Source organism: Arthrobacter sp. UYCu712 (assembly GCF_040547005.1).
Lineage (GTDB): Bacteria > Actinomycetota > Actinomycetes > Actinomycetales > Micrococcaceae > Arthrobacter.
Genome location: NZ_JBEPOZ010000002.1, coordinates 54925 through 278431, shown reverse-complemented (window position 1 = coordinate 278431; position 223507 = coordinate 54925). Strand labels below are relative to the sequence as shown.

Sequence of the window (223507 nt, the reverse complement as noted above, 5' to 3'; positions counted from 1 at the left end):
CCCGGAGGGTGCGGAAGGCCCGGAGGGTGCCGGCCGCGAGGAGCGTCCGGAGGCCGGCGGGCCGGTTGGCGGCGCGTCCGGTTCCGATGGGCCGGCCGACTACCGCGTCGTGAGCGACGACGGCGCCGTCGAGTACCGCTTCACCGCCCGGCGGCTCGAGCTTGACCACTGGTCCATTGGGGACATGTCCATCCGTCGCATCGGCGCCGGGGCATGTTCCGATATGCCCGGGCCCGGGCCTGAAGAAGGGACATGTCCCCCGGTCGAGGGGCTGGAACTGGACGCCCTGCGCTTCATCACGGAGTTCCGGGACAGCCTCGGAATCCGCCAGGAGATGCTTCCGGTCTATCTCGAGGAGATCAGCAGCACGCTCGCCAGCCACGCGTACAAGCAGTGGATGGGCCAGCCGTCCGCCGCGGAGCTCGCCGCCGGCGTGACCCGCGGGGCCGACGTCGCTGTTGACTTCCAGACCATCGAGCGCAGCATGACCGAGGGACACCCCTGCTTCGTGGCCAACAACGGCCGGCTCGGTTTCGGGATCACCGACTACCGGGCATTCGCGCCCGAAGCCGGCGCCCCTGTGCAGCTGGAGTGGATCGCCGTCCACCGGAGCAAGGCCGTGTTCACCGCCAGCGAGGGGCTCGGCTTCCGTGACCACCTGGAGGCCGAACTGGGGGCGTCTGCCCTCGCCTTCTTTGACACCGAACTCAGCGTCCTGGGCCTGGACCCGGCGGACTATTTCCTGATGCCGGTCCACCCGTGGCAGTGGGACAACAAGCTCACCGTGACGTTCGCCGCCGAAATAGCCCAGCAGCACATCGTCCACTTGGGGATCGGGGCGGACAGCTACCAGGCACAGCAGTCCATCCGGACGTTCTTCAACACGGTGTCGCCGGCGAAGTGCTACGTCAAGACGGCGATGTCCGTGCTGAACATGGGGTTCATGCGGGGGCTGTCGCCGCAGTACATGAAGGCCACCCCGGCCATCAACGACTGGCTCCACGAACTGATCCTCAACGATGCCGCCCTGCAAAAGCGCGGGCTGAAGGTCATCCGGGAAACCGCCGCCATCGGCTACCACAACGGCTACTACGAGGCGGCGACGGCCAAGGATTCCCCCTACCGGAAGATGTTGTCCGCGCTCTGGCGGGAAAGCCCGCTGCCGCTGCTCGAAGACGGGCAGCAGCTGGCCACCATGGCCTCGCTGCTGCACGTGGATGCCGCCGGCAAGCCTATGGTGTCGGCGCTGATCGGACACTCCGGTCTGGCGCCCGCCGAATGGATGCGCCGGTATTTCGAGGCCTACCTCGTTCCGCTGGCGCATTGCCTCTACAACTACGAACTGGCCTTTATGCCGCACGGCGAGAACGTGATCCTGATCCTGGAGAACGGGGTTCCCGTCAGTGCCGTCATGAAGGACATCGCCGAGGAAATCGTGGTCATGGGCAACCGCCTGGACCTGCCGGACGAGGTTTCGCGGATCAAGGTCGACATCGCCGACCATGAGAAAGTTCTGGCCATATTCACCGACGTCTTCGACTGCATCTTCCGGTTCCTCAGCGCCCTGCTGGAGGAGGATGGCACGCTCAGCGGTGAGGAATTCTGGCGCACAGCCGCGGCCGTCCTCCGGGATTACCAGGCCGAACACCCCGAACTGCAGGAGCAGTTCGCCCGGCATGACCTGTTCGCCCCGGATTTCGAGCTGTCCTGCCTGAACCGGCTGCAGTTACGCAACAACCAGCAGATGCTGGACCTCACGGATCCGTCCGGCGGTCTGCAGATGGCCGGCCGGCTGCGGAACCCGCTGGCGCGTTTCGCCTGACCGACGCGCGGCCTGCCTGACGACGCACAGTCTGCCTGACGACGCACAGTCCGCCTGACGACGCGCAAAATACCTGGCGCTGCCGAATCCCGGCAGCGCCAGGGCATTTGCGCGTCGGAAATGCGTGGGCGGTACGCTCAACTCCAAGATCGCATTCCCCCGCGCCAAGGAGAACTTCGTTATGGGTGCCGACAGTCCGACCATTCTTGCCACGTCCGGCGGCCACAGGCCCGGCGCCCGCACGCGGCTGGAATTCAACAAGCTGGTCCATCACGCCGTGGACATGTCCGGTGTTACCGGCCGGGCGCCGAGGGTCGCGCACGTGGGCACCGCCAGCGGCGACCAGCGCTGGTTCAACAATGAAATCAGCGAAGCGGGGAATGTCGCGGGCTTCAACCTCACCCACCTGAATCTGTTCTCCATGCCCAACGTCGAGAACATCGAGGAATACCTGCTCGGTCAGGACGTCGTGTGGGTCAACGGCGGCTCAGTGGTCAACCTCCTCGCGGTCTGGCGGGCCCACGGGCTCGATGGGATCTTTCGCCGCGTCTGGGAAGCCGGGGTTGTGCTGGCCGGCGTGTCAGCCGGGTCGATCTGCTGGTTCAAGGGCGGCACCACGGATTCCTTCGGCCCCGAGCTCCGCGCCGTCGGCAACGGCCTGGGTCTACTGCCTTACGACAACGGCGTCCACTACGATTCCGAGGCGGCCCGCCGGCCCCTCGTGCACCGGCTGGTGGCCGATGGGACACTCGGCGAGACGCACTGCACCGACGACGGCGTGGGCCTGGTCTACCGCGGGACCGAACTGGCCGGTGTGGTCACGGAAACCCCGGGCAAGGCCGCGTACCGGGTGCGGCTGAGCCAGTCCGAAGGTGCAGGCGCCGAGGTTCTTGAGGAACGGCTGGAGCCGACCCTGCTCTAGCTGCAGGTACCGGCCAACGACACCGGAATTTCCCCGCTTTTGCGGGTGGCGCCCGGCGCGCCGGACCGAACGGCAGGTGAGTCCCGGCCTCGCCGGTTCAAAGGTGGGGGAATCCGCAGGCACCGGGGGAGCGCGCGGGCACCCGGGAGACCCCGCGGACCCGTCCGCAGGGAAAGGCCTCAGACGCAAGCGGCCGCTAGGCCTGGGTCAGCCGGTACCGCTCGATCTGCTTGAGCCGCCGCAGCAGGCTGTCCCGCCGGGGGTGGGGGACGGCGTCGGCCGGTTCCGCCGTGAGGTCGATGTGCTTGGGGCCGTACTGCCAGAGCAGCAGGTCATCGAGCAGCCGGTCCGGGCCGGGGGAGTAGCGGTGGTCAAGGGCCTTGCGGACCTCGGTGATCCGGTTGGCGCTGAGCAGCCCGGCGAGCTGGACGGTCTGGTTGAGTCCGTGGGCGGCCATCAGTTCGGCGGCCCAGCCCCAGTCGTCGTCGACTTTGCGGTCCACGTGCGGCAGCAGCGACCGCCAGACGTCGCGGATCCGGTTCGGCGTGAGCTGCGCGGCGCCCTCGCCGTCCATGTCCCAGTAGCTGCGGACCTCCTCGTAGCGTTCGTGCAGGTCAGCGAACGCGCCCTCCACGGTCTCCAGCATCGCGGCTGTGGCGGTGAACTGGCGGTCGAAGTGCGGGGTCCAGGCGCGCGGATCCTCGGCTTTGAAGCGGATATCGTGCTCGATCTCGCTCCAGGCGTGTGCGAACACGGTGCGGATCTGGCATTCGAAGAAATAGCTGCCGTTCGGCGGGACCTCGGGATTGAAAGCCTGCTGGTACTCCTTGACGGCCTCGTTCTGGATGGTCCGTAGGATCAGGTGCCGGCTGGAGTAGCCGTAGGTCCCGGATTCGATCGAGCCGATGTCCTTTTCACGGTCGCCGCGGCAGTCAAAGAGCTGGCGCTGGCGCTTGATCAGGTTGGCCACGACGGCGTTTTCCGCCGGCAGCTTGGTGATGACCCGGATGCCCACCATGTCATTGAGTGTCCGGAACGGGTCCGGGAACTTCAGCACCGGCGGCCCGCCCGGTTCCAGGGGCTCTTCTATGCGGGAGATCTTCTCCCGGAAGGATTCCACCGTCTTGGTGCGGCCGGTGACGAACAGCGGCGTCACTTCCGTGTCCTTGAGCATGGACCGCAACGTGAGCAGGACCTCGCGGGTGACCAGCTTCAGCGCAGGGCGGAGCCGCTCGTAGAGTTCCACGTTTTCCTGCACGGATTCGCGCAGGCTCGGGTCCAGCCGATCCCAGTTGCTCGCCATACGTCCAGCTTACGGCCGAGGTGCGACACGAACCGGGTGACACCCCCGGCCGGCGCCGATGCCGCCGCATTCCGCCGCGCCGGCCGACGCCCAAGGTAGGCTCTGCACATGGCTGATGTGCGGCGTCGGGCTTTCATGGCGGCCGCAGCGGCGGTGACATTGGGGGCAATCTCCGCCGCCTGTTCACCTGGACCCGAGGAGGACACTGTGAAGCGGCACAAATACAGCTACGGCGATGACCCGAGCCAGTGGGGTGAGCTGTTCCTGCCGGACGTGGCCGCGCCCAAGGGTGTTGTGGTGGTCATCCACGGCGGATACTGGCGATCCCAGTACGGCGCCGAACTCGGAGAACCGCTGGCCAAGGACCTGGCAGCCCACGGCATGGCGGCCTGGAACCTGGAATACCGCCGCGCCGGCAACGGCGGCGGCTGGCCCCACACCTTCTCGGACGTCCTGGCCGGGATCGATAAGCTGCGCGAGCTCGCCGTAGAACACGGCCTGGGCCTGGACAGCGTTGTTGCCCTGGGGCATTCCGCCGGCGGGCACCTGGCCGTATGGGCTGCCGGGCGTGACCGGCTGGGCCAGATCGGCGCCCCGGATGCGGACCGCCAGCTGCTGCGCAAGGACGACGGCGCCGTGCGGCTCACCGGCGTCGTCAGCCAGTCCGGGGTACTGAACCTGGCCGCCGCCGAGCGGCTGAACCTCAGCAACGGCGCGGTCAGCAACCTGCTGGGCGGCTCCTCGGAGAAGTACCCCAAGCGGCACAAATACGCGGACCCGATGAGCGCCGTGCCCCTGACGGTCCCCATCTACGCGGTCCACGGAACCGAAGACGACACGGTCCCGATGAGCCAGTCGGAGACCTACGCGGCCGCGGCCAAATCAGCCGGGGCGCCCGTCCAGCTCCTGAAGGTCCCGGGCGACCACTTCGCGCTTATAGACCCGAAGGCTGCCGCCTACCGGAAATGCCGCGAGCTGGTCCAGTCGCTGCTGGCCTGAACGGACTCCGGGCGAGACGCAGTCTAGACTGGGTCCAGGTGCGCCGGGAAGTCTGGTCGGCATAGTTCTGTCGACCCAATTTTAGGACTCTTGATGAGCACCACACCCCGTTCCACGCCGCCTCCCGGTACACCGCGTCCCACAGTCCTGGGCCGCGGTAGTTATGCCGAATCCCTGCGGATCGGCGAGATCCTCCGGAAGGAAACGGTGGGCGGCGCCTTGCTTGTTGCGGCCGCCGCTATCGCACTCATCTGGGCCAACTCGCCAGCGTCCGGGAGCTACTTCGCCCTCCGGGACTTCACAGTCGGCTACGAGCCCTGGCACCTGAAACTGAGCCTGGGAGCCTGGGCTGCCGACGGACTGCTTGCCATCTTCTTTTTCCTGGTCGGACTCGAGCTCAAGCGCGAATTCGTCGCGGGGGACCTGCGCCAGTTCAGCAAGTCGATTGTTCCGGTCGCGGCGGCCGTGGGCGGTGTGCTGATTCCGGCCGCCATCTACGCCCTGGTCAACCTCAGCAGTCCCGAGACCCTGCGCGGCTGGGCCATCCCCACTGCCACCGACATCGCGTTCGCCGTCGCGGTGCTGGCCATCACCGGCTCGCACCTGCCGAGTGCCCTGCGCATTTTCCTGCTGACCCTCGCGGTGGTGGACGATCTCCTGGCCATCACCATCATCGCGATCTTCTACTCCAGCGACCTCCAGCCGCTCCCGCTGCTGTTGGCACTGCTCCCGCTGGGCCTCTACACGTTCCTGGCGCAGCGGTACCGGCGCTTCTTCGGGGTCAAAGCCGGCGCGGCCTGGATCATGCTGCTGCCGCTGGCAATCGCCACCTGGGCCCTGGTGCACGCTTCGGGCATCCACGCCACGGTGGCCGGGGTCCTGCTCGGCTTCGCCATCCCGGTCCTCCGGTCCAAGGAAAGCGGCGGCCCGGAGGCAGGACCCGGCCTGGCCGAGATCTTCGAACACCGTTCCAGGCCGATCTCCGCCGGCATCGCAGTACCGCTGTTCGCGTTCTTCTCGGCCGGCGTCGCGGTGGGCGGCTGGGAAGGTCTCGGCGCCGCCCTCACCGATCCGGTGGCCGTGGGCACCATCCTGGCCCTTGTCCTGGGCAAACCGGCAGGCATCCTCGGCACCACGTGGCTGGTCACCAAGGCCACAAGGGCCCGGCTGGACGAGTCGTTCCGCTGGGTGGACGTGTTCGGCGTCGCGGTCCTGGCCGGCATCGGCTTCACCGTGTCGCTGCTGGTCGCCGAACTGAGTTTCGGCCACGGCAGCATCCACGATGACCACGCCAAGGTGGGGATCCTCGCAGCCTCCCTGCTGGCAGCGCTGCTCGCCACCGTCGTGCTGCGGACCCGGAACCGGCAATACCGGAAGGCCGAGGAGGACGAGAAAATCGACTCGGACCACGACGGCATCCCCGACGTCTACCAGCGGAAAACCGACGGATAATTGGCAGATAGCCGCCGGCCGCCCGCCGATGCCGCTGGCCGCCCGCCGATGCCGGTGGCCGCCCGCCGATGCCGGTGTTCCTGCCCGGGGGTAAAATCTGGGAGTAGGCACCTTCGGGTTGCCCGCCCGCGAGCAACCCGGCACCCCCGAAAGGACACGCGTGAAAAGCATCTCCGTTAAGGAACTGGCAGCACTGGGCACGGACGCCGCAATCGTCGACGTCCGCGAAGACCATGAATACGCCGAAGTGCGGGTGGCCGGCACCAGGAGCATCCCGCTCTCGCGCTTCGTCGAGTCCCTGGCCGACGTTCCCGCCGGCGGCACGGTCTACGTGATGTGCGCGGCCGGGGCCCGGAGCGCCCAGGCCGCCGCGTACCTCGCCGACCAGGGGTACGACGCCGTCAACGTCACCGGCGGAATCAACGAGTGGCAGCTCGACGGCCTCCCGGTCGATCGAGGCTGAGCCGAGCGGCCCAGCAGACGAGCGGCTCAGCAGGTGCGCTGCTGGGCAGACCCGCAGGAGTGGACCATGGACGTCATCGTCATCGAGACCCCGCAGCTGGGGGACCGCAGCTACCTCGTCCATGACGGGACGGTGGCGCTGGTCATTGACCCGCAGCGGGACACGGACCGCGTCGAAGCCGCCGCCCGGGACGCCGGGGTGGCCATCACCCACGTGGCCGAGACGCATCTGCACAACGACTACCTCACGGGAGGCTTTGAGCTGGCGAAAGCGCACGGCGCGAGCTACCTCGTGAACGCCGCGGATCCCGTGGCGTTCGAGCGCCAGCCGATCGCGGACGGCCAGACCGTCCGGGTCGGTTCGTTCACGGTCAGGGCCGTCGCCACCCCGGGGCACACCCACACCCACTTGTCCTTCATCGTGGACGACGGCGTCAGGCAGGCGGTCTTCTCGGGCGGCAGCCTGCTCTACGGCTCGGTCGGACGGACGGACCTTGTCTCCGCCGCCGACACGATCGGCCTCACCCATGAGCAGTACTCCTCGGCGCGGCGCCTTGCCGGCGAGGCAGCCCCCGACGCCGCGCTCTTCCCGACCCACGGCTTCGGCTCCTTCTGCTCTTCCTTGCCTGCCAGCCGTGCAGGATCCTCAACCATCGGCGAGCAGCTGAGAGTCAACCACGCCCTCACGGACCCGGACGAGGAGCACTTTGTCCGCGCGCTCATCGCCAACCTCACGGCCTACCCGAGCTACTACGCCCACATGGCCGTGGCCAATGCCCGGGGCCCCGGGCCGGCGCAGCTGGCCGTGCCGGAATCCCTCGACGCCGAAGAACTCACCCGGCGCCTCCACGACGGCGAATGGGTGGTGGACCTGCGGCGCCGCGTGGCCTTCGCCAGCAGCCACCTGGAAGGCAGCGTGAGCTTCGAATACCGCGACAGCTTCAGCACGTACCTCGGCTGGGTGATGCCCTGGGGCGAGCAGCTGACGCTGGTCGGATCCCGCGAGGACGTGGAGAACGCCATCCGGGACCTCTCCCGGATCGGCATCGAATCCCCGGACGCCTCCGTCGGCACCGATCCTGCCGCGCTGGCCCCGCGGGCCGCCGTCGTCTCCTATCCCCGCGTAGGCTGGGACCGGGTTCCCGCGGAGACTGCCGGCGGCGGCACTGTCCTGGACGTGCGCCGCGCCGACGAATATGCCACGGCGCGGATAGCCGGGGCCCTCAACGTCCCGCTGCATGAACTGCTGCTGCGCCTGGACGACCTTCCCGCCGGGAAGCTCTGGGTGCACTGCGCGTCCGGGTACCGCGCCGGCATTGCCGCCAGCCTGCTGCACCGCGCCGGCAGGGACGTAGTCCACGTCGACGCGAGGTTCGGCGAGGCCGCGGCCGCCGGGATCCCGCTGGACATGTCCAGCGCCGCCCCGGTCTGAACGAAGGCGCGGGCCGCGAAACACTGGGGCACCGGACCGGGTTCTCTGGCAGAGTATGAGCATGCTCACAGTAATTGGCGAGGGCCTTGTCGACGTGGTCCAGCGCTCCTCCGATGTCCAGGCCCACGTGGGCGGAAGCCCGCTCAACGTCGCGGTGGGGCTGGCCCGGCTGGACCATCCGGTGCAGTTCATCGGACGCTACGGCCGGGACGCCTACGGCGAAGCGGTGGCGGCGCACCTCAAATCCAGTTCCGTGCTGCTTCCGGTGGCGCCCGACGAGCTCCCCACCAGCGTGGCCACCGCCCTGATTGACGACGACGGCGCTGCCAGCTACACGTTCGACCTCGCCTGGGAGCTGCCCGGCTTGGTGGACCGGCTGCCGTTCATGCTGCAGGGCACCACATTGCTGCACACCGGCTCGATCGCCACGATGCTGGCCCCCGGAGCCGCGGATGTCCTGGCCGCCGTGGAGCATGTCCACCCTTCGGCCACCATCAGCTTCGATCCCAACTGCCGGCCCAGCATCATCACGGACGTTGACTACGCGCGCCGGCAAACCGAAAAGTTCGTCACGCTCGCGGATGTGGTCAAGGCCTCGGACGAGGACCTGGCGTGGCTTTATCCCGGCGAGGATCCGCTGGACTCGGCCCGCCGCTGGCTGGCACTGGGCGGCTCGGAGGGACCGGCCATGGTGGTGGTGACGCGCGGCGCGGAGGGGCCCTGGGGTGTCAACGCCTCCGGCGAGGCGCATTTCCCCGCTCCGTCGGTCAACGTCGCGGATACCGTGGGCGCCGGGGATTCCTTTATGGCGGCGCTGCTGTCCGGGGTGGTGGACCTGGGCCTGGACGGGGCCCAGAACCGGGAGGACCTCCGGCAACTCTCCGCCGGCAGCCTCCGCGAACTGCTGTCCCACGCGGCGTGGGCGGCTGCGGTCACGGTCTCCCGCGCCGGCGCCAACCCGCCCACCCGGGCCGAACTGAACCGGATGGAACTCGGGGAATCAGAGTCCACGGACGCCGAAAGTGCCGATCTCCCCAGCAACTGAAAGGCAGCCATGGCACGCCACGACGCCCCGACATTCCACCTCAGCAGCGGGTCGTTCCAGGACGGCCAGACCGTTCCGCCGGCACAGCGCAGCGGCAAGTTGCGCGCCGGCGGCCAGGACCAGTCCCCGCAGCTGAGCTGGGGCGGCGCGCCGGCGGGAACCCTCAGCTACGCCGTGACGATGTTCGACCCCGATGCCCCGGGCCGCGGCGGCTTCTGGCACTGGGCCGTCCTGGACCTCCCGGCCGACGTCACCGACCTCCCGGCCGGGGCGGGCGCGGAGGGCGGCCGGCTGCTTCCGCCCGGCGCCACGCAATTGAAGAACGACGCCGGCTTCCACGGCTACCTGGGGGCCGCGCCGCCGCCCGGGCACGGCCCGCACCGCTACGTCGTCACGGTCCACGCCCTCGACGTCGCGCAATCCGGACTGGACGCGGGCACGTCCCCGGCCAGCCTCGAATCCAAACTCTCCCGCCACACCCTGGCCCGGGCCACCCTCACCGGGATCTACGAACGGCACTAGCCGCCGTCGCCGTCGTCTCCCTCCGCCGAGTTCGCCGGAAACGCGCGGGTTCGCCGTAATTGTCCGGCGAATTGGCACGCTTCCGGCGAAATGGACGCCGGCGCCGCCTAGGCCGCATGCTGGACGCGCTGGAGGACGCCGGTGTCGACATGATGTTCGACTGCCGCAAGGGCGAATGCGGGCTATGTGAAGTGCGTCTGCTGGGACTCCAGGGCTCCATCGACCACCGGGACATCTTCTACAGCGAACGCCAGCAGCATGCGGCGGCCAAGATGTGCTGCCGCGTCTCCCGTGCGGTCAGCTCTGAATCCGGCGACCGCGCCGTCGTGACCATCGACGTCTGAGGCGCAGTCGCCTGCCGTCGTACCCTCCGCCGAAATCGCCGGAAACGTGCGGATTCGCCGTAATTGTCCGGCGAGCCGGCACGCTTCCGGCGAGTTCGCCGCCGGCGCCGCCAACGTAGACTGGCACCATGCGGCTGGTAGCAAGTGATATTGACGGAACGATCCTCGGCCACGACGGCAAAATCAGTGACCGCACCGTGCGCGCGTTCCATGCCTGCCGCGAAGCCGGAATTGAGCTCGTGTTCGTCACGGGCCGCCCGCCGCGCTGGCTCCACCCGCTGCAGGACCGGCTCGGGCACACGGGGACCGTCATCTGCTCCAACGGCGCGGTCGTCTGGGACCTCGAAGCGGACCGCCTGATCTCGGCCCGGGCCCTTGAGCTCGACGCCGTGTTCGAGGCGCGGCGCATCATCCAGCGGCTCCGTCCCTCTGCATTGTTCGCCGCCGAAACCCTGACCGGCTTCCACCTGGAGCCGGGGTTCATCGAGAACGGCTCCAGCGAACTGCTTGCCGCGGTCACCCCCGCGCCGCTGCACAGCACCCTCACTGCGTCGGACGCCGTCGTGAAATTCCTCGCCATTGTCCGGGACGGCACCGCCGACGAGTTCCTCGCGGAAGTGACGCCCGCCGTCGCGCACCTGGCCGCCGCCACCCACTCGGCCCCGAACATCGCCATGCTGGAACTGTCCCTGCCCGGCGTCAACAAGGCCGTCACCCTCGCCGAGTACGCCGCCTCACTCGGCGTCGACGCCGTCGACGTCGTGGCCTTCGGGGACATGCCGAACGACATCGAGATGCTGCGCTGGGCCGGCGACGGGTACGCGATGGCCAGCGGCCACCCGGAAGCGATCCGCGCGGCCGGCCAGCAGGCCCCGCACTTTGACGACGACGGCGTCGCCCAGATCCTTGAGGCCAAGCTCGCCGAACTGGGCGTCCGGCTGCCCTGACCGGCCCCGGCGTCCCCGAAGCACAAAAACCGCGACTGCGGCGGTGTGGCCACCGGATTCCCAGCTTGCGGTCAACTCGCGTTCACCTTGGCCTCCTACGCTGAAATCTCGCGACGGATCGTTATATGGATAGTGGGAAATCATGGCCAGATACCGCACTGAAAGCACAGACGACCAACCCCTGCGCCGCGTCGAACCGGACACGCATTGGAAAAGCCTGCGCCAGGGCGACCGGGTCTCCGTGCGGACGGCTCCGGGCTACGTGACCGGCGGCCTCATCGACGCCGTCACGGAAGACCACACCGCCGTCTGGGTAGACCTCGACGGCGGCCGGGGACGCACGCTGCTGCACTGCAGCGACGGCGTCGAGATCCTTCCGACCGCCTCCTGACGCAGTCCCTGCCGGGGCTGCCGGGCTCGGGTACGCTTCAGGAGTGACCACCTCCCACCCGTTCTTTTCCACCGGCGGCGCCCCCGGGGAACCCCTCGCCATGGCCCACCGGGGCTTCTCCCGGGACGGCCTGGAAAACTCCATGGCCGCGTTCGGGGCCGCCGTCGAGCTCGGTTTCCGGCACCTGGAGACAGACGTCCACACGACGGCCGACGGCGTGCTGCTGCTGTTCCACGACGACACCCTGGACCGGGTCACGGACGGCCGCGGCCGGATCGAGGACCTGTCCGCGGCCATGGTCGCCCGGGCCAGGATCGGCGGGGCGGAGCCGATCCCGCTGCTGGAGGATCTCGTCACGGCCTATCCGGAGGTCCGGCTCAATCTGGACGTCAAGGACTGGAACTCGGTGGCCACCCTGGCCGCGGCGATCGAGCGGTACGGTCTGCACGACCGGGTGCTGGTCGCGAGCTTCTCGGACCGCCGGCGCCGCGCCGTGCTGAAGCAACTCAGCCGTCCCGCCGCGGGATCCGCCGGCATCGTCTCCAACGCCCTGTTCGTCCTGCTGGGCCCGGTCCTGCCCGCCCCGCTGATGCGGCTCGTGGCGGGGCGTGCCCTCCGCGGTGTGCATGCCCTGCAGGTTCCGGTCAGGTACGGAGCCGTGACGGTCGTGACGCCGGGACTCGTCCGGCGCGCCCACCAATACGGCCTTCACGTGCACGTCTGGACCATCAACGAGCCCGCCGAGATGCACCGGCTCCTGGACCTCGGCGTGGACGGACTCGTCACGGACCGGGCCGACCTGCTCAAGAAGGTGCTGCAGGAGCGCGGCGCGTGGCGGGACTGACGCCCTAGCTCATCAGGTGGCCGGCCATGTTGAAATCCTCCAGCCGCCACAGGCCGTTGCCATCCCGCCGGACGAAGCGGGTGACGGAAGCACTGCGGACGCTGAGGAAACGGCCAGGGAGCGCCGGGCTGGCAGGATAGAGCCATGCGCATCCTCATCGCCCCGGACAAATTCAAGGGCTCCCTCACCGCCATCGAAGCCGCCGCTGCCATCGCCGAAGGCGCGTTGCGCGTTTACCCCGACGCCGAAACCGTCCAGTTTCCGGTCGCCGACGGCGGCGAAGGAACCCTGGAGGCAGCCCTCGCGGCGGGGTTCGAGGAGCGGCTCAACGCCGTCGTCGGTCCCATCCTGGCGCCGATCGGTGCCGCCTGGGCCATCCGCAAGGACGCCTTCGGGACCATCACCGCCGTCATCGAGACGGCGCAGGCGTCCGGCCTGGCGCACATGGAGCCGACCCCGGCCAACTCCTTGCGCGCACACAGCTACGGCTGCGGCCAGCTGATCGCCGCGGCCCTGGATGCCGGCGCCACGGAGATCGTGCTGGGCGTGGGCGGCTCGGCGATGACCGACGGCGGCAGCGGGGCGCTCCGGGCACTGGGCCTCAAGCCGCTGGACGCCGCAGGCAATGTGGTGCCCTTGGGCGGCGGCTCACTGGCCGAGGTGGCCTCCGTGGATGTCAGCGGACTCGATCCCCGGCTGGCCACGGTAGAGTTCCGGATCGCTGTGGACGTGCAGAGTCCGCTCTTCGGAAGCGACGGAGCGGCCCACGTCTTCGGCCCGCAGAAGGGTGCCGACGAGGACGCCATGGAGCATCTCGACGCGGGCCTCCGCAACTGGGCCTCGGTGCTGCGCCAGTCCACCGGCCGGGATGTCAACGTACCCGGAGCAGGCGCGGCCGGCGGCTTTCCGGCGTCGTTCCTGGCCTTCAGCAACGCCACCCTGGAAGGCGGCTTCGAACTCGTGGCAGGCCTTACCGGCCTCGCCGGAAAACTCACCGGAGCGGACCTCGTCATCACCGGGGAGGGGTCGATGGACTCGCAGTCGCTCACCGGGAAGGCCCCGATTGCGCTCGCCGATGCCGCCCGGAACCTCGGGATCCCGGTAATCGTGGTGGCGGGACGCATCCTGGTCACTCCGGAGGACCTTGCCCGGCACGGGGTGGTGGCCGCCGCGCAGCTCCTGGACGTTGCCGGTAGCCCGGAGGACGCCATCGCGAACGCCGCAAAGTACCTCGCCTGGGCCACCAGCCAGGTCCTCGAAGGCGCCTGAGGCCTGCCCCCGCCGTCGCCCGCGGTCTCTGGAAGGCGCGCGGATGCGCGCGTATGCTTTTGGGAGCGCTTGCCGTGGCGTGGTGGATCTTCGTGCTCAGCCCGCCCCGGGAACGCCCCACTGCGTGGTCATCAGGCTCGGTCCAGTGTTTCCTGTAATTCGGGACTTCCCCCTGTGGTGCGGGGGAGGTTCGTTCCGTGCTGGTGGGCGCGGGTGATCGTCGAGTCCACCGACACTGTCCAGTCGATTTCCCCGGCAGCGTCGGCCTGGGTCAGCAGCACGGCGTGGATCCGGGCCCAGATCCCGTCGGCCGCGAAGCGGCGGTGACGCTTCCACACCGTCTGCCACGGACCGAACTGCTCCGGCAGGTCCCGCCACGCGATCCCGCACCGGTACCGGTAGGCAATGCCCTCGACGACTTGGCGGTGGTTCCGGAACGGGCGGCCGCGCTGGCCGTCGGAGCTGGGCAGCAACGGTTCAACGCGGGCCCACTCCGCCAGCAATTAACAGACCCCGGGTGCGAAAGCGCCCGGGGTCTGTTCAACAACACACCGGATTAGGACTTACTCATTTAGGGGACGCGCCGTCGTGCAGCGGCCCTCCGGGGATGCGGCCCGCGTGCTCCCCGACGGGGCCTGAGGTCTGAGGCCTCAGGCCCCGGTCTCATAGTGCGGCTCGGCCACCGGTTTGGACTCCGGGGAGCCCTTCTCTCGCAGGTAAACCGAGGCACCCACCAGCACTGCGACGGCCAGGAATTCGCTCTGCCAATTCTGGAACGATTCGAACCAGAACCGGCTGCTCGCGAGATAACCCTGTACGGTGACCGGCGGTTGTCCGTGGCTTTGCTGTTCGCTGCTGTACTCCTCGCTGCCGCCGACCGCGTGCAGCGCAAAGGAGGCCAGGAACAGCAGCAGGAACATGATCGACAGGGAGTGCTCATAGAGCTTGAGGACCAAGCCGCCGCGCCGCACCGGCCACGGCGTGCTTGCCTTCAGCGGTGCGTCCCGGGGATCCTCGTCCTGCGGGGCGTCCGTGCCCATCGGCTTCGACTCCGAGGACCCCCTCTGGAAGAGGAACACCGTCAGGACGACGTACATGCCCATCTGCAGGAACTCTGACTCCCAGTTCTCAAAGGTCGCCTCCAGGAAGGCCCCGGTCCCGAGGTACTCCAGCACCGAAACGGCCGATTCCCCGTGGGTCACCTGGTCCTCGCTGTAGGCGGCGGCGCCGCTGAAGACCATCCCGCCGAAGAAGGCGACGAACAGTCCGACGTTGGCCAACAGCAGGCCGTGTTCCTTGACCCACTTGCCCATGGTTCCTCCTGTAGGTTCGATGCGCCGGTGGTGTGCGGTGCTTGTCATGTCATTTCCCCTTCATGGCCTGCCGGCGGAGCCTGGCCGGCACGTAGACGAGAAGGATCAGCAACGCCGCCAGCAGGACCGCGCCGGCGGTGAGCCCGGCGGTCCGTCCCGCCGTGACATCGAAGACCATCGCCGATGTGCCGACGCTGAGGAGTCCTATACCGGCCAGGGCCACCTTCGCGATCCTGTCGGCGCTGGACACCAGGGTGGCCTTGAGGCGCAAGCGGAACAGGCGGCGGTGCACGCTCACGGGCAGCAGGATCAGGGCCGTGGTGAGCGCGGCCAGCGCCACATTGGCAAGGTAGAGGGTGATCTGGAAGTCGTCCAGCGTCTCAAACCTCGATTGGAACGGCAGGGTGAGGAGAAAGCCCGCGAGGATCTGCACCCCCGTTTGCAACACCCGCAGTTCCTGCAGGAGTTCCATCCAGTTGCGGTCCATTTTCTGGTCGACGGACTCGTTCCTCCCGTCCCTCGTAAATTCTGGATCGGACACTGGGCGAACCTCCGGTAATTGCAGATCGGGCTGCGGGCGGCAGCTAACACTCAACCTAGGCTTGAGACTTGCCAAATTCAAGCTGGTACTAAGTCTGCTGACTATTTTCCTTGTAGGGTGGAACTGTTTACTTCGCCGGGATAGTTTCGAGGGGACGGCCTGCGCAGGCCGCCGAGGAATTCTCCCTGGAACCGGCGCCAAGGCCTCTGTGCCATCCCGATCCCAGCACGTCCGTTTCCCGTACAGCAGGAGGAATGACATGACTCAGGACAACCAGCAGGACCCCATCGAAGAAGCCGGCGGCTATGGAACACCGACCGCGGAGCAGGAACTCCCCGGCGGTGACACGAAGAAGTTCGCGCAGCCCCGGGAGGAAGAAGCGTTCGACGCCGCTGGCCTGAGCCAGGACAGCCCGGACGGAGAGACCTACCCCGCCGGCGCGCCGGACCTCAGCCAGTTCGGCGCAGAAGACCAAGACAGTGCAGGAGAACCCGGAGCCGGACGCTTCGGAGGAACGGAGGAACAAATGAATTCAGAAAACGCCAGTGCAGAGCCCGGATTCAACGCGGACGCGCCCGGGGATGCCGAGGCGGCGGTGCCCTCCGCGGACGCCGAGATGGATGACTCCAACACCGAACAGCCCGACGCCGGACGCCCCTTGTCCTCGGAGCCGGGCCAGGACGCTGCCGGGCTGCCCGACGGTTCCGGTACCGACCTGCCGGACAGCAAGTCTCCCAAAGACGGCGACGACGACGAGGAACCGTTCGACGCCGGCTAAGCCGCCGCCGCCGGACAACCGAAAGGCCGGCGTCCTGCCACCATCTGGTGACCGGACGCCGGCCTTTCGCCTGAACGCTGCGGGCTGCTAGCGACGCTTCCGGGGCGCGCGCTTCGCGGCAGCGTTCGCCGCTGCCTTGCCCGCCGCCATGGCTGCGGGCTCCTCGGTTTCCGGCTCCGCGACGGTGCCGCGGGCCTTCGCGATCGCCTTCATGCCGTGGTAGATCACCAGGGCGGCTGCGGAACCCAGCGCGATGCCGGTGAACTTCAGGTCGCCGATGGTCCAGGTGTAGTCCGCGATGCCGACGATCAGCGCGACGGCGGCGGTGGTCAGGTTCACCGGGTTGGAGAAGTTCACCCTGTTCTGGACCCAGATCTTCACGCCGAGGACGCCGATCATGCCGTAGAGCATGGTGGCTGCACCGCCCAGCACACCGGCGGGCACGGTCGCGATGAGCTCACCGAACTTCGGCGAGAAGCTGAGGATCACGGCGAAGCCGCCGGCCACCCAGTAGGCCGCCGTGGAGTAGACCTTCGTCGCCGCCATGACGCCGATGTTCTCCGCGTAGGTGGTGGTGCCGGAGCCGCCGCCGAAGCCGGCCAGCACGGTGGCCGCGCCGTCGGCCATCAGCGCGCGCCCGGAGACGCCGTCGAGGTTCTGGCCGGTCATGGCGGACACGGACTTCACGTGGCCGATGTTCTCGGCGACCAGCACCAGCACCACCGGGACGAACAGGCCGACGACGCCGAGGTGGAATTCTGGGGTCTGGAAGTGCGGCAGCCCGATCCACGCCGCGCCGTCCATCTTGGAGTAGTCCACTTCGCCGCGGATCATCGCCACGACGTAGCCCACCACCACACCGACGAGGATGCTCAGGCGGCCCAGGATGCCGCGGAACACGACGCTGACCAGGATGATCGTGGCCAGCGTGATCAGGGCCGTGATCGGGGCGGCGTCAAAGTTGTTCTTCGCCGCGGGGGCCAGGTTCAGGCCGATGAGCGCCACGATGGCGCCGGTGACGATCGGAGGCATCAGCCGGTTGATCCAGCCCGCGCCGAACTTCTGCACCACTGCGCCGATGATGGCGAGCCCGACGCCGGCCAGCACCACGCCGCCGAGCGCACCGGCCACGCCGTACTGCTGCTGGGAGGCCATGATCGGGGCAATGAAGGCAAAACTGGAGCCAAGGTAGCTCGGCACCCGGCCCTTTGTGATGACAAGGAACAACAATGTGCCGATACCGGAGAAAAACAGGGTGGTGGCCGGCGGCATGCCGGTGATGATCGGGACCAGGAACGTGGCTCCGAACATGGCTACGACGTGCTGCATTCCGACGCCGATGGTCAGGGGCCAGGCGAGGCGCTCATCCGGCCTGACGACCTCGCCGGGGCGGATGGACCTGCCGTTGCCGTGGAGCTTCCATTTGGTACCGAGCATGCTCATTGCCGGAGCCTTTCAGAGAATGTGTGGCGGGGCGGGAAGGAATCTTCCGGGGCAACTTTACCGCGCCGGCGTTTGGCACATGCCCGGCACGGGGCGCCGGTGTGCCGGAAGTCACGGGGCGCCACGGGAAGCAGACAGCAGCAGTTGAAGTTGCAACTATGGATAGGACAGACACCGGCCTCCCGGCCGGGCAGGCCAACGAAAGGGACGCGAATGACGATCGCCCATGACGAAGCAGTAATCGACGCCGCCGCGGTGGACGCCATCTTTGCCGAGGCCCGCACGGCCAACGCCTTTACCGGCGAGGTCACCGACGAGCAGGCCCGCGCCATCTACGAGCTCACCAAGTTTGGCCCGACCGCCTTCAACTCCCAGCCGCTGCGCGTGACCTACGTCCGTTCCGCCGAGGCCCGCGGCACCCTCGTTGATGCGTTGTCCAACGGCAACCGGGCCAAGACCGCGTCGGCGCCCCTCGTCGCGATCCTCAGCTACGACACCTCCTGGCAGGATCAGTGGGACACCTTCCTGCCCGGTTATAACGCCCCCAAAGCCATGTACGACGCCGCGCCCGACCTCGCCGCGGCCACGGGCAACAACAACGCCCACCTGCAGGCCGGCTACTTTATCCTGGCGGTCCGCTCGCTCGGCTTCTCGGCCGGACCCATGACGGGTGCGGACTTCGCCGAAATCGACGCGGCCTTCTTCCCCGACGGCAGCCAGAAAAGCTTCCTGGTGGTCAACATCGGCCAGCCGGCCGAGGACGCCTGGGGTGCGGCAAAGCCGAAATTCGCTTACGAGGACGTCGTCCGCACGGTCTGACACGCAGCGGCGGAACCCGCGCCCTGTTCGCGGAGGAGGTGCCTCCGGCATTCTGACTCGCGGAGGTGCCTCCGGCACCATGGGGGACAGGCCGGAGGCACTCGGGACGCAATTTTGCGCGTGAGCGCAAGGCCGCATCCGGGGCCACTCTTAGTTTAGACCGCATCGGGGCCGGCGCCACAGGGGTGCGGGCGTCAATCCGCCGACGTACCGTGGCAGATTTTTCGCATGCGGAACCTGATTGTGGCGGCCTTCCTGGAGCCGGTCACCGACGGGCTCGAATTTCCCCGTGATGACTGGCCGCTGCACGTCACGCTGGCTAGGTTCGACGTCGACGGCCCGGGCAGCGCCTCAGCGCCGGGCCCCGACCAACTGGCCGGCAGGATCGCCGGACTGATGGCGGCGCCGGTCACTGCGGCGCTCGGCGGCCCGTTGACCGCCGGCGGCGTGATGCCGCAGTCGCCTGCGGGACCGTGCCCGGCGGCCCTACGTCATAACGTGAATGCTCCACCTGTTTTGGCACCCCGGGGTGCGATACTGGGCTCAGATTCGATGCTGATATGACGGGCTATCGGGCAAATCGGCGGACCGGGGGGCCACTACATGGTGCTGGACACCGCGACGCTACGTGTTTGCCTGGCCGTGGTGGACCTGACCCTGTTGCTGCTCTTCTACTTCATCACCTACCGGCGGACCCGGTCCGCCTACAGCGGCTGGTGGTGCCTGGCCCTCCTCCTGTTCCTTACCGGCAACGCCGCGTATCTGCTGGACGGGACGGCGCATCAGCTCTGGGCCAACCCCCTCGGCAACGTCCTCCTCGTGGGGGCGGCGGTGAGTATTTGGGCCGGTTCCCGGACCTTGCGGACCAGCGTTCCCGGCATGTGGTTCCTGGCCGCCGGCCCCTTCATCACGGCCGTGGCCTCGGTACTGGACCGGCCGGCGACAAACGCCTGGGCGGGCGGACCCGTGTACCTCATGTTCATGGGGGTGCTGCTCGGCCTTGCCTCCCGCGAACTGTTCCTGCTGGACCGCAACTTTTCGCGCATGCACCGAACGCTCGCCGTGGGGGCGGGGATCCTTGCCGCCTTCTACCTCGGCCGCCTGGTCGCCTTCCTGACGGACGGGCCGCAGGGGCCGGTCTTCCTGTCGGTTTTCGGATCGGTGACGACGACGGTCGCGTCAGCCGTGATCATGGTGGTGGCTTCCTTCACCATGGCCGAACTGAGCAATGAGCAGCTGACCCAGGACCTGAGGGCGCGGGCCACAGTGGACGGGCTGACCGGCCTGCTGAACCGGACGGCATTCCTGGACCTGGCCGCCCACGAACTCCGCCGCCTCCACCGGGCCCGGACCACGGGCTCGCTGGTCCTCGCCGACCTCGACCATTTCAAGGCCATCAATGACGAGTTCGGCCACGCCGCTGGCGATCAGGCCCTCAAAGCCTTCGCCGCCGCCTGCGCGTCCACCGTCCGCTCCACCGACCTCGTGGGGCGGTACGGTGGCGAGGAATTCATCCTCCTTTTGCCCGGCGTGACGCCGGACGTGGCCAGCCGCATCGCCGCTGACATCAGCCGGCGCCTCGAAGGCTCGCGCTCCAGCATGATTCCGCGGCTTCCCACCGTCAGCTACGGCATCGCCGCCGTCGGCGCCGGGCGGCCGGACCTCGCCGCGGTGGTCGCATCCGCCGACGCGGCCCTCTACCAGGCGAAGTCGCTGGGCAGGGACCGCTCGGTGCTGGCCGGCCACCCCACGGAAGAGTCCGCCTGACCGCTAGGAAATGACGCCGTCGACGAGGGCCTTGGCTTCGGCCTGGACCTGCTTGAGGTGATCGGCGCCCTTGAACGACTCGGCGTAGATCTTGTAGACATCCTCGGTGCCGGACGGCCGGGCCGCGAACCAGGCATTCTCGGTGACCACCTTCAGGCCGCCGATCGAGGCGCCGTTGCCGGGAGCCTCGGTGAGCTTGGCCGTGATCGTCTCCCCGGCCAGCTCGGTGGCCGTGACGTCGGAGGACGAGAGCTTGCCGAGGGCGGCTTTCTGGTCCCGGGTGGCTGCGGCGTCGATGCGGGCATAGACGGGATCGCCGAACTGGTCCGTGAGGCCCTTGTACAGCTGCGACGGCGACTTGCCCGTGACGGCGGTGATTTCCGAGGCCAGCAGGGCCAGCAGGATACCGTCCTTGTCCGTGGTCCACACGCTGCCGTCCATCTTGTTGAACGAGGCACCGGCGGATTCCTCGCCGCCGAAGGCACCTTCGCCGGAGAGCAGCCCGGGGACAAACCATTTGAAGCCCACCGGGACCTCCACGAGCTTGCGGCCCAGGCTCCCGGCCACCCGGTCGATGATCGAGGAGGACACGAGGGTCTTGCCGATCACCGACTGCGGGTTCCAGCCGGTGCGGTGCCGGTAAAGGTAGTCGATCGCGACCGCGAGGTAGTGGTTCGGGTTCATCAACCCGCCGTCCGGTGTGACGATGCCGTGGCGGTCGGCGTCGGCGTCGTTGCCGGTGGCGACGTCGTACGCTGCTTTGCCGGGACCGGCGTCGGCCATCCGGTTGATCAGCGAAGCCATGGCGGACGGCGAGGAGCAGTCCATCCGGATCTTCTCGTCCCAGTCCAGGGTCATGAACGCCCACTGCGGGTCAACGGTGGGGTTGACCACGGTGAGGTTCAGGTGGTGCCGTTCGCCGATCTCGCCCCAGTAATCGACGGACGCGCCGCCCATCGGGTCGGCGCCGATCCGGACACCTGCCTCGCGGATCGCGTTGAGGTCCAGGACCGAAGGGAGGTCGTCCACGTAGCTGCTGAGGAAATCGAATTTGCCCGTGGTGTCCGCGGCCAGGGCATCCGCAACCGGGATGCGCTTGACGCCGCGGAGCCCGTTCTCCAGCAGTTCGTTGGCGCGGTTGGCGATCCAGCCGGTGGCGTCGGTGTCTGCGGGGCCGCCGTGCGGCGGGTTGTACTTGAAGCCGCCGTCGCCGGGCGGGTTGTGGCTGGGGGTGACCACGATGCCGTCAGCCTCCGGCGCCCCGGCCGGCGAGTTCCGGTTGTGGGTCAGGATGGCGTGGCTCAGCGCAGGAGTGGGGGTGTAGCCGTGGCGGGCGTCGATCAGGACGTTCACACCGTTCGCCGCGAGGACTTCCAGGGCGGAATTCTGGGCCGGCTCGCTCAGGCCGTGGGTGTCCTTGGCGAGGTACAGGGGGCCGGTGATGCCCTGCCCGGCGCGGTATTCGACGATCGCCTGGGTGATGGCCAGGATGTGCGGCTCGTTGAAGGAGGCCTTCAGGCTCGAGCCCCGGTGCCCGGAGGTGCCGAACGCCACACGCTGCCCGGGGTCGCCAAGGTCCGGTGATACGTCGTAGTACGCATCCAGGAGCGCAGTGAGGTCAACAAGGTCTTGGGGTTGGGCAACAGTGCCCGCGCGGCTAGCCATGGCACCAGCATGCCAGACGACGGCGGACCACAACATTATTTGTGGGGAATCCGGCCCCTGTGACGCAGAATTTCCCGATCATTGGAACCGCGCGGCGGTAGTCTGGATCCAGGGACTAAAAAGGGGACTTCCATGACTGACCAGCCGACATCGGGCAAGGACGAGACGCGGCAGGGCTACCAGCCGCCGCCGTACACCCAGCAGCAGGAAGACGAGATCTCTGCTACCCAGCCACTGCCGCGGCCCGAAACAGGCTACGGGCAGCCGCAGCAGTACGGCCAGGACAGCCAGCAATACGGGCAGCCGCAGCAGTACGGCCAGGACAGCCAGCAGTACGGCGCGCCGGGCCAGCAGTACGGCGCGCCGGGGCAACCGGCCGCGCCCTATAACGCCTATGCCCAGCAGGGGAGCCCCTACAACGCCTACGGACAGCCGAACTACTACGGTGTGCTCGCGGAACCCAAGGGCCTGAGCATCGCGAGCCTCTGCTGCGGCATCGCCGCGTTGGTGGGCTTCGGGTTCTTTATCCTCCCGCAGATCGCCGCCGTCATCCTGGGGCACATGGCCCTTTCGCGGGAGCCGGCCGGCAAGGGCATGGCAATCGCGGGACTTGTGCTCGGCTACGTGGCGATCGCCGTCACCATCCTGGTCATCGTGATCTTCGCGGTTGCGATCGGCAGCGCACGTTATAGCGGGTACGGCGTCTAGCGTTCCGGCGCCGGGGCGGTCAGCGCCTCAACCAGCCGGCCGGAGTGTGTCTCCAGCCAAGCGCCACGGCGGCGGATGATACCGCCGACGCCCTCAGCCCACATCCGGGCCCAACCGCCGCCCAGCGTGCGTGCCCGGAGCTGCATCCGTTCGTAGCTCAGCGCGGCGCCCTCGATGCCCAGTCCGGGCAGCAACCGCCGTTCTTCGGCGCTCCACCCGTAGGCGTCGGCGAAGATCCGGAGCCGCCGGAAGGGGTCCGTCCGCTCCCAGCCCGGCCAGGTGTCGGCGGGGTCGCGGAGCGGGACCCAGTGCATGGCGGTGTTGAAGGAATCCTTGAGCGCTGTGCTGGGTCCGGCGAGGTCAAAGTCCACCAGGCCCGCGGCGCGGCCGTCCCGGACCACAACGTTCTGTGGCGTCACGTCGAGATGGCAGACGAGTTCCGGCGTACCGTTTTCCCCGCTGTCCTGGCGGCCGGGCCGGGGCGGGAACGGATGAGCCTGCGGCACGAACCCGGCCGACGCGTCCTGCAAGCGGCGCGCCAGCTGCGCCACGGAAACCAGCAGCTCCTCGGACTGTACCCACAGCTCCGGAATGGGGCCGGCGCACAGTCCCGGCAGGTACGTCAGGACGTCCCGGCCAGCGTCATCCCGGCCCCGGCCCAGGAACCGCGGTGCGCCGTCGAAGGCGGCCTCCTCGAGCCAGTCGAGGTATTCCGCGACGGCGAGCGACTGCGGCTGGTGCGGGCGGCGGATTGTTGCGCCCACCCGCACCACGCCGTCGGTAACATCGCCCGCCGGCATGAGTTCGACGTCGGACGCCTCGCCGGGGGCGGGGACGTAACTGCGTGACTCAACCGGCGGCCGGTGCCCTGGGCTCATCGGCTCAGCGTACGCCACCCATGAGTTTCTTGATGGCCGGCGAGGCCGCCGCAAGGCCGACGGCCAGCAGCATGGCGGTTCCGCCGATGCCGATGAAGTACGGCAGCTCGTCCTCCGGGTTGTACAGGCCGGACAGGATGCCGGCCAGCGTGGTGCCGAGCGAGACCGAGAGGAAGAACAACGCCACCATCTGCGTGTGGAAGGCCTTGGGTGCCAGCTTGGTGGTCACCGACAGGCCGATGGGGGAGAGGAACAGTTCCGCGAGCGTGAACAGGAGTAGGATCCCTACCAGCGCGAGCAGCGGCGTCTTGCCCCCGCCGGCCAGCGGGATGAAGGCCAGGAACGCCAGTCCCATCACGAACAAGCCGATCGAGAACTTCAGCGCGGAACCGGGCTGCTTCCGGCCCAGCCGGGTCCACAGCGCAGCCATGATGCCGGCGAAGATGATGATGAAGACCGGGTTGATGGACTGCACCCAGGCCGCCGGCATCTCCCAGCCAAACAGGTTGCGGTCCAGTTTCTCCTCCGAGTACACGGCGATGAAGGTGAACTGCTGCTGGAACAGGGCCCAGAACGCGGCCGAGGCGATGTACAGCGGAATGAACGCGGCAACGCGCTGGCGCTCGGTTCCGGAGACCTTCTTGCTGGTGAAGATCAGGACGAAGTAAAGGACGGAGGCGCCGATCGCAGCGTAGGCCATGGACATGGCCAGGTTCTCGGCGTTCACGATTCCGGTGGCAAGCAGCACGGCAATGACAGCCGCGATGCCGGCGAAGATCGCGCCGTACTTGGTGCGCTCCGCGAGCGGCAGCGGGTTCGACACGCGGTGTGCCTCGTCGGGGAGCTTCTTGCGGCCCATAGAGTAGATCCCCAGGCCCAGGGCCATGCCGACGGCGGCTGCGCCGAAGCCCCAGTGGAATCCGTGGCTCTCCTGCAGCCAACCGGTGACCAGCGGGCCGATCAGCGCGCCGGCGTTGATGCCCATGTAGAAAATCGAGAAGCCGGCATCGCGGCGTTCGTCCTTCTCGCGGTACAGGCTTCCCACCAGTGCCGTGGCATTCGCCTTGAGGCCGCCGGAACCGACGCCCACCAGCACCAGGCCGGCGATCAATCCGGGAATGCCCGGAACCAGGGCGAGGGCGATGTGGCCGGCCATGATCAGAACGGCGGAGCCGAACAGCACACGCTCAGAGCCGAAAAGCCGGTCCGCGAGCCAGGCGCCGAGGATGGTGGAGAGATACACGCCTCCGCCGTACGCGCCGACCAGGCCGGCCGCGAGGCCCTGTTCAATGCCCAGACCGCCTTCAGCAGCGGTGAAGTACATGTAGTAGAGCAGGATCCCCTGCATTCCGTAGAAGGAGAAGCGCTCCCACATCTCTACGGAGAAGAGACTGGCCAGCATCTTTGGGTGGCCAAAAAAGGACGTATCGCCCGGCGTTGTAGCGGGGGGATTGGATAAATGAGTTGTGCTCATTTACTTAATGCTGACAGTGTGGCGCGCGATTGTCACATTCGAGGCCGCGCGGGGCAAACTCCGCCACGCCGGATTTCCAGGGTCCGTTCCGGCCCCGCACCCCCCGTTGACCTGTCAGTTCGGGTGGCTTTGCCCCCGGAATAGCAGCTGCAAGTGATAGCGCAATCCCGAGCCGGGCAACCCCGGGGCGGGCAACCCCGGCGCCGGGCTACCCGGCGTCGAAGACGATGACTTGGCGAACGGCTTTCCCGTCGGCCAGCTGGTCCATCGCCTGGTTGATGTCGGCCAGGTTGATGTGCGCGGAAATCAGTTCCTCGACGGGGAGCTTCCCTTCACGCCAGAGCTGGGCGTACTTGGGGATGTCCCGGGCCGGAACCGCGGAGCCGAGGTAGCTTCCGACGATCGTCCTGGCTTCCGCCGTGACGGTCAGCGGCGAGATCGCGGCCCGGGCCTCGGGGGAGGGCAGGCCCGCAGTGATGGTGGTTCCGCCGACCGCGGTTGCTGCGAAGGCGGTCTCGAACGCGCGCGGATTGCCGGCGCATTCGATCACGTACCGCGCCTTGACGCCGTCCTCGAGGACCTGCTGCGGGGTGTACGCCTCGTGGGCGCCCAGCCGGAGCGCGTGGTCGAGCTTCTCCGCAAGGGTGTCCACGGCGATAATCCGCGAGACGCTCTGGGAGACCGCCGTGATCAGGGCGGCCATGCCGACGCCGCCGAGGCCCACGATCATGATGCTGTCCTTCGGCTCCGGCCGGGCCGCGTTCAGGACCGCGCCTCCGCCGGTCAGCACGGCGCAGCCGAGCACGGCGGCGATGTCCGCCGGAATGTCGTCGTCCACCGGCACGGCCGAGGCCCGGTCCACGACGGCGTGGCTCGCGAAGCCCGAGACGCCGAGGTGGTGATAGATCTTCTCGCCGCCGCGGTTCAGGTGCATCGAGCCGTGCAGCAACGTCCCTTCCCCGTTGCTTTTCGAGCCCGCGGTGCAGGGCAGCCGGCCGTCCGCCGCGCAGTTCTCACACTCTTCGCACCGGGGCAGGAACGACATGACCACCCGCTGGCCCGGTTCCAGGTCCGTGACCTTGGAGCCGACCTCGACGACGCGTCCCGCCGCCTCGTGACCCAGCAGCATCGGCACCGGGCGCATCCGGTTGCCGTCGACCACGCTCAGGTCCGAATGGCAGATGCCGGCGGCCTCGATCCGGACCAGGATTTCAGTGGGCCCGGGGCCGTCCAGTTCCAGTTCCGAGATGCTGATGGGCCTGGAGTCCGCAAACGGGCGCGGCCGGCCGATTTCCTCAAGTACTGCACCGGTGATCTTCATCGATCCCTCTCGTGTGGGTTCCAGCCGGCAGGTCCTGCCGCGTCTCCGCTAAACGCTATCGGTATGGGACGGAGAAATCACCCAGCCCGGGCCGGTCGGCACTATCAGTGGCCCGGTTTGCTAGTGGCCCAGCTGCGCGGCCACCTGCAGGAGCAGCGCCTCGGACCCCATCGGCCCGATCAGCTGGATACCCATCGGCAGCCCGGCACCCTTCGCCCCGCCGGTCCAGTGAACCGGGATGCTGATCGCGGGCAGGCCGCACACATTCACCATCGAGGACCACGGCGCATATTCGCACTGCTTCCGGTAGTCGCCGTCGGCGTCGCCGGCCCACTCAGCCGCGGGCCAGTAGCCGTCGCCGTGGGCCGCCCCGGTGAACCAGCCCACGGGCCGGGGCGTCTGCGCCAGAGCCGGCATCAGCATGAGGTCCCAGGCCGAGTACTGCGCGATCGTGTCCCGCTGGAACAACCGCAGGAATGCCAGGGACTCGTTGAGTTTGGCGGCGCTGCGCTGCTGGGCCCGACGCCGGAACGTGCGGGTCAGCGGCGTCAGGAGCGCCTCGCGCTGCGGCGCGATCCGGGCACTTCCGACGGCGGCAGTCCAGGCGGTGGTGAACGCGGCGGGGTAGCGGTTGTCGTAACGGACCGCGGCTTCCATGGTTTCGTGGCCCGCCGCCTCCAGCAGGCCGATGCCCGCCGCGAGAGCATCAAGTGCCTCCCTCTCCGGAGTGAAAGGAAAGATGTTCTGCCACGGGCTGTCCAGGCTCACCCCGATCCGCAGTTTGCGGGGGTCCTGCGCGGTGAGTTCCAGATACCCTGCCCCGGCGGTGCCGGCGGGGCCGTGGGGGCCGGGCGCGCCGGGCGCGCCGGATTCCGCCGGCACCAGCGCGTCCAGCATCAGCGCCGCATCCGCTGCGGAACGGGCCAGGGGGCCGGTGACCACCAGCCCTGCCGGATCCCCGGTGCTTTCCCCTGCCGGCACGAGCCCGCGGCCCGGTTTCAGCCCCACGAGCCCGCAGGCCGCCGCCGGGATGCGGACCGAGCCGCCGCCGTCGGACCCCGGCGCAAAGGGGAGCAGCCCCGCGGCGACGGCGGCAGCGCTGCCGCCTGAGGACCCGCCCGAACTGCGGCTGAGTGCATACGGATTGCGCGACGGCGGGGCGATCCGGTTCTCGCTGTAAGCCGTCAGCCCGAACTCCGGAACCTGGGTCTTGCCCAGGGACACGACGCCGGCGCCCTTCAGCACCGCCGGCAGCGCGCCGTCGGCCAGCGCTGGCCGGTGGTCCAGGGCGGCGCTGCCGTGCGTGGTGACCACGCCGGCGACGTCGGTCAGGTCCTTGAAGGCCACGGGCAGCCCGTGCAGCGGCGGCAACTCTGTCCCGTCCCGACCGGCGCGGGCATGGAGTTCGTCGGCCGCGGCAGCATCTTTCCGGGCCTGCTCGGCCGTGACGGTGATGAATGCGCCCAAATGCGGATTCTCGGCGCCGATCCGGTCGAGGAAATGCCCGGCGGCTTCCCGGGCGGAGACGGTTCCGGTGCGCAGGGCATCGCGGAGCCCGACGGCGGAGAGCTCGTGGAGTTCAGCCAAGGAGCTGCGGCTCCGGACGGTTCGGGGCGGCCGCGGCCCGGGATGCCGGGGGACATGCCCATTGCTCGGTCTGGCCGGTGGACACATAGGCATCATGTCCATTCGTCGCGGCCAGGGGAGGGCATGTCCGTGCCGGGCCGGGAAACCGGCCGAAGGTGGCCGCAACCGGGGGGCGTTCCGCTGCCATGGTGTCTCCTTGCGCTCTCCCAGAAGCGTAACGTGCCGCCCGGTGGGGTGCGCCGTCAGCGGCTGGCGATACGCTGGGGGGAAACCTTGAATTCCGCGGAAAGGACGAACATGAGCGACTTCGACACCGTGACCGTGTCAGGCATCCCCGAAGGGGCCAAAATCGTGGACGTCCGCGAGGACTATGAATGGGTTGCCGGGCACGCGGAAAGTGCACTGCACATTCCCCTGGACCAGCTCCCGTCCCGGCTCGGCGAGCTGGACCCGGACGAGGACCTCTATGTCATCTGCCGGACCGGCGGACGCTCATTCCGGGCCGCGCAATGGCTGGTGGGCCAGGGATACTCCGCCCTGAACGTGGCCGGCGGCATGGACCAGTGGCTGGAAACCGGCATGCCGCTGGTCTCCGACAACGGCCTCAAGCCAGTAATCCTGTAAGCGAAGAAAGAAGAGCCGATGCCCGCATCTCCCGTCACCTATACCTTCCTCGGGCCCGAGGGCACATTCACCGAGGCCGCCCTTATGCAGGTGCCGGGCGCGGCGGAAGCCATCCGCGTTCCCTCCTCCAACGTGAACACGGCGCTGGACAAGGTCCGGGACGGATCCGCGGACGCGGCCATGGTGCCGATCGAGAACTCCGTGGAGGGCGGCGTCACGGCAACCCTCGATGCCATCGCCACCGGCCAGGAGCTCCGCATCCTCCGGGAAGCCCTCGTGCCGATCAGCTTCGTCCTGGTGACCCGCCCCGGCACCCGGATCGAGGACATCCGCAGGATCTCCACCCACGGCCACGCCTGGGCGCAGTGCCGCCTCTGGGTCAACGCTAATATTCCAAACGCGGAATACATTCCCGGCTCCTCCACGGCTGCGGCGGCCATGGGGCTGCTCGAGAACGACACGCACTACGACGCCGCCATCTGCGCCCCGATCGTGGCCACGGAACAGCCTGGACTCACCGTCCTGGCCGAGAACATCGGCGACAACCCCGGCGCCGTCACCCGCTTCGTGCTCGTGGGCCGGCCCGGTGTCCTGCCGGAGCCGACCGGCGCGGACAAGACCACCGTTGTGGTTCCCCTGCCGGAGGACCGGCCCGGTGCCCTGATGGAGATCCTCGACCAGTTCGCCACCCGAGGCGTGAACCTCAGCCGGATCGAATCCCGGCCCACAGGCCAGTACCTGGGCCACTATTTCTTCAGCATCGACGCCGACGGCCACGTCGCCGACTCGAGGGTGGCGGACGCCCTCGCGGGACTGCACCGGATCAGCCCCGCCACCCGGTTCCTGGGTTCCTACAGCCGCGCCGACGGCCACCGGACGCTCGTGGCGCCGCACACCTCGGATCAGGCATTCCGTGCGGCACACGCATGGGTGAAAAACATACTGTCCGGAGCATCTGTGGTGCCGGAATATACGCAGGAGGCTTCGCCCAGAGCGTAGTCAAATGCCCCACCAGACACTTCCGCCCCCTGACAACTGTGCGTATGCTTGCCTGATCCATATTGGGGAAGTCCTCGAACGGAGGGAGCAGGTCATGTCAGGCACCAGCACTGAAAATGACGGCCAGGGAATGATTGTGAATCCCAAGCCGACAGCTGAAAACCAGGACTGGGACGGTGACGATGCCGACCGTGCCGACCGGCTGCGCTTCGAAGAGGAGCAGGCCATGATCCGCGAGCAGTCCGAGGCCCGCGCCGCGAAGGCTGCGGCGGAAGCGAAGAAACTGGCCGCTTCCAAGAAGGAAGCCACAGCCTAGTCTTCCTCGGTGCCGTTCTTGACGCGTACCAGCAGCGAGCCCGGCGCCACCTGCACGGTGACCTTCGTGGCCGCCCCGGACGGATCGCCGTCGACCTGGGTGGCCATGGGTTCCGGGCTTCGGATAGTGATCTTGCCTGAGCGGTAGTAGGTCATCACCGGCAGGTTTCTCTTGTGCTTGAGCACGATTTTCGTATACATCGCGAGCCAGCCGATCGCGCTCCGCGGGCTCATGACCACCACGTCGAGCATGCCGTCATCGATCATGGCCTGCGGAATGAAGTCGATGCCGCCGGGGATCAGCCCACAATTGGCGAACAGGACGCTGCGGATTTTCCGGGTCTGTTCGGGCTGGTCATCGAGTGCGATCGAGACTTTCTTCCGGCGCCCGGGAAGATGCCGGACCCCTGCCTCCGTATAAGCCAGCCAGCCCACGGCCTTTTTCAGCCCGTCATTAGTGTCGCCCACTATCTCGGCGTCCATGCCGATGCCGGCGATCACGAGGAAAGTGTGCTCCGCCGACTCGGCGGTCCGGGAATTTTCCACCCGAATCCGCGCCGTATCGATGAACCGCTGATGGCCGAAAAGGGCGGTCTGCACGCTGCCGTGTACGTCGTTCACGTCCAGGTCGATATTACGCGCCAGAAGGTTGCCGGTGCCGAGCGGGACCAGGCCCATGGCGGTGTCCGTGCCGGCCAGGATCTCGGCCACAACGCGTACCGTCCCGTCACCGCCGCCCACAACGACGACGTCGGCCCCGTATTTCACGGCGGCCCTGGTCTGTTCGAAACCGGCGTCCTCGGCAGTGGTCTCAAAGAAGCGGGGCGGCTCCCAGCCGGCCGCGGCGCATTCATTCTCGATCAGCACGCGGGCTTCGGCGGACTTGGCCTTGATCGGGTTCATCACCACGGCCACTTTCTGCTGCCCGACGCCCGGGCTGTGTGTCTGCTCCCAGACGGCACTGCGGATGTGCCTGGCCTTGAGCCTGCGCACTCCCCACCAGCTGGACACGGCGAAGGCCAGGACTCCAGCGATGATGAGGTAAAGCAGCCAGTCGCGCATTGTGCTCCAACACTATCCCGCCGCTGCCCCGCAACCGGATTGCCGGGTAATGCCTAGCGGATTGGATAGTCTAGTCTCGTGATCGACGTAAAAGACCTCAGCGAAAATCCGGACAAGTTCCGGGCCAGCCAGCGCGCCCGCGGCGCCGACGCATCCGTGGTGGATGCGATCATCGCCGCTGACTCGGCCCGGCGTGCAGCCCTGATCCGGTTCGAGAACCTGAGGGCAGAGCAGAACACCTTCGGCAAGAAGGTGGCGCAGGCCAAGGGCGAGGAAAAGCAGGCCCTCCTCGCGGAGGTGAAGGTCCTCGCAGCCTCGGTCAAGGCCGCGTCCGCCGAGGCCGACGTCGCGCAGACCGCCCAGGAGGAGCTGCTCCGGGCGATCCCGAACCTGATCGAGGACGGCGTACCCGCAGGCGGCGAGGACGACTACATCGTGGTTAAGACCGTCGGCACGCCCCGGGAATTCACCGACTTTGAGCCGAAGGACCATCTGGAGATCGGCGAGCTGATCGGCGCCATCGACATGGAACGCGGCGCCAAGGTTTCCGGCTCGCGTTTCTACTTCCTGCGTGGCGTCGGAGCCCGGCTGGAAATGGCCCTGCTGCAGATGGCCATGGAGCAGGCGATCGATGCGGGCTTCGTGCCCATGATCACCCCCACGCTGGTGCGCCCCGAGACCATGCAGGGCACCGGTTTCGACGTCAAGCACGACGCCGAGATCTACCGCCTCGCCGAAGACGACCTCTACCTTGTGGGCACGTCGGAAGTGGCCCTCGCGGGTTACCACGCGGACGAGATCCTGGACCTCTCCGCCGGCCCGGTCCGCTATGCGGGGCAAAGCTCCTGCTACCGCCGCGAGGCCGGCTCGCACGGCAAGGACACCCGCGGCATCATCCGGGTCCACCAGTTCAACAAGGTGGAGATGTTTATCTACACCACGGTGGAGGAGGCGGCCGCGGAGCACGCCCGCCTGCTGGCCTGGGAAGAGGAAATGCTGGCCAAGTGCGAGCTGCCGTACCGCGTGATCGACACCGCCGCGGGAGACCTTGGCAATTCGGCTGCCCGGAAGTTCGACTGCGAGGCCTGGGTCCCCACCCAGGGCGCGTATCGCGAACTGACGTCGACCTCCAACTGCACCACGTTCCAGGCCCGCCGGCTCAACATCCGGGAACGGGTGTTCAACGAGGGCGGCGCCCCCAAAGGCACCCGTGCCGTCGCCACCCTTAATGGCACGCTGGCCACCACCCGCTGGATCGTGGCCATCCTGGAACACCACCAGAACCCGGACGGCTCCGTCAACGTTCCTGCCGCCCTGCAGAAATACCTCGGCGGGATGACCGTCTTCCCGGTTCTCTAGCCCGCCACCCACGCCCCTCCGCCCCGGCGCCACGAAGTGTTCACCCCGGGTTCACCGCCTGCTGTGGCGTGGATCCTAGCGGGTGTCGGGGGTCTCTGCTCTACTTGATGGATGACAACAATGACTGAAACTTCAGTCGCCGGCAACGATGACCGGCGAGATATCAACCAGACAAACAACGGCCAGACCACCATCGAAAAGATGATGATCGCGCTCGACGTCGACGGCACCCTCGTCGATCACGACGGCCACATGTCTGCTCCCGTCCGCGAGGCCGCGCAGGACGTGGTGGCCGCCGGCCACCACGTCATGATCGCGACGGGCCGTTCACTGAACGCCACGCTGCCCATCATCGAGCACATCGGAATCGACAACGGCTATGCCGTGTGCTCGAACGGCGGTGTGACCCTGCGGCTCGATTCGAGCCTGTCCGCAGGGTATGAGGTCGTCCACAAGGCGACCTTTGACCCGGGCCCCGCCCTGCGCGCGCTGCGCATTCAGCTGCCCATGGCCAAATACGCCCTCGAGGACGAGGACGGCAACTTCCTCTCCACCGAACGCTTCCAGGACGCCAGTTTCGGCGTGGAAGCCATCGGCGTCGACTTCCAGACCATGCTGGAGGCGACCGCCGTGCGCGTGGTCGTGTTCAGCTCGGAAAACACGCCCGAGGAGTTCACCGCGGCCATCCGCCACGTCGGCCTGGCCGGCGTGACCTACTCGGTCGGCTGGACCGCCTGGCTGGACATCGCCGCGGCCGGCGTCACCAAGGCCAGCGCCCTGGAGCGCCTCCGCGGCAGGCTCGAGATCGAGACCCACCGCACCGTCGCCATCGGTGACGGCCGCAACGACATTGAGATGCTCACCTGGGCCGGCCGCGGCGTGGCCATGGGGCAGGCGCCGGAGGAAGTCATCGCCGCCGCCAACGAGGTCACGCACTCTGTTTACGACGACGGCGCGGCGCACGTCCTGCGCAGCCTGCTGCTCTAGTTCCGGGGTCCGCCCGGCCGGCAGGGTTTTCGCGGGTGCGCCGTCAGCGCACCTCGAGGATGAGGCTCAACAGGCGCGCCGCTGCGGGCCGCGCCGCATGTTCCTCGTTCCACTGTGCCCGGGCGACGGCCTTGCTGACCGCCTGCGTGGTGATCCCCAGCTCCTCCGCGACGGCCTTCTGCTGTCCGCGGACCCCCGGGGTCAGCAGGTCCAGCACCCGCCACTCGGCCTGGCTCCGGTCGTGGACGATATGACCCAGCAGCCGCAGCACGGCCTCCGATTCCGCCGCGATGTCCGCCAGCGGGCCTTCGACAGCCACCGGGACCCGGTCCTTGCCGTTGCGCAGCCGGTCGACGGCCCGCCGCGCATAGATCAGGCCGTGGCCGGAGGCGTCCTTGATCTGGTTGGGCAGCGGTTCGTTCACCGGACCCACCCCGATCCCGACGAACCAGCTGCCGCTGCGCAGCGCGATCATCGCCGCCTCCACCGCCTGCTGCGGGCAGTCCACGATGCCTTGGACTTCGTCCTCCACGGAACGATCGAAGTCGAGGCGCGCCGGAATGTGCCGCAGGTCCTTGAGGAGCTGCGGCACACGGTCGCCGTCGCGCCGGCTGTCGGTCTGGTTGATGGTCAGCGTGAACATTCTGGATCAAACACTACCCGGTGGTAAACGGACGGCAACAGCGGGCCGGGACCGCCCGGCGCCGGGCTTGTGTCCTGCCCGGGGACGTGTTGCGATGGAGGATACGGCACCGCCGGGGCCCGAGTGAAGCGAGGACTGCAGTGACAAGCGACGTGACCGGCGGCGGGAGCATGGACGCCCTTGACGATGCCGCGCTGGAGCTGGTGGACCGGTGGTGGCGGGCCGCCAACTACCTCTCCGTGGGGCAGATCTACCTCCGTTCAAACCCCCTGCTGCGCGAACCCCTCAGCGCCGCGGACACCAAGTCCCGGCTGCTGGGCCACTGGGGCACCACCCCCGGACTCAACTTCGTCTACGCCCACCTGAACCGGGTCATCCGCCGGGACCGGCAGGAAATGCTGTTCATCGCCGGGCCCGGCCACGGCGGCCCGGCAGTGGTGGCGAACGCCTGGCTGGAGGGCACGTACTCCGAGATCTACGCCCACGTCGGCGAGGACGGGCAGGGCATGGCGGAGCTGTTCCGGCAGTTCTCCTACCCCGGCGGGATCCCCAGCCACGCCGCGCCGGAAACCCCGGGGTCCATCAGCGAGGGCGGGGAGCTCGGCTATTCGCTGGCCCACGCCTACGGGGCAGTGTTCGACAACCCCGGGCTGGTCGCCGCCGTCGTGATCGGGGACGGTGAGGCTGAAACGGGCCCGCTGGCCGCGAGCTGGCATTCGCACAATTTCCTGGACCCGGCGGCGGACGGCGCTGTGCTGCCCATCCTGCACCTCAACGGCTACAAGATCGCCAATCCCACCATCCTGGCCCGGATGCCCGAGGCCCAGCTTGAGCAACTCCTGCGCGGCTACGGGCACGAGCCGCACTTTGTCACGGTGGCTGATCCGGACGACACGGCTGCCGCGCACCGGTCCTTCGCCGCAGCCCTGGACGCGTGCCTCGCCGAAATCGGGTCGATCCAGGCGGTGCGCCGGGGCGCGGCAGCCGGCGCGGCAGCCGGCGGGGCCGCCGGCGACGACGCCCCGCGATGGCCCATGATCGTGCTGCGTTCCCCCAAGGGCTGGACCGGGCCGAAAAAAGTGGACGGGCTGCAGGTCGAAGGCACCTGGCGCAGCCACCAGGTACCGCTGAGCGAGGTCCGCACGAATCCGGACCACTTGGCCCAGCTTGAGCGGTGGCTCCAGTCCTACCGTCCCGACGAGCTTTTCGACGGGCGGGGCCGGCTGCTGCCCGGCATCGCGGCCAACGCACCGGCCGGGCAGCTGCGGATGAGCGCCACCCCGCATGCCAACGGCGGGCTGCTGCTCCGCCCCCTCAAGCTGCCCGGGTACGCCGGGCACGCCGTCGATGTCACTGCCCCCGGCGTCGAACGGATCAGCCCCATGATCACGCTCGGCTCCTGGCTGCGCGACGTGATCGCCCTGAACCCCGAGACGTTCCGGCTCTTCGGCCCGGACGAGACCGCCTCCAACCGGCTGCAAAACGTCTATGAGGTGACGGACAAGGTCTGGCAGTACCGGATCGACGGTCTGGACGAGCACCTCGCCCGGGCCGGCAGGGTCATGGAAGTGCTGAGCGAGCACCTGTGCCAGGGCTGGCTGGAGGGCTACCTGCTGACCGGACGGCACGGCGTCTTCAACTGCTACGAGGCCTTCATCCACATCGTGGATTCGATGTTCAACCAGCACGCCAAATGGCTCAAGGTGCACCGCCAGCTGCCCTGGCGCCAGCCGGTGGCCTCGCTGAACTATCTGTTGTCCTCGCATGTCTGGCAGCAGGACCACAACGGCTTCTCACACCAGGACCCCGGCTTCATCGACCACGCGGTGAACAAGAAGGCCGAAGTCATCCGGGTCTACCTGCCGCCGGACGCCAACACGCTGCTGGCCGTTATGGAGCACTGCCTCGCCTCACGCGACCTGGTCAACGTCGTGGTCAGCGGCAAGCAGCCCTCGCCGACCTGGCTGGGACCGGCGGAGGCCTCGCACCATTGCCGCCGCGGCCTCGGCATCTGGCAGTTCGCCGGCTCCGAGGTGCCCGGCGAGGAGCCCGACGTCGTCCTCGCTTGCGCCGGCGACGTACCCACCATCGAAACTGTCGCCGCGGCAGAACTGCTGAAGCAGGGCGCCCCCGGGCTGAAGGTCCGAGTGGTCAACGTCGTGGACCTGATGCGGCTGCTGGATGCCAGCGAACACCCGCACGGGCTGAGTTCACGGGACTTCGACGGCATCTTTACGGCGGACAAACCCGTCATTTTCGCTTACCACGGCTATCCGGCCCTGATCCACCGGCTCACCTACCGCAGGACCAACCAGGAGGGGCTGCACGTGCGCGGTTACAAGGAGGAAGGCACCACCACCACGCCGTTCGACATGGCCATGCTCAACGGGATCGACCGCTTCCAGCTGGCCATCGACGCGATCGACCGGGTTCCCGGGCTGTCGGAAAAGCATTCGCTGCTGCGCCAGTCTCTGCAGGACAGCCGCATGCGGGCCCGGGACCACACCCGGGAGCACGGTGAGGATCCGGCGGAGATCAGGGACTGGTCGCTGCGGCTCGGGCAGCCGCGACGCCGCGGCTAGCCGGGTAGCTCCTCCAGGCCGCCCCGGGGCAGGTGGATCCAGCCCTCGGTCAGGGCAGCCGCGGCATGTCCGGCGTCGGGGCGCAGCGTCCGGCCCAGGGCGACGGCCCGCGCGGTCAGGGAGGCGATCAGCGCGTCGAACATGTCATCGGAGGCGGCCAGCCGGTCCTCCTGTCCGGCCAGGTCCAGCCACGGCGCGGCCGCGGCCAGCGCGTCCAGGACCATCGCCAGCCGCTCCGATTCCGGGGCGGCCCGCCCCTTGTAACCGCGGGCCGCCAGGCCCCACGATTTCAGCGAAGCCGCCGGGTACACCTCGGCAAGCCGGCCGCTGCCGTCCCTGGCCTGCGGCCCGTGCTCCCGGGCGATCTTTGCCTGGATGACCGCGCACCGCATCGCCGGGTGGGCCAGCCGGTCCGCGGAGACGCTGAGCGGGATCAGCCCGGTTTGACCGGTGACGAACCTGTCCGTGTCCCGGTAGGCCAGCAGCCGGCGGCCCTCGATCCCGTCATGGTCCAGCACCGGATGGGCCTCGAAGTTCAGGTGCCCGGCGATAAAGGGAAGGAATGCGTCGGGCCAGCCGACGGGGCAGTCGATCCCGGTCATGCCGCTGGCGCCAAACAGGTCCACAATTTCCGGGTCGCCCACGTCCAGGGCCAGGTGTTCCAGCCGGGCCTGCCCGCCGGCCCACGCCAGGACCGCGACCGCCGTTTTGCGGGTCGCGGCGGCAAGGTCGACGCCGAGGGTCCTCACCGTCTCAGACGGAGCGGTACCGGAACGCGCCGGGGATCTCGCCCCGGCTGCCCAGGCCGTCCCCGTAGGCGAAGCGCGCCCAGACTGCGCGGAGGGCCCGGCCCTGGGCATTGATGTCGTCCCAGCTGGCGCCGGTAAGAAGCCCGGCAGCGGCCCACGTCCGCTTGTCTCCGAACAGCAGCGGCAGGTCAATAGTGTGCGCGGCCCCATAGAAGTTGCCCGGCGCACCCCAGTGCAGCACGTAGCTGTACGCCGTGCCTCCCGCTTGGGAGTGCCGCTTGGCGAAGCGCCTGGCGGATCTGCCATAAACCGCTTCCGTCACGGCCCAGCTGATGGCCTTGACGACTGCGGTGCCAAGGACCGGGACCCTGGCGAGCCGGCTCATCAGGGGGCTGCGCGGCAGGAACAGGCGGGCCTCCTCGGAGGTGTGCCCGATCAGGATCTCGATCCCCGGGGCCGCGGTGTTCCACGCCGCCTCGATGCCGGATTCCGGCGGCAGCGGCGCATGCCCGTACTGCGTGCCGAAAGGCATGGCGGCCAGCAGCCCGAATTTCCGGGCCACCTGTGAAACGCGCTCTTCAACGGCCACTACGTCCAGGGCCGGGGTGTCTTCGGTGACGGCTTCCGCCGCGATGCCCATGGCAATGTTCATCTTCTCCCGGCCGCGGGCAATGCCCAGGGGTGCGCTTTGGATGATGGCGCGCTGGAAAAGCGACGGGGCCTCCTCCGTTGCCATGAGGTGGGCGACGGCGTCTCCTCCCGCGGACTGGCCGAAGGCGGTGACGCGCCCCGGGTCGCCGCCGAAGGCGCCGATATTGCGCTGCACCCAGCGGAACGCCTCCAGCTGGTCCAGGAGGCCCAGGTTGGCGGGCCGGCCCGTGCCGGTGGCCAGGTATCCGAACAGGCCCAGGCGGTAGGTCACGGAAACGACGATGACGCGGGTCTCGGCCACCAGGGCCTTCGGGTCGAAGATGGCCAGGTCCCCGGACCCGGAGGTGTACGACCCGCCGTGCAGCCACACCATGACCGGCAGCCGCTCGCCGTCGTTGAGGTCCGCCGGCAGGGTGATCGAGAGGCGCTGGCAGTCCTCGCTGCCCGGAAGCTCGCCGAAGCGGGTGCCCAGGATGTCATCCAGGAACGGTACCGGTCCCTGCGGGCAGGCCGGGGCGAGCTCGGTAGCGGCGAACTCCGTGGCCCAGTCCGCCGCCCGCACCGGAGGCTGGAACCGGCCCGCGGTGGCGTAGGGGACCCCCGTGGCGCGCACGACGTCACCGTCCCGCCATCCGGTGATCGGACCACAGGGCGGGGTAAAAGCAGGCTCGGCGTTCATACGCCCAACGATTTCACAGATTCCTGACGCCCCACTGACAAACGCACCACTGGCAAAACGCCGACTCGTAAAACGCCGACGGCGGGTGCGGGGTTCTTCCGAACCCGGCACCCGCCGTCGTACTTACCTCCCCGTGATGCGTGGGTGGGGATCAGTGTCCTGCTGAGGGCACGTAGCGCTTGATGGATGCCTCGAGTTCGGCTTCGGCGGCGGCGCGGTCGCCCCAGCCTTCGGCCTTGACCCACTTGCCCGGCTCAAGGTCCTTGTACCGGGTGAAGAAGTGCTCGATTTCCTTGATCAGGAATTCGCTGACATCGCTGATCTCATTGATGTGATCGAAGCGGGCATCGGCCGGAACACACAGGACCTTGGCGTCCCCGCCGCCGTCGTCGGTCATGTTGAAGACGCCGATGGGGCGGGCCTCAACGATTACGCCGGGGTGCAGATCGAAGTCCTGCAGGAGCACCAGTGCGTCCAGCGGGTCGCCGTCTTCACCCAGGGTGTTCTCGAAGAACCCGTAGTGGGTGGGGTACTGCATGGAGGTGAACAGGACGCGGTCCAGGCGGACGCGACCGGTCTCATGGTCGATTTCGTACTTGACGCGCGATCCCTTGGGGATCTCGATGGTCACGTCATGCTTCATGGAATGCTCCTCGACGAATTCAGGGGGTGCGCGGCACACAAAGATCACTGCGGTGCCGCCGACTACTATTGAGGATATAGCGAGAGGCCCTGGTTTCAGGAACTATTGGGGACATTTCAGGACCGAAGGACCAACAGCAGCATGAAACGCACAACCATCGCCGCAGGCACGGGCAAGGTGCCCGGCCCGCTACGGGGGATCATTCCCATGCTGCTCCTGACCCTCCTGGTGCTGGCGCTCGCCGTTCCCGCGGTCGTCGCCATCACACCCGCTTTCACCGGCGGGAACGGGCAGGGCGGCACCGCTGCGGCCACACCGCCGTGGCAGCAGCTCCCCACCACCCTGGCCGCCGGGAACGGCAGCGGCGCCGGGGTCGAGCAGCTCAGCGGTGCCGCCCCTATCCCTGATCCCGGCACCCTGGCTGCCCAGCTCAACGCCACCCTGAAAACCGACGGTGCGGGGTCCTTCACCGGAGTGGTGCAGGACGCCGCCACCGGGGAGCTGCTGTTCGACCGTTCCGGGGATGAGGCCAGGGTTCCGGCTTCTAACATGAAGCTCCTGACGGCCGGCGCGGCATTGCGCACACTCGGCCCGGACCGGCGCTTCAGCACCCGGGTCCTGGCAGGCGCCGCCCCCGGCACTGTGGTCCTGGCCGGCGGGGGAGACGTGCTCCTGGCCGAGGGTGAATCCGCCCCGGATGCCGTCCTGGGCCGTGCCGGACTCGCGACCCTGGCGCAACAGACGGTCCGGGCACTCCAGCAGGACGGTGCTGCCGGCCCGCTGACCATACTGCTGGACGATTCCCTCTTCACCGGCCCCGCCCTCAACCCGGCCTGGAGCCTGGAAGATGTTGCGGCCGGCGAGATGGCCCCGCTGTTCCCGCTGGCGCTGAACTCTGCCCGGTTCAACCCCGCCAAGACCACCGGACCCCGCCCCCAGGACGCCGCCATGAGCGCTGCCGAGGCGTTCGCGGCCCAGCTGTCCGCGGCCGGAGCGCCGGCCGGACTTACCGTGGCGCCCGGCGTAGCCCGGGTTCCCGGGGGAGCGGACGCCACGGCGCAGGACGCCCGGGTCCTCGCCGAGGTCCAATCGGCCACGGTGGGCCAGCAGGTGGATCTGCTCTTACGCACCTCGGATAACTACCTCACCGAGGTGATGGGCAGGATGACCGCCCTCGCCGTCGACAAGCCGGCAAGCAACGACGGCGCCGTCGCGGCCGTGCTGCAAAAGCTGGACGAGCTGGACGTCGACACCGCCACGCTCCGCGCCGCCGACGTCTCCGGCCTGGCCCTCGCCAACGAGGTTTCGGCCCGGCAGCTCTCCGAGGTGGTCCGCGCCATCACGTCCGGACCGGACACCCGGCTACGCGCAGCCCTGGCCGGATTCCCCGTCGCCGGGCTCACCGGCACACTCGGGGACCGCTACACGGATGAGTCCACGGCCCGGGGAGCGGGGCTGGTCCGTGCCAAGACGGGAACGCTGAACACGGTGATCGCCCTCAGCGGCTATGTGGTGGATGCCGACGGCCGGCTGCTCGTGTTTTCGTTCATCGGCAACGGACTGACCCCGGGCGCCGCCAACAAGACCGCGCTGGACCGTACGGCCTCCGTCCTCGCAGGCTGCGGCTGCCGCTGACGGCACCCCGGCTTCGGATGCGCCCGGCTCCCTTTGCGCCCGGCTCCCTTTGCGGCCGGGTTCTCCGCCCGGCGGCCCGCCCGTTCGCCTCTCGACGAATTTAAGGCGGACATCCGGGCCCTTGTGGTGTGATGGACCTTATGGAGTCCTCTGCACGCGAGACGTCTGCCCAAGTCCAAGCTCTGATCAACTGGGACCTTGCGGCGTCCACCGCCGCCAGGCTGACACCCCCCGGTCCCATACTGGAACCGGCCGAAATTGCCGCCGCGGTGGAGAACCTGCGCCTCATGGCGGACCGGTCGGTGCCCTACGTCCACGACATCACCGGCCTCGAGGCCGCCCGGGACCTGCGGGATTCCTCGGTCCTCGTGGTGGACCGGGCCTCCTGGGCCAGGGCCAACACCCAGAGCTTCGCGGTGATGCTCAAACCCGCGATGGAAAAAATGCTCGAAGGCCGCCGCGGCACCCTCAACCCCGGTGCCGCCAGCGTCAGCGGCGCCATCACCGGCAGCCAGCTCGGCGCCATCCTGGCGTTCCTCTCCAGCAAGGTCCTCGGCCAGTACGACCCGTTCTCTGCCCTGGCCCAGAACTCGTCCGCTCCCGCCGCCGGACGCCTGCTGCTCGTGGCGCCGAACATCATCGCGGTGGAACGCGAACTCAATGTCGAGCCCGGCGACTTCCGGCTGTGGGTCTGCCTGCACGAGCAGACCCACCGCGTGCAGTTCGCTGCGGCGCCCTGGCTGCGCCACCACATGTTGGACGAGATCGAAAACCTCAGCGGCCAGCTGCTCGGCAACGTCGACTCCCTGATGGAGCGTGCCTCGGCGGCAGCGAAATCGCTGAAGGACCGGACCGCGGGCGGCACCGCACCCAGCCGCGGAGCCATCCTGGACCTGCTGCAGAACCCGGAGGAAAAGGCTGCACTTTCCCGGCTGACGGCGCTGATGAGCCTGCTCGAGGGCCACGCCAACGTGGTGATGGACGCCGTCGACGCCAGCATCGTGCCCTCCGTGACGACCATCCGGCAGCGCTTCAACTCCCGGGACAAGGACCGCGGTGTGATCGAAAAGTTCCTCCGCAACCTGCTGGGCCTCGACGCCAAGATGCGCCAGTACAGCGACGGCGCGAAGTTTGTCCGCGAGGTGGTCACCGTGGCCGGGATGGAAGGCTTCAACAGGGTCTGGGAATCCGCCGAACACCTGCCGACCGAGGCCGAAATCCACGATTCCAAGCTCTGGCTCGAACGGATGGGGCTCTAATAACCGTGCCCGCCAGCCATCCCCCCGCTGAACCTGCCACGTCCGGGGGTCGACGCCGGCCCGGACGGCTGTCGCCCGTCGTCGGCACCGCGCGGAAAATGCTGCAGGACGCGTTGGCCGGTGCCGGCTATCCGGACCGTGTCCTGGTTGCCTGCAGCGGGGGGCCGGACTCGCTGGCCCTCGCCGCCGTCGCCGCGTATTTCGCCCGGCGGGGGCACATCGACGGACACCCCGTATCCGTCGGTGCGGTGGTGGTCGACCACCAGCTGCAGCCAGGCTCCGCCGGGGTGGCCGCCACCACCGCCGAGGTGCTGCGCGGGCTGGGACTCTCGCCGGTCCACATCCGGACCGTCGACGTCGCCGCGACGGGCATGGGCCCGGAAGCGGCCGCCCGGGAGGCCCGCCACACTGCGCTCGAAGAGGTCGCCGAGCAGGCCGGTGCCGCCGTGATCCTGCTCGGCCACACCTTGGACGACCAGGCCGAACAGGTCCTGCTGGGACTCGCCCGCGGCTCCGGCACACGGTCCCTGGCCGGGATGCGGCCCGTCCGCGGACGGCTGCTGCGGCCCTTCCTGGGCCTCCGCCGGGCCGACACCCTGGAGATCTGCGCGGTCGAGGCCCTGGAGCCCTGGCACGATCCGAGCAACGCCGACCCCTCGTTCGCCCGGTCCCGGACCCGTGTTGAGGTGTTGCCCCTGCTCGAGGAAAAGCTTGGCCCCGGCGTCGCGGAGTCCCTGGCCAGGACAGCGGCCATCCTCCAGCTCGACGCCGACTACCTTGAAGACGTGGCAAACGGCACCTTCGTGCGGTTGCAGGAGCCATCCGGAACCGGAATCAGCCTCCCGGAGACTGCGCTGCGCGAACTCCCGCCGGCTGTGAGGTTTCGGGTCATCGCCAAGGCCGCCGCCGCCGTCGGCGGTCAACAACCCAGCTATCAGCGACTGCTGGCCGCGGAAGCACTGCTGCGCCGGCAGGGATCGGCGGGACCGGTGGAGCTGCCCGGCGGCGTCAGCGTCTACCGTTTGTCCCTCGCCCAGCTGCTCGCCGAAGACCAGTCCGCCGCCTCCGGTGTTCCCCGGGAAGGCGCCCGCTGTGGGAAGCTTGTATTCCGGCCTCAAAAACCGCCCCAAATATAGTCGCCCCCGCATCTACACAGGAGTTATTGGTGGATTCAAACGACGTCCAGGCAGACCTCAAGCATGTTCTGTACTCCAAGGAGCAGATCCAGTCACGGATCACCGAACTCGCTGCCCAGATCGACAAGGACTACGAAGGCCGGGATCTGTTGATCGTCGGCGTGCTCAAGGGCGCCGTCATGGTCATGGCGGACCTGGCGCGTGCACTGCACAGCCACGTCTCGATGGACTGGATGGCTGTCTCCTCCTACGGTTCGGGGACCCAGTCCTCCGGCGTTGTCCGCATCCTCAAGGACCTCGACACCGACCTGATGGGCAAGGACGTCCTGATTGTCGAGGACATCATCGACTCCGGCCTGACCCTTTCCTGGCTCAAGACCAACCTGGAATCGCGCGGCACGGCCTCGGTGGAAATCTGCACCGCGTTCCGCAAGCCCACGGCGGCCAAGGTCCAGATCGACGTTAAATACGTCGGCTACGACATCCCCAACGAGTTCGTCGTCGGCTACGGCCTCGACTACGCCGAGAAGTACCGCAACCTGGACTTCGTCGGCACCCTCGCGCCGCACGTCTACGAGTAGGAAGCCCCAACCGGCGCGACGCTAGAACCTCCTGGGCCTGCCCCTGCCCCGCTACGCCCACAGGGAACTTTTGGCCTCTACCGTGCGTGAGTTACTGGGACGGTGTATAGCTAGTAGCTGATGCAGCACCACACGCGCGCAGATCGGTCGCCGTGCAGCACTACCAGGAGGGACGGGGCCAGCCCCCGATCAGATGAAAGCTAAGAGTTTCTTCAAGGGCCCGGGCATCTGGATTGTCGTTGTAATCGGCATGCTCCTGTTGGCCTTTGCCACCCTTGCACCTGGCGGATCCGCCAGGATCGACACGGACAAGGGCCTCGCGCTGCTGACAGAGGGCGGCAAGATCGAGCAGGCCAAGATCTTCGACGCGGAAAACCGCGTGGACCTGGTCCTGAAGGACAACTACCAGGCCGACGGCCAGGACAAGGGCAAGAACGTACAGTTCTACTACGTCAACGCCCGCGCCGCCGACGTCGTCAGGGCGGTCACCGATTCCGAGCCGCCGAGCGGCTACACCGACCAGCCGCTTGAAAACAACTGGTTCTCCGGGCTGTTCTCCCTCCTGATCCCCGTGCTCCTGCTCGGCGTCCTCTTCTGGTTCCTGCTCTCCCGCATGCAGGGCGGCGGGTCCAAGGTCATGCAGTTCGGCAAGTCCAAGGCCAAGCTGGTCAACAAGGACATGCCGCAGGTCACCTTCAGTGACGTTGCCGGCGCCGATGAAGCCGTTGAAGAACTCGAAGAAATCAAGGAATTCCTGCAGGAACCAGCCAAGTTCCAGGCCGTCGGCGCCAAGATCCCCAAGGGCGTGCTGCTGTACGGCCCGCCCGGTACCGGCAAGACCCTGCTGGCCCGCGCCGTCGCCGGCGAGGCCGGCGTGCCGTTCTTCTCCATCTCGGGCTCCGACTTCGTGGAAATGTTCGTCGGCGTGGGCGCCTCCCGCGTCCGCGACCTGTTCGAACAGGCGAAGGCCAACGCGCCGGCCATCATCTTCGTGGATGAGATCGACGCCGTCGGCCGCCACCGCGGTGCCGGCATCGGCGGCGGCAACGACGAACGCGAGCAGACCCTCAACCAGCTCCTGGTTGAAATGGACGGCTTCGACGTCAAGACCAACGTCATCCTGATCGCTGCCACAAACCGTCCGGACGTACTCGACCCGGCCCTGCTCCGTCCGGGCCGCTTCGACCGCCAGATTTCCGTCGAGGCCCCGGACCTGATCGGGCGTGAACAGATCCTCAAAGTCCACGCCAAGGGCAAGCCGATGGCTCCCGGCGTCGACCTGAAGGCCGTCGGCAAGAAGACCCCCGGCTACACCGGCGCGGACCTGGCCAACGTGCTCAACGAGGCTGCCCTGCTGACCGCCCGCTCCAACGCCAACCTGATCGATGACCGCGCCCTCGACGAGGCAATCGACCGCGTCATGGCCGGCCCGCAGAAGCGCAGCCGCGTCATGAAAGAACACGAGCGCAAGATCACCGCCTACCATGAGGGCGGCCACGCCCTGGTGGCCGCGGCCCTGCGGAATTCGGCACCGGTCACCAAGATCACCATCCTGCCCCGCGGCCGCGCCCTGGGCTACACGATGGTGGTTCCGGAGAATGACAAGTATTCCATCACCCGCAACGAACTCCTCGACCAGATGGCGTACGCCATGGGCGGCCGTGTGGCTGAGGAACTCGTGTTCCACGATCCGTCCACGGGCGCGTCCAACGACATCGAGAAGGCCACCGGCATCGCCCGGAAGATGGTCACCGAGTTCGGCATGAGCGAGCGCGTCGGCGCAGTGCGCCTCGGCCAGGGCGGCGGCGAGCCCTTCCTGGGCCGCGACGCCGGCCACGAGCGCAACTACTCGGACCAGATCGCCTACATCGTCGATGAGGAAGTCCGCCGCCTGATCGACGGGGCGCACGACGAGGCCTACGCCATCCTGATCGAGAACCGGGACGTCCTGGACGAACTGGCCCTGGAGCTGCTGGAACGTGAAACCCTGAACCAGGCCGAGATTGCGCAGATCTTCACCAACATCCGGAAGCGCGATTTCCGTGACGTCTGGCTGTCCAAGGAGACCCGCCCCATCCAGTCGGCCGGCCCGGTGGAATCCCGCCGGGAGAAGGCCGAACGCGAAGCCCAGGAAGAAGCCACGGAAGCCCGGCTCGAGGAACCGCTGGACGCCATGCCACCGCACGCCCAGGGTGTCGCCGGACAGGAGCCGTTTCAGGGCGGCGGTTCGACGGGTATCGGGACTGATGGCCGTCCCGGCTAGGCTTCTTCTGTGACTTCTTTCTTCAACGACGACGCCGACGACGCTTCCGCCACCGCCGATCCCGCGGCGGCGGGGGAACCCGCCAAACACCACGGCCCCAAGGTGGACCGCCCCCGGATCGAGGCGGCGGTCCGTGAGATCCTGCTGGCCATCGGGGAGGACCCGGACCGCGGCGGCCTCCTGGACACCCCCAAGCGGGTGGCCAAGGCCTACACCGAGATGTTCGCCGGGCTGCACCACGACCCGGCTGAGATCCTGGCGACCACCTTCGACCTGGACCATGAGGAACTGGTCCTGGTCAAGGACATCCCCTTCTACTCGACCTGCGAGCACCACCTGGTGCCGTTCCACGGGGTGGCGCACGTCGGCTACATCCCGTCGCACGACGGCAAGGTCACGGGCCTGAGCAAACTGGCCCGGCTCGTGGACATGTTCGCCAAGCGCCCGCAGGTCCAGGAACGGCTGACCACCCAGATCGTCGAGGCCCTCGTAACCCACCTCAAACCGCGCGGCGCGATCGTCGTCGTCGAATGCGAACACCTCTGCATGTCCATGCGCGGCATCCGCAAGCCCGGCGCCAAAACCGTCACCAGCGCGGTACGCGGGCAATTGCATGACCCGGCCACCCGTGCCGAAGCCATGAGCCTCATCCTCGGAAGGTAAGAACAGACTATGGACTCCCTAGCCGCAGCCCCGGGAACCGGCCCCGCAACCTCGCCCCTGCCCGTGCTGCGCAAACCGCGCCGGGCGGCGAACTTCCAAGACCTCCCCTCGGACCGGACGCTGGTGATGGGGATCCTGAACGTCACCCCGGACTCCTTCAGCGACGGCGGCCAGCACGCAACCGCCGACACCGCCATCGCCGCCGGGCTCAGGATGTTCTACGCCGGCGCGGACATCATCGACGTCGGCGGCGAATCCACCCGCCCCGGCGCGGTCGAAGTCAGCGTCGAAGAGGAACTGAAACGGGTGCTGCCCGTGATCGCGGCGCTGGTCAAGGCCGGCGCGCTCGTCAGCATCGACACGACGCATGCCGACACCGCTGCAGCGGCGCTGGACGCCGGCGCCACGATCATCAACGACGTCTCCGGGCTTAGCATGGAACCGGAAATGGCGGAACTCGTCGCCCGCAGCAAGGTGCCCTACGTCCTCACCCACCGCCGCGGCGACGCCAGCACTATGGACTCCCTGACCGACTACGGCAACGTGGCAGAAGACGTGGCCGCGGAGCTCACCGGCCTCCGCGACAAGCTCTACGCGGCCGGGGTCGCCCCGGAACAGATCATCCTGGATCCGGGCCTGGGCTTCGCCAAGAACGAGGAGCAGAACTGGGAACTGCTCCGGCACCTGGACGTCCTGCAGGCCCTGGGCCACAAGGTCCTCGTCGCGGCTTCCCGCAAACGTTTCCTCGGCAGCCTCCTGACCGTGGCCGGCAAGTCCGCGCCGCCGGCCGAGCGCGACGCCGCCACCGCCGCCGTGACCTCCATCGGCGCTTTCCGCGGTGCCTGGGCTGTCCGCGTGCACGACGTCGACGCCAGCCTCGACGCCGTCAAGGTCGCCGCCCGCATGGCCCCAACCGGCAACAACTGAACCGGAAACCGAACATGGACCGGATCACGCTGAGCGGTGTCACCGCCGTCGGCCACCACGGGGTGTTTGATTTCGAGCGCCGAAACGGCCAGCCGTTCGTCGTCGATGCCGTGCTGCACCTGGACTTCAGCAAGGCTGCCGCCTCCGACGACGTCCTGGACACGGCCCACTACGGCGAGGTCGCCGAATGCATCCGCGGCTGGATCACCGGCGAGCCGCTGAACCTGATTGAGGCCCTGGCAGTGCGGATCGCCGACGACGTACTGGCGAAGTTCGGGGTCGCAGCCGTGGACATCACCGTGCACAAACCGAAGGCCCCCATCGAGGTCGACTTCGGTGACGTGTCAGTCAGCGTGCACCGGGAGGGCCCATGAACCCGCCGTACACCCGGGCCGTGATTGCCCTGGGAAGCAACCTGGGGGAGCGCAGCGACACCCTCTCGGCCGCCGTCGCCGACCTGCTCGACCCGCCGGAAGTCCGGCTCCTGGCCATCTCCCCGATCGTGCAGACAAAAGCGGTCGGCGGCCCGCCGGGCCAGCCCGATTTCCTCAACATGGTGATCGCCGTGGAGACCACCTTGCTGCCGCTGGAACTGCTGGAGCACTGCCACGCGGTGGAACAGAAGCACCTGCGGGTGCGTGACGTGCACTGGGGCCCGCGGACCCTCGACGTAGACATCATCACCTACGGCGAACTGGTCAGCGCCGATCCGGACCTGACCCTGCCGCACCCGCGGGCCGCCGAGCGCGCGTTCGTGCTCTACCCGTGGTCGCTCATCGACCCCACGGCGGAACTTAACGGCGAGCGGGTGGGCGAACTGGCTGCCAAAGCCCCGGATTTCGCTGACCTGGTTCCCTTCGACGGCTTCGAAGACCTCCACGGTGCGGCCGGAGCGGTGGAGCGGCCGTGAAACCGATCAATCCTCTGCTCCTCTTCGTCATAGGCGTCGCCGTGGCCATTGCCGGCTGGTTCGCGACCGTGCTGACCACCCGTTACAGCCTGTCCACCCCGGTGCTGCCGCTGACGGGGCTGGTGACCATGGGCGTGATCGTGGTCCTGACCCTCGTGCTCGGCATCCGGGTGCTGCGCTGGCGCAACGGCAAGAAGAAAAAGAAGATGCTCAACCCGATCCTGGCCGCCTGGACCCTGGTCCTCGCCCAGGCCTGCGCCTACACGGGAACCGTGCTGCTGGGCTGGCATGCCGGGATCTTCGTGGACCAACTGCGGCTCTGGAACCTGCGCAGCGACCAAAGCATCACGTGGCAGGCGCTGGCCCTGGCCGGCGGCGGCCTGATCATGGTTGTGGTGGGCCTCGTGGTGGAGCGTTTCTGCCGGATCCCGCCGGAGGACGGCGACTCTCTCGACGGTCCCGGGCCGCAGGAAAAGCGCGGCAAACCCAAGACGGAGGGCGAATATGCCTACCGAGGCGATTGATCCCCCCGGCGTCACCTGGCTGCGGGTTTCGCCGAAGTACGTCACAGTGAAAATAGCCGGCTGGGCCCTCGGGAACCTGTTCCTGGTGGCAGTGCTGTCCGTGCCGCTCGTCCTGGTCCTCAACGGCGTCTGGAAGGCGTTCCCGCTCTGGCTCGCCGTCGCCGTGCCGGCCGCGGTGATGCTCCTGGCCCTGTGGCGGCTGCTGCTCATCCCGCGGCAGGTCCGCGCCCTCGGTTATGCCGAGCGGGAGGATGACCTGCTCATCCGCGGCGGCATTTTCTTCCAGCGTGTCCTCGTGGTGCCCTACGGGCGCATGCAGTACGTGGATATCGGCGCCGGCCCGGTGGAACGCAGCCTGGGCCTGTGCACGCTCAAACTGCACACCGCCTCCGCCGGAACCAACGCCGAGATCCCGGGCCTGCCTGACGGGGAGGGCGCGCGGCTCCGCGAACAGCTCTCCGCCCGCGGCGAAGCCCGGCTGGCCGGGCTGTGACGGGTCCGCTGTGACGGGCGCGCCGTGAACCTGAACCCCGGCCCCGCCGCGACGGCTCCCGAAACGACCGCCGGCGCCGGGACGGACGGGCCCGACGACGGCTGGCTGCGTGTGCATCCGGCCTCGCCCTTTGTCCGCGGCTGGGTGGCGCTGGCCGCCATCGGGTTCTTCTTCGGCCGGGACACGTTCGAGCGGATGCTCCAGGGTGGTCCGCTGATCGATGAGCAGGTCGCCGGCCGGGCGCCGTGGCTCCTGCTCGGCGGCGGCACGTTCTTGCTGCTGACCGTGGCCGGCTACATCCTCAGCTGGTACTTCACCCGTTACCAGGTGGCGGAAGGCTATGTCCGGGTCAACACCGGGTTCCTCTTCAAACAGCAGCGCCAGGCCCGGCTGGACCGGGTCCAGGCGATCGACATCGTGCAGCCGCTGCTGGCCCGGATCTTCGGGCTGGCCGAGCTTAAATTCGAGGTGGCCGACGCCGGGGAGTCCGCGGTCCGGCTCGCCTACCTCCCGATGGACCAGGCACGGCAGCTCCGGGCCACCATCCTGGCCCGCGCCGCCGGAGTGGAGCCGGACCCGGCGCGCCCCGAGGAAGCCGCTGCCGAGGCGCCCGAGAACGCTGTGCTGACCGTACCGCCGCCACGGCTGGTCGGTTCGCTGCTCCTGAGCGAACAAAGCGCCTTCATCCTGCTGGGCGCCGTGGCGTCCGTGGTGCTCTCCGCCGTGACCGAGAACCGGAGCTTCTACCTCTACCTGATCCCGGCCGGGCTCGGCCTGGTGGCCGCGTACTGGAATTCGTTCAACAAGGGTTACAACTTCACCGCCGCCATATCCCCGGACGGGATCCGGCTGCGCTACGGGCTGCTGGACACCCAGGCGCAGACCCTGCCGCCCGGAAGGATCCAGGCCCTGCGGATCAGCCAGCCTCCGCTCTGGCGGATCTTCGGCTGGTACCGGATGCAGGTCAACGTGGCCGGTTACGGCACCGCCGGGAGCAACGGCGAGGGCTCGTCCCGGACCACTCTCCTGCCGGTCGGAACCCTCCCCGAGGTCTTCACCATGCTCTCCCTGGTCCTGCCCGACCCCGGAACCGCGGACCCCGCACGCGTCTTCGCCGCCGGGCTCCACGGCATCGCCCCGGTGTCCGGCGCCGGCGGGGGACCGGGGGAGGAGAGCGACGGCGGCTTCGTCACCACCCCGCGCCGGGCGCGGCCGCTGGCGCCGCTGGGCTGGCGGCGCAACGGCTTTACCGCCACGGACACCGCCCTGCTGATCCGCTCCGGGCGCTGGTGGCGGCAGCTGGTGGTGGTCCCGCACCAGCGCACCCAGTCAATGGCGCTGCAGCGTGGTCCGCTGGCCCGGCGGTTCGGGCTGGTGGACCTCGCCCTGCACACGACGTCCGGCCCCGTCTCGCCGAGGCTCATCCAGGCCGGCATCGCGGAAGGCAAGGCCCTGCTCGACGCGCAGGCCGCCCGGGCCCGCGCCGCACGGAAACGCCAGACCAGCGAACACTGGCTGGAACAAGTGAAACCGCTCGTGGCCGGGACCGGCCACGAGGCCGGCACGGATGACCCCGAGGCAAGCAGTAAGGAAGGCCCGCAGCATGGCTAAGCCAGGACGCCTCGGCGTCGGAATCATCGGTGCAGGCAAGGTCGGCGCCGTCCTGGGGGCCGCGCTCCGCGGGGCCGGACACGCCGTCATCGGCGTGTCCGCGGTCTCGGACGCCAGCCGGGAACGCGCCGAGACCCTGTTGCCCGGCGTGCCGGTGCTCGACGTGCCGGACATTGTCGAGCGTGCCGAACTCGTCCTCCTCGCCATCCCCGACGACGGCCTCGGCCCCCTCGTGGAGGGACTCGCGAAACTCGGCGCCTGGCAGCCCGGACAGCTTGTGGCGCACACCTCGGGCCGCTTCGGCGTCGGCATCCTGCACCCGGTCCGTGCCGCCGGCGCCGTGCCGCTGGCGCTGCACCCCGCGATGACTTTCACCGGCATGAGCCTGGACCTCACGAGGCTGCTGGACTGCACCTTCGGGGTCACGGCCGACGCCGCGATGCTCCCCATTGCGCAGGCCCTCGTCGTGGAGATGGGCGCCGAGCCGGTCGCCATCGCCGAAGCGGACCGGACGCTGTACCACGCGGCCCTCGCGCACGGGTCAAACCACCTGGTCACCCTGGTGGCGCAGGCCTCGCAGCTCCTGCGGGACGTGGGCGTCGAGGCTCCGGAACGCATGCTGGGCCCGCTCCTGCGCGCCACCCTGGAAAACGCCCTGGCCTCGGGCGAATCAGCACTGACCGGCCCGGTGGCCCGCGGCGATGTGGGAACCGTGGCGGCGCATGCCGCGGCCCTCCGGGAACACGACGCCGGCTCCGGCGGCGATATTCTGGAGGCGTACCTGGCCATGGCCCGGGCGACGGCCGGCCGGGCGGGAAGCCGCGGCCTGCTGAAACCGGACCAGCTCAAGGGCATCAGCCGGGCCCTCGAGGATCCGGATCACAACGGCCCGCAACCCTAGGAAGGGACCCACAACTTTGGCGATCCAACTCGTGACCACGGCTGCCCGGCTCCGCACCGAAAGCGCCCGCCTGCTGACCCGAAAGGGCGGCACCTCGCAGGGCCTGGTGCCCACCATGGGCGCCCTGCACGAGGGACATGCCCAGCTGGCGCGCACCGCCGTCACGCAGAACGACGTCGTGGTGGCCAGCATCTTCGTCAACCCGCTGCAGTTCGGCGAGGCCGCGGACCTGGAACGGTACCCCCGGACGCTGGAGGCGGACCTGGCGCTCCTCGACGCCGTGGGCGTGGACCTCGTGTTCGCGCCGGACGTGGAGGAGGTCTACCCCGGCGGGGAGCCGATGGTGCGGATCACCGCGGGGCCGATGGCGGAAAAGTGGGAGGGCGCCGCCCGCCCGGGGCACTTCGACGGCGCCCTCACCGTCGTCGCCAAGCTGCTGCACTATGGGCTGCCGGGCGCTGGAACCGGTGCGGCGCTGCCGGCCTACCGGGCCTATTTCGGCCAGAAGGACGCCCAGCAGCTGGCCCTGGTCCAGCGAATGGTGGCGGACCTCAACTTCCCGGTGGAGATCGTCCCGGTACCGATCGTGCGCTCCCCGGACGGGCTCGCGCTGTCCAGCCGCAACCGGTTCCTCTCGGCCGAGGAACGCGAAGCGGCCCTTGTGCTCCCCAGGGCGCTGCGGCTGATCGAGGACCGGGCCAATGCGCACGAGCCACTGGACCTCGAATCCGCCCAGGCACTGGTGGAATCGCAGCCGCTCGTGGAACTCGACTACTTCGAGGTGGTGGATCCACGCACCCTGGAGCCGCTGGCGGAGAACTGCAGGGAAACGCCGTTCCGCGGTGAGGGACTGGCCCTGATTGCGGCAAGGGTGGGCCCGGTGCGGCTGATCGACAACGTGCCGCTGGACTCCTGAACGCAGCCAACGAAGTTTTTCTTCGGATCCGGGAATTCCGCCGGGGATCCGCCGGTTGCAATCTGTTGTAGCGATGACGCTCGCAGGACCCACTTCAAACTCCCTGAGGGAACCCCCATGTCTACAGACGTCTCTTCCAACACCCACGGCGATCCCGTGCGGGCGGCTGCCGCGCCGGCTGAAACCGCGGGGACGCCGGTTCCGGCGGCCCCGGCGAAGATGTCCCGCCAGTCAGTCACCATTATCGTCACGCTGCTCGTAGCCACATTTGTGGTCATCCTCAACGAAACCATCATGAACGTTGCCCTGCAGCGGCTGATGGTGGACCTCAGGGTTGATGCCCCCACCGTGCAGTGGCTGTCGACGGGCTTCATGCTCACCATGGCCATCGTGATCCCCACCACCGGCTTCATCCTGCAGCGGCTCTCCACCCGGGCCGTCTTTATGCTGGCCATGGGCCTCTTCTCCGGCGGCACACTGCTCGCGGCACTGGCCCCGGGATTCGAAATCCTATTGCTCGCCCGCGTAGTCCAGGCCGGCGGCACGGCAATCATGCTCCCCCTCCTGATGACCACGATCCTCACCCTGGTTCCCGTCTCACGCCGCGGCGCCGTGATGGGCAACGTCAGCATCGCCATTTCGGTGGCCCCGGCCATGGGCCCCACGGTTTCCGGACTCATCCTCGAACACTTTTCCTGGCGCTTTATGTTCGTCTTTGTCCTGCCGATCGCGCTGCTCGCCTTCGGCATCGGCGCCAAGTACCTGACCAACATCGGCGAAACCGAGAAGGCGCGGCTGGATGCCTTGTCCGTCCTGCTCACCGTTCCCGCATTCGGCGGCCTCGTGTACGGCCTGAGCCAGATCGGTGGCGGCGAGGGCGGTCCCGGTTCACCGGCCGTGATCGCGCTGGCCGTCGGGGCGGCGGCCATGCTGGCCTTCGTTCTCCGGCAGTTGCGGCTGCAGAAGTCGTCGGCTCCACTGCTGGACCTGCGCGCGTTCAACTTCCGCATGTTCACGGTGTCGGTGCTGCTGCTTGTTGTGGCAATGGTCGCGCTGTTCGGCGCGGTGATCCTGCTGCCGCTGTACCTGCAGGAAATCCGCGGGCTGAAGTCGCTGGAGACGGGACTGGCCCTGCTGCCCGGCGGGCTCGCCATGGGACTGCTGGGACCGCTGATCGGCCGCATCTTTGACAAGGTCGGCCCGCTTCCGCTTACGCTCACTGGCTCGGCCATGCTGGTGGTGTCCCTGTTCCAGTTCTCGCTGCTGGACGCGGATACGCCGGTCTCGTGGATCATCGCGCTGCATGTGGTCCTGAGCCTGGGCCTCGCGCTGCTGTTCACGCCGGCCTTCACCACCGGATTGAACCCGCTGCCCCCGCACCTCTATTCACACGGTTCGGCCATCCTGAGCACGCTGCAGCAGGTCGCCGGGGCCGCCGGGACGGCGCTGCTCGTCTCGATCTACGCCGTCGTGTCCGCCGCCTCCGGAATGGTCGCGGGCATGCACGCGGCGTTCTTGACGGCAGCGGTCATAGCCCTCGCCGCCGTCGTGCTGTCAGCCATGATGCGCAAGACCGCCGAAGCGGACCCATCAGCAGCGGACCACTCAGAAGCGGACCCATCAGCAGCGGACCAGCCGGCGGCAGCCGTTCACTGACCTCCGGCGAAACCGGCCGGGCTCAGCCTGCGAAGAATTCGCTCAATTCGGTGATGAGCTTGTCCGGCGCCTTGTTCACGCCGTCGTGCCCCATGCCGGGCAGGATCGTGTAGCTCGAGCCGGACAGCACGTCGTGGATCTGTGCGCAGGCCACACCGAAGTATGCCGGGCTCTTCTCGCCCACGATGATCAGCGTCTCCAGCGGGAGTTCCAGGAACGGTTCGGCCGGCATGTCGGCGGCGATGATGGCTTTGATCTCCCGGACGCCGGTCTGCATGAGCTCACGCATCTGCTTGCCGATGGGGGTGCCGGCGGCCAGCTTGTTGGCCAGGGTCAGCATGGACAGCGGCATCCGGGACAGCGCGCTGCCGGTCTCAAGCCCCCTGAGCAGGACGGCGAGGGCGCGGTCGTCGTCGCCGGCCGCCGTCGCCCGCTCATACTCGGTGGTCCAGTCCGCGGTGACGCTGTGGTTCACGGACACCGCGGGGTCATATACGGCGAGGCGTTCCACCGGCAGGGTCCGGGCAGCGTGCAGGGCCACGGCACCGCCGAAGCTGTGCCCGAAGACGTCCGTGCTGGAGGTGTGTTTCATGACCACGTCCAGGTCGCGGATGTCCACGTCCAGGGTGTAGTCCTCCGGCTGCGGGGAGGACGCGCCGCGGCCGCGCCGGTTGAAGGTGTGGACCGGCCGGCCGAGGGACGCGCTGAGCTTCTGCGCGAAGCGGGTGTAGTCGGCGGCAGTCACCATCGAGGCCGGGACGGCGACGACGCCGGAGCCCGCCGAGGCCAGCTCGGCACCCGTGCTGAAAAGCTCGATGGTTCCACCGTCGGGGGTTCTGATGTTCTCGCGGGTCATGCTCCGAGCCTAGCCGAGGCTGCAGCTACGGCGTAGTAGGGCAGCGGGCCGGGAGGGAGGGGCGCCTCTCAGCTGCCCAGCCGTCCGGCGGAGGCTTCGAGGTAGCAGGAACCGCAGAGCGATTCGTACCAGACGTCCTGGCCGTCGATGGCGACCTGGTCGCCGTCGAACACCACCTGTTTGCCCACCCGGCGGGTGTTGAAGATCGCCTTCCGGCCGCAACGGCAGATCGTCTTGAGCTCCTCGAGCGTGTGCGCGACCTCGAGGAGCCGGAGCGAGCCCGGGAACGCCCGGGTCCGGAAGTCGGTGCGGATGCCGTAGGCGAGCACCGGGACCTGGTCCAGGACGGCGATGCGGAAGAGGTCGTCCACCTGGGCCGGTTCAAGGAACTGCGCCTCGTCCACCAGCAGGCACGCCACCGGCTTGGTGTCGACATGCTCCAGGAGGGCGTCCGGATCGTCCCCGTGGGCCCGGGCGGTGAACAGCTCGCGGGCGGACGCCCCGGCCGGGATCAGGAAGTCCACCGAGCGGGTCATGCCCAGGCGGGACACGACGTCGGAGTCGCCCTTGGTGTCGACGTCGGGCTTGGCGAGCAATACCCGCTGGCCACGTTCCTCATAGTTGAAGGCGGCCTGCAGCAGGCCCGTTGACTTGCCGGAGTTCATGGCGCCGTAGCGGAAGTAAAGCTTGGCCAAGGGGGTCCTTTCGAAAGGGTCGCCCCCCGATTCTAGAGGCCCGTACCTCAGCGACCCAGTTGCGGCCGGCGGCGCCGTGCCGCGGCCGGAGGGAGGTTCCCTCCGGCGTCGCCGGTCCCGATCGTCCGTGTCTTTACAGCCCCGAGTCCATCCCGCAGCGGGCCCTGGCCGTGCGGGACCTGCCTGGCCGGAATCCCCGGTAAACTTGGGGATTGTGACTTCCCAAAACACTTCCGCCCCGAACTCCGCCGCCGAGTCCCACGACGCCAGCGAACAGACGCGCATCCGCATGGAGAAGCGCGCCAAGCTGATCGAGCGCGGCATCGAGGCGTATCCGGTGGGGGTGGAACGCACGCACTCACTCAATGACATCCGCGAAAAGTACGCGCACCTGCAGGCTGACGAAACCACCGGCGACGTCGTCGGTGTGACCGGCCGCATCGTCTTCATCCGCAACACCGGCAAGCTCTGCTTCGCCACGCTCCAGGAGGGCGGCGTTGACGGCAAGGCCGTCCGGCTGCAGGTCATGCTCAGCCTGGCCAACATCGGCGAGGACGCGCTCGCGGACTGGAAAGCCCTCGTGGACCTGGGCGACCACGTCTTCATCAAGGGTGAGGTCATCTCCTCGCGCCGCGGCGAGCTCTCCGTCATGGCCGAGTCGTGGTCCATGGCGTCCAAGGCGCTCCGCCCGCTGCCCGTGCTGCACGCCGGGCTCAACGAGGAAACCCGCGTCCGGCAGCGCTACGTGGACCTGATTGTCCGCGACGAGGCCCGCGAAATGGTCTACACCCGGGCCGCGATCACGCGGTCCATCCGCGAGACGCTGCACCGCCAGGGCTACGTCGAGGTGGAAACCCCCATGCTGCAGCTGGTCCACGGAGGTGCCACCGCCCGCCCGTTCGAGACGCACATGAACGCCTTCGACCAGAAGATGACCCTGCGCATCGCCACCGAGCTGTACCTCAAGCGCACCGTGGTCGGCGGGATCGACCGGGTCTACGACATGGGCCGTGTGTTCCGCAACGAAGGTGTGGACTCCACCCACAGCCCGGAATTCACCACCCTGGAAAGCTACGAGGCCTGGGCCGACCAGTTCGTCATGGCGGACCGGATCAAGGAAATCATCCTCGACGCCGCAGATGCCGCCGGCGTGGGCCGCGCGCTGCAGACCGAAGCCGGCGAGATCAACCTCGACGGCGACTGGGCCTGGCTGGCCGTGTACCCGGGGCTCTCCGACTTCGTCGGCCAGGAGGTCACCCCGGAAACTCCGGTTTTCGAACTGCTGGCGCTTGCCGCAAAGCACGAGGTCAAGGTCGACGCCAACTGGGACGCCGAAAAGCTCGTGGTGGAGCTGTTCGGTGAACTCGTCGAGCCAACCCTGCTGAACCCCACCTTCGTCTACGACTACCCGCCCTCCGCGCAGCCTCTGGCCCGCCAGCACCGCGAGGATGGCCGCCTGATCGAGGCCTGGGACCTCATCATCGGCGGCATGGAGCGTGGAACGGCGTTCTCCGAACTGATCGACCCCGTGATCCAGCGGGAACGGCTCACCGAGCAGTCCCGCCGCTCCGCAGCCGGCGACGTGGAGGCCATGCAGCTGGACGAGGACTTCCTGCGGGCCCTGGAATACGGCGCACCGCCCATGGGCGGAATCGGGCTGGGCATCGACCGTCTCGTTATGCTCTTCACCGGCGCCGGCATCCGCGAAACCATCCTGTTCCCGCTGCTGAAGCCCGAAGGACACTGACTGTGGAGTACATCGCCGTATTGCTTCCCTCCGTAGTGGTGGGCCTCATTTTCTGGTTTGCGATGAAATCGATCTTCAACGCGGACAAATCCGAGCGCCAGGCTGAAGCGCGGGCCCAGGCCGAAGCCGAGAAAAAGGCCACCGCGGCGGATACCACCCCCGACGGCGGCCATTCTCCCGGAATGGCCAAATAGGGCCTATTCAGTTCTGTGGATTTCCTTTAGAAAGACTCTTTCCGCTTTGACTCGCCCCGGTAAAACGGAGGATACTTAATACAGGTACATCCTGCTTTTGTAATCCTCGTCCTTTTGGAAAGAGAGTCTTTATGGCACAGAAAGTCAAAATCATCCTCGTAGATGATCTGGATGGGGGATCCGCGGACGAGACTGTCCGGTTCGGCCTGGACGGCGTCAGTTATGAAATCGACCTGTCGTCGGGCAATGCAGCTGAACTCCGCTCTGCGGTCGAACGCTTTGTTTTACACGCACGCAAAACCTCCAGCGGCCGCGCGACGCGCAGCAGGATTCCGGCTGGCCGGAATCAGGACTCTGCGCAGATCCGGCAGTGGGCCCGGGACAACGGCTATGCGGTAAACAGCCGCGGCCGTATCCAGGCCGAAATTCAGGAAGCCTACCAAAAGGCAAATTCCTAGAACGACGCTCTATGTATTGACGGTGCCCCTGCCTTCCGGCGGGGGCATTGTCGCGTTCCGGCGGCAGGAGCCGGTGACGCCGTTTCCCCTCAGGAACCCGCCGACGTCGGCCTGCCGCACCCGCGCGCGGCGCGCAGCGCCAGTTCGAACAGGGTTCGGGCCGCCCGCGGCGCCTGTTTGTGCGGGCCTCGGCGGCCTGTTCCGGCAGCGGTTCCCGGAGCGGGCGGCGCCCGCGCGTCTGTAACGCAAGGCCCGCGGGTTTCCCCTGTGGCGAACAAGCCCCAAATCTCGAACCGGGCCACGTAGCATCAAAGTACGTCGTAGCTAGGAGTGTGGCGAAATGTTTGAGCGATTTACGGACCGTGCCCGTCGCGTAGTTGTGCTTGCCCAAGAAGAGGCGCGCATGCTGAACCACAATTACATTGGTACCGAACACATCCTCTTGGGTCTGATCCATGAAGGTGAAGGTGTTGCCGCCAAAGCCCTTGAATCCTTGAGCATTTCGCTCGACGGAGTCCGCGAACAGGTGCAGGAGATTATCGGCCAGGGCCAGCAGGCCCCGTCAGGTCATATCCCCTTCACGCCGCGGGCCAAGAAGGTGCTGGAGCTCTCGCTGCGCGAGGCCCTGCAGCTGGGTCATAACTACATCGGGACCGAGCACATCCTGCTCGGTCTCATCCGTGAGGGTGAAGGTGTGGCCGCCCAGGTGCTGGTCAAGCTCGGCGCGGACCTGAACCGCGTCCGCCAGCAGGTCATCCAGCTGCTCTCGGGCTACCAGGGTAAGGAGACCACCGGCGCAGGCGTCGGCCCCGGCCAGGCCGAAGGCACTCCCGCCGGTTCCGTGGTCCTGGACCAGTTCGGCCGCAACCTTACGCAGGCGGCGCGCGAGAACAAGCTGGACCCCGTGATCGGGCGCGAATCGGAAATGGAACGCGTCATGCAGGTCCTTTCCCGCCGCACCAAGAACAACCCGGTCCTGATCGGTGAGCCCGGCGTCGGCAAGACCGCCGTCGTCGAAGGCCTCGCGCAGGCGATTGTCCGCGGCGACGTGCCTGAGACCATCAAGGACAAGCAGCTGTACACGCTGGACCTCGGGTCCCTCGTGGCCGGTTCCCGCTACCGCGGCGACTTCGAAGAGCGCCTGAAGAAGGTCCTCAAGGAGATCCGCACCCGCGGGGACATCATCCTGTTCATCGATGAGATCCACACCCTGGTGGGTGCCGGTGCTGCCGAAGGCGCCATCGACGCGGCCTCGATCCTGAAGCCCATGCTGGCCCGCGGCGAGCTCCAGACCATCGGTGCCACCACGCTGGACGAGTACCGCAAGCACATTGAGAAGGATGCCGCGCTGGAACGCCGTTTCCAGCCCATCCAGGTCAAGGAACCCTCTGTCGCGCACGCGATCGAGATCCTCAAGGGCCTCCGTGACCGGTACGAGGCACACCACCGCGTCACCATCACCGACGGCGCCCTCGCCTCGGCGGCGGCCCTCTCCGAACGCTACATCTCGGACCGCTTCCTGCCGGACAAGGCAATCGACCTGATCGACGAGGCCGGCGCACGGCTGCGCATCCGCAGGATGACAGCCCCGCCGGAGCTCAAGGTCATGGACGAGAAGATCGCCGCCATGAAGCTGGAGAAGGAATCCGCGATTGACGCGCAGGACTTCGAAGGTGCCGCGTCGCTGCGCGACAAGGAGCAGAAGCTCATTGCCGAGCGTGCCGAGAAGGAACGCCAGTGGAAGACCGGCGGCATGGACGACATCTCCGAAGTTGATGAGGATCTCATCGCTGAAGTGCTGGCGAACTCCACCGGCATCCCGGTGTTCAAGCTCACCGAGGAAGAGTCCTCGCGTCTGCTGAAGATGGAAGACGAGCTGCACAAGCGCGTCGTCGGCCAGGACGAGGCCATCAGGTCCCTGTCCCAGGCGATCCGCCGCACCCGTGCAGGCCTCAAGGATCCGAAGCGTCCAGGTGGCTCGTTCATCTTCGCCGGGCCCACCGGCGTCGGCAAGACCGAGCTGGCCAAGGCCCTGGCCGAGTTCCTGTTCGGCGAAGAAGACGCGCTGATCACGCTGGACATGTCCGAGTACTCGGAGAAGCACACGGTCTCGCGTCTCTTCGGTGCCCCTCCGGGCTACGTGGGCTACGAGGAAGGCGGGCAGCTGACCGAGAAGGTCCGCCGTCGTCCGTTCTCCGTGGTCCTGTTCGATGAAGTGGAGAAGGCACACGCCGATCTCTTCAACTCGCTGCTGCAGATCCTGGAGGACGGCCGCCTGACCGACTCCCAGGGTCGGGTGGTGGACTTCAAGAACACCGTGATCATCATGACCACGAACCTCGGCACCCGGGACATCTCCAAGAGTGTGGCCACCGGCTTCCAGTCCGGCACGGACACGCAGACCGGCTACAACCGGATGCGGGCCCGCGTCACGGAGGAGCTCAAGCAGCACTTCCGCCCCGAGTTCCTGAACCGTGTTGACGACGTTGTGGTCTTCCCGCAGCTGACCCAGGACGAGATCATCGAGATCGTGGACATGTTCGTCGGCCGGCTGGAGAAGCGCCTCAAGGACAAGAACATGGGCATCGAGCTCACGCCCGCGGCCAAGGTGCTCCTGGCAACCCGAGGCTACGACCCCGCAATGGGTGCCCGGCCGCTGCGCCGCACCATCCAGCGCGAGATCGAGGACCAGCTCTCCGAGAAGATCCTCTTCGGCGAACTCCACGGTGGCGACATCGTAGTGGTGGATGTAGTAGGGGAAGGTGACACTGCGAAGTTCACCTTCGCAGGCAACGCCAAGCCACTCATCCCGGAGATCGCTCCGAGCGTCTAGGCAGTAAATCCAAAGGCCCCGCCATTCCCGAAAGGGAGTGGCGGGGCCTTTGCGTTTGCGCTCCCAGCCGGGCCACTTCCCGCCCCTGAGTCTGAAAGTACTGTTTCACTCTTAGTGAACTTGGTGTGATGTGGCGCACGGGGGGTGTTGAATCGGTGCATGGTTGCTACTGACTCAGAGACCCTGAGCGAACACCCCGAGACCCCCTTCCACGATCTGGACCACTACCTGGCGATTCCCAAGGTCAGCGGCCTGGCACTGAGCCCCGACGGCGGGCGTCTGGTCACCACCGTGGCCACGCTCAACGACGCGGGCACCGAATACCGCACCGCGGTGTGGGAAGTGGATCCGGAGGGGCGCAAGCCGGCCCGCCGGATCACCCGCAGTGCCAAGGGTGAAGCCGGAGCAGTATTTGCCGCCAACGGTGACTTGTACTTCAGTTCCGCCCGGCCCGATCCTGAGAACCCCGAGGGAGACCCGCTGAACGCCCTCTGGCTGCTCCCGGCCGACGGCGGTGAGGCCCGTGTGGTGCTCTCCCGCGCCGGCGGCGTCAACGGGGTCCTGGCGGCCAAGGAATCCGGCGCCCTGTTCGTCGCAGCATCCGTGCTGGCCGGGTCGGCGGACGAGGACGACGACGCCGAGCGCCGCAAGGCCCGCCAGGACAACAAGGTCGCCGCCATCCTGCACAGCGGCTACCCCGTGCGCTATTGGGACGCCGACCTCGGGCCCGCCCAGCCGAGGTTGTTCGCCGTCGAACCGGGTGCGGAAAAGAAGCCCGGCAAGCCCGCGACCATCGACGCCGCCGCCCCGCTCAAGCTGCGCAACCTCACCCCCGACGCCGGCAGCGGTCTCCGGGATGCCAATTCGGTCATCAGCCCGGACGGGGCCACCATCTACAGCAGCTTTAACAAAGCCCTCGCGAACGCTGATTCGCGCTCCGTGCTGGTCAAGATCGACGTCGCCACCGGCGTCCGAACGGTGTTGCTGGACACAGACGGCATGAGCTACTTTCCCGGGCCGGTCAGCCCGGACAACCGGACCATTGTGGTGGTCAGCGAAAGCGACGCGACGCCCGACGACGCCCCGCAGGTCAGGCTGCACCTGCTCGACGTCTCTGCCGGCGCGGAGACCGCAGGCGACGCACCTCTGACGCCGCTCGCCCACGACTGGGACCTCTGGCCGCGCCCCGAGGCCTGGCTGCCGGACGGATCCGCGATCCTCGTCACCGCCGACGAGGACGGGGCCTGCCCGGTCTTCCGGATCGGCATGACCGGAGACAAGGCAGCCGGCCAGGTCAGCCGCCTGACGGCCGACGCTGCGGCGTACACCGACGTCGTGCCCTCCCCGGACGGCGGCACCGCGTACGCACTGCGCAGCTCCTACGAGTTTCCGGCCGAAGCCGTGCGGATCGATCTCGCCACCGGCAACGTGGTCCGGCTCCCCGCGCCCGCCGAGCGCCCGCGCTACAACGGTTCGCTGGAACGCGTGGAGACGACGGCGGCGGACGGGTCCCGCGTACCGGCCTACCTTGCCCTCCCTGAGGGAGCCTCGGCCGGGAACCCCGCCCCGCTGCTGCTCTGGATCCACGGCGGCCCGCTCGGTTCCTGGAACGCCTGGACCTGGCGATGGAACCCGTGGCTGCTCGTGGCCCGCGGCTACGCCGTCCTCCTTCCGGACCCGGCGCTGTCCACCGGCTACGGCCAGCACCACATCCAGCGCGGCTGGGGCGGATGGGGCAAGGCTCCCTTCACCGACCTGATGGCCATCACCGACGCCGTCGAGCAGCGGCCGGACATCGACGAGACGCGCACCGCAGCCATGGGAGGTTCTTTCGGCGGCTACATGGCCAACTGGGTGGCAGGCCACACGGACCGGTTCAAGGCGATCGTCACGCACGCGAGTCTCTGGGCCCTGGACCAGTTTGGACCCACCACCGACTCCGCCCAGTACTGGCTCAAAGAAATGACCCCGGAGATGGCGCTGGAGAACTCCCCGCATCTGCATGTGGGAAACATCAGCACCCCGATGCTGGTCATCCACGGGGACAAGGACTACCGCGTGCCCATCGGCGAGGGCCTGAGGCTCTGGTACGAGCTGCTCGCCAAGTCGCAGCTGCCGGCGGACGAGAACGGCGAAACCGACCACCGTTTCCTCTACTTCCCGGACGAGAACCACTGGGTCCTGCATCCGCAGCACGCCAAGGTCTGGTACGGCGTAGTGGAGCACTTCCTCGCCAGGAACCTGCTGGACAAGGACCTTCCGGTTCCGGCTGAACTGGGTCTGTAGGTCTCTGGCCTCCGCGGGGTGAGGAGTTGACAGCGCCAACGAAATCGGAACCAAGCAACCCGCCCCCGTAGGATTGGGCTGTGACTGAGACGATCCGCATCCGCCCTGCCCGCACGAGCGACGTTTCGGCCATCAAGTCCCTCGTGGCTCCGCTGGCCGACCAGCGGATCCTCATGGCCAAGGAGACGGTCGCCTACTACGAGAGCCTCCAGGAGTTCCGGATCGCCGAAGCGCCCGACGGCGAGGTGATTGGCTGCGGCGCCCTGCACGTGATGTGGGAGGACCTCGCCGAGGTCCGTACCCTGGCCGCATCGGATGCGTGGCGCGGCAAGGGTGTGGGGCACCGGCTTGTGGAGCAGCTGATCGAGGATGCCCGGGCGCTCGGCGTGGCCCGCGTGTTCTGCCTGACCTTCGAGGTGGACTTCTTCAAGAAGCACGGCTTCGAAGTCATGGCCGACCAGACCGCCGTCGACCCCGTGGTGTATTCGGAACTGCTGCGCTCCCATGACGAGGGCGTAGCCGAGTTCCTTGACCTCGCACGGGTAAAGCCCAACACGCTGGGCAACACCAGGATGATCAAGACCTTGTAGGGGCGGAAATCCGGCGCATCCACCGTCCTGGCCCCTTCCCATCAATAAATTTGATGGATAAACTGATGCAGGCCCAGGGGGTGGGCCACCAGGCTTTCCGGAGGCAAAGTTGCACCAGCGCGTGATTTTTCCCGATTTCTCCGCATTCCAGATGACCATCGCGGGTAGGCCCGCTGAGCGCCGGTCATCGGAAACAATCCCGGAAGCCGATGCTGACCCTGGCCCTCCGCCCGGCCCGTGCCCGGACCCCGGCCTGAACAGCAGGGCTAAACGCCCGCACATCACGGCGCCGCCGTTTTCGTGGCTGGGCTGCGACGCCTGGCCCGGTCTCCCGGCCCGCGCAGACACGGGATACTGAGCCCGTTTCTGCGCCGCCGCCGGTCCAAACCGGAGCCTTTCGCTGGCAAGGCCCCCGGTAGTAGGGTCTAAGCACAGCAGCCAGGACACCATCCAGGGAGCACCGCCATGAAGAAGCTCATCAACGATCCCAAAGCAGTGGTCGACGAGTCGGTGGAGGGCTTCGGGCTTGCCCATGCCGACCTCGTGACCGTCTTCGCAGACCCGAAATACGTCGTGCGCAAGGACGCGCCCGTGGCCGGCAAAGTGGGGCTGGTTTCCGGCGGCGGCAGCGGCCATGAGCCCCTGCACGCCGGCTATGTGGGGATGGGGATGCTCGACGCCGCTGTACCGGGCGCGGTGTTCACCTCACCCACCCCGGACCAGATCCTGCCGGCCACCCTCGCCGTAAACTCCGGAGCCGGCGTTGTGCACATCGTGAAGAACTACACGGGCGACGTGCTGAACTTCGAGACCGCGGCAGAGTTGGCGCAGGCCGAGGGCGTGGAGGTCCGCACGGTGCTCGTCAACGACGACGTCGCGGTGGAGGACTCGCTGTACACCGCCGGACGGCGCGGCGTCGGCGGCACGGTCCTCGTGGAGAAGATCGCCGGAGCCGCCGCCGAGCGCGGGGACAACCTCGACGCCGTCGCCGCCATCGGCGACCGGGTCAACCAGAACGTCCGCAGCATGGGCGTGGCACTGACCGCCTGCACTGTCCCGCACGCCGGGGCCCCCAGCTTTGTCCTTGAGGAAAACGAGATCGAAATCGGCATCGGCATCCACGGCGAACCGGGCCGGCACCGCATCGCGATGGAAAACGCCGACGGCATCACGGACCGGCTGCTCGAACCCGTGGTCAGCGACCTCGGCCTTGCCTCCGGGGACAAGGTGCTCCTGTTCGTGAACGGCATGGGCGGCACCCCCCAGAGCGAGCTGTACATCGTCTACCGCAGGGCGGCACAGGTGCTGGCCGAGAAGGGCATCACGGTGGCGCGCTCGCTGGTGGGGAATTACATCACCGCCCTCGAGATGCAGGGCTGCTCCATCACGGTCCTGCGCCTGGACGACGAGATGACCGCACTCTGGGACGCACCCGTCCACACTCCGGCCCTCCGCTGGGGTGTCTGACAGTGGCCTTGGATATCCAGTGGGCCCTTCGCTGGCTGGCCCTGACCGCGGAGGCCATGAAGGAGCACCGGGAAGAACTCATTGAACTGGACCGGCCGATCGGCGACTCGGACCACGGCGAGAACATGGACCGCGGTTTTCAGGCCGTGATAGTCAAGATCGCAGAGGCGCCCCCGGAAACCCCCGGAGCCGCCCTCAAGCTGACAGCCATGACGCTGATGTCCAAAGTGGGCGGGGCCGCCGGGCCGCTCTACGGCACCGCCTTCCTGCGCGCCGCCACGGCGCTGGGGGACGCGGCGGAGGTGGACGCAGCCACCCTTGCCACGGCCCTGCAGGCCGCCCGCGACGGGATCGTAGCCCGCGGCAAGGCCGAGCCCGGAGACAAGACGATGGTGGACGCCTGGACCCCGGCCATCGAGGCTGCGGCTGCGGCCGCCGGCAACGGGGATGTCCGGAAGATGCTGCTGGCTGCCGCCGACGCGGCCGAGGCCGGAGCAGTTTCCACCGATCCGATGCAGGCGCGCAAGGGGCGCGCGAGCTACCTCGGCGAACGCAGCATCGGTCACCGTGACCCTGGCGCCGTCTCCACCGCCCTGATCCTGCGCGCCGCGGCGGGAGCGGCCGAATGACGGTCGGGCTCGTCGTCGTCTCCCACAGCGGGAAGATCGCCGACGGCGCCGTCGAACTCGCCGCCCAGATGGCGCCTGATGTGCTGATCGTCCCAGCCGGCGGTACCGACGACGGCCGGATTGGAACCAGCCTGGAACTGGTCATGGCGGCGCTGGACCAGGCGGCCGGCGAGGACGGCGTTGTGGTGCTGGCCGACCTCGGCTCTGCGGTGATGACCGCGGAAACGGCCTTGGAATTCGCGGCCGATCCCGCTGCCGTGCTGCTGGCGGACGCGCCGCTGATCGAGGGGCTTGTCGCTGCTGCGGTGGCGGCCCAGGCCGGGGCCGATGCGAGAGCCGTCAAGGAAGCCGCCGAAGCTGTCTACCGGCCGCCGGCCGCGCCGGAACACGTGCACGGGCACCGGCAGCCGCCGGAGGCGACGGGGGAGTTCGAGCTCATCAACCAGGCCGGAATGCACGCCCGTCCGGCAGCCAAGATCGCCGGCGGCCTGTCCGGCATGGACGTTGACGTGACAATCAACGGTGCCGACGGCGCGTCCATGACGGAGCTGATGATGCTTGGGGCCGGCAAGGGCACGGTGCTGAAGATCGAGGCCAGCGGTCCGGACGCGGCCAAGGCCGTGGACTATCTGGGCGGCCTGATCAAGTCCGGTTTCGGCGAACCGTAGCCGCCTACCAGGTGTTCCGCGCCTCCGCAGCCATCCGCCATGCAGTCAGCCGGCGTTGGCTGCGGCCCGGTCCGAAGCTTCCTGGCGCTGCCGCGTCACGTCCCACGCGATCCAGCCGCCGGCAACGGCCGTGAGCAGCGCTCCGGCGGCCTGGGTGGGCAGGCTGCTTCCCGTGGTCGCCTGTCCCACCACCACGCCGAGGATGTAGAAGAGCGCGGCACCGGCCGCCCAGACTGCCCCGGCCCAGCGTGGCAGGGTCCGGGAATGCCACACCGCGATCCCGAGCAGCACATTGCCCACGAAGGCCAGCAGGAGGCCCAGCAGGAACGAGCCCGACATGGTGGCCGGGAACTCCTGTTGCATGACTTCCTGGTTGCCCTCAAGGTATGCCTTAGCGATCGCGGGTGTTGCGAAGGTCGAGATCGCCGCGGGAACCAGCAGCAGGGCGGTTCCGGCGACGGTGACGACCATCGCCGCCAGCGCGAGGCGCCCGACCCGGCTGTTGGCCAGGCTGCAGCCGAGGGCGAAGACGCCGAAGATCGCGAGGACTGTGCCCCCGGTGGCGCCGAACAGGTGGCTGAACTGGTAAGAGTCCGAGCTGACAAACCGGGCCCAGGCATCCGGATCCCGCTCCTGGTCCGGCTGCGGTTCGATCGTGGCCCAGGCGGTGATCAGTCCGTAGAGGGGCAGGGTCCACAAACCCGCCAGAATCCAGTGCCTGATGTTTTGCGAGTTCATTGTGTGCACCTTTCGTGATGCGGGCTAATCCGCCTGCCGAAGGCCGTCCGCGTCAAGCACCAGTCCGGCCGAGATGAACCGGCCGCATTCCTGGCCATACGGGTAGGCCACCCGCGGTGTGAACGTCGCGGTCCGGACCGGCAACGGAAGGCCGCCGACGTCCGTGCCGGTGGACGTCGCCTCGATCTGGGACACGGTCAGCTGCTCAAACATCAGCATGCCGGTGAGGGTGCCGTCCGGGGAGGAAGTTGCCGAACAGGCACCGTCGCCGTACGGGCCCGGTTCGCAGCCCTGGTCCACGGTGGTGCTCCCGGGATAAAGCTCCAGGTCCGATTCAAGGCACCGGCCGTCCTGGCACGCCTTGAGGTGAATGGTTTTCACGGAACCTGCGTATTCCCGCGCTACCGTCAGCGCAATCAGCGGCGCCTGGGCGATCGCCGGGCAGGCCGTTCCGGGCTGGCACCCGGCGACGGGCAGCGCGATGATGGCCAAGGCCAGGAACGCCGCGAACTTGCGCATGCTTCAGAGTAGATCCGGGAGACGGGTCCAGCTAGGGCATCGGTGTCAATGGTGCCCGGCCAGGCACGGCGGGCCGCTGTGCTCAGGCCGGGAGCCGGAAACCGCCGAGGTGCAGTTCCGCCAGCCCGTCGCTCAGCAGGCCGGTCAGCGCTCGCTCGAGCTGCTCGGGAGCACAATTGAGCCGATGCAGGGCGGCCAGCGGAATGCCGGTCCCATCGGTCCCGAAGCCAAGGTCCACCGGGGCGTGCCGGAAGAGGTCCTGCGGCACGGGGGCGTCGGCAACCCGGAGCACCGCCATCACCGCCCCGCGAACCTGGCGGTCTGTGCCGTGCCACGATTGGCCTTTGGGTGTGTACGTCGGCGTCGGTTCGCCTGCGGCCAGCCAGGCGCAGGAGCTCCGCACCGGGCATTCACCGCACTTCGGCGCCCGTGCGGTGCACACCAGCGCGCCGAGCTCCATGACCGAGGCGTTCCAGCGCACGGAGGCACCGACGTCGTCCGGCATGACCTGGGCTGCCAGCCGCATTTCGGCGGCCGTGAGCGACTGGGACGGCAGGGCGGCGCCGGAGAGCAGCCGCGCATGGACCCGGCGGATGTTGGTGTCCACCACCGTTTCGCGTTGTCCGTAGGCGAAAGCGGCCACGGCCGCGGCCGTGTAGCTTCCCACCCCGGGCAGCCCCAGCAGTTCCGGATAGCTCGCCGGAACCTTCCCTCCATGGCTCTCCCCGATGGCGACGGCGGCCGCGTGCAGGCGCAGGGCCCGCCGCGGATAGCCGAGCCGGCCCCAGTGCCGGACGGCCTCACCGGCAGGCTCACGGGCCAGGTCGGCGGGCTCCGGCCAGCGCCGCAGCCATTCCTCCCACACCGGCAGGACGCGCACCACGGGCGTCTGCTGCAGCATGATCTCGCTGACCAGCACGCCCCAGGCCGAACAGTCGGGCGACCGCCAGGGGAGCTCGCGGGCGTGGGACTCGAACCAGGAATCCAGGGCTTCATGCAGGCCGGCGAGCCGGGCGCCGGACGGGGGAGTGCGGACGCCGGAAGGGCCGTCCGGCAGGGTTTCGGGGGGTGCGGCCGGCGGGAGGGCGGGGGATTCGGCTAAAGCTTTGATCCAATCAGCGTAATAGATGCGGGCCGTGGCCCGTCGCGCGGCGTGGTGGGGCCGCATAGTCAGCGAGGTTCTCTAGCCTAGAAGGATGGGCAGGCAAGGCAACTCAGGAACGAACGGTTCACGGCCGAAGGCTTCCGGCAATGGATCATCCGCCCGCAAGCCCGTCCGTAAGCCCGCGCGGAAGCCCGCCAGCCCCGTGTTCCGCCGCCGCAGGTTGTTCGTCGGTGCCGCGCTGCTCCTGGTCATCGCCGTCGCGGTGGGGGGCTTCATTGCCGTATCGGGCATCATGAACGGCACCGGGCAGCCTGCTCCGGCCGCGGGCGGAACCGCCACCGGGAGCCCCGGGACCGGTACAGGAGCGGAGACCCCCGGTGCGACCCCCACGGCCTCCGCGTCGGCGACTCCCTCGGAGGCCAGCGGCTGCCAGCAGAACCTCCTGACCGTCACTGCCGAAACTGACAAGGAAAGATACTCGGCCGGCGAGAAACCGCTCCTCAGCCTCAAAGTCACGAACGGCAACAAGGTCCCGTGCGAGGTCAACATCGGGACCTCGCAGATGGAATTCCTGATCACCAGCGGCTCGGACCGGATCTTCTCGTCCCAGGACTGCCAGGCGGACGACACGGACCTCATGAAGACCATCGCGCCGGGCAAGAGCGAAACGGCGAACTTCCCCTGGCAGCGCAACCGCACGGTCCAAGGCTGTGACCCCATTGAGGCCAAGCCCGGTGCGGGCGGCGCGTACTACGTCTTCACGGCGCGGCTGGCGAGCAAGACCAGCCCCAAGGCCGTGTTCCAGCTCAACTGATCCCCATCGATTGCTCCGCAGGTGCCCTTTTGGGCGCTCAAAAGGTCGGTTTCGGAGCAATCGATGGGTGTTAGAGGAACCGGTCGAGCAGGCTTGCCTCCGCCATGCGGCTCAGGCCCTCGCGGACGGTCCGGGCGCGCTGGTCGCCGATGCCGTCCACGGTCATGAGGTCATCGATTGTGGCCGCCATGAGGAACTGCAGGCCGCCGAAGTGGTCGACGAGCCGGTCCGCGACGGCCTTCGGCACGGCCTTGAGCCCGGACAGCAGGCGGTAGCCGCGCGGCTGGACGACGGCGTCGAGGTTGGCCTCCCCGCCGGCGAACCCGACGATGCCCGCAATTTTGCTGAGGTCGATCAGTTCGGTGGGGCCCAGGTTCACGAGGGCCTTGACCGCCTTGTCGATGTCCTCGCTGGACGCGTCCGGGCCGGAGTAGTCGCGGATGATCACATCGCTGCCGGGGCCGCGGCCTACGGTGAGCTCGTCCAGCTGCAGTGACAGCAGGCGGCCGTCCTCGCCCAGTTCCAGGACGTACTGCGAGATTTCCTCGGAAATGCGGCGCACCATTTCCTGGCGCTGCAGGGTGACTGCCACGTCGCGGACCGTCACCATGGCCTCTATTTCGAGGGCTGAGAGCGAGCTGGTCACCTGGTCCAGGCGCGAGCGGTAGCGTTCCAGGGTGGCCAGGGCCTGGTTGGCGCGGGCCAGGACCTTCTCGGAGCCTTCCAGCACGTGCCGCAGCCCGTTGACGTACAGCGCGATGATCTGCATGGACTGGCTCACCGAGATGACCGGCACACCGGTCTGGATGGCGACGCGTTCCGCGGTGCGGTGGCGGGTGCCGGACTCCTGGGTTTCGATGCTGGAGTCCGGCACCAGCTGGACTGCGGCGCGCAGGATGTTGCTGGCGTCCTTGTCACAGATGATGGCGCCGTCCATTTTGGCCAGTTCGCGGAGCCGGGTGGGGGAAAAGTCGATGCCGATGTCGAAGCCGCCGGAGCAGATGGATTCGATGGTCCGGTCGATCCCCAGCACGATCAGTGCGCCGGTCCGTCCGCGGAGGATGCGTTCCAGGCCGTCGCGAAGGGCGGTGCCCGGTGCCACTCTGCCCAGGGTCGCCTTAAGTGAATCTTCGGGGCTCCGAGCCATAGATTTTCCCTTCAAAGGTGCAGGCAGCCGCCCGCAGGTACGCCGGTTTCCAGTGTTTGCCGGCAGGTTCAAAAGTACTCGGGTCCCCGCTCTCACCATGATAGAGGTAAAGATGGGCCACAACCGCACAGGCAAGCCTCAAAGTGCCCCATCCGGGCCCTGCGCGCCAGCGCTCCGGAATGCTCCCGCCAAGCCCCGCCCCGGACCGCACTTTGGCGGCGCCCGGGACCCGCTTCGCGTCAGTTCGGCGGCCTGCGATAAACTGGAGTCCGTGGATGGACCGCGGGCTCTCCGCGCGATCCCCCTCCCCAACGCCGCAGCGAAAGTAGCACCGTGTCCCAAGAAGTCCTTAGCCCCGCCCGAGTCCAGGAGATTCACAAGCAGGCGGCCCGGCGTCGGACTTTCGCTGTCATCTCCCACCCCGACGCCGGCAAGTCCACGCTGACCGAGGCGCTGGCGCTGCATGCGAAGGTGATCGGCACCGCCGGTGCCTCCAGCGGCAAGGCCAACCGCAAGGAAACGGTCTCGGACTGGATGCAGATGGAAAAGGACCGCGGCATCTCCATCAGCTCGGCGGCCCTGCAGTTCGCCTACCGGGACACCGTGATCAACCTGCTGGACACCCCCGGCCACGCGGACTTCTCCGAGGACACCTACCGCGTGCTCGCGGCCGTGGACTGTGCCGTAATGCTCGTAGACGCCGCCAAGGGCCTGGAAACCCAGACCATGAAGCTCTTCGAGGTCTGCAAGCAGCGCAATCTCCCCATCATCACCGTCATCAACAAGTGGGACCGGCCGGGCCTGGATGCGCTGGCGCTCATGGACGAGATTACCGAGCGCACGGGCCTCCAGCCGATGCCGCTGACCTGGGCCGTGGGCATCTCCGGTGACTTCCGCGGCGTCTGGGACCTGCGCAACGACCGCTTCGCGCAGTTCAAGCGCAACAACGCCGGCGCAAACATCGCCCTCACCGAGTACTTCACGCCGGAAGAGGCCGCGGCCAGCCAGGGCGACGACTGGTCCAACGCCGTGGACGAGGCCGGTCTTGTGGTCGAGTCGAACCTCGAGTTCGACGTCGAGGCCTTCCACGCCGGCAAGGCGACGCCGATCCTCTTCAGCTCCGCGGCCCTAAACTTCGGCGTAAAGGAAATCCTGGACGCCCTCGTGGACTTCGCACCGCCCGCGGCGCCCCGGCCCGACGTCGACGGCGCAGCCCGCCCCGTCGACGCGCCCTTCGCCGGCTTCGTCTTCAAGGTCCAGGCCGGCATGAACAAGGCCCACCGCGACCACGTCGCCTTCATCCGCGTCTGCTCCGGCATCTTTGAGCGCGGCATGGTTGTGACGCAGGGCAGGACCGGCAAGTCCTTCGCCACCAAGTACGCCCAGCAGGTCTTCGGCCGCGAACGCGAGGTCATCGACGAGGCCTTCCCCGGCGACGTCGTGGGCCTCGTGAACGCCTCCTCGCTGCGGGTCGGCGACAGCCTCTTCATCGAAAAGCCCGTTGAGTTTCCCGCGATCCCGCTGTTCGCCCCGGAGCACTTCCAGGTGGCGCGGTCCAAGGACCCCAGCCGCTTCAAGCAGTTCCGCCGCGGCATCGAACAGCTGGAGCACGAGGGCGTCATCCAGGTCCTCCGCTCCGACATCCGCGGAGACCAGGCCCCGGTGCTGGCCGCCGTCGGTCCGATGCAGTTCGAAGTGGTTGAGGACCGCATGGCCCACGACTTCAGCGCCCCGATGCGGCTGGAGCGGCTGCCCTATTCCATCGCCCGGATCTCGACGGCGGACGCCATGCCCGCGCTGGCCAGCGTGCCCGGCGCGGAGGTGCTGCTGCGCTCCGACGGCGAGTACCTGGCACTGTTCAACGACGTCTGGGCGCTGCGCCGGATCGAGAAAAACCACCCGGACCTGACCCTGGTGCCGATCGGCACGCACAACCCCGCGAAATAGCGGGTCACCCGTTGCGGGCAACATTCAGGAAGGTGTGCTCCACGGCTTTCTGAATCCAGGATCCGGGTTATCATAAGTAACCTTGCTATCACTGCGGGCGCCGGCGATTCCGCCGGAAATTTGGACTGATCCGCCCGATTCTGTTGGCGGACCCCGCACTAGGGACTGCGTACACTTCTTGACTGACACAATTTCACAGCCGTCGCCTGCCAAGCCGGCCGTCTCAAAGCAGCGCATGGAACCTGGATTCCTGCTGAGCGGTCGCTACCGGATCAAAGACCTTATTGGCCGGGGCAGCGAATCAACCGTGTACCTGGCCCACGACGAGCTCCTGCAGCGTGAGGTGGCCGTCAAACTCTTCCGCAATGACGCGGACGATGTTGAGCGCACCCGCCAGCACGGCCAGGAAGTGCGGATCCTGGCCGGAGTGAGCCACCATGCCCTCGTGACGCTGTTCGACGCCGGCGCGGACCTGAGCGATCCGGAGTCGAGGCTCACGTACCTCGTGATGGAACTGGTCCGGGGGAAGGACCTGCGCCACCGGGCCGCCCAGGGGCCGCTCTCCGCAGCGCACATGGCCCTGATCGGCCACGACCTCGCGGACGGGCTCTCCTACATCCACCGCCACGGCATCGTCCACCGCGACGTCAAGCCGGCCAACATCCTGCTCGTCGACTACAGCAACGACGACCGGCGTCCCCGCGTCAAACTCACCGACTTCGGCGTCGCCGTCATGCTTGGGCACAACCATGCGGCCGACGACGGCGGGACGTCCGGGACGCCCGCCTACCTGAGCCCGGAACAGGCCGCCGGTGAGCCCGCCGGCCCGCACAGTGACATCTATTCGCTGGGCCTCGTCCTGCTTGAGGGTCTGACCGGAAAAATGGCGTATCCCGGCGCGCCCATCCAGTCCGCCGTCGCGCGGTTGCTCCGCGATCCGCAGATCCCGGAGGAGCTCGCACCGATGTGGGTCGCCCTGCTGTCCTCCATGCTCGCCCGTGACCCGGCCGAGCGTCCGCCGGCCAGGGAGGTCTCGCTGGCACTGCGCCAGGAAGTGATCAACGGTGCGGCACGCCACCGCGCGGAAAGCCTTCAGCCGGCCACGGACGAGGAAGGCCGGATGCGCGCCGTTGAGCGGTACCGGATCCTCGACACCCCGGCGGACGGCGCGTTCGACCGGATCGCCTCGCTCGCGGCCCGTATGTTTTCCGTCCCGGTCGCGATAGTGAGCGTGGTGGACCACGACCGGATCTGGTTCAAGGCCCATCACGGCACCGACGTCACGGAGATCGGCAGGGACCCGGGGCTGTGCGCCTCGGCGATCCTGCAGGACGACGCCTGGGTCATCGAGAATGCCAGCACGGATCCGCGCACGCTGGCCAACCCGTTGGTGGCCGGTGAATTCGGGCTGCAATTCTACGCGGGCGTGCCGCTGCGCACCCCGGACGGCCACAACCTGGGCACGTTCTGCATTCTGGACCGCGAACCGCGGACCTTCAGTGCCGCGGACACGCGCACGCTCGAGGATCTCGCCGCGATCGTGATGAACGACCTTGAAATGCGGCTGCAGAGCCGGGAAGCCGTTTCCCGCTAGGCCTTGGGCCGCCGCTTGCCGGCACGGAGCCGCGCCTGCTTGCCGGGCCTCGCCGGCTAGCGCCGTCCGGCGTGCAGCGCCAGTTCCAGCTCGAACCGCGCCTTCGGGTCCTCCAGCGTGTCCCCGAACAGCTCGCGCAACTGCGCCGCCCGGTAGCCCACGGTCTGCGGATGGATGCCCAGTTCGGCCGCGACCGGTGCCCGCTGCCCCCAGTGCCGCAGCCAAGAGAGCAGAGTTTCCGCCAGCCGCTCGCGCTGGGCCGGACGCAGCCCCTCCAGCGGGGCGAGCCGGCGGTTGGCCAGCTCGGCAATGGCCGAGGGCTCGGCGCCGAGGATCACCTGGGCCAGATGGTCGTCCGCCCAGATGGGCGGGTCCTCGGAGCCGTCCCGCGGCGGAACAACGGAGGCCGCGAGCACGGCGAGCCGCAGCGAATCGGGGACTTTCTCCCAGCCGCCCGCCGGTCCGACGGCGGCGCTGCGCCCCTGCAGCGCCTTCTCGAGAGTGGCCCGCGCGGTGCTGGACTTCTGCGCCGGAACCAGGGCGACGACGTCGGTCTCGCGTTCGATCACCAGGGTTCCCGGTCCCAGCCGCAAGCGCAGCCCGGCCGCCCGCTCCAGCGGCAGCGTCACCACCACCATCCGCGGGGGAAGGGACCAGTCCGCCAGGGCTGCCTTCTGGCGCAGGGCCGCCTCGTCGGCCTGGCCCAGCAGCAGGAGGTCCAGCAGTTCGGTGCGGCGCCGGTCCACCGCGCCGGCGCGCTCCGACTGTTCGAAGGCGTAGGCCTCGGCGCTGACGGCCGACAGTTCATCGATGTAGGCGAGGATCGATTCGCCGAGGTCCACCACAACGCTCTGGCCCAGGTGGTGCTCCACGGAGACCCGGGACATCTCCCGGAATGTCACCCGGGCGCCCATCCGGTAGGCGCTCAGCAGCGCGTCCATGCTCCGGCCCTGCCGGAATTCACCGCTGCCCAGCCCCGCCACCAGTTGCCGGCTCTCTTCCGACAGCGCCGGCAACCTGGTCCCCGGTAACTGCAGGAAGCGGTCCAGAGCCGCCGCCACCCCGCGCCGGAGGCCCCGGCCGAATCGGCCCTCGATGGGCCTTGCGTAGGCCGGCACGAGCTGCGGGACGGCGTCGATGATGGCCTCCACGATGCCCGGCATCATGGGCCGGAGCATGTCGCTGACCTCCCGCGGCAGGGCGAGCCACGGCGGGTCATGGGCGGGGATGACGGGCTGGTCCGTCGGGGAAGCATTCATGAGCCATATCCGTTTTGTTTGTTGCGGGTAGACAGTTTCTAAGACTCGATCGTATGCCTTGGGTGAAGAACTATGATGCAAACTGACATAAGATTGATAAATGATCCGGCTCCGTAAGCTGGCGCGCGCCGCATCTCTACTGACCACCCCCCTAGCCCCAGAAGACATTCTGGCGCTGTTCAACCCTGTGTTCTCCGCCCGCCAGTTGCGCGGCGTGGTCACTCGGGTGGTTCCAGAAACGGCCGATACCGCCACCATCTTTTTCCGTCCCGGCCGCGGCTGGCAAGCACACCTTGCCGGCCAGTGGGCCCGCATCGGCGTCGAACTCGACGGCGTCCGCCACTGGCGGTCGTACTCGCTGAGCGCCCCGGCAGGCCAGGACCCTGCCATCACCGTCACGGACATGGGTGCCGTCTCCGGCACCTTGGTGCGCGGCACCAAGCCGGGCGACGTGCTCTTCCTGGCGCCCCCGCAGGGCGACTTCCTCCTGCCCGAACACCCGCGGCCCCTGCTGATGCTCACCGCCGGCAGCGGCATCACCCCGGTGATGTCCATGATCCGCACACTTGTGCCGCACCGCCCCGACTCCGACGTCGTGCTCATCCACACCGCCAGGACGGCTGCGGATGCCATCTTCCGCGAGGAATTGGCAGAACTCGCTGACCAGTTCCCCAACTTCCGGGTCATCCACTGGTTCACCGGCGAGCACGGCCGGCTGGACTTCACCTCCACAGACGACCTTGAGCGGCTCTGCCCGGACTGGCGCCAGCGGGCAGCCTACGCGTGCGGCCCCGAAGAGTTCCTGGACGACGCCGAGGCACTCTGGGAAGCCGAGACCGCGGAGTCCGCCGCCGCAGAGGAGGCGCCGACTTCAGCCACCCTCACCATCGAGCGGTTCAGCACCAGCCTGGCCGGCGGGGAGGGACACGACGGCGGAATCGTCACCTTCGAGGCCTCCGACCGGGAAGTCGAAGCGGACGGCGACACGCCCCTGCTCGACGTCGGCGAGGACGCCGGCGTACTGATGCCCAGCGGGTGCCGGATGGGCATCTGCCACAGCTGCCTCATCCCCCTCCGGGCCGGGCAAGTCCGTGACCTGCGCACGGGCGAAGTCCACGGCGAGCCCGGCCAACTAATCCAGACGTGCGTTTCGGCTGCCGCCGGACCCGTTAACCTCGACCTCTAAGGAGTACCACCGCATGACGATAATTTCCGATAAGCCTGACGTTTCCGAGGATGCTTCCAAGGACGACGCGGCTACGGCGCCCGTCGCCGTAAAGCGGAGGCCCGGTGCCCTCGCCGAAACCGGCAGCCCGCTGGTCCGTCCGGCCGCGGCGGCGCACCTTTCTGACGAGCAGGTGGCCGAGCTCGGCCGCGAGCTCGACGCCATCAAGGACGAGATCCTCGCCAAGCGCGGCGCCAGCGACGCGGCGTACATCCGCCGGGTAATCAAGGTCCAGCGCGGGCTTGAGATTACCGGCCGCGCCACCCTTCTGGTGAGCAAGCACAAGGCAGCCTGGATCGCAGGCACGACGATGCTCAGCTTCGCCAAGATCCTGGAAAACATGGAACTGGGCCACAACATCCTGCACGGCCAGTGGGACTGGATGCGGGACCCGGACATTCACTCCACCACCTGGGACTGGGACTTCGTCACCCCTACGCGCTCCTGGCAGCACACCCACAACGACCTGCACCACCGCTGGACCAACGTCGTAGGTAAGGACAATGACATCGGGTACAACCTGCTGCGGATGGATCCGTCCCAGGAGTGGAAGCCCTTCAACCTGGGCAACCCGCTGTACAACGCGATCCTGGCACCGGTCTTCGAATGGGGAATCGCACTCTACGATCTTGAGCTGCCTGACTATCAAGAGGGCAAGAAGAGCAAGGAGGCCATGACCCGTGACCTCAAGGCGCTGGGTCTCAAGGCCCTGAAGCAGTTCACCAAGGACTACGCCGCCACACCTGCCGTGGCCATGCTGACCGGCTCGGGCAAGCAGGCGCTGTACGGCACCCTGACCGCCAACGCGGTCCGGAACGTCTGGGCGCACGCGATCATCTTCTGCGGGCACTTCCCCGACGGCACCGACACCTTCACCGAAGATATGGTCGAAGGCGAGACCCGCGGCGACTGGTATGTCCGGCAGATGATCGGATCGGCCAACATTTCCGGGTCCAAGTTCATGCACCTGATGAGCGGTAACCTCTCGCACCAGATCGAGCACCACCTCTTCCCGGACCTGCCGTCCAACCGCTACGCGGAGGTGGCCCCGAAGGTGCAGGAGATCTGCAAGCGCTACGGCCTGCCGTACACCACCGGACCCCTGCTGAAGCAGGTCGGCTCCACCTGGGCCAAGGTCTTCAAGCTGGCGCTGCCGCCGAAGAAGGCGTAACGGCCCGGGACTGTGTTCCGGCGTCACAGCAACTGATCGAAGAGAGGGGCGCCTGCCAGTGCGGCAGGCGCCCCTTTTGTGCGCGGTGACCGGCGGCGAGTTGGTGTAATAGCCGCTATTGGTCGAGCTTTTGGACCCGTGTGCGCGTGATCCTGCCCAAGGTCCGACCATTCTCCGCCGCCGGCACTTGGCAGGGCCGTTCCTGGGCGGATGCGTATGAGGGACAGCCTCCCGACATCTGAGTCTGGTTCCAGCCGAAATTTCTCGGACTAATGTACGGGGTGTGAGCTCTGGAGGTATGGTCGGTGTCGGCGGGCAAGGCTGCGTAGACCGAGGGAAAGAAGATCTTAATCGCAGGGGCGGGAGCTACAGGCGGATATTTCGGTGCCCGTCTCAGTCAAGCCGGTCGAGACGTGACATTCCTGGTGAGGCCTCAACGGGCAGAGCAGCTGCACGACGGACTGAGGCTGACCGGACCAACCGGCGAGGAACGGTTGCTGTGCGCACGGTGACAGCGGACCGGATCAAGGACCACTACGACCTGGTGGTCATTTCGGTGAAGGCCGGCGCCCTGACCGCGGTTCTTGATCAAATCACTCCGGCGCTTGGACCCGACACTCTCGTTCTGCCTTCCTAAACGGAATGGCGCATATGCCCGAACTCAATCTGCGCTATGGAACCGAGCGGGTGATCGGCGGCATCGTACGCGTAGTAACAACCGTCACCAGCTCGGGTGCGATCCACCAGATCTAGCCGATCGCCGCGATGGACTTTGGTCCGCAGGACGGTCTGGCCACCAAAAAGCTGGAAGCGATCCGGGAGCAACTCGACGTTCCGGGCTATGAGTTGAGCTTCAGGACAGACATTGTTGATGCCATGTGGAAGAAGTGGGTTTTCATCACGGCTGCCGGCGTCGTCACCTGCTTGATGCGCGGCTCCGTCGGCGACATCATCGACGCCGGAGGCGGACACTTCATCGACCAAGTCATAGCCGAAACCGAGCGTGTGGCCGCGGCAGCGGGGCATCCGGTCACGGCCAAGGACCACGCCGCCGCCGTGCAGATGCTCACAGAGCCAGGCTCAGTTTTCACGTCGTCGCTCTATCGCGACGTGGCCGCCGGCCTGCCCCACGAGGGCGAGCATTTGCTTGGGACATTTGTCGACACCGCCGTTGGTTTCCACCTGGATGTGCCTTCGACAAATATGGCACTGTTGCAGCTGCGCACCCACGATCGGGCAGTGGCGAGGGCGCGACTGTAGTACTAGCCTTGGCGGGCTTTCAGCCTAGGGTTTTTCTTGTTGATGACGAAGGTGCGGCCACGACGGCGGACAACCTGGGCGCCGGGGATTTTCTTCAGTGCGCGCAGCGAGTTTCGTACTTTCATGAATTGCTCCTTTGTGGTGTTCCTGTTGCTTGGTTCAGGTAGAAGGGGTCAGGGAACGAGTCGGCGCCGGATGCTATTTCCGTCTCGGTCAGTTCGCAGTCTGCCAACAATGCGGCGATTTCTGCGGCGTCGACATCGTCTCCGGTGATGGCGATGACGGTTCCGCAGTCACCGAATTCCGGGTGCCAGTCCAGTACGGCGTCAGGACCGGCGGCCGCGCTCATTAGCGGCAGAGCCTTCCGGTCAGCCTGCCAGGGGCCGGTGTTTTCCAGCCACATCCGTGGCCCTATTCCCTGCATGGCGATCCGGCACCCCGGCGCCGAGGCAACCCAGAGCCGTCCACGCAGCCAGCAGCTTCCCTCGGCGAGGGCTGCCAGGGCGTCCCGGAAACGTGCCGGGTGCAGCGGCCGGGCAATCCGCTGCACGACGGTGCTGAAGGGCGCAGAGGACCTGGCCGGTGCCCTCACCGCCCAGGGTGCGCTGCGCGCCATCGCTTCGGCAAGGTTATGCCTGCCGGTACGAAGTTCTCCTGCGCTTTCGGTGAGCACCGTGTGCGGCGCCATTTCGCGGATTAGGTTCACGCCCCGGAGCCGCTGCGCGGGGTCGACCGGCACCAGCGCGGGGTCGGCCAGCAGGACCGTGTCGTTGTAGGAGAGCTCACCCAGCAGGAATTCTCCGGGTGTCCGGTTATCCTCGGGAACCGGAGTGAACCCTGATTCGAACAAAGTGTGGTGATCCCAGACCTGGTCCTCCAAAGCATCCGGAGCGCAGGCCAGGACCACCGCTTCGATTGTCAACGAAGCACCCAGGCCCCTCAGCAGTGCGTGTACGGCCGCGGACGAGGCTACCGCAGGCGGCAGGCCCACGATGATAGGAGAGCCGGACTCCATCAACCGGGCCACCGTGGGCACGACATCGAGCCGAACCGTACAGCTCAGGCAACCGTGTTCCAGCGTGGACACTTCCCGTTCCAGAAGCTGCCCTTCCTTGAAGACCCGCCGGATGACCATCCCGTCCTCAAGCAGATCATGGAAAACGACAAGGGCGCCGGGGGATTCCGCCGCCAGCGCCGCACACGCTGCCTGCCGGCAAAAGGAGTCTAAAGAGCTCACCATGGTTACTTTCATGACAGTAACCATATATGAGAATCGTTCGCATTAGTAGTTGGGTCGTACGGCTTAAGCTTTGCGTGGGGTCTACCTTGTCCGGGTCAGGACAGATCGCTTTGCTTATGTGAGGCGTCGGCCCCCGTCCAGGCGGACGACACAATCGGCGGCAGCAATGGATTCTTCGTCGTGGCTTACGCAGGCGACTGCCGCGCCGCGCTTGGCTTCTGCGGCGAGCATGGACCGGGTGCGCTTCCGACTTTCGATGTCGAGGCCAGCGGCGGGCTCATCGAGGAGGAAGATGCGCGCCTGGCGGGCGATGCCCTGGGCCAGCAATGCGCGTTGACGCTGGCCGCCGGAAAGTTGATTGAACGGTGATAACGCGAGGTCTGTGAGATGAACGCGGTCCAGGGCTTCGGCAACGCGTGTTCTTCGCTCCACTGCGCTGATTCTGGTGGAGCGGCCTGGTGATGCGCCCCATGTACCCATCATCACCACATCACGAACCGTGAGGGGGAGCGCGTCAGGAGTTGTTACCCGCTGGACCACCAGCGCGACGTCATGAGTGCGTTCCACTGTGCCGCGGAGGGGCTGGCGTACGCCTGCGAGGATCTCGATGAGCGTAGATTTGCCGGCGCCGTTGGGTCCGGCGATCGCAGTCACTGAGCCCCAGTGTAAGTCGACGTCGACGTCCTGCAGGGCGGGAGACTCACCGAAGCTGAAGTAGAGGTGTCGTGCGCGAAGAGCGTAGCCAGAAGAGAACACGGTTCACTCTAACGTTATTGATAATCAATCTCAATAACGCCTATGGTGGTCAGGTGCATTGGCTGACTGAACCCTTTACCGCAGACTTCTTCCTGCGTGCGCTGCTTGGCGGCGCCCTTGTCGCTATCATTTGCGGCGTTGTTGGCACATGGGTTGTGATCCGCGGCATGGCGTTCCTTGGTGAAGCTATAGGTCACGGGATGTTGCCAGGCGTTGCGCTGGCAACAGTTGTGGGTGCTCCCGCTGTCTTGGGCGGTGCGGTGAGTGCCATTGTCATGAGCGCGATGATCAGTGCGCTGCAGCGGCGTGGTCGGCTGTCGTATGACACAAGCATTGGTCTGCTGTTCGTGGCGATGCTCTCCCTCGGCGTCATCATCGTGTCCCACTCTCGCTCTTTTGCTACTGACGCGACGGCAATGCTGTTCGGTGACATCCTTGCGATGAACGAAGGGGACCTGTTTGGACTGCTTACCGCCGTGATTACCACGGTGGTGATCGCTTTGGTCCTGCACCGCAGGTTCGTCGCAGCAGCCTTTGACACCCGTATTGCCGTGACTTTGGGGCTTAGTCCCCACTTCGCGCAACTGGCACTGGTTGGACTTGTGACCCTTGCGGTCGTTTCCTCCTACCAGGCCGTTGGATCTTTGCTGGTGGTGGGGCTGCTACTCGCGCCCGCCGTCGCTGCCAGCCCCTGGACGCGCAGTATCCCGGCCCGCATGGTCGTCGCTTCCGCATTCGGCATATTAGCGGTAGGGCTTGGCCTTCTCAGCTCCTGGTATGCGGGTACTGCGGCAGGGGCTTCCATAGCCGGGGCCGCCATCGCGCTGGCCGCTTTCTCCGGCGCGGGGGCACGCCTAATCAGCTCGCGACGCAAATCGGCAGCTACTAAAGTCCCTGGATCCGCACCCGCCTCCGTTTTTGTGTCTCTCTCTGGAAAGAAGTAATGAATCTCCAAACACCGTCTGCGGCCCTTGCCGTCCTGGCTCTACTGCTTCTCACGGGATGCGGCAGTGCGCCCACCGCGCAGTCACCGCAACCTGACCCGAGCGGGTCCGTCTCCGCCGATGATGGGCATGGAGGGATTCCGGGCGTGGCCGAGGTCGCTGAACCACAGCTTCACCTTGTGGCGATCGACGCCGAGGGCGAAGCCTCAATGCTGGACCTCCTCACCGGGACAGATTCCCGCCTTGGGAAGGTCGGGCCGCCGGCCGATGTCACTACTGACGGCCGGTATGTCTTTGCAGCCAACAGCACTGGCGTCGAAATTGTCGACAGCGGCGTCTGGACCTGGGACCATGTGGACCACTTCCACTACTACCGGGCTGAACCCAAAACCGTGGGCACGCTTGCCGGCGAGGGTACGGCCACCATCGCCACCGGCATGCTCTCCACAGCTGGCACAACTGGTGTGTTCTTCCCTTCCTCCGGAGCTGCAGTGCTGCTGGATAACTCCGCCCTCTCTGATGGGACGATCTCCGAGAGCCTCCGCCTCGACGTTGAACCGCACGACGGCATGATCGCCCCGCTGGGGGAAGGCGCCATGGTTACCGAAGCCGACGCTGGGGGAAAGGCTGCGCGACTGCGCGCCATTGACGCCACCGGCAGCGAGCTGACCTCCACGGAGTGCCCGGGGGCAGCAGGAACCATCACCACCCGGGTCGGCCTGGTCATCGGCTGCGCAGACGGGGCGGTCATCGCCACGACGGACGGTAACACACCCGTGCTGGAACACGTTCCCTACCCGGCCGGGGCCGCTGCCCCGGCAACGGCATTCGAGGGACGGAAGGGCCGGCCCACCGTCGCTGGCCTGGGGACTGATGCCGGCGTGTGGCTGCTCAACACCCGCCAGCGCACGTGGGACTGGCTCCCCACGTCGACCCAGGTACTCGCTGCTGCCGCGGTGGACGACGCTGAGGGGCGCGTGGTCGCCGTAGGCGCTGACGGCACGGTCCAGGTATACGACGCAACGACCAAACAGCGCATCGCCGCGACCGAACCGCTAATGGCCGCAACCCTGGCCGATCCAGCCCTGGCCGGAAAGGTAGAGCTCAGCGTTGACGGCCAGCGCGCCTACCTCAGCGCACCGGCGGAGGGAGTTGTTTACGAGATCGACTATGCCGATGGTGCCCGGATCGCCCGTACTCTCGAGCTGCCCACACGGCCAGTTCATCTCGCGGAGACCGGACGATGAGGCGCGCAGCACTGCTGGCCTTCGCCGCGGCCCTCGCACTGGTCCTTCCGGGATGCTCGCAACCAGAGACACCCCAGGAGCCGCAGATCGTGGTCACCACCAACATTCTGGGCGACGTGACACGACAGGTCCTCGGCGACCAGGCCCAAGTAACGACACTCATGCAGCCCAACGCCGATCCGCACTCCTTCGAAATCTCCGCCCAGCAAGCGGCCCTGTTGGGCAGTGCAGACCTGGTGGTCTCCAACGGCCTCGGCCTGGAGGAAGGGCTGCAACAGCACCTCGACAGGGCCGCAGCAGCCGGCGCCCCCATGCTGGTCGCAGGGGAAACGATCGACGTCGTTCCGTACAGCTCGGGGGACGCGGAAGGCGCACCGGACCCGCACTTCTGGACCGACCCGGCCGCCATGCTCGACGTCGTTGACGCCCTGGAAGCCGCCGCCCGCAACATCGACGGGATTGACGCCGGGCAGCTCGCCACCAGCGCGGCCGCCTACCGGGATCAACTCACGCTGCTCCATACCGAGATGACAGATGCCTTCGCTGCCGTTCCCCAGGAGCGCCGGGCACTGGTGACCAACCACCACGTCTTCGGCTACCTTGCGGAACGCTTCGACTTCAAGGTTGTAGGCGCCGTCATTCCCGGAGGAACCACGCTGGCTGCCCCCAGCGCCGCTGACCTGCGCCAACTGAGCCAAGCGATCCGCAGCGCCGGGGTTCCCACCATCTTTGCCGAATCGTCCCAGCCCGACCGCCTGGTGCAAGTGCTCGCCAGCGAGGCCGGGGTCAACGTGAAGGTCGGTGAACTGTTCACCGAATCACTGACCGGCCCCGACGGCGGAGCAGCAACCTACCTGGAAATGATGCGGGCCAACACCCAGCGCATCGTCCAGGGACTCGCATCCTGACCACACACACCATTCACCCTGCACCCCAAAGAAGAGAAAATGAGGAACCACCACATGCTCCGCCAACGAAACGCCCGCCTGGGAGGCATCGCCGCCATCGCCGGGATGACGCTCCTGGTCTCTGCCTGCGCCAACGGCTCCATCACACCGGCCAGTACGGCCGAAACCTCCAGCGCCGCCGCCGTCCCGGCAGACACCCACGGCCGCGTCGCGATCTCCTACCCGGGAGGCATCAGCGTCCTGGACGGCAGAACTTTGGACGTTGTTGAGAAGTTTGACTCCGAGGAGTTCACCCGGCTCAACGCCGCCGGCGATGGCCGGCACGTCTTCGTCACCACGAAGGCCGGCTTCCAGCTGCTGGACACGGTCGAACCCAAACTCACGGACCTCGTCGTCGACGCAACGACGGCGGGCCACGTGGTCCGGCACGCCGGCAACACTGTCCTGTTTGACGATGGAACGGGCACCACCACCATCCTGAAGACCGCCGATCTCGCCAAAACCGACGGCGCACTGCCCGAGACACAGACCTACAAGGCCGACTCGCCGCACCATGGAGTTTCTATCGTGCTGGCGGACGGCAAACTGATCACAACAATCGGGGACAAGACCTCCCGTGCCGGGGCGGTGGCACTCGAAGCGCACGGTGACCACTGGGACAAGGCCGCTGAAAGCAACGAATGCCCCGGTATCCACGGTGAAGGTACCGCCGCAGGCGAAGCGGTGATCTTTGGCTGCGAGGACGGCGCTCTGCTTTTCCACGACGGAAAGTTCGAAAAGTTCACCGCACCGGATAAGTACGGGCGGATGGGCAACGCTTACGTCTCCGAAACCAGCCCCATTGTGGTAGGTGACTACAAAAACGATCCCGACGCCGAGGGCTACCTGCTCAACTCAGTAGCCCTCATCGACACTGAGAAGCACGCCTACAACGTTGTCAAGCTCCCCGGCACCATCAAATACACGTTCCGGGACATTGCCCGTGGACCTGGGGACTTTGCCTACATACTTTCCACGAACGGATCCATCCACGTTCTGGATCCCAAGGAAGGGAGGATCGTCAACGAATTCCCCGTAATCGATGCCTGGGAGGGTCCGGTCGAATGGCAGGACGCCCACCCTGCCATCGTCGTCAACGGGAACACTGCCTACATCACCGAACCGGCAGCACACACCGTGCACTCGGTCGACCTGACCACCGGCAAAATCACCGCGTCCGCCCAAATGGACGTAGTGCCCAACGAAATCGCCGTCACCCTCGGAGCGCACTGACCCTTTTGCTTCCTATGTGTGAACCCGCCGGCGAAGCGCATCACGGCCAGCTTGCGGTAGCGGTCCACGTAGGTGCCGAAGCTGATGCTGGAAAGGGCGATCAACAGCATGTACGCGCCGCCGATTACCCCGGTGGCGATCACGTTGCGCGTCTGCAGGTACACCCAGAACGTCAGGGCGAACCACAGGTAGCTGGTGGTGATGTTGGCGAGGGCGGTGTTCACCAGGATACCGGCGAAGCTGCGGGACCGCTGGGCCTGGCTGCGCAAGGACGTGTCGACGGCGTAGGGATCGGCCAGGCGAGTGGCCCCGGCCGCCGGGTGGGGAACTAGGCTCGGGCTTTGGCTGCCACACCCAGAATGTGGGCCACCCGCGGGTTGCCGGGGAGTGCTGAAAAGCCGAAGCGCTCCAGGCTCAGCACAGTGAGGTCTGCCCCGGCGATCGCGGCCGCGGTGTCCCGGTTCGGGTGGCATCCGCCGGCCAGACGGCTCCACAGCGGTGTGAGCAGGTCCTCGGCCGCCCCCAGTACACGGTGTTCCGAGCGGACGTGTTCATAGAACAGCAGCAGGCCGCCGGGCCGGAGGGCCCGGACCGCCTCCGCCAGGGCGGCGGGCTGCTCCGCCACGCTGCACAGCACCAGGCTGCAGACGACGACGTCGATCGAGGCGTCCGCCGCCGGCAGCGATTCGGCCACGCCGTCCTGCACAGTGATGGGCACCGGCGCCCTGGCTGCGGCGGCTAGCGCCAGGTCCCGGAGCGTGGGGTCCGGTTCCAGCGCCAGCACGCCCGTCACCGCGGCAGGGTAGAACGGGAAAGTTGCCCCGTAGCCGGCGCCGATTTCGACGACGCTGCCGTGCGCCGCCTCCACGAGGCGGCGGCGGTGTTCCGCTGCCCCGCGGGCGTCCATGCGCGGACCCATCCGGGCGAAGTTGCGCCCAAACGAGCGAGTGCGGGGGCTGGCGTCTGGCATTGCGGCGTCCTTGCGGTCAGCTGGCGGCGGCGGGATTAAGCTTCAGCCGCCTCAGCAGCTGGGCGGTGAGGGCCACCGCGATCGTGGAGGCGGACATCAGCACGGCGCCGGCGGCCGGCACCCGTGCCCCGGAACGGACCAGGATGGCATCCCCGGTTCTGAGCTCGGAGACGCTGACGGCCTCGGTTCCGGACCCGGTGATGCGTTCGGCATCCCCCGGCAGCAGGGCTGCCAGTGCGTCCAGGGCGCCCCTGCGCGGAGCCGGGGGCGCGCATCTCGATCCACTGGCCCAGCAGCATGATCGCGACCAGGAGTGCAAGCTCCCACCAGAAGTCGAGGTCGAAGCCGCCGATCCCGGGGGTTGTCACCCAGGAGGCCGTGAAGGCGACGCTGATGGCCATGGCGATCAGCAGCATCACGCCCGGTTTACGGGACTTCAGTTCACGGAGGCCGCCCTGGAGGAACGGCTGGCCACCATAGAGGAAGATCACGGTTCCCCGGACCGGCGGAATCCAGACCGAGCCGGGGAAGAGCGGCGGCTCGTAGCCCAGCAGCTGCCCGAACATGGGGCTGAAGAGGACCACCGGGACGGCCAGGAGCAGCGTCAGCCAGAACCGGTTCTTGAACATCGCCACGCTGTGCCCCGCATGCTGGCCGTGGCTGTGCACCCGATGCTCATCATCCGGTCCGGGGGACGCGCCCGGATTCCGGGGGCCCTGATGGCCCTGGACCAGGGACCCGCCGTTGACGGCCTGGCTGCTGTGCTGGTGTTCCACGATGGGCGCTCCCGGGGCTGGTACCGGTGACTTTCTCCCAAAATACCCCTAGGGGGTATCCTTGGCAAGGGGTTGGGGGAAGAGTTTCGCGCTCAGCTGAGCAGCAGGCCCAGGGCCTCGGCGAGGTGCCCCACTTCCCGCACTGAGAAGCCCGCGGGAACCGGGCCGGGGCCGTTGGGGCTCGCGGGCACCACCGCGTGGGTGAAGCCCAGGCGATGGGCTTCATGGATGCGCTGGTTGATGCCCGGCACGGGACGGACCTCGCCGGCCAGGCCCACCTCGCCGAAGGCAATGAGCCGCTGCGGCAGGGGTTTTTTGGCTTTCGCCGAGGCCACGGCCAGGGCCACGGCGAGGTCCGTGGCCGGTTCGCTGAGCTTGACGCCGCCGACCGTCGCCACGTAGGAGTCATCCTTATGCAGGAGGCAGCCTGCCCGCTGCTGCAGCACGGCGAGCAGCATTGCCACCCTGGAGCTATCCAGCCCGCTCGTGGCCCGGCGCGGCTGGGAACTGGCGCTCTCGGCCAGCAGCGACTGCACTTCGGCCAGCAGCGGACGGCGCCCCTCCAGAGTCACGGTGATGCAGGTGCCCGAGACCGGTTCCTTGGTCCGGGAGACAAACAGCCCGCTGGGATCGGCCAGGCCCACGATCCCGTCCTCATTCAGGTCAAAACACCCGACGTCGTCGGTGGGCCCGTAGCGGTTCTTGACGGCCCGCAGCAGCCGCAGCCGGGAATGGCGCTCCCCTTCGAACTGGCAGACGACGTCCACGAGGTGTTCCAGCAGCCGGGGGCCGGCGATCGAGCCGTCCTTCGTCACGTGCCCCACCAGCAGGGTGGTCATGTTGCGGCGCTTGGCTGCGGCGATGAGGGACGCGGCGACCTCGCGCACCTGGGAGACCCCGCCGGCGCTGCCCTCGACGTCGGCGCTGCTCAGGGTCTGGACGGAGTCCACCACCAGCAGGCGCGGTTCGAGTTTCTCCACCTGCCCCAGCGCCTGGCCGAGGTCCGTTTCGGCCGAGAGGTACAAGGACTCGGCCACGGCGTCGATCCGGTCGGCGCGGAGCTTCACCTGTGCCGCGGACTCCTCGCCGGTGATGTAGAGGACGTCCTGGGCAGTGCGGGCAAACTTGGCAGCGACGTCCAGGAGTAGCGTGGACTTGCCGACGCCGGGCTCGCCGGCCAGCAGGATCACGGCGCCGGGGACCAGCCCGCCGCCGAGCACCCGGTCCAGTTCGTCGACGCCGGTGGGCAGGAAGGCGGCGGTGGTTGCATCAACCTCGGCGATCCGGCGGGCCGGTTCCAGCACGGTGGTGGCCGCCGTCGTCCGGGCCACCGCGGCGCCGGTCTCCTCGACGGTGCCCCAGGCCTGGCATTCGCCGCAGCGGCCCACCCACTTAGCCGTGGTCCAGCCGCATTCGGCGCATTTGTAGCCCGGCGCCTTGGAAGCCCGGGAAGTCTTGGTAGCCATTGGTCCACCCTATCCGCGGCCGGTGACAACCAGGGGAACGGAGGTCCCCGCAGGGGTCCTAGAGCGGCGGGAGGATGTCCCGGGCCTCGTTGGAATCCACGCCGGCGGCCTCGAGCAGGTCCACCAGGAGCGGCCGGAACAGCATGACCACCGTTTCGCCCTCGAGCCGCTCCACGCCCAGCAACCGGGGATGCAGGCGGCCCGCGGTCTCCCGCAGTTCAGCCCGGGCCGTGCGCAGGTGGGCGCGGCGGGCGCCATCGTGCACTTCCGCCAGGCCCAGCGACAGCTCGTCGACGGCGGCGGCGGTCTCCTGCAGGACCTCGGCAATGTTCTGGGTGGCCTCGTCCGAGAGCGCAGCGTGGTTGATGGCACTGGTCAGGCGGCGGGCAAAGACCCGGCTGTTGCGCAGCGCGAGGTCGATGTAGTCCAGCGACTGCTCCAAGGAGTCCAGCTCTTCCCGGTGCCGCCGGTAGGCGGGCGCCAGGGTCGCCACCTCGCCGGAGGTGCGGAGGGACTGGCGCATGGCGTCAACGAGGGGCTGGCAGTTCCGCCCGCGGATCAGCGCATGCCAGGCCTGGGTGGAGTCGCTGTAGCTCAGGGCGGAGGCGCATTCCCGCAGCACCTCGGCGAGTTCGTGCAGGAGCTTCTTGACGTCGTTGCGGGGTTCCCGGCGCGGGTCCTTGGGAATGAGGATGGTCACCAGCAGCGCGAACACGCCGCCCACGACGGCGTCGATGCTCCGGGTGAACGGTCCCCCGGCCGGTGCGGGCAGGAGCACCACCAGCAGTGACTGCAGGCCCAGCTGGGTGGTGAAAATGGTGCCGCTGTCCAGGAACCGCGCCAGCAGGATCGAGAAGAACAGCACGACGGCGGCCTGCCAGATTCCGGCGCCAAGCCAGTGCAGCAGCAGGTCCCCGACCACGATGCCGATGGTGCAGCCCAGGCCCACTTCCACAACGCGCCGGAGCCTCGGATCGCGGGAGAAACCAAGGGCAATGAGGGAAGAAGTGGCTGCGAAGAGCGGCCCGGTGTGGCCCAGGATGTACTCGGCGAAGGCATAGGCGCCCACGGCGCATGCCGTCATCTGCAGGGCAGGCAGGGCCGAGTTGCGGCTGCGGACAAACCCGGTGCGGACGCGGCCGCGCAGGAATCGTGCGCTTGCGGAAAGTCCAGTCGCGGTGGCCATGCCGTCCATTCTATTTGCTGGCAACGGCGGCCCTGTCCTTCCTGCGTCAGTTCAGTACGGCCGCGGCGCAGCGAGCGCAACGGAGAGCCGGCAGATGTAAGGCAATGTCCCGGCGTCGTTAACCCGCCGTTCACCTTGGACCGTATTTCCCTTCATCTGGGGCACCTACTCTCAATAGAGGTACAAACCGTACGCATCAGCTGTCTTGGGCTTCTCCGGCCCGGTACGCATAGAAAATCCCTGGAAGGGGTACATCCAGTGAAGGCACTCCGCTTCGGCCGCCACGCGGCTATCGCTGTCATCGCAGCCGGCGCACTCGCGCTCACCGCCTGCGGTTCTGACAACGCAACGAGCACCGCCGCGGGCACGCAGTCCGCTGCCGCAGGCGCCAAGGTCACCGGCACACTGACCGGCATCGGCTCCTCTGCACAGGGTGCAGCCATGGACGTCTGGAAGACCAATTTTGCCTCCGCAAACCAGGGCGCCACCGTGCAGTACTCCCCGGACGGCTCCGGTGCCGGCCGCAAGGCCATCCTGGACGGCTCCGCCCAGTTCGCCGGCTCCGACGCCTACCTCAAGGACGATGAGTCCGCCAGCGCCGTGACCCAGTGCGGTCCCGACGGCGCCCTCAACATCCCGGTCTACATCTCCCCGATCGCCGTGGCCTTCAACCTGCCCGACATCAAGGAACTGAAGCTCGACGCCGTCACCGTCGCGAAGATCTTCCGCGGCGAGATCGCCAAGTGGAACGACCCCGCCATCGCGGCCCTGAACCCGGACGCCAAGCTGCCGGACCTCAAGGTCACCCCGGTGAACCGCTCGGATGATTCCGGCACCACCTCCAACTTCACCGACTACCTGGCCGCCGCCGCCCCCGAGGCCTGGACCGACAAGTCCGCCGGCATCTGGCCCGCGTCCCTGAAGGGCGAGAACGCCAAGGGCACCTCCGGCGTCGTCAAGACAGTCACCGACACCCCGGGCGCCGTGACCTACGCCGACGACTCCGCCGTCAGCGGCAAGCTGGGCATCGCCCAGATCAAGGTCGGCGATTCCTTCACGAAGATCTCCGCCGATGCCGCTGCCAAGGCAGTCGACGCCGGCAAGCCGGTTGAAGGCCGCAACGCCAGCGACCTCTCCATCAAGCTGGACCGCACCACCACCATCGCGGGCGCCTACCCGATCGTCCTGGTTTCCTTCCACGTTGTCTGCTCCAGCTACGACAAGCAGGAAACTGTCGACCTCGTGAAGGGCTTCGAAAAGTACGTGGTTTCCGACGCCGGCCAGCAGGCAGCCGCCGACGCGGCCAAGTCCGCGCCGCTGTCCAAGACCCTGCAGGAGAAGGCCCTGAAGTCCATCGAAGCGATCAAGGTCAAGTCCTAGGGATCCCTTGCGCTGGCAGGCATAGTGGAAACACCAGCCTGATCGAGGTTCCCTGTCCCGGTACGGCTGTCACCGACGGCCGCCGGGGCAGGGAACTGACGTGTTTGTCCGAAGTACCCAAAAGATCTGAAGGATCGTGAAGTGACCACCACCTCCCTGACCACGTCCCGGGGCGCAGGCCGCGCCGGAGACAGAGTCTTTTCCGCAGCCACCTTGGCCGCAGGGTGCCTGATCCTGGCCGTGCTCTTCGGAGTGGCGCTCTTCCTCGTCATCCAGGCAATCCCGGCCCTCGTGGCCTCCCCGGACAAGATCCAGGGCGGCGAAGGCTTCTTCGCCTACATCTGGCCGATTGTCATCGGCACCCTGATCGCAGCCGTCATCGCGCTGGTGGTCGCCACCCCGGTCGCGATCGGCGTCGCGCTGTTCATCTCGCACTTCGCGCCGCGCCAACTCGCCTCCGGCCTCGGCTACGTGATCGACCTGCTGGCCGCGATCCCCTCGGTGGTTTACGGCGCCTGGGGCGCCGCCTTCCTGGCCAAGGAAATCACCCCGGCCTACAACTGGCTGGCAGAGAACATGGGCTGGCTGCCGATCTTCCAGGGCCCGGCCTCGGCCACCGGCAAGACCATCCTCACCGCAGGGATCGTCCTGGCCGTTATGGTCCTGCCCATCATCACTTCCCTGACCCGCGAAATCTTCCTGCAGACCCCCAAGCTGCATGAAGAGGCCGCGCTCGCGCTCGGCGCCACCCGCTGGGAAATGATCCGGATGGCGGTGCTGCCGTTCGCCCGCCCCGGCATCGTCAGTGCCGTGATGCTCGGCCTGGGCCGCGCGCTCGGCGAGACCATGGCCGTGGCGCTGGTGCTGTCCTCCGGCGCGCTGACCGCAAGCCTGATCCAGTCCGGGAACCAGACCATTGCCGCCGAAATCGCCCTGAACTTCCCCGAGGCCAGCGGCCTGAAGGTCAGCACGCTGATCGCCGCCGGCCTGGTGCTGTTCGTCATAACCCTCGGCGTGAACATGATCGCCCGCTGGATCATCACCCGGCACAAAGAATTCTCGGGAGCCAACTAAATGACCTCCACCCTGACCCGCGTCCAGAAGCGCTCCGCCCTCACCAAGGGCCAGCTGCCGAAGTGGGCCCCCTACCTGGTTCTGGGGATCGCCCTGATTCTCGGCGCTGCCGTCCTGGCCCTGATCGGCTTCAACGCCTTCGGCTGGGGAATCGTCTCCGCCTTCCTCTTCGCCGCCGGCCTCGTCGGCTGGAGCGCCATCGTTGAGGGAACCCGGCGGGCCAAGGACAGGCTGGCCACATGCCTCGTCGCGGGCGCGTTCCTGATCGCCCTGCTGCCGCTGGTCTCCGTGATCTGGACCGTGCTGGTCAACGGCCTGCCCGGGCTCACGGATCCCGGTTTCCTGACCACCTCCATGAACGGTGTGACCGGCGCCTTCGACAACAAGAGCGTCGAGGAAGGCGCCCCGGTGGTCGGCGGCATCTACCACGCCCTGATCGGCACCCTACAGATCACCCTGCTGGCCACCGTCATCTCCGTGCCTGTCGGCCTGCTCACCGCCATCTACCTTGTGGAATACGGCAACGACCGGGCGCTGGCCCGCGCCATCACCTTCTTCGTGGACGTTATGACCGGCATCCCGTCGATTGTGGCCGGATTGTTCGCGGCGGCGTTCTTCTTCGCGGTCGTCGGGCCGGGCACCAAGACCGGTGCCGTCGCCGCCGTCGCGCTCTCCGTCCTGATGATCCCCGTGGTGGTCCGCTCCAGCGAGGAAATGCTCAAGATCGTCCCCAACGAACTCCGCGAGGCCGCCTACGCCCTGGGCGTCCGGAAGTGGCGGACCATCCTCAAGGTGGTCATCCCGACGGCGATCTCCGGCATCGCCTCCGGCGTCACCCTCGCGATTGCACGCGTGATCGGCGAGACCGCCCCGATCCTCGTCACCGCGGGTTTCGCGACCTCGATCAACACGAATGTGTTCTCCGGCTGGATGGCCTCGCTGCCCACGTTCATCTACACGCAGATCCTCAACCCCACCTCGCCGTCCAACCCGGATCCGTCCTCCCAGCGCGCCTGGGGAGCCGCCCTCGTGCTCATCATCCTGGTGATGCTGCTCAACCTCGGCGCCCGGCTGACCGCCCGCATGTTCGCCCCCAAGACCGGCCGCTAAACCGGTGCCCCCAATCTTCAGCCCGTACCTCCAGCAAGTGAAGGAACATCATGTCTAAGCGCATCGACGTCAAGGACCTGAACGTCTACTACAGCAAATTCCTGGCCGTTGAAGACGTCAACATCAACATCGAAGCCAAGTCCGTTACGGCTTTCATCGGCCCGTCGGGCTGCGGCAAGTCCACTTTCCTGCGCACCCTGAACCGGATGCACGAAGTGATCCCGGGCGCCCGCGTCGAAGGCGAAGTGCTGCTCGACGGCGACAACCTGTACGGCCCCGGGGTGGACCCGGTGACCGTCCGCTCGCAGATCGGCATGGTGTTCCAGCGGCCCAACCCGTTCCCCACGATGTCCATCCGGGACAACGTGCTGGCCGGCGTGAAGCTGAACAACCAGAAGATGTCCAAGGGCGAGGCCGACACCCTCGTGGAACGTTCGCTGCAGGGCGCCAACCTTTGGAACGAGGTCAAGGACCGGCTGGCCAAGCCCGGCTCCGGGCTGTCCGGCGGCCAGCAGCAGCGCCTCTGCATCGCCCGCGCGATCGCCGTGGAGCCCCAGGTCATCCTGATGGACGAGCCGTGCTCGGCCCTGGACCCGATCTCCACGCTGGCCATTGAGGACCTCATCAACGAACTCAAGGACCAGTACACGGTGGTGATCGTGACCCACAACATGCAGCAGGCCGCACGCGTTTCCGACAAGACCGCGTTCTTCAACATCGCCGGCACCGGCAAGCCGGGCAAGCTGATCGAGGTCGGCGATACCCACACGATCTTCAGCAACCCGACGCAGAAGGCCACGGAAGACTACGTTTCGGGCCGCTTCGGATAGCCGCTCCGGCCCAACCGTCGCGCCGCTACAGCCCCGCTATCGGCGAAAGGGCCAGTTCCAGCACAAACGCAGCGGCAGCGGTGGCGATCGGGGTGAGCACCCAGAAGGCCAGGACCCGAATCACCACCCGCCGGTTGGTGGCGGCGAACCTCTGGTTCGTGCCCGCTCCCAGCACGGCAGTGGTCACGGTGTGAGTCGTGGAAATGGGCCAGTGGAGCCCGACCGCACCGACCAGCAGGAGCACCGAGCTGCAGAGCTGGGCCACGAACCCGCGCAGCGGGTCCAGCCGAACCAGCCGGTAGCCGATCGTGTAGGAAATCCGCCACCCGCCGGCCAGCGTTCCCGCGGTCAGCGCGGACGCGGTGAGCAGCGCCACCCAGATCGGGGCGGAACCGCCTCCGGACAGCCCCGAGGCCAGCAGGGCAAGGATCAGCACGGCAGCGGTCCGCTGTCCGTCCTGCAGCCCGTGGGCGAACGCGATGGCACCGGCTGCGACGGCCTGGGCCCGGCGGGACCGGCCGTTGACGACGTTCGGGGGCGTGTAGCGCGCGGCCCAGCTGGCGGGCCAGACCAGCAGGTAGGCGCCCACGAAGGCGATCGCCGGCGAGAGCAGCAGCGGAAGCACCACCTGGAACAACAGGGACGTGTCCACGCCGCCGACCGAGTTGCCGCCCACCGCAACGCTGGCGACACCGGCGCCGGCCAGTCCGCCCACGAGGGCGTGGGTCGAGGAGGACGGGATGCCGCGCCACCAGTTATAGACACCCCAGAGGACGGCGCTGGCGAGCCCGGCGAGGAGGATGGTGAGGCCGTTCTGCCCGGCCGGCAGTTGGATCCAGGTCCGGCTGACTTCCAGCGCCAGGGTGGCGCTCAGCGCCGCTCCGATGAAATTGAACAGACCGGCCAGGAGCACCGCAACGGTGGGCGTCAGGGCGCGCGTCCGCACCGCCAGCGCCACGGAGGTGGAGGCGTCCCGGAAGCCGTTCAGGAAGGCAAAGACCCCGGCGAAGATCACCACCAGGGCAAAAAAGAACACCGTCACGTCAGGATTCCTTGACGATGATGCTGCCTACCTGGGTGGCGACGCGGCGCATATCCTTCGTGACTTCCACCAACTGGTTGGCGATGTCCCGGTTGCGCGCGTACTGGGCGGACTTCATGTCCTTGAGCATGTCCGCCACCCAGACCCGGTGGGTGCGCTCCGCGCGCTTGGCCAGCCGCAGGATCTCGATCCAGTAGTCCTCGAGGTCGTCAAGGTTGTTCAGCTTGCGCATGGCGTCGGCGGTGAGTTCGGCCTGCCGGCTGATGATCTCCAGCTGGTCTGCGGCCCGTTTTGGCAGGCGGTCCAGCTTATAGAGGGACACAAGCTCGGCTGCGGCGTCGAGTTTTTCCATGGCCTCGTTGAGATACCGGGACAGGGCGTACATGTCTTCGCGGGGGAGCGGGTTCACGAAGCTGGTCCGCATGTGGGTCAGCAAGGCAAAGTGCAGCTCCGCGGACTTGGCCTCGTGGTCATGCATGTCCTCCACCAGCCGGCCGTGCTCGCTTGCTGGGGCGCCGAGGATTTCCGAAAGGGTCCCGGTGGCGTGCACAATCTGGCGCGCCAGCAAGGACAGCAGGTTCAGCCCGGCGGGCTCCTGGGGAAAGAGGCGCAGCTTCACGTGGGGTCACCGGTCTTCGGAGGGGAGGTGCGGGGGAACTGGCTGCCGGCCGTGTGACTTGACGATGACCCGCGCATGGGAATCACTTTACCGTCCGAGGTGAGGGGCACGGGAAACCGTCAGAAGGTTCCGTTCGATGTGGCGCCGCCGGTCTGAGGGCAAGAAATGGTGCCGAACCGGATACGCCTCTCGGCGGTAGGCCGCTCTAGGCGGCTAGATGTTGAAGCCCGGGGGTTTCGCGGTTCGGCACCGCTTTTAGTGTTCTACGACAGTTCCACCAAGTCAACATTGACAGTCCGCCGCGGCCGTGCGTGCCGGACGGGCCGGCAGCCGGGTCTTTTCAGTCGAGTTCGCCCAGCCGCCACGCGTTGGCGGCGTGCTCCAGGTCCTCCGCGGTCTTGACCAGGAGGTGCGAATTGCGCGTGAGCTTGCTCGCATGGTTCTCATTGCTGTGCTCGGCGCCGTCGGCGAGGGTGGCCTGGCCCAGCGCCACAACGCGGCAGAACGCCGCGGACCGTTCCAGCGCGACGTCGAACTCGCCGTCGAACGCTCCGGAGAGGATGGCGTCGGCCATGGACTTCATCTCGTCGGCGCCGGGCGGCTCTGCGGCGCCGGCAACCACATGGGCCACCTGCGCGGTGTCTTTGCCGGCTTTGAAGTAAACCGAAATGCGCTCCGGGTCCTGGATGGTGGCGGCGCGCAGGGCATACAGCCGCCACAGGGCGCCGGGGAGCGAGCGTGCCGGGCTCTCGGCCCACATCTCGGCGATGGCTTCCAGGCCCTGTTCATCAGCAAGTTTCACGAGCCGCTTGGTGACCGTGGGATCGTCGCTGTCGCGTCCGCGGCGCACGAGCGCCTGGGCGGCCAGGTGGGCGGCCTCGGAGATGCGGGCCGGATCGGCGCCGCCCGCGAACGGTTCGAAGTCGATCGGCGCGAACGACTTCGGCTTGTGGTGCCGGTGCGGTCCGGGGCTGCTGGATCCTGCTTGCTCGCTCATGCCACCACGCTACTCCAGTGCTGTACGGGAATCGAGCATGCGCCCCGGCCCCCATGCGCGGGTGCGAGTGCCGGCGGCGGCACGACGGCGGCGCATCGCCGTCGTGCAAAAATCCGGCCCAGGTCTGGGGTACAGTATTAACGTCCAGAAATGGACTGGCCTGATCGCCTTCGGAACAGCGGATTTAGCCGTCGTTTGGGAGCATTTGGCTGGGGCCTTTAGCTCAGTTGGTAGAGCATCGGACTTTTAATCCGTGGGTCGTGGGTTCGATCCCCACAGGGCCCACCCGCGGAGCAGGTCAGAGGCATATTGCCTCTGACCTGCTTCTATTTAAGGCGTGGGCCAACGGAACACCGCCATCACCACTCCGGGGCAGACCGTTCCCGGCAGCCCGCAAATCCTGAGTCTCACTGCCCGGCGTGAGTCATTTGAACACGGCCCCCGTGTCCTCCCTCAACCAGGGGCGCGGGGGGTACGTGAAACCGCTATTCCCCTTGAGCCGCGTTCGTGATCCAGCTCCGCGGCCCGCGAGTCAGTAGGCGTCTTTGCTTTCCATCGTGAGGCCGACGACGGCGCGGTTACGGCCAGCGGCCTTCGCTTCGTAGAGGGCCCCGTCTACGTCCCGGATCAACCGCTGGAGCCCGATATAGGGGTTCCTCGCATCGACGATGCCGAAGCCCGCGGTTGGCGCCGGAGCGCCGGCGGGCAAGGAGCTGTGTTCGGCCAGGACCGCGTTGATCCGGTCCGCGATCCGGACAGACTCCTCGGCATCAACGCCGGTGAGAAGCATGGCAAACTCTTCGCCGCCGTAGCGTCCCACCAGGTCGGCGGACCGCACCGCGGCACGGCACGCATCACTGAAGGCCCGGATGACGGCGTCGCCGGCGTCGTGGCCGAATCCGTCGTTGATGGCCTTGAAACGGTCCAGGTCCGCCATGACGATCGACGTTTGAAGTCCGGCGTCGAGGTTCGTCCGGAGCCGCCGATGCGCCTGCTGCATGAAGTCGCCGCGGTTCAGCAGCCCGGTGAGGGCGTCGCGGGCAGCGCGTTCCTTGAGGTCCTCGGTCCGGGGGGTGTTGTTCAGCCCGGTGATGCTGGAGGAGACCGCCACGAGCAGCACCATGGCCATCAGCAGGGTGACGCCGGTGCCGAACAGCAGCTGGAACAGCGCGCTTTCCGGGCCAAGGATGGCCAGTCCGGCCATCCGGCTGAGTTAGTAGACGGCGCATACGGCGGTCGCGACGGCGAGGGAACGGACCAGGTGCCAGGACCGTGCCCGCTCCCGCCAGAGCGCCACGGACGCCAGCCCGATCGCCGTGCCCATCATGGCCAGTAGCACCACACTGCCGATCCGGGTGTCACCCGATGCGCGGAGTGCGAAGGCAACCGCGAAGGCCGCGGTGGCGGGCAGCGCCAGGAGCCAGGGCCGGACGCGCCGGCCGGCCAGCGACCGTGCGCCCGCCCAGACGCAGCCGGAGCCGAGGACCATAACGCCGTTGGCCACGCTTGGTGCCCAGGTGGCGCGGGCCGCTTCGCCCAGGAAGTAGTAGTTACCTGCCGGATCGGGCCCTGGCCGGGTTAAGTCTTCCAGACGCTCCGCTGCCGCCCACGCTGCGACACAGCCCGTTGCCCGGCATGTGGTGCAAGATGGTGCCATGGACGCCGTCGATGCCCTCAACGAGATCGCATTCTGGCTTGAACGTGAGCTGGCCCCCACGTTCAAGGTGCAGGCGTTCCGTAAAGCCGCGGGAATCATTTCCGGAGTCGGGCCGGATGAGCTCGCGGCCCGGGTGCGGGACGGCAGGCTCAAACGGACCAAAGGAATCGGCGACCGGACCTTCGAAGTCATCCTGCAGTCCCTCGACGGCCGGGTCCCCGAGTATCTGGGCGGATTGCGCAGCCGCGGCGCCCAGCCGCTGGCTGCAGGCGGCCACGAACTGTTGGAAATGCTCCGCGGCGACCTGCACAGCCACAGCGACTGGTCCGACGGCGGATCCCCTGTGGAGGCGATGGTGGACGCGGCCAAGCTGCTGGGCCGCGAGTACCTGGCGCTGACCGACCACTCGCCGAACCTCAAGATCGCGAACGGTCTCAGCGCCGAACGGCTGGCGCAACAACTCGACGTCGTGCGGGGAATCAACGCCGGCGGCAACGGGAACTTCCGCCTGCTGCGCGGGATCGAGGTGGACATCCTCGAGGGCGGCAGCCTGGACCAGTCGCCGGACATGCTGGGGAGGCTCGACGTAGTGGTGGCAAGCGTCCACTCCAAGCTGCGCTCGGACAAGCGCACCATGACCCGGCGCATGCTCGGCGCGATAGCAGACCCGCACACGGACGTGCTCGGACACTGCACCGGCCGCCTGCTGCAGGGATCGAGGGGGACGCGCCCCGAATCGGAATTCGACGCGGAACAGGTCTTCGCGGCCTGCGCGGAACACGGCGTCGCGGTGGAAATCAATTCGCGCCCGGAACGCCAGGACCCGCCGGACGGGCTCATCCGGACCGCCCTCGACGCCGGCTGCCTGTTCAGCATCGACAGCGACGCGCATGCGCCGGGCCAGCTTGATTTCCTCCAGTACGGGGCCGAACGGGCGGCCGCCAACGGCGTCCCGGCGGAGCGGATCATCACCACCTGGCCGCTGGACCGCCTGCTGGAGTGGACTAGATCCGGGCCGGAATGAGTGCGGTGGGGGAGGCCACGGCCACCCGGCCGGTGGGCTTGCCGGGCAGCCCGCTCGCCGGATCGAGCCGGAACGTGACGACGTCGTGGGAGCGTTCGTGGACCACATGCAGGGAGCCGTTCCGGACCAGGTGGTGCCGGGGCCAGTCCCCGCCGCTGGGGACGTCGGCGAGGGGCCGCAGTGACGTGCCGTCCGCCTCCACCGCCAGCACACCGATCCGGTTGGAGCCGCGCACCCCCACGTAGGCGTACCTGCCGTCGGCGGACAGGGCGATTTCGGCGGCCGAGTCCCCGGCCAGCGCTCCGGCTGTGGTTGCCGGGCCGACGCCGGCGAGGCGGTAGGTCCCCGCTTCCCCTGACCGTTGCACGACGGCAACCTCGATCGAGTATTCGGTCACGACAAAGACGCAGCCGCTGGAGTGCTGGACCAGATGCCGGGGACCGCTGCCGTGCGGGAGGGTCAGCTCGTGGTCCAGGGTGAGGCCGTGGCCCGGGCGATAGTTCCAGACCCGGAGCAGATCGTGCCACAGGTCCGTGGTCATCACGCGGCCGTCCGCCAGCATCAGGCTCGCGTGGGCACGGCGGGGCCGGCCGGGAGCGGCCGACGCCGCTGCCGCGAACCTGGCCGCGAGGCCGCCGTCGTGGTCGAGTTCGAAGAGCAAAACCTGGCCGTCGCCCCAGCACGCCACCGTCAGGAGCGCCCCGGCGGATCGACGGCGACGTGGCACGCCGCTTCCCCCGCCGGCCACGCCGGGCCGGCCGGCTCGAGGCCGGATGCGCCGGACCGGCGGTACGCCCGTACGGTCCGGGGATTGCTCGCCCGCGGCGTAGACCACCGGCAGTGAGGGGTGCACCGCCAGGAGCGACGGCGAATCCGCCCCGGCCACGACGCCGAGCCAGGCCAGTGTGCCGTCGGCAGCGGCACCGAGTGCTCCGATGCCTGTTCCCGGGCCGCCCCCGTCCGCGGTGTAACACCCAGCCCAGATCAGGTCCTTCGCCGCTTCGCCGCTTCGCCGGCTCCCGGTTCCGGGGCGCCGGGACGGGAAGTCGCAGATTCAAATGCCATGAAGCCATCCTGCCACTTCGGTAGCATGGGGATTCCGGGCATCAGGAGCGGAAGGAAGGGCCTTGCGATGACGGATTCCGTGACGCCCCACCCCGCCGGATACCGCACGGATTCGGCGTTCCTCGCTGCCCTCGCCGCACAGCTCCGGGCCGCCGGCTGCGTGTTCGCCGAAGACGAAGCCCGGTTGCTGGCCGAAGCCGCAGCGTCAATGGAGCAGCTGCGCGCCCTCGTGGACCGGCGGGTCGCGGGCCTGCCGCTTGAGCACCTTCTGGGCTGGGCCGAGTTCTGCGGGATGCGGATCGGCGTGGACCCCGGCGTCTTCGTTCCGCGCCGCCGCACCGAATTCCTCGTACAACACGCCGTGCTGCTCCTGGCTGCTCCCGGGAGGCCGTTCCGGGACGCGCCCGTCGTTGTTGACCTGTGCTGCGGCTCGGGGGCTGTCGGGGCTGCGATCGCGGCGTTGGAGGGCCCGCTGGAGCTGCACGCGGCCGACGTCGACCCGGTGGCGGTCCGCTGCGCCCGGGGCAATGTCCTCCCCTTCGGCGGGGAGGTCCACGAGGGCGATTTGTACGCGCCGCTGCCGGAGCGGCTGCGCGGACGGGTCGACGTGCTGGCGGTCAATGCGCCCTATGTGCCGTCCGCGGGAATCAGGACCATGCCGCAGGAGGCCCGGCTGCATGAGCCGCGTGCCTGCCTGGACGGCGGAGCCGACGGGCTGGCCGTGCAACGGCGGGTGGCCGCCGCGGCGCCGAAATGGCTGGCGCCGGGCGGCCACCTGCTGATCGAAACGAGCCGGGGCCAGGCGCCGCAGACTGTGGAGTTGTTCCTGCGCAACGGGCTGACCGCCCGGGTGTCGAGTTCGGAGGAACTGGACGCCACAGTGGTCATCGGCGCGGTTGAGGGTGCCGGCGGGGCGCCGGCCCCCGGCGGCGCCCCGGCCCTCCGCTAGATGTCAGGGCAGTTTGTTCGGGTCGACGTTGGTGGCCGCCCCAGCCGGCGTGGCCCCGCCTTCATCGGACCAGTCCTGGCCCGCCTCATCATTCAGGGCGGGATCCGACTCGACGTCGGGAGCAGCGGACGCGGCGGTCCCGAGGTTGACGGTGTCCGGGTGCGTGCCGTGCGCCGGGATGCTGCCTTCGGGAGCGGCAACGCCGGTCTTTTCAGGGGCATCCTCGTGCCGGACGGCGGAACCGATGACGGTCGCCGCGCGGCGGGCGGCCTCGGAGAGCTGGTCCGAGACTTCGGGGGCTTTGTCCTTGACGGCCTCGGCCGCGGCAGTCAGCTTGTCCTGGACGGGCTTGCTTTCCCAGAGGGCTGCAGCCCGGGACTTGAGCTTTTCGTAGGCTGCGCGCCCCGACCGTGACCCGAGAATGTAGCCTGCGGCCATTCCGGCACCGAAAAGAAGTTTGGCTTTCATGCTGTACTCCTGCTCTTTTGACGTTCGTTGTGTGTCAAAAAAGCCGGCCCCGGGAAAAATCCCGGGGCCGGCTTTTAGCCTGGCTCCGTTTTAGCGGGCCGAGCGCTTGGTGATCATGCCGTAAACCAGCAGGACGATGATCGCACCGCCGATGGCCAGCAGCCACGTGGACAGCGAGAAGAATTCGTTGATGCCCGTGTTGAAGAGCAGGCCGCCGATCCAGCCGCCAAGAATTGCGCCTACAACTCCGAGCAGGAGGGTGATGAAAATGCCACCGCCCTGACGTCCCGGGAGGATGGCCTTAGCGATCGCTCCGGCGATGAGACCCAGAATCAGAAATGCGAAAAAACCCATTTTTATCGTTCCTTCTTCTTTCATAGAGGAGACACCCGGGTTGCCGGGTGCGCTTCATCCTTCTGCCTCAATACTAATCATGCTTAGTATAAAAGGGCCACTCGGGGCCTGCCGGATACCCCGGCACGTGATCTATTTGATACCAATTCGCGGTTCGTTTCCGCGGGCGGAACTACCAGGCATAGTCCTCCGGTGCGGTCCGGTGGCCCGGGAATATCTGGTCAAGGCGCGTGAGCGCCCCGGCGTCGAGTGACACCTCAAGTGCCCGGATCGCGGCGTCCAGCTGGCCCTGCGTGCGGGGCCCCACGATCGGCGCCGTTACGGCTGGCTGGTGCAGCAGCCAGGCCAGGGCCACGTCCCCGGGCTGGTGGCCCAGTTCGCCGGCAAAGTCCTCGTACTCCCGGACCTGTTCTTCGTGCTTCTTGAGAGTCGCAAGGGCGCGGCCCTCGGTCCGGCGGACGCCGTCGCGCTCCTGCTGCAGTACGCCGCCGAGGAGGCCGCCGTGCAGGGGTGACCACGGGAGGATCCCCAGCCCGTACTCCAGGGCGGCGGGGATGACCTCCAGTTCGATGTTCCGGGTCAGCAGGTTGTAGATGGACTGTTCGCTGACCAGGCCGTTGCCGTGCCGGCGCACGGCAGATTCCTGTGCCCGGGCGATGTGCCAGCCGGCGAAGTTGCTGCTGCCCGCATAGAGGATCTTTCCCTGCTGGACAGCGACGTCCATCGCCTGCCAGATCTCGTCCCACGGGGTGTTCCGGTCAATGTGGTGGAATTGGTAGACATCGACGTAGTCCGTCTGCAGCCGTTTCAGGCTCGCGTCGAGGGCGTGCCGGATATTCAGCGCCGACAGTTTGGACCCGTTGGGCCGGTCCGTCATGGTGCCGTACAGCTTGGTGGCGAGCACCGTCCGTTCGCGGCGCTCGCCGCCCTGGGCGAACCAGCGGCCCAGGATTTCCTCGGTCCAGCCGCGCCGGCCTTTGCCTCCGTAAACGTTGGCGGTGTCGATGAAGTTGATGCCGGAATCCAGCGCCGAATCCAGGATGGAGTGGGCTTCCGGCTCCGCGGTCTGCGGCCCGAAGTTCATGGTGCCCAGGCACAGGCGCGAGACTTTCAGGCCGGAGCGGCCAAGGTGGGTGTACTCCATGCTGTGGTCTTTTCCCGCGTGGTTGAGGACCTTGAAGTGCCGGGCGGTTCCGGCCGAATGCCAGCGTCAGCGCTCCAGACGGAACCCGAGCTTGATCGTCACCTGCCAGTCAGCCACCTCGCCGTTTTTCAGGTGGCCGCGGATTTCCTTCACTTCAAACCAGTCGAGGTTCCGCAGGGTCTTTGCGGCTTCGGAGATCCCGTTGCGGACGGCCGCGTCAACGCCTTCATTCGAGGTTCCGACAATTTCAGAAATGCTGTAAGTGTGATTAGACAACTTCGCTCCTGGTGATCGCCTTCGATGCCCGGCTCCGGGCCGTTCCTGCAGATTAGCCGACAGATCGTGGCTGGACTAGGGGCGCTGTGCCGGTGCTTGGGGACACCGCGACCGGGCCGGGCTCAGGGCGCTTGGCAGTCCGCGGCACGCCGTCGGCCCCTGGCCGGATCTGGTTTATCGCCCAGGGCAGCAGGTGGTTAGTGAACCAGACGAGGTCCCCTGCCCGGTTTTCCCGCCAACTGCCGGACGGCAAGGGCTTGGGTTGCAGCGGTTGCAGGCTGTGGGACACGCTCAGGGCGTCCAGGACCATTGCCGCGATGGTGTGATGTCCCATGGGGGAGAAATGCAGGCGGTCCGGATCCCACATCTGCGGATCCGTGAGTTGCCGGAGTGTCCACAGATCGGCAATCACGGCGTCATGGCGTGCCGCTATGGTCCGGAGGTTCTCGTTGAACACGGCCACCCTGCCGCGGATATGGCCGAACAGCGGGGTTCCGCCCCCGTCCGGTCCCGTGAACAGCACGATCGTCGCTCCCGTGGCGGTGAGCAGGCCCACGGCATCATCGAGGGAGGCGGCCAGCCGGTCCAGATCGCTCCGGTGGAAGACCAGGTCGTTGCCGCCGGCCGAGAGAGTGACCAGATCGGGCTTCAGCTCGATCGCCGGCCCCAGTTGCTGCTCCAAAATCTGGCGTATCACGAGCCCGCTGACAGCGAGGTTGGCGTAGCCGAAGTCCCGGTTTCCCTCGCTGAGCTCCTCGGCAACGCGGTCCGCCCAGCCCCTGAAACCACCGGGACTGCGTGGTTCAGGGTCCCCGATCCCCGCGGTGAACGAGTCTCCCAGGGCCACGAACCGGCTCCATGGCCTGGCGTTCCCTGCACACGCGGCATCGCCCATTGCCCGGACTGCGGTGCGGCCCGCAGTGCGGACGGTGGCGTCGGTCCACCCGGCGCCAGGATCAAAGAAACGGGCGGCGTTCACATTCCAGAAATACACCCGGATTTGGGGCGCCGGTAGGTACTTTGGTCCCGTCCGCCGGGCAACCTCCGCTAGGTGGCTGCTGCCGGGCAGCCCTAGCCGGAGCGCCCCTCCAGGACATAGGTTTTGAGGTCGTCGAGCGTCTGCTGCATGTGCGCGTCCATGGCGTCGCGGGCGCGGTGCGGCTCCCGGGAGGCCAGGGCATCCGCGATCTGCTGGTGGTGCCAGATCGCATGCTCCTGGATGTCCGGGACCTTGGAGGTTTCGGTGCGGCGCCTCTCCAGGATCCGGTGCAGGGGCTCGAACAGCACGGCGGCAAAGACATTCTCGGAGGCCTTGAGGATGAGGTCGTGGAACGCCAGGTCCGCCTCCACAAAAGCCGCCACTTCGTTGCCGTCGTGGGCGCTGCGCATCGCCGCGATATGCCCGTAAAGGCGCTCGAGGTCGGCCTCGCCGATCCTCGCCGCGGCCAACTCGCAGGCCCCGCTTTCCAGCATCCGGCGGAGCTCGATCAGCTGGACGGCCGCAGAGGCATCGTCCTTCCCCTCTGATGCTGCCCGCAGTACGGCCTCCAGGGATGCCCAGCGGTTCAGCGGGTTCACAAACGTGCCCCGGCCGCGCTCCACGCTGAGGATCCGCTGGGCCTCGAGGGTCTTCATCGCCTCGCGCACGGTCATGCGGCTGACCTCGTGCCTCGCGCTCAGTTCGAGCTCGCCGGGGACAGCCGTTCCCGGCGGAAACTCGCCGGCAATGATCCGGTCCAGCAGCTCGTCCGCCACTACCCCGACCAACGATTTCCTAGCCAATATTCCCCGTCCAGCGACTTGGTCTTGCGTGATGGTCCTGCTCGGAGACACAGTCTACTTGCGCGTCTTTGTGCCTTATGACACACTATCACTCGGACATAAGATGTCAGACATCTTACAAATATCTCGACTGCGGACCTGCCGCAGATCAACACACACAATGGAGTGCAAAGTGCCCCTTGAAGCAGATGTGCTCGCCGCCTTCCCGGCCGAGGTACAGATCCCCGCCCGACTGGTGGCCGACAGCGTGGCCGCCTCGTCCCAGGACGTCCCGCGGATCCTGGTGGTCCTTGACGATGACCCCACCGGCACGCAGTCCGTCGCGAACCTGCCCGTGCTGACCCGCTGGGAGCCGGCCGACTTCGCCTGGGCTTTCGGCCACGAAATCGACGGCCAGCGCCCCCGGGCCGTCTACGTGCTCACGAACACCCGCAGCCTGGACCCGGCCGAAGCTGCGGCCCGCAATGAGGAAGTCGTCCGGAACGCGCTTGCGGCAGCCGCCGCGGGACCTCACGGTGCCGGTTCCGGGCTTCGCCTGAGCTTCGTCAGCCGCAGCGATTCCACCCTGCGCGGCCACTACCCGCTGGAACCCGACGTCATTGCCGCCACCGTCGCCGCAGTCAGTGGCGAAGCAACCGACGGCGTCGTGATCGTCCCCGCGTTCCCCGACGCCGGCCGCGTCACCATCGGCGGCGTGCACTACATGCGCGGCACCGGCGACGACGCCGGCAAGCTCACCCCCGTCGCCGAGACGGAATTCGCCAAGGACGCCAGCTTCGGGTTCGCCAACTCCGAGATGGCCAAGTATGTGGAGGAAAAGTCCCGGGGCCGCTTTGCCGCCGACTCGGTGATCGTCCTGGACCTGAACATCATCCGCGCCGGTGCCGCCGGGAACGGTGCTTCCGCGGACCCGGCCGTCTCCGCCAAGGCGATCGCCGACGCCATCGGCGCGGCCACGGATTCCACCCCGATCGTGGCGGACATCGTCACCGAAAGCGACCTCCGGGCGCTCGCCCTCGGCCTGGAGGAAGCCGAACGCCGCGGCAAGAAGCTCCTCTACCGGGTCGGCCCGCCGTTCGTCCGCGCCCGGATCGGCCAGGAGATCCGTTCCGAGCTCAGCGGCGAGGAAGCCTACGCCGGCAACACCCCGTCGGAGGCCGGCGGCCTGATCGTCGTCGGCTCGCACGTGGGCGTCACGACCCGCCAGCTCAAGGTCCTCACCGAACAGCACAGCGCTGCCCGCATCGTGGAAATCGACGTCGAGAAACTGCTCGGCGAAAACGCGGACAGCCACCTGGACCAGACCGTTGACACGGTCGTCGATGCCCTGCACAGCGGCGACGTCATCGTCCACACCAGCCGCCTGCTCATCAAGACCGACGACGCCGTCGAGAGCCTGCGGATCGCCCGCACCGTCTCTGCCGCCGTCGTCGCCGTCGTCAACCGCACGCTCAAGACCTTCCCGCCGCGGTTCGTCATCGCCAAGGGCGGCATCACGTCCTCGGACGTCGCCGCCCACGGGCTGGAGATCCGGCACGGAATCGTCCGCGGACCCATGCTGCCGGGCATCGTGAGCCTCTGGGAACCGGTGGACGGGCCCGCGAAGGGCATCCCGTACATCGTCTTCGCCGGAAACGTCGGCGACGATGACTCCCTCGCCCAGGTCACCCGCAAACTCAGCAACACCTTCTAATCCCCACCTGCCCAACGCACGCCTTCAACGGAGAAAACCATGACCGCACAGTACACAGTCACCGTCCTCGGCCTTGGCGCCATGGGCCTGCCGATGGCCACCTGCCTCGCCAGCCAGCTGACCGTCCACGGCTTCGACATCGCCGAGCCGCGGCTGAAGCTCGCTGAAGAGGCCGGCATCCGGACCTTCACCTCCGCCCGGGAAGCCGCCGAGGGCGCCGACGCCCTGCTGCTCGCCGTCCGCAACGGCGAACAGCTCGACGACGTCCTCTTCGGCGAGAACGGCGTCGCCTCCGTGCTGAAGCCGGGCGCCGTCGTGATCCTCGGCAGCACCGTGGGCACCGAAGCCATCCCGGCCACCGTCGCCCGCCTCGCCGAATTCGACGTTGCCCTGGTGGACGCGCCGCTCTCCGGCGGACCCAAGCGCGCCGGCGAAGGCGACCTGCTGATCGTCGTCGGCGCCGACCCGTCCGCCCTGGAAACCGCACGGCCGGTCCTGGAACTGCTCGCCTCCACCCTCACTGTCGTCGGCGACAAGCCCGGCGACGGCCAGGCGCTCAAGACCGTCAACCAGCTGCTGTGCGGCATCCACATCGCCGCCGCCGCCGAGGCCATGGCCCTGGCCGACGCCCTCGGCCTCGACCAGGCCAAGACCCTCGCCGCCCTCGAAGCCGGCGCCGCAGGCTCCTTCATGCTCTCCAACCGCGGCCCCCGGATCCTGGAGGCCTACACGGACAACGGCGCTGAGGTCCTCAGCCGCCTGGACATCTTCGTCAAGGACATGGGCATCGTCGGCAAGGCCACCCGCGCCGCCGGCCTCGCCGCCCCCGTGGCCGCGGCCGCCGAGCAGCTCTACCTCCTCGGCCAGGCCCAGGGACTCGCCGCCGCCGACGACTCCGCCGTCATCAAGGTCATCGCCCCCACCAAGCGCACCGCCTGACCGGCCACCCCACCCCCGGCGACGGCGGTCTCCCCTCCGCCGTCGCCGGGCCCCTCCCCGCCACAGTTCCGCCACTTTTACCTCGCGGTTGAATCGTCGGACGACTTTCCTGTCAAAGGAGACATCTCTTCATGACCCCCCTGATCAATTCCCTGATGGTGCGCGCCGCAGACGCGCCCGTCATCAAGCCCGCCGTGGAGCTGGGTACTCCGCTGCTGCTGACCATCGCCGCCGCAGGCGTAGCCCTGCTGCTGATCATGATCATCCGTTTCAAGATCCAGGCCTTCGTGGCGCTGCTGACCGTGAGCATCCTGGTGGCCGTGGCCGCCCAGATCCCGCTCAAGGACGTCTTCACCGTGGTGGCCAACGGGGTGGGTGGAACCATGGGCAAGGTCGCCCTCCTGATCGCCCTCGGCGCCATACTGGGCCGGATGATCGAGGTCTCCGGCGGCGTGCAGTCGCTCGCGGCGCACTTCACCGCGAAGCTCGGCGCCCGGCGGGTGGCCGTGGCCCTCACCGCCGTCGGCTTCCTCGCGGCCATCCCGGTGTTCTTTGAGGTGGGCATTATCGTGCTGGTGCCGATCGTCTACGCCTTCGCGAAGATCGCCAACGTGCACCCGGTCAAGTTCGGCCTCCCCATGGCCGGCATCATGCTCTCCATCCACGTGGCTGTCCCTCCGCACCCGGGCATCGTTGCCGGTGCCGGGGTATTCGGCGCGGACATCGGACTGATCACCCTCATCTCGCTGCTCATCTGCATCCCGCTCGGCTTCCTGTCCTACTGGGTTGCCAGCATCATGAACAGCAGGGACTACGAACTGCTGCCCGCCGTCAAAGCCCAGGTGGACGAGTACGGAACAGGGTCCCTGGTGCGCGTCGGCCACGACGGTCCAGGCGCCCACGCAGTTGCCCCGCCGCGTCCGGCCCTGATCATCTTCCTCATCGCCGCCCCGATCGTGCAGATCCTGATCGGCACCCTTGGCACCCTCACCATTCCCAAGGACAACGGCTGGTACGGTCTGGCCGCCTTCATCGGCAACCCGTTCTTGGCCCTGCTGGTGGCCGTGGCACTCTCCTTCTTCCTCTTGGCCGTCCGCCGCAGCTGGTCCCTGAAGGAAACCGGCGAAATTTTTGAGGGCGCGCTGCCTCCCATCGCGTCCATCCTTTTGGTCGTCGCGGCCGGCGGCGTGTTCGGCGAGGTCCTGCGGACCTCCGGGATCGGCGCAGCATTGTCCCAGACGCTGGACCACCTGGGCCTGCCGGTCATCGTTCTTGGGTTCATCATTTCCCTGGCCCTCCGCGCCGCCCAGGGCTCGGCCACTGTTGCGATCGTCACCACCACCGGCCTGCTGACCTCCGCGGTTGCCGGCGGCGGCTACACGCCGGCCCAGATCGCCGTGATCGTGATCGCCATCGGCTTCGGTGCCCTCGGCCTGTCACACGTGACCGACGCCGGATTCTGGACTGTGGTGCGCTACTACGGCCTGACCGTCTCCGACGGCCTCAGGACCTGGACGGTGCTGACGACTATTCTCGGGCTCGCCGGCTTCGCCCTGACATTCGTGGCCTGGATCCTGGTGGGAGGCTTGAGCGCCTGATGCGTATCCGACTCGATCACCTTGTGGCCTCCGCCCTCCAGCAGGGCTCCGCCGTCCCTGCCTTCACCTGCTACGACTTCACCACGGCCCTCGCCGTGGTGGGCGCGGCCGAGGACGCCGGCCGCGGCGCCATCCTGCTGGTGGCACCCAAGACGGCCGGCACACCCAACGGCCTGCGGCTGATCGCCGCCCTCCGCGGGCTCGCCGACGGCGCCGCCGTCCCGATCGCCGTGCAGCTCGACCACGCAGCTGATCCGCAGCTGATAGCCGACGCCGTCGCCGCCGGCGCGGACTCCGTGCTGGTGGACGGCTCATCCCTGCCGTACGAGGACAACATCGCGCTGGTCCGGAGCGTCCGCGCGGCCCTGGACGGGCAGGGGCATGCCGACGTCGTCCTCGAAGCCGAACTCGGCGGCATCGCCGGGGACGAGGACCGCGCCTTCGAAGCCGACGCCGCAGGCAGCGCACCTGCGGCAGGCACCGCCGGCCTCACGGACTCCGCCCAGGTGGAGGACTTCGTGGCGCGGACCGGCGCGCAGCTGCTGGCCGTGGCCGTGGGCAACGTGCACGGGAAGTACCAGGGGGAGCCCCGGCTCCGCTGGGATGTGCTGCAGGACATCGCCGTGCGGACCCGCGTGCCGCTCGTGCTGCACGGCGCCTCCGGAATTCCGCCGGAGGAACTGGTCAAGGCCGCGGCCATGAACGTCGGCAAGGTCAACTTCAATACCGAGCTCCGCACCGGTGTGCTGGCCGTGCTGGAGGAGCAGACCGCCGCGCATCGCGCCGACGGCGAGAACCTGCTGGCCCTGCTGGGCCGCTGGGACACCGCGGCCAGGGACTTCGCCGCGACGGCGCTGCGCACACTGTCACGCTGACGCCGCAGGAACACGGGACCGGCGGAGGGGGAGGCTAGGATCAGACGATGATCCTGGCCTCCCTCGTTTTTGCCGTCATCGCAGCGCTGCTGCACGTCTACATCTTCACGATGGAGTCGATCACCTGGACGCGGCCCGCAACCTGGAAGCGGTTCGGCATCACGTCGCAGGCCGACGCCGAGACCACCCGGCCGCTGGCCTACAACCAGGGCTTCTACAACCTGTTCCTCGCTGTGGGAGCCCTGGCCGGCACCGTGGCGACCGCCCTCGGCAACCCCGCCGTCGGCTGGACCCTGGTCTTGAGCAGTTGCGGCTCGATGCTTTTGGCCTCGATTGTGCTGGCCCTGAGCGGCCGCAAGTACCTCCGCGCGGCCGTCACCCAGGGCGCGACCCCGCTGATCGCCGTCGTGCTCGGTACGCTGGGGCTGCTGGCAGCCTGACGCCCGCCGGATTGCCCCGTTTGCCACCGGGTTCCGGCTGTTGTCCCTGCCCCGGGCTAGGCCGACAATGGAGGCAGCGCAGCGACTTATCCCCGCGCGTAACGAGGTTGAGATGCGCGCCGCCGCACGTTCCTAGGGGTGCAGTGGTTCCAGAGCAGGGGTCAGGCAGCGGCCCGGAAGCGACACCGGACCGGGACCTGGTGATCGATGTCGCCAGGTTCGTTTGCCTTGCGCTTGTGGTCATAGGGCACACCATGATGCTCAGTCCCGAGCTGCATCCGGACGGCACCGTGACAACGGAGAACACCCTCGGCAACCAGCACTGGTTCGAGCCCGTCCTCTGGGTCCTGCAGATCATGCCGCTCTTCTTTGTGGCCGGGGGGATCACCGGCCTGCAGTCCTGGCGGAGGCTCCGTGCCCGGGGCGGCACCGCGTTCGACTTCGGCCAGGCGCGGCTGCTGCGCCTGATCCGCCCGGCTTCCGTCCTGCTTGCGGCCATGTTCGCCGGGCTCTGGGCGGCACGGCTGGCGGGCGTGGACCCCCAGGTCATCCAGCTGCTGGCCGCGGGGGCCGGGATGCCGCTCTGGTTCCTCGCCGCCTACCTCGCGGCCCAGCTGAACCTGCCGATGTTCGCGGCGCTGCACGCCCGGGCGCCCTGGCTGACCCTCGCCGGGCTCACCGCACTCGTCATCGCCGTGGACTGCCTGCGCGGGGTGCTCCCGCTCCTGGCCTACGTCAACATGGTCTTCCTTTGGTGCGCCGTGCAGCAGCTGGGGTTCATCGTGGCTGACGGCGGACTGCTGCGCCTCCGGCGCCCGGCGCTGGTGGGCATCATCGTCGGCAGCAACCTGCTGCTCGGGCTGCTCGTCGCGCTGGGCCTGTATCCCGGGAACATGCTGGTTAACCTCAATCCGCCGAATCTGAGCCTGCTCTTGCTGGCCTTTTCGCAGGCCGCCGCGCTGCAGCTCTTCCGGCCCGTGCTGGGCAGGGCCGCGTCCCTTGCCCGGGTGCAGCGCGTGCTGGCGGTGGTCGGGCGGCGGTCGATGACCGTCTACCTCTGGCACCTGCCCCTGCTTGCGGCCATGTCCGGGCTGCTGCTGCTGACCGATGTGCCCCGGCCGGCCGGGGGGACACCCGCCTGGTGGTGGAGCCGGCCGCTCGTGCTGCTGGCCGTTGTTATCCTGCTGCTCCCGGTGCTGGCGCTTTTCGGCCGGCTGGAAGAGCGTCCGACGTCGCCCGGCCGCCCGCGCACGCGCCCGGCCGCCGCGGTGGTGACGGCCGCCGTCGTCGTGTTCCTTCCCGTTGCCGATGCCGCCGTCAACGGACTCACCCTGGGACTCCTCGGCGGGGGAGCGGCGTGTTTTGCGCTTGCAGTCCTGTTGCTTGGCCGGGTGCCGGCCCGGGATGGCGCGGCGGCGGCCGCTGAAGGGCCGGACGGACCATTGCCACGCCCGCCTTTAAGTGCCAATGTCGAACCATGACGGAGAACTCGGCAGCCACTGAAGACACGTTCAGCCCGGACGTCTCCACCACCCGCAACGATGCCTCGCACCGCTACGAGCTGCATGTCGGCGGCAATCTCGCTGTCGAGATCCGGTTCATCGACGAACCCGGGCATGTGGACTTCATCCACACTGACACGGGGGAAAAGTTCCGGGGCCGGGGGCTCGCCAAAGTGCTGGCCCACTTCGCCTTGGATGACGTGGTGGCGGCAGGCAAGAGGATCATCCCGAATTGCCCGTTTATGTACCGGTACCTCCGCAAGCACGACTCCTACAACCAGTGCGTCGACTGGCCGGAGCAGCCCCCGCCGGGAGCCTGAGCGCGGGGCCGGGTGCCCCCGGGCGGACGCCGCGGCCGGCAGGGTTGTGAGCGGGACCTCAACCTCGTATGGTTTGAGCAGAGTTATGCAGTTGGCTCTTGGACGTGGCCTTTGGAGAACCCCTGTGAACCATAAACTGCGTGTGCTTGTCCGTGTGGATGTCGATCCCGGACAGGTGGTCCTCGAAGTCACCGGTTGCCTTACCCAATCGGATTTCCCCGCCCTGCTGCATATCCTTCGCCGGGCAGGCCGCCTGGGAGCCGGACCGGACGTCCGGGTGGACCTCCACAGCGCGTCCCACCTGGACCCCGAGATGCTGCTGCAGCTGCGCGGCATCGCGGAAGCCAGCGCCGGTCCGGCCGGATCCGGGCAGTCCCGCGTCACGCTGGACGAACCCGCAGAGCTGCCCATCTGCCTGCTGCACGTGGGCTCCGACAGTAAAGTCCTCGCGGGCCTCGAGGGCGAGATTGCGGCCTATCCGCCGGTCGAGTTCGAGCGCGGAGACCGCCCGGCCGGCTTCGCGGGAGGCTCGCTGGATTCCGGTATCGACGACGCGTGCATCCCCCTTCCGGCCGAGCTGCCCACCATCAACGGGCTGGAGATCGCAGACTACTTCGAAGGAACCATGGACCCGGCGGCCACGGTCCGTGCGCTCTCCGACGCGGCCCTCGGCCAGCTGGCCGACGCGCTGTACCGCCATCTGGACACCAGCAACCCTTCCTTCGGCGCCCACACCTGGTACGAGCTGGCCGCCGAGGAACTGCGGAACAGGCACCAGGCGGTGGGGCCGGCCCGGCGGAAGACGAACTGGCCGCGGGACCGGGACTCGCCTGACGGTCCGGACTGGCTGGCCTAGGCTGTCGCTATGACTTCATCCGCCGGGAAACACACGTACACCACCGCCCTCGTTACGGGCGCAACCGCGGGCCTCGGGGCGGAGTTCGCCCGCCAGCTCGCCGAGCAGGGCCACCACCTGGTGCTCGTTGCCCGCGACGGCACCAGGCTCCGGGCCAAAGCGGAGGAGCTGGACCGGCGCTACAGCGTCCGTGCCGAAGTGCTCGCCGCGGACCTCGTGGACGACGCCGGCGTGGCCGCCGTCGTCGCCCGGCTCTCGGACCCGTCCCGGCCGGTGGAAATCCTGGTCAACAACGCGGGAATCGGGCTGCTGCATTCCTTCGCGGACAACGACATTGCCGACGAGAAACGGCACCTCAAGCTGCACGTTGAAACCGCCATGGAGCTCTCCCACGCCGCGCTGCAGGGAATGCTCGCCCGGCGCTCCGGCCGGATCATCAACGTCGCGAGCGTGGCGGCATTCCTGCCCCGGGAAACCTATTCCGCGGCCAAGGCCTGGCTGGTGAGCTTCTCCCGCTGGGCCAACCTGGCCTATTCCCCGCGCGGCGTAAAGGTCACCGCGGTCTGCCCCGGCTTCACGCACACCGAGTTCCATGAGCGCATGGGGATGGACAAGAGGGTGGCCCCGCGCTGGATGTGGCTGCAGGCGGAGCGGGTGGTCAGCGAAGGCCTGGCCGACAACCAGCGCGGCAAGGCCGTGTCAATCCCGAGCACGCGCTACAAGATCCTCACGGCTTTGACCCGCGTCCTTCCGGCCAGGTTCGTGGCGGGGCCGCCCCGACGCGCGAAGTAGGCGCGGCGCAGCTGGCAGGGCGCGGCTGGCCGGTCGGGGCGCCGACGCGGGGGATCAGGGCGCATCATCGGTGATGCGGACGGCCAGCATGCACGTCGTCAGTCCCTCAAGGGTGTCGAGGCGGAGATTCAACAGCCGTGACATCAGGGCCAGCCGCTTGCTCAAGGTATTCCGGTGGATGTACAGGGCCTGGCAGGCCCTGTACGGCTGGGCGTCGTGGTCGAGGTACGCCCGCAGCGTGGGCAACAGCCGGCCATTGTTGGCCTGGTCGTAGGCCAGGAGCGGCGCCAGCAGGTTAGCAGCAGCCGAGTGGGCGCCGCTCCCTGCGGTCGCCACCACGAGGGATTCGATGCTCATCGGCGCTGCGATGGTGGGCTCGCTGACCTACTGGCCGGGCGGGCCCGGTGTCCGCATCGACTCCGGATTCGTCGCCGGATCCACGGTGATGCCGTTCTACGACTCGCTCCTGGCAAAGATCATTGTCTGGGACGAGACCCGGGATGAGGCAATCGGCCGGTCCATCCGCGCCCTCGAAGAGATCACGATCGAAGGCGTGTCGACAACCATTCCGCTGCTCAGCGCCGTGCTGCACCGGCCGGAGCTGAAATCGGTGGAGCACCACACCAAGTTCATCGAAACCTGCCCGGAGATCCTGGGGGACCTGTCATGAGCGATACCCTGAGCGCCGATTCGCTCAAAGGCACGGCGCGCTACACGTGGGGCGGCGACGAGTTCCTCTTCGTGGAGATCTCCGAGGCGATGAGCCTGGCCGCGAACTTCAAATCCAACTCGATGGCCACCAGTCTCGGCGGCCGGGAACTGGCCGGCGTGACCGAAATCTGCCCGGCCAACGCGTCGCTGCTGGTCCGTTTCGACCCCGATGTACTGGGCGCCGCGGAACTCGAGGCGACCATGCGGGAGATCGAAGTCGAAGTGGACAACACCTCCCATCCGGTGCTGAACACCCGGCTGATCGAAGTGCCGGTCTGGTACGACGACCCGTACACGCGGGAGACCGGAGCCCGCTTCCGCACCGGCCACCAGCGGCCCGAGGGGACCGACTTGGACTTCGCGGCAGAGGTCAACAACCTGCAAGGCGCTGATGAGTTCATCCGGCGGCACCACAGCAGCCCCTGGCTGGTCTCGATGGTGGGGTTTGTGGCCGGACTGCCCTTTATGTTCCAGATGGTGCCCCGCGAGCAACAGCTGGAGGTGCCGAAGTACCTCAGCCCGCGCACCGACACGCCTCCCCTCACCGTCGGCCACGGGGGCTGCTTCGCCTGCATCTATTCCGTCCGGGGCGCCGGCGGCTACCAGATGTTTGGCATCGCGGCGGCTCCGATCTTCGACCCCGCGCAGTCCCTGGCTGACTTCAAGGACTTCATGGTGTTGTTCAAACCCGGCGACATCGTCAAGTTCCGCCCTGTGGATGAGGACGAATACAAGGGCATCAAGGACCAGGTGGAAGCGGGCACGTACGTCTACAAACAGGTGCCGGTCACTTTCGACCTGGCCGAGGCCCTCGGTGACCCCGAGAGCTACAACACCAAGCTATTGGAGAAGCTCAATGACTCTTGAGATCTTGGAACCCGGCCTGTCAACGACGGTCCAGGACCGGGGACGATTCGGCCACTACAACGTGGGAATCCCGCAAGGCGGCTCCATGGACCAGCTCTCCGCGGAGATCGTGAATGCCCTGGTGGGCAACAGCGCCGAGGAGGCGGTGCTGGAATGCACCTACCTGGGACCGAAATTCCGCACCTCCGTTCCTGCGGTGATCGCCGTGGGAGGCGCCCCGGTGGACGTCAAGGTCAACGGCACCGCGGCACCGCAATGGGAGGCCATTGAATTGGCCGCGGGAGACGAAGTCGCCTTCGGTTTCCTCCAGGGCGGCACCCGCTACTACGTGGCAGTCCGGGGCGGCATCGACGTCCCCGTGGTGCTCGGGAGCCGGTCCACCTATGCCCTGGGTGCCCTGGGCGGCTATTTGGGCCGCAAGCTTGCCACCGGGGACGAGGTCCCGGTTGGTGACACGCCAGCCGTGGAAGCCCTGGGCGGCATCGCCCCGGAACTGCGGCCGGCTTTTCCCGCCGAAACGGAGATCAGGGTCCTTCTGGGCCTCTACGATCACCGGCTGACCGAATCCGGGCTCGCGACATTGCTGGACTCGACCTGGACGCTCACCCCGGTGGCCGACAGGACGGGCCTGCGCTACGGCGGGCCGGAGATCGAATGGAAGGAGCGGGAACAGCCGTTCGGCGCCGGTTCCGATCCGTCCAACATCGTCGACGCCGGCTACGCCGTGGGCTCCATCCAGATCCCCGGCGGCAAGGAACCGATCGTCCTGCACCGCGATGCCGTGTCCGGGGGAGGCTACGCCATGGTCGCCACCGTCATCAGCGCGGACATGGACCAGCTCGCCCGCAGCGCCCCCGGAACCAAGACGCGCTTCGTGGCCGTGACCATGGAGGAGGCCGTCGCGGCCCGGGCGGAAGGGAAGGCCCTCCGCCGTTCCATCTGGGGATAACCAACACCCCGCAGCCTCGTGGCTCCCGCCACCGGTTCCACAATCGCATCACTACAACACCAGAGGTGTCGCTTTGTCGTACTCAAATCTAGTAATGCCCGCGGATCAGCGGGTCGGTAAATGGTCGCTGACCATGGCCTGGTGGGCCCTGTTCTCGGCCATGTTCTGGATCTACGTGGCCGTCGCCTCGGCCGGCGCCGTGGGGGGTACCGAACACCATCATCGGCATGGTTCTCACCATCGCCACCTACGGGATCATCAACCTGGTGCTCTCGCGCTACGCCGCCCGGACCGGACTGACGGTGAGCGTCTTCTCCCGGACCCTGTTCGGGCTGCTGGGCTCGGCGCTCGCGTCACTGATCTTCGCGGCTACGGCCATCTACTACGCCGTCTTTGAAGGTTCCATCATCGCCGTCGCGTTCCACGAATACTTCGGCGGCAACCTGGTGTTCTGGTACGCCGCGGTGGTGGTCTTTGCCATTCCCTGGCTGTCGGCGGTGTCCAGCACTGGCTGGACCGGCTCAACGGCTTCCTGCTGCCGTTCTACTTCGCCGGTCTCGTTGCGGTGGTCATCGCCGCGACGGCCATCAAGGGCGTACCCACCAACTGGATCGGCGAGGCCGCGGCCAGTTCCGCGCTGCCGGGCTGGCTGACGTCCTACCTGATCTACATGGGCGTCTACATCATGATGATGTACACCTTCGATTACGCCCGGATGGGCAAACGCGAGGACCGGAAATTCCTGGGCAGCATCACCTTCGGCTGGGTGTTCTATGCCTTCACCTTCGGGCTGAACGGCCTGGTCGGCATCTACATCATGAGTGCCTGGGGCCTGGAAGCCTCCGAGACGGGCGTGGTCACGGCGTTCATATCCTCGCTGGGAATTTGGGGTGTGCTGGTCATTTTCATCTCGCAGACCCGCATCAATACGGCCAACTACTTCCTCGCGTCGACAAATCTCTCGGCCTTCGCCCACCGCGTGTTCGGCCTCAATCTGCCGCGGTTTGTCTGGGTGATCGTTTCCGGCGTGCTGGCCTTCCTGCTGATGCTCACGGATGTGCTGAGCTACCTACTGAAGGCACTCGCCTGGCAGGGAGTCTTTGTCACTGCCTGGGTGGCGATCGCCCTGACGTACATCGCCATCAACTGGAAAGAGGAGCGGTATTTCCCCGAAGTCCGGCCCCGCCGGCTGAAGCCGGTCACCGCCGGAGCCATCGCGTGGGTGGTGGCCTCCGCCACCGGCATCCTGTTGACTGAGCAGACGGCGCTGCCCGTGGTCTCCCAGCTGACTCCGCTGATCACCATGGCCCTCGCCGGCGGCCTGTACTACGCCGCGTACAAGCTGTCCCCGCCACCGGTCATGGACGGACACAAGGACCTCACACCGGAGGAACACGCCGAGCTCCAGGCTGCCGAGCCGCAGTAGCCGGACACGCCTGAGGCCTGCCTTGTGTGCTCCCCCAAGGGGGTGCAGCACACAAGGCAGGCCTCAACGGGCGGGGCTGAACTACAGAGTCTGAACTGGCCGGTCCGGATCAGGATGATCCGCGCCGGGCTGCCAGAAGGTCAAGCTCAGGCCTGGGCCGTAACCTTTTCGGTTTCGCGGGGAGCCGTAGGATCGGCGGCCAGCGAGGTGAAGGGCATGTCCATGTGCGCCAGGTCGATCAGCGGGTTCTCGTCCTGGTTTGCAACGAGCTCCTTGGCCTCGGCCTGGGTGTCCACGCTGGGCATGGATCCCGGGAGCGGCCGCTGCGCCGATTCCTTGAGGAAGTAGATCGCCACGGCACCGATCGCCGAGGTGGCCATCAGGTAGTACGCGGGCATCATGTCGTTGCCGGTGCCATTGATGAGGGCGGCGACGATGAACGGCGTGGTGCCGCCGAAGATGGCCACGGAGAAGTTGTACGCGATGCCCATGGCGCCGTAACGGCTGGACGTCGGGAACTGGGCCGGCAGGGCCGAGGCCAGGTTGGCCACGTAGAACGTCACCGGGAAGGCGATCAGGGAAAGCCCGGCCAGCGTCGACCAGACGTCGCCGATACCGATCAGCAGGAACGCCGGAGTTGCCAGCACCACGGTGCTGATGGCGCCGATCCACAGCACGGGGCGGCGGCCGATCCGGTCGGACAGCTTGCCGGTGAGCGGAATGCAGAGGCTCATGACGACCAGCACCGGGATGGTCAGCAAGGTGCCGTGAACGGGATCGTAACCCTTGGACTCCGTGAGGTACGTCGGCATGTACGACGTCAGGGCATAGCCGGCCGTGTTGGCGGCGGCCACGAGGATCATCGCGACGATGAGTGAACGCCAGTAGGCCTTCACAATGCCCACCGGGCCCTTGGACGCGGCGGCGTCGCCTGCGGTGGCGTCCTTGGCGGATGCTTCCTGTGCGTCGAGGGTCGCCTGGAACTGCGGGGACTCCTCGATCTTGCTCCGGAAGTAGACGGCGATCAGGCCCAGCGGACCGGCGACCAGGAAAGGAATCCTCCAGCCCCACTGCTCCATGGTGTCCTGGCCAAGCGTGAGCTGCAGGACGGAGACGAGGGCGGCGCCGATCGCGAAGCCGAGGTAGCTGCCCATGTCCAGGAAGCTGGCGAAGAATCCGCGGCGTTTGTCCGGGGCGTACTCGCTGACAAAGGTTGTGGCACCGGCGTACTCGCCGCCGGTGGAGAAGCCCTGGACGACCTTGAACAGGACCAGCAGGACCGCGGCCCAGATGCCGATCTGTGCGTAGCCGGGCAGGAGCCCGACGGCGAAGGTGCTGGCGGCCATGATCATCAGGGTGGCCGCGAGGACCTTCTGGCGGCCGATTTTGTCGCCGAGCCAGCCGAACACGACGCCGCCGAGGGGGCGGGCGATGAAGGTGGCGGCGAACGTTCCTAGCAGGAACAGGGTCTGGACGGACTTGTCCGCCTCAGGCAGGAACACCGGTCCCATGGTCGTGATCAGGTAGCCGAAAACGCCGACGTCGTACCACTCCATGGTGTTGCCAACGATGGTGCCGCCGAGTGCTTTTTTGAGCATCGGCTGGTCGACGACGTTGACATCGGACTCTTTGAGCCGACGTCGGGTCCTCAATTTCGGTTTCTTCACACCCTTGGGTGCCTGGTTGGTTCCGCTGGCGTTCATCACGCCTACTGAAGAGTCGGTCATGCTTCGGTCTGTGGGCATTTGGGCTGCTCCTATGGAGGTCATTTGCTTGCGACTAGTAGCTGCCCCGCTCTGGGCAGGCTTTCAATTTTACGCGATTTCTATGGAGTTTCCGAGTTTGGTGCCGTATGATCCGCTTTTTGCACCCCGTATCGGTGCGGAATAGCGGAATTCTTTTCCGCCGTTTCACCGCGCCAATGCTGGGAACCGGCGGTCCCGGCGGTGACGTGACCAAAGTTATTTCCCAAACGGCGCATGACAGGCGGATTTTGACCCCGATCGCGCCGCCGCGGACACGCCGGCATGCACGCTCGCGGGCACCAAAAAGGGAGTTCCCAAGGTGTCCGGAAAACGCTTAGGGTTGAATCCAGCGCAGCGCTGACGAGAAGCCACACAAAGGAGAGCAGTCCATGACTGGCAAAGACACCGAAAAAAGCAGTGAGACCACACAGGATGCCAATGACAACAAGCCGGCGGAACAGGCGAAGGGGATCAAATCGCGGCTGACCGATGCCCAGAAGGAAATGCTGGCCAGCAAGTCGCGGGGCGGCGCCGGTTCGCAGAGCGTCGGGCACAACCACAAGCCGACGCATGTGAGCGGCAAGCAGGGTCCGGCGGAAAAGAAAGTCCGCTGGTAGCCCGCTAGAGACATCCCACCGCCTCCGACCTACCATGGATGCACACTTCACTTCACAGCGGTAATTCACAGCGGAAAGGAAGAGCCATGGCGGAACATCACCACGGAGGACAGATCGAGGCGGAGGTGGCCGGTCATTTGGCTGCGTCCATGGACGATGCCCCCGGACCGGAAACCACGCGTCCCGCCCCGCCCACCCCGTCCGAGGGGCAGCAGTGGCCCGATGGCATGGGCAAGCGCCGCCATCCCAAGGAACACGACATCCAGCACGGCCGGCCGGGCCAGGAGGCCGCGGTGAACGCTGTGCACCGGACGGGCAAACCGGACCTCCCGCACTCCTCCTAGAATCCAAAAGCCCGGAAGGACCGCACGCGGTCGCTCCGGGTTTTTTTCATACGCTCCTACCGTATCCTTGCGGCCGGCTTCGAGCTGCTCAGCCCTGTTCGAGCACCACGTCCCCGGGTTTCTTGTCCAGCCGCCAGCCGCGCCAGACGGGGTGCCGGAGTTTGCCGCCGCCGGTCCATTCCCCGTAGGTGACTTCGCCGACGAGCCTGGCGCTCACCCAATGCGCGTCCGATGCATCGGCGGCCGGCACCTCGTCGAAAGGCGAGGTCTTCCGGGGCATGGCATCCAGCCGCTCCCTCAGCTCCTCGAGCTCACGCCCGCTGAATCCGCTGCCCACCCGTCCCACGTACCGGAGTCTCGACCCCTCCGGGATCCCCAGCAGCAACGAGCCCACAGATTGGCTGCGCCCGCCCCTGCCGGGGCGCCAGCCGCCGATCACCACTTCCTGGGTGCGTTCGAACTTCAGCTTGAGCCAGGACCGGCTGCGCTGGCCCACGTACCGGCCGTCCGTGCGCTTGGCCATAACACCCTCAAGCCCGAGCTCCTGGGCGCTTTCCAGGATGTGGGTGACATCGCCGTCGATCACTCCGGAGAGTTCTACCGGGCAGCCGGAGGCACGGTAAAAGGTCTCCAGGCGGCTGCGGCGTTTGGTCAGCGGCAGGCGGCGGAGGTCCCGGCCGCCGTCGGACAGCAGGTCGAACAGCATCAGCCGCACCGGCGTGGTGGCCTGGGCCTTCGCGACGTCGGAGGGCCGGGTCAGTTTCATCCGCCCCTGCAGGAGGCCGAAGTCGGGCCGCCCGGCCGGTCCGACGGCGATGACCTCGCCGTCCGCGATGAAGTCCTGTTCCGGCCAGCAGGACCGGTCGGTCAGCTCGGGGTACGTCGCAGACATGTCGTTGCCGTTGCGGCTGATGAGGCGGATTCTCTTCGCGTCCGCCACCACCAGGGCCCGCACGCCGTCCCATTTGAGTTCGAACTGCCAATCCCTGTCCGGCAGGTCCGCCGTGGTGCCCGGGCTGGCCAGCATGGGCGCGAAGTCCGCGGCATCCGGACCGGCCGCCGGATGCCCGGGCCTCGAACCGGGCGGGTCCATCAGGTGGATCAGCCACTGGTCATTGCCCTGGCCGGTGTGGATCAGCGCGAACCTGCGGGTGCTGCCGAGGCCGCCGTCGTCCTGGCCGGTCAGGGTGGCGATGACCTCTTTGCCTGCCACCCACTTCTCGACCTCGTAGTACCCGCGGTCCCAGATGCTCATGGTCCCGGCGCCGTACTGGCCTTTGGGGATGGTTCCTTCGAAGTCCAGGTAGTCCAGCGGATGGTCCTCGGTCTGGACCGCGAGGTGGTTTTTGGCCTTCTCGGTGGGGACCCCTTTGGGCAGTGCCCAGGAGACCAGGACGCCGTCGCGCTCCAGCCGGAGGTCGAAGTGCAGCCGGCTGGCGTGGTGTTCCTGGATGACAAACGCCTCCCGCAGGGAGCCGCCGTCGGTCCCGGCATGGCGCCGCCTGGCCGTGAACGGTTCCGGGGTGGCCGACGAGTCGCGCTTGATGCGGTACGACTCCAGCCGGGGGTCCGTGTGGCCGCCGTCGGCGGGGCCGGCGGAGAGTTGGTCTCCGGAGCGTCCCGGCTCGCGGGCGGCTCCCTTCCCTCCCGAAATGGCAGCGAAGGGGTCCTTGCCGGCCTTGACCCGCGTCATGACCTCCTCGTAGTCCAGCTGGTGCAGCGACGCGGCGCTGAGCTCGCGCCAGGTCCGCGGCGCCGCCACCGTGGGCCGGAGCCGGCCGCGCAGGGAGTAGGGAACGATGGTGGTTTTCGCGGCGCTGTTCTGGCTCCAGTCCACCAGGACCTTGCCGGCGCGGAGCGTCTTCTTCATGTCGCTCACCGCGAGCCCGGGGTGGTCGGCCTCCAGTGACCGGGCCAGTTCGTGGGCGAACTCCGAGATCTGCTCCGAACTCTGGGTCCCGTCCAGGGACGCATAGAGGTGGATGCCCTTGCTGCCGCTGGTCACCGGGACCGGGTCCAGGCCGACGTCCTGCAGGATGCTTCGGGCCAGCAAGGCGACTTCCACACACTCGGACAGCCCGGCGCCCTCCCCGGGATCGAGGTCCAGCACCAGCCGGTCCGGCGCCATCGCATTCCCGTGCGGGTCCACACGCCACTGCGGCACGTGGATTTCCAGCACCGCGGTCTGGGCGAGCCAGGCAAGGGTGGCGGGGTCGTTCACCAGCGGATACTGGTTGATCCGCTCCTTGTGTTTGATCGAGGCGCGCGGCACCCAGCCCGGCGCCGAATGGTCCAGGTTTTTCTGGAAGAACATCTCGCCCGGTGCCTCCGCGGTTCCCACCCCGTGCACCCAGCGCTTCCGCGTCGCGGGCCGGTTGGCGGCTGCCGGGATCAGCACCGGCGCCACGGCTGCGTAGTAGGCGAGGACGTCGGCCTTGGTGGTGCCCGTTTCCGGATACATGATTTTGTCCAGGTTGGTCACCACAAGCTCCCGGCCGTCCACGCGGACACGCTCCCTGCTGTTGGACGGGGTCCTTTCAGGCACGGGGCTTCACCTCCGCGCAACTGTGATGTTCACTTGATCCATGAGAGCCATCTGGAAAGGCGCAATAGCGTTCGGGCTGGTCAACGTGCCGGTCAAGGTCTACACCGCGACGGAGGACCACGACATCAGCCTGCACCAGGTCCACAACGCCGACGGCGGGCGGATCCGCTATCAGCGCCGCTGCGAGATCTGCAGCAAGATCGTGGACTACGAGGACATCGACAAGGCCTACGAGGACGACGGCCGCACCGTGGTCCTGAGCCGTGATGAGCTCAAATCCATCCCGGCCGAGAACAGCCACGAGATCGATGTCGTCCAGTTCGTCCCGGCCGAGCAGCTGGACCCCATCATGTTCGAAAAGAGCTACTACCTGGAGCCCGACTCGAAGTCGCCCAAGGCCTACGTGTTGTTGCGCCGGGCGCTCGAGGACACGGACCGGGTGGCGATCGTCCAGTTTGCGCTCCGCGATAAGACCCGGCTGGGTGCGCTCCGGATCCGCGGCGACGTGCTGATGCTGCAGGCCCTGCTGTGGGCCGACGAGGTGCGCGAGGCCAGCTTCCCTGCACTCGAGACCTCCATCCGGATTTCCGCCCAGGAGCGGGAGATGTCCGCCGCGCTGGTGGATTCGATGGCCGCCGACTTCGAGCCGGCCCAGTTCACGGATGACTACCAGCTCCAGCTGCGCCAGCTCATTGAGGCGAAGCTGGACAAGGGGGAGTCCCTGGACACCGAGGAAACTTTCGGCGCCCCGGCGGCCGAGGCCGGCAGCGGCGAAGTGATCGACCTGATGGAGGCACTCAAGCGGAGCCTCGATAAAAAGCGCGGGGCCGGAGCCGATTCCGCGGCCGGCAAACCCGCCACGAAGTCCACGGCGAGGGCCACGGCAAGGCCCGCCGCCAAGTCGGCGGCGGCCAAGGCCGCCGGGGCGGGTGCCAAGACACCGGCCAAAACGGCTGCCGCGGCCACGGCCAAGAGGACGGCCGCGAAAGCCGCGCCCAAGGACGCCGCAAAAAACACGCGCAAGGAGGCCTGAGCCTGGAGCGCGGCCCGCGGCCATCGCGATCAGGAGTTCCTGAGCGCGGAAATGAGTTCGCTTTTCTTCTTCGCCGAGTACCCCTTGAGCCCGATCTCCTTGGCCCGCGCCTTCAGCTGGGGGACCGTCCAGTCCTCGTAATCGCCCGTCTGGCCGCCCTTCCGGCCCCCGGCGGAGCGGCCCCTCTCGGCGGATGCGTTGGAGATGCGGGCAGCCTTCTGTTTGGACGCCCCGTCCTCCAGCAGCACCTCGTACAGTTCCGGATCTTTGATGCTCGGGCTCTCGGAGCCGCGCGGTGCGTTCTTCTTTGTGGGCATGGCTCCTACCTTGGTGCCTGGAGTCCGGCGTCACCGGCAGCGTCGTCGTCCACTTCCCCTTGCTCGACGGAAGAGCGCCACTCGCCGGTTTCGATACCGCGGGATTCGATGAACTCCTTGAACCGGCCGAGATCTGCCGTCACCTGGCGGCTGTCCGCACCGATTGCCGAGCCGGCCTTCTCCACGAGCCCCTCGGGCTCCCATTCCAGCTCCACGCTGACCCGGGCACGCTGGTCGCCCAACGCCTCGAACGTCACGGTCCCGGCGTTGCGTGGTTTGTCCGTGCTGACCCAGGCGATCTTCCGGTCGGGTGTCTGGTCGGTGATCTGGGCGACGTACTCGCGCCGGACCCCGGCGACGTCGGTACGGAACTGGAGGGACGTCTCATCGATCTGTTCCACCGATTCGATCCCCGTCATGAAATGCGGGAAGGTCTCGAACTGGGTCCACTGGTTGTACGCGGTGGACACCGGCACGTCGACTTCGATGCTTTCTTGCACTCTTGCCACGGGTGGATCTCCTTCTGACGGCGAATCATGCCTCCAACGGCCACAGCTCCTGGTGCCGCGGATTCCAAACTATCGGCGGTGCCGCGTGGTGACAAGCATCTACTGAGGCTGCTTACCGCAGTCGAGAGGGAGCCTGTTCCCTGGTCCTGCCTGTCCGCGGGCCGGCGCGCGGTGTAGTCTCGGTGCCGGGCGGGCCAACTGCCCTGAAGCACGCAAGGACGCAAGCACGAACGCACGGAAGGGGTGCCATGGCAGGCAACCATGTGGCGACGTCGTCCGTCACCATTGATGCTGCGCCGCCCCGGGTCTGGCATGTGATCACGGATCCGGCGGCTGTGAAGGAATTCATGTTCGGGACGGAGGTGAGGACTGACTGGACCGTGGGCGGGCCCATCGTGTGGCGCGGCGAATGGGATGGCAAGGCGTACGAGGACAAGGGCGAGATCCTCGGGCTTGAACCCGGGCAGCGGCTCGTCCACACGCACTTCAGCCCCCTGGGCGGCCAGGAGGACGCGCCGGAGAACTACCACACGCTGACCTGGACACTCGAAGACGACGCCGGGAAGACGCGGCTCACGCTCTCGCAGGACAACAACGACAGCGCCGAGGCAGCCCGGCACTCCCAGGGCATGTGGGACAAGCTCGTGGCCGACGTCAAGAAGATCGCGGAACGGGCGTAGGTCCGCCGTCGCCAAGCGCGGCTGAAGCGGCACATGTCCAGTTAACGACCTCCGGCCGCCGTCCCGCCACTGCCCCGCAGACGGGGGAGGGCGGCGCGGCGGCCGGAGGGCAGGGCTGTCAGGCGGCGTCGTGATCCGTCTCGAGGATCGCAACCAGGCGCTCCAGGGCGGAGTCGGCGCCCTCGCCCTCGGCACGCAACACCACAACCTCGCCGTGCGATGCGCCGAGGCTCATCAGCGACAGGATGCTGGCGGCGTCCATGGCTTCGTCTTCCGGCTCGCCCAGCCGGGCAATGGTGATTTCGAGATCGAACTCGCCTGCAGCCTCGGCAAAGATGGCAGCCGGGCGGGCGTGCAGCCCTACACGGCTGGCAATGGTGGCGTTACGTTCGGTCATTTCTGCTCCTTGAATATCAGCTTGGAAATTCAGCTTCGGGAAAGATTTCCTGGACCGGCTCAGACGGTTACGGGAACCGGTTCAACCGTATCAACGGACTTCTTGACTGCCCAGCGCTTGAGCGCGATCACTGCCAGGGCTGTGACGACGGTGCCGGCCAGGATGGCGACGACGAACATCAGGAAGTTGTCGATGGCGAAGAAGACGAAGATGCCGCCGTGCGGAGCCTTCGATCCGACCCCGGCTGCCATCGAGATGGCTCCCGTCACGGCGCCGCCGAGCATGCTGGCGGGGATGACGCGCAGCGGGTCGGCAGCGGCGAACGGGATGGCGCCTTCGGAGATGAAGGATGCCCCCAGCAGCCACGCGGCCTTGCCGTTTTCACGCTCGGCCAGGCTGAACCGCTTCGGGTCCAGGACGGTGGACGCGAGGGCCATGGCCAGCGGCGGAACCATGCCGGCGGCCATCACGGCTGCCATGATCTGCCACGGTGCCTGGTTGTCCAGGGTTGCGGCGCCGAGGCCGGCGACGGCGAAGGCGTAGGCAACCTTGTTGACGGGCCCGCCGAGGTCGAAGCACATCATCAGGCCCAGGATGACGCCCAGGGCGATGGCGCTGGCGCCGGTGAGGCTGGAAAGCCAGTTGTTGAGCCCGACGGTGATTGCCACGATCGGTCCGCCGAGGATCACGAACATCAGGCCTGAGGCGACGAGGGACGCCACGAGCGGGATGATCACCACAGGCATGAGGCCGCGCAGCCAGCGGGCCACCTGGAGCCTGCCGATCGAATGCGCCACGTAGCCGGCGAGCAGGCCGCCCACGATGCCGCCGAGGAAGCCTGCGCCCATGAACCCGGCAACCGCGCCGGCGACGAAGCCTGGTGCGATACCCGGCCGGTCAGCGATGGCGAAGGCGATGTAGCCTGCCAGCGCCGGGACCAGGAAGCCGAGCGAGAGGGCGCCGATCTTGAACATCACCGCACCGAAGTAGGCGCCCAGCGGGCCCCACGCCAGTTCAGGGTATTCGGTGGGCAGGTTTCCGAGGCTGTTCTCGGCGAGGATCTTGTCCGCGAAGCCGGTGATGTCGTAGCCGCCCAGGAGGAAGCCGAGGGCGATCAGCAGACCGCCGCCTGCCACGAACGGAATCATGTAGCTGACGCCGGTGAGGAGCGCCTTCTTGAGCTTCTGGCCGACGTGCTCGCCCTTTTCCTCGGCGTCGTGCTCGGCCTGTTCCTCGGCACCGAAGTGCGGAACGCGGCGGGCGTTCGGGTTGTCCGCGGCGGCGAGGGCTTCCTGGACCATCTTGTCCGGTTCGTCGATGCCGCGCTTGACCGGTGCGTTGATGACCGGCTTGCCGGCGAAGCGCTCCTTGCCGCGGACGTCGACATCCACGGCGAAGATCACGGCGTCGGCGGCGGCGATGACTGCCGGGTCCAGCGGCTTGGCGCCGGAGGAGCCCTGGGTCTCGACCTGCAGGTCAACACCGGCTTCCTTGGCCGCGGCCACGAGCGAATCCGCGGCCATATACGTGTGGGCGATGCCGGTGGGGCACGCCGTGACGGCCACGAGGCGCTTCGGGCCCCGGGTGCCGCCGGCAGAGACAGCGGCCGGAGCCGCCGCGTCAACCGGAGCCGCGGCGTCAACCGGAGCCGCGGTGGTGTGGGCGGCCGGCTTGTCAGCCAGGGCACCCTCGACCAGTGCGACGACTTCCGCCTCCGTGGCGGCCGCGCGCAGGGCCGCCGTGAAGTCCTTTTTGATCAGGGAGCGGGCCAACTTGGAGAGCAGCTTGAGGTGCTCCTGGTCCGCGCCTTCGGGGGCCGCGATGAAGAAGATCAGGTCAGCCGGGCCGTCCTTGGCACCGAAATCGACCGGCTGGGAGAGCCGCGCCATGGCCAGGGTGGGTTCCGTGACCGCCGTCGAGCGGCAGTGCGGGATCGCGATGCCGCCGGGGACTCCGGTCGCGGTCTTCTGTTCCCGGGCGAAAGCGTCCGTGAAGAGCCCTTCGACCTCGGTGGCGCGGCCGTTTTCAGCAACTTTGCCGGCAAGGTGCCGGATCACGTCCTCGGGCGAGCTGCCCAGGTTCTGGTCGAGCTCGACCAGTTCGGTATTAATGAGCTGAGTCACTGTCAATCCTTCCGGAGGGCCGTGATGGTTACGGCATCAGGGGTGGTTTGGTGGACTGCCGGGACTGTGGAGCCCGGCAGGGAAGCAGCGGCGGCACCATGGGCCACCGCCTGACGCAGACAATCGACCGGGGCGTTGCCCTGGCTGGAAGCGAGCAGGTAGCCGGCCAGCGACGAATCGCCAGCGCCGACCGTGCTGACCGCGGTGACCGGCGGATGCGTGGCCAGCCACGCGCCGTTGGCCGTCACAAGCACCGCACCCTTGGAGCCGAGGGTTGCCAGGACGGCGCCCACTCCGGAACGCACGACGGCGGCAGCGGCGGCCGCGGCCGCCTCCGGGTCCGCTTCGAGCTCCTCGGCAGTCTTATTGGTGGCGAACCCGGCTGCGGCAGCCAGTTCCACCAGTTCCTCGGCATTGGGTTTCAACAGATCGGGCTTCCCCGCCGCGTCGCCGGAAACAGCGGCGGCGAGCGGTTCGCCTGAGGAGTCGACGGCGATGCGCGGCGCATCGGTACCGTCGTTGATGGACCGCAGCCGCCGGGTGACGGTGGCGTAAAAGTCGGCCGGGACTCCTGGTGGGAGCGAGCCGGCCAGGACAACCCAGCTGGCGCCGCGGGAGTGGTCCAGGAGCAGCCCGATCAGGGCCTCCTGCTGGTCCGCACTCAACGCCGGGCCGGGTTCGTTGATTTTCGTCGTGACGCCGCCGGGCTCGGTGAGCGCGACGTTGCTGCGCAACGGCTCCCCGATCGGCAGGGCAACGAACGGGACGTCGCCGTCGCGCAGCCCGGCCAGGACAGGATCGGACTCGGACCCGGGCAGCACGGCAATGGTCTTGAGCCCGGACGCGACCAGGGCGCGGGAGACGTTCACTCCCTTGCCCCCTGACTCCTGCGAGACGGAGATTGCCCGCTGGACTTCCCCGCGGAGCAGGGGCCCTGGCAGGGCGACAGTGCGGTCCAGGCTCGGGTTGGCGGTCAGGGTGACAATCACGCGACCACCACCTCCACCCCGGCTTCGGCAAGCGCGTCGGCCAGGGCCCGGCTTGGTTTCGTGTCAGTGATCAAAGTGTCCAGATCTTTCAACGAGGCGAACTGGACGAGTGTTTCCGCGTCCAGCTTGGAAGAATCAGCCAGGACCACAATGCGGCGCGCTGATTGGACGAAGGCAGCCTTGACAGCGGCTTCTTCAGGATCGGGTGTGCTCAGCCCGAAGGCTGCGTGGATGCCGTTGGTGCCGATGAAGGCGATGTCGGGGCGGATCCGCCGGGCGGCTTCCACCGTGGACTGGCCGACGGCGGCCTGCGTCAGTCCGCGGACCTTCCCGCCGAGCAAATGCAGGGCGATGCCGGGTTCGCCGGACAGTTTCATCGCAATGGGCAGTGCGTGGGTGATCACGACCAGCTCGGCGCCGGAATTCTGGGCGCTGCCGGCCGCCGTGCGTGCGGCGAGCAGGTCCGCGAGGGCTTCGGTGCTGGATCCGGCGTCGATCAGGACACTGCCGGAGTGGTCCTTGGGGATCAGTGCCAGCGCTGCCTCGGCAATGCGGGTCTTTTCCGGCTGCCGCTGGACTGTCCGTTCCAGGATGCTTTCCTCGGTGGTGCTGAAGCGTTCCGGGGAAACAGCGCCGCCGTGGACCCTTCGGACGCTGCCGGCTGCCTCGAGGGCGGCAAGGTCCCGGCGGATGGTCTCGGTGGTGATGCTGAAACGCTCGGCGAGGTCGGTGACGCTGGCGCGGCCGCTGGCAGAGATGAGCCCGGCAATCAGCTGTTGGCGTTCTTCGGCGAACACTGGCCCTCCCTTGCGTCAGTATGGCGAATCCGCACCGCGGATCCACCGCCCACTTCCGTGACAGCTATCACATGAAGTGGAATTACTTGACTTTATCTTTGATCGCGTTGCTTTGTCAACGAAAAAACAACATGAACGCAGATGGGGTTTGGCGCCTCCGGGGGACATGCCCAGTCCTCGCGCCGAGGAGTGGGCACATTGGCATTATGTCCAGCCCTAGCTGCGCAGACTGGGCATGCGCCTCCTTTGGATCTCACGGACCGGGGATGCGCCTCCCGAGGATTCTGGGACCGGGGGACATGTTCCTTGTTGGCCTCGGGGCGGGGCATGCGCCTCGGGGGCTTCGTAGACCTTGGGACATGTCCAGCCTTCGCACCTAGGAGTGGGCACATCGGCATTATGTCCAGCCCTGACTTCGCAGACTGGGCATGCGCCTCCGGGGTGTCGCGGACCGGGGGACATGTCCCTTGTTGGCTGCGCAGACTGGGCATGCGCCTCCGGGGTTTCGCGGACCGGGGGACATGTCCCTTGTTGGCCTCGGGGGCGGGGCATGCGCTGAGGGCCGGGCGGGGCGGTTGATACGGCAGACGCCGAGCCGGGCCTGTTGGGATCCGGCCTGGCGCCGGGGTCGCTGGTTGGGCGCAGTGGGGCGTTAAGGGGCTAGATGCCGGCGTCGCGGCTCTCGTTGCGGGTGATTGTCTCGCCCGTGTTGGGGTCGACGACGGATCGGGTCTCGCTGACCCGGCGGGTGCGGCTGCGGCCAGGGGAGGCCAGGACTAGGGAAGCGATGAGTCCGATGACGCCGACCGCCATGAGGATATAGCCGATCATGGCCTGGTTCACGTTGGGGATCAGTCCGGGGGTGACGGCCCAGGCCAGGATGGCGCCGAGGGCAATAAGGAAGATGGAGGACCCGATTCTCATGACTTGCTCCTTGTGTCCGGTGGGACGGATAGGTAGTGCTAAGCATGCTGTCGAGCGTCAGGCTACAGCCCCGTGCGTGTTGTTTCAACGATCCGGGCGCCGCCACTCCGGCGCGCGGGGGCACCCAGCCGCGCCCATGGCCGCGCGTTTCCCGAGCGGATCTCCTGGCCCGACGACGAACTCCGGCCGATCGCCGACTTCTCCACCAAGACGGCCCGGAACCAGCAGGACGCCCGCGGGGCGGCTCCGCGCCGGGGATCGCACGTACTCTTAAGGGGTGCACGGGCGTCAGCCCTTGAAGCACACCGCCCCCGCACACCGCCCCCGCATGCTGGCGGGCGCACCGGCGGGCCTCACAGAAACACGGTAAGCAATGTCTGAAGTTTCCCCCAGGATCGTTGTCACCGGGCTTGGCGCGGTGACCCCCGTCGGCGGCACGGCCGCCGAAACCTGGTCCGCACTCCTGGCCGGGCGCTCCGGAATCACGGCCCTCGACCAGGACTGGGCGCAGGAGCTGCCCGTCCGGATGGCAGGCCGGGTGACCGCCGACGTCGCTTCGCTGCTCTCCACGCCCGAGTACAAGAGGATGGACCGGTGCGGGCAGCTGGCGCTTATTGCGGCCAGGGAGGCCTGGGCGCAGGCCGGCCGCCCGGACGCCGACCCGGAACGGCTGGCAGTGGTGATCGGCTCCGGCTACGGCGGCCTGGACACCACCTTGGAGCAGACCCGGGCACTCGATGCCAGCGGCCCCCGCAGAGTATCCCCGCACACCCTTACCCGGATCATGGCCAACGCCCCCTCCGCCTGGGTGTCCATGGAAGTCGGCGCCAAGGGCGGTGCGCGGACCCCGGTGAGCGCCTGCGCCTCGGGCGCGGAGGCCATTTCCCAGGCGGCAGACATGATCCGGGCCGGCGCCGCGGATGTGGTGATCGCCGGCGGAGTGGACTCCTGCGTCAACGGCCTCATCCTCAGCGGGTTCGCCCAGATCCGCGCCTTGTCCACCCGGAACGGTGACCCCGAATCCGCATCGCGGCCCTTCGACCGGGACCGGGACGGATTCGTGCTGGCCGAAGGCGCCGGGATCCTGGTGCTGGAACGCGAAGACCATGCCCGCGCCCGCGGTGCCGAAATACTTGGCGTGATAGCCGGAACGGCCGTGACATCCGACGCCGTCGACATCGTGGCTGCCGATCCCGCCATGCAGCGGCGTGTGATGGAAAAGGCCATCGCGGCGGCGGGCCTTGTACCCAAGGACATCGGGCTGGTCCATGCCCACGCGACGTCCACCCCGGTGGGCGATCGGCTGGAGGCGGAAGCCATCAAGGCAGTCCTCGGCAACCAGGTGCCGGTCACGTCCACGAAGTCCCTCACCGGGCACCTCCTCGGCGGCGCCGGTGCGCTCGGCGCGATCGTTATGGTCCAGGCGTTGCGGACCGGGGCGTTCCCCGGAACGCGAAACCTTGAGGACCCGGACAAGAGAATCGACCTGAACATCATCGCGGAAACCGTCAAGGGACTCCCGGCGACGGCGGGGATAGCGAATGCCTTTGGATTCGGCGGGCACAGCACGGCCCTGGTGATCACAGGAAGCTAGGCTGGCCCGATGGAGACAGTCGTCTGGTCGAAACCGGAACACGAACGTGCCGGGACCCCGCTGCTGGTGATGATGCACGGCTACGGGACGGACGAGTCCCGGATGGCGAAGCTGTTCGACGGCCTCCCGCCGGACTTCACGTGCGTCGCCCTGCGCGGCCCCAAGGTGATCGGGGACCACCACGGCTGGTTCCTGCTGGATTATTTCCTGACCCACGACTTCGCGGACGTCATCTCCTCCACGAACGCCGTCTTCGCCTGGATCGAGTCCGTCAAGGCCCGGCACGCCAGCGTCAGCCTGCTGGGCTTCTCGCAGGGAATGGCCATGGCAAGCACCCTGCTCCGGCTGCGGCCGGAACAGTTCCGGGCCGTCGTGGGGTTGTCCGGCTTCGTCCTGGACAACGAGCTCCTGGCCATGAGCGAGTCCTTCGATGTGCGGCCGCCGTTCTTCTGGGGCAGGGACAAGGACGATTTGGTGATCAACGACGCCGCCACGGAACACACCGCAGAATGGCTCCAGGAGCACACCCAGCTCACGGCACGCAGTTATCCCGGGATGGGTCACAGCATCTCCAAGGAGGAGCTCGTGGACGTCGGGGCCTTCCTGCGCCACTATGTGCTCCGCTGACACTGCGGGGATCCGGCAGCCCCGCCCCGCCGGGCGCTACCTCGCGGACCCGCCAGAGTAGGGCCAAAAGCCCTTATTTATTTATTGGTCTACTTGCGCGCCAATTTTGTAAGCGCTTACACTCGACTTCGGCCATTACCGCGGCCAACTACTTCGGGGGAGGAAGGGGCGACGCCCCGTGCTGCAGGGGAAGACCCCGCGCGTGACCATCCAGGACGTCGCCGCGCTGTCCGGGCTCTCCATCTGCACCGTCTCCCGGGCGCTGCGCAACCTGCCCAATGTCTCCGAAGCAGCGCAGACCCGGGTCAGCGGCGCGGCCGCGAAGCTCGGCTACAAGGCCTCCTCCGCGGCGTCGCGGCTTGCCGGCGGAAGCACCGGCTCCGTGGCCATCATCGCCCCGACCGCCACGGCGTGGTTCTTTGCCCAGGCCGTCGAAGCTGCCGAGGAAGTCTTTGCGGACAGCGGGTACGACACCGTCCTGATCAGTCTCCGGAACAGGCCCAGCCTGGCCCGCAAGCTCTTTGCCGACCTTGAAGGCCTTTCCCAGCGGGTGGACGGCGTGCTGCTGCTCAATATCGCCCTCAGCGAAGCCGAAATGGCAGCCCTCGCCGGCTCCGGGCTGGCCGTGGCCAGCGTGGGCATGCACGACGTCCCCTGGGACAACGTCGGCATCGACAACGAGGACGCGGCGCACGCCGCGACCAGCCACCTGCTCGGACTCGGCCACTGGGACGTTGCCATGCTGGCCGGCAGCGAAATCGGCGAACCCTCCCTGGTCACCGCCAACGAGCGGCTGAAGGGCTTTGAACGCGCCCTCGACGAGCACGATCTGACGGTGGACCCGGACCTCGTGATCGACGCCGGATCCAGCATCGAGGGCGGCCGGAGGGCCATGACCGAGCTCATCGAAAACCGCAGGATGCCCTCCGCGATCTTCGCCGGCTGCGACGAAACCGCGTTCGGTGCATTGATGGCCGTCCGGGACCTCGGTTTGTCAACGCCGAAAAACGTGTCCATCATTGGAATAGATGATCATCAGATGAGCTGGTTCCTGGGACTGAGCACAATCGCCCAGCCGGTAGCCGATCAGGGCGCCTTCGCGGCCAATCTGCTGATTGAGAGACTTCACCGCTCGGGGCTTCCGAATCCCCCCGCCAGCCACGTGCTGGAAACCAAACTGGTAGAGCGCAGAAGCACCCGACGCCGGCGCTGACGCCGGCGGCCGCCCGTGGGCCACCCCCTCCAGAGGTTCCCGTCCACGGCGTGCCTTCACGCGTGGCCACCACTGAATTCCCGCCAAGGTCTGAAAGGACACCGAATCATGACCGAGCTTCCCAACGGCGCCGCTGCCGAAGCGATCTCCGGCGCTTCCGCCATCCTCTTTGACCTCGACGGTGTCCTGACGCCCACCGCGATCGTGCACGAGCGGGCCTGGCAGGAACTCTTCGACGGCTTCCTCAAGACCATCCCCGAGGCGCCGGGCTACCGCGAAAGCGACTACTTCGACCATGTCGACGGCAAGCCGCGCTTCGACGGCGTGCGCGACTTCCTGTCCTCCCGCAACATCGTGCTGCCGGAGGGCCCGCTGGATGACGACCCGGCGCACAACACCGTCCACGGCCTGGGCAACCGCAAGAACAAGGTCTTCAACGACATCGTCGAGGCCGGCGGCGTCAAGCCCTACGAAGGCTCCGTGCGGTTCATCGACGCCGCGCTGGCCCGCGGGCTCAAGGTCGCCGTCGTCTCCTCCTCCCGGAACGCCCCGGCGGTGCTCAAGGCTGCCGGACTCTCGGACTACTTCCCGGTGGTGGTGGACGGCGTCGTCGCCGTGGCCGAAGGACTGCCCGGCAAGCCCAGCCCGGCAACCTACGAGTACGCCGCCCGGCTGCTGGGCCTGCCCAGCGAGGACTGCGTCGTCGTCGAGGACGCCGTCTCCGGGGTCCAGGCCGGAAGTGCGGGGAGCTTCCACTCGGTGATCGGCGTGGACCGGGGCGCGGGCCGCCAGACCCTGCTGGCCGCGGGAGCCACCCTGGTGGTCAACGACCTCGAAGAGCTCCTCTAGCCTCACCAACCGCCCGGCAGGGCACGCAGACACTTTCACCGCAGCACCTTCACCGCGCAGCACCTTCACCGCCCTAAGGAAATCCCCACCATGGCACTCATCACCTCGGACCGCGCACGGTTCCCCAACGACCCCTGGCAGCTCGTTGAAACCGTCCACCTCCCCGGCAGCGCCGGCACGCTGGAGACGCTCTTCAGCCTGGGCAACGGCCACCTCGGCATCCGCGGCGCCCACTGGGCAGCCGCCGACGCCGATCTGCCGGGCAGCTTCATCAACGGCTTCCACGAAACCTGGGACATCAAGCACGCGGAGAACGCCTACGGCTTCGCCCGCACCGGCCAGCGGATCCTCTACATCCCGGACGCCAACAACTTCACGGTGATCATCGACGGCGAAACCCTGAACCTGGACGAATCCACCGTGCTGGACTACCGGCGGAGCGTCGACTTCGCCACCGGCGTATACGAATGCCGGATCACCTGGCAGTGCCGCTCCGGTGCCACCGTGACCACCACCGAACGACGCGCCGTCGGCTATGAGTCCCGCGGTGCGCTCGGCATCTCGCTGGAACTCGCCACGGACCGGGACGTCTCCGCGGACGTGACGTCCTCCGTGATCAACCGCCAGGACCAGCCGGTCGAGGACCACTCGGCCCACGACCCGCGCCGTGCCGGCCGCCACGCCGGCCGCGTGCTTCTCCCGGTGCGGCTCGACGGCGGCGACGGCTCGCTGCGCCTGTCCTGGGAGACCGCCGAATCCAAACAGCGCATCGGCCTGGCCGTGGACCACTGGACGAACGCCGGCGTGCAGCCCTTCGACACCCAGGTGCACGAGGACGACAGCAGCGTCCGCTACGTGCTGGCAGTCGGCGCCGACGAGCCGTTCGTGCTGGAGAAGAGCGTCAGCTACGCCGTCGGGCAGGCCTCGGCGGACCTGGCCGACGACGCCGAAGCCGGCCTCAGGCCGCTCGCGGACATCTTCGCCGAAAGCGCCGCGCACTACAGCGGCTACTGGGCCACGAGCGACATCGTCCTCGCCGGACAGACCGAAGTCCAGCAGGCCGTCCGCTGGAACCTCTTCCAGCTGGCCCAGGCGACGGCCCGCGCCGACGTCGCCGGCATCCCGGCCAAGGGCGTCAGCGGCTCAGGCTACGACGGCCACTACTTCTGGGACCAGGAGGTGTACCTGATGCCCTACCTGACCTACACCAACCCGGACAACGCCCGCCAGGTCCTCGAGTTCCGCCACGAGATGCTGCCCGAGGCCAAGATCCGCGCCAAGGAGCTGAGTGTGGACGGCGCCCTGTTCCCCTGGCGCACCATCAACGGGCTCGAGGCCAGCGCCTACTATGCCGCCGGCACGGCCCAGTTCCACATCGCCGCCGCGATCGCCTTCGCGACCAACCGCTACATCTGGGCCAGCGGCGACCAGGGGTTCCAGGAGAGCCTCGGCTCCGAGCTGCTGATCGAGACTGCCCGGATGTGGGCCTCACTGGGTTTCTTCGGCAAGGACGGGCTCTTCCACATCCACGGCGTCACCGGCCCGGACGAGTACACCGCCGTCGTCAACGACAACCTGTACACCAACGTCATGGCCCGGTTTAACCTGCGCGCCGCCGCTGCGCTGGACCACCCGGAGATCGACGAGGCCGAACGCGAGTTCTGGGAGCAGGCCGCCAACCGGATGCAGTTGCCCTACGACGAGGACCTCCAGGTGCACTCGCAGGACAACGACTTCATGACCCTGGAGCCGTGGGACTGGAGCACACCGCGGTCCCAGTACCCGCTGCTGCTGCACTTCCACCCACTGGTGATCTACCGGCACCAGGTCCTCAAGCAGGCGGACAGCGTGCTGGCCATGTTCCTGCAGTGGCAGGAGTTCTCCGCCGAGGACAAGCGCCGCGCCTTCGACTTCTACGACCCCATCACCACAGGAGACTCCACCCTCTCCGCCTGCGTGCAGGGCATCATGGCGGCCGAGGTCGGCTACGGCCAGGCAGCGCTGGACCACTTCACCCACGCCTTGTTCATCGACCTTGACGACACGCACGGCAACACGATCGACGGCGTCCACATCGCCTCCACCGGCGGGGTCTGGAGCTCGCTGGTCAGCGGCTTCGCGGGTCTGCGCGACCAAGGCGCGGTGCCGTACTTCGACCCGCGGCTGCCCGTCGAATGGGACGGGCTGTCCTTCCACCTGAAGATCCAGGGCCGGCTGCTGCACATCGGCCTGGCGCAGGACTTTCTCAGCCTGACCGTCCGGGAGGGCGCACCGCTCGAGGTCGACGTGCGCGGGGAACTGCTGACCGTCGGTGGGGACCCCGTCCGGGTTCCGCTGGCGCCTGTCGCGGCCCCGGAACCGACAATCTTCCCCAGCGGTCTCCCGACGGCGTCGATCCCGATCGTCCGCGCCGGCGTCTGAGGCGCCGGCAGCCCGAAGGGGTGCCGCGGAACGTGATAAGCCTGCCGCGGGGGCAGTTCAGGGCGGATGGTCGGCGTCGGTCCGCCCCTAACTGCCCACCAGGCCGTCCCGGGCCGGCTCCTCGGCGCCGCCGGCCAGCGGATGGGCCAGTTCATCGGCGGGCATCCTGGCCACCACCATGGCGACGACGGCCACTACCGGGCACACGGTCCCGGCCACCAGGAAGATGAGCCACACAGGCAGCACCGCCGCGGCCGGCCCCGCGAGGGCCATGGAGACCGGCATGAGCGCCAGCGAGACGAAGAAGTCCAGGCTCGAGACGCGCCCCAGCAGATGCGGCGGGACCCGGCGCTGCAGCAGCGTCCCCCAGATCACCATGCCGACGCCGCCGGTGGCGCCGAAGATGAACAGTGCGGCCGCGAGGGCCCAGAAGCTGTCCATGATGCCGACGGCGGCGATCGGCAGGCTGCCGGCGCCCCAGGACACCATCATCACGGTGAGGTAGCGGCGCGGGAGCGGGAACGAAGCGGTCGCGAGCGAGGCTGCGGCGCCTCCGACGCCCATCACGGCGAGCAGGAAACCGAACATGCGGGAGTCGCCGCCGAGCTGGTCCCGGACCACGAACGGGACGAGGACCTCAATGGGACCGATCAGGAACAGCACCGAAATACAGGCCCAGAGCAGCGTCCACAGCAGCCATGGCGTCCGGATTGTGTAGCTGACGCCTTCCCGGAGATCGTGCAGCAGCGAGGTCTTGGCCCGCGGATGGCCCGGGCTGCCGGCCGCGTCCTGCCCGGCCGCCCGGTGCTGGCCGCGGAGGAAGTTCAGGATGACAAACGCCAGCAGATGGCAGACGGCAACACCGGTGACGGCATGCGAGGGGGACAGTGCCGCTACCAGGATGCCCGCCACCGCCGGTCCCGCAGCCTGCTGCAGGATCGGCCGCATGGTCCCCTCCATGCCGTTGGCCGCCAGCAGGTCATCCGGCGGCAGGATCCGCGGCAAGATCGCGGAGTAGGCGGGGAAGAAAAATGCCGCCCCGACGCCGAGCACAAACGAGCCGAGCGCCAGATGCCAGAGCTGTAGCCAGCCGGCCATGGCCAGCCCGCTGACGGTCGCAATGACGGCCAGGTTGGCGCCCTCCACTGCGATGATCAGGAGCCGCTGCGGCAGCCGGTCCGCCGCAATGCCTCCGGCCAGCACAAACGACACCAGACCCACGCTACCCGCCGCGGCTACGAGGGAGAGTTCCAGCGGGCCGCCGCCGAGGTGGATCACCTCGTAGACCATCGCAACGGCCCACATCCCGGACCCGAAAATGGAGATGGCCAGTGCCGCGATCAGCACCCGGTACTCACGGTGCGCGAACGGCTGAAGGGCTCTCAATGCGCGCATGGCTCCAGTCTAGGTGCCACGTCCGGCGCGCCGCAGACCGTGCCGTGGAAGGAATCAATGGAATAGTCCGCCGGCAATCCCGGTTGCAGCCTGACAGGACCCGGTTGTCCCCATCCGGACAACCGGGTCCACGCACGAGGCCGGGTCCGCCGCCGGCGCTGCTTGCAGTGCTGCGGCCCCGCGCCTGATTCGGCTCGACTAGCCACGAAACGGAGATGGTGGATCAATGACTGCCTACAAGACAGTGAACCCCGCAACCGGAGAAACATTGAAGGAATTCCCGGTCGCAACAGCGGCCGAGGTGGAGCAGGCCCTCGCGGCTTCGCACGAGGCGTACCGGGCCTGGCGGTCCGGTCCGGTCGAGGACCGCGCCAAGGTCATGGCACGCGTCGCGGAGCTGTACCTGGAACGCCGGGACGAACTCGCGCGGCTCATCAGCACCGAAATGGGCAAGCCCCTGGCCCAGGCCCGCGGCGAAGTGAAGCTCGTCGCCGACATCTACTCGTACTACGCCACCGAGGGGCCGGGGTTCCTCAGGGACGAGCCGCTCAACGTCCGCGGCGGCGGCGAGGCCGTGGTCCGTTCCGCCCCTGTCGGGCCGCTCCTGGGCATCATGCCGTGGAACTACCCCTACTACCAGGTGGCCCGGTTCGCGGCTCCGAACCTGATCCTGGGCAACACCATCCTGCTCAAGCACGCCGGCAGCTGCCCGCAGTCCGCGCTCGCCATCGCGGAGATCTTCCACGAGGCCGGCCTCCCGGAGGGCGCCTACGTGAACCTGTTCCTCACGAACGACCAGGTTGCCGAGGTCATCGCCGATGACCGCATCCAGGGCGTCTCCCTCACCGGCAGCGAGCGGGCCGGTTCGGCCGTGGCGGAGGTCGCGGGCCGGAACCTGAAAAAGTACGTCCTCGAACTGGGCGGCAGCGACCCGTTCATTGTCCTGGACTCCGACGACCTTGACGCCACCGTGAAGGCGGCCGTCGCCGGACGGATGGGCAACGGGGGCCAGGCCTGCACCGCCTCCAAGCGGTTCATCGTGATGGCGGACCTCTATGAGTCCTTCGTCGAGAAATTTACGGCACGCATGGCGAGGATCAAGCCGGGGGATCCGCTGCTTCAGGAAACCACCTTCGGCCCGCTGTCCTCACAAAGTGCCGCCGACGGACTCGTCGAGCAGATCCGGGACGCCGTGGACAAGGGCGCCACGCTCCGGACCGGCGGCCGCCACGTGGACGGTCCGGGCGCCTTTGTGGAGCCGACCGTACTGACCGACGTCACCCCGGCCATGCGCGCCTTCTCCGAGGAGCTCTTCGGCCCGGCCGCGGTCATCTACAAGGTCGCCACGGCGCAGGAAGCCATCGAGCTGGCCAACGGTTCCCCCTATGGACTGGGCGGCTCGGTCTTCAGCGCGGATGTACAGAAGGCCAAGGACGTGGCCGACCAGCTCGATACCGGCATGGTGTTCATCAACTCCGTCGCGGAAACCCAGGCGGACCTGCCCTTCGGCGGCGTCAAGCGCTCGGGTGTCGGCCGGGAGCTGGCCCGGTTCGGCATGGATGAGTTCGTGAACAAGAAGCTCATCCGCACTCCCCGGTAGGGCGGGTCAGGAGTCGCGCGCGGCGGCGTGCCGGACCGGTCTGCGGCCGGCCCGGCACGCCTTCGGCCGTTGTCCGGGGTTCGGGACGAAACTTCCAAGGCGCGGAGGGGCGCTTCCGGCGGTCCCGGCCGCGGCCGGTTAGGCTCCTAGCATGGATATTCCGGCCACCGGGAGCGGGCTGCGCGCCACAGGGCACAAGGCCGAACTGGCCATCGGCGGGGTGCTGGACCGCCGGCAGTTCGCGTCCGCCGACTTCCAGCTCGGGGACGCCAGCGCCTCGCTGAGCAATGTCTACCTGCCCTCCAGCACGGGGCGGCTCACGGAGTTCGGCATGGAGTGGCCGGGGGCCGCCACGGTCTATCCCGGCCCGCGCGGCCCGGCGTCGTCGGCTTTCCTGGCCATTGCGGAATCCTGGGCGCTCTGACGCTGCCCCGGGCGTGGCCTAGTGTTAAGGCGTAATGACGGCCGCCGGCTGTCCGCACGCACCGAGTGTTCCGGTTCCGACGAGAGGCGATGATGGCCAAGCGCAGCAACCCGGCAATGAAAATGGCCCAGAAGACCGCCCACAATGCGATGTTCGATGCCGAGGGCAAACCCAAGCCGGGCATCCAGAACGTGCTCCTGCGGGCCGTCGAAATCCAGCGCCCGATCGTGCTGGCGAACCTCCGCCGCCTGCAGAAGCGGCATCCGCACGCCACGGCGGCGCAGCTCGCCGCCAAGCTGGAGCGGGACTATCTGCTCGCCGTCACCGGCGGCGGTGCGCTGGTGGGCGGATCCGCCGTGATCCCCGGCGTCGGGACCGTCGCTGCCCTGGGTCTCTCGGCCGCCGCGACCGTGGGTTTCCTGGAGGCCACCGCGCTCTTCGCCACCTCGCTCGCCGAGCTGCACGGCGTCCGGATGGTCGACCCGGAGAAGGCCAGCACCATGGTCATGGCCATCATGCTCGGCGAGGAGGGCACCGCGCTGATCAGTTCGCTGAGCGGCCAGGCCGCCGGACAGGGCAAGGGTCCCACCCAGGCCTGGGGCTCGATTTTCTCGCGACGCGTCCCGCTGGCCGGGTTCGGCAATGTGCGCGAACGGATCCAGTCGATGTTCCTCCGGAGCCTGCTGAAAACCCAGGGTACGGCCCTTTTGGGCCGGGCACTGCCCTTCGGCATCGGAGCCGTCGTGGGCGGTGTCGGCAACCGGGTGATGGGACGCGCCGTCGTGGCCAACGCCAACGAAGCCTTCGGATCCATGCCGGACACGATTCCCGGCGAGCTGCAATCGACAGCGGACACCGCAGTCCAGGACGCCCCCTCCATCACCGGCCCGGCCACCCCGTCCGGCCCCGGCCCCCGGAAAGACCCTGCACACGAAGGCGGCAACTTTTGGATCTGAACGCTGACCTCGGAGAGTCCTTCGGGACCTGGACCATGGGCGACGACGCCGCCATGTTCCCGCTCATCACCAGCGCCAGCGTGGCCTGCGGGCTGCACGCCGGCGACCCCGTGACAATGCTGGACACCTGCCGGGCAGCCTATGAGCTCGACGTCCGGGTGGGCGCCCACATCGGCTACCCGGACCTTGCCGGCTTCGGCCTCCGGTCCCTGGACATGTCCTTCGACGACCTCTTCGGCGCGGTGCTCTACCAGCTCGGCGCGCTGGACGGCGTGGCGCACGCCGTCGGCGCCTCGGTGGACTACGTCAAACTGCACGGGGCCCTCTACGACCGGACGGTGCGCGACGCCGAACAGGCCTCCGCCGTGATCGCGGCCATCCAGGCCTACGACCCGGGGCTGCCGGTCCTCGGCTTTCCAGGATCCGCGCTGCTCGCGATCGCGGAAGAAGCGGGCCACCCCGTCTTCGCCGAAGCCTTCGCCGACCGCGCCTACCTCCCGGACGGCACCCTGGTGCCGCGCTCGCAGGACGGCGGCCGGCTGCACGACGACGGGCAGATCGCCGAACGGGCCGTCCGCCTCGCCACGAAGAGCGAAATCGAGGCCGTCGACGGCACCGTCCTCCGGATCGAAGCGCACTCCCTGTCCATCGCCGGAGACGCCCCCGGCTCCGCCGCCACGGCCACCGCGGTCCGCACGGCGCTGGCGGACGCCGGCGTCGAGTTGGAGAGCTTCGCCTAAACCTCGGCAGGTTTGACCTTCGACGCCGCCGTGCGTCAGCCGGCACGGCAGACGGGTGCCCAGTGCCCTAAGGCCCTATCCGGGCCGGAAAACTGGCGGACCTGTCCGAGGGCTCCGTGATCACCTCGCCGGAATGGTCCGGTTCCGAGACCGGCGGACGCCGCTACGCCCCGTTCACCATCAACGTGGAGCGGCTCAAGCCGTGGCACACCCTGACCGGGCGGATGCACTTCTTCCTCGACCACGACTGGATGATCGACATCGGCGAGGCCCTGCCGATCTACCGGCCGCCGCTGGACATGCACCGCCTGTTCGGTGAGCCCAAGCTCGGCCGGGACGGGGCCATGGAGGTGGTGGTCCGCTACCTGACCCCGCACTCCAAATGGTCCATCCACTCCGAATACCAGGACAACCTGCTGATGCTCTCGCTCTCCCGCGGCGGACCCACAGTCTGGATGAGTCCGGCCGATGCCGCCGCCATCGAGGTCAAGGACAACGACTGGGTGGAGTGCCTGAACATCAACGGCGTCCTCGTGGCCCGGGCAATCGTCAGCCACCGGATGCCCGCCGGCGTGGTCTACGTCCACCACGCGCAGGAACGCACCATCGACGTGCCGAAGTCCGAGGCCACGGAAAGGCGCGGGGGCATCCACAACTCCGTCACCCGGCTGCTGGTCAAACCCTCGCACCTGATCGGCGGCTGCGCCCAGCTGGCCTACGCGTTCAACTACCTTGGCCCCACCGGCAACCAGCGCGACATGGTGGCCACCGTCCGCCGTCGTTCACAGGAGGTGCAGTACTGATGCGTGTCATGGCTCAAATGGGCATGGTCATGAACCTGGACAAATGCATCGGCTGCCACACCTGTTCCGTGACCTGCAAACAGGCCTGGACCAACCGTGCTGCTCGGGGTTGCCGGGACCGTCTTCGCCGTCGGGATTCCCTTTGTCAGCGCCTGGTACGAGCCGTCCCGCCGGGGCTTCGCCACCGGCGTCTTCGGGGCGGGCATGGGCGGGACCGCGCTGGCCGCCTTCCTGAACCCTCGGCTGGTCGCCGGAATCGGGTACGTCCCCACCCACCTGCTGATCGCTGGGATCCTCGCAGTCATGGCTGCGCTTGTGTGGTTCCTGATGAAAGAATCCCCCGGTTGGTCCCGGAGCGCCGGCCCCATGCTGCCCAAGCTGCTCGACGCCGCCAAGACCGCGGTCACGTGGAAGATGTGCTTCCTGTACGCCGTCGTCTTCGGCGGATTCGTATCCTTCGCGACCTACCTGCCCACCTGCCTCCGCGATGTCTACGCCTTCGATCCCAGTGGCGCCGGTGCCCGCACCGCAGGTTTCGCCCTCGCCGCCGTGTTGGCCCGGCCGGTGGGCGGAGTGCTCGCGGACAAGATCGGCCCCAAGCCGGTGGTGCTCGTCTCGCTCGCTGGCGTCGCGGTGCTCGCCTGGGTGGTGAACCTCCGGCTCGACGGCGAAATCCCCGCCGGGCTGACGTTCGTCGCCATGGCTGCGGCGCTGGGTCTGGGCGCGGGAGGGGTGTTCGCGTGGGTGGGTATCCTCGCGCCGCAGGGCAAGGTCGGCAGCATCAGCGGGGTGGTCAGCGCGGCCGGCGGCCTGGGCGGCTACTTCCCGCCGCTCGTGATGGGCGCAACGTACGACGCCGCGACGCACAGTTACTCGATCGGGCTGCTGCTCCTGGTGGTCACGGCCCTGGTGGCCCTGGCGTTCGCGATCTTCGCCGTCCGTGGCCGGAGCCCTGCGAAGGTCGGGGCCGCCTAGCCGGTGTTCCGCCTGGGGACTAGCCGAACACCAGGTGCGCCACCGTGAAGATGGCCAGCCCGGCGAGGGCGCCCACCACGGTACCGTTGATCCGGATGAACTGCAGGTCCCTGCCCACCTGGAGCTCAATCTTCTGCGAGGTTTCCTCGGCGTCCCAGCGGGCCACGGTATCGGTGATCACGCCGGCGATGTCCGAGCGGTAGGTCTTTACGAGGTAGCCCGCGGCGTCGCCGATCCACTTGTTCACCTTGCCGGCCAGCTCGGGGTCGACCACCAGCCGGGTACCGAAATCGTGGACGGCGGCCTTGAACCGTACCGTCAGCTCGCTGTGCGGATCGTCGACGGCGGTGAGCAGCGCCGCCTTGATGGTGCCCCACGTGCGGGAGGCGAGCTCGCGGATCTCGGGGTCGCCCAGCACCTGGGCCTTGATGCCTTCGGCGCGGGCGATCATGACAGGATCGTGCTGCAGGTCCTGCGCGAGTTCCTTGAGGTATTTGTCGATGGACAGCCGGACCTGATGCTGCGGATCGGCCTGCACTGCCCGGGTGAACTTCAGGATCTCCACGTAGACCTTGTCGCCCACGAGCCCGTCCACGAAGGTCGGCACCCACGTGGGCGAACGGTCCGTGACAAGCCTGTTGACGGTTTCGTGGTTGTCCCGCACCCAGTCCACCGCGCGGTCAACCAGCAGGTCCACGAGCGCGTGGTGGTGGCCGTCGTCGAAAATCCGCTGCGCGAGCCGGCCCACGGGAGGCCCCCACGGCGGTGTGAGCAGGTGTTTGCGGACCATCCCCTCGATCACGGCCTGGACGTCGTCGTCGTTCAGCACCGTGAACGCGCCGCGGATGACGGCGGCGCCTTCCTTCGCGACGCGGTCGGCGCCGCCGGGCCCGGACAGCCAGGCGCCCGCCTTGCGGGCGATGTCCACGGAGGCAAGCTTCTCCTGGACCACCTGCTCGGAGAGGAAGTTGGTTTCCACGAAATCGCCCAGCGAGGCCCCGATCTGGTCCTTGCGGCGCGGGATGATGGCGGTGTGTGGGATCTTCAGGCCCATCGGATATTTGAACAGGGCCGTGACGGCAAACCAGTCGGCCAGGGCGCCCACCATGCCGCCCTCGGCAGCGGCCCGGACGTACTGCAGCCACGGATACTGCTTCTGCAGGGCGAAGGCGAGCACAAAGATGACCGCCATGACGATCAGCAGCGACACCGCCAGCAGCTTCATCTTCCGCAGCGCCGCGGCTTTTTCGGCGTCAGCCGGGCTGAGCCGGTGTTCGACGGCGGCGCCCGGTGCGGGCCGGGGGATTCGATCAGTGTTCACCTGCATGTGCCCAGCCTAGTCCGGCTCCTTGCGGGTCCGGTCCGCTAACGTGTCAGCATGACGACTGACGAGTTCCGCGACGTCCGTCCGCTGGTCTACGCCCACCGGGGCTCCAGCGGGGCCTTCGCCGAGCACACCCGCGCCGCCTACCTGCAGGCCATCGCAGACGGCGCCGACGGCGTCGAATGCGACATCCACCTGACCCGGGACCAGCAGGCGGTGCTGCTGCACGACGCCAACCTGGACCGCACCTCCGACGGCACCGGTCCGGTCGCCGAACGGACCCTCCACGAACTCCGCCTGCTGGACTTCTCCTCCTGGAAGGGCGCCCGTATTCCCGCCGAGTACGGCGGCACATCGACCCAGTTCCTGACCCTCCCCGAACTGCTGGACATGCTCCGGGCGGCCGGGCGGGCAATCGGGCTCGCGATCGAGCTCAAGCACCCCAGCCCCTACCTGCTCAAGCTGGAAGACCGCGTCCTTGACGTCCTCAAAGCCGAGGGCTGGGATCCGGATACGTCGATGCTGGATGGCATCAAGGTGTCCTTCATGAGCTTCAGCCCGGATTCGGTGAAGCACCTGCTCAAATCCGTCCCGGCGGAGGCGGTCTGCCAACTCGTCGACGACGTCAACGTGGAGGAAATCCGCGAGGAACTGGGCCTCGGGGCACTCACCGGCGGTGCGCTCGCGAACGTCATGAAGGCCGCCCAGCTGGAGGGCATGCGGATCCTGGACGACTGCGAAGTCGGCATGGCCGGACCCGGCATCGACTACCTCCGCGGGCACGCCCGGACTGTCCGGCGCTGGCTCGACTCCGGACGGCGGTTCCGGGTGTGGACGGTGGACGAGGAAGGCGACGTCGCCCTCTGCCAGGAACTGGGCATCCATGAGATCACCACGAACCGGCCGGCGGAGGTCCTCGCCCAGCTTTCGGACGGCAGCCGGCCGCTCCGCTGACCGCTCTGTTTCAGGGGGCGGCGGCGCAGCCGCACAGTTCCACCGGGCTCCGTGGCTGTGATTGAGTTGTTCCATGCCATTTCGCTGGTCCGGCCGGGCCACCCAGACCCTTTCCGCGGCTGCCCTGAGCGCACTGCTGCTGGCCAGCGCCGGAAAACACTTCCGCGACCCCGCGTTCTTCCACCCGGTGGTCCCGGATTTCCTGTGCCGGGACGACGCCGGCACCCGCGCCAACACTGCACTCGCCGTGCTGTCCCGGGACGAATGGGTGGCCGCCAGCGGGCTGCTGGAAGCCGGTGCCGCCGCCGGACTCCTGATCCCGGCAACACGCCGGGCCGCAGCCGGCTGCGTCACCGCCATGTTCACGCTTTTCCTGGCCGGACACATCGATGCCCTGCGCCGGGCCCACGGGCCGGACGGCTCCTCCCGGCAACGCCGGGTCCACACCCTGCGGCTCCCGGTGCAGGCACCGCTGATCGCCTGGGCCTGGAGCCTGCGCCAACCCGCACTGCGGCGGCGGCCGTGAATCTCCTGCAGTCACCGGCCATGCGGGTCGGGCTGTCGATCAGCATCGCCACCGGCCTCTATGGCGTGTCCTTTGGTGCTTTGTCGGTCACCTCCGGGTTGGACTTCTGGCAGACGATGGCCCTGAGCCTGCTGCTGTTCAGCGGCGGCTCGCAGTTCGCCTTCATCGGGGTGGTCGCCGGAGGCGGCTCCGGCGTCGCCGCGATGGGAGCGGCCACGTTGCTGGGCATGCGCAACGGGATCTACGGGATGCAGATCAATGCCTTGCTTAAGCCGGGCGGCTGGCTCCGGTTTGCCGCGGCCCACGTGACGATCGACGAATCAACCGCCACCAGCACCGGGCAGACCGATCCGCTCGAGCAAAAGCGCGGCTTCTGGACGGCAGGCCTCGGCATTTTCGTGCTGTGGAACCTGTTCACCGCCGTCGGCGCGCTCGCCGGGGCCGCGTTGGGCGATCCCAAGCAGTGGGGTCTCGACGGCGCGGCCGTGGCGGCATTCCTGGGCCTGCTCTGGCCGCGGCTGAAGGGCCGCGAGCCGGTGGCGATCGCCGTCGTCTGCGCGCTGGCCACGGTGCTGGCCGTCCCGTTCGTGCCTGCCGGGGTGCCGATCCTGGTGGCCGCCGTCGTGGCAGCGGGAATCGGCTGGCTGAGCCACGGCCGCACTGACGAGGGCCTGGAACCGGATGTGGACCCCTACCCGGGGCATCACCCCGCCCATCCCCATCCCTCAGGAGACGCCCCGTGAACCTTTGGCTGTGGCTGCTGCTCGCCTGCCTGCTGGGCTACGCCTGGAAACTGTTGGGCTATCTGGTCCCTGCCGGCCTGCTCCGCGATCCCCGGATGTCCAGGATTGCCGGGACCATGACCATCGGGCTGCTGGCATCCCTGACGATCGTGAACGCGGTGGCCTCCGGGCAGTCGCTGGCGCTTGACGCCCGGCTGGGAGCCCTGGCCGCGGCCGGGATCGCTCTGTGTTTCCGGGCGCCGTTCCTGGTGGTGGTCCTCGCCGGCGCCGGTGCCGCCGCCGGACTGCGGCTCCTGGGCTGGAGCTGATTCCCGGCACGGTCTTAAGCCCCTACTGGCGCGGCGGGCCGAGTGGGAGCATACGACTATGAGCGACGAAGACGTTCGGGCGCCTGCTCCTGCCTCGGGTGAGGGTCCGGCGGCTGCCTCTTCGGGCAAGGGACGCCACCCCAAACACCACGAGCCTGCTGTGCCCGCGGGATCTGAGTCCACCCGGGAACTGCGCGAGATGGCCCGCCGCCGCCGGGAGGCCGAGGAAAAACTGCAGCACCATCTGTCCGAAGCCAAAGAGAAGCCGGCGGAGGACTGATTCCTGCCGCGGGAAACCCGGTCCGGCGGGCCGGAGAATGAGCTGCAGCCTTCGGGGTTACCCGAGAATGGCGTCGAACGCGGTGCCGGGCAACGGCGACTGCGGCGGCAGTGGCCTGTCCGGCCGTTCCGTGCGGATGGCGTCCTCGACCAGGGCCACCGGCCGGCGCCATGCGTCCGATCCGGCCTCCATCGTGTCCACGGCGCCGATCAGCATGGCCAGGAGACGGATCAGGTCCGTCATGGAAATGTCGCTGCGCAGCGTTCCCTGGCCCTGGCCCCGCCCCAGCAGCACGGCCACGGATTCAAACAGTTCGCCGGTGATACCGGTCAGCAGGCCGCGCCGGCCGGCGACGGCGCCGAGCAGATTGGCTTCCTCGCTGGCGACGGCCATCACGGCGTCGATCACCTGGAAGAGTCCGTCGGCTGCGTCCGGGCCGGCGAGGGCTTCGTCAATGACCGGGTCAACCAGGAGCCGCAGCTGCCGGTTCAGTGCCGCGAGCACCAGCTCTTCCTTGTCCGCGAAGTTGCGGAACAGCGTGGCCGGGCCGACTCCGGCTGTGACGGCGATGGTCTGAAGCGGGACTTCCGGGCCGTGTTCACGGAAACACTGACGGGCTGCGGTAATGATCTTGTCCACATTCCGCGCGGCGTCAGCGCGGAGCGGCCTGCCTTCTACTGCGCGGTTCATTTGCCTAGGGTAGCAACGCGGACGTTGAGTAAAGCTGTTACTGGCCGGTAGCGGCCAACATGACGGTTCCGGGACCGAAATCGGCGCCAGGGCCGGCCCCGGCGGCCTTCCGGCCGCGTGACAGACTAATGCCATGTTGCTTGCATTTTCTGTCGCCCCGTCCGGCCGCCCCGCAGTTGCGGCCGGCACTTCAGCTTCCCCTGCCGGGCCGGAATCCGCTGCCGCGGCGGATGAGGCCTCGGTCCACAACGCCGTCGCCGAGGCGGTGCGGATCGTCCGGGAATCGGGCCTGCCCAACCACACCGATTCGATGTTCACCACCATCGAAGGCGAGTGGGACGAGGTCTTCGCGGTAGTGAAGCGTGCCACGGAGGCTGTGGGCCGGTACGGGAGCCGCGTCTCGCTCGTCATCAAAGCGGACATCCGCCCCGGCTACTCCGGTGAACTGACCGGCAAACTGGACCGTCTCGAATCGGCCATCGGCGTCGCCAAGGCCCAGGGCCAGGACTAAACGCCGGAGACAGGCACCGGCCCGGAAGCTACCGCGGGACCCGGCCAGCTGGAAGACTGTGGGCATGTTCGAGCATCAGCCCACCGACCGCTGGATCGCCGTCGAAAACTTCCTGTCCGATGCCGTTGTCCACCCTGACAGCTCGCTGAGGCACGCCGTGGCCAGTGCCCTGGCGGCGGGGATGCCGCCCATCGAAGTGGCGCCCAACGCCGGCAAGCTGCTGAAGCTGCTCGTCCAGCTTTCCGGTGCCCGCCGCGTGCTGGAGATCGGGACGCTGGCCGGTTTCAGCACCATCTGGATGGCGCAGGGGCTGCCCGACGGCGGCCGGCTGGTCACGTGCGAGTACCTCCCGAAACATGCCGAAGTGGCGCGCGCGAACGTCGACGACGCCGGACTCGGCCACAAGGTGGAGATCCGGGTCGGTGCCGCGCTGGACACGCTGCAAGCCCTGCAGGATGAGGGCGCCGGGCCCTTCGATTTCGTTTTCATCGACGCGGACAAGGAAAACAACGCGTACTACCTCGAGTGGGCCATCCGGCTCGGCCGGTCCGGGACCACGGTGGTGATGGACAACGTGGTCTGGGAAGGCGCCGTGCTGGACCCGGGCATGGACGAGGTCAACGCGCCAGGGATCATCAGCGCGCTGGAGATGCTCGGCGGGGACCCGCGGCTGGACGCGACCGTGATCCAGACCGTGGGCTCGAAAGGCTGGGACGGCTTCGCCCTGGCCCGGGTCCGCTAGGCGGGCCCACTGGACCGCGGCAGACCTGCGGCTGTCCGTACCCGGCGGCGCAGTCCGGCAGCAAGTACTAAGTATGCTTAGATTTAGTGAGCGGCCCCGGCCGACAGCCGCGGACGCGACCGGCACCCCACGGACTTCTTGAAGGAATGCAGGCCACCGAATGAACGGGACTCCCCACAACCATCCGCCCCTTGCTGTGAGGATCAGCTCTTCGACGGAGGACCTGGCCGTCCTGGACCCACTCCTGGCCGCGGCAAGCGCGGCCGTCGGTGATGTCCCCGCGCTCCTGGATCTGGCCGAGACGGCGGAAGCGGCCGCTCCGAAGCCCGGCGCCGGACGGACGGCATTCCTCTGGGAGCTCTTGGCCTCCGTCACCGCCGTCGACGTCGCCGCCGGACGGGTCCTGGAGCCGCATCTGGACGCCGCCGCCATCCTCGACCAGGCAGCCGGCTTTACGGACATCCGCTTCAAGGGCGTATGGGGTGTCTTTGCCGCCGAAGCCGCCGGACTGCACCTCACGGCAGAACCGGCCGGCGGCGGGGTCCGGCTCTACGGCTCGAAGCCCTGGTGTTCCCTCGCCGCACAGCTGGACCATGCCGTGCTGACCGCCCATACCGAAGACGGCGGCCGGGCAGCCTTCGCCGTCGACCTGCACGCCCGCGGGGTGAGCTTCGCGGATCCCGAATGGACCAGCAGGGGGCTGCGCGAAGTCCCCAGCGGCACCGTGCACTTCGACGGTGTCCCGGCGGTGCCACTGGGCGGCCCTGGCTGGTACTACCGCCGCCCCGGCTTCGCCTGGGGCGGGATGGGAGTCGCCGCCTGCTGGCTGGGCGGCGCCGTCGCGGTGGCCCGTGGCTACCGGGAATCCCTCCTGAAGTCGGCCGACGCCGGACGCGAGCCGGACCAGATCGCCCTGGCCCATCTTGGCGAGATCGACCGCACGCTGACGGCCCTGACCAGCTACCTCGCGCAGACCGCGTCCCGGATCGACGCCGGGGACCTCCCGGGCGGCCAGGCCTGGAGCGAAGCCCTGCGGGTCCGGGGACACGTCGCCGCCGCCGCCGAACGTATCCAGGCGCTGGTCAGCCAGAACCTGGGGCCCGCCCCGCTCGCCTTCGACGAGGCCTACGGAAAACGCATGGCCGACCTCGCGCTCTACATCCGCCAGCACCACGCCATGCGCGATGACGCACAGCTCGGTGCCCTGACGCTGAAAGGCGACCACCGGTGGTGAACTTCACGCACAACGATCCCGGGACCGGCGAGCACGCCTGGACGGCAGGCGGGCTGCCCGCACTCCCGGAACTGCCGCTGGACGCGGCCGAACTCGCCGGCATGGCCTTCGTGATCCTTGCGGCCCATCCCGACGACGAGTCCCTCGGTGCCGGCGGCCTCCTGGCACGGCTTCAGGCGCTGGGCGCGGACGTCCGGGTGCTGCTGGCAACGGCAGGGGAGGCCTCGCACCCCGGTTCACCCACGACGACGCCGGAACACCTCTCCGCCGTGCGGCTGCGGGAGTTCGGCGGCGCCCTCGCGCACGTCCTGCCGGACTCGGGCTGGCACTACCTGGTCCTCCCGGATGGACAGTTGGCCGGGCACCGGGAGGAGGTCCGGTCCGCGGTGCAGCAGGCGGTGACCGACGCCGCTGCGTCCCCCGGCCGCCCCGCCGAAAGGATCACCCTCGTGGCCCCCTACCGCCATGACGGACACCCGGACCATGAAGTACTGGGCTCCGTCGCTGCCGAGGTCGCCGGCGCCGGCGGCCACGGACTGCTTGAATACCCCATCTGGTACTGGCTGTGGGCCGGACCGGCAGACCCCGCGTGGCAGTCCTGGCTACGCCTTCCCCTGGACCGCGCCGAACAGCAGGCCAAAGCTGCGGCCATGGACTCCCACACCTCACAGGTCCGGGCGCTGTCCGGGCAGCCGGGCGATGAAGTGCTCCTGCCGCCGGCCTTCCTGCAGCACTTCGAGCGGCCGTTCGAGACCTTCGCATGGCAGCGACCGGCCGCCGCCGCCGGTGCACCGGACGGCTACGCCGCTGCGGATGCGGCAAGGATTTTCGACGCCGTCCATCACCGCGAAGATGACCCCTGGCAGTACACCACCAGCTGGTATGAACAGCGCAAGCGCTCGCTGACGCTCGCCGCCCTGCCAGGGCGGGACTACGAGGCCGGCCTGGAGATCGGCTGCTCCATCGGGACCCTCAGCGTGGACCTCGCGCAGCGCTGTCGGAGTTTCCTGGCCGTGGACGCAAGCGGTACCGCCCTGGCCCACGCCGCCGAACGCCTGGCCCACCTGCCCGCGGCCCGGACCCGCCAGCTCACCGTCCCGCAGGAGTGGCCGGAGGGCAGCTTTGACCTCATCGTGGTCTCCGAGGTCGGCTACTACCTGGCGCCGGCCGAGCTGTCCGAGCTCTTAGCAAAGGTTAAGGCAGCCCTTCAGCCCGGCGGCACGCTGGCCTTATGCCACTGGCGGCACCCCATCTCCGGCTGGGAGCTCGACGGCGATTCGGTCCACGCCGCCGCGCGCCGGGAGCTTGGCTGGGCCGACGCCGGCCTCTACCGGGAACGCGATTTCCTCCTCGAAGTCCTGATTGCCCCGGATGATGCTGCGGACTCCGCCCAAGAACGGGGGCGGTGACGGATGGCTGCCCTGGCCCTTCCGCTGCCGCGCGGGTACGCCATCGATTCGGTTGCTGTGGTCATGCCCGCCCACAATGAAGCCGAGCACCTGGAACGGGCCCTGTTCGCCCTTCAGCGGGCCGCCGACGAGTTGCACCGGCACCGGCCTGACGTCGGGGTGCGGGTTACCGTCGTCCTGGACAGCTGTACCGACGGATCCGCCGCAATCACGGCCCGAATCGTCGCCGCAGACCGGCGCTTCAGCGTCCTCGAGGTGAACCTCCGCAACGCCGGCGCGAGCCGTGGCGCCGGCATCAGGGCCGCCGGAATCGGCGGACCGGGCAGGAGGCCGCCGGGCAGGCGCTGGACACCACCGCCGTGGACCGGGAGGACCTGGCTCGCCAACACCGACGCCGATTCGCGGGTCCCGGCGAACTGGCTCGTGCGCCAGCTGGAGTTTGCGGAATCAGGGGCCGATGCCGTCCTGGGGTCCGTGGAACCCGATCCCGCCGGGATGGACCCGGACCTGCTCCGGCGCTGGCTGGAGCGCCATCCCTTTGAGGAAAACCACCCGCACATCTACGGCGCGAACTTCGGCGTGCGGGCCTCGGCCTACCTGGCCGCCGGAGGCTTTCCGAAGCTCTCTTCGCACGAGGACAGGACCCTCGTCCAGGGCCTGCGCAGCCGGGCCTTCACGGTCACGGCGACGGACAGCATCCGGGTGCTCACCTCCGGCCGGACCCACGCCCGGGCCCCCCACGGCTTCGGCGCCTACCTCCGGTCGCTCGGCCGGAACGGGACGGCCGCCGCAGGTCCACAGCCGGCGGAGTGACCGCCGCGGCGGCGGCCAAAGGGGCCGGCACCTCGGCCCTGGCCCGGCGGGTCCAATGGTGCCACAGTGGAGCATGTGGTCGATTTTCTCCGGGCGGCGCCGCATGCTGGCGGTGTCGGCAGCCGTTGCGCTCGTGGCTGCCGCAGTGATCCTGGCCCTCGCCTTGGCCGCGCGCCCGCCGGCCGCAGCACCGGCAGCCGCGCCAACGGGGACGGCCTTCGGGCAGGCAACCGGAAGTGCCGGCATCCCGACGCCGGTTGCCTCCGCCAGCCCGGCACCGCGGGAAACCCTGGTTCCGGCCCCTGCTGATCCGTCGTCGCCGGCGCCTGCCGCCCCCGTACCGCCCTCTCCTGTGCCTCCCGCTCCCGGGTCCCCGAAGCAAACGCCCCCGGCTCGAGTCCCGCGCGCGGCGCCGTTCCCCGCCGCGCTCGCCGGACGCGACCTGGAACTCATCCCCGGCGCCGGCCCGGTGGTGGCCCTGACATTCGACGCCGGAGCCAATTCGGCCGGCCTGCCCAGCATCCTCCAGACGCTGGCCACCACGGGCGTGCGCGGCACGTTCTTCCTGACGGGCAGCTGGGCCAGCGCCAACCCGGCAGGCGTCGCCTCGATTGTGGCGGGCGGCCACCGCCTGGGAAACCACTCGATGACGCATCCGGGATTCACCGGCCTCCAGGACGCAGCGATCGCGGACGAGGTCCTCCGGGCGCAACAGGCCATTCAATCGGCCGGCGGGGACCCCCGGCCGTTGTTCCGGTTCCCCTTCGGGGCGCGCGACGCCCGCACCATCGCCACCGTGAACCGCCTCGGCTACCTGCCGGTCCGCTGGACCGTGGACACCCTCGGATGGAAGGGCTCCAGCGGCGGAATCACGGCGCAGGTGGTGGCCGACAGGGTCCTCGGGCAGCTGCAACCGGGGGAGATTGTCTTGATGCACATCGGATCCAACCCCGACGACGGGTCCACGCTCGACGCCGATGCCCTCATCCACGTCATCACCCGGATCCGGCAGGCCGGCTTCGGCTTCACGGCCCTCGATGCCCTGCTGAAGTAGGCCGGCTCAGGCCATGTTGAGCACGGCGGCGCCGGTGATCCGGTCCTTTGCCAGGTCCTGCAGGGCCTTGTCCGCGGCGGAAAACGGATACACCACGGTGGTGGGGCGCAGGGGGATCTCGGCCGCGATGCGGAAGAACTCCTCGCCGTCGGCCCTGGTGTTGGCAGTGACGCTGCGGAGCTGGCGTTCCTGGAACAGCTCCCTGGCGTAATTCAACGGCGGAATGTCGCTCAGATGGATGCCGGCGACGGCGAGGGTTCCGCCGCGGTCCAGGGCACGAAGCGCCGCGGGCACCAGACCTCCTACCGGTGCGAAGAGGATTGCGGAATCGAGCGGTTCGGGCGGGGCCTCCTCCGCGCTGCCGGCAAACGTGGCCCCGAGCCGCAGGGCGAGGCGGCGGGCATCCTCGGACCGGGTCATGACGTACACCCGGGCACCCCGGTAGAGGGCGATCTGGGCGGCCAGGTGCGCCGATGCGCCGAAACCATAGATCCCCAACCTGCCGCCGATGGGCAGCTCCGCACGGGCCACGGCCCGGTAGCCGATGATGCCCGCGCACAGCAGCGGCGCAGCCTCCTCATCCGAAAAGAGGTCCGGAATCCGGTAGGCAAACCTCTCGGCCACGGTGATCAGCTCGGCATACCCGCCGTCGCGGTCCCACCCCGTAAACGTTGGAGACAAACAAAGATTCTCCTGGCCACGCAGGCAAAACCGGCAGGAACCGCAGGTGCCGCCCAACCAGGCCACCCCGACGCGTTCGCCGGGTTTGAACCGGCTGGCCTTCGCACCGCATTGGAGGACTTCACCGACGATCTCGTGGCCCGGTATGGTTCCGGCGTGCCTTGGCGGCAGGTCGCCCTCGGCCAGGTGCAGGTCTGTCCGGCAGACCCCGCAGACGCTGACCCGCACCAGCACCTCGCCGGGACCCGGCGCGGGGTCCTGGCACTTCCCGAAAATCATGGGGCCGGTACTGATCGGTCCAGGCCGCCCAACCCGCCAGGCTCGCACAACGCCCTCCTCTCCTTGCGCTTCCGTAGTTCCTGAAGAGCCGGGGCTTCGGAGGCAGCGTTCCCGCGTGGCGGGATTCAGCGGGTGATCAGCACGTTGCAGCGTGCTTTGTGCAGCACGGCGGAAACGGTGTTGCCGGGGCCGCCTTCGCGATTGTGGGTTCCGATCACCAGGGTGTCCGCATCCCTTGCCGCTGCGAGCAGTTCCTTGGACGCGGCATGGCCTTTCACCAGGGTCGCGGAGACCGCCAGCTCCGGGGCCAGCTTCCGCGCCTCAGCCAAGGCCGTGTCCAGCAGCTCCTGGCCGTGGAGCGGGGTATGGCGGCCGTGCTCTTCACGGTCTCCTCCCCGGCTTTGGTCGACGTGGACGAGCTGCAGGGTGGTTCCCAGCGCGGTCGCCAGCCGGGCGGCGCCGGCCAGCACCGCCGCACTCCGCGGTGTGGCATCGACGCCGGCGGCCACGGGGTTGCCGGTGTTCCGCGGGCGACGGATGACCAGCACGGGGCACGGGGAGGAGCCGGCCAGGTCCAGGCAGACCGAACCCGCCAGCTGGCCCAGGACGCCGCCGATGCCGCGGCTGCCGATCACCAGGAGGCGGGCGTCCCGGGACGCGCCCCGCAGGACCTGCGCCGGGAGCCCGGCTTCCATGACGCCGTCGACGTCGGCCGCATCCGGGGCGCCCCCGGCACTTGCCGTGTCGGGTCCTCCGTCGGTACCCGGCACGAGCCCGGCCGGCGGGCGGTAGGACTGGCGTGCCAGCTCGACGCCTTCGGCGAGGAGGGTCTCGGCGGAGTGCCGTAGTCCGCTGCCTTCCACGCCCTTGACCGGTCCGAGCTTTTTCGTGAAAACGGGCCAGACCCAGGCATGGATGACCCGGATCGGCGCCTGTAGCGTTGCCGCGTACTCCGCGGCCCAACGGACAGCCTGCTGCGAGGCCTCGGATCCGTCGTAGCCCACTGCCACGGTACTGCGCCCTTGCCCTGCTGCAGGTGCCAATGATTCCTCCGGGCTCGCTACCAGTCCCATGCGCTACTTGCCCCAGTAGAGCGCACGGGGCCCGGTGGGACTAGGGGCTTAGGTCCCGCGGGCGCCGGGATCCCCGGCGTCGTTCCGGCTTGGATCCGGATCGGGTTCGCCGTGTTGTTCACGCAACTCGCGGCCGCGGCGGACGTCGTCTTCCTCCCGGGCCTGAAGCTTGTCGCTTTGCTTCGTATCGCGCGGCGGCAGCTGGATGGTCTGCTCGGCTTCGATTCCGGCCTGAAGCTGGCGGCCGCGTTCCATCTCGGCATCGAACTCGGCGCCGAACAGCAGCGAGATGTTCAGGATCCAGAGCCAAAGAAGCGCAACGATGACGCCGCCGATCGCGCCATAGGTCTTGTTGTAACTGCTGAAGTTGGCCACGTAGAACGCGAAGCCGAGCGAGGCCAGCAGGAAAATCACCAGGGCGATGAAGGACCCCAGGCTCATCCAGCGGAACCTGGGCTGCTTCACGTTGGGGGTGGCGTAGTAGAGGATGGCGATCGCGAGCACGACGAGCAGCACCATCACCGGCCATTTCACGATGTTCCACACGGTCAGGAAGGCGCCGCCCAAGCCGATTGCGTTGCCGACGGACTCCGCTACCGGCCCGGTCAGGACGAGCATGGCGGCCAGCACAACGACGATCAGCATGTTGACCACGGTGACGCCGAGCACGGTGCCCCGGAGCTTGATGAAGGGCCGGCCTTCGTCAATCTCGTAGACCCGGTTCATGGCCCGGGCAAAGGCGCCGACATAACCGGACGCGGACCACAGGGCGGTGACGATGCCGATCGCCAGCGTGAAACCGGCAGCCGAGGAGCTGCTGAGCTGCTGGACCGGCTCGCGGATGGCGTCCATCGTGTCAGGGGGAGCGAAGCCTTGGACAATATCCAGGAGGGCGCCGGTCGTCTTCTCGGCCTGGCCGAAGATGCCCAGCAGGGACACGAGTGCCAACAGGGCCGGAAACAGGGACAGGACTGAATAGTACGTCAGCGCCGCGGCGAGGTCGGGGCACTGGTCTTTGGTGAACTCACGCAACGTCTTTTTGGCGATGTACTGCCATGACGGTTTGGTGACGTCGGTGGGGCTGTCCGGTTTGCGGGAATCGTCCGGGGCGGGCGCCGTCCGGGCTTTGCTCGTACTGCTGTCCTCGGTTTCCGCATCGACTGCGGCGGGGCGCTCGGCGGCGTCGTTTTTTGCCATGGGCTTCATCCTTCGGGGGTTAAGATCAGCGGCCGGCCACCCCACACGGATGCGGGGACGGCCGGCAGGTTCGTGCAGGCCTCAGGCCCGCTGGACGTTGTCCCGGGCGTCGCTGGCCCGGTCCTTGACATCGGCCACGGCATCCTGGCCATCCGCCTTAACGTTCTCGGTGGCGTCTGCGGCTGATGTCTTGACGTTCTCCACCGCTTCCTGAGCCGGCTCCTTGAGCCCTTCGGCCACGTGCTTTGCGGCTTCCGTCAATTCCGTCGTGAGCGGTTCGGCGGCTGTCTTGAGGGCGTCGGCAGCTTCGCGTTCTTTTTGGCTGGCCGGGATCAGGGAGGAGACCAGCAGGCCGGCGCCGAACGCGATCAGCCCGGCGGCCAGCGGGTTGCCCTGCGTCCTGGCCTTGACCTGGGCCGGCGCGTCTCCGATCGCGGAGCCCGCATCACCCAGGTGCGCACCCGTGCTGCCGGCGGCCGAGTGCACGTTGCCCGCGGTGTGGTCGGCTGCGCCCATGACTTTCTCCTTGACTCCGAAAACGGCGTCTTTCACTTTGTCGGTTTGCCGCTGCACGATGTGCGACGGCGTGACTTTGTCCGCTACGGCATCGACGTTCGTGCCCAGCCGTGCGCGGGTTGCTTCAATATCTGCTCGGATGGCATCCGGGTTTTCGCTCATCTTTTTGACCTCGCTGATCTAAGTGCCGGGCTTGAGGGTGGGAGGAATTTCCTGCAGTGTCTCGGCGGTCTGGGGCATGCCCTTGACTGCCTTCAGTTCCTTGCGGCCGACGGACGCCAGGACGGCGGCGATGATGCCCCAGACCACGGCGACCACGACGCCGGACCAACCCAGTCCCATGAGGGTCCCCAGCGCCCACCACAGCGCCAGGGACACGAACAGGAGCACGAAGTGGCCGGCGATGCCGGCGCCGGCGAGCATTCCGCTGCCCTTGCCGGCCCGGGTTGCGGACTGTTTGAGCTCCACTTTGGCCAGTTCGACTTCCTGCCGCATCAGGGTGGACATGTCCCGTGTGACATCGCCCAGGAGGTCACCAAGGGACGCTGTTTCCGCCTTGGCGTGGGCGCCGGTGGGAGGCAATTCTTTGTTGCTGCTCATCGACGGTCACCCTCGAAAGGGTCGTCGCGCAGCGGGTCGACGGGCCGCAGGGGATCAGTGCGGCCGGCCGGATCGGCATCCAGCCGCTCGGAGTCGAGGGGGCTGGGCGGGTACGTCCGGGCGAAGCCCGCCGTCGTCGTTTCCTGCGCCGGCAGCTGTACCGGCGGCGGCGGAACCGCCACGCCGGTGTCGGGGACCCTGGCTACCGGAGTTTCTACCCGGCGGCCTGAAGGGGCTGCAGTGTCCGTCGAATCGGGGGCACCCGCACTCAGGCTGCGGCTGAGGCGGCCGGCCAGGATTCCGGCCCCGGCTGCGAGCAGAAGAAAAGTGCCAGGCCGTTGCCGGGCAAAGGACTTCACCTCGGTCACCAGGGAACCGGGATCCCGGCCATCGAGCCACGAGGCCACTGCAGAAGAGCGCTCGGCAGCCTGGCGCACGAGGTCGCTGGCCACCCCGGGCTGGTCGGCGGCCGAGGACATCGAGTGCAGTTCGGTCGAAATCGAGCGCAGTCCCTCGGCCACCTTCTGCTGCTGTGTGCCCGCCTGGTCGGTGAGATCCGACTTGGCCTGGTGGAGCAGGTCGCGTGCGTTTGTCTTGACCTCCGCCGCAACGTTGGCGGCTTCGGATTTGGCCGTCTCCGCGACGTGCTGGACGGAGCCGGTGGCCTGGCGGGTGACCTCCGCCGCTTCGTCCTTGGCCGTGTCCGTTCTGGAAGCAGCGTCCTCGGAAGAAGGTGCCGTCCTGTCCGTGGTCGAGGCGGGCGGGAACGTCGATGCCTGCCGGACGGGAGTCTCCTGGGTGACCGTGGGGGTGCCGAGGCTGTCATCCTGGGGCCATTGGTTGTCTGTCATCTTCGCTCGCTTTCCAAGAAGATCGGTTACTGATCGCAAACACAAACCAGCGATACCGGGGGTCTAATAGTAAGCATGGTTACTATCGAATGGTAAGTACCCTTTCCTTATATTTTTTCGATGACTTGTTGCCGCGGGTTTGTCGGGTCGGGGCAGGTCAGGGCGGATCCACGGCGTCGGTCCGCCCTGACTTGCCCGTTCGTCGCGGACGACGCCGGAACCGGCTGCGGACAACGCCTGAACCGGCAGCGGCGGGCTGTGGGCTCCGGCGGCGCTGGCCCGGTGAACTAGGGTTGAAACATGCGAAAAACGGTGGACAACTGATGGCGAAGCGGGGCAGGGCCGCCGGCCGGAGCACCGGAAATGCCGAACCGGGAGTGGTCGATGTGCCCAAGGGCAGCCGACCCGACGGCCCGGTCGAAGGCATCTACTACATCGACACCGGTGACTGCGAGCTGATCGCGGACCAGGACAATTCCACCGGCTGGCTGCTGCGCATCAACGGCGTGATGAGCTCCCACATCGACCTGGCCGATCCCTTGTTCCTTGACTTCGAATACATGCGCTGGATCGCCGCGCTGGTGGAATCGCGCTGGCCCCCGGCAGCGAAGCCGAAACTGCGCGCCCTGCACCTTGGCGGGGGAGCATGCTCCCTGGCCCGCTACTTCCACGCCGCCTACCCGGAGTCCCGCCAGGTGGTGGTGGAGCTGGACGGAAAGCTCGCCGAATACGTCCGTGGCTGGTTCGATCTGCCCAAGGCCCCGCTGATGCGGCTGCGGGTGGGTGAGGCGCGCCAGGTCACCGAAAGCCTGACCCCCCAGACCCGCGACGTCATCATCCGGGATGTCTTTGCCGGCTCGGTGACGCCCCGGCCGCTCACCACCAAGGAGTTCAACCAGCACGCCCATACTGTCCTGGCGCCCGGCGGGATCTACGTGGTGAACTCCGGGGACGCCCCGGACCTGAGGAACGCCCGGGAAGACGCCGCCACCATCGCCGATGCCTTCAAGCACACGATGCTCATTGCGGATCCGGCGATGCTCAAGGGCAGGCGCTACGGCAACATGGTGATGGCCGGCAGCGATCTGCCGTTCGACGATGACCCCCGGCTCGCACGCCGCCTACTGGGCGGCGCGGTGCCCGCCCACATCTGGGACGACGCCAAGGTCAGGGCCTTCGCGGCCGGCGCCCCGGTCCGGCGCGACCCGGTCACCGTGTCGATTGCTCCGTAACGGCCCTTTTGCGCGCCCTAAACGGCGGTTACGGAGCAGTAGATGAGTAGCCGCCCCGTCCCATGAGGGCCTCGCGGTGCTCCGCGGTCTGTTGCCGCAGCGCCTGCACCACGGCCGCCACCGCAGGACGGCGCATGGAATCGGGGCGCAGCACCATCCAGTACGGCAACAGCTCCGCGAACGATTCGGGCAGCAGCCGGACCAGGTCCGGGTGCAGATCCGCGGCGAAGCAGGGCAGGAAGCCGATCCCGGCTCCGGCGCGTGTCGCCTCCACATGGACAAAAACGTTCGTGGAGCTCAGCCCGTCCCGCATGGCCGGCACCAGCCGGCGCGGCGCGTCAAGATCGTCCACCTGGAGCATGGAATCGACAAAATACACGAGGGAATGTGCCGTGAGTTCCTCCACGGTCTCCGGGGCGCCGTATTCGGCCAGGTAATCCCGGGAGGCATACATCCCGAGCATGTATTCGCCGAGCCGTGCCGCGGCGGCCCGGTGCACCTGCGGTTCGCCCACCACCACTTCGATGTCCAGCCCGGAACGCTGCTGCAGCGCCCGCCGGGTCACCGTGATGATCTCGACGCTGAGGCCGGGATGCTCGCGGCGCAGCCGGGCCACCGCGGGAGCGGCAATGTAGGCGCTGAACCCGTCCGTGGCCGTCATACGGACCACTCCGGTGATGGGATCAGGGGTTTTGCCGGGCTGTTCGAGGGTCCGGATGGCGGATTCCACGCGTTCGGCCACCCGGACGGCTTCGGCGCCGAGGTCCGTGAGCTCCCAGCCTCCTGCGGCGCGGGACAGCACCCGCCCGCCGAGGGCTTTTTCCAAAGCCGCAATCCGCCGGGAAACGGTTGTGTGGTTCAGCCCCAGAGTCTGGGCCGCCGTCGTGAATTTCGCAGAACGGGAGACCGCCAGCAGAACCAGCAGGTCGTCGGGGTTGGCATTCATATCTGCAATTCTGCACACAAGCGGTGCTGGTTTGACTATTGAATCGCCCACTTTGTGCGGCAATACTCAGTGAAGCTGCTCAGTGCCGTGCATCATGCCTCGCCTGGGCCGTTATTGACGCGAACTGAGGAGTGCAGACATGGAGAGCAGCTTGAACGGCCGCAAGGCCCTCGTCACCGGCGGGGCCGGCGGGATCGGCGCCGCGAGCGTCCGCGCCCTGGCAGCGCGGGGCGCCAAAGTGGTAATCGCCGACGTCGACGAAGCCGCCGCGGCCGCCCTTGCGGACGAGGTGGGCGGCACGTCCTGGTCGGTGGACCTGCTCGACGTCGAAGCCCTCCAGGACGTCAGGCTGGACTGCGACATCCTCGTCAACAACGCCGGAATCCAGCGGATCAGTCCCATCGAGGACTTCGACCCCGCGGACTTCCGCCGCATCATCACCCTTATGCTCGAGGCGCCGTTCCTGCTGATCCGGGCCGCCCTGCCGCACATGTACGCCAACGGCTTCGGCCGGATCATCAACCTGTCCTCCGTGCACGGCCTGCGGGCCTCGCCGTTCAAGAGCGCCTACGTCTCCGCCAAGCACGGACTCGAAGGGCTGAGCAAGGTGACGGCCCTCGAGGGCGGCGTCCACGGGGTCACGTCCAACTGCATCAACCCGGGCTATGTCCGGACCCCCCTGGTCGAGGCCCAGATCGCGGACCAGGCCAAGGTGCACGGCATCCCGGAATCCGAGGTACTGGCAAAGATCATGCTGACCGAATCCGCCGTGAAGCGGCTGGTCGAACCGGAGGAAGTGGCGTCCCTCGTGGCGTGGCTCGCCTCGGACGACGCCGGAATGGTCACCGGAGCCAGCTACACGATGGACGGCGGCTGGTCCGCACGCTGAGTTTCCTGCCTGGGCCGGGCCTCGGCTATTTGGGCTGGAACTCGGACGCGTTCCCGACGAGGGCCAGGGTGCCGCCCAGCCCGATCATCATCACCCCGCCCGTCGTGCCCAGCGCGGCGATCCGGCGCGGTGAACTGGCGAACCAGTGACGCGCGGTCCCGGCGGCCAGGGCCCACGCGCTGTCCGAAACCAGGGCGATCAGCAGGAACAGCGCTCCGAGGATTCCCAGCTGCAGCGGGATCGCCCCGGCCGAGTAGTCCACGAACTGCGGGAGCACGGCGACGAAGAACACGATGGACTTGGGGTTGGTGGCCCCCACGATGAACCCCTCGCGGAGCATCCGGAAAGTGGACGACGGGCGAGTCGGGTCCGCCGCGGCCGGGCCCGCGCCGCGGTGCCGGATCGCCTGGATGCCCAGATAGACGAGGTAGGCGGCCCCGGCGAACTTGACCACGTCGAACAGCAGGAGGGACTGGGCCAGCACCACGCCGACGCCGAGCGCCACGGTGGTGACCTGTACCAGTTCGCCCAACGCGTTGCCGAGCACGCTCAGGAGTCCGCCCTTGCGTCCCAGAGCCAGCGTCCGTCCGATCACGAACAGCACGCTGGGCCCCGGGACGGCAATCAGGACGAACGCGGCAAGCGCGAAGGTGAGCAGGTTCGTGGCGGGGACCATGCCTGATCTTAACTCCGGGGTGCGCCCGGCGGGAGGCCCGCCTACGGCGCCGGCTGCACCGGCGCGGTGCCGGCGGGTTCGCCAGCGCTCATGCCGGCGGTCTCGTTCGCGGTTTCGTCCACGAGGTCGGCACGGACGCGGCCGTGGCCGCGGACCCAGAGGCGGTACGCAACCACCAGCAACCCGAGCCAGACAGCGCCCACGTAGAGCGCCACCCGGGTGTCTTCAAAAGCGCCGAGGATCGCGATGACGAGTGCCATAAAGACGATGGTCAGCACGGAGGCGGCTGGCCACCACGGGGAGGGGAACTCCGACGCCGGCAGGTTCTTGCGCGCGATTTCGCGCTTCATCGCGACGTGGGAGGCGAGGATCATGACCCAGACCCAGACCGTGGCGAAGGTCGCGATCGAGGCGATCAGCAGGAACACGTCCTCGGGGATCACCGCGTTCAGCACCACGCCCACCAGCAGGATGCCGGCCATCATCACCACGGTCAGCCATGGCACACCGTGCCGGGAGACCTTGCCGAAACTGGCGGGGGCGTGCCCCTGCCGGGCCAGGCCGAAGAGGATCCGGCCGGCCCCGAAGATGTCGCTGTTAATCGCCGACAACGCGGCGGTGATCACCACGGCGTTGAGGATGTGGGGTGCGGCCGGAATGCCCAGGCCGCTGAAGATCTGTACGAACGGGCTGCCGTTGGTACCGATCTCGTTCCACGGGAACAGGCTCATCAGCACGCCGAGGGTCAGCACGTAGAACAGCAGTACCCGGACCGGAACCGTGTTGACGGCCTTCGGGATGACCGACTTCGGATCGGCTGCCTCGCCGGCCGTGACGCCGATCGTCTCGATCCCGCCGAAGGCGAACATCACGACGGCGAACGAGGCCAGGAGTCCTTCGAAGCCGTTGGGGAACAGTCCGCCGTGCTCCACGAGGTTGCCCAGGCCCGGGGCCACGGTGGCGCCTCCGGCCTGGAAACCGAACGCGATGATGGCGGCCCCGCCGGCGATCATCGCGACGATAGCCACGACCTTGATCAGCGAGAACCAGAATTCGAGTTCGCCGAAGACTTTCACGCTCAGCAGGTTCAGCGCCGCGAGGAAGAAGATGATGGCCAGGACCCAGATCCAGCGTTCCACCGCGGGGAACCAGAACCCCATGTAGATGCTGAAGGCGGTGACGTCCGCGATGGCTACGATGGCCATCTCGAACACGTACGTCCAGCCGGTCACGAAGCCGGCGAGCGGGCCGAGGTAGCGGCTCGCGTACTGTCCGAAGGAGCCCGACACCGGGTGCCGCACCGCCATCTCGCCCAGGGCCCGCATCACCATGAAGACGGCCGCGCCGCCGATCATATAGGCGAACAACACGGCCGGGCCGGCCTTCTGGATCGCCGAGGCGGAGCCGTAGAACAGTCCCGTGCCGATGGCCGATCCCAGGGCCATGAAGCGGATGTGCCGGACGTTGAGCCCCCGGCTCAGGACGGTCTCGACGGCTCCGCCGGCGATTGCCCGGGCTGAAGGGGGTGCTGCCTCGGCGGCGGTCTGGGCTTGTTGCATGCGAATACCTTCTCGTCGTTGGGAGGGGGATCGCTATCCAGCAGACCATGTCCGGCCGGGCTGTGATGAGTCTCACCGGCAACCGGTGTCTTCGATTTCAGACTGCGCGGCGGGAGCGAAAACTTTCCGACGTCGAAAACCCTTGACGCCATGTCAAAGTTTCTTTACCTTGGGAGATGTCAGCTTTGTTTTACATGGGAGCAGAAATGTCCTTTGAAGAGAAGATCGCATGGGTCATGGGCGCGCTGGCGGTCGCGGCCTACGCCGTCTACCTCGCAATCGTGCTGGCACTGTCCGGTTCCATACCGTTGACCGAGGTGCCGTATGCGGCGCCGCTGCTGTGGACGGTGGGCGGCTCGATCGTGGCCTCCATCGTGCTGCACACCATCATCCGGGCGTTCTCAGCCCAAGAAGCCGGCATCAGGGATCAGCGCGACAAGGAGATCTACCGCTTCGGCGAGTCCGTCGGCCAGTCCTTCCTCGTCATCGGGGGAGTGGCGGCCCTGGTCATGGCGATGGCCGAGGCGGACCACTTCTGGATCGCGAATGCCATCTGCCTGGCCTTCTTCCTCTCGGCGATCCTGGGCTCCGCGGCGCAAATCGTCGCCTACCGCCGGGGCTTCCAGCCATGGTGAAGCCGACCAGGGTCACCAACTCGATCCGCCGCCTGCGGTTTGAACGGGGAGAGCTGACCCAGGCGGAGCTCGCCGAACGCATCGGAGTGACCCGCCAGACCGTCATTGCCATCGAACAGGGCCGCTATTCGCCCTCGCTCGAACTGGCTTTCCAGATTGCCCACGTCCTCAGGGTTCCCCTCGACGACGTGTTCCAGTACCCCGCCCCTGAAGGAGAAACACCATGAAAGCGATCATTCAAGACGTTTACGGTTCCACGGAGGTCCTGGAACTGCGCGACGTCGACAAGCCCGTGCCCGGCGACGACGACGTCCTTATCCGGGTCCGTGCGGCCGGCGTGGACCAGGGGGTCTGGCACCTCATGACCGGGCTGCCGTACCTGACCCGCGCCGTCGGCTTCGGCCTGAGGGCGCCCAAGACCGGCATCCGCGGCCGGGAGGTTGCCGGGGAAGTGGAAGCGATCGGCAAGAACGTGGTGGGATTCCGTCCCGGCGACGAAGTTTTCGGCACGTGCGAGGGTTCCTTTGCCGAATATGCGTGTGCCAAGGAAGGCAAGCTGGCGCAGAAGCCGGCGAACCTCAGTTTTGAGCAGGCGGCCGCCGTGCCGATCTCCGCCGTGACGGCGCTCCAGGGGCTCCGCGACAGCGGGCAGGTCCAGCCCGGACAGGACGTCCTCATCGTAGGTGCCGGAGGAGGCGTCGGCGCCTACGCCGTCCAGCTGGGGAAGGCCTTCGGCGCGCAGGTCACGGGCGTCTGCAGCACCGGGAAGCTGGAGCTGGTCCGCGCAGTCGGCGCGGACCACGTCATCGACTACAAGCATGACGACTTCGCCGACGGCCGGAAACAGTACGATCTCATCCTCGACACCGCGGGCAACCGCCGGCTCTCGGTCCTCCGCCGGGCACTCAAGCCGCACGGAACCCTGGTCATTGTCGGCGGGGAAGGCGGCGGCAGATGGACCGGCGGCTTCGGGCGCTCGCTCCGGGCCGCGGCGCTGTCCCCCTTCGTGGGCCAGAAGCTCAAGGGCCTCCTGGCGGTCGAAGGGGCCCAGGACCTCCGCGCCCTGGCGGACCTCATCGAAGCCGGCACCGTGAAGCCGGTCATCGACCGGAGCTTCGCGCTGGGCGACGCCCCGGCCGCCATCCAGTACATGCACGAGGGGCGGGCGCGCGGCAAGGTTGTTGTCACCGTGTGAGCGGCAACCCGGCCATGGCGCCGTGTGGCGCCGGGCGTCGCCGGACCGGGCCGGACCGTGGCCCTAGGTGTCGCCATCGGCGGACCGCCGGTCGAGTTCGGCCAGATGGGCCGCATTGCCGCGCAGTGCAGGCTCATACCGGGTGACGTCCTCGCTGCGGATACGGTCCGCGGCCAGCTCGAGGAGCTCGGCGACTGCGGCATCGCTGCGGGACGCGGCGTGCAGTGAGAGTGCCAGGAACAGGCGGACCGAGTCGGATTCGGGGAACTCCGCCCGGGCACGCCGCAGGGCGGTGAGGGATTCGTCGAAGAGCCCGAGGTTCCGCAGTGTGCTGCCGTACTGCAGCAGGCAGCGGCGAAGGGTGTCGCCCTCCAGCCCGCCCTCCATCGCCTGCTCGTAGTAGCCGCGGGCGCGTTCCTCCGCGCCGGCGGTGTCGTAGGATCCGCCCACCTCGTAGAGGACAAAGGGGTTGCCGGGGTGGTGTGCCAGGAGCTCCCGGAAGTAGTCGATTGTCGGCTGCATGTTGTCCCGGTCGCGGTTCCGGAAGCCTTCCCGGATGGCGGCGTCGAGTTCCGGTGTCTGGAAGTGGGTCATGGGCCTTTTCTAGCCGACGGCGGGCGGACCGCCGTCGGGACACGCGGGCCGGCCATTCACCGGTATCCGGCGGCGTCCGCCGGCAGGCCGGCATCCTGGACTTGCACCAGATGCCGCCAGCAGTCGGGCCGGGAACCATCGACGTCGGTGAAGCCGTACTCGAGTGCCAGCCAGCCGGAGGAAAAGGAGCCTCCGCTGCGCCCGAAGACGCCGGGGTCGGCGGCGAGGGCCGCGACGGCACGCCCGACGGCGCGCGGGCTCTCCGAGATCGCGGCAAAGTGCGGCTGGACCGCGGCGGCGTCCCGCCAGTTCGCCTCGGTCACGCCGAAGTGCTCAAGCATCATCTCCGAGCGCATCCAGCCGGGCGGCAGGGCCACCGCGGAGCAGCCGTAAGGCTTCAGATCCTCGGCCTGGCTGAAGGCGAGCCGGAGGACGGCGGCCTTGGCGAGGTCCTAGAACACCGAGACCCGGTCGTGACCAGGTGGGTGTCGACGGCGAGATGCAGGATCCGGAGCCTGGCCTCCAGATCGTGGGACCACAGCGGCGTGTTCCACTCGATCAGGTCTTCGCCGCCCCAGATATCGTTGACCAGGATGTCCAGCCGGCCCTGCTCGGCGTCGATCCGCTGCACGAGTTCCCGCACCTGGCCGGGCTCGCGGTGATCGACCGCGACGGCGATGCCCGTGCCGCCGGCCGCGCTCACCAGTGCCGCCGTCTCCTCGATGGTTTCCGGCCGGTTGTAGTCCGAGCGGCGGCCCAGCGCCGAGCGGCCGGTGCAGTACACGGTCGCGCCGGCTTCACCGAACGCGACGGCGGTTCCGCGGCCAGCGCCGCGCGTGGCCCCGGCCACGAGGGCCACTATGTCCGAGAGGTCCGGTTTCATGCCTTCCCCATTCCGTGATTCCGTCGCTCATCAACGCGGGCTTGTTCAACGGCAATCGAAACACCCCCGGGTCCGGGCGGCCAGGGGCCGAGGCCCCGCCGCGCCGCGAAGTGTCTGGAAGTCCAGACATGCGGGTGTCGCACACGCTTTCCGGGACCCCCGGAAGGGCGCATGCTTAAGTACGGGATACCGGACACTGCCCAACCAGAAGAGGACCGATGCAAGCCACCAGCACCACCTTGGGCGGCACTGCCCTGAGCGGCGATGCTCCAAGCGGCCCTGCCGCGGATGCCGCTCTCAGCGGCACTGCCGCGGACGCCGCCGTCGTCGAATCCCCGCCCCAGCCGGCCGCCGCCAGAACCGTGCCCAAGGCGACATCCAAGGTGCCCGCGGCGGAGAACACCCTGCGCATCCTCAAGCTGCTCGCGTCCAAGCGCGGGCCGATGGCGGCGTCGAACATAGCCACGGCGCTGGGCCTGCCGCGCTCCAGTGTCTACCACCTGCTCGGCGTGATGGAGGCCAACGGGTTCGTGCTGCACCTCCACGAGGAGCAGCGGTACGGCCTCGGCATCAGCGCCTTCGAGCTCAGCTCCGCCTATTCGAGGCAGGAACCGCTGTCCCGGCTGGGCCGGCCGATGCTCGCCGCGCTCGTGGACATGATCGGCGAAAGCGCGCACCTCGCCGTGCTCCACGGCCGGGATGTGCTCTACATCGTCGAGGAGCGGGCCAAGAACCGGCCGTCGCTCGTGACCGACGTCGGCGTCCGGCTTCCCAGCCACCTCACGGCGAGCGGGCGGGCCATCCTCGCCGCGCTGCCGAAGTCCCAGGTGCGGGCGCTGTACCCGAACGCGGCCGCCTTCAGCGCCCGGCACGAGACCGAATCGCCCATCATGAAGTACTCGGCGCTGTCCTCGCACCTCGACCAGGTCCGGCAGCGCGGCTACGCCACCGAACACGGCGAGGTGACGCCCGGCTTCGGCTCGATCGCGGCCGCCGTCACGGACCACGTGGGCTGGCCGACGGCGGCCGTCGCCGTGACCTTCCTGGAGGACAAGCTGCCCCCGGAGCAGTGGCCGGCCCTCGCCGCGCGGGTGCAAAAGTCCGCCAACGAACTTTCGGTCCGGATCCACGGCCGCCCGCAGCCCGGCTGACCGCCCCAACCCCGTCCGGTTGCGCTATCACTCAGGGCTCCCATTCGCCCGGTTTAGCCACTGGAAGTGATAGCGCAACGGGAGAGGGGCGGGTCTGGAATCCCGGACAGCACCCGCCCGGACGCCCTGTTTCCGCGGCGGCGGACGCGCTTTAGTTGATACAGAACCTCATTCCTCCCGAACAACCCGGGAAACATTCAAGACAAGAAGGAGTCCTCATGGCACCCGCCGATTTCACCACCGGTGCCCGCCCGGTCAAAGCAGCCCGCGGCACCGAGATCACCGCCAAGAGCTGGCAGACCGAAGCCCCGCTGCGCATGCTCATGAACAACCTGGACCCCGAGGTTGCCGAACGCCCCGATGACCTGGTGGTCTACGGCGGCACCGGCCGCGCCGTCCGGTCCTGGGCCGCGTTCGACGCCATCACCCGCACCCTCGAGACCATGGAAAACGACGAGACCCTCCTGGTCCAGTCCGGCAAGCCGGTCGGCGTCTTCCGCACCAACGAATGGGCCCCGCGCGTGCTGCTGGCCAACTCCAACCTCGTCGGCGACTGGGCCAACTGGCCCGAGTTCCGCCGGCTCGAGGCGGAGGGCCTCATGATGTACGGCCAGATGACCGCCGGGTCCTGGATCTACATCGGCACCCAGGGCATCCTGCAGGGCACCTTCGAAACGTTCGCCGCGATCGCCCGCAAGCTCACCGGGGACGAGGATGGCACCCTCGCCGGCACCCTGACTCTCACCGGCGGCTGCGGCGGCATGGGCGGCGCCCAGCCGCTCGCCGTCACCCTGAACGACGGCGCCTGCCTGATCGTCGACGTCGACGAGAGCCACCTGCGCCGCCGCGCCGGCAAGCGCTACCTGGACGAGGTCGAAACCGACCTCGACACCGCCATCGCCAAGGTCCTCAAAGCCAAGGAAGAGCGCCGCGGCTGGTCCGTGGGCTACGTCGGCAACGCAGCCGAGGTCTTCCCCGAGATCCTGCGCCGCCACAACGCCTGCGAGCTCACGGTCGACATCGTCACGGACCAGACCTCCGCGCACGACCCCCTGAGCTACCTCCCCGAGGGCATCACGGTGCAGGAATGGCACCGCGAGGCCGCCGCTGATCCGGAGGGCTTCACCAAGAAGGCCCAGGCCTCCATGGCCAAGCACGTGGCGGCCATGGTCGAGTTCCAGGACGCCGGCGCCGAGGTCTTCGACTACGGCAACTCCATCCGCGACGAGGCCCGCAAGGGCGGCTACAACCGCGCCTTCGAATTCCCCGGCTTTGTCCCGGCGTACATCCGGCCGCTGTTCTGCGAGGGCCTCGGCCCGTTCCGCTGGGTCGCGCTCTCCGGTGACCCCGAGGACATCGCCGTCACGGACAAGGCCATCAAGGAACTCTTCCCCGAGAACAAGCACCTGCACCGCTGGATCGACGCCGCGCAGGAACGGGTCGAATTCGAGGGCCTGCCGGCCCGCATCTGCTGGCTGGGCTACGGCGACCGCGCCAAGGCCGGCCTGCTGTTCAACCAGCTCGTCAAGGAAGGCAAGGTCAAGGCGCCCATCGTGATCGGCCGCGACCACCTCGACTCCGGCTCCGTCGCATCCCCGTACCGCGAGACCGAAGCCATGGCCGACGGCTCGGACGCCATCGCCGACTGGCCGCTGCTCAACGCCCTGCTCAACACCGCCTCCGGCGCCACCTGGGTCTCCATCCACCACGGCGGCGGCGTCGGCATCGGCCGCTCCATCCACGCCGGCCAGGTCTCCGTCGCCGACGGCACCGATCTCGCCGCGCAGAAGCTCGAACGCCTCCTCACCAACGACCCCGGCATGGGCGTCATCCGCCACGCCGACGCCGGCTACGACCGCGCCGTCGAGGTCGCCCAGGAACGCGGCGTCCGCATCCCGATGAACGAAAAGTAGGCATCATAATGACTATCACCACCCACTCACCGCTCACCGTCACCCTCGGCTCGAGCGGCGTCACGCCCGAGGACGTCGTCGCCGTCGCCCGCCACGACGCCCACGTCACCATCGCCCAGGACGCCCTGGACGCCGTCGCCAAAGTCCGGGCCCACATCGACGACCTCGCCCACAGCGCGACTCCGGCCTACGGCATCTCCACCGGCTTCGGCGCCCTTGCCAACCGGCACATCCCCAACGAGCTGCGCACCCAGCTGCAGAAATCCCTCATCCGCAGCCACGCCGCCGGCATGGGCCCGGCCGTGGAACGCGAAGTGGTCCGCGGCATCATGTTCCTGCGCGCCAAGACCCTCGCCTCCGGCCGCACCGGCGTGCGCCCGGTGGTGCTGCAGACCATGGTGGACGTGCTCAACGCCGGCATCACCCCGGTGGTCCGCGAATTCGGCTCGCTCGGCTGCTCCGGCGACCTCGCGCCCCTCTCGCACTGCGCCCTGGTCCTGATGGGCGAAGGCGAAGCGACCGGCCCCGACGGCGAGCTGTACGGCGCCAGGGGCGGCCGTCCCGTCGCCGAGCTCCTCGCCGCGCACGGGATTGAACCCGTCACCCTCGCCGAGAAGGAGGGCCTGGCCCTCGTCAACGGCACCGAGGGCATGCTCGGCATGCTCCTGATGGCCATCGCGGACATCCGCCAGCTGCTCACGACGGCGGACATCACCGCCGCGCTGAGCGTCGAGGCGCTGCTCGGCACCGACCAGGTGTTCCTGCCCGAGCTGCACGCCGCGCTGCGCCCGCACCCCGGCCAGGCCGCTTCCGCAGACAACATGCTGCGGGTCCTGTCCAACTCCCCGATCGTGGCCTCACACCGGATCAACGACACCAAGGTCCAGGACGCCTACTCGCTGCGCTGCGCACCCCAGGTGGCCGGCGCCGTCCGCGACACCGTGGACCACGCTGCCATGGTCGCCTCCCGCGAACTCGCCGCGGCGATCGACAACCCGGTGGTCCTGCCGGATGGTCGGGTCAGCTCGAACGGCAACTTCCATGGCGCACCGGTGGCGTATGTGCTCGACTTCCTGGCCATCGCCGTCGCGGACCTGAGCTCCATTGCCGAGCGCCGGACCGACCGGATGCTGGACCCGGCCCGCTCGCACGGACTGCCGGCCTTCCTGGCCGCGGACCCCGGCGTCGATTCCGGCCTCATGATCGCCCAGTACACCCAGGCCGGGCTCGTCTCGGACAACAAGCGGCTGGCCGTCCCGGCGTCGGTGGACTCGATCCCGAGCTCCGCGATGCAGGAGGACCACGTCTCCATGGGCTGGCACGCGGCCCGCAAGCTCCGCCGCGCCGTCGAGAATCTGCGCCGCGTCCTGGCGATCGAACTCGTGACCTCGGCCCGCGCCCTCGACATCCGCACCCAGCTCTCCGACGGAGAGCTCACCCCGGGCCCTGCCGGCACCGCCGTGATCGCCGCATTGCGCGACGTCGTCGACGGCCCGGGCACCGACAGGTTCCTGTCACCGGAACTCGAGGCGGCGGACCTGCTGGTCGCCTCGGGCAAGGTCCGTGCGGCGGCCGAATCCGCCGTCGGGAATCTCGCCTGAGGGAAAACAAAATGCAGTTTCCGTAAACATTTTCCGGCGCCCCCGAAATACTCTGCAACACGGCCAGCGGGGGCCCGGGAACTGTAGTACTAATGGAGAGCCACACCAATGAAGTTGTGACAAGGAACATATACAAAGGGGTAGAAGTTCAATGAAAGCACGCGGGACTGTTATGTCCAGGCGCCTGGCATCCACCACCACGGTTTCCGACTGGCGGAGCCTCAAGGCCGGAGACCGGGTCGAAATCCTCAAGCACGCACAGGTTTTGGCGGCAGGTGAAGTTGAAGAAGTCTCAGTGAGCGGCAACGTGCTCTGGCTGGTCCCGGCGGGCCCGTCCGAGACGCAGCTTTTCCTGAAGTCCGACGGCGTCCAGGTGCGCCGCAGCTAGCCGCAACTGTATTACCAGAAAGTCCCCGCCACGGCCCCGGCCTGGTGGGGACTTTCTGCGTTCAGGGGCCTTACGTCCGGCGCTGCTAGTGGGCCGCGAACGGGGGCGGGCCCAGCAGCACGATCCCGCCGTTCCTGCGTGCCGAGTCCTGGACTTTGCCGAAGTCCACGTCGCCGGGAGGGTCGGCGGGGGAGCAAGGTGTGCTGGCGTCCCAGTAGAAGGCCTCGCAGCAGCCGGGGGTGTGCAGGCAGAGCATGCGGGCGGATTCGGACAGCACCAGAAAGGCGTGCGGAACGCCCCGCGGTGCCACGGCCAGCCCGCCGGGGCCGATCCGGTGCTCGTTCCCGTCCATGTGCATGAGGATCTCGCCCTCGAGGATGTACATGGTCTCGTCGGAATCGGGGTGCGCGTGCAGCGGTGTCATCTTGTCCCCGGACATCTCGTCCTCGAAGAGAAGGAATGCGCCGCCGGTCTCCGCCGCCCTGGCTTTCCAGGTGTGGACTCCGCCGCCGAAGAACCAGCGCCGCTCGCCCTGGCCTTCCGCGCGGATGATGGCTGCCGGGCTGCTGACCGTTTCCATAGGATCGCCTCTTCCACTTACTTATGGGACTGGCGTCCCATAACAAGACTCGGGTACCATAAGATCCATGTCAACCCCCTATCAGGACGCCGGCCGGGCGGGGCAGAAGCGCCGCACGTTTGAGGCGCTGGTGGCTGCCGCCCGCGAGGCCGTGGCTGCCGGGGAGGCCCCCACTGTGGACGGCACCGCCGCGGCGGCCGGGATCGCACGGAGTACCGCCTACCGCTACTTCCCGGGCCAGCGTGAGCTCCTGGCTGCGGCCCATCCGGAGACCGCCCGCGCGTCCCTGTTGCCGCCGGAGCCGCCGGAGGATCCGGCGGCTCGGCTCGACGCCGTCGTGCTGGAATTTACCCGGCTGATCGTCGCCACCGAGGGGCAGCAGCGGACCATGCTCAGGCTCTCGCTCGAGCGCGGGCCGGGGGAACAGGCGGCGCCGCTGCCGCTGCGGCAGGGGCGTGCGATCGCCTGGATCGAGGAGGCGCTGCAGCCGCTGCGGGACAGTTTCCCGGAAGCCGGGCTCCGGGCGCTGGCCGTGGCCATCCGCAGTGCCATCGGGATTGAGTCCCTCGTCTGGCTGACGGACATCGGCGGGCTCTCGCGGGAAGAGGCGGTGGCGTCGATGCGCTGGTCCGCGCAAGCCCTGCTGGCCCGGACCCTGGCGTCCGGACCGCCGCCTACCCCAGCAGCGTCGTGATCAGCCGGGCGGCCACCTTGGCGGTGCGGCCGTCGATGTCGAACGCCGGGTTCAGCTCGGCGATGTCCAGGTGCAGGAGTTTCCCGCTCGCAGCCACCTGCCGGCAGACGGCGCTGATCACCGGCAGCGGCACACCGTAGGCCGCCGGCGCGCTCACTCCCGGGGCCACCCCGGCCGGCAGCACGTCCAGATCGATGGTCAGGTATAGCGCGTCCACCTGCGCCAGGAAAGCCGCCACAAAGGTGTGCGCGGACTCCGCCGAGCAGTCCTCATCCAGCAGGTAGTCCACCCCAAGGTCCGCGGCCGTGCGGAACAGGGCCCGGGTGTTGTTCGGCTCGGAAATCCCGACGACGGCGTACTGCAGTTCGCGGCCCGCGGCGGCTTCCGCCCGGGCCATCTGCAGGAACGGGGTGCCGGAGCTGGGCACGGGCTCGTCGCGGAGGTCGAAGTGCGCATCGAGGTTCAGCACCCCCACGCGGAGTCCTTCCCGGACCGCCGCGGATCCGGCCACGCCAAGGTAGCTGGCAAAGGCGGTCTCGTGCCCGCCGCCCAACACCACGGGAAGCCGGCCGGCGTCGAGCAGCCGGGTGATGGCGAGTCCGGCGCGGGCCTGCCCTGCCTCCAGCGCGTCCCCGGCCACGGTGACGTCCCCGGCGTCGTGCACGTCCCGGGACAGGTGGAACGCGAGCGGGCCGAGCGCGGCTCGGATGGCGGTGGGAGCGGCGGCGGCGCCCGTGCGGCCCTTGTTGCGCCGCACCCCGGCGTCGCTGCCGAAGCCGAGGAGGACGGCGGGCCGCGCACCGGAGGAGGCCGCCGGGACTGTGCGGGGACTGTACGGGGTGACGGCCTGCCACCAGCGGCGGTGCTCGGCTCCGTCGCCGTCGAACCGGCCGGTCCACGGCTGCGGCGGGACATCAACGGAGAGCGCGGGAGAAACCATGCCCCTAGCTCACCGCAGCCCGGCCCGGAAAACCAGCAGCGCCGCCGTCGAGCTGTCCGGAATCCCGGAAACCATGCTTAAACAGCGCCGAGAGGGCCCGCGCCCGAAGGGTTCCCTGACAGAGCTTGCGAGGTTAGGGCGTGGGTGGGGAGACATTTTCACGGCACTGTCCGGGAAACACTGCCGTGAAATGTCATCTCGGCGGAAGGGACGGCGCGGGTGCTGGCGTCAGTGCATGCCGAGCGCTGCTTCGATCGGGCCGATGGCGAAGAACAGCAGGAACGCGCCCGCCACGGCCCACATCAGCGGGTGTACTTCGCGGGCGCGGCCCTCGAAGGTGCGGATCAGGACGAAGGCAATGAAGCCGGCGCCCAGGCCGTTGGCGATCGAGTAGGTGAACGGCATCAGCGTGAAGGTCAGGAACGCCGGAATCGCGATGCCCCAGTCCTGCCAGTCGATCTTGCCCACCTGGGCGACCATCATGAAGCCGACGACGACGAGTGCCGGAGCCACGGCCTCGAACGGCACAAGGTTGATCAGCGGGGTGAAGAACATGGCGACGAGGAACAGCAGGCCCGTGACGATCGAGGCCAGCCCGGTGCGGGCGCCCTCGCCGATGCCGGCACCGGATTCGACGTAGATCTGGTTCGAGGAGACCGAGGCGCCGCCGCCGATGATCGCGCCGAGGGCGTCCACCTGGAGCACGCGGTCAACGTTGGGGATGTTGCCGTCCTTGTCGATGGTGCCGGCCTCGGTGGCCAGGCCCACCATGGTGCCCATGGCGTCGAAGAAGATGCTCAGCAGGATTACGAACGCCAGCAGCGTCGCCGCGACGAAGCCGAGGTGTTCGAAGGCGCCCAGCGGGTTGGCCTTGCCGATCAGGGACAGGTCGGGGGCAGCCCATTCGGAGAACGCCGGCGCCACGAGGGACCAGCCCTGCGGGTTGTAATTCGTGCCGTCAAAGCTCGGGCCGATGTGCAGCGTGAATTCCAGGATCACGGACAGGATGGTCGACGTGACGATGCCGATCAGGATCGCACCCTTCACCTTGCGGACCACGAGCGCGATGGTCAGGATCAGGCCGAAGACAAAAACGAGGGTCGGCCAGCCCAGGAGCTTGCCGTCGAAGCCCAGGCCGACCGGAACTGTGGTGCCGGCGACGTCCGGGATGCGGCGGACAAAGCCGGCATTGACCAGTCCGATCAGCGCGATGAACAGGCCGATGCCCACCACGATCGCGGTCTTCAGGCCCTCCGGGACGGCCTTGAACACGGCGGTCCGGAAACCGGTGAGGACCAGGATCAACATGGTGATGCCGGAGAGCATCACCAGGCCCATCATGTCCGGCCACGTCAGGCCGGGGTTGGTGGCCACCGTGACGGCGACGAAGGCGTTGACGCCCAGGCCGGTTGCCAGCGCGAAGGGATGCTTGGCCCAGGCCCCCATCAGGATCGTCAGGATGCCTGCGACGAACGCGGTGACCGCGGCGACGGCGGGGAAACCGAGGGTGGCGCCGGAGGAATCGGGACCGGAGAGGATCAGCGGATTCAGGACCACGATGTAGCTCATGGCGAAGAACGTGGCGAACCCTCCCCGGATCTCGCGCGAAAAGTTCGACCCCCGCTCGGAAATCTTGAAATACCGGTCGAGTGCAGAGCCCTGCTTGAGCATTAGTCCTCCGGGAGAAATGGGTGGGTACTTGAATCCTATTGGCCGCACATCAGCCGGCCCGGCAATTTCGCCTAGTCTGTAAGCAAGCCAACACTAGGAGTAGCCAACCCATGCGCCCGATCCGACAGCTCCTGAGCGCCCTGCTCGGGGCCATGATCTTCGCCGCCGCCCTGCTCGGTGCCGCCGCCCCGGCCTCGGCCCACGACACCGTGGAGTCCACCAGTCCGGCCGCCGGCGCCACGGTGGCGACGCCGCCGGAAACGGTCTCCGTCACGTTCAACAAGAACCCCCTGGCGCTGGGGTCCCAGATCCTGGTCACTGACGCTGCGGGAAGCAACTGGTCCGACGGCGGCGTCGAGATCGTGGACAACGTCGCCTCGCAGAAGCTCAAGCCGGGCGCCCCCGCGGGCGTGTTCACCGTGGCGTGGCGGGTGGCCAGCTCCGACGGGCACCCGATCGAGGGAACCTTCACCTTCACCGCCACGGCAGACGCGGACGGTTCGACGGCGGGCGGTTCAGCTGCGGCCGGGTCGACGGCGGCCCCTGCGGTCCCCACCCTGACCACGCCACAGCCGGGCACAACAGCGACGCCGGCCCCGGCGCCGGGCGGATCCGAACCGTTCCCCTGGAGCCTCGTGATCTTCATCGGAACGGCCGTGGGAATCCTGGTCGCCCTGGCGGTGATGGCCAAACGGCGCCTCGCCCCGGGCAACGAGGACAGCAAGGCCACCGGCGGCGGTGACGCGGAACCGGACGCCGCGGATCAGGCCCGCGACGGCGGCCGCTGAACGCCTGCCCGCTCAGGCCGGGGCAGCGAGGGCAAAGCCGCCGGACAACGCCGACGGAAAGCCGCCGGGATGGACCTTGGCGGAGATGGCGCTGCCTACAACCTTGGCCTGCCGCAGTACTTCCTTGGGTGTGGGGGTGATGAGCCCGCCCACGCCCACCAGATACATGCCCAGCGCGTGCATGGCTGCCATGAGGTTTTGCCCGACGGCCACGCCGAGCTGGGAGAGCATCCGGCGCAGCTGGCTGTGTGCGCAGCGGGTCAGGACCAGGTGGTCCGCCAGAAGGACGCCGCCCGGCGTGCGGACGGCCCACTGCTGGGTGGGGAATTCGGAATCGCCGGCGTCGAGGTGGTCCAGCTGCAGGGCCCTGATGTTGGTGCGGACGTCCAGCTTGTGGCTCGTCGCGTAGTTCCTCAGATGCCGCAGGATTTCGTTGCGTTCCCGCAGCGTGGCGGCATCTGCCGCGTCACACCGCTGCAGGGACGAGGTATTGGCCGGATGGCCCGCGCCCAGCAGATCGAGGCCGTCCACAATGATCGAGTCCACGCCTCGGCGCTGGAGTTCGCTGGCAACTGCCAGGCCCGACAGTCCCGTGCCGATGATTACAGCGGTGGTCCGCTCGATGCCCCCATGCACAGGCATGCTCAACACGGCAGGGTCCCTTCTCGAATGGTGCCAGTTCCGGGGCCATACCCCAAACACTTTTCCGTTGACCCGGTCCGGACGCCAGCCCCGGTGCGGAGCTGCGTTCTGAAACACGAGTCTCGGTTCAGCAATGCCTCGTAGACTACCTAACATTTCCTGCCGGGGATAGGGTCAGCCGAACATTCGTTCGGGCCGCGGATTTACCGGGATTTTTCACTCCGGAACGGCCGGAAACCCCGGGATCCGGCCCCGCCGGACACCGTGTTAACACTGTGTAAATCCTTCTCCGGACAGCCGCCCGGCAGCCTCAGGACAGCCGCCGCACAGCGCCCGGAGGCCACCTTGCCAGTTGCCGATTAACCGAGAATAGTTGGGAAAACCAAGGGTTCCAGCGTGCAGACTCCGGGGCGCGACGCCGGTGAACGGTGCATGCGGACGCTGCACACCGACACCTCTGGCAGAATAGCCGCAACATCAGGCAAGAATCGCGAGGAGGCGGACCCCATGGGCCGAGAACAGGTGCACCGGGACCGTGCAGAAGACAGCGGCAGCGGACCATCCGCGCCGCGGGGGATCGTGGTAGGTGTCGACGGATCGGACCACAGTCAGTGTGCCCTTGTCTGGGCGGCCCGCGAGGCCGAGCGCCGCCAGCGGCCCCTCCACATCGTGACCGCGTACTCCGTACCGATCTTCGCCGCATCGGGGCTCGACGGCGGCTACGCCACCGTGGACGATTCGGTGATCCGGGAAGGGGCGGAAGCCATCCTGAAGCAGGCCCTGGACAAGGTCGCCGGCTACAACATCGACGTCGACGCTTCGGTCGAGAACGGCGACGCGTCCGGCGTGCTGCTGGAAATGACCGAGACCGCGGAGCTGCTGGTCTTCGGCACCCGCGGCCGCGGCGGCTTTGTCGGCCGGCTGCTCGGCTCGGTCAGCAGCGCACTGCCGGCCCACGCGAAATGCCCCACGGTCACCGTGCCGCTGATCTGCGCCGACCGTCTCGGCGAAACCACCGACGACAAGCACGTCCTGGCCGAACGGGCGAAGTCCGGCCACCAGCTGGTCGAGAACGTCGTCGTCGTCGGCGTCGACGGCTCCGAACAGGCCCGCGTGGCTGTCCTGGAGGCCGCGGCTCAGGCCGAGCGGCTCTCGGCTCCGCTCCGCGTGGTGTGCGCCGTGCCCCAGTACAACGGGTCGCTGGCCTGGGTGCCGGCCCCGATGGACCGCGAAGCCCTCTTCGCCGATATCAAGGTCCAGCTCGACGCGGGCGTGGCCTGGCTCAAGAGCCACTTCCCCCGGCTGCCGGTGCAGACCCAGCTGGTGGACGGCTCCCCGGTCGACATCCTGGTCGAGGCCAGCCGCCACGTTGAACTCGTGGTGGTCGGGACACGCGGCCGCGGCGGGTTCGCCGGAATGCTGCTCGGCTCGACGTCGGACGGCATCCTGCACCACGCCAAAGGCCCCGTCATGGTGGTCCCGGACCGGGACGACCCGCGGCTGGCTGACAGGGCAAGCTTCGGACCTCTCCTCGGCGACTGACTGACAGGCCCCGTGATTCCGGGCCGAAGGGAGGGCCGCCGGATGGAGCAGCTCCGCAGCCCGGGCACCCCGGGCCATAAGCCGCAGCAGCAGCTGGTGCTGCGGCTGGAACTGATCAGCAAGGACATGCTCTCCGAGGCCGGCGGGAAGGCAGCCAACCTGGGCGAGTTGCTGCGCGCCGGGCTGCCGGTGCCGGGCGGCTTTTGCGTCGCCACGGAGGCGTACCGGCAGGCCATGGAGCCTGCGGGGCTGGAGCAGATCCACCAGGAACTCGCCGCAACCGCCCCGGATGACCTTCCGGCACTTGCCCGGCTGGCCGCAGCCGCCCGCGGCCTGGCCCTGGGCGCTGCGGTCCCCGCCGGGATAGCCGACGCCGTCAGGGCCGCCTACCTGGCCCTCGGGGCGGACGCCCCGGTTGCAGTACGGTCCTCCGCGACAGCCGAGGACCTGCCCTTCGCAAGTTTCGCCGGGCAGCAGGACACCTACCTCAACGTGGTCGGCGCCGACGCGGTCCTTGCCGCCGTCCGCCAGTGCTGGGCCTCGCTGTGGACGGACCGGGCCGTAAGCTACCGCGCCACCCATGGAATCAGTCCCTCGACCGTGGCGCTGGCCGTCGTTGTCCAGACGATGGTGGACGCCGCCGTCGCCGGCGTACTTTTCACCGCCAATCCGGTGACCGGACGGCGGCACGAGGCGGTCATCGATGCCAGCCCCGGGCTCGGCGAGGCGGTGGTCTCCGGCGCGGTCAACCCGGACCACTTCGTCGTGGACGGAGCCACCGGAAAGATCCTGGAGCGCCGCATCGGAAGCAAGGCCGTCGCGATCCGGGCATTGACCGGCGGCGGAACCGAGCGGATTGAACAGCCCCTGGGCGGATCCGGCCCCTGCCTGACCGACGCCCAGCTGGCCGCGCTGGAGCGGCTCGGCCGCCGCGCGGAAGTCCATTTCCGCTCGCCGCAGGATCTTGAGTGGGCCATTGACGGGGCCGGCACGGCATGGCTGACCCAGTCCCGCCCCATCACCACGCTCTACCCGCTCCCGGAGAAGGCGCCGTCCGGGGCGGGGCTGCGGGTCTACCTGTGCTTCAGCCTGGCCCAGGGCCTCACCCGCCCGCTGACCCCGATGGGACTGGCCGGGTTCCGGCTGATTGCCTCTTCCGTGGCCAAGGCGGCGCATTTCGACGTCCCCGTACCGGCTGACGGCCCTTCCCCCTACGTCCATGCGGGGCAGCGCATTTTCTTCGACCTGACCCCGGTGATCCGCAGCTCAACGGGACGGGCGATAGTCCCGCGGGTGTTCGACGTGATGGAGGCCCGTTCCGCGGCCGTGCTGCGCAGGCTCTTCGAGGATCCACGGTTCTCCGTCACCATCAGCTCCCCGTGGCGGGTCCTCAAACACGTCGTCCCCGTGGCCGCCCGCGCCCGCGTCCCCGAGTCGCTGCTCCGCGCCTTGTTCCGCCCGGAGGCGGCCCTGCGCCACGTTGACCAGTTCGGTGCGCGGTTCAGAGCCGCCCTCGCCGTGCCGGCGGACTCCACGCCGGCGCAGCGGCTGGACCACGCCGAGCGCATCCTGGGCCGGGAGCTCTTTACCGTCATCCCGAACGTCGTCCCCCTTCCCGCCCTCGGCTTCGCGCTGCTGGCGGCCGCCGGAAAACTGCTTGGCAGCCGCGCCGAACCCGGGGATTTGCAGGCGGTCCTGCGGGGGCTGCCCAACAACGTGACCACGGAGATGGACCTGGCCCTCTGGCAGCTCGCTGCCGCCATCCGGGCCGACACCGCATCCGCCGCGGTATTTGCCGAAACCGCGCTCCCGGAGCTGGTCCGCCGCTACCGGGGCCACGAGCTTCCCGCCGTCCTGCAATCGGGGCTCGCAGGGTTCCTGGGCCGCTACGGGCACCGGGCGGTGGCCGAAATCGACCTCGGGGTGCCCCGCTGGTCCGATGACCCTGCGCATATCCTCGGTGTCCTGGCGAATTACCTGCGGCTGGAGGATCCCGCCCTGGCCCCGGACCGGCAGTTCAGCAAGGCCGCGCGCGAGGCCGAGCAGCACGTGGTCAGGCTCGCCGCCGTGGCAGGGGAGCGGAGCCGGCTGCGGGGCGCGCTGGTCCGCGCCGCACTCAAGCGCACCCGCATGTTTGCCGGGCTGCGCGAGCTGCCGAAATACCGCCTCGTTGAGGCCCTGGCAGCGGTACGGGAGCAGCTCGCGATCGTCGGGACGGAGCTGGCCGCCGCGGGACGCATCAGCGCGGCCGATGACATCTTTTTCCTGGAGCTGGCCGAAGCCCGGGAGGGATTGGCCGGCAAGCCGCTGCACAGCCTCGTCGACCTGCGGCGGGAATCCTATGCAGCCGAACTCGGCCGCCGGCACATTCCCCGGGTACTGCTCTCGGACGGCACCGAGCCCGAGGCGGTGCAGGCGCCCGCCACCGGTCCAGACGCCGGAGCGGCCGGCACACTGCGGGGATCGCCGGCGTCCGCCGGCATCGTCACCGCCCCGGCTCGCGTCATCCTGGACCCGCAGGGGGCGCGCCTGGAACCCGGCGAGATCCTCGTGGCGCCGTCCACTGATCCGGGCTGGACGCCGCTGTTCCTCACGGCGGGCGGACTCGTGATGGAGATGGGCGGCCCCAACTCCCACGGCGCCGTCGTCGCCCGTGAATACGGAATTCCCGCCGTTGTGGGCGTTCCGGAGGCGACCTCCCTGCTTGTCACCGGGCAAAGCGTCACGGTCGACGGCGCCGCCGGCACCGTCGTGCCGGGCTGACCGCACCAAACCCGGGCCGTTCCCTTCCCGGGGAGCCGTTCCCTTTCCGGGACCGATCCCTTTCCGGGACCGATCCCTTCGCCTGGGTCCGGGCCTCGCTACAGTGGGGCCATGAGTGAAGCGCAGGACCCGGAAGCCCGGACGCCGGCCGCGGCCGCGCCCCCTCCGCAACCGCCGTCGCCCGGCATCGATGACCCGTGGCTGCCCGCCTGGCTGGTGCGTCGTCCGCTCACGGCCGGCTGGGTCTGGACGGGATTCTGGGCCGCCCTGATCGTCGCTGATGAATTCCTGGATCTGGCCGGCTGGTCCTGGTACATCATCGTCGGGATGGCGGCCCTCCCCACTCTGCTGACGACCCTCGCACTGTTGCATGCCACCCCGCGCAGATTCCTGAAGCCGCGGCGGGAATCGGTGCTGGGCCATTTCTTCGTCCGCTTCCTTGCCCTGATTGCGGCGTTCCTCGTCTGGGGCCTCTCGGTGGTCATGAGCGCCTCCATCTCCACCTCCATCCAGTCGCTCATCGGCGCCTCGGAGCGGGAGGTCACGTTGCTGGGATTCAACCTGCTGCTGGCCGCTATTCCCCTCGTGGTCTCAGTGCTGTGGCTGGCATTCATCATCCGGTGCGCCTGGTTCCTCCGCCGGATCCGCGGCTGGAAACAGGAGCCGGACGACGCCCGGGTGCCGAAAAAGTACCTGCGCAGCAGGCCGCGGCTCAGGAGGGTGGTGCTGGGGCTCGCCCACCCGGGGCTGCTGCTGGTCGCCGGGCTCGGGACCTCGGTCCTGGCGCTCCTGCTGGGAGCAGTCGAGCTGACCCTGTCCGTGCTGCCGTAGCCGTCCCCTCGCCGATGCCCCGTGGAAGGGTGATGCCGGGATGTTGCGGGCGTATTGTTGAGGCATGAGCTGCAATGTTGGAGCGCGGTCGCTATGACCCGCAGATGGCTGCGCTGGATTCCCGCCGTGGCCGTTCCCGCCGTGATCGCCGGGGGTGTGCTGGTGGGCTCGCTTCCCGCGAGCGCCGGGGATCCGCTGCCGGCCAAGACGCCGCAGCAGGTCCTGCTGCTGATCGCCCAGCACCAGGAGAAGTCCCTCTCGGGAACCCTGGAGCAGAGTTCCGAGCTCGGCCTGCCGCAGCTGCCGAAGTCCGGGCCGGAGTCAGGGGCCACGGACATGGCCTGGCTGGAGCTGCTGACCGGCCCGCACACCGCCCGCGTCTACCTCGACGGGCCGGAGAACGCCCGTGTCCAGATCATGGACCGGATGGCGGAGCGGAATGCCATCAAGCACGGCAAGGAGCTCTGGTTCTACAACTCCAAGGACAACACGGCCGCCCACGCACAGCTTCCCGCCGCCACCGAACAGCACCGGACCACGCCGGGAACCCTGCGGACACCGGAGGAGCTCGCAGGCACCCTGCTGGCCAAGCTCGACCAGACCACGGAGGTGACGGTCGGGCCGGACGTCCAGGTGGCGGGGCGGGCCGCGTACAACCTCGTTCTTACCCCCAAGTCCGCGGTGACGCTGCTGGGATCCATCGCGATCTCGGTTGACGGCGCGAGCGGGCTCCCGCTCGGCGTCGAGCTCAAGGCACGCGGCCAGTCCGAACCGGCCTTCCGGTTCGCGTTCACCAATCTCTCCCTCGACGCGCCCGACCCCTCCGTCTTCGAGTTCACGCCGCCGCCGGGGGCCACCGTCAAGGAAATGCCGGTCCAGGAACGCAAGGACCCGGGCTCCCTGCCGAAACCGGACAAGGCTCCCGCATCGAAGGGCGCCACACGGCCAACCGTCACCGGAACCGGCTGGGAATCAGTCGTCCAGCTCCCGGCCGGAGCGCTGGCGGCACCCGAACCAGGCGCCCCGCCGACACCTGACCGCGGGCTATCCGACGGCACACCCTCCGGCGCCGCGGCAATGCTGGAGCAGGCAGCAACCCCCGTACCCGGCGGCAGGCTCATTTCCACCGCGCTGGTGAACGTCCTGATCCTCGACGACGGGCGCGTTTTCGCCGGTTCCGTGCCACTGGAACGGCTCCAGTCCGCCGCCAAGGGCTGACCGCGCAGTGGCTGCGCGCGGTGACTGCCCGGTGACCCGCCCGTGACCGCCGTCGTTCCGGATGCCGGGCTGAGCATCGAGACGCACGGCCTCAGTAAACGGTTCGGCCACCAGCTCGCCGTCAACAACGTCGATCTGGCCGTGCCACGAGGCTCCGTTTTTGGTTTCCTGGGGCCCAACGGTTCGGGCAAAACCACCACCATCCGGCTCATGCTCGGACTCGCCGCACCAACCGGCGGCTCCGTGCGCCTGCTGGGCCAGGAGATGCCCCGGCAACTGCATGAGGTGCTGCCCCGCGTCGGCGCCCTCGTGGAAGGACCGGCGTTCTACCCCTTCCTGTCCGGCGAGGCCAACCTGCACCGCTTCGACGCCGCGGACCCGCGCGGTTCGGCCGGCACCCGGAAGGCCCGGGTCCGGTCAGCGCTGGAACGGGTGGGCCTGACACACGCGGCCGGCAAGAAGGTCCGCGCCTACTCCCTGGGCATGAAGCAGCGGCTCGGCATCGCCAACGCCCTGCTGGCTCCCCGCGAACTCCTGGTCCTGGACGAGCCCACCAACGGCCTGGATCCGCAGGGGACCCGCGAAGTCCGGAACCTGGTGCGCTCGCTCGCGGCAGACGGCGCCACGGTGTTCGTCTCCAGCCACCTGCTGGCCGAGGTTGAACAGATCTGCACCCACGCGGCCATCATGAGCGCTGGCCTGCTGGTGGCGCAGGGAACCCTGGCGGAGCTCCGCCAGGCCGGGCAGGCCCGGCTGCGGGTCCTGACCCCCGACGCCGGGGCGGCAGTCCAGGTGCTGGCCGGCCTGGGTCTGACCGTCGACGCCGACGGCGGCAGCCCCGCCCGCGGCTCGTCCGGAGCAGGACCTTCCGGAGACGGGTCGGCCGGCGAGGTGCTCTTCGCACCGCTCCCGACCGGTTCCGCCGACGGCGGAGTGGAACCGGAGGCGGTGGTCGCCGCCCTGGTGGCCGCGGGCGTCCGGGTCCGGGGCTTTGCGACGGAACAGGTCAGCCTCGAGGAACGCTTTGTGGCACTGACCGGGGAGGGGTTCGACGTTGTCCAGTAAATCCGTATCCCGTGATGAACAGCCAGGAACAGCGGCAGTCCGGCGCGGGGCCAGGGGCGGGGGACTGGGCGGCGGCCTGCTCGCGTCTGAGCTGGGTGTGCTGTTCCGGCGCGGCCGGACCTGGGCAATGCTCTGCGCCCTTGCCGCCATCCCGATATTGATTGCCGTGGCGGTGCGGGTCTCCTCCACGGTTGCGCCGGGCCGCGGCCCGGCTTTCCTGGACCGGATCACGCAGAACGGATTGTTCGTCGGCCTCACCGCGATGCTCGTTTCCGTTCCGTTGTTCCTGCCCCTGACTGTGGGCGTGGTGGCAGGGGACACCGTGGCCGGCGAGGCCGGGCTGGGGACCCTGCGCTACCTTCTGGTGGCCCCCGCCGGCAGGATCCGGCTGCTGTTGGTGAAGTACGCGGGCGCGGCGGCGTTCGCCGTCGCGGCCCCGCTGCTGGTGGCGGTGGTCGGGGCGGGGATCGGTACCTTACTTTTCCCGGTCGGGCCGGTGACGCTGCTGTCGGGTGGCACCGTCGGGGCGGGCGAGGCGCTGGTGCGGCTCCTGCTCATCGCCGGCTACCTTGCAGTGTCGTTGATGGGGCTTTCGGCTATCGGCCTGTTTATGTCTACGCTCACGGATGTTCCGGTGGGGGCGATGGCGGCCACCGTGGTGCTCTCGGTGGTTTCCCAGGTGCTCGATGCCCTGCCGCAGCTGGAGTGGCTGCATCCCTGGCTGTTCAGCCACTACTGGCTGGACTTCGCGGACCTGCTCCGCCAGCCCGTTTCCTGGGACTCCTTCGCCGTGAATGCGGTGCTGCAGGGCGGGTACGTCGCCGTCTTCGGCGCTCTCGCCTACGGCAGGTTCATCACCAAGGACGTGCTGTCATGACGGGGCGGCCGCCCGCGGAGGCTCAGTACCGGGCGGCGTAAGGGTGCAGCTGCATCCCTGACATGTACGCGAGGTCCGTCACGGTGATGCCATCTTTCGGGCTCAGGGCCTGAACCACGCGTCCGCCGCCGAGGTAGATCGCCACGTGGTAGAAACCAGGGGCTGAGCCCCAGACCAGGAGGTCGCCCGGCCGGGCCTGGGAGAGGGGAACGTGGACGGGCGCCTGGGCGAACTGCTGGGCAGCCGTGCGCGGAAGGTACTTGCCGGCCGCGGCGAACGCGTTCTGGACCAGCCCCGAGCAGTCAAAGCCACGGGCTCCGGTTCCGCCGTACTCGTAGAAGTACGGGGCGCCGACCTTGCCGAGGGCCACCGAGATGGCCGTTTGGTTCGACCCGCCCGCAATGGGTGCCGGCGCCGGCACCGGCGCGGGAAGGGGAGCGGGTGCGGGTGCGGGAGCGGGAGCCTGGACAGGTTCAGGTGCGGGAGCTTCTACCGGCGCCGGCGCCGGTGCGGGGGCGGGTGCTTCCACCGGGGCTGGCGCGGGTGCAGCCACGGGTGCCGGGGCCGGTGCGGCGGCGGGCGCGGCCGGTGACTCGGGCGCAGGCCCGGCGGCAGGGGAATCTGACCGGTCCGGCTGCGGTGACTGGCTCTGCGCGGCCGCGGCGGTCACGGCGGCGAGCCGTTCCTGCTGCCGCTGCCGGTCGAGGGCGTCGACGCGGGCCGATTCCAGCGCCACGGTGGTGTTCTTGAGGTTGGCGAGCTGGTCCACCAGCACGGTCCGCTGGGCCTGGGCCTCGGACACGGCCTTCCGCTGGGCGTCGCTGGCACGCTCAGCGTCGAGCTTGCGGGATTCCGCAGTCCGGGCGGCGTCGTCCGCCGCGTGGTTGGCCTCGTCCGCGGCTGCCGTTAGCGATTCCGCGGCAACAGCAGCGGTCTCCGCTGCCTGGAAGGCCCGCGTGCGGCCGGCCGTTACGGCCTCGAGCGTGGCGGCCTGCTGGAGCGCCTGGCCGTTGCCGCTGACAAACGTGCTGAGGGCGGGGTTCAGGCCGCCGTTGCGGTAGAGGTCGCCGGCCAGCTGGCCGATCTGTTTCCGGGTCTTCTGCTGCTCGGCGCCGGCTGCGGCGGCCTTGGCGGCAGCAAGTTCGGCTGCATCACGCCGGAGTTGGAGTTCCACGAGGGCGTCGCTGTAGGCGTTGTTGGCCTGCAGAGAGGTGGCGAGGGTGGCTTCTTGCGCTGCCGCGGCATCCGCCAGGATCCGGTCGATCCTGGTGACCTGGTCCGCCGTGGCACTTTCAGTGGACTTGGCGGCGGCGATCTCTTCCGGTGACGGCACCTCGGGCGACGCCGGAACGCGGAACAGCTGGGCCAGGGACCCCGGTGCCGCAGAGACATGCGCGGGGGACGGTGCAGCGGGAGCGGCCTGCGCCGGCAGGGCCAGCGAGCCAAGAAGGGCGACGGCGGTGCAGAGCACAACGGTATTTCGGCCGGATCCGGTCCAACTCATGGGTAATCCTCGCTGCGGGGTCGGGCTGGAGCGAGCGAGATCGGAATCGACCCATGGAAAGGCCCTCTGCGGATCACCCAGCAGAGACGAGGCTACGTGCCAACGGCCACTTTGGCAACATTGGTCACATCAATAACATAAACAACAACAGTGTCATTTGGTCACATTTCGGCGGGGTGTGTCGGCAGCCGTACGTGGCAATGTAGGGCAGGGCAAGCGGGGCGGGGCACGGCAGGACAATGCAGGGCAGGGGCAAGCTGGGCCGGGAAAAGGACCGGAAAAGGGTCGGAGGCCGGCCGGCCGGGCTCAGGCGTGCTGGCGGGCCTCGTGCTCGGCGTGCGTGACGGGCTCCAGCTGGAACGTGCAGTGTTCGGTGTCGAAGTGCTGGCCCAGGCAGGTGACGAGCTTGTCCAGCACACGGTCGGCGCCGCGCGCGCCCAGGGCGGCGTCCTCCACCACCACATGGGCGGAGAACACCGGCATGCCGGAGGTGATGGTCCAGATGTGGATGTCGTGGACGGACACCACCCCGTCGACGGCCAGGATGTGTTCCCGGATGAGCTTCACGTCGACACCCTTGGGGCTGGCCTCGAGCAGCACGTCCACGACGTCGCGCAGAAGGTGCCAGGCCCGCGGCAGGATCATGAACGCAATCAGGATCGAGGCGAAGGTATCCGCCGCCTGGTAGCCGGTGATCATGATGACTATCGCCGCGGCGATGACGGCCAGGGAGCCGAGTAGATCCCCCAGCACCTCGAGGTAGGCGCCGCGGACATTGAGGCTTTCCTTCTGTGCGCCCCGGAGGATCAGCAGTGAGATGAGGTTGGCGACGGCGCCCAGGACGGCGGCGGCCAGCATGATGTCGGTGTGCACTTCCGGCGTCGAACCGAGCCGGCGGATGGCCTCGGTGAAGATGAGCACCGCAATGACGATCAGCACCAGCGCGTTGGCGAGCGCCGCGAGGACCTCGGCGCGCTGGTACCCGTAGGTGCGCTGGTCACTCGCCGGGCGGGTGGCTATCCAGGCGGCCAGCAGCGCGATGAAGACGCCGGCGGCGTCGGACAGCATGTGTCCGGCGTCGGCGAGCAGGGCAAGGGATCCCGAGACGAGGGCGCCGATGAGCTGGATGACGACGACGGCGAGAGTGATGGCGAGGACGGCGACCAGGCGCTTCCGGTGCTTCCCTGTGCTGGTGCCAGAGGCCGTGATGCCGTGCGAGTGGCTGTGGTCATGTCCCATGGCTACAAGGCTATCCCCAGCCGAGCTCGTGCAGGCGCTCGTCGCTGATGCCGAAGTGGTGGGCGATCTCGTGCACCACCGTCACGGTGACCTCCTCGATGACGTCCTCGCGGGAGGCACAGATATCCAGGATGGGCTGGCGGTAGATGGTGATGCGGTCCGGCAGCGAGCCGGCGTCCCACCAGGAGTCCCGTTCGGTGAGCGGCACACCCTCGTAGAGGCCCAGCAGCACGGTGTCCGGATCCTCGCCCGGCTGCGGTGTGTAATCGTCCTCGATGAAGACCGCCACATTGTTCATGGTTTTTGCCAGCTCCGGCGGGATCCGGTCCAGGGCGTCGGTGACCGCGGCGTCGAACTCGTCCTCCGACATCGGGAACGGACCCGGGTCCTGGCCGCCGCCGGTCCCGCCAGCGCCGGTGTGGTCGTCGTCGTGAGGACCGTGCGGGACGATCGGGAGGCCGGGCGGCAGGGAAGCGGGCATAGCTGAACTCTAGCCCCGGATCCGGCCGTGAACCCTAGCGGGACCTGCGCCTGGTCAGCGCCACGCCGGCGAGGCAGATCACGCCGCCGATCAGGCCCCAGATCGTGGGGATTTCGCCCAGTACGAACCAGGAGATCAGGATGGTGGTGCCGGGCACAAGGTAGGTGGTGGCCGCGAGCCGGCCGGCGTCGATCAGCGAGAGGGCGTAGGCCCACGTGGTGAAGGCGATGGCGGTTGGGAAGATGCCGAGGTACACCAGGCCCAGCGTGGCCGGCAGGGGAGCGGCCTGGAGTTCGCTGATCAGCTGGCCGCTGAACGGCAGGCAGCAGACGGCACCGACCATGATGCCGAACCAGGTGGCCAGGGCGGCCGGGAACTTGCGCAGCACGGGTTTCTGCACGATCACGCTGACGGCGGCAAGGGCGGCGGCGAGGAGGCACAGCAGCACGCCGGCGACGTCCGCCGTCGAGCGTTGCCCGGAACCGACTGCGATCACGGCGACACCGCCGAACGCGACGAGGCTGCCGATGATCAGCCAGCGCGGGAACCCTTCCTTGAGGATCACGCCGGCCATGACGGCGACCAGGATCGGATTGACGTTGATCAGCAGGGCAGCCGTGCCGGCGTCTAGGAGATGCTCGGCAGCGTTCAGGGCGACGTTGTAGCCGCCGAACCACATGACGCCGTAGGCCAGGATGGGCCACCACTCGCGGCCCTTGGGCAGGTTGCTGATTTTCAGGAGCTTGGGCAGCACAACGAGTCCCAGTATGACGGCGGCAATCGCCAGCCGGCCCAGCGTCAGGGAGCCGGGGGAGAAGCTGGGGCCCACGGCCCTGATCCCCACGAACGCGGACGCCCACAGCACCACGGTGACCACGACGGCGGCGATGCCGAGCCTGCTGATCTGGCCGGGGCGGAGCGGCGGTGTAGGGGTTTTGGTGGTGGCAGCGGGCGGCGGCACTTCGTGGGTGCTGTCCGGCTGCGTGGTGTCCCGGCGGGTACTTTCCGGGTTCGGGGAGCCTGTATGGGCGGTTGTAGCCATGCTGCCAATCTAGCCCGTGTGGCGGGCACTCGGCTGGCGGAAATCGGTCACTTCTAGTCGATTTCCTGCCAGTCAGCGGGCGGGCTGCTTCACCGGAGCACGCGCGCCGCGTCCTGGATAGCCGAGGCCACCCCGTCCAGGGCGGCCGATCCATGCCGCCACTGCTGCCAGTGCAGCGGCACGTCGACGTGGCTCGAGGGGGCCAGGACACTGAGCCGACGGTGCTCCAAGTCGGCCGCAGTTTCGATTTCGGGCATCAACCCCCAGCCCATTCCCAGCCGGATGGCTTCGCCGAATTCGTGGGCGGCCGGGACGTAGTGGCGCGGCGGTTGCAGGGACTTCCGGCTGATCTTGCGCAGGTAGCGGTCCTGGAGATCGTCCTTGCGGTCAAAGACCATGACCGGGGCCGCGGCCAGGCTGTCCGCGCTCACGCCGGCGTCGAACCAGCGCCCGGCAAAGTCCGGGCTGCAGACCGGCAGGTAGCGCATGACGCCCAGCCGGCGGGACGAGCAGCCGGGCGCGGGTTTGGCCGTGGTGGTGATGGCGGCCGCGGCGGCGCCGCTGCGCAGGAGGTCCAGCGAATAATCCTGGTCCTCGCGCAAGATCTCGAGCTGGACCGTGCCTGCCGCCGCGGCCAGACCGGGCAGCGCCCAGGTGTGCAGCGAATCGCTGTTGATCACGAGGGTCAGCCGGATTCCGTGGCCGGCGGCTCCGGGCTGCAGGTCCTCGGCCAGATCGTCGGAGAGCATGTCCAGCTGGCGGGCAAAGCGCACCACGGCCTGCCCCGAGGAAGTGAGTTCGATGGGCCGGGTCCGTCGCAGCACCGGGCGGCCGACCGCTGCCTCCAGGGCCCGAACGCGCTGGCTGACGGCCGAGGCGGTGACCGACAAGTGGCTGGCCGCGGCCTCGAAGCTTCCGTGGGCGACGATGGCCGCCAGCGTCCGGGCCTGGTCGGGATGGATGTCAATCATTAGCTGATCTTATGTTGAAGCAGAATGATTAACTGGTCTCATGTACGTGCGGCGTCTAGCGTGGAACGGGTGATCCTTTCCGCGTTTTCCGGCCTGGCCAGCGGGCTGTCCCTCATTGTCGCCATCGGCGCCCAGAATGCCTTTGTCCTCCGCCAGGGCATCCTGCGCTCGCATGTCCTCCTGGTCGTTGCCGTGTGCGCGGTGTCGGACCTCGTCCTGATCGTGCTGGGGGTGGCCGGCATCGGCGTCCTGATTGAGTGGGCCCCCGCGGTACTCGAGGTCGTCCGCTGGGCAGGTGCTGCCTTCCTGCTGGTCTATGGAATCCTCGCCGCCGCCCGCGCCATACGCGGATCCCAGCCGGCCCAGCCCGGGGTCCGGCAAGGCGGGACGTGGCTGGCCGCCCTGGGCACCTGCCTGTCGTTGACCTGGCTGAACCCGCACGTCTATCTGGATACCGTCCTGCTGCTGGGTTCCCTGGCGGGCACCCACGGCGCCGAAGGCCGCTGGTGGTTTGCCGCAGGCGCGGGGCTGGGCAGCATCGCGTGGTTCGCCGCGCTCGGTGCGGGCGCCCGGTTCCTCGCCCCGCTGTTCCAGCGCCGCAATGCCTGGCGGGTGCTCGACGCCGGCATCGCCCTGGTCATGGTGACGCTCGCCGTGGTGCTCGCGGCCTGAGTCCGGCGCCGGGACCGGCGCTGACGGCCCCGTGGACCGCCCCCGGAGGCGGCGCGCCAGTCGATTTTGGATAATCGGAAAGTAGGCCCTACACTTTTATAGTCCAGTTCGGAGGAACCCGAAAGGACAAAAACGAAAGGCTTCGGCCCTTAATTTTTGCCCTTGTTTGTATCGTGTTTTACCGGATGGCGTTCTGGCCCCCATCGTCTAGCGGCCTAGGACACCGCCCTTTCACGGCGGCGGCACGGGTTCGAATCCCGTTGGGGGTACGCAAGGAACTGGTCAAGCCGGATGTGAAAGTCTGGTAGGCTAAAGGCCTTGAAAAATTGCGGTAGCGATACTGCAGACAGCAAGAAACAAGCAAGGCCCTGTAGCGCAGTTGGTTAGCGCGCCGCCCTGTCACGGCGGAGGTCGCGGGTTCAAGTCCCGTCAGGGTCGCTCTGATTGCCAGAAGAAATTCCGGCTGTCATGGTGACACGTCACCTAGGCTCTGTAGCTCAGTTGGTAGAGCGTTCGACTGAAAATCGAAAGGTCACCGGATCGACGCCGGTCGGAGCCACCACTGGGAAGCATCAGTTCTTTTAGAGCTGGTGCTTTTCTTCTTTAACGCCCATCGATTGCTCCGTAACTGCCCTTTAGACGGCCCATAAGGGCGGTTACGGAGCAATCGATGGATCCACACGGATGCTGTTTCCCCGAGCCCGATGCGCCGCTGCCGGGCAGCCCGAGGCCCCGCATGTGACGTGAGCCCACCTGCGCCCACGTAAGATTTAGGGATGCAAACCCGAGTTCCTGTCACACCTGCGTTCACCCAGGGGCTTTTTGAGAAGTCGATTCTGCTCAAGTACAACTGCCCGGCACCGAAAGGCGGCGCGTACGGCTGGCTGCGTGAAGGCGAGGAACTTACGTTCTTCAACGACGTCGTCATCGAGCAGAACGTCGGATTCTATGGCGGCCAGTACAAGCCCATGGTCGGCGGCCGGCGGTCCTCCGGGCTGGCTTCCGTGGGAGCTTTCACGTACTCCTACTCAGGGTTGCCTGACGGGCTGAACGTCGGCCGGTACTGCTCCATCTCGGCAGGGCTCCGGTTCATCGACTCCAGCCATCCCATGGACCTGCTGACAACCTCAGCCATGACTTTCCGGCCGCGAAACGCCCTCTTCAAGGACTTCGTGACCGACGCGATCAAAGACCACGCGGCCAGCTACTCCACAACGGACAAGCCGTACCCGCGGATCGGACACGACGTGTGGATCGGTTCGAACGTGACCATGTCCATGGACATCGGAATCGGGACAGGCTCGATCCTGGCGTCCAACAGCACCGTCACCAAGGATGTGCCGCCGTACGCGATTGTCGGCGGCAACCCCGCAAAGATCATCAAGTACCGCTTCGATGGAGAAACCATTGAGCGCTTGTTGAGCAGCGAATGGTGGAACTACGACCCGCGCGAAGTCTTCGCGTCCGTAGACACCGACTTCACCGAGTTGATGGACGGGATTGCTGCCGGCAATGTGAGCCCTTACGAGTTCGACCGGTTCACCGTGCCCGCCCCCGACACTGCGGCTGTGGATTCCTGACACTTCACGACGCGGGGCGCTGTATCAGCGGCTCAGCAGCCGGAGCCTGGCCGGCTAGGAGTTCCGCCGGCGAGAAGCCGGGCCAGCCAGCGGCTAGACTCGCACGCTGGGGAAAGAACGCCAACGCCGCCGGCAGCGCTGAAACGTGCCGGCGGCACCGTCTCAACCGAAAAGTGACTCCTGAACCGTGATTTTGCAGAATATTGCACGCCCTTTGACCGTAACCGTCCTCTTCGCGGCCCTGGCACTCACCGCCTGCTCCGCACCCCAGGCCGGCACCACGCCGTCGTCCGCGGCCGCCACTCCCGTTCCCTCCGCGGCGGCTGCGACTCCGAGTAAATCCTCCGGCCCGTACGGCGAATTCCCGACGGCGGCCGCGGCCTGCGCGCAGATCTCCGAACAGGCCACCGGCGCCACGTTGCTGCCGCTCTCCGCCGCCCAGGGCAAGACGGCCGAACTGGAGCAGGCCAAGAACGAACTGGCGCGGACGGCGGACATGGTCCCGGACTCCATTAAGGCCGACTTCGCCAGGCTCAGCCAGGTCGCCGTCGCCGGGGTGAAGGATCAGACCGTCTTCTCCAGCGGCAAGCTCCAGGATGCCATGGCCCCGGTGCAAGCCTGGCTCGCGGCGAACTGCGCCTAGCGCCCCCACCGCCGCGCCCGCAGGGATAACGCCACAGAACGCCGCAGAACGCCGCAGGAACAGGGCTCCCAGGCCCCCTGTTGCCTCATTGAAATACCTCCGGGGGGAGTGATTTGTTGCCTCATTTGAAAACCTCCGGAGGGCGGCCTTCGTTGCCTCATTGAAATCTGGATGATCGGGCGTTGTGGCATTTTCTTGTGCCGGATTGCCCTTTGGTGCGGTGTTGCAGGCGCGTCGTGTTTCTTGGTGACTTTTGCCCGGTGGCGCTGCTTTTCGATGAGTTTCTGCTGGGCCGGCAGGAAGTGGGTGAAGACGCGGTCCAGCTCCCAGATCTCGTTGAGTTTGTCCAGCTCGCAGGTAGCCGACCAGTTCCCGGACCCGGGCCCAGTTCTTCTGCTCCACGTGGGCACCGTCGTTTTTGTTGCCTGGCCGTGAGCGGGTGAAAGTGATTTCCTGCGTCACAGCTTGGCGCTGGGCCATCGTTAGCTCCATGAAAACGGGCATAACCCGCATCCGCTGCCACAACCGCGAACCACGCCGCTACGCGGAGGTTTTCAAATGAGGCAACGTATCCGGCTACGCGGAGGTTTTCTATGAGTCAACGCGGGCCCTGTTCAGCGGCGTTCCCGCGGCGGTAGCCTAGGCCTGCTGGGTGTCGCCGGATTTGCGTGAAGGGGCAGGCATGGGACAGATCGCGTCGCGGAACCGCCGTCGTGTGTTCCTTGCCGGGGCCGCACTCCTCACCCTGGCCCTTGCGGCGTGTTCAGGTCCGACGCCGCCCGGCACATCACCGTCCGTCCCGACAACTTCTTCGCCATCCACGGCCCCGCCATCCAGCAGCACCTCCGCCGCCCCGGACGTCTCGGCCTTGGCAGCCGCGCCGAGCGTTGAAAGCAGCACCAGCGCAGCCCCGGGCGCTGGCGGGCTGGGAGGCTTCGGCAGCATCTCGGAGGCCTGCGGAGCAGTCAGCGCCACGGTACTGTCCGTGCTGGTCCTGCCGATGGCCGCCGCAATCGGCAAAGACACGGCCGATGTGGAGAAAGCCAAAGAGGCTCTGGCGAAGATGCAAGGCCAGGTGCCTGCAGAGCTCAAGGAACCCTTCGACAAGCTGAAATCGATCGCCGACGACGCCGGCCGGGACTTTTCCAAGTTCAACGGCAATGACTTCGACAAGGCCATCGCCCCGATCGACAGCTGGTTGCAGACCCACTGCTGACGGAGCCGTACGGCCCTCAGTGTTGAAGGGCAGTGTTGCGGACATCCCGGCGCCAAGCGTCAAACCGGCTCGGTTCAGGGCCCACGGAGTCCATAGGGCGCACTCAGCCGCCCACTTTGGTATTCCAAGAACGATTGCTACGGCTTGCCGAGGCGATTCCCTCTCCGAATTGGAGCTGGTTTACTTTCACTACATCATCCAATAGTCTTTTTGGTATACCAAAAGGAATTCTGAGGAGACGACCGTGGGAGAAACACGCCAAGCCAGCCCAAGGCTGCCCGCGGACCGTGCTCGACTGAAGGCACCCCGACTGAAGACAGCCGGGGTGCTGATCGCCTTGACGCTCGTCTCGGTCAATCTCCGGCCCGCGATCACCACGGTGGCAGGCGTCATGGGGCAGCTCGGGGCGGCCTTCGATCTGGAACCCCGGCTACTTCCGCTCCTCGGGGCGGTCCCGGTGCTGGCCTTCGGCATCTCCGCGCCGTGCGGGCCGTGGCTCGCCCGGCGGCTCGGTGCCGGGCCCGCGGTGGCGGTCGCGCTGCTGGTGCTTGCGGCCGCGCTCACCGTGCGGGTCCTGGTGCCCGCGCTCCTGCTGCCCGGGACGTTCCTTGCCGGGGCGGCGATCATGACCGCGAGCGTGCTGCTGCCGCAGATCGTCAAGGCCAACCGCGGCACGGGCTGGTGGACCGGGCTGTGCACCATGGGCTTCGGGCTCGGCGCGGCCCTGGGGGCCGGGCTCGTACAGCCGCTCCAGCATGCCCTGGGCGGAAGCCTTCCCTGGGCGCTGGCCGTTTGGGCGGTCCCCGCCCTGCTGGGCGCTGGGCTGATCTACCGCTCCGGCGGCGGACGCCCTGTATCGGCGAACCCGGCGAACCCGGCGGCCCGCGCCCCGGCCCCGGGCACTGCCGCCGAGGAACGTCCGACGCCGGGTGCCCGGCAAAATGCCGCACCGGCGGTGCCGCTGCGGCAGCAGCCGACGGCGTGGGCCGTGACCGCGTTCTTTGGGCTGCAGGCCATGCTCTACTTCGCCATCACCTCGTGGCTGGCCGTCTACCTCGTCTCAAAGGGCCTGGGCGCGGGTGATGCCGCCGCGCTGCTGGCCTGGTTCAGCCTGGCCGGCCTGCCCGCGAGCCTCCTGGCACCCGTGCTGGCCGGGCGCCAGGGCGTGCTGCGGATCATGGCCCCGGGGCTGGGGATACTGGTGGCCGCCGCGCTGCTCGGCGTCCTGATGGCGCCGGCCGGGCTGCAGCCCGTTATGGTGGGGCTTTTGGGGATTGTCCAGAGCGCAGGGTTCGGGCTCGCCATGGCACTGGTGGTCATCCGTTCCGCAGGACCACAGACGGCGGGAAAGCTGTCCGCGATGAGCCAGGGACTCGGCTTCGCGCTCGCCTCCCTGGGACCGCTCGGCGCGGGCCTGCTGCACGGGTGGACGGGTAGCTGGGACGCCACGTTCTGGACCCTCGCCGGTGAAGCCGTGCTCCTCGCCGTCGCCGGATACTTCGCCGTGAACGGGCCGCTGGCGGCGGTGGAGGCTGACGGGTCCGAGGCACCCGCCGAGCCGGCCCCTGAAACCCGGCCCGCCGCCCTGGCCCGCTAAACGTCGCCCGCTGGGCAGCCTGCCAAGCAAAGCACAACCAGAAATGGCCGCTCCCTCCTCGGAGGAACCGGCCACTTCTGGGATGCGTGAATTAGACGAGCTGAAGCCCGTCCGCCACGACCTTGCCGCGGTGGATCACCGTGCGGTCGGTGCCGCGGTCCATCACCGCCGACGCGACAGTTTCGCCGTCGATCAGCACGAGGTCCGCGGGGTCCCCGGCCTCGACGCCGGGCCGGTGCGCCGTGCCCTTGAGCCGGGTGGCGGACGGGTCCAGGACGCTGGCTCCGCCCACCGTAGCGATCGCGAGGCAGTGCTCGATGAGTTCGTCCCTGCGGAAGCCGTGCGTGAATGCGAGCTGCCAGGTGCGGTCCAGCATGTCCGTGTTGCCGTAGGGGGACCAGTAATCGCGCTGGCCGTCCTCGCCCAGGCCCGTGCGGACACCGGCTTCGGCGAGCAGCGGGATCGGCAGCTGACCCGAGACGGACGGCGCCACGGACGCCAGCGAGACGTCCAGTTCGGCAAATTCCTCGATCAGCCGGCGCGTGATGGACTCGGAGACGCTGCCCAGCTGGTACGCGTGGGACATCGTGACCTTGCCCTGCATGCCTAGGGCGCGGGTGCGCTCCAGGACCAGGTCCGCGCTGAAGACGCCGAGTTCGCCGGGTTCGTGCAGGTGGATGTCGATGGGGACCTGGTACTTCTCGGCCAGGCCGAACACGATGTCCAGATGCCGGGCGGGGTCTCGGTCCAGACTGCAGGGGTCGATGCCGCCCATGACGTTGGCGCCGGCCTTCAGCGCCTCCTCCATGAGCGGTACCGTGCCTTCTTCGAGCAGGAGTCCGGCCTGCGGGAACGCGATGATCTCGACGTCGGCCCGGCCCTTGAACTGCTCCTTGGCAGCAAGGACTGCGTCGAAGCGCTCCAGGCGGCAGTCCACGTCCACCTGGGCGTAGGAGCGGACGCGGGTGGTGCCCCGTGCGATCATCCGGCCGAGGGTGCCGTTGACCCGTTCCTGAAGCGGGACCTCGGCGGTGCGCCAGTTCTGCCGGTCGTTCATCATCATGGTCCACACGCCCGGGCCGCCGGTGTGTTCGCGGAACGGCAGGCCGATCCGGGTGGAGTCCAGGTGGACGTGCACATCGGAGAATGACGGCACCAGCAGACGGCCGCGGCCTTCGACGACGGTGACCTCCTCACGGCCTGCGCCCGGCGGGACGGGACGTGCCGGGTCATGCGGCTCGACGCCTGTGATCTCGCCGCCGGCGATGGTGACGTCGCTCAGCGTTTGGCCCCACGGGCGGACGGCTCGGATCAGGGTGTTCAATGTGTTGCTCCTTTTGCTAGTGGATCTATTGCACACCGGCCAGCGCCGCGGCGGCCAGTCCTGCGTGGTGGCAGGCCGGGGCGGCCGGGCCGGCGGGGGCCGGGACGTCGCTGATGCAGCGCTGCCGCTGTTCTTCGGGCAGGGTGCCGATCAGCGGGCAGCGCGTACGGAACACGCAGCCGCTGGGCGGATTGGCGGGCGAGGGCAGGTCACCGCGGAGCCGGATCTTCACTTGTTCGCGGGCGGCTCGCGGATCGGGCAGCGGCACGGCAGAGAGCAGCGCCTTGGTGTAGGGGTGCAGGGGGTTCCGGAAGAGTTCGTCGCGCGGCCCCTGTTCCACGATCTTGCCCAGGTACATCACGGCCACCTCGTGGGAGATGTGCCGGACCACGGAGAGGTCGTGGGCGATGAAGATGTAGGACACGCCGGTGTCCCGCTGGATTTCCTGCAGCAGGTTGACCACCTGGGCCTGCACGGAGACATCCAGTGCGGAGACCGGTTCGTCGCAGACAATCACGGAGGGGTTGAGCGAAATGGCGCGGGCGATGCCCACCCGCTGGCGCTGCCCGCCGGAGAATTCATGCGGGAAACGGTTGTAGTGCTCCGGTTTGAGACCCACCTGGTCCAGCAGTTCCTTCACCCGGTTCTTCAGCCCGCCGGGCGGGTTGATCTTCTGTGCCACCATCGGGGCGGCGATCGCGGTGCCCACGGTCTGCCGCGGATTGAGCGAGGCGAAGGGATCCTGGAAGATCAGTTGGACCTTGCGCCGGAAGTCATACAGCTCGCGGCCCCGCAGCCGGCTGATGTCGGCGCCGTCGACGACGATCCGCCCGCCCGTGGGATCCATCAGGCGGGCGACCATGCGCCCTGTGGTGGACTTTCCACAGCCTGACTCACCTACGAGCCCCAGGGTCTGGCCGCGGCCCAGACTGAACGAGACGCCGTCGACGGCCTTGACCGAACGGTTGCGGGGAGCGAGCAGCCCGCTCTTGATGGGGAAGTGCTTCTGGAGATTCTCCACCTGGAGAATGGCCTGGTTTTCCATGGCGGTCCTAACTCGACGTCCGGATGGTGATGATCTGCGGGCCACTCAAGTGGCAGCGCTTGCCGTGGCCGTTCTCGACGAGCAGTTCGGGCCGCTGGCTGTGGCAGACGCCGTCGCCGGCGAGCTCGGCGTATTCGCAGCGGGCGCCGAAAATGCACCCCGCGGGCAGGTCCAGCAGCGACGGCGGCTGGCCGGGGATAGGGTTGAGCCGGCTTGCGGGGCTGCTGAGGGTGGGCATCGACTTGAGCAGCCCGAGCGTGTACGGGTGCTGGGTGTCGTAGAAGATCTCGTCGACGGGCCCGGATTCCACGCATTGGCCGCCGTACATGACCAGCACGGAGTCGCAGACCTCGGCCACCACGCCGAGGTCATGGGTGATGAGGATGAGCGCCGAGTTGGTTTCCTGCTGGAGTTCGGACATGAGGTCCAGGATCTGGGCCTGGACGGTGACGTCCAGGGCCGTGGTGGGTTCATCGGCGATCAGCAGCTCCGGTTCGCAGATCAGCGCCATGGCGATCATGGCGCGCTGGCGCATTCCACCGGAGAAATGGTGCGGGTATTCACCGAAGCGCTGTTCGGGGCTGGGAATGCCGACTCTTCCGAGCATGTCGACGGCGGCAGCATGGGCCTGCTTCTTGCTCGCCTTGTTGTGGACGAGGTAGGCCTCCGCGATCTGGTGGCCCACAGTGTAGAACGGGTGCAGGGCCGAGAGCGGATCCTGGAAGATCATGCCGATGTTGCGGCCGCGCAGCCGGCGCATCCCGGCCTCCGGCAGCGTGACCAGGTCCTTGCCCTTGAAGAGGGCCTGGCCCGTAACCTGTGCCGAGGTGCCCTTGAGCAGGCCCATCAGCGCCTGGCTCGTGACGGACTTCCCGGAGCCGGATTCGCCCACGATGCCCAGGGTCTGGCCGCGCTCCAGGGCAAAGTCCATGCCGTTCACGGCGGAGACGACGCCGTCGTCGGTGGGGAACTTCACGGAAAGGTTGCGGACCTCGAGGAAGGCACCGGTGGCCGAGGCGGCCGTCGTTTCAGCGCTGTGCCGGCTGGGTTGGAGTTGGGTCATTGGAGCCTCACTCGGGGATCGATGGCGGCATAGGCAAAGTCGACGACGACATTGGCCACGATGACGAAGAAGGCGGCCAGCATGGTGATGGCCATGGTCACAGGAAGGTCGCCGGAGATGGCGGCGTGGACGGCGGTGAAGCCCAGGCCGGGGACGGAGAAGATCTGCTCGGTGAGGACGGCGCCGCCCAGCAGCAGGCCGATGTCCATGCCCAGCATGGTCACGATGGGCGTGATGCCGGCCCGGACGCCATGCTTGAACATCACGGTCCGCGGGGCAAGCCCCTTGGCCCGGGCGGTGCGGATGAAGTCCTCGCCGAAGGTCTCGATCATATTGGTGCGCGTGATCCTGATGTAGGAGGCGCTGAAGAGCACAGCCAGGGCGATCCACGGCAGGAGATAGTTGCCGATCCAGGCGACGGGGCCCTGCGGCCCGAAGGGGCTGTTGATCTGGTTGGTCGTGAACGGCAGCAGGTGCAGCTGGTTCACGAACAGCAGGAGCAGGAACAGGCCTGTGACGGGGATGGGGAGCGAGACGCCCACGGAGGCGGCGCCGACGATGAACTTGTCGGTAGCGGAGCCCTTGCGCAGGGCGGCGAGCAGCCCGAGCCCGACGCCGGAAACGGTCCACAGGACGAGCGCGCCGACGGCCATGGACAGCGTGTAGGGCAGGGAGCGGACGATGATGTCCGCGACGTTCTCATTGGTCTGGAAGGACTTGCCGAGGCACGGCCACTGGCAGACGGATTCGGCACCCGGGGCACCGATCATGCGCGGGGAAAACAGCCCGCGCATGTAGTCGAGGTACTGGATGAAGAAAGGCTGGTCCATGCCGAGTGCCACGCGGGCCTCGGCCACGCGTTCCGGCGTACACTCCTGGCCGCAGGCGGCCGCGGCCGGATCGGAGGGGCCGAGCTGGAAAAGCGTGAAGGTGATGAAGCTGACCGCGGCGAGCAGCAGGACCAGCGAGCCGGCCCGGCGAAGAATGAATGTGATCATGGTGGTGGTTGCGGGCCGCCCGGTTGCCGGGCGGCCCGCTTCTCCTTCTGGACGAAGCCTGTCTAGTGCTCGACGCCGACGATCGAGAGGTCGATTCCGCCGAAGAAGTAGCCCACCTGGGCGTTGCGGACGTTGGAGCCCACCACGCTGTTGGTGTGAGAGCGGATGAGCGGGATGATCGGGTACGTCTTCAGGGCCGAGCCGAATGCCTCGGACCACTTCTTACCCAGCTCCTCGGAGGATCCGGCGGTGTTGCGCAGTTCAAACATGGTCTTGGAGACCTGAGGATCGAAGTAGCGCGAGGTGTTGGAGAAGCCGTAGCTCGTGCCGTCGTTATTCGGGCCCAGGATCGGGTCGGCCGAGGTTCGGACCGAGGCCGGGTCGGCTCCGCCGCACCAGCCCGAGCGTCCGATGTCCGGCAGCTGATCGCTGGCCATGATCGAGTAGTAGTTCGGGGCCGGGATCGGCACGAGCTCAACCTCGATGCCGAGGGCCTTCAGGTTCTGCTGCACCACGGTGCCGGTGTTCTTGTACGCGTCGCGGTTGTTGGCGTAGCCGTACGTCAGGGACTTGGGGTAGTTCTTGCCTTCGAGGAGCTTCTTCGCTTCCTCCAGCTTGGGCTTGCCGCTGGGGTCAAGCTCCAGCTCCTGCGCCACGTAGCCGCGCATCTTGGAATTCAGCGCGCTCTGCGTGATCTCGCCGAAGCGGCGTCCGCCGTACTGCACCAAGATGGCCTGGCGGTCCAGGGCCAGGGCGATGGCCTTGCGGACGTCAGGGTCCGTGATCTTCTCCGTGTTCAGGCTCAAGACGTCGTTGCAGCCCAGCAGCCCCGAGGCCACGCGGTCTTTGACCTGGGCATCGGCGAGCTTGGCCGAATCCGACGTCTGGAGCGCACCGTTCGAATCCAGCGTGATGGAGTCCGGATCCGAGTTGGCCAGCAGCTGCTGGCTGATGGTGGCCTGGGAGGTGGAGAGCGAGAAGCTGAAGGTGTCCGGCAGCGCGGAGCGGTTGGGGTCCGTGGCGGCGTCCCAGTGCGGGTTGCGGACGAGCTTGAGGGACTTGCCGCGGTTGTAGGACTCCACCATGTACGGGCCCGAGGACACCGGGTGGTTGGTGTAGTCGAGCTTGCTGTCCTTGGCCTGCGGCACCGGGGCGGTGTTGGAGCGCGATGCCAGCGCCGGGAACTCGGCGAACGGCTTCTTCAGGTGGAACACCACGGTGCGCTCATCCGGGGTATCGACGGCCTGGAGCGCCGCGGAAGGATCCTTGTACGGCCCCTTGTACCCGCCGGCGTCGAGCGCTGCGTTGAGCTCCTGCGGGGCCTGGGTGTAGACATCCTGGGCGAAGGTGCGCTCGATGCCGTACTTGATGTCCGCGGAGGTGATGGGGCTGCCGTCCTCGAACTTCACGCCGTCCTTCAGCGTGTAGGTCCAGCTCAGGCCGTCCGCGGAGACCTTGCCGGTGTCCGTGGCGAGGTCGGGGACCACCGTGGGCGGCTGGCCGGCGGTCTCCTTGGCCATGGTCAGGGTGCGGTAGTAAAGTTGGCCGACGTTGGCCGTCTGGACGTAGTTGCTGTTGCCGGGGTCCAGGGTCTGGAAATCGGAGGACATCAGGACGTTGATGTTGCCGCCCTTGGCGCTGAAGCCGGATTTGACCACGTTCGGTGCGAGTTCGGTGACAGACTCGGCGGGTTTGGCGTTGCCAGGCTGGTTCTGAGTGGCGGCGCAGCCGGTGGCGGCCATCGCAATCAGCACGGAGAGTGCCAGCGCTCTGGTGGGGGTATTCATATTGCTCCTCGTGGGGTGTGGGTGAACGGAGAAGTGCGGTGGGCTAGTGGCGGGAGGCCTTCGGATCCAGGGCGTCCCGCACGGCGTCGCCGAGCAGGTTGAACGCCAGGACGGTGACGACGAGCATGATGCCGGGCACGGCCAGGAACCACGGATCGCTGAGGTACCAGTTGCCTGACTGCGCGGCGTTGAGCATCTGGCCCCACGACGGTGTGGGGTCCTTGACGCCGACGCCGAGGAAGGACAGGGCGGCTTCGGCGGAGATGTTGGTGGGGATGAGCATGGTGGCATAGACGAGCACGACGCCCATGACGTTCGGGATGATCTGGCGGAAGAGCACGCTCAGGTGCGAGGCGCCGAAGGAGCGTGCTGCCTCGACGAACTCGCGTTCGCGCAGGCTCAGCACCTGGCCGCGGACGATCCGGGCGAGGTAGGCCCAGCCGAAGAAGCCTAGGATGATCACCAGCGAGGCCATGGGCAGGAAGCTGCCTTCGCCCAGCGGCGTGCCGCGAAGCCTGGACTGCAGGATGGGCGTCAGGGAGAGCACCAGCAGCAGGTGCGGGAAGGCGAGGAAGAGATCCATGATGCGGCTGATGATGGCATCGGTCTTGCCGCCGAAGTAGCCGGCGGCGGCACCGAGGACGGTCCCCAGCACCACCGAAACGGCGGTGGATAGCAGGGCGATGGTGAGGGAGACTTGACCGCCGTGGGCGAGCCGGGCGAAGAGGTCCCGGCCAAGACCCGGTTCGACGCCGAGCCAGTGCTGGGCCGAGGGGTACATGAAGCCGGGGAGCGGCAGGCCCGGCGTCTGGAAGTCGTCCAGTACTTCCGGGCTGGTGTTCGAGGTGTAGGGGTCATTGCCTGACAGGGCGCTGAGCCACGGGGCGAGGATGGCGAACAGCATGATCGCCACCACCACGCACAGGCTCAGCAGCGCGATCTTGCTGCGGCGGATCCGCAGCCATGCTGTCGCCAGCAGTGAGCGGGCTTCGGTTGGAGCGCTGGCGGGCTGGGCTGCCGGTGCCGGGGAAACCGGCGGGCTGCCTGTGCCGGGTTCGGCGGACTGTAACTGGGTCAACGGCTGTGCTCGATTCATGATCCAGGGAGATGGCTCCGGAACTTTTCTTGTATACCAAAATAGAGTAAAGCACGATTGATGCGATGTAAATCACAATTAATGTAGTGTTTGGAATACCAAACACTGGCTGTGTTAGCTGTGTTAATCGCAACAATCGAAAGGACCCGCTGTGCCCACGAAGGTATCGGCCCGCTACGTGCTCGGTTTCGACAAAGGGCGGCATGTGCTGCTGGACAACGCGTGTGTGGTCTACCGAGGCGACGTCATCGAGTTCGTCGGCCACAGCTATGAAGGGCCGGTTGATGAGGAACGGGATCTGGGCGATGCCCTGCTCATGCCCGGGCTGATCGACCTGGACGCATTGACCGACATCGACCACCTGATCCTGGACAGCTGGGCAGATCCCGAACTCGCCAAGGGCTACCAATGGTCCGAGGACTACTTCCGCAGCCGCCGCGCCGACGTGTTCACAGCCGAGGAACGCCAGGAGATCCGGGAGTATGCCCTTATCCAGCTCGTGCTCCACGGCATCACCACTTTCATGCCGATTGCCTCGGAGGTCCACTCCTCGTGGGCCGAGACCTTTGACGACGTCGCCGGCATGGCCGAGACAAGCCGGCGGCTGGGGCTGCGCGGATACCTCGGCCCTGCGTACCGCTCCGGCGTAAACGTTGTGCTGGCCAACGGGGAGCGGTCTGTCATGTTCGACGACGAGCGCGGTGCGGACGGCTTTACCGACGCACTACGTTTCCTGGACCACGCGAAAGACCTGGACGACCCGCTGGTCAACGGCGTCCTGCTTCCCTGCCGGATCGAAACCCTGGGGGTGGAACTGCTGAAGGCCACCGCCCAGGTGTCGGAGGAACGTGACGTCCTGGTGCGCCTGCACTCCCTGCAGGGCCTTGCGGAGCGGCAGCACATTCTGGACCGGCACGGCGTCACACCCTTGGAACTCCTGGACCAGGCCGGCATGCTCAACGGGCGCCTCCTGATCCCGCACGCCACCTATACGGACCGCAACCCTGGGGTCCACGGGGAGGACCGGGGAGACCTCACGCGCCTCGCCGAGTCCGGCGCGAGCATCATCCACTGCCCGCTGACGTCCATGCGGTACGGCAGCGTCCTGGATTCGTTCAACGCATACAAGGAGGCGGGCATCAACATTGCGCTCGGAACGGATTCCTTCCCGCCGGATCTCATCCGCGGCATCGACGCCGGAGTGCAGCTTGCGAAGATCCTGGCCGGCACCACCGGCGCGGCAGACGTCGCCGGGTACTTCGACGCCGCCACCCTCGGCGGTGCCCGGGCCCTGCGGCGCCCGGACCTGGGACGGCTGGAAGCCGGCGCGCAGGCGGACCTCGTGGCATTCGCCCTCGACGATGTCCGTGACGGCGTCCACGACGACCCCTTCCGCACGCTCCTGCTCAACGGCACTGCACGCCAGTCCGTGCTGTCAGTGGTGGCGGGCAGAACCATCATGGCCGATGGAAAAATCGACGGCGTGGATCCCGGCCACTGGCGAACAAAAGCACAGAAACTCTTCGAAAAAATGCGGGCGGCCTACACCGTACGGGACGCCCGGGGCCGGACGTCCGACGAGCTGTTTCCTCCCGTGTATGCTCGGTTGGAACGCTGACCGGCGCCGTCCGCCCCGGGAAGCGGGCGCTGGCACAAAGGGGAGTGGAATGGTGGCAGACGCGATGCCGGAAAGCCTGAAGGGCCGCGACGATGAGGCCCGCGCAGAGCACGTCTACCAGCTGGTGCTCGAGGGCATCGTGACCGGCGAATTCGGACAGGGCATGCGGCTGCGCGAGCGGGAGCTGTCCGAGATGTACGACGTCTCAAGGATCCCCGTCCGTGAAGCGATCCAGCGCCTGGAGCAGGACGGCTTCGTCGCCACGTTCCCGCGCCGGGGGGCCGTGGTCCGTCAGCTGACGCTCACCGACGTCAACGAGCTCTTCGACGTCCGGCTCTGCCTGGAAGCGTTCGCGGCCAGAATGGCAGCCACCCGCGTTGCGGAAGGCCACTCGGGAGGACGGCTGCAGGAACTGCTCGAGGAATCCCGCACCGCCATAGACGAAGGCCGTACTGACGACGTCGTCCGTCTCAGTACCCAAATCCACGCGGAAATCGTTAGGCTTTCCGGCAACCGGCTGCTGATCGACTCCGTGAAGCCGCTGTTTGGCCGGATGCGGTGGATCTTCGGCCTGGCGCACAACCGCAGCAACGAACTGCAAAGGGACGAGCACTCGGCCTTGTGCGACGCCATCCTCAAGGGGCGCCCGGACCTGGCGTACTCTCTGGCCTACTCACACATCGAGCTGGGCCGGGAGCCCGTGCTGGCCGGTCTCGCGAACCAGCTCGAACCGTAGGCGCGGCGCCGCCGTCGCCGTCACCGCAGGCAGGGACTAGGGTGGTTTCAAAGAGAAGGGGGAGTGCCTCATGGAATACCAGAATTCACAGCCCGTAGCGGGCTCCGTTCCCGGAATGCCGCCGGCTGCACCGTCAGGCGGGCGCACCGTCATTTCCGAAGCCGCCGTCGCGAAGGTTGCAGGCATCGCCGCCCGCTCGGTCCCTGGCGTCTACTCCCTTGGATCCGTCCCGGGCCGCGCCTTCGGCGCCATCCGCGACGCCGTCGGCAGCTCGGACCACGCCGCCGGTGTCCGCGCCGAAGTCGGCGAAACCCAGGTGGCTGTGGACATCGACCTCGTAGCTCTCTACGGCACACCGCTGCACGCCCTGGCAGACCAGATCCGCGCCGCCGTCTATGCGGCCGTCGAGGAACTGGTCGGGCTACAGGTCATTGAGGTCAACATAGAGATCCATGACGTATTCGTTCCCGGCCCGGCAAAGCCGCCGGCACCCGGCGAACCACGTCCCCCAAGGGAGGCAATCCAGTGAATCTGACGGTTGTAGGGATCGCAGTCGGCGCCTTCGTGGCGTTCATGTCCTTCCAGTTTGGCGTGTGGGGATTCCTCGGCGCGCTGCTGTTCATGGGCATCGGTGCCCTGCTGGGGCGTGCAGCGGAAGGGAAACTGGACCTGCGCAGCGTGCTCGACGCCCTCACCGGCCGGCGCTCCTCCTCATGAGCAGCACCGCTGGAGCGGCAGTCCATGGCAGGGGGCTCGTCGGCCACAACCGGATCAGCACCCAGGCCCTGACCAGCGTCGCACGGGCAGCTGCGGCAGAGGCCCTCGGGGTACCTGCACAGGACGTGCGGGCCGAATGGTCCGACGACGACGGCCTGCTGGCGTTGTCGCTCGTCACCCCGATCACCGTGCCCTCGCTGACGGCAGTCCTTCGGGACCCGGGCCGGGTTGCAGGCTTCGGCGGTTCCATCTGGGACCGGACCGTCGCCGCCAAAGCCGCGATCCTGCGCCGCGTGACCGAGCTGAGCGGCGCCCAGCTGAGCCGGGTGGACATCCGGATCAGCGGGGCCAGCGTGAGCGAAGGAGGGCGGGTCCGGTGAGCCACGATACGGAACACCGGCAGGTGGTGCCCAACACCGGCCCGGAGGAGCCCACGGCAGCCGCCAACGCGCCCGGGACCGGGGCCGCGGGAATGGAATGGATCCTGAAGCGCGAAACCAGTTCCTCACGGGCCGCCGCCGCCGTCATCGCCGCCGTCCTGGTGATAGCCTTGTGCGGCTACGCCCTGCTCGAAACGGCAGTCCGCGCCATCGGGCAGCCACCCTGGCTCGTGAACCCCGAAACTGCCGCGGAGCAGGTCGTGGCGCTCCCCGGCGGGGTTCCGCCGCTCCTGCTCGGTGCCCTCGGCGCCGTCGTGATCATGGCCGGGTTGTTCTTCTTCCTCAATGCCGTACTGCCGGGCCGCAGGGCCCGGCACCTGCTGCGGGACCGCCGCGCTGCCGTCGTGGTGGACGACGAAGTGATTGCCTCCGCGCTGGCCCGCAGGGCACGGCTGGCCGCCAATGTGGCCCAGGAGCAAGTGATGGTGATCGTGTCGCAAAGCCGCGTACTCGTCAACGTCCGCCCCACGTCCGGGGTCCCGCTGAGCCCGGACGCTGTGCAGGCGGCAGTCCAGGACGAACTCCGGGAGATGGGCCCGTCCCCGATGCCTGAAGTCCGGATCAACGTGGCCTCGGCGGGAGTGATCGGCGCATGAACAGCACCCCCAGACTCCTCAACCGGATCCTGCTCGGCATTGTGGGCCTCGGCTTCCTGGGCGTCGGCACCCTGCTGGTCCTGCTGGCCACTGTTCCGGCCGTCGGCCGCTGGTGGCAGGGCTGGTCCGCCGGGGCATGGAGCAACTGGCGTGATCTCTTTGAGCGCACGCGCTTCCCCGGCCGGCAGGAGAGCTGGCTGTGGATTGTGCTGGTGCTGCTTCTGCTCGTGGTGGTCGGAGCCATGGTGGCCTGGGTTGCCCAGCAGGGCAAAGGCCGGGCGGACCTCCTGGTGGCCGAAGAGGACCCGGGAGAGGTGCCCGGGAACGTCCGGATCGGCGGCGGGGTGGCCGAGCAGGCACTACGGGCAGCGCTGGCCGACCGTCCGGACCTCGCCGGAGCCACCGTCGCCACCTATGAGATCCGTGGCGAACCGGCACTGAAGATCCGTGTGCAGCCACGCCAGGGCGTTGCCCCGCATACCCTCGCCGCAGAAGTTTCGGCCCTCGTGGAGGCGCTTGACGCCGTGATCGGCAAGCGGACTCCGGTGCTCATCCACATCGGCTCCGGGGCGCGGTCGAGGTTCGGCCGGGCAGAACGCGTCCGCTGAGGCCGCGGTGAGGACCAGGCAATATTTCCGCGCGTCGCCGGCACCGCTCCTGCCGCGGTGATAACGCCGTACCGGTGCGGGCCCAGGCCTGCGGGGCAGGCATCTCCTTTTGATAAAGAGTGATGTAAACGCTTGCATTCCTCACCGAGTGTTGATTAGTGTGATGGTCGACACAACAACAGCACCGCCTTTTTACCGGTACTCAGCGAGGAGCCCTCCAGTATGAAAACCCCTAAGTTCCTACTTCCCGTAGCCACGGCAGGCGTTTTGGCCCTAACCCTTTCGGCCTGTGGAGGCGGGGGCGGCGGCACGACGGCTGGCGGTGGCGACGCCGAGCAGGGCCTCGACGCCCGCGGCCCCATCACGTACGTGCAGGGCAAGGACAACAGCAACGTGGTCCGCCCGCTGATCGAAAAGTGGAACGCCGCCCACCCGAACGAGAAGGTCACCTTCAAGGAACAGACCGACAACGCCGACCAGCAGCACGACGACCTCGTCCAGCACTTCCAGGCCAAGGATGCCGGTTACGATGTCGCGAGCGTCGACGTCGTCTGGACCGCCGAGTTCGCCGCCAAGGGCTGGCTGCAGCCGCTCAAGGACAAGATGGCGCTCGATACCTCGAAGATGCTGAAGCCGACCGTCGAGGCCGCCTCCTACAAGGGCACGCTCTACGCGGCACCGGAATCATCCGACGGCGGCATCCTGTACTACCGCAAGGACCTGGTCCCCACGCCCCCGAAGACCTGGGACGAGATGATGAGCATGTGCTCCATCGCGACGGCCAACAACATGGGCTGCTACGCCGGCCAGTTCAAGAAGTATGAAGGCCTGACGGTCAACGCCTCCGAGGCAATCAACTCCGCCGGCGGGTCCGTGCTGGACAAGGACGGCAAGCCGAGCCTGAACACGCCCGAGGCCAAGGCCGGCCTCGAAAACCTGGCCAAGGCATACGCCGACGGCAACATCCCGAAGGAAGCCATCACCTTCCAGGAGGAGGAGAGCCGCCAGGCGTTCCAGGACGGCAAGCTGCTGTTCCTCCGCAACTGGCCCTACGTCTACAACCTGGCCACCACCGAAGGTTCCTCGAAGGTCAAGGACGTTCTGGGTATGGCCGCCCTCCCGGGCAAGGACGGTCCCGGCGCCTCGTCGCTCGGCGGCCACAGCGCGGCAGTCAGCGTCTACTCGAAGAACAAGGCCACGGCACTGGACTTCCTGAAGTTCCTCACCACGGAAGAAAACCAGAAGTTCTTCGCCACGCAGGGTTCGCTCGCCCCGGTGCTCGGCAGCCTCTATGACGACCAGGAACTCGTGGCCAAGCTGCCGTACCTGCCCGTGCTGAAGACCTCGATCGAAAACGCCGTCCCGCGCCCGGTTACGCCGTTCTACCCGGCCGTCACCAAGGCCATCCAGGAGAACGCGTACTCGACCATCAAGGGCGAGAAGACCGTCGAGTCGGCGCTCTCCGACATGCAGAAGTCCATCGAGTCCGCTAGCGCGGGACAGTAGGTCCATCATGGCAACCGAATTGGGCCCGACGCCGGTCAAGGAACCGGCGTCGGGCGGGACACCGGTCCACCACGCACCCAAGGGCGTCGGGGAGGACAACGTCATCGCGAGCCAGGGACGCTGGGCTGCCTGGCTGCTGGCGCCGACCATCCTCGCGCTCGCGGTCGTGATCGTTTACCCGATCATCAGCGCCATCGTGATGTCGTTCCAGAAGGACGCAGGCCTCGACCCCGTCACGGGTCTCTTCACCGCCGGCGGCCCGGCCGGCTTCTCGAATTACGTCAACTGGCTGGCCCAGCAGTGTGCCGCTCCGGGCGGCGGAACCGTGGCATGTCCGCCGGGAACGCTCGGCGCGCAGTTCTGGTCCGCCACTGCGACAACCTTCTTCTTCACCATCGTCACTGTGACCCTGGAGACGATTCTCGGCTTCTGGATGGCCGTCATCATGGCGCGGTCCTTCAGGGGCCGCAGCCTGGTCCGCGCAGCCGTCCTGGTGCCGTGGGCCATCCCCACTGCCGTCACGGCCAAGCTGTGGCTGTTCATCTTCGCGTTCGAAGGCATCGGCAACAAACTCTTCAACACCACCATCCTGTGGACCGGAAGTGAATGGCCGGCCCGGTGGGCGGTGATCATCGCGGATGTCTGGAAAACCACGCCATTCATGGCGCTGTTGATTCTCGCCGGCCTGCAGATGATTCCCGCCGAGGTTTACGAGGCCGCAAAAGTCGACGGCGCCACCGCCTGGCAGCGGTTCCGGATGATCACCCTGCCGCTGGTGAAGCCGGCGCTGATGGTGGCCATCCTGTTCCGCACCCTGGACGCATTGCGCATGTTCGACCTCCCGTACATCCTCACCGGCGGGGCCAACAACACCACCACATTGTCGATCCTGGTGATCAACCAGATCAGGCAAGGGTTCAATGCGGCCGCGGCATTGTCCACCATCACGTTCATCATCATCTTTCTTGTCGCTTTCATCTTCGTCCGGTTCCTCGGAGCGAACGTCGTGGAGCAGCAGACCGGCGCAGGTAAGGGGAAGAAATGACCGCCGCGACCGAACTACGCGCAGAGCAGGACCGGGGACGCAAGGCCGCGCAGAACCGGGAAAAGTGGGCCCAGGGCCGCACGTACGTCAGTGCGGCCGTGATCCTCATCTGGTGCCTGGCGCCGGCCTACTGGATGGTGGTGACGGCGTTCCGCGACGTCGGCTTCACCTACGACACCTCGTTGCTGCCGACCCACGTGACGCTGGACAACTTCAAGACGGCCTTCGACACGTCCTTCGGCAACCACTTCGGGCAGGCGCTGCTCAACAGCTTGTTCATCGGTGCCGTGGTGACCATCGTTTCGCTGCTGATCGGCGTGTTTGCCGCCTATGCGCTGGCACGTTTGAACTTCCGGTTCAAGTACCTCGTGCTGGGCTTCATCCTGGGGGCCTCCATGTTCCCCGGCGTCGCCCTCATCACGCCGCTGTTCCAGCTGTTCACGAGTATCGGCTGGATGGGTACCTACCAGGCCCTGATCATCCCGAACATCTCGTTTGTGCTGCCGCTGACCGTCTACACCATGACGTCCTTCTTCCGGGAGATGCCGTGGGAGCTCGAGGAATCGGCCCGGGTGGACGGATGTACCCAGGGGCAGGCGTTCCGGAAGGTCATCATGCCGCTGGCGGCTCCGGCCATCTTCACCACGGCCATCCTGGCGTTCATCTCCTCCTGGAACGAGTTCCTGATCGCCAGCCAGCTTTCCAGCGACGCAACCCAGCCGGTCACGGTGGCCATTGCCAGCTTCGCCGGCGCCCAGCCCAACCAGGTCCCGTACACCGCGATCATGGCCGCAGGCACCATTGTGACCATTCCCTTGGTCATCCTGGTGCTGGTTTTCCAGCGCAAGATCGTGGCCGGCCTGACTGCCGGCGCCGTCAAGTGACGGCTGCGCCATGACCGGCAGACAGAACCAGGGCCACGTGACCGGGGCGCGTCGAAAGGTGCGCTCCGGAGAGGACTTCGACATCATCATCGGGTTCCTGGGCTTCTGGACCGTGGTGCTGCTGGTGGTCACCGTCTGGATGGAGGTGACCGCGCAGCCGGCCCTTGGCTGGGCCCTGGGTCTGTTGGCCTCGGTGCTGGCGCTCTACGGGATGATCCGGCTGCGCCGCCGCCTGCCCCGGAGGACGGCCACCAGACGCGGCTGAGGACAAGGGGATCAGCTTTGTTGCCGCGGGGGAGGCCAGTTAATGCAGTTCTGCGGACGGCGCGCTCAGGCGATCCCGCGGAGAGTCGACAAGGGGACACGGTGGCACGGACAACGGACAGAGCGCAGCGGGGAGGCCACTCCGGGGTCAGCATCGAGGACGTGGCAGCCGCAGCCGGAGTCTCCACCGCCACCGTGTCCCGGGCCGTCCGCGGCCTGCCCAGGGTTTCACCGGCGACGCGGGAGAAGATCCTGGGCATCGCCGACGACCTGGGTTACGTGGCGTCGTCCTCGGCGTCCGGCCTGGCAACGGGCCGGACCAAAACTATCGGCGTGCTGGCCCCGTTCGTCAGCCGCTGGTTCTTCTCCAAGGCGATCGAGGGAGCTGACCGGGAACTGCACGCCCGCCAGTACAACCTCTCCCTCTTCAATCTCGGCGGCCACGGCAGCAACCGTGAGCGGCTCTTCAGCAAGACCATGGTCTACAAGCAGATCGACGCGCTCCTGGTCCTCTGTATGGCTCTGACCCACGAGGAAATCGAACATCTCCAGAAGATCGATATCCCCCTCGTTGTGGTGGGAGGACATGTGGAGGAGTGCCCCTACATCGGAATTGACGACTACGCCGCCGCCGCAACCGCGGTGCGCCACCTCATCGGCCTCGGGCACAAGCAGATTGCCCTGCTGCACGGCGACGACGAGACCGACCTGAACTTCGACGTCCCAAGGGTCCGGATCCGGGCCTTCCAGGAAGTGATGGCGGAAGCGGGCCTCGATGTCCGGCCGGAATGGGACGAGTGGGGGGACTTCACCGTCCGCAGCGGCCAGGACGCGTTCAACCGGCTCTGGGACCGCCCCGGCCCGAAGCCAACCGCCATCTTCTGCGCGTCGGACGAGATGGCCATGGGGGTCATTTTCGAGGCGAACCGGGTGGGCGTCCGGGTCCCGGAGGACCTGTCCGTCGTCGGCATCGACGACCACGACTTCTCAGACGCCATGGGACTCACCACGGTGGGGCAGCGCCCCGACGAGCAGGCCGAGCTGGGAACAAAAATGCTGCTCGACGAACTCGACGGCGCCGCCGGGGCGGTCCGCTCCACCGTCGCGCCGCACCGGCTGATCGTCAGGCGAACGACGGCGCCGCCGCGTTAGGCGGACTTGCCCGCCCAGGATCAGTCCGCCCGAGATCTGTCCGCCCATGATCTGTCCGCCCACGGCGTGGCAGGCCCGGGACGCCGGTCAGGAAGCGCGGGCCAGCTGCCGGATGGGGATCCAGCGGGACGCCAGCCGACGGTACGCGGCGGCCGCGCCGGTCATATCGCCCTCGGCCAGGCACTCGATGCCCAGCCGCACGTCCAACGGAGAGTCATCCGGGTAGACCTTGTCCGCCACTGCGCCGTAGTCGAGTTCCGCCACCGAATCCGGGTGGAAGAGTTCAAGCCATTCGGTGAGCTGGGTGAGGTCCTCAAGCATGTCCAGATCGGGAGCGGCCAGGGCCAGATGGGCCACCGCATAGCGGACCCTTTCCAGCGCCTCCGAGATGGTTGCGCGGATCCGCACGGTGACGATGTGACCGTCGGCTTCCACCACGTCCGTGGGGTCCGATTCCTGGAACAGGCAGAACCAGCTGAACGGGATGCCCCACGTGGACGCCCGGGTGTGGACCCGGCCCAGGCCGGCGTGGGAGCGCGCTTCATCGATGCGTTCCTGGTGCCTGTCGCGCTGTTCCTCCGGGATCAGCAGCTGGGCCAAGGGACCGTGGATCCCTTCCATCAGCGCGTTTGCTGCGAGGCCGGCGCGGAGCACCAGTTGGCTCGGGCAATACAGCAATCTGTCCGGTGTGCCGTTCGGCGGCGCCGCGGTGACAATGCGCACCAGGTCGGTCCGTCCGGTCGGGAACGGGTCCCCGCCCGGACGGGTGATCCGGCCAAGGGAAGCGAGCAGTTCGGCGTTCTCTACCGCAGCGCGGGAAGCGCTCCGGTCTCCGGCCGTCCGCAGGGCGCCCTGCTGGTCCGCCGGGAAAGCCTCCAGCGGCTCAAAGATCCGCAGGGCAGATGAGAACGGCAGGCCGGCCTGTCCCCGATAGAGGTTTCCCGTCATCGGAGCACGCCGCTTCCCTGGCCCGCGGTCATCAGCCGTTCAGCTCCACGATGACCGGTGCATGATCCGAGGCGCCCTTGCCTTTGCGCTCCTCGCGGTCGATCGCCGCACCGGTGACACGGGTAGCCAAAGCAGGGGAGGCCAGGACGAAGTCGATCCGCATGCCTTCCTTCTTCGGGAAACGCAGCTGGGTGTAGTCCCAGTAGGTGTAGACGCCGGGGCCGGGCGTGTGCGGGCGCACAACGTCCTGGAATCCGGCGTCCTCGAAAGCATGGAAGGCGGCCCGTTCCGGTTCACTGACGTGGGTGAGGCCCTCGGCGCGGAAGTAGTCGATGTCCCAGACGTCGTCGTCCTGCGGCGCGATGTTCCAGTCGCCCACCAACGCGATCTGCGCCTTGGGATCATCCTTGACCCAGCCCTCGGCATGGGTCTTCAGCGTGTCCAGCCAGCTCAGTTTGTAGGGCATGTGCTCGTCATCGAGGGCCCGGCCGTTGGGCACGTAGAGGCTCCAGACGCGGATGCCGCCGCACGTGGCGCCGATTGCGCGGGCCTCCTGGACAGCGTCCTTGCCGTTCTTGCCGAAGGCTGGCTGGTCCATGAACGTCCGTTCGACGTCGTCAAGGCCCACCCGGGAAGCGATCGCGACGCCGTTCCACTGGCTCAGGCCGAAGTGCGCCACCTCGTAGCCCATGCTCTCGAACAGTTCCCACGGGAAGTTGTCGTCCTTGCACTTGGTTTCCTGGATCGCCAGGACATCGCAGTCGGTGCGCTGAAGCCAGGCTTCCACACGGTCGGCTCGGGCGCGGAGGGAGTTCACATTCCAGGTAGCAATCTTCACAGTCCCTAACTTACCGAACTTGGCTGCCGGGCGAAGCGGCGGCGGAGGGCGGCTCTCTGGAAATTAGTAGGAAGTCCGAGTATATTCAGGATCAAAGATGATCTGGATCACATGCAAAGGAGCATTCGACCATGGTTCGCGAACTATCCCATTACATTGACGGCCAGCGGGTGGAGGGCACCTCGGGGCGCTTCAGCGACGTCTATGACCCCTGCACCGGAAAGGTCCAGGCCCGGCTGCCGCTGGCCAGCGCAGAGGAAGTGCGCAACGTGATTGCCAGCGCGGAAAAGGGCCAGCTCGAATGGGCCGCCATGAACCCGCAGAAGCGCGGCCGGATCCTGCTCAAGTTCGTTGACCTCGTCAACGAGAACATGGATGAGCTCGCCACCCTGCTGTCCTCAGAGCACGGCAAGACCTTCCCCGACGCCAAGGGCGACATCCAGCGCGGCATCGAAGTCGTGGAATTCGCCGCCGGCGCCCCGCACCTGCTCAAGGGCGAGTTCTCGGACAGCGCCGGGACCGGCATCGACGTGCACTCGATGCGCCAGCCGCTCGGCGTCGTCGCCGGCATCACGCCGTTCAACTTCCCGGCCATGATCCCGCTCTGGAAGTCCGGCCCGGCCCTCGCCGCCGGCAACTCCTTCATCCTCAAGCCGTCAGAACGGGACCCGTCCGTTCCGCTTCGCCTGGCCGAGCTCTTCAGCGAGGCAGGCCTCCCCGACGGTGTGTTTAATGTGGTCAACGGCGACAAGGAAGCCGTGGACGCGCTGCTGGAAGACCCCCGGGTCCAGGCCATCGGATTCGTCGGGTCCACGCCGATCGCGCAGTACATCTACGCGACCGCCGCGGCCAACGGCAAACGCGCCCAGTGTTTCGGCGGCGCCAAGAACCACATGGTGATCATGCCGGACGCTGACCTCGACATGGCCGCAGACGCCTTGATCGGGGCCGGCTTCGGCTCCGCCGGCGAGCGGTGCATGGCGATCTCGGTTGCGGTGCCCGTCGGCCAAAAGACCGCCGACGCCCTCGTGGAGAAGCTGCAGGAGCGGATCGCGGACCTCAAGGTCGGCCCCAGCCTCGCCAAGGATTCGGACTTCGGCCCCGTTGTGGCGGCCTCCGCCCTGGAGCGGATCGAGGGTTACATCGCCTCCGGCGTCGAGGAAGGCGCCAGCCTCGTGGCCGATGGCCGCGGACTCAAAGTCGAGGGCTACGACGGCGGCTTCTGGATCGGCCCGACCCTCTTCGACAACGTCACAAAGGACATGAAGATCTACAAGGAGGAAATCTTCGGCCCGGTGCTGAGCGTGCTCCGCGCGGAAGACTACGACGAGGCCCTGAGGCTGTGCAGCGAGCACGAGTTCGGCAACGGGGTGGCCATCTTCACCCGCGACGGCGACGCCGCCCGGGACTTCGCGAGCCGGGTCCAAGTGGGCATGGTGGGCATCAACGTTCCCATTCCGGTGCCGATCGCGTACTACACGTTCGGCGGCTGGAAGGCGTCGGGCTTCGGCGACCTCAACCAGCACGGCGCCGACGCCTTCCGCTTCTACACGAAGACCAAGACCGTCACCACCCGCTGGCCCTCCGGCGTCCGCAGCGGCGCAAGTTTCGTTATGCCGGAAGGCAGCTGATGGCGGAGCAGCCGGGCCAGGACGCATCCGGGCCCGCCGCCGAGGTCCTGTTCGAACGGCGCGGCCGGCTGGGCGTGGTCACGCTCAACCGGCCCAAGGCCGTCAACGCGCTCACCGCGGGCATGGCATCGGCCATGCTGGACCAGCTCACACAGTGGGCGGACGACGACGCCGTGGCCGCGGTGCTGGTCCGCGGAGCCGGCGAACGGGGGCTGTGCGCCGGCGGGGACATCGTGGCGATCTACCGCGACATGCTCGACGGCGGCCAGGCCACAGCCGAGTTCTGGGCGGAGGAGTACCGGCTGAACCTGCTGATCTCCGAGTACCCCAAACCCTACGTCGCGTTTATGGACGGGCTGGTGCTCGGCGGAGGCGTAGGGATCTCCGCGCACGGCTCGGTCCGGGTCGTCACCGAACGCACCCGGATGGGCATGCCCGAAACCACCATCGGTTTTGTCCCCGACGTCGGCGGAACCCTGCTGCTTTCCCGCTCGCCGGGGGAGAGCGGCACCCACGCTGCGCTCACCGGCGCGCACCTGGACGGCGCGGACGCCCTCTTCCTGGGGCTGGCGGACCACTTCGTGCCGTCCGAAAGCCTGGCCGAACTGGCGGCGGCGCTGGAGCACGAGGCGGCGGACTCCGCCGTCGCACGGTTCACCGAAGAGGCGCCGCGCTCCGCACTGGCGGCGCAGCAGGAATGGATCGACGCCTGCTACTCGAGCGACGACGCCGAAGAGATCCTGCGCCGGCTCCGCGCCATGGGCGCAGATGGTGCCGGGGAAGCAGCCGATGTCGCCGACACAATCGAGGCCAAGTCGCCGACGGCGGTCAAGGTGGCCCTGGCGTCACTCCGCCGGGTCCGCGGGCTCAGCCTGGCGGAGGCCCTGGCCCAGGAATACCGGGTGGGGCTGCGCTTCGTTGCCGGCCCCGATTTCCGCGAGGGCATCCGCGCCCAGGTGGTGGACAAGGACCGGACGCCGCACTGGCAGCCGGCCACGCTGTCGGAGGTCGGACGCGGCGACGTCGAGGCGTACTTTGCGCCGCTGGGCGACCGCGAACTGAAGCTTTCTTCAAAGGAGTCGGACCATGTCTGACGAACTACAGGCTGAAGCAGGAGCCTCTGTTACAGGCACCATCGCGTTCCTCGGCCTGGGCCACATGGGCGGGCCGATGGCCAGCAACCTCGTCAAGGCCGGGTACACCGTAACCGGGTTCGACGTCGTGCCGGCGGCCCTCGAAACCGCCCGGGCGCACGGCATCGCCACCGCTGACGCCGCGGCCGAAGCGGTGGCGGGTGCCGCCGTCGTGCTGACCATGCTGCCCAGCGGCAAACACCTGCTGGACGCCTACCGCGGCACGCCGGGCCAGCCGGGACAGCCCAGCCAGCCCGGCCTCCTGGAGACCGCCGCGCCCGGCACATTGTTCCTGGACTGCTCCACAATCAACGTCGACGAGGCCCGCGAGGCTGCCGGACTGGCCGTCGCCGCCGGCCACCGGGCCGTGGACGCGCCCGTCTCCGGCGGCGTCGTGGGGGCCGAGGCCGGCACCCTGACGTTTATGGTCGGGGCGTTGCCCGATGACTTCGAAGCGGTCAAGCCAATGCTGGAAGTCATGGGCAGACGCGTGGTCCACTGCGGGGAACACGGTGCCGGTCAGGCCGCGAAAATCTGCAACAACCTGATCCTCGGAATCTCCATGATCGCCGTCAGCGAGGCCTTTGTGCTCGGCGAGAAGCTCGGGCTGACGCACCAGGCACTCTTCGACGTCGCCTCGGCGGCCTCGGGCCAGTGCTGGGCGCTGACCACCAACTGCCCCGTGCCGGGACCGGTCCCCACGAGCCCCGCCAACCGGGACTACCAGCCCGGATTCGCCGGGGCCCTCATGGCGAAGGATCTCAGGCTGGCGCTCAATGCCCTCGAAAGCACCGGCGTCGCCGCCCGGCTGGGGCCGCTGGCGTCCGAAATCTACGATACTTTTGCCGCAGAGGGCGGTGCCGGCCGGGACTTCTCCGGCATCATCACGGACATCCGGGACAAGTCCGCATCCTAGCGGCCCGGCCCATCAGTCCTGACCCAAGACCATCCGAAAGACAACCCGACAGGGGACCCGCATGACGGAACAGTACGCAAACATCCTGGTCGAGCGCCGCGGCCGGGTCGGCCTCGTGACGCTCAACCGGCCCGAAGCGTTGAACGCCCTCAACAAGGCCACCATGGATGAACTCGTGGCCGCCGTGACCGCGATGGACACGGACCCTGACGTGGGGGCCGTGGTGGTGACCGGCTCCGCGAAGGCCTTCGCCGCCGGGGCGGACATCAAGGAAATGCAGTCCAAGGGCTACATGGACATGTATGCGGCCGACTGGTTCCGCGGCTGGGAAGACTTCACCAGGCTCCGGATCCCCGTCGTGGCGGCCGTATCCGGCTTCGCCCTCGGCGGCGGCTGCGAGCTAGCCATGATGTGCGATTTCATCATCGCCGGGGACAACGCCAAGTTCGGCCAGCCGGAAATCAACCTGGGCGTCCTGCCCGGCATGGGCGGATCGCAGCGCCTCACCCGCGCGGTGGGCAAGTCCAAGGCGATGGACATGATCCTGACCGGTCGCTTCATGGATGCCAGCGAAGCCGAACGCTCCGGGCTGGTCTCACGCGTGGTGCCGGCCGCCGACGTCGTCGAGGAGGCCCTGAAGGCTGCCGAGGTGATCGCCTCCAAGTCCAAGCCGGTGGCGATGGTGGCCAAGGAAGCGGTCAACGCGGCCTTCGAAACCGGCCTGGCCCAGGGTGTGCTGTTCGAGCGGCGGATTTTCCACTCGCTCTTCGCCACCGAGGACCAGAAGGAAGGCATGGCGGCCTTCAGCGAGAAGCGCCAGCCGGAATTCAACCACCGCTAGCCAGCTGCGACGCGCAAACCATCCTGCGACGCGCAAATGCCCTGGCGCGGCTGGAATTCCAGCCGCGCCAGGGCATTCCGCGCGGCCAGCCAATAAGCGCGTCGCGGGGTTACGCCACGCTGATCCCGAACAAGCCGATGACGAGTGCCATGACCCCCAGGGTCACCAGCTCGTGGGCA

Annotated in this window: 222 protein-coding genes, 4 tRNA genes and 6 pseudogenes (2 of these 232 running past the window's edge); 147 read left to right on the top strand and 85 right to left on the bottom strand. The window is 67.9% G+C overall.

Annotated elements, in window-relative coordinates:
• Together ABIB51_RS03380 and ABIB51_RS03375 are read left to right on the top strand one after the other, a co-directional pair.
• On the top strand, window positions 1-1822 hold the 3' portion of the coding sequence (locus tag ABIB51_RS03380; protein WP_354185445.1) for an IucA/IucC family protein. Its footprint begins 188 nt before the window's first position; only the last 1822 of its 2010 coding nucleotides appear in the window; the start codon falls outside the window, past its left edge; it ends in the stop codon at window positions 1820-1822.
• A gap of 181 nt (window positions 1823-2003) precedes the next feature.
• A complete protein-coding gene (locus ABIB51_RS03375; protein WP_354185443.1) occupies window positions 2004-2744 on the top strand; it encodes a Type 1 glutamine amidotransferase-like domain-containing protein in 741 nt (246 codons plus the stop codon).
• A gap of 196 nt (window positions 2745-2940) precedes the next feature.
• On the opposite strand, the gene ABIB51_RS03370 is transcribed toward ABIB51_RS03375, so the two are convergent.
• Window positions 2941-4047 carry a GTP pyrophosphokinase gene (locus tag ABIB51_RS03370; protein ID WP_354185441.1) on the bottom strand — a complete coding sequence of 369 codons (1107 nt, stop codon included), beginning with the start codon at window positions 4045-4047 and terminating at the stop codon, window positions 2941-2943.
• A 207-nt stretch (window positions 4048-4254) separates the two neighbouring features.
• Between ABIB51_RS03370 and ABIB51_RS03365 the strand changes: the two genes are divergently transcribed.
• The 11 genes from ABIB51_RS03365 to ABIB51_RS03315 all read left to right on the top strand — a co-directional run bounded on the left by ABIB51_RS03365 (window position 4255) and on the right by ABIB51_RS03315 (window position 13754).
• On the top strand, window positions 4255-5046 hold the full coding sequence (locus tag ABIB51_RS03365; protein WP_354185439.1) for an alpha/beta hydrolase: 792 nt from the start codon (window positions 4255-4257) through the stop codon (window positions 5044-5046).
• Between the two features lie 93 nt (window positions 5047-5139).
• On the top strand, window positions 5140-6498 hold the full coding sequence (gene nhaA / locus ABIB51_RS03360; protein WP_354185437.1) for a Na+/H+ antiporter NhaA: 1359 nt from the start codon (window positions 5140-5142) through the stop codon (window positions 6496-6498).
• A 160-nt stretch (window positions 6499-6658) separates the two neighbouring features.
• Window positions 6659-6961, top strand: a complete 303-nt coding sequence (locus tag ABIB51_RS03355) for a rhodanese-like domain-containing protein (RefSeq protein WP_354185435.1) — start codon at window positions 6659-6661, stop codon at window positions 6959-6961.
• 66 nt (window positions 6962-7027) lie between these two features.
• Complete coding sequence (locus ABIB51_RS03350; RefSeq protein ID WP_354185433.1) at window positions 7028-8392, top strand: MBL fold metallo-hydrolase; 1365 nt, start codon at window positions 7028-7030, stop codon at window positions 8390-8392.
• 61 nt (window positions 8393-8453) lie between these two features.
• The gene (locus ABIB51_RS03345; RefSeq protein ID WP_354185431.1) at window positions 8454-9437 is read left to right on the top strand and encodes a carbohydrate kinase family protein; all 984 of its coding nucleotides are present in this window, start codon (window positions 8454-8456) and stop codon (window positions 9435-9437) included.
• Window positions 9438-9446: 9 nt separating this feature from the next.
• Complete coding sequence (locus tag ABIB51_RS03340) at window positions 9447-9959, top strand: YbhB/YbcL family Raf kinase inhibitor-like protein (protein ID WP_354185429.1); 513 nt, start codon at window positions 9447-9449, stop codon at window positions 9957-9959.
• 116 nt (window positions 9960-10075) lie between these two features.
• Window positions 10076-10303, top strand: a complete 228-nt coding sequence (locus ABIB51_RS03335; protein WP_502916064.1) for a 2Fe-2S iron-sulfur cluster-binding protein — start codon at window positions 10076-10078, stop codon at window positions 10301-10303.
• A 128-nt stretch (window positions 10304-10431) separates the two neighbouring features.
• A complete protein-coding gene (locus tag ABIB51_RS03330; RefSeq protein WP_354185427.1) occupies window positions 10432-11250 on the top strand; it encodes an HAD family hydrolase in 819 nt (272 codons plus the stop codon).
• Window positions 11251-11392: 142 nt separating this feature from the next.
• Window positions 11393-11641: a hypothetical protein gene (locus ABIB51_RS03325; RefSeq protein ID WP_354185425.1), complete on the top strand. Its 249-nt coding sequence runs from the start codon at window positions 11393-11395 to the stop codon at window positions 11639-11641.
• Window positions 11642-11684: 43 nt separating this feature from the next.
• Window positions 11685-12485: a glycerophosphodiester phosphodiesterase family protein gene (locus ABIB51_RS03320; protein WP_354185423.1), complete on the top strand. Its 801-nt coding sequence runs from the start codon at window positions 11685-11687 to the stop codon at window positions 12483-12485.
• Between the two features lie 144 nt (window positions 12486-12629).
• The gene (locus tag ABIB51_RS03315) at window positions 12630-13754 is read left to right on the top strand and encodes a glycerate kinase (protein WP_354185421.1); all 1125 of its coding nucleotides are present in this window, start codon (window positions 12630-12632) and stop codon (window positions 13752-13754) included.
• 76 nt (window positions 13755-13830) lie between these two features.
• On the opposite strand, the pseudogene ABIB51_RS03310 reads toward ABIB51_RS03315, so the two are convergent.
• From ABIB51_RS03310 to ABIB51_RS03300, 3 genes and pseudogenes are all read right to left on the bottom strand, one after another.
• Window positions 13831-14257, bottom strand: a pseudogene (locus ABIB51_RS03310) (IS5 family transposase); the annotation flags it as partial.
• Window positions 14258-14404: 147 nt separating this feature from the next.
• Window positions 14405-15115, bottom strand: a complete 711-nt coding sequence (locus ABIB51_RS03305) for a DUF6766 family protein (RefSeq protein WP_354185419.1) — start codon at window positions 15113-15115, stop codon at window positions 14405-14407.
• 1 nt (window position 15116) lies between these two features.
• On the bottom strand, window positions 15117-15608 hold the full coding sequence (locus ABIB51_RS03300) for a DUF6328 family protein (RefSeq protein WP_354185417.1): 492 nt from the start codon (window positions 15606-15608) through the stop codon (window positions 15117-15119).
• Window positions 15609-15867: 259 nt separating this feature from the next.
• Here ABIB51_RS03300 and ABIB51_RS03295 point away from each other — a divergent pair, with 259 nt between their 5' ends.
• Window positions 15868-16386 (top strand): hypothetical protein, encoded by a 519-nt coding sequence (locus ABIB51_RS03295; protein WP_354185415.1) that lies wholly within the window; start codon window positions 15868-15870, stop codon window positions 16384-16386.
• An 87-nt stretch (window positions 16387-16473) separates the two neighbouring features.
• Here the strand turns inward: ABIB51_RS03295 and ABIB51_RS03290 are convergent, their stop codons facing one another.
• Window positions 16474-17829: a uracil-xanthine permease family protein gene (locus tag ABIB51_RS03290; RefSeq protein WP_354185413.1), complete on the bottom strand. Its 1356-nt coding sequence runs from the start codon at window positions 17827-17829 to the stop codon at window positions 16474-16476.
• A gap of 213 nt (window positions 17830-18042) precedes the next feature.
• Here ABIB51_RS03290 and ABIB51_RS03285 point away from each other — a divergent pair, with 213 nt between their 5' ends.
• The 3 genes from ABIB51_RS03285 (at window position 18043) to ABIB51_RS03275 (ending at window position 20415) form a co-directional block, all read left to right on the top strand.
• Window positions 18043-18648, top strand: a complete 606-nt coding sequence (locus tag ABIB51_RS03285; protein ID WP_354185411.1) for a malonic semialdehyde reductase — start codon at window positions 18043-18045, stop codon at window positions 18646-18648.
• 228 nt (window positions 18649-18876) lie between these two features.
• On the top strand, window positions 18877-19212 hold the full coding sequence (locus ABIB51_RS03280) for a hypothetical protein (protein ID WP_354185409.1): 336 nt from the start codon (window positions 18877-18879) through the stop codon (window positions 19210-19212).
• 39 nt (window positions 19213-19251) lie between these two features.
• The gene (locus ABIB51_RS03275) at window positions 19252-20415 is read left to right on the top strand and encodes a GGDEF domain-containing protein (protein ID WP_354185407.1); all 1164 of its coding nucleotides are present in this window, start codon (window positions 19252-19254) and stop codon (window positions 20413-20415) included.
• Window positions 20416-20418: 3 nt separating this feature from the next.
• Here ABIB51_RS03275 and pgm read toward each other — a convergent pair whose 3' ends face one another.
• The gene (gene pgm, locus ABIB51_RS03270) at window positions 20419-22080 is read right to left on the bottom strand and encodes a phosphoglucomutase (alpha-D-glucose-1,6-bisphosphate-dependent) (RefSeq protein WP_354185405.1); all 1662 of its coding nucleotides are present in this window, start codon (window positions 22078-22080) and stop codon (window positions 20419-20421) included.
• Window positions 22081-22212: 132 nt separating this feature from the next.
• Between pgm and ABIB51_RS03265 the strand changes: the two genes are divergently transcribed.
• Window positions 22213-22788 (top strand): DUF4190 domain-containing protein, encoded by a 576-nt coding sequence (locus ABIB51_RS03265; RefSeq protein WP_354185403.1) that lies wholly within the window; start codon window positions 22213-22215, stop codon window positions 22786-22788.
• Here the strand turns inward: ABIB51_RS03265 and ABIB51_RS03260 are convergent.
• The 4 genes from ABIB51_RS03260 to ABIB51_RS03245 all read right to left on the bottom strand — a co-directional run bounded on the left by ABIB51_RS03260 (window position 22785) and on the right by ABIB51_RS03245 (window position 28048).
• Entirely contained in the window at window positions 22785-23666 is an 882-nt protein-coding gene (locus tag ABIB51_RS03260) for a phosphotransferase (protein ID WP_354185401.1), read from the bottom strand. The two genes, ABIB51_RS03265 and ABIB51_RS03260, sit on opposite strands and share 4 nt — an antisense overlap.
• 4 nt (window positions 23667-23670) lie before the next feature.
• Window positions 23671-25140 carry a peptide MFS transporter gene (locus ABIB51_RS03255; RefSeq protein WP_354185399.1) on the bottom strand — a complete coding sequence of 490 codons (1470 nt, stop codon included), beginning with the start codon at window positions 25138-25140 and terminating at the stop codon, window positions 23671-23673.
• Between the two features lie 208 nt (window positions 25141-25348).
• A complete protein-coding gene (locus ABIB51_RS03250; protein ID WP_354185397.1) occupies window positions 25349-26461 on the bottom strand; it encodes an alcohol dehydrogenase catalytic domain-containing protein in 1113 nt (370 codons plus the stop codon).
• 120 nt (window positions 26462-26581) lie between these two features.
• On the bottom strand, window positions 26582-28048 hold the full coding sequence (locus tag ABIB51_RS03245) for an amidase (RefSeq protein ID WP_354185396.1): 1467 nt from the start codon (window positions 28046-28048) through the stop codon (window positions 26582-26584).
• A gap of 297 nt (window positions 28049-28345) precedes the next feature.
• On the opposite strand from ABIB51_RS03245, the gene ABIB51_RS03240 reads away from it, so the two are divergent.
• The 3 genes from ABIB51_RS03240 to ABIB51_RS03230 all read left to right on the top strand — a co-directional run bounded on the left by ABIB51_RS03240 (window position 28346) and on the right by ABIB51_RS03230 (window position 29987).
• Window positions 28346-28672 carry a rhodanese-like domain-containing protein gene (locus ABIB51_RS03240; RefSeq protein WP_354185395.1) on the top strand — a complete coding sequence of 109 codons (327 nt, stop codon included), beginning with the start codon at window positions 28346-28348 and terminating at the stop codon, window positions 28670-28672.
• An 18-nt stretch (window positions 28673-28690) separates the two neighbouring features.
• Window positions 28691-29671 (top strand): prephenate dehydratase, encoded by a 981-nt coding sequence (gene pheA, locus ABIB51_RS03235; protein ID WP_354185394.1) that lies wholly within the window; start codon window positions 28691-28693, stop codon window positions 29669-29671.
• 94 nt (window positions 29672-29765) lie between these two features.
• Entirely contained in the window at window positions 29766-29987 is a 222-nt protein-coding gene (locus ABIB51_RS03230) for a hypothetical protein (RefSeq protein WP_354185393.1), read from the top strand.
• Here ABIB51_RS03230 and ABIB51_RS03225 read toward each other — a convergent pair.
• Window positions 29984-31048: a diacylglycerol/lipid kinase family protein gene (locus tag ABIB51_RS03225; RefSeq protein WP_354185392.1), complete on the bottom strand. Its 1065-nt coding sequence runs from the start codon at window positions 31046-31048 to the stop codon at window positions 29984-29986. The genes ABIB51_RS03230 and ABIB51_RS03225 overlap by 4 nt on opposite strands.
• 78 nt (window positions 31049-31126) lie before the next feature.
• Here ABIB51_RS03225 and serS point away from each other — a divergent pair, with 78 nt between their 5' ends.
• Together serS and ABIB51_RS03215 are read left to right on the top strand one after the other, a co-directional pair.
• Window positions 31127-32407, top strand: a complete 1281-nt coding sequence (serS, locus tag ABIB51_RS03220; protein ID WP_354185391.1) for a serine--tRNA ligase — start codon at window positions 31127-31129, stop codon at window positions 32405-32407.
• A gap of 111 nt (window positions 32408-32518) precedes the next feature.
• The gene (locus tag ABIB51_RS03215) at window positions 32519-33394 is read left to right on the top strand and encodes an HAD family hydrolase (RefSeq protein ID WP_354185390.1); all 876 of its coding nucleotides are present in this window, start codon (window positions 32519-32521) and stop codon (window positions 33392-33394) included.
• 43 nt (window positions 33395-33437) lie between these two features.
• Here ABIB51_RS03215 and ABIB51_RS03210 read toward each other — a convergent pair whose 3' ends face one another.
• Entirely contained in the window at window positions 33438-34037 is a 600-nt protein-coding gene (locus ABIB51_RS03210; protein WP_354185389.1) for a hypothetical protein, read from the bottom strand.
• Between the two features lie 170 nt (window positions 34038-34207).
• Between ABIB51_RS03210 and ABIB51_RS03205 the strand changes: the two genes are divergently transcribed.
• Entirely contained in the window at window positions 34208-36619 is a 2412-nt protein-coding gene (locus tag ABIB51_RS03205) for a phosphoketolase family protein (protein ID WP_354185580.1), read from the top strand.
• Here the strand turns inward: ABIB51_RS03205 and ABIB51_RS03200 are convergent.
• The 3 genes from ABIB51_RS03200 to ABIB51_RS03190 all read right to left on the bottom strand — a co-directional run bounded on the left by ABIB51_RS03200 (window position 36616) and on the right by ABIB51_RS03190 (window position 39341).
• Window positions 36616-37368 (bottom strand): DUF429 domain-containing protein, encoded by a 753-nt coding sequence (locus tag ABIB51_RS03200; RefSeq protein WP_354185388.1) that lies wholly within the window; start codon window positions 37366-37368, stop codon window positions 36616-36618. The two genes, ABIB51_RS03205 and ABIB51_RS03200, sit on opposite strands and share 4 nt — an antisense overlap.
• 4 nt (window positions 37369-37372) lie before the next feature.
• The gene (locus ABIB51_RS03195; RefSeq protein ID WP_354185386.1) at window positions 37373-38698 is read right to left on the bottom strand and encodes a carboxylesterase family protein; all 1326 of its coding nucleotides are present in this window, start codon (window positions 38696-38698) and stop codon (window positions 37373-37375) included.
• Window positions 38699-38849: 151 nt separating this feature from the next.
• Entirely contained in the window at window positions 38850-39341 is a 492-nt protein-coding gene (locus tag ABIB51_RS03190; RefSeq protein WP_354185384.1) for an inorganic diphosphatase, read from the bottom strand.
• Window positions 39342-39482: 141 nt separating this feature from the next.
• Between ABIB51_RS03190 and dacB the strand changes: the two genes are divergently transcribed.
• From dacB to ABIB51_RS03115, 15 genes are all read left to right on the top strand, one after another.
• A complete protein-coding gene (gene dacB, locus ABIB51_RS03185; RefSeq protein ID WP_354185382.1) occupies window positions 39483-40976 on the top strand; it encodes a D-alanyl-D-alanine carboxypeptidase/D-alanyl-D-alanine endopeptidase in 1494 nt (497 codons plus the stop codon).
• Between the two features lie 140 nt (window positions 40977-41116).
• The gene (locus tag ABIB51_RS03180) at window positions 41117-42235 is read left to right on the top strand and encodes an Rv3626c family coenzyme F420 biosynthesis-associated protein (protein WP_354185380.1); all 1119 of its coding nucleotides are present in this window, start codon (window positions 41117-41119) and stop codon (window positions 42233-42235) included.
• A 98-nt stretch (window positions 42236-42333) separates the two neighbouring features.
• Window positions 42334-43371 carry a tRNA lysidine(34) synthetase TilS gene (tilS, locus tag ABIB51_RS03175; RefSeq protein WP_354185378.1) on the top strand — a complete coding sequence of 346 codons (1038 nt, stop codon included), beginning with the start codon at window positions 42334-42336 and terminating at the stop codon, window positions 43369-43371.
• A gap of 29 nt (window positions 43372-43400) precedes the next feature.
• Entirely contained in the window at window positions 43401-43952 is a 552-nt protein-coding gene (gene hpt, locus ABIB51_RS03170) for a hypoxanthine phosphoribosyltransferase (RefSeq protein WP_069950289.1), read from the top strand.
• Between the two features lie 193 nt (window positions 43953-44145).
• On the top strand, window positions 44146-46215 hold the full coding sequence (gene ftsH, locus ABIB51_RS03165; RefSeq protein WP_354185376.1) for an ATP-dependent zinc metalloprotease FtsH: 2070 nt from the start codon (window positions 44146-44148) through the stop codon (window positions 46213-46215).
• A 9-nt stretch (window positions 46216-46224) separates the two neighbouring features.
• Window positions 46225-46878: a GTP cyclohydrolase I FolE gene (folE, locus tag ABIB51_RS03160; protein ID WP_354185374.1), complete on the top strand. Its 654-nt coding sequence runs from the start codon at window positions 46225-46227 to the stop codon at window positions 46876-46878.
• Window positions 46879-46887: 9 nt separating this feature from the next.
• Entirely contained in the window at window positions 46888-47805 is a 918-nt protein-coding gene (gene folP / locus ABIB51_RS03155; protein ID WP_354185372.1) for a dihydropteroate synthase, read from the top strand.
• A 14-nt stretch (window positions 47806-47819) separates the two neighbouring features.
• Window positions 47820-48179, top strand: coding sequence for a dihydroneopterin aldolase (folB, locus tag ABIB51_RS03150; RefSeq protein ID WP_354185370.1), 360 nt, complete (start codon window positions 47820-47822; stop codon window positions 48177-48179).
• Window positions 48176-48715 carry a 2-amino-4-hydroxy-6-hydroxymethyldihydropteridine diphosphokinase gene (gene folK, locus ABIB51_RS03145; protein WP_354185368.1) on the top strand — a complete coding sequence of 180 codons (540 nt, stop codon included), beginning with the start codon at window positions 48176-48178 and terminating at the stop codon, window positions 48713-48715. The genes folB and folK overlap by 4 nt, the downstream gene beginning before the upstream one ends.
• Entirely contained in the window at window positions 48712-49239 is a 528-nt protein-coding gene (locus ABIB51_RS03140; RefSeq protein WP_354185366.1) for a DUF3180 domain-containing protein, read from the top strand. The genes folK and ABIB51_RS03140 overlap by 4 nt, the downstream gene beginning before the upstream one ends.
• On the top strand, window positions 49220-49732 hold the full coding sequence (locus ABIB51_RS03135; protein ID WP_354185364.1) for a PH domain-containing protein: 513 nt from the start codon (window positions 49220-49222) through the stop codon (window positions 49730-49732). The genes ABIB51_RS03140 and ABIB51_RS03135 overlap by 20 nt, the downstream gene beginning before the upstream one ends.
• Window positions 49733-49756: 24 nt before the next feature.
• Window positions 49757-51343, top strand: coding sequence for a PH domain-containing protein (locus ABIB51_RS03130; protein ID WP_502916063.1), 1587 nt, complete (start codon window positions 49757-49759; stop codon window positions 51341-51343).
• Complete coding sequence (locus ABIB51_RS03125; RefSeq protein WP_354185362.1) at window positions 51336-52244, top strand: Rossmann-like and DUF2520 domain-containing protein; 909 nt, start codon at window positions 51336-51338, stop codon at window positions 52242-52244. The genes ABIB51_RS03130 and ABIB51_RS03125 overlap by 8 nt, the downstream gene beginning before the upstream one ends.
• Before the next feature lie 16 nt (window positions 52245-52260).
• Window positions 52261-53160: a pantoate--beta-alanine ligase gene (gene panC, locus ABIB51_RS03120; protein ID WP_354185360.1), complete on the top strand. Its 900-nt coding sequence runs from the start codon at window positions 52261-52263 to the stop codon at window positions 53158-53160.
• Between the two features lie 117 nt (window positions 53161-53277).
• Entirely contained in the window at window positions 53278-54816 is a 1539-nt protein-coding gene (locus ABIB51_RS03115) for a DHA2 family efflux MFS transporter permease subunit (protein ID WP_354185358.1), read from the top strand.
• Window positions 54817-54838: 22 nt separating this feature from the next.
• Here ABIB51_RS03115 and ABIB51_RS03110 read toward each other — a convergent pair whose 3' ends face one another.
• Together ABIB51_RS03110 and ABIB51_RS03105 are read right to left on the bottom strand one after the other, a co-directional pair.
• The gene (locus ABIB51_RS03110; RefSeq protein ID WP_354185356.1) at window positions 54839-55672 is read right to left on the bottom strand and encodes an alpha/beta fold hydrolase; all 834 of its coding nucleotides are present in this window, start codon (window positions 55670-55672) and stop codon (window positions 54839-54841) included.
• A 68-nt stretch (window positions 55673-55740) separates the two neighbouring features.
• Window positions 55741-56367 carry a thymidine kinase gene (locus tag ABIB51_RS03105; protein WP_354185354.1) on the bottom strand — a complete coding sequence of 209 codons (627 nt, stop codon included), beginning with the start codon at window positions 56365-56367 and terminating at the stop codon, window positions 55741-55743.
• A 214-nt stretch (window positions 56368-56581) separates the two neighbouring features.
• Here ABIB51_RS03105 and lysS point away from each other — a divergent pair, with 214 nt between their 5' ends.
• The 9 genes from lysS to dhaM all read left to right on the top strand — a co-directional run bounded on the left by lysS (window position 56582) and on the right by dhaM (window position 67239).
• Complete coding sequence (gene lysS / locus ABIB51_RS03100) at window positions 56582-58114, top strand: lysine--tRNA ligase (protein WP_354185352.1); 1533 nt, start codon at window positions 56582-56584, stop codon at window positions 58112-58114.
• A 2-nt stretch (window positions 58115-58116) separates the two neighbouring features.
• Entirely contained in the window at window positions 58117-58308 is a 192-nt protein-coding gene (locus ABIB51_RS03095) for a hypothetical protein (RefSeq protein WP_354185350.1), read from the top strand.
• Between the two features lie 131 nt (window positions 58309-58439).
• Complete coding sequence (locus tag ABIB51_RS03090; protein WP_354185348.1) at window positions 58440-58766, top strand: histone-like nucleoid-structuring protein Lsr2; 327 nt, start codon at window positions 58440-58442, stop codon at window positions 58764-58766.
• A 340-nt stretch (window positions 58767-59106) separates the two neighbouring features.
• Complete coding sequence (locus ABIB51_RS03085) at window positions 59107-61599, top strand: ATP-dependent Clp protease ATP-binding subunit (RefSeq protein WP_354185346.1); 2493 nt, start codon at window positions 59107-59109, stop codon at window positions 61597-61599.
• Between the two features lie 159 nt (window positions 61600-61758).
• Window positions 61759-63885, top strand: coding sequence for a S9 family peptidase (locus tag ABIB51_RS03080; RefSeq protein WP_354185344.1), 2127 nt, complete (start codon window positions 61759-61761; stop codon window positions 63883-63885).
• Window positions 63886-63965: 80 nt separating this feature from the next.
• Entirely contained in the window at window positions 63966-64475 is a 510-nt protein-coding gene (locus ABIB51_RS03075; RefSeq protein WP_354185342.1) for an amino-acid N-acetyltransferase, read from the top strand.
• A gap of 465 nt (window positions 64476-64940) precedes the next feature.
• Window positions 64941-65942 (top strand): dihydroxyacetone kinase subunit DhaK, encoded by a 1002-nt coding sequence (gene dhaK / locus ABIB51_RS03070; RefSeq protein WP_354185340.1) that lies wholly within the window; start codon window positions 64941-64943, stop codon window positions 65940-65942.
• A gap of 2 nt (window positions 65943-65944) precedes the next feature.
• The gene (dhaL, locus tag ABIB51_RS03065; RefSeq protein ID WP_354185338.1) at window positions 65945-66571 is read left to right on the top strand and encodes a dihydroxyacetone kinase subunit DhaL; all 627 of its coding nucleotides are present in this window, start codon (window positions 65945-65947) and stop codon (window positions 66569-66571) included.
• The gene (dhaM, locus tag ABIB51_RS03060; protein ID WP_354185336.1) at window positions 66568-67239 is read left to right on the top strand and encodes a dihydroxyacetone kinase phosphoryl donor subunit DhaM; all 672 of its coding nucleotides are present in this window, start codon (window positions 66568-66570) and stop codon (window positions 67237-67239) included. The genes dhaL and dhaM overlap by 4 nt, the downstream gene beginning before the upstream one ends.
• 45 nt (window positions 67240-67284) lie before the next feature.
• On the opposite strand, the gene ABIB51_RS03055 is transcribed toward dhaM, so the two are convergent.
• The 3 genes from ABIB51_RS03055 to ABIB51_RS03045 form a co-directional block, all read right to left on the bottom strand.
• Window positions 67285-67977, bottom strand: a complete 693-nt coding sequence (locus ABIB51_RS03055) for a DUF4386 family protein (RefSeq protein ID WP_354185334.1) — start codon at window positions 67975-67977, stop codon at window positions 67285-67287.
• 24 nt (window positions 67978-68001) lie between these two features.
• On the bottom strand, window positions 68002-68496 hold the full coding sequence (locus tag ABIB51_RS03050) for a hypothetical protein (RefSeq protein WP_354185332.1): 495 nt from the start codon (window positions 68494-68496) through the stop codon (window positions 68002-68004).
• 82 nt (window positions 68497-68578) lie between these two features.
• Window positions 68579-69664, bottom strand: a complete 1086-nt coding sequence (locus tag ABIB51_RS03045; RefSeq protein WP_502916062.1) for an iron-sulfur binding domain-containing protein — start codon at window positions 69662-69664, stop codon at window positions 68579-68581.
• Between the two features lie 28 nt (window positions 69665-69692).
• Here ABIB51_RS03045 and ABIB51_RS03040 point away from each other — a divergent pair, with 28 nt between their 5' ends.
• The gene (locus tag ABIB51_RS03040; RefSeq protein WP_354185330.1) at window positions 69693-70415 is read left to right on the top strand and encodes a hypothetical protein; all 723 of its coding nucleotides are present in this window, start codon (window positions 69693-69695) and stop codon (window positions 70413-70415) included.
• A 70-nt stretch (window positions 70416-70485) separates the two neighbouring features.
• On the opposite strand, the gene disA is transcribed toward ABIB51_RS03040, so the two are convergent.
• Window positions 70486-71562 (bottom strand): DNA integrity scanning diadenylate cyclase DisA, encoded by a 1077-nt coding sequence (gene disA, locus ABIB51_RS03035; protein ID WP_354185328.1) that lies wholly within the window; start codon window positions 71560-71562, stop codon window positions 70486-70488.
• Window positions 71563-71895: 333 nt separating this feature from the next.
• Between disA and ABIB51_RS03030 the strand changes: the two genes are divergently transcribed.
• Both ABIB51_RS03030 and ABIB51_RS03025 read left to right on the top strand, forming a co-directional pair.
• Window positions 71896-73509 (top strand): peptide chain release factor 3, encoded by a 1614-nt coding sequence (locus ABIB51_RS03030; RefSeq protein WP_354185326.1) that lies wholly within the window; start codon window positions 71896-71898, stop codon window positions 73507-73509.
• Between the two features lie 235 nt (window positions 73510-73744).
• Complete coding sequence (locus tag ABIB51_RS03025; RefSeq protein WP_354185324.1) at window positions 73745-75103, top strand: protein kinase domain-containing protein; 1359 nt, start codon at window positions 73745-73747, stop codon at window positions 75101-75103.
• A gap of 56 nt (window positions 75104-75159) precedes the next feature.
• On the opposite strand, the gene ABIB51_RS03020 is transcribed toward ABIB51_RS03025, so the two are convergent.
• Window positions 75160-76362: a PucR family transcriptional regulator gene (locus ABIB51_RS03020; protein ID WP_354185322.1), complete on the bottom strand. Its 1203-nt coding sequence runs from the start codon at window positions 76360-76362 to the stop codon at window positions 75160-75162.
• Between the two features lie 100 nt (window positions 76363-76462).
• Here ABIB51_RS03020 and ABIB51_RS03015 point away from each other — a divergent pair, with 100 nt between their 5' ends.
• The 4 genes and pseudogenes from ABIB51_RS03015 to ABIB51_RS03000 all read left to right on the top strand — a co-directional run bounded on the left by ABIB51_RS03015 (window position 76463) and on the right by ABIB51_RS03000 (window position 80018).
• Window positions 76463-77548, top strand: coding sequence for a ferredoxin reductase (locus tag ABIB51_RS03015; protein ID WP_354185320.1), 1086 nt, complete (start codon window positions 76463-76465; stop codon window positions 77546-77548).
• Window positions 77549-77561: 13 nt separating this feature from the next.
• Window positions 77562-78758, top strand: coding sequence for a fatty acid desaturase family protein (locus ABIB51_RS03010; RefSeq protein ID WP_354185318.1), 1197 nt, complete (start codon window positions 77562-77564; stop codon window positions 78756-78758).
• A gap of 344 nt (window positions 78759-79102) precedes the next feature.
• A pseudogene (locus ABIB51_RS03005) lies at window positions 79103-79395 on the top strand (ketopantoate reductase family protein).
• Window positions 79396-79523: 128 nt separating this feature from the next.
• Window positions 79524-80018, top strand: coding sequence for a ketopantoate reductase family protein (locus ABIB51_RS03000; protein WP_354185316.1), 495 nt, complete (start codon window positions 79524-79526; stop codon window positions 80016-80018).
• A 2-nt stretch (window positions 80019-80020) separates the two neighbouring features.
• On the opposite strand, the gene ykgO is transcribed toward ABIB51_RS03000, so the two are convergent.
• The 3 genes from ykgO to aztA all read right to left on the bottom strand — a co-directional run bounded on the left by ykgO (window position 80021) and on the right by aztA (window position 82014).
• Entirely contained in the window at window positions 80021-80143 is a 123-nt protein-coding gene (ykgO, locus tag ABIB51_RS02995; RefSeq protein WP_307073352.1) for a type B 50S ribosomal protein L36, read from the bottom strand.
• Window positions 80140-81270, bottom strand: coding sequence for a GTP-binding protein (locus ABIB51_RS02990; protein WP_354185314.1), 1131 nt, complete (start codon window positions 81268-81270; stop codon window positions 80140-80142). Before ABIB51_RS02990 ends, ykgO begins: the two co-directional genes overlap by 4 nt.
• A gap of 102 nt (window positions 81271-81372) precedes the next feature.
• Window positions 81373-82014 (bottom strand): zinc ABC transporter ATP-binding protein AztA, encoded by a 642-nt coding sequence (aztA, locus tag ABIB51_RS02985; protein ID WP_354185312.1) that lies wholly within the window; start codon window positions 82012-82014, stop codon window positions 81373-81375.
• Between the two features lie 17 nt (window positions 82015-82031).
• Here aztA and aztB point away from each other — a divergent pair, with 17 nt between their 5' ends.
• The 4 genes from aztB to aztD all read left to right on the top strand — a co-directional run bounded on the left by aztB (window position 82032) and on the right by aztD (window position 86385).
• Complete coding sequence (aztB, locus tag ABIB51_RS02980) at window positions 82032-82958, top strand: zinc ABC transporter permease AztB (RefSeq protein WP_354185310.1); 927 nt, start codon at window positions 82032-82034, stop codon at window positions 82956-82958.
• A 146-nt stretch (window positions 82959-83104) separates the two neighbouring features.
• Window positions 83105-84205, top strand: a complete 1101-nt coding sequence (locus ABIB51_RS02975; RefSeq protein ID WP_354185308.1) for an ABC transporter — start codon at window positions 83105-83107, stop codon at window positions 84203-84205.
• Window positions 84202-85113, top strand: coding sequence for a zinc ABC transporter substrate-binding protein AztC (gene aztC, locus ABIB51_RS02970; protein WP_354185306.1), 912 nt, complete (start codon window positions 84202-84204; stop codon window positions 85111-85113). Before ABIB51_RS02975 ends, aztC begins: the two co-directional genes overlap by 4 nt.
• 39 nt (window positions 85114-85152) lie before the next feature.
• Window positions 85153-86385 carry a zinc metallochaperone AztD gene (aztD, locus tag ABIB51_RS02965; RefSeq protein WP_354185304.1) on the top strand — a complete coding sequence of 411 codons (1233 nt, stop codon included), beginning with the start codon at window positions 85153-85155 and terminating at the stop codon, window positions 86383-86385.
• Window positions 86386-86402: 17 nt separating this feature from the next.
• Here aztD and ABIB51_RS02960 read toward each other — a convergent pair.
• From ABIB51_RS02960 to ABIB51_RS02940, 5 genes and pseudogenes are all read right to left on the bottom strand, one after another.
• A pseudogene (locus ABIB51_RS02960) lies at window positions 86403-86684 on the bottom strand (MFS transporter); the annotation flags it as partial.
• Window positions 86685-86713: 29 nt separating this feature from the next.
• Window positions 86714-87355, bottom strand: a complete 642-nt coding sequence (locus ABIB51_RS02955) for a class I SAM-dependent methyltransferase (RefSeq protein WP_354185302.1) — start codon at window positions 87353-87355, stop codon at window positions 86714-86716.
• A gap of 97 nt (window positions 87356-87452) precedes the next feature.
• Window positions 87453-88089 (bottom strand): annotated as a pseudogene (locus ABIB51_RS02950) (P-type ATPase actuator domain-containing protein); the annotation flags it as partial.
• A 134-nt stretch (window positions 88090-88223) separates the two neighbouring features.
• Complete coding sequence (radA, locus tag ABIB51_RS02945) at window positions 88224-89597, bottom strand: DNA repair protein RadA (protein ID WP_354185300.1); 1374 nt, start codon at window positions 89595-89597, stop codon at window positions 88224-88226.
• 58 nt (window positions 89598-89655) lie between these two features.
• Entirely contained in the window at window positions 89656-90783 is a 1128-nt protein-coding gene (locus ABIB51_RS02940; protein WP_354185298.1) for an FUSC family protein, read from the bottom strand.
• 258 nt (window positions 90784-91041) lie between these two features.
• Here ABIB51_RS02940 and pstS point away from each other — a divergent pair, with 258 nt between their 5' ends.
• From pstS to pstB, 4 genes are all read left to right on the top strand, one after another.
• Entirely contained in the window at window positions 91042-92163 is a 1122-nt protein-coding gene (gene pstS, locus ABIB51_RS02935) for a phosphate ABC transporter substrate-binding protein PstS (protein ID WP_354185296.1), read from the top strand.
• Between the two features lie 141 nt (window positions 92164-92304).
• The gene (pstC, locus tag ABIB51_RS02930; RefSeq protein WP_354185294.1) at window positions 92305-93237 is read left to right on the top strand and encodes a phosphate ABC transporter permease subunit PstC; all 933 of its coding nucleotides are present in this window, start codon (window positions 92305-92307) and stop codon (window positions 93235-93237) included.
• The gene (gene pstA, locus ABIB51_RS02925; RefSeq protein ID WP_354185292.1) at window positions 93238-94347 is read left to right on the top strand and encodes a phosphate ABC transporter permease PstA; all 1110 of its coding nucleotides are present in this window, start codon (window positions 93238-93240) and stop codon (window positions 94345-94347) included.
• A 50-nt stretch (window positions 94348-94397) separates the two neighbouring features.
• Window positions 94398-95177 carry a phosphate ABC transporter ATP-binding protein PstB gene (gene pstB, locus ABIB51_RS02920; RefSeq protein WP_354185290.1) on the top strand — a complete coding sequence of 260 codons (780 nt, stop codon included), beginning with the start codon at window positions 94398-94400 and terminating at the stop codon, window positions 95175-95177.
• Window positions 95178-95202: 25 nt separating this feature from the next.
• Here pstB and ABIB51_RS02915 read toward each other — a convergent pair whose 3' ends face one another.
• From ABIB51_RS02915 to ABIB51_RS02905, 3 genes are all read right to left on the bottom strand, one after another.
• On the bottom strand, window positions 95203-96219 hold the full coding sequence (locus ABIB51_RS02915; protein ID WP_354185288.1) for an inorganic phosphate transporter: 1017 nt from the start codon (window positions 96217-96219) through the stop codon (window positions 95203-95205).
• Between the two features lies 1 nt (window position 96220).
• Complete coding sequence (locus ABIB51_RS02910) at window positions 96221-96838, bottom strand: DUF47 domain-containing protein (RefSeq protein ID WP_354185286.1); 618 nt, start codon at window positions 96836-96838, stop codon at window positions 96221-96223.
• A 340-nt stretch (window positions 96839-97178) separates the two neighbouring features.
• Complete coding sequence (locus tag ABIB51_RS02905) at window positions 97179-97835, bottom strand: hypothetical protein (RefSeq protein ID WP_354185284.1); 657 nt, start codon at window positions 97833-97835, stop codon at window positions 97179-97181.
• Window positions 97836-98047: 212 nt separating this feature from the next.
• Between ABIB51_RS02905 and ABIB51_RS02900 the strand changes: the two genes are divergently transcribed.
• Window positions 98048-98120, top strand: a tRNA-Lys gene (locus ABIB51_RS02900).
• Between the two features lie 247 nt (window positions 98121-98367).
• Here the strand turns inward: ABIB51_RS02900 and ABIB51_RS02895 are convergent.
• Together ABIB51_RS02895 and ABIB51_RS02890 are read right to left on the bottom strand one after the other, a co-directional pair.
• Window positions 98368-99039, bottom strand: a complete 672-nt coding sequence (locus ABIB51_RS02895) for a GGDEF domain-containing protein (RefSeq protein ID WP_354185282.1) — start codon at window positions 99037-99039, stop codon at window positions 98368-98370.
• Window positions 99040-99048: 9 nt separating this feature from the next.
• On the bottom strand, window positions 99049-99492 hold the full coding sequence (locus ABIB51_RS02890) for a hypothetical protein (protein WP_354185280.1): 444 nt from the start codon (window positions 99490-99492) through the stop codon (window positions 99049-99051).
• On the opposite strand from ABIB51_RS02890, the gene ABIB51_RS02885 reads away from it, so the two are divergent.
• Window positions 99491-100516, top strand: coding sequence for a PHP domain-containing protein (locus ABIB51_RS02885; protein WP_354185278.1), 1026 nt, complete (start codon window positions 99491-99493; stop codon window positions 100514-100516). The two genes, ABIB51_RS02890 and ABIB51_RS02885, sit on opposite strands and share 2 nt — an antisense overlap.
• Here ABIB51_RS02885 and ABIB51_RS02880 read toward each other — a convergent pair.
• The gene (locus ABIB51_RS02880) at window positions 100497-101501 is read right to left on the bottom strand and encodes a lactonase family protein (RefSeq protein WP_354185574.1); all 1005 of its coding nucleotides are present in this window, start codon (window positions 101499-101501) and stop codon (window positions 100497-100499) included. The two genes, ABIB51_RS02885 and ABIB51_RS02880, sit on opposite strands and share 20 nt — an antisense overlap.
• 147 nt (window positions 101502-101648) lie before the next feature.
• On the opposite strand from ABIB51_RS02880, the gene ABIB51_RS02875 reads away from it, so the two are divergent.
• Window positions 101649-102530 carry a putative protein N(5)-glutamine methyltransferase gene (locus ABIB51_RS02875; RefSeq protein ID WP_354185276.1) on the top strand — a complete coding sequence of 294 codons (882 nt, stop codon included), beginning with the start codon at window positions 101649-101651 and terminating at the stop codon, window positions 102528-102530.
• A 3-nt stretch (window positions 102531-102533) separates the two neighbouring features.
• On the opposite strand, the gene ABIB51_RS02870 is transcribed toward ABIB51_RS02875, so the two are convergent.
• From ABIB51_RS02870 to ABIB51_RS02845, 6 genes are all read right to left on the bottom strand, one after another.
• Window positions 102534-102998, bottom strand: a complete 465-nt coding sequence (locus ABIB51_RS02870) for a YtxH domain-containing protein (protein WP_354185274.1) — start codon at window positions 102996-102998, stop codon at window positions 102534-102536.
• 90 nt (window positions 102999-103088) lie between these two features.
• Window positions 103089-103352 carry a GlsB/YeaQ/YmgE family stress response membrane protein gene (locus ABIB51_RS02865; protein ID WP_354185272.1) on the bottom strand — a complete coding sequence of 88 codons (264 nt, stop codon included), beginning with the start codon at window positions 103350-103352 and terminating at the stop codon, window positions 103089-103091.
• A 172-nt stretch (window positions 103353-103524) separates the two neighbouring features.
• Window positions 103525-104496 (bottom strand): aldo/keto reductase, encoded by a 972-nt coding sequence (locus ABIB51_RS02860; protein WP_354185270.1) that lies wholly within the window; start codon window positions 104494-104496, stop codon window positions 103525-103527.
• Between the two features lie 66 nt (window positions 104497-104562).
• Window positions 104563-104772, bottom strand: coding sequence for a dodecin (locus ABIB51_RS02855; RefSeq protein WP_354185268.1), 210 nt, complete (start codon window positions 104770-104772; stop codon window positions 104563-104565).
• A 52-nt stretch (window positions 104773-104824) separates the two neighbouring features.
• Complete coding sequence (locus tag ABIB51_RS02850) at window positions 104825-105667, bottom strand: SGNH/GDSL hydrolase family protein (RefSeq protein WP_354185572.1); 843 nt, start codon at window positions 105665-105667, stop codon at window positions 104825-104827.
• Window positions 105668-105843: 176 nt separating this feature from the next.
• A complete protein-coding gene (locus ABIB51_RS02845) occupies window positions 105844-106554 on the bottom strand; it encodes a FadR/GntR family transcriptional regulator (protein ID WP_354185266.1) in 711 nt (236 codons plus the stop codon).
• Between the two features lie 172 nt (window positions 106555-106726).
• On the opposite strand from ABIB51_RS02845, the gene ABIB51_RS02840 reads away from it, so the two are divergent.
• The 9 genes from ABIB51_RS02840 to ABIB51_RS02800 all read left to right on the top strand — a co-directional run bounded on the left by ABIB51_RS02840 (window position 106727) and on the right by ABIB51_RS02800 (window position 115569).
• Complete coding sequence (locus ABIB51_RS02840; RefSeq protein ID WP_354185264.1) at window positions 106727-108247, top strand: four-carbon acid sugar kinase family protein; 1521 nt, start codon at window positions 106727-106729, stop codon at window positions 108245-108247.
• Between the two features lie 39 nt (window positions 108248-108286).
• Window positions 108287-109186 (top strand): NAD(P)-dependent oxidoreductase, encoded by a 900-nt coding sequence (locus tag ABIB51_RS02835; RefSeq protein WP_354185262.1) that lies wholly within the window; start codon window positions 108287-108289, stop codon window positions 109184-109186.
• 131 nt (window positions 109187-109317) lie between these two features.
• Entirely contained in the window at window positions 109318-110784 is a 1467-nt protein-coding gene (locus ABIB51_RS02830; RefSeq protein WP_354185260.1) for a GntP family transporter, read from the top strand.
• The gene (locus ABIB51_RS02825; protein WP_354185258.1) at window positions 110784-111659 is read left to right on the top strand and encodes a class II fructose-bisphosphate aldolase; all 876 of its coding nucleotides are present in this window, start codon (window positions 110784-110786) and stop codon (window positions 111657-111659) included. Before ABIB51_RS02830 ends, ABIB51_RS02825 begins: the two co-directional genes overlap by 1 nt.
• 47 nt (window positions 111660-111706) lie before the next feature.
• Window positions 111707-112099 (top strand): DUF1304 domain-containing protein, encoded by a 393-nt coding sequence (locus ABIB51_RS02820; protein WP_354185256.1) that lies wholly within the window; start codon window positions 111707-111709, stop codon window positions 112097-112099.
• A 143-nt stretch (window positions 112100-112242) separates the two neighbouring features.
• Window positions 112243-113580 carry an acyltransferase family protein gene (locus ABIB51_RS02815; protein ID WP_354185254.1) on the top strand — a complete coding sequence of 446 codons (1338 nt, stop codon included), beginning with the start codon at window positions 112243-112245 and terminating at the stop codon, window positions 113578-113580.
• On the top strand, window positions 113577-113921 hold the full coding sequence (locus ABIB51_RS02810; RefSeq protein ID WP_354185252.1) for a GNAT family N-acetyltransferase: 345 nt from the start codon (window positions 113577-113579) through the stop codon (window positions 113919-113921). Before ABIB51_RS02815 ends, ABIB51_RS02810 begins: the two co-directional genes overlap by 4 nt.
• Before the next feature lie 124 nt (window positions 113922-114045).
• Window positions 114046-114777, top strand: a complete 732-nt coding sequence (locus tag ABIB51_RS02805; RefSeq protein WP_354185250.1) for a hypothetical protein — start codon at window positions 114046-114048, stop codon at window positions 114775-114777.
• A gap of 9 nt (window positions 114778-114786) precedes the next feature.
• Window positions 114787-115569, top strand: a complete 783-nt coding sequence (locus tag ABIB51_RS02800; protein ID WP_354185248.1) for an SDR family NAD(P)-dependent oxidoreductase — start codon at window positions 114787-114789, stop codon at window positions 115567-115569.
• A 54-nt stretch (window positions 115570-115623) separates the two neighbouring features.
• Here ABIB51_RS02800 and ABIB51_RS02795 read toward each other — a convergent pair whose 3' ends face one another.
• A complete protein-coding gene (locus tag ABIB51_RS02795; protein WP_354185247.1) occupies window positions 115624-115926 on the bottom strand; it encodes a helix-turn-helix domain-containing protein in 303 nt (100 codons plus the stop codon).
• Here ABIB51_RS02795 and ABIB51_RS02790 point away from each other — a divergent pair.
• The 5 genes from ABIB51_RS02790 (at window position 115919) to ABIB51_RS02770 (ending at window position 119522) form a co-directional block, all read left to right on the top strand.
• Window positions 115919-116239: a hypothetical protein gene (locus tag ABIB51_RS02790; RefSeq protein WP_354185244.1), complete on the top strand. Its 321-nt coding sequence runs from the start codon at window positions 115919-115921 to the stop codon at window positions 116237-116239. The genes ABIB51_RS02795 and ABIB51_RS02790 overlap by 8 nt on opposite strands.
• Complete coding sequence (locus ABIB51_RS02785; RefSeq protein ID WP_354185242.1) at window positions 116236-117147, top strand: 5-oxoprolinase subunit B family protein; 912 nt, start codon at window positions 116236-116238, stop codon at window positions 117145-117147. The genes ABIB51_RS02790 and ABIB51_RS02785 overlap by 4 nt, the downstream gene beginning before the upstream one ends.
• On the top strand, window positions 117137-118096 hold the full coding sequence (locus ABIB51_RS02780) for a 5-oxoprolinase subunit C family protein (RefSeq protein ID WP_354185240.1): 960 nt from the start codon (window positions 117137-117139) through the stop codon (window positions 118094-118096). Before ABIB51_RS02785 ends, ABIB51_RS02780 begins: the two co-directional genes overlap by 11 nt.
• Before the next feature lie 227 nt (window positions 118097-118323).
• Window positions 118324-118749: a hypothetical protein gene (locus ABIB51_RS02775; RefSeq protein WP_354185238.1), complete on the top strand. Its 426-nt coding sequence runs from the start codon at window positions 118324-118326 to the stop codon at window positions 118747-118749.
• The gene (locus tag ABIB51_RS02770) at window positions 118662-119522 is read left to right on the top strand and encodes a purine-cytosine permease family protein (RefSeq protein ID WP_354185236.1); all 861 of its coding nucleotides are present in this window, start codon (window positions 118662-118664) and stop codon (window positions 119520-119522) included. The genes ABIB51_RS02775 and ABIB51_RS02770 overlap by 88 nt, the downstream gene beginning before the upstream one ends.
• Before the next feature lie 146 nt (window positions 119523-119668).
• On the opposite strand, the gene ABIB51_RS02765 is transcribed toward ABIB51_RS02770, so the two are convergent.
• Complete coding sequence (locus tag ABIB51_RS02765; protein ID WP_354185234.1) at window positions 119669-121267, bottom strand: MFS transporter; 1599 nt, start codon at window positions 121265-121267, stop codon at window positions 119669-119671.
• A gap of 389 nt (window positions 121268-121656) precedes the next feature.
• On the opposite strand from ABIB51_RS02765, the gene ABIB51_RS02760 reads away from it, so the two are divergent.
• On the top strand, window positions 121657-121884 hold the full coding sequence (locus ABIB51_RS02760; RefSeq protein WP_354185232.1) for a hypothetical protein: 228 nt from the start codon (window positions 121657-121659) through the stop codon (window positions 121882-121884).
• 86 nt (window positions 121885-121970) lie between these two features.
• Window positions 121971-122228: a hypothetical protein gene (locus tag ABIB51_RS02755; RefSeq protein ID WP_354185230.1), complete on the top strand. Its 258-nt coding sequence runs from the start codon at window positions 121971-121973 to the stop codon at window positions 122226-122228.
• Window positions 122229-122316: 88 nt separating this feature from the next.
• On the opposite strand, the gene ABIB51_RS02750 is transcribed toward ABIB51_RS02755, so the two are convergent.
• A complete protein-coding gene (locus ABIB51_RS02750) occupies window positions 122317-124773 on the bottom strand; it encodes an ATP-dependent DNA ligase (RefSeq protein ID WP_354185228.1) in 2457 nt (818 codons plus the stop codon).
• A gap of 40 nt (window positions 124774-124813) precedes the next feature.
• On the opposite strand from ABIB51_RS02750, the gene ku reads away from it, so the two are divergent.
• Window positions 124814-125806, top strand: a complete 993-nt coding sequence (gene ku / locus ABIB51_RS02745; RefSeq protein ID WP_354185226.1) for a non-homologous end joining protein Ku — start codon at window positions 124814-124816, stop codon at window positions 125804-125806.
• A 29-nt stretch (window positions 125807-125835) separates the two neighbouring features.
• Here the strand turns inward: ku and ABIB51_RS02740 are convergent, their stop codons facing one another.
• Both ABIB51_RS02740 and ABIB51_RS02735 read right to left on the bottom strand, forming a co-directional pair.
• Window positions 125836-126123, bottom strand: coding sequence for a DUF7218 family protein (locus tag ABIB51_RS02740; RefSeq protein ID WP_354185224.1), 288 nt, complete (start codon window positions 126121-126123; stop codon window positions 125836-125838).
• A 5-nt stretch (window positions 126124-126128) separates the two neighbouring features.
• On the bottom strand, window positions 126129-126632 hold the full coding sequence (locus ABIB51_RS02735) for an SRPBCC family protein (protein WP_354185222.1): 504 nt from the start codon (window positions 126630-126632) through the stop codon (window positions 126129-126131).
• Window positions 126633-126880: 248 nt separating this feature from the next.
• Here ABIB51_RS02735 and ABIB51_RS02730 point away from each other — a divergent pair, with 248 nt between their 5' ends.
• A complete protein-coding gene (locus tag ABIB51_RS02730; protein WP_354185220.1) occupies window positions 126881-127312 on the top strand; it encodes an SRPBCC domain-containing protein in 432 nt (143 codons plus the stop codon).
• A 118-nt stretch (window positions 127313-127430) separates the two neighbouring features.
• Here ABIB51_RS02730 and ABIB51_RS02725 read toward each other — a convergent pair whose 3' ends face one another.
• The 5 genes from ABIB51_RS02725 to ABIB51_RS02705 all read right to left on the bottom strand — a co-directional run bounded on the left by ABIB51_RS02725 (window position 127431) and on the right by ABIB51_RS02705 (window position 132542).
• Complete coding sequence (locus tag ABIB51_RS02725; RefSeq protein ID WP_354185218.1) at window positions 127431-127709, bottom strand: HPr family phosphocarrier protein; 279 nt, start codon at window positions 127707-127709, stop codon at window positions 127431-127433.
• 59 nt (window positions 127710-127768) lie between these two features.
• Window positions 127769-129832: a PTS fructose transporter subunit IIABC gene (locus tag ABIB51_RS02720; protein WP_354185216.1), complete on the bottom strand. Its 2064-nt coding sequence runs from the start codon at window positions 129830-129832 to the stop codon at window positions 127769-127771.
• A 2-nt stretch (window positions 129833-129834) separates the two neighbouring features.
• Window positions 129835-130821: a 1-phosphofructokinase family hexose kinase gene (locus tag ABIB51_RS02715; RefSeq protein ID WP_354185214.1), complete on the bottom strand. Its 987-nt coding sequence runs from the start codon at window positions 130819-130821 to the stop codon at window positions 129835-129837.
• Complete coding sequence (locus ABIB51_RS02710; protein WP_354185212.1) at window positions 130818-131618, bottom strand: DeoR/GlpR family DNA-binding transcription regulator; 801 nt, start codon at window positions 131616-131618, stop codon at window positions 130818-130820. The genes ABIB51_RS02715 and ABIB51_RS02710 overlap by 4 nt, the downstream gene beginning before the upstream one ends.
• 660 nt (window positions 131619-132278) lie before the next feature.
• Window positions 132279-132542 carry a DUF6458 family protein gene (locus tag ABIB51_RS02705; protein ID WP_354185210.1) on the bottom strand — a complete coding sequence of 88 codons (264 nt, stop codon included), beginning with the start codon at window positions 132540-132542 and terminating at the stop codon, window positions 132279-132281.
• 373 nt (window positions 132543-132915) lie between these two features.
• On the opposite strand from ABIB51_RS02705, the gene ABIB51_RS02700 reads away from it, so the two are divergent.
• The 5 genes from ABIB51_RS02700 (at window position 132916) to ABIB51_RS02680 (ending at window position 139246) form a co-directional block, all read left to right on the top strand.
• Window positions 132916-134136 carry a beta-ketoacyl-[acyl-carrier-protein] synthase family protein gene (locus tag ABIB51_RS02700; RefSeq protein ID WP_354185208.1) on the top strand — a complete coding sequence of 407 codons (1221 nt, stop codon included), beginning with the start codon at window positions 132916-132918 and terminating at the stop codon, window positions 134134-134136.
• Window positions 134137-134145: 9 nt separating this feature from the next.
• Window positions 134146-134763 carry an alpha/beta hydrolase gene (locus ABIB51_RS02695; protein WP_354185206.1) on the top strand — a complete coding sequence of 206 codons (618 nt, stop codon included), beginning with the start codon at window positions 134146-134148 and terminating at the stop codon, window positions 134761-134763.
• 178 nt (window positions 134764-134941) lie between these two features.
• On the top strand, window positions 134942-135976 hold the full coding sequence (locus ABIB51_RS02690) for a LacI family DNA-binding transcriptional regulator (protein ID WP_354185204.1): 1035 nt from the start codon (window positions 134942-134944) through the stop codon (window positions 135974-135976).
• A gap of 108 nt (window positions 135977-136084) precedes the next feature.
• Window positions 136085-136825, top strand: a complete 741-nt coding sequence (locus tag ABIB51_RS02685) for an HAD family hydrolase (protein WP_354185202.1) — start codon at window positions 136085-136087, stop codon at window positions 136823-136825.
• 90 nt (window positions 136826-136915) lie between these two features.
• Entirely contained in the window at window positions 136916-139246 is a 2331-nt protein-coding gene (locus ABIB51_RS02680) for a glycoside hydrolase family 65 protein (RefSeq protein ID WP_354185200.1), read from the top strand.
• An 87-nt stretch (window positions 139247-139333) separates the two neighbouring features.
• Here the strand turns inward: ABIB51_RS02680 and ABIB51_RS02675 are convergent, their stop codons facing one another.
• Entirely contained in the window at window positions 139334-140641 is a 1308-nt protein-coding gene (locus ABIB51_RS02675) for an MFS transporter (RefSeq protein ID WP_354185198.1), read from the bottom strand.
• A 226-nt stretch (window positions 140642-140867) separates the two neighbouring features.
• Here ABIB51_RS02675 and ABIB51_RS02670 point away from each other — a divergent pair, with 226 nt between their 5' ends.
• The 6 genes and pseudogenes from ABIB51_RS02670 to ABIB51_RS02645 form a co-directional block, all read left to right on the top strand.
• The gene (locus ABIB51_RS02670; RefSeq protein WP_354185196.1) at window positions 140868-142241 is read left to right on the top strand and encodes an NAD-dependent succinate-semialdehyde dehydrogenase; all 1374 of its coding nucleotides are present in this window, start codon (window positions 140868-140870) and stop codon (window positions 142239-142241) included.
• Window positions 142242-142392: 151 nt separating this feature from the next.
• Window positions 142393-142665 carry a hypothetical protein gene (locus tag ABIB51_RS02665; protein ID WP_354185194.1) on the top strand — a complete coding sequence of 91 codons (273 nt, stop codon included), beginning with the start codon at window positions 142393-142395 and terminating at the stop codon, window positions 142663-142665.
• A 92-nt stretch (window positions 142666-142757) separates the two neighbouring features.
• Window positions 142758-143621, top strand: a complete 864-nt coding sequence (locus ABIB51_RS02660) for a hypothetical protein (protein WP_354185570.1) — start codon at window positions 142758-142760, stop codon at window positions 143619-143621.
• Window positions 143612-144361, top strand: coding sequence for a 5-oxoprolinase subunit PxpA (locus ABIB51_RS02655; RefSeq protein ID WP_354185192.1), 750 nt, complete (start codon window positions 143612-143614; stop codon window positions 144359-144361). The genes ABIB51_RS02660 and ABIB51_RS02655 overlap by 10 nt, the downstream gene beginning before the upstream one ends.
• 89 nt (window positions 144362-144450) lie before the next feature.
• Window positions 144451-145164, top strand: a pseudogene (locus ABIB51_RS02650) (molybdopterin dinucleotide binding domain-containing protein); the annotation flags it as partial.
• Between the two features lie 87 nt (window positions 145165-145251).
• Window positions 145252-146139, top strand: a pseudogene (locus ABIB51_RS02645) (MFS transporter); the annotation flags it as partial.
• Between the two features lie 19 nt (window positions 146140-146158).
• Here ABIB51_RS02645 and ABIB51_RS02640 read toward each other — a convergent pair.
• Complete coding sequence (locus tag ABIB51_RS02640) at window positions 146159-147466, bottom strand: DUF445 domain-containing protein (protein ID WP_502916061.1); 1308 nt, start codon at window positions 147464-147466, stop codon at window positions 146159-146161.
• 51 nt (window positions 147467-147517) lie between these two features.
• Here ABIB51_RS02640 and ABIB51_RS02635 point away from each other — a divergent pair, with 51 nt between their 5' ends.
• The 5 genes from ABIB51_RS02635 to ABIB51_RS02615 all read left to right on the top strand — a co-directional run bounded on the left by ABIB51_RS02635 (window position 147518) and on the right by ABIB51_RS02615 (window position 150274).
• A complete protein-coding gene (locus ABIB51_RS02635) occupies window positions 147518-148417 on the top strand; it encodes a glycerophosphodiester phosphodiesterase (protein WP_354185190.1) in 900 nt (299 codons plus the stop codon).
• 73 nt (window positions 148418-148490) lie between these two features.
• Complete coding sequence (locus tag ABIB51_RS02630; protein WP_354185188.1) at window positions 148491-148943, top strand: DoxX family protein; 453 nt, start codon at window positions 148491-148493, stop codon at window positions 148941-148943.
• Between the two features lie 20 nt (window positions 148944-148963).
• Window positions 148964-149686, top strand: a complete 723-nt coding sequence (locus tag ABIB51_RS02625; RefSeq protein ID WP_354185566.1) for an AzlC family ABC transporter permease — start codon at window positions 148964-148966, stop codon at window positions 149684-149686.
• Window positions 149683-149994: an AzlD domain-containing protein gene (locus ABIB51_RS02620; protein ID WP_354185186.1), complete on the top strand. Its 312-nt coding sequence runs from the start codon at window positions 149683-149685 to the stop codon at window positions 149992-149994. The genes ABIB51_RS02625 and ABIB51_RS02620 overlap by 4 nt, the downstream gene beginning before the upstream one ends.
• A 58-nt stretch (window positions 149995-150052) precedes the next feature.
• Complete coding sequence (locus ABIB51_RS02615; RefSeq protein ID WP_354185184.1) at window positions 150053-150274, top strand: hypothetical protein; 222 nt, start codon at window positions 150053-150055, stop codon at window positions 150272-150274.
• A 57-nt stretch (window positions 150275-150331) separates the two neighbouring features.
• On the opposite strand, the gene ABIB51_RS02610 is transcribed toward ABIB51_RS02615, so the two are convergent.
• A complete protein-coding gene (locus ABIB51_RS02610; RefSeq protein ID WP_354185182.1) occupies window positions 150332-150964 on the bottom strand; it encodes a TetR/AcrR family transcriptional regulator in 633 nt (210 codons plus the stop codon).
• Between the two features lie 133 nt (window positions 150965-151097).
• Here ABIB51_RS02610 and ABIB51_RS02605 point away from each other — a divergent pair, with 133 nt between their 5' ends.
• From ABIB51_RS02605 to ABIB51_RS02580, 6 genes are all read left to right on the top strand, one after another.
• Window positions 151098-151475 carry a thiamine-binding protein gene (locus ABIB51_RS02605; protein ID WP_354185180.1) on the top strand — a complete coding sequence of 126 codons (378 nt, stop codon included), beginning with the start codon at window positions 151098-151100 and terminating at the stop codon, window positions 151473-151475.
• A gap of 64 nt (window positions 151476-151539) precedes the next feature.
• Window positions 151540-152217 carry an O-methyltransferase gene (locus ABIB51_RS02600; RefSeq protein ID WP_354185178.1) on the top strand — a complete coding sequence of 226 codons (678 nt, stop codon included), beginning with the start codon at window positions 151540-151542 and terminating at the stop codon, window positions 152215-152217.
• 160 nt (window positions 152218-152377) lie between these two features.
• Window positions 152378-153451 (top strand): acyl-CoA dehydrogenase family protein, encoded by a 1074-nt coding sequence (locus tag ABIB51_RS02595; protein WP_354185176.1) that lies wholly within the window; start codon window positions 152378-152380, stop codon window positions 153449-153451.
• Window positions 153445-154860: a PIG-L family deacetylase gene (locus tag ABIB51_RS02590; RefSeq protein ID WP_354185174.1), complete on the top strand. Its 1416-nt coding sequence runs from the start codon at window positions 153445-153447 to the stop codon at window positions 154858-154860. The genes ABIB51_RS02595 and ABIB51_RS02590 overlap by 7 nt, the downstream gene beginning before the upstream one ends.
• A 3-nt stretch (window positions 154861-154863) precedes the next feature.
• Window positions 154864-155673, top strand: a complete 810-nt coding sequence (locus tag ABIB51_RS02585; RefSeq protein WP_354185172.1) for a glycosyltransferase family 2 protein — start codon at window positions 154864-154866, stop codon at window positions 155671-155673.
• Window positions 155674-155746: 73 nt separating this feature from the next.
• Window positions 155747-156727, top strand: coding sequence for a polysaccharide deacetylase family protein (locus tag ABIB51_RS02580; RefSeq protein WP_354185170.1), 981 nt, complete (start codon window positions 155747-155749; stop codon window positions 156725-156727).
• A gap of 6 nt (window positions 156728-156733) precedes the next feature.
• On the opposite strand, the gene ABIB51_RS02575 is transcribed toward ABIB51_RS02580, so the two are convergent.
• The 6 genes from ABIB51_RS02575 to ABIB51_RS02550 all read right to left on the bottom strand — a co-directional run bounded on the left by ABIB51_RS02575 (window position 156734) and on the right by ABIB51_RS02550 (window position 161924).
• On the bottom strand, window positions 156734-157735 hold the full coding sequence (locus ABIB51_RS02575) for a zinc-dependent alcohol dehydrogenase family protein (protein ID WP_354185168.1): 1002 nt from the start codon (window positions 157733-157735) through the stop codon (window positions 156734-156736).
• A 77-nt stretch (window positions 157736-157812) separates the two neighbouring features.
• On the bottom strand, window positions 157813-158697 hold the full coding sequence (locus ABIB51_RS02570; RefSeq protein WP_354185166.1) for a universal stress protein: 885 nt from the start codon (window positions 158695-158697) through the stop codon (window positions 157813-157815).
• Between the two features lie 111 nt (window positions 158698-158808).
• Window positions 158809-159957, bottom strand: a complete 1149-nt coding sequence (locus ABIB51_RS02565; RefSeq protein WP_354185164.1) for a YihY/virulence factor BrkB family protein — start codon at window positions 159955-159957, stop codon at window positions 158809-158811.
• An 81-nt stretch (window positions 159958-160038) separates the two neighbouring features.
• The gene (locus tag ABIB51_RS02560) at window positions 160039-160635 is read right to left on the bottom strand and encodes a DUF3618 domain-containing protein (RefSeq protein ID WP_354185162.1); all 597 of its coding nucleotides are present in this window, start codon (window positions 160633-160635) and stop codon (window positions 160039-160041) included.
• A gap of 18 nt (window positions 160636-160653) precedes the next feature.
• Window positions 160654-161073, bottom strand: a complete 420-nt coding sequence (locus tag ABIB51_RS02555; protein ID WP_354185161.1) for a phage holin family protein — start codon at window positions 161071-161073, stop codon at window positions 160654-160656.
• The gene (locus tag ABIB51_RS02550) at window positions 161070-161924 is read right to left on the bottom strand and encodes a hypothetical protein (protein WP_354185159.1); all 855 of its coding nucleotides are present in this window, start codon (window positions 161922-161924) and stop codon (window positions 161070-161072) included. The genes ABIB51_RS02555 and ABIB51_RS02550 overlap by 4 nt, the downstream gene beginning before the upstream one ends.
• Window positions 161925-162247: 323 nt before the next feature.
• On the opposite strand from ABIB51_RS02550, the gene ABIB51_RS02545 reads away from it, so the two are divergent.
• Entirely contained in the window at window positions 162248-163156 is a 909-nt protein-coding gene (locus ABIB51_RS02545) for a spermidine synthase (RefSeq protein ID WP_354185157.1), read from the top strand.
• A 28-nt stretch (window positions 163157-163184) separates the two neighbouring features.
• On the opposite strand, the gene ABIB51_RS02540 is transcribed toward ABIB51_RS02545, so the two are convergent.
• Window positions 163185-164102 (bottom strand): LysR family transcriptional regulator, encoded by a 918-nt coding sequence (locus ABIB51_RS02540; RefSeq protein ID WP_354185155.1) that lies wholly within the window; start codon window positions 164100-164102, stop codon window positions 163185-163187.
• Between the two features lie 139 nt (window positions 164103-164241).
• Between ABIB51_RS02540 and ABIB51_RS02535 the strand changes: the two genes are divergently transcribed.
• On the top strand, window positions 164242-164991 hold the full coding sequence (locus tag ABIB51_RS02535) for a 3-hydroxybutyrate dehydrogenase (protein WP_354185153.1): 750 nt from the start codon (window positions 164242-164244) through the stop codon (window positions 164989-164991).
• A gap of 25 nt (window positions 164992-165016) precedes the next feature.
• Here ABIB51_RS02535 and ABIB51_RS02530 read toward each other — a convergent pair whose 3' ends face one another.
• Together ABIB51_RS02530 and ABIB51_RS02525 are read right to left on the bottom strand one after the other, a co-directional pair.
• Window positions 165017-165667: a LysE family translocator gene (locus tag ABIB51_RS02530; protein ID WP_354185151.1), complete on the bottom strand. Its 651-nt coding sequence runs from the start codon at window positions 165665-165667 to the stop codon at window positions 165017-165019.
• Between the two features lie 41 nt (window positions 165668-165708).
• Window positions 165709-167226, bottom strand: a complete 1518-nt coding sequence (locus tag ABIB51_RS02525; RefSeq protein ID WP_354185149.1) for an amino acid permease — start codon at window positions 167224-167226, stop codon at window positions 165709-165711.
• A 206-nt stretch (window positions 167227-167432) separates the two neighbouring features.
• Between ABIB51_RS02525 and ABIB51_RS02520 the strand changes: the two genes are divergently transcribed.
• Genes ABIB51_RS02520 through ABIB51_RS02510 form a run of 3 tightly spaced genes read left to right on the top strand, consistent with a single transcriptional unit; the run spans window position 167433 to window position 169056 of the window.
• Entirely contained in the window at window positions 167433-167861 is a 429-nt protein-coding gene (locus tag ABIB51_RS02520) for a hypothetical protein (protein WP_354185147.1), read from the top strand.
• Window positions 167855-168088, top strand: a complete 234-nt coding sequence (locus ABIB51_RS02515) for a helix-turn-helix transcriptional regulator (protein WP_354185145.1) — start codon at window positions 167855-167857, stop codon at window positions 168086-168088. The genes ABIB51_RS02520 and ABIB51_RS02515 overlap by 7 nt, the downstream gene beginning before the upstream one ends.
• On the top strand, window positions 168085-169056 hold the full coding sequence (locus ABIB51_RS02510) for an NAD(P)-dependent alcohol dehydrogenase (RefSeq protein ID WP_354185143.1): 972 nt from the start codon (window positions 168085-168087) through the stop codon (window positions 169054-169056). The genes ABIB51_RS02515 and ABIB51_RS02510 overlap by 4 nt, the downstream gene beginning before the upstream one ends.
• Window positions 169057-169119: 63 nt before the next feature.
• On the opposite strand, the gene ABIB51_RS02505 is transcribed toward ABIB51_RS02510, so the two are convergent.
• From ABIB51_RS02505 to ABIB51_RS02495, 3 genes are read right to left on the bottom strand one after another with little or no spacing between them, the layout of a single operon-like run.
• Window positions 169120-169650: a tetratricopeptide repeat protein gene (locus ABIB51_RS02505; protein WP_354185141.1), complete on the bottom strand. Its 531-nt coding sequence runs from the start codon at window positions 169648-169650 to the stop codon at window positions 169120-169122.
• 56 nt (window positions 169651-169706) lie between these two features.
• Window positions 169707-169994 carry an SDR family oxidoreductase gene (locus ABIB51_RS02500; RefSeq protein ID WP_354185139.1) on the bottom strand — a complete coding sequence of 96 codons (288 nt, stop codon included), beginning with the start codon at window positions 169992-169994 and terminating at the stop codon, window positions 169707-169709.
• A 53-nt stretch (window positions 169995-170047) separates the two neighbouring features.
• Window positions 170048-170533 (bottom strand): SDR family NAD(P)-dependent oxidoreductase, encoded by a 486-nt coding sequence (locus ABIB51_RS02495; protein ID WP_354185137.1) that lies wholly within the window; start codon window positions 170531-170533, stop codon window positions 170048-170050.
• Between the two features lie 218 nt (window positions 170534-170751).
• On the opposite strand from ABIB51_RS02495, the gene ABIB51_RS02490 reads away from it, so the two are divergent.
• The 4 genes from ABIB51_RS02490 (at window position 170752) to ABIB51_RS02475 (ending at window position 175586) form a co-directional block, all read left to right on the top strand.
• Entirely contained in the window at window positions 170752-171684 is a 933-nt protein-coding gene (locus ABIB51_RS02490; RefSeq protein WP_354185135.1) for an IclR family transcriptional regulator, read from the top strand.
• Between the two features lie 218 nt (window positions 171685-171902).
• The gene (gene hutU / locus ABIB51_RS02485) at window positions 171903-173597 is read left to right on the top strand and encodes a urocanate hydratase (RefSeq protein WP_354185133.1); all 1695 of its coding nucleotides are present in this window, start codon (window positions 171903-171905) and stop codon (window positions 173595-173597) included.
• 8 nt (window positions 173598-173605) lie between these two features.
• Window positions 173606-175198 (top strand): histidine ammonia-lyase, encoded by a 1593-nt coding sequence (gene hutH / locus ABIB51_RS02480; RefSeq protein WP_354185131.1) that lies wholly within the window; start codon window positions 173606-173608, stop codon window positions 175196-175198.
• A 151-nt stretch (window positions 175199-175349) separates the two neighbouring features.
• Window positions 175350-175586, top strand: a complete 237-nt coding sequence (locus ABIB51_RS02475) for a hypothetical protein (RefSeq protein ID WP_354185129.1) — start codon at window positions 175350-175352, stop codon at window positions 175584-175586.
• Between the two features lie 85 nt (window positions 175587-175671).
• Here ABIB51_RS02475 and ABIB51_RS02470 read toward each other — a convergent pair whose 3' ends face one another.
• Window positions 175672-176166 (bottom strand): cupin domain-containing protein, encoded by a 495-nt coding sequence (locus ABIB51_RS02470; protein WP_354185127.1) that lies wholly within the window; start codon window positions 176164-176166, stop codon window positions 175672-175674.
• A gap of 67 nt (window positions 176167-176233) precedes the next feature.
• On the opposite strand from ABIB51_RS02470, the gene ABIB51_RS02465 reads away from it, so the two are divergent.
• Window positions 176234-176860 carry a TetR/AcrR family transcriptional regulator gene (locus tag ABIB51_RS02465; protein ID WP_354185125.1) on the top strand — a complete coding sequence of 209 codons (627 nt, stop codon included), beginning with the start codon at window positions 176234-176236 and terminating at the stop codon, window positions 176858-176860.
• Here ABIB51_RS02465 and hutG read toward each other — a convergent pair.
• Entirely contained in the window at window positions 176841-177800 is a 960-nt protein-coding gene (gene hutG, locus ABIB51_RS02460; protein WP_354185123.1) for a formimidoylglutamase, read from the bottom strand. The genes ABIB51_RS02465 and hutG overlap by 20 nt on opposite strands.
• Window positions 177801-178028: 228 nt before the next feature.
• Entirely contained in the window at window positions 178029-179471 is a 1443-nt protein-coding gene (locus ABIB51_RS02455; protein WP_354185121.1) for an NCS2 family permease, read from the bottom strand.
• Between the two features lie 110 nt (window positions 179472-179581).
• On the opposite strand from ABIB51_RS02455, the gene ABIB51_RS02450 reads away from it, so the two are divergent.
• The gene (locus ABIB51_RS02450) at window positions 179582-180259 is read left to right on the top strand and encodes a copper resistance CopC family protein (RefSeq protein ID WP_354185119.1); all 678 of its coding nucleotides are present in this window, start codon (window positions 179582-179584) and stop codon (window positions 180257-180259) included.
• 12 nt (window positions 180260-180271) lie between these two features.
• Here the strand turns inward: ABIB51_RS02450 and ABIB51_RS02445 are convergent, their stop codons facing one another.
• Window positions 180272-180901 (bottom strand): FAD-dependent monooxygenase, encoded by a 630-nt coding sequence (locus tag ABIB51_RS02445; protein WP_354185564.1) that lies wholly within the window; start codon window positions 180899-180901, stop codon window positions 180272-180274.
• Window positions 180902-181408: 507 nt separating this feature from the next.
• Here ABIB51_RS02445 and ABIB51_RS02440 point away from each other — a divergent pair.
• The 6 genes from ABIB51_RS02440 to ABIB51_RS02415 all read left to right on the top strand — a co-directional run bounded on the left by ABIB51_RS02440 (window position 181409) and on the right by ABIB51_RS02415 (window position 189197).
• A complete protein-coding gene (locus tag ABIB51_RS02440) occupies window positions 181409-182443 on the top strand; it encodes a universal stress protein (RefSeq protein ID WP_354185117.1) in 1035 nt (344 codons plus the stop codon).
• 42 nt (window positions 182444-182485) lie between these two features.
• Window positions 182486-185206: a PEP/pyruvate-binding domain-containing protein gene (locus tag ABIB51_RS02435; protein ID WP_354185115.1), complete on the top strand. Its 2721-nt coding sequence runs from the start codon at window positions 182486-182488 to the stop codon at window positions 185204-185206.
• A gap of 111 nt (window positions 185207-185317) precedes the next feature.
• Window positions 185318-186037, top strand: a complete 720-nt coding sequence (locus ABIB51_RS02430) for a hypothetical protein (protein ID WP_354185113.1) — start codon at window positions 185318-185320, stop codon at window positions 186035-186037.
• Window positions 186038-186130: 93 nt separating this feature from the next.
• The gene (locus ABIB51_RS02425) at window positions 186131-187255 is read left to right on the top strand and encodes a LolA family protein (protein WP_354185111.1); all 1125 of its coding nucleotides are present in this window, start codon (window positions 186131-186133) and stop codon (window positions 187253-187255) included.
• 42 nt (window positions 187256-187297) lie between these two features.
• The gene (locus ABIB51_RS02420) at window positions 187298-188320 is read left to right on the top strand and encodes an ABC transporter ATP-binding protein (protein WP_354185109.1); all 1023 of its coding nucleotides are present in this window, start codon (window positions 187298-187300) and stop codon (window positions 188318-188320) included.
• Between the two features lie 64 nt (window positions 188321-188384).
• Window positions 188385-189197: an ABC transporter permease gene (locus ABIB51_RS02415; protein ID WP_354185562.1), complete on the top strand. Its 813-nt coding sequence runs from the start codon at window positions 188385-188387 to the stop codon at window positions 189195-189197.
• A gap of 22 nt (window positions 189198-189219) precedes the next feature.
• On the opposite strand, the gene ABIB51_RS02410 is transcribed toward ABIB51_RS02415, so the two are convergent.
• From ABIB51_RS02410 to ABIB51_RS02390, 5 genes are all read right to left on the bottom strand, one after another.
• Window positions 189220-190701: a C40 family peptidase gene (locus ABIB51_RS02410; RefSeq protein ID WP_354185107.1), complete on the bottom strand. Its 1482-nt coding sequence runs from the start codon at window positions 190699-190701 to the stop codon at window positions 189220-189222.
• Between the two features lie 306 nt (window positions 190702-191007).
• Window positions 191008-191940: a cation diffusion facilitator family transporter gene (locus ABIB51_RS02405; RefSeq protein ID WP_354185105.1), complete on the bottom strand. Its 933-nt coding sequence runs from the start codon at window positions 191938-191940 to the stop codon at window positions 191008-191010.
• Window positions 191941-191950: 10 nt separating this feature from the next.
• The gene (locus ABIB51_RS02400; protein ID WP_354185103.1) at window positions 191951-192421 is read right to left on the bottom strand and encodes a metallopeptidase family protein; all 471 of its coding nucleotides are present in this window, start codon (window positions 192419-192421) and stop codon (window positions 191951-191953) included.
• Window positions 192422-192455: 34 nt separating this feature from the next.
• Entirely contained in the window at window positions 192456-193463 is a 1008-nt protein-coding gene (locus ABIB51_RS02395) for a DMT family transporter (RefSeq protein WP_354185101.1), read from the bottom strand.
• 89 nt (window positions 193464-193552) lie between these two features.
• Entirely contained in the window at window positions 193553-194434 is an 882-nt protein-coding gene (locus ABIB51_RS02390) for an ArgP/LysG family DNA-binding transcriptional regulator (RefSeq protein ID WP_354185099.1), read from the bottom strand.
• Window positions 194435-194503: 69 nt separating this feature from the next.
• On the opposite strand from ABIB51_RS02390, the gene ABIB51_RS02385 reads away from it, so the two are divergent.
• The 8 genes from ABIB51_RS02385 (at window position 194504) to ABIB51_RS02350 (ending at window position 200142) form a co-directional block, all read left to right on the top strand.
• Window positions 194504-195106 carry a LysE/ArgO family amino acid transporter gene (locus tag ABIB51_RS02385; RefSeq protein WP_354185097.1) on the top strand — a complete coding sequence of 201 codons (603 nt, stop codon included), beginning with the start codon at window positions 194504-194506 and terminating at the stop codon, window positions 195104-195106.
• 196 nt (window positions 195107-195302) lie between these two features.
• Window positions 195303-195375: transfer RNA gene (locus ABIB51_RS02380), tRNA-Glu, on the top strand.
• Window positions 195376-195470: 95 nt separating this feature from the next.
• Window positions 195471-195544, top strand: a tRNA-Asp gene (locus ABIB51_RS02375).
• 48 nt (window positions 195545-195592) lie between these two features.
• Window positions 195593-195668: transfer RNA gene (locus tag ABIB51_RS02370), tRNA-Phe, on the top strand.
• Window positions 195669-195882: 214 nt separating this feature from the next.
• Window positions 195883-196686 carry a CatB-related O-acetyltransferase gene (locus ABIB51_RS02365; protein WP_354185095.1) on the top strand — a complete coding sequence of 268 codons (804 nt, stop codon included), beginning with the start codon at window positions 195883-195885 and terminating at the stop codon, window positions 196684-196686.
• A 214-nt stretch (window positions 196687-196900) separates the two neighbouring features.
• Window positions 196901-197329 carry a hypothetical protein gene (locus tag ABIB51_RS02360; RefSeq protein ID WP_354185093.1) on the top strand — a complete coding sequence of 143 codons (429 nt, stop codon included), beginning with the start codon at window positions 196901-196903 and terminating at the stop codon, window positions 197327-197329.
• A gap of 682 nt (window positions 197330-198011) precedes the next feature.
• On the top strand, window positions 198012-198545 hold the full coding sequence (locus ABIB51_RS02355; RefSeq protein ID WP_354185091.1) for a hypothetical protein: 534 nt from the start codon (window positions 198012-198014) through the stop codon (window positions 198543-198545).
• 244 nt (window positions 198546-198789) lie between these two features.
• Window positions 198790-200142 carry an MFS transporter gene (locus ABIB51_RS02350; RefSeq protein ID WP_354185090.1) on the top strand — a complete coding sequence of 451 codons (1353 nt, stop codon included), beginning with the start codon at window positions 198790-198792 and terminating at the stop codon, window positions 200140-200142.
• Window positions 200143-200233: 91 nt separating this feature from the next.
• Here the strand turns inward: ABIB51_RS02350 and ABIB51_RS02345 are convergent, their stop codons facing one another.
• The 6 genes from ABIB51_RS02345 to ABIB51_RS02320 form a co-directional block, all read right to left on the bottom strand.
• Window positions 200234-201466 carry an amidohydrolase family protein gene (locus ABIB51_RS02345; RefSeq protein WP_354185088.1) on the bottom strand — a complete coding sequence of 411 codons (1233 nt, stop codon included), beginning with the start codon at window positions 201464-201466 and terminating at the stop codon, window positions 200234-200236.
• A gap of 25 nt (window positions 201467-201491) precedes the next feature.
• On the bottom strand, window positions 201492-202511 hold the full coding sequence (locus tag ABIB51_RS02340) for an ABC transporter ATP-binding protein (RefSeq protein WP_354185086.1): 1020 nt from the start codon (window positions 202509-202511) through the stop codon (window positions 201492-201494).
• Window positions 202512-202518: 7 nt separating this feature from the next.
• Entirely contained in the window at window positions 202519-203574 is a 1056-nt protein-coding gene (locus tag ABIB51_RS02335) for an ABC transporter ATP-binding protein (RefSeq protein ID WP_354185084.1), read from the bottom strand.
• Window positions 203571-204572 (bottom strand): ABC transporter permease, encoded by a 1002-nt coding sequence (locus ABIB51_RS02330; RefSeq protein WP_354185082.1) that lies wholly within the window; start codon window positions 204570-204572, stop codon window positions 203571-203573. The genes ABIB51_RS02335 and ABIB51_RS02330 overlap by 4 nt, the downstream gene beginning before the upstream one ends.
• Before the next feature lie 62 nt (window positions 204573-204634).
• Window positions 204635-206359, bottom strand: a complete 1725-nt coding sequence (locus ABIB51_RS02325) for an ABC transporter substrate-binding protein (RefSeq protein WP_354185080.1) — start codon at window positions 206357-206359, stop codon at window positions 204635-204637.
• A 43-nt stretch (window positions 206360-206402) separates the two neighbouring features.
• The gene (locus tag ABIB51_RS02320) at window positions 206403-207437 is read right to left on the bottom strand and encodes an ABC transporter permease (protein ID WP_354185078.1); all 1035 of its coding nucleotides are present in this window, start codon (window positions 207435-207437) and stop codon (window positions 206403-206405) included.
• Between the two features lie 169 nt (window positions 207438-207606).
• Between ABIB51_RS02320 and ABIB51_RS02315 the strand changes: the two genes are divergently transcribed.
• The 12 genes from ABIB51_RS02315 to ABIB51_RS02260 all read left to right on the top strand — a co-directional run bounded on the left by ABIB51_RS02315 (window position 207607) and on the right by ABIB51_RS02260 (window position 217021).
• Window positions 207607-209073 (top strand): chlorohydrolase family protein, encoded by a 1467-nt coding sequence (locus ABIB51_RS02315; protein ID WP_354185076.1) that lies wholly within the window; start codon window positions 207607-207609, stop codon window positions 209071-209073.
• A gap of 49 nt (window positions 209074-209122) precedes the next feature.
• A complete protein-coding gene (locus ABIB51_RS02310; RefSeq protein WP_354185074.1) occupies window positions 209123-209809 on the top strand; it encodes a GntR family transcriptional regulator in 687 nt (228 codons plus the stop codon).
• Between the two features lie 70 nt (window positions 209810-209879).
• Window positions 209880-210338 carry an Asp23/Gls24 family envelope stress response protein gene (locus ABIB51_RS02305; RefSeq protein ID WP_354185072.1) on the top strand — a complete coding sequence of 153 codons (459 nt, stop codon included), beginning with the start codon at window positions 209880-209882 and terminating at the stop codon, window positions 210336-210338.
• Window positions 210335-210526 carry a hypothetical protein gene (locus ABIB51_RS02300; RefSeq protein ID WP_069950472.1) on the top strand — a complete coding sequence of 64 codons (192 nt, stop codon included), beginning with the start codon at window positions 210335-210337 and terminating at the stop codon, window positions 210524-210526. Before ABIB51_RS02305 ends, ABIB51_RS02300 begins: the two co-directional genes overlap by 4 nt.
• Window positions 210523-210906, top strand: a complete 384-nt coding sequence (locus tag ABIB51_RS02295) for a hypothetical protein (protein WP_354185070.1) — start codon at window positions 210523-210525, stop codon at window positions 210904-210906. The genes ABIB51_RS02300 and ABIB51_RS02295 overlap by 4 nt, the downstream gene beginning before the upstream one ends.
• Before the next feature lie 92 nt (window positions 210907-210998).
• Window positions 210999-211562 (top strand): DUF6286 domain-containing protein, encoded by a 564-nt coding sequence (locus tag ABIB51_RS02290; protein ID WP_354185560.1) that lies wholly within the window; start codon window positions 210999-211001, stop codon window positions 211560-211562.
• Window positions 211559-212170 carry a hypothetical protein gene (locus ABIB51_RS02285; protein WP_354185068.1) on the top strand — a complete coding sequence of 204 codons (612 nt, stop codon included), beginning with the start codon at window positions 211559-211561 and terminating at the stop codon, window positions 212168-212170. The genes ABIB51_RS02290 and ABIB51_RS02285 overlap by 4 nt, the downstream gene beginning before the upstream one ends.
• Window positions 212171-212392: 222 nt before the next feature.
• Window positions 212393-213676: an ABC transporter substrate-binding protein gene (locus ABIB51_RS02280; RefSeq protein ID WP_354185066.1), complete on the top strand. Its 1284-nt coding sequence runs from the start codon at window positions 212393-212395 to the stop codon at window positions 213674-213676.
• A gap of 7 nt (window positions 213677-213683) precedes the next feature.
• Entirely contained in the window at window positions 213684-214721 is a 1038-nt protein-coding gene (locus ABIB51_RS02275) for a carbohydrate ABC transporter permease (protein ID WP_354185064.1), read from the top strand.
• Window positions 214718-215605, top strand: a complete 888-nt coding sequence (locus tag ABIB51_RS02270; RefSeq protein ID WP_354185062.1) for a carbohydrate ABC transporter permease — start codon at window positions 214718-214720, stop codon at window positions 215603-215605. Before ABIB51_RS02275 ends, ABIB51_RS02270 begins: the two co-directional genes overlap by 4 nt.
• A 10-nt stretch (window positions 215606-215615) precedes the next feature.
• Complete coding sequence (locus tag ABIB51_RS02265) at window positions 215616-215870, top strand: hypothetical protein (protein WP_354185060.1); 255 nt, start codon at window positions 215616-215618, stop codon at window positions 215868-215870.
• A gap of 101 nt (window positions 215871-215971) precedes the next feature.
• Entirely contained in the window at window positions 215972-217021 is a 1050-nt protein-coding gene (locus tag ABIB51_RS02260; RefSeq protein ID WP_354185058.1) for a LacI family DNA-binding transcriptional regulator, read from the top strand.
• An 87-nt stretch (window positions 217022-217108) separates the two neighbouring features.
• Here the strand turns inward: ABIB51_RS02260 and ABIB51_RS02255 are convergent, their stop codons facing one another.
• The gene (locus ABIB51_RS02255) at window positions 217109-217969 is read right to left on the bottom strand and encodes a DUF8083 family protein (RefSeq protein WP_354185056.1); all 861 of its coding nucleotides are present in this window, start codon (window positions 217967-217969) and stop codon (window positions 217109-217111) included.
• Window positions 217970-218000: 31 nt separating this feature from the next.
• The gene (locus tag ABIB51_RS02250; protein WP_354185054.1) at window positions 218001-218807 is read right to left on the bottom strand and encodes an exodeoxyribonuclease III; all 807 of its coding nucleotides are present in this window, start codon (window positions 218805-218807) and stop codon (window positions 218001-218003) included.
• Between the two features lie 131 nt (window positions 218808-218938).
• On the opposite strand from ABIB51_RS02250, the gene ABIB51_RS02245 reads away from it, so the two are divergent.
• The 4 genes from ABIB51_RS02245 to ABIB51_RS02230 all read left to right on the top strand — a co-directional run bounded on the left by ABIB51_RS02245 (window position 218939) and on the right by ABIB51_RS02230 (window position 223328).
• Window positions 218939-220438 (top strand): CoA-acylating methylmalonate-semialdehyde dehydrogenase, encoded by a 1500-nt coding sequence (locus ABIB51_RS02245; RefSeq protein WP_354185052.1) that lies wholly within the window; start codon window positions 218939-218941, stop codon window positions 220436-220438.
• The gene (locus ABIB51_RS02240) at window positions 220438-221532 is read left to right on the top strand and encodes an enoyl-CoA hydratase/isomerase family protein (protein ID WP_354185050.1); all 1095 of its coding nucleotides are present in this window, start codon (window positions 220438-220440) and stop codon (window positions 221530-221532) included. Before ABIB51_RS02245 ends, ABIB51_RS02240 begins: the two co-directional genes overlap by 1 nt.
• Complete coding sequence (gene mmsB, locus ABIB51_RS02235) at window positions 221525-222487, top strand: 3-hydroxyisobutyrate dehydrogenase (protein WP_354185048.1); 963 nt, start codon at window positions 221525-221527, stop codon at window positions 222485-222487. Before ABIB51_RS02240 ends, mmsB begins: the two co-directional genes overlap by 8 nt.
• 61 nt (window positions 222488-222548) lie before the next feature.
• Window positions 222549-223328: an enoyl-CoA hydratase gene (locus ABIB51_RS02230; protein ID WP_354185046.1), complete on the top strand. Its 780-nt coding sequence runs from the start codon at window positions 222549-222551 to the stop codon at window positions 223326-223328.
• 109 nt (window positions 223329-223437) lie between these two features.
• Here ABIB51_RS02230 and ABIB51_RS02225 read toward each other — a convergent pair whose 3' ends face one another.
• Window positions 223438-223507: the 3' end of a DUF1761 domain-containing protein gene (locus ABIB51_RS02225; protein ID WP_354185044.1), read on the bottom strand. The gene runs 359 nt beyond the window's last position; 70 of the gene's 429 nt are visible here — the last part of the coding sequence; the start codon falls outside the window, past its right edge; it ends in the stop codon at window positions 223438-223440.

Excerpts from the sequence above, each read along its gene's own strand:
- ABIB51_RS03050 (WP_354185332.1), bottom strand. The coding sequence starts at position 68,496 with ATGCGCAAGTTCGCGGCGTTCCTGGCCTTGGCCATCATCGCGCTGCCC.
- ABIB51_RS03265 (WP_354185403.1), top strand. The coding sequence starts at position 22,213 with ATGACTGACCAGCCGACATCGGGCAAGGACGAGACGCGGCAGGGCTAC.
- ABIB51_RS02765 (WP_354185234.1), bottom strand. The coding sequence starts at position 121,267 with ATGCCCACAGACCGAAGCATGACCGACTCTTCAGTAGGCGTGATGAAC.
- ABIB51_RS02525 (WP_354185149.1), bottom strand. The coding sequence starts at position 167,226 with ATGCAACAAGCCCAGACCGCCGCCGAGGCAGCACCCCCTTCAGCCCGG.
- ABIB51_RS02275 (WP_354185064.1), top strand. The coding sequence starts at position 213,684 with ATGGCAACCGAATTGGGCCCGACGCCGGTCAAGGAACCGGCGTCGGGC.
- ABIB51_RS02245 (WP_354185052.1), top strand. The coding sequence starts at position 218,939 with ATGGTTCGCGAACTATCCCATTACATTGACGGCCAGCGGGTGGAGGGC.
- ABIB51_RS02255 (WP_354185056.1), bottom strand. The coding sequence starts at position 217,969 with ATGACGGGAAACCTCTATCGGGGACAGGCCGGCCTGCCGTTCTCATCT.
- hutH (WP_354185131.1), top strand. The coding sequence starts at position 173,606 with ATGACTATCACCACCCACTCACCGCTCACCGTCACCCTCGGCTCGAGC.
- ABIB51_RS02465 (WP_354185125.1), top strand. The coding sequence starts at position 176,234 with ATGTCAACCCCCTATCAGGACGCCGGCCGGGCGGGGCAGAAGCGCCGC.
- ABIB51_RS02850 (WP_354185572.1), bottom strand. The coding sequence starts at position 105,667 with ATGGGCGATGCCGCGTGTGCAGGGAACGCCAGGCCATGGAGCCGGTTC.
- ABIB51_RS03085 (WP_354185346.1), top strand. The coding sequence starts at position 59,107 with ATGTTTGAGCGATTTACGGACCGTGCCCGTCGCGTAGTTGTGCTTGCC.
- ABIB51_RS02325 (WP_354185080.1), bottom strand. The coding sequence starts at position 206,359 with ATGAATACCCCCACCAGAGCGCTGGCACTCTCCGTGCTGATTGCGATG.
- ABIB51_RS03250 (WP_354185397.1), bottom strand. The coding sequence starts at position 26,461 with ATGAAGATCACCGGTGCAGTACTTGAGGAAATCGGCCGGCCGCGCCCG.
- ABIB51_RS03190 (WP_354185384.1), bottom strand. The coding sequence starts at position 39,341 with ATGAAGCATGACGTGACCATCGAGATCCCCAAGGGATCGCGCGTCAAG.
- ABIB51_RS03280 (WP_354185409.1), top strand. The coding sequence starts at position 18,877 with ATGCGGAACCTGATTGTGGCGGCCTTCCTGGAGCCGGTCACCGACGGG.
- ABIB51_RS02800 (WP_354185248.1), top strand. The coding sequence starts at position 114,787 with ATGACTTCATCCGCCGGGAAACACACGTACACCACCGCCCTCGTTACG.
- ABIB51_RS02680 (WP_354185200.1), top strand. The coding sequence starts at position 136,916 with ATGGCACTCATCACCTCGGACCGCGCACGGTTCCCCAACGACCCCTGG.
- ABIB51_RS02600 (WP_354185178.1), top strand. The coding sequence starts at position 151,540 with ATGTTCGAGCATCAGCCCACCGACCGCTGGATCGCCGTCGAAAACTTC.
- ABIB51_RS02725 (WP_354185218.1), bottom strand. The coding sequence starts at position 127,709 with ATGACCGAACGTAACGCCACCATTGCCAGCCGTGTAGGGCTGCACGCC.
- ABIB51_RS02365 (WP_354185095.1), top strand. The coding sequence starts at position 195,883 with ATGCAAACCCGAGTTCCTGTCACACCTGCGTTCACCCAGGGGCTTTTT.
- folK (WP_354185368.1), top strand. The coding sequence starts at position 48,176 with ATGAACCCGCCGTACACCCGGGCCGTGATTGCCCTGGGAAGCAACCTG.
- ABIB51_RS02660 (WP_354185570.1), top strand. The coding sequence starts at position 142,758 with ATGGCCAAGCGCAGCAACCCGGCAATGAAAATGGCCCAGAAGACCGCC.
- ABIB51_RS02540 (WP_354185155.1), bottom strand. The coding sequence starts at position 164,102 with ATGAATGCCAACCCCGACGACCTGCTGGTTCTGCTGGCGGTCTCCCGT.
- ABIB51_RS02265 (WP_354185060.1), top strand. The coding sequence starts at position 215,616 with ATGACCGGCAGACAGAACCAGGGCCACGTGACCGGGGCGCGTCGAAAG.
- ABIB51_RS02635 (WP_354185190.1), top strand. The coding sequence starts at position 147,518 with ATGACGACTGACGAGTTCCGCGACGTCCGTCCGCTGGTCTACGCCCAC.
- ABIB51_RS02520 (WP_354185147.1), top strand. The coding sequence starts at position 167,433 with ATGTCCTTTGAAGAGAAGATCGCATGGGTCATGGGCGCGCTGGCGGTC.
- ABIB51_RS03055 (WP_354185334.1), bottom strand. The coding sequence starts at position 67,977 with ATGAACTCGCAAAACATCAGGCACTGGATTCTGGCGGGTTTGTGGACC.
- ABIB51_RS02865 (WP_354185272.1), bottom strand. The coding sequence starts at position 103,352 with ATGGGTTTTTTCGCATTTCTGATTCTGGGTCTCATCGCCGGAGCGATC.
- ABIB51_RS02535 (WP_354185153.1), top strand. The coding sequence starts at position 164,242 with ATGGAGAGCAGCTTGAACGGCCGCAAGGCCCTCGTCACCGGCGGGGCC.
- ABIB51_RS02430 (WP_354185113.1), top strand. The coding sequence starts at position 185,318 with ATGAGTGAAGCGCAGGACCCGGAAGCCCGGACGCCGGCCGCGGCCGCG.
- ABIB51_RS03325 (WP_354185425.1), top strand. The coding sequence starts at position 11,393 with ATGGCCAGATACCGCACTGAAAGCACAGACGACCAACCCCTGCGCCGC.
- aztD (WP_354185304.1), top strand. The coding sequence starts at position 85,153 with ATGAGGAACCACCACATGCTCCGCCAACGAAACGCCCGCCTGGGAGGC.
- ABIB51_RS02695 (WP_354185206.1), top strand. The coding sequence starts at position 134,146 with ATGGAGACAGTCGTCTGGTCGAAACCGGAACACGAACGTGCCGGGACC.
- ABIB51_RS03115 (WP_354185358.1), top strand. The coding sequence starts at position 53,278 with ATGTCTACAGACGTCTCTTCCAACACCCACGGCGATCCCGTGCGGGCG.
- ABIB51_RS02565 (WP_354185164.1), bottom strand. The coding sequence starts at position 159,957 with ATGGCAAAAAACGACGCCGCCGAGCGCCCCGCCGCAGTCGATGCGGAA.
- ABIB51_RS02940 (WP_354185298.1), bottom strand. The coding sequence starts at position 90,783 with ATGGCCACCGCGACTGGACTTTCCGCAAGCGCACGATTCCTGCGCGGC.
- ABIB51_RS02895 (WP_354185282.1), bottom strand. The coding sequence starts at position 99,039 with ATGGCCGGACTGGCCATCCTTGGCCCGGAAAGCGCGCTGTTCCAGCTG.
- ABIB51_RS03025 (WP_354185324.1), top strand. The coding sequence starts at position 73,745 with ATGGAACCTGGATTCCTGCTGAGCGGTCGCTACCGGATCAAAGACCTT.
- ABIB51_RS03295 (WP_354185415.1), top strand. The coding sequence starts at position 15,868 with ATGACTCAGGACAACCAGCAGGACCCCATCGAAGAAGCCGGCGGCTAT.
- ABIB51_RS03370 (WP_354185441.1), bottom strand. The coding sequence starts at position 4,047 with ATGGCGAGCAACTGGGATCGGCTGGACCCGAGCCTGCGCGAATCCGTG.
- ABIB51_RS02400 (WP_354185103.1), bottom strand. The coding sequence starts at position 192,421 with ATGCCCGCTTCCCTGCCGCCCGGCCTCCCGATCGTCCCGCACGGTCCT.
- ABIB51_RS02580 (WP_354185170.1), top strand. The coding sequence starts at position 155,747 with ATGTGGTCGATTTTCTCCGGGCGGCGCCGCATGCTGGCGGTGTCGGCA.
- ABIB51_RS02270 (WP_354185062.1), top strand. The coding sequence starts at position 214,718 with ATGACCGCCGCGACCGAACTACGCGCAGAGCAGGACCGGGGACGCAAG.
- ABIB51_RS02455 (WP_354185121.1), bottom strand. The coding sequence starts at position 179,471 with ATGCTCAAGCAGGGCTCTGCACTCGACCGGTATTTCAAGATTTCCGAG.
- ABIB51_RS03180 (WP_354185380.1), top strand. The coding sequence starts at position 41,117 with ATGGAGTCCTCTGCACGCGAGACGTCTGCCCAAGTCCAAGCTCTGATC.
- ABIB51_RS02555 (WP_354185161.1), bottom strand. The coding sequence starts at position 161,073 with ATGAGCAGCAACAAAGAATTGCCTCCCACCGGCGCCCACGCCAAGGCG.
- ABIB51_RS02625 (WP_354185566.1), top strand. The coding sequence starts at position 148,964 with ATGCGGGTCGGGCTGTCGATCAGCATCGCCACCGGCCTCTATGGCGTG.
- ABIB51_RS03205 (WP_354185580.1), top strand. The coding sequence starts at position 34,208 with ATGGACGCCCTTGACGATGCCGCGCTGGAGCTGGTGGACCGGTGGTGG.
- ABIB51_RS02700 (WP_354185208.1), top strand. The coding sequence starts at position 132,916 with ATGTCTGAAGTTTCCCCCAGGATCGTTGTCACCGGGCTTGGCGCGGTG.
- ABIB51_RS02435 (WP_354185115.1), top strand. The coding sequence starts at position 182,486 with ATGGAGCAGCTCCGCAGCCCGGGCACCCCGGGCCATAAGCCGCAGCAG.
- ABIB51_RS02595 (WP_354185176.1), top strand. The coding sequence starts at position 152,378 with ATGAACGGGACTCCCCACAACCATCCGCCCCTTGCTGTGAGGATCAGC.
- ABIB51_RS02825 (WP_354185258.1), top strand. The coding sequence starts at position 110,784 with ATGCGTATCCGACTCGATCACCTTGTGGCCTCCGCCCTCCAGCAGGGC.
- ABIB51_RS02740 (WP_354185224.1), bottom strand. The coding sequence starts at position 126,123 with ATGCCCACAAAGAAGAACGCACCGCGCGGCTCCGAGAGCCCGAGCATC.
- ABIB51_RS03230 (WP_354185393.1), top strand. The coding sequence starts at position 29,766 with ATGTCAGGCACCAGCACTGAAAATGACGGCCAGGGAATGATTGTGAAT.
- ABIB51_RS02290 (WP_354185560.1), top strand. The coding sequence starts at position 210,999 with ATGGAATGGATCCTGAAGCGCGAAACCAGTTCCTCACGGGCCGCCGCC.
- ABIB51_RS03330 (WP_354185427.1), top strand. The coding sequence starts at position 10,432 with ATGCGGCTGGTAGCAAGTGATATTGACGGAACGATCCTCGGCCACGAC.
- ABIB51_RS02605 (WP_354185180.1), top strand. The coding sequence starts at position 151,098 with ATGTTGCTTGCATTTTCTGTCGCCCCGTCCGGCCGCCCCGCAGTTGCG.
- pstB (WP_354185290.1), top strand. The coding sequence starts at position 94,398 with ATGTCTAAGCGCATCGACGTCAAGGACCTGAACGTCTACTACAGCAAA.
- ABIB51_RS02830 (WP_354185260.1), top strand. The coding sequence starts at position 109,318 with ATGACCCCCCTGATCAATTCCCTGATGGTGCGCGCCGCAGACGCGCCC.
- ABIB51_RS03260 (WP_354185401.1), bottom strand. The coding sequence starts at position 23,666 with ATGAGCCCAGGGCACCGGCCGCCGGTTGAGTCACGCAGTTACGTCCCC.
- ABIB51_RS03340 (WP_354185429.1), top strand. The coding sequence starts at position 9,447 with ATGGCACGCCACGACGCCCCGACATTCCACCTCAGCAGCGGGTCGTTC.
- ABIB51_RS02890 (WP_354185280.1), bottom strand. The coding sequence starts at position 99,492 with ATGGCACCATCTTGCACCACATGCCGGGCAACGGGCTGTGTCGCAGCG.
- ABIB51_RS02755 (WP_354185230.1), top strand. The coding sequence starts at position 121,971 with ATGGCGGAACATCACCACGGAGGACAGATCGAGGCGGAGGTGGCCGGT.
- ABIB51_RS02405 (WP_354185105.1), bottom strand. The coding sequence starts at position 191,940 with ATGGGACATGACCACAGCCACTCGCACGGCATCACGGCCTCTGGCACC.
- dhaK (WP_354185340.1), top strand. The coding sequence starts at position 64,941 with ATGAAGAAGCTCATCAACGATCCCAAAGCAGTGGTCGACGAGTCGGTG.
- hutU (WP_354185133.1), top strand. The coding sequence starts at position 171,903 with ATGGCACCCGCCGATTTCACCACCGGTGCCCGCCCGGTCAAAGCAGCC.
- ABIB51_RS03315 (WP_354185421.1), top strand. The coding sequence starts at position 12,630 with ATGCGCATCCTCATCGCCCCGGACAAATTCAAGGGCTCCCTCACCGCC.
- ABIB51_RS02860 (WP_354185270.1), bottom strand. The coding sequence starts at position 104,496 with ATGGAGTACACCCACCTTGGCCGCTCCGGCCTGAAAGTCTCGCGCCTG.
- radA (WP_354185300.1), bottom strand. The coding sequence starts at position 89,597 with ATGGCTACCAAGACTTCCCGGGCTTCCAAGGCGCCGGGCTACAAATGC.
- ABIB51_RS02670 (WP_354185196.1), top strand. The coding sequence starts at position 140,868 with ATGACTGCCTACAAGACAGTGAACCCCGCAACCGGAGAAACATTGAAG.
- ABIB51_RS03240 (WP_354185395.1), top strand. The coding sequence starts at position 28,346 with ATGAGCGACTTCGACACCGTGACCGTGTCAGGCATCCCCGAAGGGGCC.
- ABIB51_RS02955 (WP_354185302.1), bottom strand. The coding sequence starts at position 87,355 with ATGCCAGACGCCAGCCCCCGCACTCGCTCGTTTGGGCGCAACTTCGCC.
- ABIB51_RS02330 (WP_354185082.1), bottom strand. The coding sequence starts at position 204,572 with ATGATCACATTCATTCTTCGCCGGGCCGGCTCGCTGGTCCTGCTGCTC.
- ABIB51_RS02615 (WP_354185184.1), top strand. The coding sequence starts at position 150,053 with ATGAGCGACGAAGACGTTCGGGCGCCTGCTCCTGCCTCGGGTGAGGGT.
- pstA (WP_354185292.1), top strand. The coding sequence starts at position 93,238 with ATGACCTCCACCCTGACCCGCGTCCAGAAGCGCTCCGCCCTCACCAAG.
- ABIB51_RS02630 (WP_354185188.1), top strand. The coding sequence starts at position 148,491 with ATGCCATTTCGCTGGTCCGGCCGGGCCACCCAGACCCTTTCCGCGGCT.
- ABIB51_RS03135 (WP_354185364.1), top strand. The coding sequence starts at position 49,220 with ATGCCTACCGAGGCGATTGATCCCCCCGGCGTCACCTGGCTGCGGGTT.
- ABIB51_RS03210 (WP_354185389.1), bottom strand. The coding sequence starts at position 34,037 with ATGTTCACGCTGACCATCAACCAGACCGACAGCCGGCGCGACGGCGAC.
- ABIB51_RS02470 (WP_354185127.1), bottom strand. The coding sequence starts at position 176,166 with ATGGAAACGGTCAGCAGCCCGGCAGCCATCATCCGCGCGGAAGGCCAG.
- ABIB51_RS02450 (WP_354185119.1), top strand. The coding sequence starts at position 179,582 with ATGCGCCCGATCCGACAGCTCCTGAGCGCCCTGCTCGGGGCCATGATC.
- ABIB51_RS02780 (WP_354185240.1), top strand. The coding sequence starts at position 117,137 with ATGACTCTTGAGATCTTGGAACCCGGCCTGTCAACGACGGTCCAGGAC.
- ABIB51_RS03195 (WP_354185386.1), bottom strand. The coding sequence starts at position 38,698 with ATGAACGCCGAGCCTGCTTTTACCCCGCCCTGTGGTCCGATCACCGGA.
- ABIB51_RS03255 (WP_354185399.1), bottom strand. The coding sequence starts at position 25,140 with ATGAGCACAACTCATTTATCCAATCCCCCCGCTACAACGCCGGGCGAT.
- ABIB51_RS03285 (WP_354185411.1), top strand. The coding sequence starts at position 18,043 with ATGACGATCGCCCATGACGAAGCAGTAATCGACGCCGCCGCGGTGGAC.
- ABIB51_RS03080 (WP_354185344.1), top strand. The coding sequence starts at position 61,759 with ATGGTTGCTACTGACTCAGAGACCCTGAGCGAACACCCCGAGACCCCC.
- ABIB51_RS03305 (WP_354185419.1), bottom strand. The coding sequence starts at position 15,115 with ATGACAAGCACCGCACACCACCGGCGCATCGAACCTACAGGAGGAACC.
- ABIB51_RS03225 (WP_354185392.1), bottom strand. The coding sequence starts at position 31,048 with ATGCGCGACTGGCTGCTTTACCTCATCATCGCTGGAGTCCTGGCCTTC.
- ABIB51_RS03345 (WP_354185431.1), top strand. The coding sequence starts at position 8,454 with ATGCTCACAGTAATTGGCGAGGGCCTTGTCGACGTGGTCCAGCGCTCC.
- ABIB51_RS02875 (WP_354185276.1), top strand. The coding sequence starts at position 101,649 with ATGACGGATTCCGTGACGCCCCACCCCGCCGGATACCGCACGGATTCG.
- ABIB51_RS02230 (WP_354185046.1), top strand. The coding sequence starts at position 222,549 with ATGACGGAACAGTACGCAAACATCCTGGTCGAGCGCCGCGGCCGGGTC.
- ABIB51_RS02870 (WP_354185274.1), bottom strand. The coding sequence starts at position 102,998 with ATGAAAGCCAAACTTCTTTTCGGTGCCGGAATGGCCGCAGGCTACATT.
- ABIB51_RS03375 (WP_354185443.1), top strand. The coding sequence starts at position 2,004 with ATGGGTGCCGACAGTCCGACCATTCTTGCCACGTCCGGCGGCCACAGG.
- ABIB51_RS02390 (WP_354185099.1), bottom strand. The coding sequence starts at position 194,434 with ATGATTGACATCCATCCCGACCAGGCCCGGACGCTGGCGGCCATCGTC.
- ABIB51_RS02445 (WP_354185564.1), bottom strand. The coding sequence starts at position 180,901 with ATGCCTGTGCATGGGGGCATCGAGCGGACCACCGCTGTAATCATCGGC.
- ABIB51_RS03215 (WP_354185390.1), top strand. The coding sequence starts at position 32,519 with ATGACAACAATGACTGAAACTTCAGTCGCCGGCAACGATGACCGGCGA.
- disA (WP_354185328.1), bottom strand. The coding sequence starts at position 71,562 with ATGGCTCGGAGCCCCGAAGATTCACTTAAGGCGACCCTGGGCAGAGTG.
- ABIB51_RS02545 (WP_354185157.1), top strand. The coding sequence starts at position 162,248 with ATGGCGAAGCGGGGCAGGGCCGCCGGCCGGAGCACCGGAAATGCCGAA.
- ABIB51_RS02705 (WP_354185210.1), bottom strand. The coding sequence starts at position 132,542 with ATGAGAATCGGGTCCTCCATCTTCCTTATTGCCCTCGGCGCCATCCTG.
- ABIB51_RS02410 (WP_354185107.1), bottom strand. The coding sequence starts at position 190,701 with ATGAGTTGGACCGGATCCGGCCGAAATACCGTTGTGCTCTGCACCGCC.
- dhaM (WP_354185336.1), top strand. The coding sequence starts at position 66,568 with ATGACGGTCGGGCTCGTCGTCGTCTCCCACAGCGGGAAGATCGCCGAC.
- ABIB51_RS03335 (WP_502916064.1), top strand. The coding sequence starts at position 10,076 with ATGCTGGACGCGCTGGAGGACGCCGGTGTCGACATGATGTTCGACTGC.
- ABIB51_RS02440 (WP_354185117.1), top strand. The coding sequence starts at position 181,409 with ATGGGCCGAGAACAGGTGCACCGGGACCGTGCAGAAGACAGCGGCAGC.
- ABIB51_RS02990 (WP_354185314.1), bottom strand. The coding sequence starts at position 81,270 with ATGAAAGTAACCATGGTGAGCTCTTTAGACTCCTTTTGCCGGCAGGCA.
- ABIB51_RS03015 (WP_354185320.1), top strand. The coding sequence starts at position 76,463 with ATGATCCGGCTCCGTAAGCTGGCGCGCGCCGCATCTCTACTGACCACC.
- ABIB51_RS02795 (WP_354185247.1), bottom strand. The coding sequence starts at position 115,926 with ATGAGCATCGAATCCCTCGTGGTGGCGACCGCAGGGAGCGGCGCCCAC.
- ABIB51_RS02505 (WP_354185141.1), bottom strand. The coding sequence starts at position 169,650 with ATGACCCACTTCCAGACACCGGAACTCGACGCCGCCATCCGGGAAGGC.
- ABIB51_RS02395 (WP_354185101.1), bottom strand. The coding sequence starts at position 193,463 with ATGGCTACAACCGCCCATACAGGCTCCCCGAACCCGGAAAGTACCCGC.
- ABIB51_RS02685 (WP_354185202.1), top strand. The coding sequence starts at position 136,085 with ATGACCGAGCTTCCCAACGGCGCCGCTGCCGAAGCGATCTCCGGCGCT.
- ABIB51_RS02340 (WP_354185086.1), bottom strand. The coding sequence starts at position 202,511 with ATGGAAAACCAGGCCATTCTCCAGGTGGAGAATCTCCAGAAGCACTTC.
- ABIB51_RS03000 (WP_354185316.1), top strand. The coding sequence starts at position 79,524 with ATGGACTTTGGTCCGCAGGACGGTCTGGCCACCAAAAAGCTGGAAGCG.
- ABIB51_RS02790 (WP_354185244.1), top strand. The coding sequence starts at position 115,919 with ATGCTCATCGGCGCTGCGATGGTGGGCTCGCTGACCTACTGGCCGGGC.
- ABIB51_RS02310 (WP_354185074.1), top strand. The coding sequence starts at position 209,123 with ATGGTGGCAGACGCGATGCCGGAAAGCCTGAAGGGCCGCGACGATGAG.
- ABIB51_RS03290 (WP_354185413.1), bottom strand. The coding sequence starts at position 17,829 with ATGAGCATGCTCGGTACCAAATGGAAGCTCCACGGCAACGGCAGGTCC.
- ABIB51_RS02475 (WP_354185129.1), top strand. The coding sequence starts at position 175,350 with ATGAAAGCACGCGGGACTGTTATGTCCAGGCGCCTGGCATCCACCACC.
- ABIB51_RS02560 (WP_354185162.1), bottom strand. The coding sequence starts at position 160,635 with ATGAGCGAAAACCCGGATGCCATCCGAGCAGATATTGAAGCAACCCGC.
- ABIB51_RS02730 (WP_354185220.1), top strand. The coding sequence starts at position 126,881 with ATGGCAGGCAACCATGTGGCGACGTCGTCCGTCACCATTGATGCTGCG.
- ABIB51_RS02785 (WP_354185242.1), top strand. The coding sequence starts at position 116,236 with ATGAGCGATACCCTGAGCGCCGATTCGCTCAAAGGCACGGCGCGCTAC.
- ABIB51_RS03040 (WP_354185330.1), top strand. The coding sequence starts at position 69,693 with ATGGGCAGGCAAGGCAACTCAGGAACGAACGGTTCACGGCCGAAGGCT.
- ABIB51_RS02585 (WP_354185172.1), top strand. The coding sequence starts at position 154,864 with ATGGCTGCCCTGGCCCTTCCGCTGCCGCGCGGGTACGCCATCGATTCG.
- pgm (WP_354185405.1), bottom strand. The coding sequence starts at position 22,080 with ATGGCTAGCCGCGCGGGCACTGTTGCCCAACCCCAAGACCTTGTTGAC.
- ABIB51_RS02285 (WP_354185068.1), top strand. The coding sequence starts at position 211,559 with ATGAACAGCACCCCCAGACTCCTCAACCGGATCCTGCTCGGCATTGTG.
- pheA (WP_354185394.1), top strand. The coding sequence starts at position 28,691 with ATGCCCGCATCTCCCGTCACCTATACCTTCCTCGGGCCCGAGGGCACA.
- ABIB51_RS02835 (WP_354185262.1), top strand. The coding sequence starts at position 108,287 with ATGACCGCACAGTACACAGTCACCGTCCTCGGCCTTGGCGCCATGGGC.
- dacB (WP_354185382.1), top strand. The coding sequence starts at position 39,483 with ATGAAACGCACAACCATCGCCGCAGGCACGGGCAAGGTGCCCGGCCCG.
- aztC (WP_354185306.1), top strand. The coding sequence starts at position 84,202 with ATGAGGCGCGCAGCACTGCTGGCCTTCGCCGCGGCCCTCGCACTGGTC.
- ABIB51_RS02885 (WP_354185278.1), top strand. The coding sequence starts at position 99,491 with ATGGACGCCGTCGATGCCCTCAACGAGATCGCATTCTGGCTTGAACGT.
- ABIB51_RS02640 (WP_502916061.1), bottom strand. The coding sequence starts at position 147,466 with ATGCAGGTGAACACTGATCGAATCCCCCGGCCCGCACCGGGCGCCGCC.
- folB (WP_354185370.1), top strand. The coding sequence starts at position 47,820 with ATGGACCGGATCACGCTGAGCGGTGTCACCGCCGTCGGCCACCACGGG.
- ABIB51_RS02810 (WP_354185252.1), top strand. The coding sequence starts at position 113,577 with ATGACGGAGAACTCGGCAGCCACTGAAGACACGTTCAGCCCGGACGTC.
- ABIB51_RS03275 (WP_354185407.1), top strand. The coding sequence starts at position 19,252 with ATGGTGCTGGACACCGCGACGCTACGTGTTTGCCTGGCCGTGGTGGAC.
- ABIB51_RS02760 (WP_354185232.1), top strand. The coding sequence starts at position 121,657 with ATGACTGGCAAAGACACCGAAAAAAGCAGTGAGACCACACAGGATGCC.
- ykgO (WP_307073352.1), bottom strand. The coding sequence starts at position 80,143 with ATGAAAGTACGAAACTCGCTGCGCGCACTGAAGAAAATCCCCGGCGCC.
- ftsH (WP_354185376.1), top strand. The coding sequence starts at position 44,146 with ATGAAAGCTAAGAGTTTCTTCAAGGGCCCGGGCATCTGGATTGTCGTT.
- ABIB51_RS02490 (WP_354185135.1), top strand. The coding sequence starts at position 170,752 with ATGCAAGCCACCAGCACCACCTTGGGCGGCACTGCCCTGAGCGGCGAT.
- ABIB51_RS02495 (WP_354185137.1), bottom strand. The coding sequence starts at position 170,533 with ATGAAACCGGACCTCTCGGACATAGTGGCCCTCGTGGCCGGGGCCACG.
- ABIB51_RS02425 (WP_354185111.1), top strand. The coding sequence starts at position 186,131 with ATGACCCGCAGATGGCTGCGCTGGATTCCCGCCGTGGCCGTTCCCGCC.
- ABIB51_RS03125 (WP_354185362.1), top strand. The coding sequence starts at position 51,336 with ATGGCTAAGCCAGGACGCCTCGGCGTCGGAATCATCGGTGCAGGCAAG.
- ABIB51_RS03110 (WP_354185356.1), bottom strand. The coding sequence starts at position 55,672 with ATGACCCGCGAGAACATCAGAACCCCCGACGGTGGAACCATCGAGCTT.
- ABIB51_RS02335 (WP_354185084.1), bottom strand. The coding sequence starts at position 203,574 with ATGACCCAACTCCAACCCAGCCGGCACAGCGCTGAAACGACGGCCGCC.
- ABIB51_RS02510 (WP_354185143.1), top strand. The coding sequence starts at position 168,085 with ATGAAAGCGATCATTCAAGACGTTTACGGTTCCACGGAGGTCCTGGAA.
- ABIB51_RS02280 (WP_354185066.1), top strand. The coding sequence starts at position 212,393 with ATGAAAACCCCTAAGTTCCTACTTCCCGTAGCCACGGCAGGCGTTTTG.
- ABIB51_RS02820 (WP_354185256.1), top strand. The coding sequence starts at position 111,707 with ATGATCCTGGCCTCCCTCGTTTTTGCCGTCATCGCAGCGCTGCTGCAC.
- ABIB51_RS02550 (WP_354185159.1), bottom strand. The coding sequence starts at position 161,924 with ATGACAGACAACCAATGGCCCCAGGATGACAGCCTCGGCACCCCCACG.
- nhaA (WP_354185437.1), top strand. The coding sequence starts at position 5,140 with ATGAGCACCACACCCCGTTCCACGCCGCCTCCCGGTACACCGCGTCCC.
- ABIB51_RS02530 (WP_354185151.1), bottom strand. The coding sequence starts at position 165,667 with ATGGTCCCCGCCACGAACCTGCTCACCTTCGCGCTTGCCGCGTTCGTC.
- mmsB (WP_354185048.1), top strand. The coding sequence starts at position 221,525 with ATGTCTGACGAACTACAGGCTGAAGCAGGAGCCTCTGTTACAGGCACC.
- ABIB51_RS02295 (WP_354185070.1), top strand. The coding sequence starts at position 210,523 with ATGAGCAGCACCGCTGGAGCGGCAGTCCATGGCAGGGGGCTCGTCGGC.
- ABIB51_RS03090 (WP_354185348.1), top strand. The coding sequence starts at position 58,440 with ATGGCACAGAAAGTCAAAATCATCCTCGTAGATGATCTGGATGGGGGA.
- ABIB51_RS02240 (WP_354185050.1), top strand. The coding sequence starts at position 220,438 with ATGGCGGAGCAGCCGGGCCAGGACGCATCCGGGCCCGCCGCCGAGGTC.
- ABIB51_RS02775 (WP_354185238.1), top strand. The coding sequence starts at position 118,324 with ATGGTTCTCACCATCGCCACCTACGGGATCATCAACCTGGTGCTCTCG.
- ABIB51_RS02675 (WP_354185198.1), bottom strand. The coding sequence starts at position 140,641 with ATGCGCGCATTGAGAGCCCTTCAGCCGTTCGCGCACCGTGAGTACCGG.
- tilS (WP_354185378.1), top strand. The coding sequence starts at position 42,334 with ATGCTGCAGGACGCGTTGGCCGGTGCCGGCTATCCGGACCGTGTCCTG.
- ABIB51_RS03350 (WP_354185433.1), top strand. The coding sequence starts at position 7,028 with ATGGACGTCATCGTCATCGAGACCCCGCAGCTGGGGGACCGCAGCTAC.
- ABIB51_RS02665 (WP_354185194.1), top strand. The coding sequence starts at position 142,393 with ATGGATATTCCGGCCACCGGGAGCGGGCTGCGCGCCACAGGGCACAAG.
- ABIB51_RS03020 (WP_354185322.1), bottom strand. The coding sequence starts at position 76,362 with ATGAATGCTTCCCCGACGGACCAGCCCGTCATCCCCGCCCATGACCCG.
- ABIB51_RS03010 (WP_354185318.1), top strand. The coding sequence starts at position 77,562 with ATGACGATAATTTCCGATAAGCCTGACGTTTCCGAGGATGCTTCCAAG.
- ABIB51_RS02515 (WP_354185145.1), top strand. The coding sequence starts at position 167,855 with ATGGTGAAGCCGACCAGGGTCACCAACTCGATCCGCCGCCTGCGGTTT.
- ABIB51_RS03045 (WP_502916062.1), bottom strand. The coding sequence starts at position 69,664 with ATGCGGCCCCACCACGCCGCGCGACGGGCCACGGCCCGCATCTATTAC.
- ku (WP_354185226.1), top strand. The coding sequence starts at position 124,814 with ATGAGAGCCATCTGGAAAGGCGCAATAGCGTTCGGGCTGGTCAACGTG.
- ABIB51_RS02305 (WP_354185072.1), top strand. The coding sequence starts at position 209,880 with ATGGAATACCAGAATTCACAGCCCGTAGCGGGCTCCGTTCCCGGAATG.
- folP (WP_354185372.1), top strand. The coding sequence starts at position 46,888 with ATGGACTCCCTAGCCGCAGCCCCGGGAACCGGCCCCGCAACCTCGCCC.
- ABIB51_RS02355 (WP_354185091.1), top strand. The coding sequence starts at position 198,012 with ATGGGACAGATCGCGTCGCGGAACCGCCGTCGTGTGTTCCTTGCCGGG.
- ABIB51_RS02610 (WP_354185182.1), bottom strand. The coding sequence starts at position 150,964 with ATGAACCGCGCAGTAGAAGGCAGGCCGCTCCGCGCTGACGCCGCGCGG.
- hutG (WP_354185123.1), bottom strand. The coding sequence starts at position 177,800 with ATGGTTTCTCCCGCGCTCTCCGTTGATGTCCCGCCGCAGCCGTGGACC.
- ABIB51_RS02905 (WP_354185284.1), bottom strand. The coding sequence starts at position 97,835 with ATGAGCGAGCAAGCAGGATCCAGCAGCCCCGGACCGCACCGGCACCAC.
- ABIB51_RS02500 (WP_354185139.1), bottom strand. The coding sequence starts at position 169,994 with ATGATGCTTGAGCACTTCGGCGTGACCGAGGCGAACTGGCGGGACGCC.